A 226650-nucleotide genomic window follows, 5' to 3' on the forward strand; every position below is an offset into this window, starting at 1 on the left:
CGCCAGGCGGGCGTTGGCCAGGCCGAATGGACCCGGCATTGCACCTATTCCGACCCTGACCGGTTCTATTCTTACCGACGCGCAACCCATTCGAAAGAAGCGGATTACGGCCGTTTGATTTCGGCGATCCGGTTATAGAAATAGTTCCAATTAAGGCGAAATCGCCACCTTTCCGCCACAATCATTGTGTTTATCTGAAGGCAGAATCGTAGTGTTTTTGCCAGTGTTCAGATCGTTACCTGACGTCCACACAAGTGGACTCTGGCGCTTCAAATTGGAGGAGTTGCCAAACTTCACTTTCAGTCCTGATTTTATCCCGGATAAGCCACAACTCTGCCGCAAAACGGCGTGATCTTGGTGGCATAAGGGAAAAAGGGCAGTAAGCCCTATCAATACAGGATCAGAGAATGAAATCGAAAACTCGCTTTCTAAACGCGGTCTTAGCCGCGGCGCAGGACCAGAAACTGGAAATGCCATGGAAACGGGTTTCAAGCCATTCTGTCAGGGTCGCCCGCCGGTTGATGGCGCGACGCTGAACCAGAAAACCACCAGGACCAAGCTGCCGGTCCTGCGTTGGAGTGCGTATCGGGAATGCTTCGGCCCGGTGACGTGGGATCGCCATATGACGGCGATCGTGTGTTCAGAAGTGTGTGTGTGGGCAATTTGCGCCCGCAAAGTACGAGTTTGCCTGGGGGGTCAATGTGTTGACCAATGGAAAGCGAAGGTTTTGTCGCTGTGCACCGCCGTCATTGGCAGTGTCCAAGGGTCCCTCATTTATTTCAGGGCAAAGAACTATTCCGTTGGACGGGCCTGTACGGGGGTATGCCTCGTCTGTTCGGAGATTAGAAAGGAAGGAATATAAGTGACTATTCCTAGCTCACTGGCCCGTGCGGCCCGCAATGCGGTTGATACATCCGCCTTGCTGCGCGAGGTTCCAAGACAAGCATCAAAGCCAAAGGCGCAACTGCGCCGGTATGAGGTAAGCACTCTGCTCGACAATGGGGATGTCGCGCAAACACGCCATATTGCACCAGCATTGCCCATGTTCGAAGACGCATTTTGCGCCTTCTCGCGTGGATCGCTGGTGGAAACCGAACATGGCCCTCTGGCTATTGAAGACCTTATGCCGGGGGACACCGTTCTGACCCAAGATGGGTCGTCGGAAACCGTGGTCTGGAAAGGGTCAGTCACTCTCATCCCAGGGCGCGAAGATTCGTATGGGCGCACACGTCCTCTGACACGGATCATGGCGGATACGTTCGGCATGCAGAAGCCTTTGTCCGGTGTGATCGCCGGCCCGGCGGCGCGATTGCTGGGCACGCCGGGGCATCTGCGGCACATTTATGGGGACGGGCCGGTTCTGACACCAGCGTCAGAGTTTCAGGACGGCATGAACGTCATTGAAACAATGCCGCCAACTCCGGTAGAGTTGTTTCACATTTGCCTGAAGAAGCATTCGGTCATTCGCGTTGATGGGTTGCAGTTTGAAACCTATCATCCTGGGGTAAACGCGGTTCGTTTGATCAGCCATTCCCTACGGTCGATTTATTTGAATCTGTTCGCGCATGTCGAAACACTGAACGATTTCGGCCCGTTGCTGATGCCGCGCGCCGGAGACGGAGAGGTCGACGCTCTGACGGCGTGAAATTTACATACTACTGCAGAGCGGGGGCATCATGCAGATTTTACTAAGCTGGATTGTATCCTTGGCGGTGGCGGCAATGCTGCCACCCTGCCAGCCACATCCAAAACAAACGCGGTTCACGCGGTACGGTTCATACGCTCTTCCAGAACGTCGAATGGTACGCCTGGCTCGTCTTTTGCGCCTCGGATAACAAGCGAGGTTTTTACGCTGGCCACGTTCGGCGTCGTCAGCAGTTCACCCGTCAGGAATTGCTGAAAGCTGCTCAGGTCGGGGGCGACGCATTTCAGAATGAAATCCACCTCGCCGTTGAGCATGTGGCATTCACGGACCAGCGGCCATTCGCGGCAACGTTCTTCGAATGCGCGCAGTTCGGATTCAGCCTGGCTGTCCAGGCCGACCATGGCAAAAACCTGAACTTCAAATCCCAATTCACGCGCGTTTACCGCTGCGTGGTAGCTGTTGATATAGCCTGAGTCTTCCAAAGTGCGCACGCGGCGTAAACACGGCGGCGCTGAGATACCGACACGTTTGGCAAGCTCAACATTGGTCATCCGACCGTCAGCCTGCAGCTCTGCCAGAATCTTGCGATCAATCTCATCCAGCCGTGTGGTGACCATAAAGTGCTCCTGATTTTTCGGTTCTTATATCAGCACCCTCCGCTTGCGCAATAATCTTTCGCTGTTGCGCAATATTCTTTGTTTTCAAATCGCAAAAACCACCAAGCCCCTGCCCCGTTCGTGAAAAGGAAAGGGCTTTAAGCCCTGCGCGCACGCCGCTATATCGGTGCGACGGGCGAAACGCCCAAGTCAGGCAGTTCGAGCGGGGGTACTATGGCCGAGACACGACACACCAAGGTTCTGATCATCGGATCGGGACCTGCAGGATATACCGCAGGCGTTTATGCCAGCCGGGCCATGTTGGAACCCATTCTGGTGCAAGGCATTGAACCGGGTGGTCAACTGACCACCACGACCGAGGTCGAGAACTGGCCCGGCGATACCGAGGTTCAGGGCCCCGACCTGATGGTGCGGATGCAGGACCACTCCAAGGCGATGGGCTGTGAGGTGATCGGCGATATCATCAGCGATCTGGACCTCAGCAAGCGCCCCTTTACCGCCAAGGGCGACAGCGGCACCATCTATACTGCGGATGCGGTTATTCTAGCCACAGGCGCCCGCGCCAAATGGCTTGGTCTGCCATCGGAAGAGAAATTCAAAGGCTTTGGTGTCTCGGCCTGCGCAACCTGCGATGGTTTCTTCTATCGCGGGCAGGAGATCGTTGTAATCGGCGGCGGCAACACGGCCGTGGAAGAGGCTTTGTTCCTGACTAACTTTGCCAGCAAAGTGACCCTGATCCACCGTCGGGATGAGTTGCGCGCCGAGAAAATCCTGCAGGATCGCCTGTTCAAGAACGAAAAGATCGAGCCCCTTTGGTTCCACCAATTGGAAGAAGTCGTTGGAACGGATGCGCCACTGGGTGTTGAAGGCGTTCGGGTCAAAAACGTTCAGACCGGCGATATCACCGAGATCCCTTGCAAAGGTGTTTTCGTCGCCATCGGTCACGCACCCGCTAATGAGTTGGTCAAAGACACATTGGAAACACACATGGGCGGCTATGTCGTGACCAAGCCGGGTTCGACCGAAACCTCAATCCCAGGCGTGTTTGCTGCGGGCGATCTGACCGATCACATCTACCGCCAGGCCGTTACCAGCGCGGGCATGGGCTGCATGGCCGCCCTGGATGCCGAGCGTTTTCTGGCCGAACAGGAATAGAAAGGCGCGCAGAGGTTTCGGGGCACGTCGAACTCTCTGCCCTTTTACCTTCTGCGGTTCAGGTCGGCTTGACCCGTGCAAGCCTGCCCCTCACACTCCACCCTAACGAAGCATTCGCGGGTACCGGCATTGGATAACGCACTTTGGCGCGGCGGGTGGGCAGCCCAGCTACGGATTGGCAGCGGCCTGATCCTGTTTGTTTTCGCGTTTTTTCACTTTATCAATATCGGGCTGGGCCTGTTTCACACCGACTATCTGCACGGGATGCAGGATGGTCGCAAGGCGATCACCCGACACAATGCCGTCAGCCTGCTGTTCTATGCCGCGCTGATCCTTCACGCGGCCCTTGCGGTGATCTCGGTCATCCAGCGCAGAACATTGCGGATGCCGTTCAGTTCAGCATTGCAGATTGTGCTGGGGTTATTGATCCCGCTGCAATTGATTTCGCACATCGTGCATACCCGCATCGCGCATGAGGTGTTCGACGTCAACGATGAGATGGGGTACATCATCATACTGATGTGGCCCAGCTCAGCCATCTGGATGCAAAGCCTGCTGCTGCTGATCGTCTGGATACATGGCTGTATCGGCCTTCATATGTGGCTGCGCCTGACCAGTTGGTGGTCAAAAACCGTTCCCTATCTGATCGGCGTAGCTGTTTTTGTGCCCTCTTTCGCATTGGCCGGTGTCTTAACTGAGGGCCGGCGCATCTGGGTGGATTTCGCAGATGAGTTTCTGCGTGAGCAATACATTGAGCACTATAACTGGCCATCACCTGAAACCTTCGGCGTCCTGCTTACTATGAAGAACAACGCCGTTCTGGGCTTTCTGATCACGCTCGGCGCATGCGGGGTCTTCTTTCTGGGCCGCAAGCTTTGGCGTCGCAGGCATTCGGTGCGGATCGCCTATGCGCAAGGCCCGGATGTGGTTGCAGAAAAAGGCATGACATTGCTTGAAATATCTCAAGCCAACGGCATCCCACACACGGCGCTGTGCGGAGGCAAGGGGCGTTGCACCACATGCCGTGTCATTGTCGAAGATGGCAGCGAAGGGCTGGATGCCCCCAGTGAGGTCGAGGCCCGCAGCCTGGCTGCGGTGGGTGCCTCGCCCCAAACCCGACTCGCCTGCCAAATCCGCCCAACCGATCCTCTAACTGTGTTTCGCGTCTTTCGCCCGGATGGCGAGCGGAATCGAGGGCATGCCAGCCAAGGACAAGAACGGCAATTGGCCGTGCTGTTTTTGGATATGCGGGGTTTTACGGCGCGTACGACCGGGCAGCTTCCTTACGACATCGTCTTTCTGTTGAACCGGTTCTTTGACGCCATAGTCCCGGCCATCACCGATGCGGGCGGCGTAGTCGACAAATACATGGGTGATGGGTTGTTGGCCGTGTTTAACAAAGCCAACGCCGCCGTCTCTGCCAAATCAGGGCTAGACGCTGCGATTGAAATCAGCCTTGCTCTGGAAGGTTTCAACCAACGCCTCGCAGCCGAAGGAAGCCCGGGCATTCGTATCGGAATGGGCCTGCATCTAGGTGATCTGGTGCTGGGTGAAATCGGCGCCGCAGGGCACGCATCGCACACCATTATCGGCGATGCTGTCAATGTTGCCAGCCGCCTTGAAAGCGAGACCAAAGCACTTGGGGTCGAACTGCTGGTGTCGAAGGAATTGCTGCAAGCGGCAGAAGTGGCAATCAATCCCGAGCAGATCCAATTGTTCCAGCTACGTGGCGTGACCGAACCGGTTCCCGCCGTGCCTGTTACACGTGCCGCAGAGCTAAGCGACCTCACCACCAGAGAAGAACAAGCATCCTCTGCCTGATTGCATCGCGCTACCGAAACAGAACCACGGTCGCCTTTGGTATTGTGTACGGGAAAATCCTTCCATTTCCGGGGAAATCAGCGCATATCGTCCTTTGTTTCGCGACGGTGGTGGACTTCGGGTAAGAGTCGGGGCAAATCCGCCTCGAAACGGCCGAGAATCACCGGCAAATTTACACTGTGACAAGAGTATTCTGATGACGATGTTAAGTAATCTGGCTCCGATCCCCGAACTGTATGTATCGTATGACTCGGCCCAGAAGTTGAAAGTTGAAGCCGCCGATCTGACAAGCTGGGACCTGAGCCCGCGCCAGATCTGCGATCTGGAGCTGTTGATGAACGGCGGGTTCAACCCGCTCAAAGGTTTCCTGAGCGAAGCCGACTATGACAACGTCGTCGAGAACATGCGCTTGGCCGATGGCACCTTGTGGCCCATGCCCATCACGCTGGACGTTAACGAAGACTTTGCCCAAGGGATTGAGCTGGGCCAGGATATCGCCCTGCGCGATCAGGAGGGCGTGATCCTTGGCACCATGACTGTGACCGACCGATGGACACCGGACAAGTCGCGTGAGGCCGAGAAAGTCTTTGGCGCCGATGACGATGCACACCCTGCGGTTAACTACCTGCACAACGCGGCTGGCAAGGTCTATTTGGGCGGTCCCGTTGTCGGCATCCAGCAGCCGGTGCACTATGATTTCCGCGCCCGTCGGGATACACCGAATGAACTGCGCGCCTATTTCCGCAAGCTGGGCTGGCGCCGCATCGTGGCCTTCCAGACACGCAACCCCCTGCACCGCGCGCACCAGGAACTGACCTTCCGCGCCGCCAAGGAAGCGCAGGCAAACCTGCTAATCCATCCGGTTGTCGGCATGACCAAGCCGGGCGACGTCGATCACTTCACCCGCGTCCGCTGCTATGAGGCGGTGCTGGACAAATACCCGGCCTCGACCACGTCGATGAGCCTGCTGAACCTGGCCATGCGCATGGCTGGCCCGCGTGAGGCAGTGTGGCACGGCCTGATCCGCGCAAACCACGGCTGCACCCACTTCATCGTCGGGCGCGACCATGCAGGGCCTGGCAAAAACTCGGCTGGTGAGGATTTCTATGGGCCTTATGACGCACAGGACCTGTTCCGCAAACACCAGGATGAAATCGGCATCGAAATGGTCGACTTCAAACATATGGTCTATGTGCAGGAACGCGCCCAGTACGAACCAAATGACGAGATTCTGGATAAGGATAATGTCACCATCCTGAACATCTCGGGCACCGAGTTGCGCCGCCGCTTGTCCGAGGGGCTTGAAATCCCAGAATGGTTCAGCTTCCCCGAAGTTGTCACAGAACTGCGCAAGACCAAGCCGCCGCGCAGCCAGCAGGGCTTTACCGTGTTCTTCACAGGTTTCTCAGGGAGCGGAAAATCCACCATTGCCAACGCGTTGATGGTCAAGCTGATGGAGATGGGTGGCCGCCCGGTAACCCTGCTGGATGGTGACATCGTGCGGAAGAATTTGTCTTCGGAACTGGGCTTCTCGAAAGAGCACCGCGACCTGAACATTCGCCGCATCGGGTATGTCGCGTCTGAGATCACCAAAAACGGTGGCATCGCCATCTGCGCGCCGATTGCGCCCTATGCCACTACCCGTCGCGCCGTGCGCGAAGAGATCGAGCAGTTCGGTGCCTTCTGCGAGGTCCATGTGGCGACCAGTATCGAGGAATGCGAACGCCGCGACCGTAAGGGGCTCTATAAGCTGGCCCGCGAAGGTAAGATCAAGGAATTCACCGGGATCTCAGATCCTTACGACGTTCCCCAAAACCCTGAACTGAGCGTCGAGACCGAGAATGTCGAGGTCGACAATTGCGCCCACCAGGTCCTGCTAAAACTGGAAAGCATGGGCCTGATCGCCGGGTAACATACCAGAATACAGAAAGCCCCCGCCTAGACCGGGGCTTTTCTTTTGGCTGAACCCAAAATGCGGTCACATCTGATCGGGCAAGTCCAGCTGTCCGCGCATCAGCACATGTCCACGCCCTGCGACCTTGATTCCGGTCATCGCCTCAGATGGCCCAACGCGGGTTACGGTCGCCTGACCGGGGCGGCCCATGTCATGCCCCTGCTCTGCGATGAAACTGTCTTTTGCCATCAACCCGTGTTTCCAAAGATAGGCGGCCATCGCACCAGTCGCTGATCCGGTAAACGGGTCCTCGGGCGGGCTGGGAGGGGCCAGCAAGAGACGCGAGAATGTATCGCCCTGAGGCGTTGCACCCTGCAAGGTCACCAGAAACGGCTCGGCCATGTCCGAACCGGAAAACCCGGCAGCGGCGGCAACTTTGCGCAATGGCCCTACGTCAAGCTGTGCTGCACGCAACGCCTCATGATCTCGCAGAACTGTTATGCAAAAGGGCAGCCCGGTCGAAACGAACTGAGGCGGAGATATAATGACACTTTCTGGCAGCCCGATGGTCGAGGCAACAAGTTCAGCAGGTACATGCGCACCGAATTCCGGCGCGACCTGGGTCATCTCGATCTCGTCCCCATTCAACTTGATCGCCACAAGCCCCGCACCTGTTTCAAGTGTCAGAGCATCGCCCGAGATCAAACCACGCGACCGCATCGCAGTCACCGTCGCGATTGTCGGATGTCCGGCAAAGGGGATCTCGCGACTGGCCAGAAAATACCGCACCTGAATATCGGCAACATCGGATGGCCCGGTGAATGTGCATTCCACCAGTGAGGTTTCGCGGACATAGGCCATGCAAACATCTGCTGGGAGAACCGCGCCATCGTGGACAACGGCACATCCGTTGCCCCCAAAGGCGCGGTCACTGAAGGCATCCACCCAATCAAAGTCAAAACAGCTCATCACGCGGCCTCCGAACACAGGAAAAAAGCGGCGGGGTTCGCCGGTTTCAAACCATCGCGCGTGTCATTGGGATTGTCACGCCCAAATCAGGCGTAAAGGGGCCCTCAGTGAACGGCCACCGGAGACAGATCATGCTGTCGCGCCAGAACAAAGGCCAGCTTGCGATCGGCGACTAGCGCCAATTGCTGACCATCGGAATCATGCACGGCGTAGAGTTGATCCAGATCACCTGCCTGATCCTGCAGATCACTTGGCAGATCGGCAACCTCGACCGTTTTGACATAAACGATACGGTCGCCTTCGGTGTTGATTTCAATCGGTGTATTCATTGCTCTTACCCCTTCCGTATGTTGATTGTCTGCACCACGGTTTCCGGCACGGCGCGGGTTAGATCCACATGCAGCAGACCGTTCTCCATGATCGCCTCGCCCACCTCGACGCCGTCGGCCAGCACAAACATGCGCTGAAACTGGCGCGCCGCGATGCCACGGTGCAGGAAGATGCGCCCCTCGCTATCGTCACGCTGACGGCCACGGATCACAAGTTGGCGATCCTCGATGGTGATCGACAGGTCTTCTTCGGCAAACCCGGCGACAGCCAGGGTAATCCGGTACGAAAAATCCGACGTCTGTTCGATGTTATAGGGCGGGTACCCTTCGTTACCGGCCTTTGCAGACCGTTCCAAAAGGCGTTCCAACTGCTCGAACCCCAAAAGATGCGGGTATGAGCCAAGAGTAAGTTTTGACACGTTTTCTCGTCCTTTATTGCCAAAGCGACGTGTGGTGCGGCCCCGTTCTGGCAACCGCGCACTATAGAATATGGGAAGAAACCAGGATGTCCACAAGGTCTGGCGTGATAACGTCTGACACACTATCTTGTTGAGTAAGCACCACAACCAGCCCGAGTCGCCAATGAACGCGCCCACCGATCTTTCGATGAAAACCGATGACGTTTTGCGGGTTGAGCTTGAAGTTTTCCGCCGGCAGCACCGTGATCTGGACGAAGCCATCGAAGCGTTGCATGACCGCGGGACGGCAGATCAGCTGACCTTGCGGCGGCTGAAAAAAGAAAAGCTGCGCCTGAAGGATATCATCCGCCTTATCGAGGATCGTCTAACGCCGGACATCATCGCCTGATATCGGCTTAACGCATTGCCACGAAGGCGGATTTGGATATAGTTCGCGCTCTGCGAACAGGGCGGGGATCAAGCGGATGGGTAACGTCAAAGTCGGGATCATCATGGGTAGCCAGTCGGACTGGCCCACGATGAAGGAAGCCGCAGATATTCTGGACGAATTGGGTGTCGCCTATGAAAAGCGTATCGTGTCGGCCCACCGCACGCCGGATCGCCTGTGGGACTATGGTAAAACTGCCGTCGAACGCGGCTTGAACGTGATCATCGCAGGCGCGGGCGGTGCGGCGCATCTACCGGGCATGATGGCCTCAAAAACTCGGGTGCCGGTGATTGGCGTTCCTGTTCAGACCCGTGCTCTGTCAGGTGTTGATTCTCTGTATTCCATTGTGCAGATGCCCAAAGGTTTCCCGGTTGCCACCATGGCCATCGGATCAGCCGGTGGTGCAAACGCAGGGCTGATGGCCGCAGGGATCCTGGCACTGCAGGATGACGCTTTGGCCCAGCGGCTGGACGCATGGCGCATGACTTTGTCAGCCTCTATCGCAGAAGAACCCGAAGGATGAGCCGGATCGGCTTTGTCGGAACCGGCCATATCGCGGCCCCAATGGTGCGCATTCTGGCGACCAAAGGTCATGACATCTGGGTCACGACACGCAATACCGAGGTATCCGGGCAACTCAAATCAGAACTGGGTGTAACCGTCGCGGATGCACAATCCGTTGTCGACGCATCGGACATCGTGTTTTTGTGTCTGCGCCCACAGGTGGCCGCTGATATTCTGACACCTCTGATCTTTCGCGCGGATCAACAGATTGTTTCTGTAATGGCCGCCGTTTCGACAGATCAATTGGCAAAGCTCTGTGCACCTGCGTCGGATTTCGTGCAGACCATCCCCCTGGGTTTTCTGGCAACCGGTGGTTGCCCATTGGCCGCTTTAGGCAATGATCGCCTGTTGGCCGATCTCTTCGAACCGGAAAACCCAGTGATCAAGGTCGCTGACGAGGCCGCGCTGAACGCCCATTTCGCGATCTGCGCCATGGTTCCCGGGATGCTGGATTTGATGGCGACCGGAGCAGATTGGTTGGCCGGTCAAACCGGAAACGCAGACGGTGCGGAATTTTATACGACACAACTGATCTCGGGCTTCCTTTCCGCGATGGAAAAGGGCAAAGCAGGGCAACTTGCGGCAGAGCGCGACGCGCTGGCCACGGACGGAACGCTGAGCCTGCAAATGACCGATGCGCTACGGTCGGGCAAGGCACATGACGCGCTGAACGCTGCCCTGGCCGCGATCGGCAAACGGTTGGAGACCTGATGATGACACAGATGCTGGCCCCCGGTGCGAAGGTTGGAATTCTGGGCGGTGGTCAGTTGGGCCGCATGCTGTCAGTCGCGGCGGCGCGGCTGGGCTTTGTCAGCCATATCTACGAGCCCGGTGCGAACCCACCTGCCGGTCAGGTCGCAGATCGGGTGACAACGGCGGCTTACGACGATTCCGAGGCGCTGAGGGCCTTTGCAGAGTCGGTTGATGTCATCACTTATGAGTTCGAGAACATCCCAACCGAGGCGCTGGATATATTAGAAGCGCATCGCCCTATTCGCCCTGGACGCGAAGCCTTGCGCGTCAGTCAGGATCGGCTGACCGAAAAGCGGTTCTTGCAGGAGCTGGGCCTGAACACAGCGCCTTTTGCGGATGTGTCAGATCTGAGCAGCCTTGAGGCCGCAATTGATCAGATCGGAACCCCGGCCATCCTGAAAACCCGCCGGTTCGGTTACGACGGCAAAGGTCAGGCGCGTTTGCAGACACCCGAGGATGCCGAAGCGACCTTGGCCGACATGAATGGCGCGCCTTCGATCCTGGAAGGGTTCGTTGATTTCAGCCATGAGGTGTCAATTATTGCCGCACGCGGGCTGGACGGTCAGGTCGCATGTTTCGATCCGGGCGAAAACGTGCATCGGGACGGTATTCTTCACACGACCACCGTGCCTGCGCGCCTGCACCCAGCGCAACGCACCGACGCGATCCTGCTGGCGGCCAACATCCTGAATGCACTCGAATATGTGGGAGTGTTGGGTGTGGAATTGTTTGTGACACCCGAGGGTTTGATCGTGAATGAGATCGCGCCGCGCGTCCATAACTCTGGCCATTGGACGCAGAATGGTTGCGCCGTCGATCAGTTCGAACAGCATATCCGCGCTGTGGCTGGTTGGCCCTTGGGGGACGGGCAGCGTCACTCGGATGTCGTGATGGAAAACCTGATCGGCGCCGATATGGACCGCGTTCCTGAGCTGGCTCAGGAACAGGACGTCGCCCTGCACCTCTACGGTAAGGCAGAGGTCAAGGCAGGCCGGAAGATGGGACATTTCAACCGGATCACGCGCGCATAGAAATCACGCTGACGCGTGATGCCTCCGGCGGAGGTATTTGTGAACAAGAGAAGCGGACCGGGTTTAAGAGATGAACCGGGCAGCGATGTCCCCGGACATGTAGCTGATGCGTCCTCCGGCCAGTGTGGCGGCGACGCGGTGGCTCTTCCGATCCAGAATGACAAGGTCAGCGCGTTTGCCCGGCTCTATCGTGCCTCGGTCTTCAAGGCCCAGAACACGCGCGGGACCTGATGAGATCAAATCCCAGGCGCCAGCCAGATCCCGCACGCCGCTTTTAGCCAGCATCAACGCCGCACGGCGCGGGCTGGGGTAGTGATAGTCCGAGGCCAGCGCGTCACAGAGCCCCATGGCAATCAGTTCAACAGCGCTGGCATTTCCTTTGTGTGACCCACCCCGGACCACATTGGGTGAACCGAGGATAATGTGATCCCCACCCGAACGTGCAGCCTCGGCCGCTTCCAGAGTTTCGGGGAATTCAGAGATGTGAACACCGCGCTCCCGCCACCATGCCCGGGCATCTGCGGTTGCATCGTCGTGGCTGCCGAGGTGAATACCCAGCCCTTCTAGCTTAGCGCATAGTGCTTCGATCGCAGCGGGAACTTCTGCCTGACGGGCATACATATCAAGCAACATCTGGAAATGAACATCCGGGTTCCGCCCTGCTTTCAGCGCTTGCCCGGTCAGGCGCGGCGGTTTTTTGCCCTGCGTAAGCCGGTCATGTGGCAAGTGGTCGTTGAAGACCACGTAAGGCACTTGCCAGTCTTTGATCCGAACAGCCAGATCGGCATAGTCGTCCAGCATGTGGGTTTCGAACCTTAACTGAGGGATCAAGTCGGTGACGGTGCTGTCCCTAACCGCAGCTATCGCGGCAAAGACCTGTGCGGCAAAATCGGGGCCGCGCACGCCACCTTCCCAGCTATAGAACTGCGCCAGTACTCCGGTGGTGATCCCGTTTGCCGCCAGCTCTGCCTCAACCGACAAAATGCCCTCGTTCATTTGCTTCATGGCACCCCGGCGCGGGGCGATATGGCGTTCGAAACCGTCACCATGTAGGTCGATGATTCCCGGAAGAACCAAAAAACCCGTCAGGTCAATCTGACGCCCAGCGCTTGAGGCCTGCACTTGCCCATCAGCTATTGCTACGGGCACCTGTGTCAGCCCTACGCTCGGCAACAGCACTTCGGCGTTGCACAGCGTCAGCTCCAGCGTGGTCATCTGGTTGGCTCCGACTCTGGCTCAGAGCAGTCCTGCCCGATGCAAATCTCGTCAATGATGTCAGTGACCCCATCCAGCCAGGTTATCTGTGGATCAAACTCACCGAACTCGATGAAATGCAGGGCCTGTGCCATCACGCGCGGATTGTTCATCATGAACGTGTGTGTCACCGGCAAAACGATATGATCCGCCATGCCATCCACCTTGGTGGTTCGGACCGAAACCTTACCATCGTCCCGCCCATCGATCAGTGAAGAAAACACCGGGTTCAATGAGTTCTCGCCCGCGATCACACCCAGTTCGAACTCCACTGCCGGTAGCTTTTGGGGGATGCCTTCAGGCCCAGTGCCCAGTTGCAATCCGGCGGGGCCGTTCAGATAACCGAACACTTCCCATGCGCTAAGTTCGTCAACAAGTTGGCTGCCCTGATTGGGAGGGCCCAGCATGACGACACGGCCCAGGTTTTCCGGTGCGTTGTCCTGAAGCCAATATCGCAACAAGATACCGCCCATGGAATGCGCGACAACATTGGCTGTATCTTCACCGCAGGCTGCAAACGCATCGGGCAGTGTCTGTTCAGCCAGTTCGGGAATGCCCAGATCTGTCGACGGATAGCCCGGACGGATGACGGTGTAGCCATGGGCTTTGAACAACTGCTCCATCACCGAGAACGACGCCTCGGTCCGCGCCAGGCCATGCAACAGGATGACACATTTGGCGCTGGCCGCTGCGGGCAGGCACAGGAAAATGAGGGCGAGCAGAATTCTCATGACCGCCCAATACTGCCTATGAGGGGCTGAGGGAAGACCTACCCTTGGGTCCGGCGCAGAACGGCCAAGGCGATGCCACCCAGCACCAAAGCTGCCCCAGCCAACAGCCGCGCGCCTGCAACTTCACCCAACAGGACCACACCGCCGACAATCGCGATCACTGGCACACTCAGCTGAACCACCGCGGCAACCGAGGGCGCGAGTTGCGGCAAGACCCGGTACCAAAGCGCATATCCCAGGCCCGACGTGACCCCGCCTGACAAAATAGCCAACGCACATCCGGTTACATTGATCTGCCAGTCGCCCCCCAAGAAAACCAGTGCCAACGTCGTTACGGGAAGCGCGACAACAAAGTTCGCCGCTGTCCCGGCCAAGGCGTCTGACTCGGACCGTCCGACCAAAGAATAGATCGCCCAACCAAAACCAGCGGCGACCATCAGCGCAGCTCCCGCTGCGTCTACCTGAACCGCCTCGGTCGGCCATAGTACAAAGGTCAAGCCGCCCAAAGCGACCGCAGCACCTGCAATTTGGCGTCCTGTGGGTGTCGTCCCAGTCAATGCGCCAATCACAAACATGGATATCTGCACAACCCCGAACAGGATCAGCGCCCCAAGACCCGCATCCAGCGTCAAATAGGCCACCGAAAACCCAATCATGTACAAGGATAGGGACCCTGCCCCCAGAACCCGCCGCCTAGAACGCAGCGGCATTCCACCCTTGCGCCCCCACACCAATAGGCTCAGAACCACCGCGCCAGCCAGAACGCGTACAACTGCAAAGCTGGCAGGATCGCTGGCACCACTGTCAATCGCCAGCCGGTTCAGGATCGAATTCGCCGCAAAGGCGCACATGGTCAGGGCGGTCAGCAAAAACAACTTCATCCCAATCGCATACCTGCTTCTGTCAGCTTTGCACACTCACATTCCTGCAAACGCACCGCAGCTTCTTCTGTTCAAAAATACCTCCGCCGGAGGCATGTCCGCAAAGCGGGCATTCAAAACGAAACGGGGCCGCCCGAAGGCGACCCCGTCGATAAGCACTAAGGCCTAAGCAGCTTACATCATGCCGCCCATGCCGCCCATGTCGGGCATACCGCCGCCAGGGGCCGCGCCCTCTTTGGCGGGCTTGTCAGCAACCATCGCTTCGGTGGTGACCAGCAGGCCAGCAACCGATGCCGCGTCTTCCAGAGCGGTCCGGACAACTTTGGCAGGGTCGATCACACCGAACGAGAACATGTCGCCATATTCTTCGGTCTGAGCGTTGAAGCCAAATGCCGCGTCCGAAGATTCACGGACTTTGCCCGCAACAACCGCACCGTCAACACCTGCGTTCTCGGCGATCTGGCGCAGCGGCGCTTCGATGGCCTTGCGAACGATGTTGATGCCAGCGTCCTGATCGGCGTTTGCACCTTTCAGAGCTTCCAGTGCTTTACCGGCCTGAACCAGAGCAACACCGCCGCCCACGACGACGCCTTCTTGTACAGCAGCGCGTGTTGCGTTCAGAGCATCGTCCACACGGTCCTTACGCTCTTTCACTTCAACTTCGGTCATGCCGCCGACGCGGATAACAGCAACACCGCCTGCCAGTTTGGCAACGCGCTCTTGCAGCTTCTCACGGTCGTAGTCGCTGGTGGTTTCTTCGATCTGAGTGCGGATCTGGCCAACGCGTGCTTCGATCTCAGCTTTCTCGCCAGCACCGTCAACGATGGTGGTTTCGTCTTTGGTGATCTCGATCTTCTTGGCGGTGCCCAGCATGTCCATGCTGACAGACTCGAGCTTCATGCCCAGATCTTCGCTGATGACCTGACCGCCGGTCAGGATCGCGATGTCTTGCAGCATGGCTTTGCGGCGATCGCCGAAACCCGGTGCTTTGACAGCAGCAATTTTCAGGCCGCCGCGCAGTTTGTTGACAACCAGAGTTGCCAGCGCTTCGCCTTCAACATCCTCAGCAATGATCAGCAGCGGCTTCTGCGACTGAATCACCTGCTCGAGCAGCGGAACCATTGGCTGCAGCGAGGACAGTTTCTTTTCGTGCAGCAGGATCATGCAGTCGTCGAGTTCTGCGATCATCTTGTCTGCGTTGGTGACGAAGTAAGGTGACAGGTAGCCACGGTCGAACTGCATACCTTCGACAACATCGGTCTCGGTTTCCAGGCCTTTGTTTTCTTCGACGGTGATAACGCCCTCGTTGCCAACCTTCTGCATCGCGTCTGCGATCTGGCTGCCGATTTCAGCTTCGCCATTGGCCGAGATGGTGCCAACCTGAGCAACTTCTGCCGAGTCTTTGACTTCACGCGAAGCAGCTTTGATGCCTTCAACAACTTTGGCCGTTGCCAGGTCGATGCCGCGCTTCAGGTCCATCGGGTTCAGGCCGGCAGCAACCTGCTTCAGGCCTTCTTTGACGATGGACTGAGCCAGAACGGTTGCAGTGGTGGTGCCGTCACCGGCTTCGTCATTGGTGCGGCTGGCGACTTCTTTCACCATCTGCGCGCCCATGTTTTCGAACTTGTCTTCCAGTTCGATTTCCTTGGCAACCGAAACACCGTCTTTGGTGATGCGCGGTGCGCCGAAGGATTTGTCCAGCACCACGTTGCGGCCTTTGGGGCCCAGGGTCACTTTGACAGCATCGGCCAGGATGTTCACACCGGCCAGCATGCGGTTACGGGCATCGGTGTCAAATTTGACGTCCTTTGCAGACATGTTGTCTCTCCTTGAGAAAATCTATTGAGATGAAGATCAGAGTGAAGCAAGCGCTTACTCGATGATCCCCATGATGTCGCTTTCTTTCATCATCAGCAGCTCTTCGCCGTCGACCTGAACCTCGGTGCCCGACCATTTGCCGAACAGGATCTTGTCGCCAGCTTTGACCGCCATTGCGATCAGCTCGCCGCTGTCTTTGCGGGCGCCTTCGCCGGTCGCAACGACTTCGCCTTCACTGGGCTTTTCTTTTGCACTGTCGGGAATGATCAGTCCGCCTGCGGTTTTTTCGTCGCTTTCGGTACGGCGAACCAGCACACGGTCATGAAGCGGTTTCAATGCCATCTTTGTAGCTCCTTGGGCTCAAAGTTTATCTATCCTCCCCTCACCTGTCGGTGAGGCGTTAGCACTCAGTGGGTTCGAGTGATAACGCGGCATAGCTAGGGTGTCGAAAGAAGCGAGTCAACAAGTTGAAGCGAAATTTTTTGGCCAAACCTGATCGGTCATGTGGTTGTTTGCGAAGACCAGCTGCATAGGTAGGCCACGACAAAAACAATATGGGGCAAATTCGATGCGCAGATTTCAATTTCTTGCTGTCGGTCTACTACTTTTGACTTATGTGACCACAGGTCCGGCCACGCCGGTTCAAGCGCAGAGCCTGACTGATACTGTTAAGGCATGGGAGCGCGAACTTGACGCACGGATTGGGGTGCTGCTGTACGAGGTCGACAGCGGATTGGAGGTTGCCTATCGCGCGGATGAACGGTTTGCGATGTCCAGCACATTCAAACCTCTTTTGTGCGGCGCGATTTTGGCAGGGGTCGACACAGGTACCCAAGCGTTATCGGAACGCGTTACCTATCAATCATCTGACCTCGTCGACTACTCGCCTGTCACCAGTAAGCACGTAGAAACCGGCATGACCGTGCGAGACCTGTGCAAAGCAACCATAACGATCAGCGACAACACCGCAGCCAACCTGTTGTTGCAGCGATTGGGCGGACCCAGTGAACTAACCGGCTTTCTGCGGACTACAGGCGACACCATCACCCGCCTTGATCGCTGGGAAACCGCGCTGAACCAAGCCACACCAGGTGATCCACGCGATACAACAACGCCCCGGGCGATTTTGGAGACGTTGGAACGGCTGCTGGATGGCACGCGCCTTTCACCAGCCTCCGCCGCTCAACTCAGGCAATGGATGATCGAAGATCAGGTCGCCGACGAACTCATCCGCCCTCATGTCCCAGAAGGTTGGACAATCGGGGACAAGACCGGCGCTGGCGGCCACGGTAGCCGCGCGATCATCGCTTTTCTCCAAACCCCAGAGCCACGCACCTATCTGACGGCCATCTATCTCACCGAAACAAACGCATCCTTTGCAAAACGCAACGCTGTGATTTCCGATATTGGCCGCGCAATGATCGCCGAGATCGAAGCGCATGCTGAGTGAATAAGCCCATCCGCGTGGCTAGATTTCATCCGCATCTTCCCAGCTATATGCCCAGTGCTTCAGCCCCTCTTCACCCGCAGAGGACAGGCCATAAACACCTGTCTCAACCTTATCGAACCAGCCATAATGGTTTTCACGCATCAAGCGTGTGGCGACAGAAACACCGGTCGCAACCGCAACCTCAGAACCTTTGGTTGCGCCGTGCTCTGCCAGATGCGCGGCGCATTTTAGTGCGTCCTGCCGATATGCAGTCACAATCCCGTACCGAGTCGCACCACCAGCGTTGGGATCACCCTCCAGTCGATCAAATTCCCGCAGCATGCGCGCTGCTTTGACCTTGTTCTTTCGCGGCGCGTAGAGCCCGGGATCACACTGCACTTCGACCGCGCCATCGGCACGAACAGTGATCAGCCCCAGACCCAGACGACGGCACATCGCCAGATTGTCCTTCAGTGCCCGCCGTGCGGTGCGTCCCTTTGGCTTGCACACCCCGATATAGACCTGATCGGTGATCTTTAGCCGCGCAATGGCCTGATGAAACAAGGCCAGAGAAAACCGCAATTTCAGCTCGACAATCACGGGGTCAGATCCGTCGCGCACCGCCATGATATCCGCCGGGCCCACTTCGCCCTTCACGGTATAACCCTGACGCTCTAACAACGCCTTGATCGGGGGATAAAGATCCTGCTCGCGCTCCATGACCCGATGCTATGGGTTTCCGACAGAAATACCAGATGCGTCGCCTTGAATATGCTGCATTTGCATGACTAAGTCCTTGCCTGACCCATCCCGGAGGATCGCACATGCGCCTGTTGGCCCTGATCGGATTTATGCTGCTGCCCGCTGCGGTACACGCCACCTGCGAAGGGCACGACCTGCGCCCGCTGATGTCTACCGCACAGCAGGACCGCCTGGATCAATCCCTCGCCAACATTCCCTATGCGGAAGGCAACCATTGGGTTGCCCGCAAAGGGGACACCACGCTGCACCTGATCGGAACGCTCCATACCAATGATCCTCGCATGGATGCGGTGATCGAACGCCTGACCCCTGCCCTCAGCCAGGCCGATGCCTTTTACTTCGAGGTCACTCAGGCCGAGATGAAGACATTTGAACAGGGTCTCGCACAGGATCTCAGCCCGGTCATGATCACCTCAGGGCCCACATTGATCGACCTGATGAGCGCTGAGGACTGGGCGAAGCTGTCCAACACATTGGCGGAACGTGGCATCCCCAGCTGGATGGCGGCAAAGATGCGCCCCTGGTTTCTCAGTATGATGCTGGGCATCCCGCCCTGCCTGATGCAGAGCCCAGATGCCAAATATGGAATGGATGCGCGGCTGACCGATCTGGCCGAGGCCCATGACATCCCGCAGCATTCCCTTGAACGGGTCGAAGACCTTATGACCATGTTTGACGATCTTCCGATGCAAGATCAGGTGGAATCACTGGTTCGGATGACCGGCGCGTTACAAAGCGACGCCAATCACCTGACCACGATGGCCAACGCCTATCTGGAAGAAAAGCACGCCCAGATTCTGCAACTTGCGCGGCTACAGGGGCTTGAGGCGTCGGGACTGTCTGAAATCGAATACGCAGCCGAATGGGACCGGTTCGAACATAAGATGCTGATAGAGCGCAATGCCAATTGGATGGAGCACATCCTGAGCATCCAGAACCAGACCGCCGTCATCGCGGTGGGCGCTGGCCACTTAGGTGATGATTTCGGGCTATTGGCCTTACTGGAACAGGCCGGATACACGCTGACCCCCGCACCCTTTTAGGTATTCGGTCACTACCCACTACGCATCAGACGAACCGTCGCATGCGCGAAGCTCTTGGTGACAATTGGTTTGGACCAACCTATAAGGCGCGCAAAACTACAATCCTCAGGATACTGTCATGACAACCCTTGTATTTGGTCACAAATCTCCGGATACCGATTCCACAGGCTCGCCGATCCTGTGGTCCTGGTACCTGAACGAAATCAAAGGCGAACAGGCCGAGCCCGTGTTGCTGGGCGAACCCAACACCGAGGCTGCCTTTATGCTGCAGCGTTGGGACCTGCCCAAACCGCGCATCATCTCGGATGTGGAGCCAGACGCGCCAGTTGTCATCGTCGACACCAACAACCCGGCCGAACTGCCCACTGGCGTCAACAACGCGGATATTCGCGCCATCATCGACCACCATAAGCTGGTTGGTGGTCTGGAAACCAAAGGCCCGATTGACATCACTGTGCGCCCGCTCGCCTGCACAGCAACTATCATGATCGACCTGATCGGTGACGACACGGCCAAGATGCCCGACGCTGTCAAAGGCGCGGCGCTCACCTGTATCCTGTCGGACACACTGGAATTTCGCTCGCCCACCACCACCGCGCATGACCGCGCCGTGGCAGAAAAACTGGCCGCTGAACTGGGCTTGGATGTCTCAGCCTATGCCGCCGATATGTTCGCAGCGAAATCGGATGTTTCGTCTTTCTCGGATGCCGAACTGATCCGCATGGACAGCAAGGAATACGAAGTGGACGGCACCAAGTTCCGCGTCTCGGTTCTGGAAACCACAGCGCCTGGCGTTGTGCTGGATCGCAAAGACAACCTGGCCATCTCGATGGTAGACGTCGCCAAGGAAGACGGCGTGGATCAGGTGCTACTGTTCGTCGTCGACATTCTGAACGAAGAAGCCACCTTGCTGGTGCCCAACGATCTGGTCAAAAGCGTTGCCGAAAAGAGCTTTGACGCTGCCGTTGAAGGAGACATCGTGGTCTTGCCCGGCGTCATGAGCCGCAAAAAGCAGATCATCCCAAATCTGAAAGTTTGATCGCAGACAACCTGAGATACCAAGGCGCTCAATTGGGCGCCTTTCTTCTTTTTGCGAGGCTCTGCCTCGCGCTCCGGGATATTTAGAGCCAGATGAAGATTGGATCCCTGCTTCATCTGGCCGCAAATATCCCGGGGGAGTCGCCCAAAGGGCGGCGGGGGCAGCGCCCCCCCTCTGGCAAAACCTGTTTCTGTCTGCCATAGCCTAGGCAACCCGCGCCCCATCGCTGAAAGAGAGCCTATGACCCAGATTATCTCCTCACTGACCGAGATTTCGGACCGTTACAAGGCGCTGTTTGTCGACCTCTGGGGATGCGTCCACAACGGTATTACGGCGTTTCCCGAAGCGGTGGCTGCGTTGCAATCCTATCGCGCGGCGGGCGGTTTGGTCGTTCTGGTAACCAACTCGCCCAAACCACGGGCCGGGGTTGCCTCGCAATTGGCGCAGTTCAACGTGCCAGACGATGCCTATGACACCATCGCGACCAGCGGAGATTCTGCTCGGTCTGCCATGTTCCGCGGTGTTGTTGGGCACAAGGTCTATTTCATGGGAGAATGGGAACGCGACGCTGGTTTTTTCGAACCGTTGAAACTGTTGGATCATCCGATCCATATCGACCGCGTTCCGCTGGATCAGGCTGAAGGGATCGTATGTTGCGGGCCCTTTGATCCCATGGCGGACCCGGATGTGAACCGCGCGGATTTCCTATATGCCAAGCAAATGGGAATGAAACTGCTCTGTGCGAACCCAGATATCGTGGTGGATCGGGGTGAGGTGCGCGAGTGGTGCGCAGGGGCCCTGGCGAAGCTTTACACTGAAATGGGTGGCGAAAGTCTCTATTTTGGCAAACCTCATCCCCCTATCTACGATTTGGCCCGTCGCAGGCTACAGGAACTGGGCGCAGACATCTCGGATGGAGACATCCTGGCCATTGGTGATGGCCCGCACACCGACATTCTGGGCGGCATGGGTGAGGGAATCGATACACTGTTTATCTCGGGCGGTTTGGCCGCAGCTGAAACGAAAACAACACATCATCCGCACGAAGAATCCCTAACTGGCTATATTCAAAAAGAAAAGATCAACCCAACCTACACGATTGGCCGTTTGAGATAGAAATTTTGGGCTTGATTTTCTGCATCTGCGAAGTAATAAAGTTGCCATCTTAGGGCGATCAGTGGATTTTTGTTTCACGGTCGATGTCGAGTGAGGGCAACATGTTGGATAATCTTCCACGCGGAACGATCTGTATCGAAGACATCGAAATGGGCATGACCCGTCACCTGCGCAAAGAGGTGACAGACGAAGATATCGAGATGTTTGCTCAGGTGTCCACCGACCGGAACCCGGTGCATCTGGATGATGACTATGCGCGCGATACGATCTTCGAGGGCCGTATCGCCCATGGGATGCTGACGGCGGGTCTGATCTCGGCCGTGATTGGCGAGCAGTTGCCGGGCCATGGCACAGTTTATATGGGCCAGTCGCTGAAATTCCTGGCCCCGGTGCGTCCCGGCGATATGGTCTATGCCGAGGTCAAGGTGATCGACATCGAATTCGCCAAGCGCCGCGTCAAGCTGGACTGCCATTGCTCGGTCGATGGCAAGAAGGTTCTGATCGGTGAGGCGATGGTGCTGGCCCCGTCGCGTAAATTCGACTGATCAGCGTTCAACCGATACCGATCCGTCGCCGATTGCGTTCCAGAGCGATGGAAACGCTTTGGCTCTCTGCCCGAGCAGTAACGCCGGCGGTATTGCAGCCAGGAATTTTTCACCCACTCGGATGAGGTGCTTGAACATAGCTGGGATGAACAGTACCCACTTCGCATGCAGATCATCCGAGACTTCCAGTTTGTTGAGCCAGAAGATCGCGGCGCCAGCGTGGCGATCGGGAACTTTGATGGCGTGCACCTTGGGCATCAGTCGGTCATCGCGCTGGCCCGCAACGCGGCCCCTGATGCGCCGCTGGGTGTTTTGACGTTCGAGCCACATCCGCGTGAGTATTTTGCCCCCAACACACAGCCCTTCCGGCTGATGCGCGGGAATGCGCGGGCGCACCGGCTGGAAAAGATGGGCGTGGAAAAACTGTATGAACTGCCCTTCAACGCTGCACTTGCTGGTCTGTCACCCGAAGAGTTTGCCCGCAATGTGATCTGCGATGGCCTCGGCCTGTCGCATGTAGTTGTCGGCGCCGATTTCTGCTTTGGCAAAGGGCGCAGCGGAACGGCAGATGATCTGGTCCGCTTTGGGCAGGATATGGGATTTGGCGTGACCATCGCACCGCTGATGGAGCGCTCCGACAACGTGGTATCCTCGACCGCGATCCGCACAGCACTCAGCGAAGGCCACCCGCGGGACGCTGCCACCATGCTCGGCCACTGGCACCGGATCGAAGGTGAAGTGATCGGGGGTGAGCAGCGCGGGCGCGAGTTGGGTTTTCCCACCGCCAATATGTCCATCGAAGGGCTGCACCCACCAAAATTCGGTGTCTATGCCGTATTGGTCGATGTGCTGGATGGCCCGCATCGGGGCAGCTATCACGGCGCGGCGTCGGTTGGGGTACGGCCTATGTTCAACGGTGAGGTGCCCAATATTGAAACCTTCCTTTTCGACTTTTCAGGCGATCTCTACGGGGCGACTCTGTCGGTGGGTTTGATTGATTTCCTACGCCCGGAACTGACCTTTGACGGGCTGGACGCCCTTATCGCGCAAATGGATGCGGATTGCGAAAAGGCGCGCAGCATCCTGGCCAGCCTATGAGCACAGACCCGATTGAACGCACAGGCTTGCCTGCCCGATTCTGGGAACGCAAACCCCTGCGCAAGATGAACCAGCGCGAGTGGGAAGCTTTGTGCGACGGCTGCGGCAAATGTTGCCTGAACAAGCTGGAAGACGAGGACAGTGGCGAGGTTGCCCTGACCTGCGTTGCTTGCCGATTGCTGGATGATAAAAGCTGCCGGTGCACGCAATATGATATCCGACATCAATTTGTGCCCGAATGTATCGTCATGACGCCCGACAACATCGACGATCACGCCTATTGGTTGCCGCAAACCTGCGCCTATCGTCTGCTCTGGGAAGGCAAGCGGTTGTACGATTGGCACCCTCTGATATCCGGCACGCCGGACAGCGTGCACGCGGCGGGCGTTTCCGTTCAGGGGCGCACCGTTTCCGAGTTTGAAACCCCCATGGAAGAGTGGGAAGACCACATTATTGAGGAGCCAACCTAATGTTCTTTGCCTCTGACAATTCCGGCCCGGTCCATCCCAATGTTCTGGCCAAACTGGCTGAAGCCAATCAGGGCTATCAGATGGCCTATGGGGCGGACACGATGATGGATGAGGTTCGCGCACGCATTCGCGAAATCTTCGAGTCTCCGAACGCTGCGGTCTACCTGGTGGCAACCGGGACGGCGGCGAATTCGCTGGCTCTGGCCACCTTGTCCAACCCGTGGGAGACGATCTTTTGCTCACCAGTTGCCCACATTCACGAGGATGAGTGCAACGCGCCCGAATTCTACAGCGGAGCCAAGCTGACGCTTGTTCCGGGCGGTGACAAGATGGCGCCCGACGCATTGCGGGGTTCGATCCTTGGAGAGGAAACACGCGGCGTTCACGGCCCGCAGCGCGGGCCCGTGTCGATCACGCAGGTGACTGAACGCGGATCGGTCTATACGCTGGAAGAGTTGCAAGCGCTCTGCGCCGTAGCCAAGGAATTCGAGCTGCCTGTGCATCTGGACGGCGCACGTTTCTCCAACGCTTTGGTTGCTTTGAACTGTTCGCCCGCCGAGATGACATGGAAAGCTGGCGTAGATGCGGTCAGTTTCGGCGGCACCAAGAACGGGCTTTTGGGTGTCGAAGCCGTTGTATTCTTTGACGAAAGCAAGGCATGGGAGTTTGAGTTGCGCCGCAAACGCGGGGCGCATCTGTTTTCCAAACACCGCTACCTGTCCGCCCAGATGGCGGCCTATCTGGATGATGACCTGTGGCTGAAACTGGCGCGACAGGCGAATGCAAACGCAGCCCGGCTGGCCGATGGTCTGCGTAAAAAAGGGGCCGAGTTTTTGCACGAACCGCAGGCCAATATGATCTTCGCCTCCTTCCCCCGCTCTCAACATAAGCACCTGCACGAGGCGGGTGCCGCCTATCACCTCTGGGGTGATACGCTGGACGGTGAAGATGAGAGCGAGTTGCTCGCCTGTCGGCTGGTTTGCGACTGGTCGATCGGGGCTGAGGATATCGATCGCTTTCTCAATCTGCTTTGAGCGGGCTTCGGCTTTCCCAAAACTCATCAAGCAGCGCCGCTGTTTCGACCGGATGTGAAATCGGCAGCATATGCCCTGCGCCCAGCACTTTGGTGTGGGTTGCATCGGGCAAGCGCTGTTTTAGCCCATTGCAAATGGCTGGCATCACCGGATGACTTTCGGACCCGCTCAACAGCAGGATTGGCATTGAGGCGCGCTTTAGGGTTTCAGGGGCGAGCAACCCAAACGCGTCATCATAAAGCGCCGCATGAACAGCGGGGACTGCATCAATGCCCCGAACCATACTGGCCCGCGTTCGTTCAGGCAGATCCGACCACTTGGCGCTGTTCTGTGTGCTCCACATCCGGTTGAACAGCCGTGCCGCCAGGGTCTTGTCGCCTGCGGCAAAGGCCGCAGCAATGGGTGACGCATCCCGCTCATGTTGATCAAAAGCAGCGTGCGCGTCCTGTTTTGCAATGGCAAAGAAAACTGGTTCAATCAGAACCAAACTACGAACGCGTTCGGGATGTTCAATTGCCAGCCGAAGCGCGATCATGGCCCCGAACGAATGACCGATCACATCCGTGGGTTCAGGCAACTCTGCAGCAGACAATCGGCTGACCAGGTCGAAATAATCACCCTGCCCGTCCCAATCCGGACTACGACCATGTGACAGCATATCCGGTGCAGTAGTGCAGACCTTTTGGCTCAGCGCTGCGGCCAATCCGGACCACACGCCAGAATGTGCGATGGTGCAATGAAGGGCAAACAGCTTTCGCGGGCCCTCCCCTATTCGTCTGACATAAATCGAGGGCTGTGGTTCGAAAGGCAATATCACCCTTTCATCTCAGCCAGGTGCTGGTCGAGGTCATCCAACCTGTCCTGGCCCCAGAACCGCTGATCATCAGGGGTGATATAGAACGGCGCACCGAACACGCCGCGATCCACCGCCTCTTCCAGATTGGCGGCATAAGTTTCTGCCCCAACCAAAAGCCCACTATTGGCTAGATCCGGGTCAAACCCGGCATCGGAAAGGCAGGACCGGATCACATCATCTTGTGCCACATCCCTTTCTTCAGCCCAGCACGCGCGCAATAGTGAATGGCACAGCTTACCTACATCGCCTGATCCATCCTTGATCGCCGCGATCACCGCATAGGAAGACGGTGCCATATTGGTGGGCCAATGCGCCGGTTGCAGATTGAAATCCATGCCCAGATTTCTGGACTGCCGCAGCAGCTCTTGCGCGCGGTATTCGATGCGAGAGATATGCCTGTCTTTCGGCGGAATACCCCCGGTGCGCGCGAACAAGGCCATGATATCCAGCGGTTTGTAGTTAATCGTCGCTCCATGCTTCGCCGCGACCTCCTCCAGTCGGGTGCCGGCAAGGTAGCTATAGGGCGAAATTGTCGCAAAATAGTAGTCAATCTGAGTCATGTTCACTTTCTCCGCTGCGTTACCTTTGCGGGACGGTAGACCCATGCTAAGCGGTGTCAACATCACGAATCTGTCACATTGCCAAAGCTGCCCGGGGACCTCAGCCGATGCCGACACTTCACGAACCCAAGCTTATCGCTGGGAACGCAAACCTTCCGCTTGCCGAAACAATCGCACGCCGCATGAGCCTGCATCGCGGTGTTGACCAGGGTCTGGTCGATGCGCGGGTCGAACGGTTCAATGATGGCGAGATTTTCGTCGAAGTTTTTGAGAACGTGCGCGGTGAGGATATGTTCATTATCCAGCCGACCTCGAACCCGGCGAACGACAACCTGATGGAGCTACTGATTATCGCCGACGCGCTGCGCCGATCCTCTGCTCAGCGCATCACCGCAGTGATCCCGTATTTCGGCTATGCCCGCCAGGATCGTCGCACCAAGGCGCGTACGCCTATCAGCGCCAAACTGGTGGCCAACATGCTGACCGGCGCCGGGATCGAACGTGTTTTGACCATGGATCTGCACGCCGCCCAGATTCAGGGGTTCTTTGATATCCCAGTAGATAACCTCTATGCATCACCGATTTTTGCGTTGGATGTGAAAACCCAGTTCAAGAGCAATCTAGACGAGATCATGGTGGTCTCACCCGATGTCGGCGGCGTGGCCCGCGCGCGGGAACTGGCCAAACGGATCAACGCGCCGCTATCGATCGTGGACAAGCGCCGTGAGAAAGCCGGTGAAGTCGCAGAAATGACAGTGATCGGGGACGTGAAGGACAAGATCTGTCTGATAGTAGACGACATGTGCGACACCGCCGGAACGCTCTGTAAAGCAGCGCAGGTGCTGCTGGATAACGGTGCCAAGGAAGTCCATTCCTACATCACCCACGGCGTCATGAGCGGCCCGGCGGTCGAGCGTGTGACGAACTCGGTCATGAAGTCGCTTGTGCTGACCGATACGATCCAGCCGACGCCCGAAGTTGCGAAAGCCCCGAACATCCGCGTCGTACCGACTGCACCGATCTTTACGCAGGCCATTCTGAATATCTGGAACGGCACCAGCGTATCGTCGCTGTTTGAGGACAAGACGCTGACGCCGATCTACGAGTCGCTCTATCACATGGACTGAGATCGAGGGTGGGCGCAGACCCATCGTTCGACCCATTTTGAACAGGATATCGGTGAGATGACCGCAATCAAACGTATCGTCCTTTCCAGCGACCATGCCGCAATCGATCTGCGACAGGCGGTTGCAGCCCATATCTCGGCGCAGGGCTGGGATGTTTTGGATATCGGTCCGACGACGCCGGAAAGCACGCACTACCCCAAACACGGCAAGGCCGCTGCTCAGGCCGTGGCATCGGGCGATTGTCAGCTGGGCATCATCCTTTGTGGCACCGGCCAGGGCATCATGATGGCGGCCAATAAAGTACCGGGCATTCGTTGTGGCGTGTGTTCCGATACCTTTTCGGCCCGCATGATCCGCCAGCACAACGATGCCAACATGCTCTCCATCGGCGCCCGCGTCGTAGGCGAAGGTACGGCACTGGATATCGTGGATGCGTTTCTGAGTGCGGAATTTGAGGGTGGCCGACATGCGACCCGCGTGGACATGATTGAAGACTGAGCGCTTATTCATCCAAATCGGTCAAACGCCACGGTTTTAGCTCTAGTCTAAAGGCAAATTGCGCCAACCTGGGCATCAAACCTTATCACCATAGCATCTTCGGATTGCCACCAGATATCCCAGATGTAAGTGCACGCAAAATCTCCTTTTCTGAAGCGTGCAAATCGGTTCTCGGGGTCGACGGAAATACCTTGCTGCTGAAATTGATGAACCAGTTTCACTTCAGGAAACGGTGGTGCGAACTCAACGTCTAGTCGGGCTTGAAGTTCATCCCCAGCTTCTTCGAAATTGACCGGGAGCCCTTGCAATAAAGCGGGCAAAGGTTCATTCGTCCGATCAAGTGATAGGATGTAGCTGATCGTCAAAACGAGCATGATCAGCAGCGGGACGAGTGCTCGACGCACAGTTACCAAACTCATCACGAACGCTCGCGTCTGACCATAGTCTGAACCTCAGGATATGTTCCAATCATCTGGATGCGCCACCTCACCAAAGGCTGTCCAACTCACCCGAATGCGTGCGATCCGGGTATCAGACCAAGTGCGGAACACCGCAGTAAACCCCTCGGGAGTCACATCTATAGCTTTGACTTCGGCGCGCAGTGCGGACGATGTATCTACATCCCAGAGCGAGATTCCGACCTGAACCACTGGCGCGGTGCGGAAGGCTTCGGTGAACCGGATCGCAGATCGGCGTTCGCGCGGGCCCTCGCCCGTCCACATGTCGCCCCCTTCGGCGAACTCGGAAAACAGAACCTCTTCGCCCTGATCGATACCGATGGGATGGGTTAGAAATTTCTTCATTCTGTCATCATTGTTCTTGAATTCCAGAAACCTACTCTGCCTTTTTGGCGAAAGCACGACAAAAAACGGCCCCGCAAAAGCGAGGCCGTTCGAGTGTTGCGCTGTTGAACCTGTTACAGGCTCATGTGTGTTCCAAGGGCTTCCATATCGGCCAGCAGCTTGGCGGCATCATCGACGATGGTCTGATCGTCACCGGCCTTGGCGGCCTCGTGCGAGGCGCGCGCCTCTTCGATCATCTCATCCAGATGCGACCGGGTCACTTCCGAGACCGGGATGGCCTTTTCGGCCAGTACCGACAGGCTGTCGCCGTTGATCTGGGCAAACCCGCCGGTGACCAGATATTCGCTGGACCCTTCGGGTGCCTCGACCTTCAGCAGACCGGGGCGCAGCGTGGTGATGGTGGGGGCATGATCGGGCATCGCCGTCATGTCCCCGTCCGCGCCGGGAATCTGGACCGCGCTGGCCTCAAGCGAAGCCAGGCTCCGCTCGGGGCTGACGAGGTCGAATTGCATCGTGTTTGCCATCAGGGATACTCCTTAGGCGGCTTCTGCGGCCATCTTTTCCGCTTTGGCGATCACTTCGTCGATGCCGCCAACCATCAGGAAGGCTGCCTCGGGCAGGTGATCGTATTCGCCAGCCACAACAGCTTTGAACGATGCGATGGTCACGTCCAGAGGAACCTGAACACCCGGCGAACCGGTGAAGACTTCGGCAACGTCGAACGGCTGCGACAGGAAGCGCTCGATCTTACGGGCACGGGCAACGGTCAGTTTGTCTTCTTCCGACAGTTCGTCCATGCCGAGGATGGCGATGATGTCCTGCAGCGACTTATAGCGCTGGAGGATCTGCTGAACATCGGTCGCAACCGCGTAGTGCTCTTCACCAACGATGGCCGGGTCCAGCAGACGCGACGACGAGTCGAGCGGGTCAACAGCCGGGTAGATACCCTTTTCCGAGATCGCACGGTTAAGAACGGTGGTCGCATCCAGGTGCGCAAACGATGTTGCCGGCGCGGGGTCGGTAAGGTCGTCCGCAGGCACGTAGATCGCCTGCACGGATGTGATCGAGCCCGACTTGGTCGAGGTGATGCGTTCCTGCAGGGCGCCCATGTCGGTGGCCAGTGTCGGCTGGTAGCCCACCGCCGAAGGAATACGACCCAGCAGAGCCGAAACCTCGGAGCCCGCCTGTGTGAAGCGGAAGATGTTGTCGACGAAGAACAGAACGTCGGTACCGGACTGGTCGCGGAACTGCTCGGCCAGGGTCAGACCTGTCAGAGCAACACGTGCTCGCGCACCCGGAGGTTCGTTCATCTGACCGTAAACCAGCGCAACCTGCGATTCCGACAGGTTGTCAGGCTTAATAACGTTCGATTCGATCATCTCGTGGTACAGGTCGTTCCCTTCACGTGTCCGTTCACCAACACCCGCGAACACCGAGAAGCCCGAGTGCACTTTTGCGATGTTGTTGATCAGTTCCATGATCAGAACGGTCTTGCCAACGCCGGCACCGCCGAACAGGCCGATTTTACCGCCTTTGGCGTAAGGGGCCAGCAGGTCCACAACCTTGATGCCTGTGACCAGAACTTCCGACTCGGTCGACTGTTCTGCAAAAGTCGGTGCAGGCTGGTGGATTGCTCGGGCTTCGCTTGCCTCAACCGGACCTTTTTCGTCGATCGGCTCGCCGACCACGTTCAGGATGCGGCCTAGGGTGGCGTTGCCAACAGGAACCGAGATCGGAGCGCCGGTGTCGGTCACGGCTTCGCCGCGAACCAGACCTTCGGTCGCGTCCATCGCAATGGTACGGACTGTGTTTTCACCCAGGTGCTGAGCAACTTCCAACACCAGGCGCTTGCCGTTGTTGGTGGTTTCCAGCGCGTTCAGAATTTCAGGCAGCGCGTCATCGAACTGCACGTCAACGACGGCCCCGATGATCTGTGTGACTTTGCCTTTTGCATTCGCCATGTTTCGTCTCCGGTTTGTCTCTACAGCGCTTCGGCGCCGGAAATAATTTCAATCAGCTCGTTGGTGATCACGGCCTGACGTGAGCGGTTGAACTGGATGGTCAGCTTGTCGATCATCTCACCCGCGTTGCGTGTCGCGTTGTCCATCGCGGACATCCGTGCACCCTGTTCGGACGCTCCGTTTTCGAGCAGAGCCGAGAAGATCGCAGTTGCAACCCCCTTGGGCAGCAGGTCGGCCAGAATGGCCTCTTCGCTGGGCTCGTAGTCGAAAATGGCACCGCTGTCGTCCCCTGCCGCGTCGTCTTCGAACGAGGCGGGAATGACCTGCTGTGCCGTCGGAATCTGGGTCACAACGTTGACGAACTTCGAATAGAAGATCGTGGCAACATCGAACTCACCCCCGTCAAAGCGGGACAAGACGTCCTTGGCGATGTCTTGCGCGTTGGTGTAGCCAATGCGCTTGACCTCGCTCAGGTCGACATGCCCAACGAACAGATCGCTAAAATCACGCTTGAGCGCATCGCGGCCTTTTTTGCCGACGGTCAAAACTTTGACCGTCTTGCCCTGGCCGCGCAGCTCGTCCGCCTTTTGGCGGGCCAGCTTGGCGATGTTCGAATTGAAGCCGCCACACAGGCCGCGTTCAGCTGTCATCACAACCAGCAGATGGACATCATCACTGCCCGTACCCCGGAGCAGCTTGGGGGCGCTGTCGCTGCCCCCGACCGACGCCGCCAGCCCCGCCATCACGGCATAGAACCGCTCGGCATAGGGGCGCGAGGCCTCGGCAGATTCCTGGGCGCGGCGCAGTTTTGCTGCCGCGACCATCTGCATGGCCTTGGTGATCTTGCGGGTCGATTTGACCGACTCGATCCTGTTTTTAAGGTCCTTCAGACTAGGCATCGGAACCTCCTATCAAGCGAAGGTTGCGGCGTATTCGTCGATCGCTGCCTTGATCTTGTCGGACGCTTCACCTTTGACCTTCGGATCTTCGTCGGTGATCCACTTCAGCAGGTCAGCATGCTTGCCACGCAGGTGCGCCAGCAGACCGGCCTCGTAGCGGCCAACATCTGAGACGTCGATCTTGTCGAGGTAACCGTTGGTGCCTGCGAAGATGACGCAGACGATTTCCGCGTTGGTCAGCGGCGAGTACTGCGGCTGTTTCATCAGCTCGGTCAGACGCGCGCCACGGTTCAGCAGCTGCTGAGTTGCGGCATCCAGGTCCGAACCAAACTGCGCAAAGGCCGCCATTTCGCGGTACTGAGCCAGTTCCAGTTTAACCGGACCAGCAACCGATTTCATCGCATCAGTCTGAGCCGAAGAGCCCACACGCGAAACCGACAGACCGGTGTTCACAGCAGGACGGATGCCCTGGTAGAACAGTTCGGTTTCTAGGAAGATCTGACCATCGGTGATCGAGATCACGTTGGTCGGAATAAAGGCTGATACGTCACCACCCTGCGTTTCGATAACCGGCAGAGCGGTTAGCGAGCCTGCGCCGAAGTCTTCGTTCAGCTTCGCCGAACGTTCCAGCAGACGGGAGTGGAGGTAGAAAACGTCACCCGGATAGGCTTCACGTCCGGGCGGACGGCGCAGCAGCAGCGACATCTGACGATACGAAACGGCCTGTTTCGACAGGTCATCATAGATGATCAGAGCGTGGCGGCCATTGTCGCGGAAGTACTCGGCCATGGCAGTCGCGGCGTATGGCGCCAGGAACTGCATCGGCGCCGGGTCGGACGCGGTCGCGGCCACAACGATCGAGTATTCAATCGCGCCGGATTCTTCCAGCTTCTTCACCAGCTGCGCAACGGTCGAACGCTTTTGACCAACCGCAACGTACACGCAGTACAGCTTCTTCGACTCGTCGTCGCCAGCAGCTTCGTTGTAGACCTTTTGGTTCAGGATGGTGTCCAGAGCAACGGCGGTTTTACCAGTCTGACGGTCACCAATGATCAGTTCCCGCTGGCCACGGCCAATCGGGATCATCGCGTCAACCGATTTCAGGCCGGTTGCCATCGGCTCGTGCACCGATTTACGCGGGATGATGCCTGGGGCTTTAACGTCTGCAACGCCACGCTTCGACGCGTTGATCGGGCCTTTGCCGTCCAGCGGGTTTCCCAGACCGTCAACAACGCGGCCCAGCAATTCGTCACCGATTGGAACGTCCACGATCGAGTTGGTGCGCTTAACGGTGTCACCTTCTTTGATGTCGCGGTCGGATCCGAAGATAACGACACCCACGTTGTCGCTTTCCAGGTTCAGGGCCATGCCCATGATGCCACCGGGAAACTCGACCATTTCACCGGCTTGCACATTGTCCAGGCCGTATACACGGGCAATCCCGTCACCGACGCTCAGCACGCGGCCGATCTCGGCCACTTCGGCTTCCTGACCAAAATTCTTGATCTGGTCCTTCAGGATTGCAGAAATCTCTGCAGCTTGGATTCCCATTTATCCGACCTCTTTCATTGCATTCTGTAGGGAGTTGAGCTTCGAACGGATCGAACTGTCGATCATCTTCGAGCCCACTTTAACGACAAGACCGCCGATGAGGCTTTCATCAACGGTCGCATTGATTGTCACGGTCTTGCCCACACGCTCGGACAGCGTCTTGGACAGTTTTTCCATCTGCGTCTTCGTCAGCGCCTTGGCCGAGGCGACATCGGCGGTCACTTCGCCACGCTCATCGGCCAGCATCTCGCGCAGAACCTGCACCAGTTGAGGCACCACGAACAGTCGGCGTTTTTGTGCCATCAGACCGAGCGTGTTGCTGAGAAGGGTGTTCAGACCCATTTTCGAAGCGATTGCGGCAATCGCGCCCTCTTGCTCGGCGCGGGAAACCAGCGGCGAAGCAATCAGATCGCGCAAATCGGCGCTTTCGCCCAAAGCTGCTGCCAGATCGTTGATTCCGGTTTCCAGACCTGCAAGGTCGTTATTCTCTTTCGCGATCTCGAAGATCGCAGTGGCATAGCGCTCGGCGATGCCTGTGGAAATCGAAGCTGGTTCGGACACGTCCACCCTTCCGATATTTGAGGCCCCGATTTTGAGTAGCGGCCGCTACCTTGGGGCGTGAGGAAACCCCGTCCGTAAAGGGCGGGGATCAAAATCACCGGGGATGTAGCAGAGGTGAACCAACCTAGCAACATAATATAGTGACGATGAATTTATCCACAAAACGTTTAAATTCAGCAAGTTAGGAAAAGTGCGACGCTTTGAACCTGTCTGACCGTTTGAAAAATGTTTCGAAACTGTAGGTTTTTGCGATTCCTGCGGCCTATTTGCCGCGGATTTACACCTGAATTCGCCTCAAAACGACGACATTGTGTCAGGCCGGTCTCAGCAATCCGTCGGATGCTTTGATCGGCCGTCTCACCGCATCTTTTGTCACGCTGCCGCTAGGTGGGCGCAGGTGTTTGCTGACCTCAACCATCAACACGCCGCCCGCCATGATTGTTGGCAAGCGCTGACCTGTTTTTTCAATCAGCCCGCTGGATTTCAGCCAGTATTTTCGAAACGAGGGTAGCAGATACAAAGCAGAACAGTGATTTTCGGGCACGAAATGATGGGCCTTCAGCTGATTTTCCAGCTGTGTCGCAGAATAGGGTCGCCCATATCCAAACGGGGTTTTATCCGACCGAGACCATAACCCCGCCCGGTTCGGCACCACAAAAAAGGCCCTGCCACCGGGACCTAGCACACGCCAGCATTCCTCAAGTAACTGACTTGGCCGCTCTGATGTCTCAAGCCCATGCATCACCACCAACTTGTCCACATGTCCGGTCTCAATCGGCCACATGGTTTCTTCAGTCAGAACCGAAACATTCGGCATCCCTGCGGGCCACGGCATCACCCCCTGTGGCCCCGGCATCAGGCCGATCACACGACGCGCATCCTTCAGGTATGGCCGCAGGAGCGGCACTGCAAAGCCAAAGCCGGCAACCGTTTGCCCCTTGGCCTCGGGCCACAGGTCCAGCAGGCGACCGCGAATTGCGCCCTGTGCCGCGCGCCCCAAAGTGCTGCGGTAGTAAAAATTCCTGAGATCCTGCACATCAAGATGCATTGCGGTGACCTGATCAATCGGCTTAGCTGGGCGCAGTCTAGCAACGAAAGGGCAAAAGACCATGCCTCTTGAGATCGTAACTATCCCGTGTCTCAGCGATAACTACGCTTTTCTGGCGCATGATGCCGCCTCTGGCCAGACCGCGTTAGTGGACGCGCCAGAACCCGGCCCGATTCTGGCCGAACTGCACCAACGTGGGTGGACTTTGAGCCACGTGTTGCTGACGCATCATCACTGGGATCATGTCGATGGCCTGCCGAGCATTCTAGAGAAGCACTCAGCAAAAGTAATTGGTGCGGCCGCAGATGCCCATCGTCTGCCACCACTGGACCAACAGGTGTCGGAAGGAGATATTTTCGAACTGGGTGGCGAACCGGTCGAGGTGCTGGACGTCTCAGGGCACACGGTAGGTCACATCGCATTTTACCTGCCCGACAGCGCAACTGTCTTCACCGCAGATAGCCTGATGGCTTTGGGTTGTGGCCGCCTGTTCGAGGGGACGCCCGCACAAATGTGGTCATCACTCAACAAGCTGGCGGCGTTACCCGACGAAACAATCGTCTGCTCGGGCCACGAGTATACACAATCCAACGCCAAATTCGCCCTCACGGTCGATCCTGACAACGCAGATTTGCTGCAACGCGTGGCGGATATTGAGCGAGCAAGGGCTGCGGGGCAACCAACAGTGCCCTCAACATTGGCGCTGGAAAAAGCAACAAATCCGTTTCTGCGTGCAGCAGATTCTGCGATTCAGGCGCATCTGGGCATGATTGGCGCTGATCCCGCTTTGGTTTTTGCCGAAATCAGGGCTAGAAAAGACCGGTTCTGATGCCTATTTCCCCCTCTTCACGGCCACGGTCACAACAAATGTGACTGTCAAGTGAAAGAAAACCCTTGAAGCCGGGCCACGATCAACCAAACTCTAATACTATGAGGACATGGTTGGGATGGGGATCCGGCCGACAGCCCGCCCCCTTCTGACCCAAGACAGAGGAGCACCCGCGTGCCTTCATTCTCGAGCACATTAGAACAAGCCATCCACGCGGCCCTGGCGGCTGCGAATGAACGGCGACACGAGTTTGCAACGCTGGAGCATCTGCTTCTGGCGCTTCTGGAAGAACCTGACGCTATCCGCGTCATGAAAGCCTGTAGCGTCGATCTGGATGAGCTACGCAGCACTTTGGTCGAGTTTATCGACGAAGATTTGTCGAACCTTGTCACCGATATCGATGGATCAGAGGCCGTGCCAACGGCTGCTTTCCAGCGCGTGATCCAGCGCGCCGCGATCCACGTCCAAAGCTCTGGTCGTACCGAAGTAACAGGCGCCAACGTGTTGGTGGCCATCTTCGCTGAGCGCGAAAGCAACGCCGCCTATTTCCTGCAGGAACAGGACATGACACGCTATGACGCGGTCAACTTTATCGCGCATGGTGTCGCCAAGGACCCTGCCTATGGCGAAAGCCGTACAGTTTCCGGCGCGGATCAGGCCGAGGAAGAGGTTCAGGCCAGTGCTGGTGAGGGCGAGCAGAAGGAAAGCGCACTGGCGAAATACTGCGTCGACCTGAACGCCAAATCGCGGGCTGGCGATGTGGACCCGCTGATCGGGCGCTCGGATGAGGTTGAACGCTGCATCCAGGTCCTGTGCCGTCGTCGCAAGAACAACCCGCTCCTGGTGGGCGATCCGGGTGTTGGCAAAACCGCCATTGCCGAAGGTCTGGCGCACAAAATCGTGGGTGGTGAGGCTCCCGATGTGCTGTCTGAAACCACCATCTATTCGCTCGATATGGGTGCGTTGCTGGCCGGAACCCGCTATCGCGGCGATTTCGAAGAGCGCCTGAAAGCGGTTGTGACCGAGTTGGAAGATCATCCCGACGCGGTGCTGTTTATTGACGAGATTCACACAGTCATCGGCGCTGGGGCGACCTCTGGCGGCGCCATGGATGCGTCCAACCTGCTGAAACCTGCATTGCAGGGCGGCAAGCTGCGCACCATGGGCTCGACCACCTACAAGGAATTCCGTCAGCACTTCGAAAAAGACCGCGCGCTGAGCCGCCGGTTCCAGAAGATCGACGTGAACGAGCCTTCGGTTGAAGACAGCGTGAAAATCCTGCGTGGTCTGAAGCCCTATTTCGAAGAGCATCACGAGATCAAGTATACCGCAGATGCAATCAAGACTGCTGTTGAATTGGCAGCACGCTATATCAACGACCGGAAACTGCCTGACAAGGCCATCGACGTGATTGACGAAGCAGGTGCTGCTCAGCATCTCGTTGCCGAAAGCAAGCGTCGCAAGACCATTGGCGTCAAAGAGATTGAGGCTGTCGTGGCCAAAATTGCGCGCATCCCGCCGAAGAATGTCACCAAGGATGATGCCGCGGTTCTGAAAGACCTTGAAGCCTCGCTGAAACGCGTCGTGTTTGGGCAGAATTTGGCAATTGAGGCACTGTCCAGCGCGATCAAATTGGCCCGCGCCGGTCTACGTGAGCCCGAAAAGCCCATCGGCAACTACCTGTTCGCTGGTCCGACTGGTGTGGGTAAAACCGAAGTTGCAAAACAGCTGGCCGATACGTTGGGGGTCGAGCTGCTGCGCTTTGACATGTCGGAATACATGGAGAAGCATGCAGTCAGCCGCCTGATCGGTGCACCTCCGGGCTATGTCGGGTTCGATCAGGGCGGTCTGCTGACCGACGGCGTCGACCAGCATCCGCATTGTGTGCTGCTGCTGGATGAGATCGAAAAGGCGCATCCGGATGTGTTCAACATCTTGCTGCAGGTCATGGACCATGGCGAGTTGACTGACCACAACGGCCGGACGGTGAATTTCCGCAACGTGGTCCTGATCATGACCTCGAACGCAGGCGCCCAGGAACAAGCCAAGGCCGCCATCGGCTTTGCTCGCGACCGGCGCGAAGGTGAGGATACAGCCGCGATTGAACGTATGTTCACGCCCGAATTCCGCAATCGTCTCGATGCCGTGATCTCCTTCGCGCCGCTACCGAAAGAGGTCATCTTGCAAGTGGTCGAGAAATTCGTGCTCCAGCTAGAGGCTCAATTGCTGGATCGCGGAGTGACCATCGACCTGACACCCAAAGCAGCCGAATGGTTGGCTGACAAGGGATATGACGACAAAATGGGCGCCCGCCCGCTTGGCCGCGTAATCCAAGAGCACATCAAGAAGCCTCTGGCCGAGGAATTGCTGTTTGGTAAATTGGCCAAGGGTGGCGTGGTGCGCGTGTCGGTCAAGAAAGGTGAGCTTAACCTTGAAATCCTCGGCCCCGATCAGCCGCGAATTCCGGGGGACAAGCCGCCATTGCTGACAGCTGACTGACGGCTAACCACATTTGTCCGCAAAGTTGAGCGCCCGATGGCCATTCACCGTCGGGCGCTTTTTGTTGTGCCTGGGGAGTGGAACAAAGACAATTTCATATAGCTCTGGCGACGGAAAAACCTCGCTCTTGCGTTTCAATTCCATAACACATCAGCAAGGGAGAACGGTGTGAACACCAAGATCGCCATTATCTGGAGCACCGCGTTTGCAATCTCGGCCGCTGCGGTTGTTGCCACGGCTCAGCATCGGTTCCGTTATCATGACGAAATACAGACCAGACCACTGGATTTGGTTCCGGCAACCGTTGACCCAGGCAAAAGCCGATCGAAAGTAAAGATGACCGGCTCGAACATCAAACTGTCGGCTAATGGCATTCCGGATCATCTGGTGGGGCAGTTTCCAAATCGCGGCAACCCGCACCAGATCTCAACTCAGAAGGTCAAGCTGAGCGTTCCTGCCAACCCCCAAAGCACCGAAAACGTAACACCGCTGCGCATGGGGTGGAATTTTGGTGTTTCATTGAACGGCGTTGTGTTCGACCCGCTCGCTGCGGAATTCTGGCATGGGGATCCAAATTCGGGCTGGTCTTACAATGCCCTAGGCGGTGCGATCGCCTTAGGTCTGGATGCCAACTATGCGCATGTTCAACCGAACGGCAAGTACCACTACCACGGCATCCCAACCGGTCTGATCGAGCTTTTGGATTGGTCGCCAGAAAGACATTCGCCGCTGATTGGATACGCCGCTGATGGGTTTCCGATTTACGCCATGACGGGGGTTATTAACGGGCGCGTGACCGAAATGACCCCATCTTATCGCTTGAAATCCGGTAACCGCCCTGGCGGCGATGGCCCGAGCGGACGATACGATGGCACGTTCAACGAGGACTATGCCTATACACCCGGCTATGGCACCCTAGATCAATGCAACGGCGCATTCACGGTATCTGAAGAGTATCCCGACGGGACATATGCCTAGTTTCTGACCGAGCATTACCCGGTGGTTCCGCGCTGTTTCAAAGGTACACCTGACCAAAGCTTCAAACTCGGAAGACGTTGAAACCCTGAAACCCGCATCGCGTAGGCTGAAGCTATCTTTCAGTCAGCTTCAGCTCGATTCGCCGGTTCTGTGCCCGAGCTTGTGGCGTATTGTCTGGGTTTACCGGCTGGAACTCTCCAAACCCGTTGGCCGCAAGACGGTTCGGCGGGATGCCCAAAGCGTCGACCATATAGCGGACCACCGACAACGCGCGGCCCTGGCTTAGCTCCCAATTGTCGCGATAGCGTCCGGACCCGGCAAGCGGTACGTTGTCAGTGTGACCGTCGACCCGAATGACCCAATTCAAACCCTCAGGGATTTCTGCGGCCACAGTGCGCAGGATCGCAGCGACTTTCGCCACCTCTTGCCTACCTTCCGGCGACAATACGGCTGAACCTGTGTCGAATAATACTTCGGACGAGAACACGAACCGGTCGCCTTCGATCCGCACGCCTTCCTGATTGCCCAGAACGTCGCGCAATCGTCCAAAAAACTCAGACCGATAACGTTGCAGATCTTCTGCCTGCGCTGTCAGCTCCTGGTTCTGATCCGTCAGTTCCTCGGCCTCAGCCTCCAGCCGGATCCTCTCTGCCTCTTCCAGCAATCGGCGGCGGCGCTCCTCTGAGGCCGCCCGGGCCAACGCTGCGTTCAGGTCTTGACCGAGGGTCTGAATCTGAATCTCAGCAGCCGTATTGCGGTCTTCATAGTCATCCAACAGCGCCTGCAATGATCCCAACTGACCACGCAAGGCCGCGATCTGCTGATTCAGCAAGGCCGCCTCGCGCTGTGCCTTGGCAGAAATCGCTTGCTCTGCCGACAGCGTCTCGCGCGCGACATCAAGAAGGGCGGCTTGTTGTTCGACCAGCGATCGTTGTTCTGCCGCGTCTGCTTGCGCTTCGGTTTGGGCCTCCAAAGCGGCTTCTAGCTGGGCCCTAAGCTCCTCGGTGTCCAGATCACCAAACTGACGTTCCAGTTCCGCACGCGCAGCCCTCGCTGCGGCCAGCAATGTCAGGGTTTCCTCAGCCTCTTTGCGCTGCGCTTCAAGCGCAAGGGTCATGGCTGTCAACTCAGCATCGGCGTCCTGCAAACGGTTGCGCAGGTTCTCGGCTGCTGCGGCCTCAGCAAGGCGCGCGGCCTCTTCTTCAGTCAGTTGTTGTTCCAGCTTTGCGATCTGCGCAGCACGCTCCTCACCGGTTTGTTCCAGATCGGCAATCAATGCTTCGAGCGCTTCACGGCGGGCGGCGGCAAGTCGCGCGGCCTCGGCCTGCACGTCAATCTCCGCGCGACTCTGAGCCAAGGCCTGGTTCAAGGCATCCCGCTCGCCTACCAGCTCCGCTCGCTGGGATTCCAATACGGCAATATCCTCTTGCGCCCGGGCCTGCTCGGCCAACAGCGCCGCGACCTGGGCTTCAAAATCGGTGATGCGGCCCTGCGCTTGGGCCAGATCTTCCTCGGCCTGTGTCAGGGTTGCGTTTAAGGCCCCCAACCGCGCTTGCAAACGGCTGTTTTCGCGCTCTTCCAGACCCAAGGCACCCGCCAGAGCAGCCACTTCGTCCGCGAGTGCGGTCAGTTCATCTTCTTGCCCAGAGATCGTTTCTCGCAGCACGAACTGCACAACCATGAAAATGGTCAGCACAAAGGTCAGCACCATCAACAGACCCGTCATCGCATCCACGAAACCGGGCCAGACCGAGCCCTGGAATCGCTGTCCAGTACGACGGGAGAGGGCCATGGGTTACTCTCCTTCGTGGGTGCCGCGCACCGCACCGCGAGGAAGTGTCAACGCCTTGACCAGCAATTCGATATCCTTGCGGAACTCATTCATGCTTTCCTGACGGCCTGCCGAAATCTCTTCGAGAATACGCAGCAGTTGCACATCCATAGACCGCAGGCGCATTCGGCTTTCGGCATCAATGCCTTCGCCTGCACCATGTTCGCGCATGTGATCCAGCAGCGCATCCTGCCCAAGCGCAACGCGTTCCAACGCGGCGGTGATCCCCTCATTATCCGTCTGACGCTGGTTCATCTCGCCGATCACGCCGACCAGTTGACCCAGCTTGCCCGATACCTCCGCCCGGTCTTGCTCCTGCGCGGAAAACAGGTCCTGCAGCGCATCCATCTGCTCGGACATCGCGTCCAGAACCGGGGCCAGTACGGCGATTTCCGCACCCCCTTCTTCGCCCGAGGCAAAGCCCACACGAGTAATCGATGACAGCCATTCCTCAAGCTCGCGATAGAACCGGTTCTGCCCATGACCTGCGAATACCTCAAGCAAACCCACGATCAGCGACCCGGCAAGGCCCAGCAGCGAGGACCCGAAGGCCACGCCCATGCCTTGCAGCTGCGCCTCAAGCCCCGTCATGAGACGGTTGAAAACGGTCAAGCCTTCCTCACCCTCTTGCGGGTTCAGGCTGCGGATTGTGTCGACGATCGCTGGAACCGTGGTGGCCAGACCGAAGAAGGTTCCCAACAGACCCAGATAAATCAGGACATTGGTAATGTAGCGCGTGATTTCGCGTTCTTCTTCAACCCGTTCCGCAACCGAATCCAGAATGGACCGGGTTGAAGTCGAGCTGATCTGGGACCGCGCGCCGCGTTCGCGCAGCAGCGAGGCCAAAGGCGCCAAAAGTTGCGGTGTGCGCGCATCTTCGCGGACAACCCCACCGACAAACGCCTCGATCCAGCGGACTGATCCGATCAGCTGCGCAACCTGATAAAAACAGGCAATCACACCAATGACGAAGACCATCAGAATGAAGCCGTTCAGATACGGGTTGGCAAAGAAGACCGGCAACACATAGGGCAACGCCAGAAACACACCCAGCCCGGCCAGACCGATTGCGATCAACATCATCACGATCTGACGAATGGGATGCGAGAAATGGGGTCTCGCGCCCTGATGTGCCTGCGCCATGCGCGTGGTTCCCGATTTTGCCTGCTCTGACTTGAAAATAGCGAAATTCCGCCGGTGACGCCAAGGGTTTATGCGGTAATGCTCCGCACTCGTTGCGACAACCACTCAAGATCAGGGTCATGCAACCCGATCTCGGCCAAATGTTCCGTGGTATTATAAAGATATTCAGTGTTCGGCCCCCGCCCGCCAATTGCGTGGGCAATGATCTGGGCCTGTTCTTCCAGTGGCATCCCCCCGCAATACTGCACATGATGCGCATCGATCACATAAGTGACGGCGTTCACGACGTCGCCGTTGTCCAGATGCACATCCAGCATCCGTTCGACATAGGCAGATGAGATCAACTCGCGCTCGCGCAGCTCGTACAACGTACGGTCTTCGTGGCCGCCCTCAACGGCCAGAGCCAACCCTTTGCAATGGGCCTCAGCCTGTTCATCCAGCGCCAGAACCAGACCCGGATGCTCTTCGGTGCCACGATGATGGATCGAACTCATACAGAAGGACCGCGCGTAACCGTGCAGCGTTGCAAGCTCGCTGCGGGCGACGGGAAATCCCGGATTCCACAACAGCGATCCATACCCGAATACCCACATCGTCATTGCACTGGTCCTTGCCCGTTTGGGCCTATAAACATCAAATCCGAGGCAGGAAAAAGGCCAAAGCGGATGCGCCGTCTGATACGAGTTTTCTTTTTCATCGTCACCCTATGGAGCCTGTATTGGTTCGTTGCAGGTTATGGGCTGCGCAATGCGATCACCAGCTGGTTTGATGCGCAGCAGGCACGCGGATGGCAATCCGAATTCGCCGACGTTGAAACCTCAGGCTTTCCCGGACATCACGTCACCCGCCTGAACAGCCCAGCACTGGCCGATCCCGCCACCGGAACCGCGTGGAGCGCGGACTGGATCGAATTCAAAAGCCCCGCGATTTGGCCCGGTCGCCAAATCCTGCGTTTTGCCGAAACACCACAACGTCTGTCCTATTTTGATCAAACCGCGACCATCACTGCCGATGATCTGCAGGCCGAACTACAGCTACAACCGGGCGTGGCCCTGGTGCTTGAAAAGATGGCGCTAACAGCAGGGCCCTGGCAAATCACCGATGACGCCGATGCGCTGGCCGGTGGCAATACGCTAAGCCTGATGATGAAACAGACAGACGCGCCCGAAGCCTATGCGATCACCGCGCAGATCGATGGCTTTGCACCGGGGAACGACCTGCGCGCACTGATGCATTCCGCCTCATCGCTGCCCCAGCGGTTCGAGACGCTGGAACTGGATATGGTGACCGTTTTTGACAAACCGTGGGATCGAACCGCCATCGAACAGAACCGTCCCCAACCTGTCGAAATCACGTTAAAACTGGCCGAAATCAAATGGGGTGAGCTTCGCTTGTTTGCGGCAGGTGAACTGGATGTGGACGCTCAAGGCATTCCAACCGGTGAAATCGCGATCAAGGCCGAGAACTGGCGCGATATGATCGCCATGGCCAATGCGGCAGGGGCTCTGCCGGATCAAGCCGTTGATCCAGTTACCCGCGCGCTGAACTTTCTGGCCGGGCTGGGCGGCAATCCAAATGCGCTGGATCTGCAATTGAATTTCCGCGACGGGTTCGTGGCATTGGGCCCCCTACCCTTGGGGCCAGCCCCGCGCCTGATCCTGCGTTAGCGACAATAGGCGCCGCTGCGATAACGGGCCGTGTCCAGATGAAAATGATCGCGGTGGTACCGATCTGAGTTTGGGCCCAGAACCGTGCCAAACGGCCTGCAAGCCCCGCGCCAGACCTTCTTGAGCTGCTTTTGCGACGGGTTCTTGCGCCATCCGTTCAGCACGGTCACCACATCTCCGTCCGCCATGACAAAGCCCGAGATATCGATGGCGCGGCCCTTGCCGTGCTCTGAGATACGCGCGCCCTTGCGGTTGTTGCGGGTGCGACAGGCGTAGTGGGCCGCCACCTGCAACTGAACCACGGGCCCGCGTCGCTTGAAGGTCGGTTTAACGGACTTGTCTACCCATTCGTTCAGTGCAATCGCCGTGCCGCAATCCATCGTCGACGCGCGGCTGAGCGTGACACCCGAGACCGAGGTGATCTGTACAGCATCCTTGACACCACAAGCCTTGGTCTTGCTGGTTACACGGCCCATAGGCTTGCCCTGTATCGCAATATCCCCACAGACAGAGCCTTTGCGCAGCTTGCGTTTCTTGAACAAAATCTGCTGTTCCAAAGCCTCTGGCCGCGCAAACGGCGTCAAAGAGGTATCCGGGCTGAGCAGCGGCAGATCAGATGGTCGCGCCGCAATGGCGGCGATCTGAGGCGATACAGGTCGCGGGACGGGCCGCATGTTTGGGATGCTCAACGGGGTTGCCGTCCGACTGGTAACAGCCGCCAGATCGACGGTGTCTGATGGGCGCGCGATGGGGACCAACGATTGCTCGGGCGCCGACGCGTGGCCAATACCGCACCAGAGTGCGGCCACCACGATCAGAAGGTGTCCCGCAATCGGCCTCATGATCCAATCTTTCCCCGGCCAAAATCTGGTGCGTCCGTATCCTGGCCCGCATCAATAATGCCCCGCCGGATCGCCCGTGTGCGGGTGAAATAGTCGAACAGGTGCTCTCCATCCCCGGTGCGAATGGCGCGTTGCAAGGCAAAAAGCTCCTCGGTGAACCGCCCCAGAATTTCCAGTGTCGCGTCTTTGTTGGACAGGAAAACATCTCGCCACATCGTCGGGTCCGAGGCTGCGATACGCGTAAAGTCACGGAAGCCGGCAGCCGAGTATTTGATGACCTCGGTATCCGTGACCCGACGTAGATCATCTGCAACCCCAACCATCGTGTAAGCGATCAGGTGCGGCGCATGAGAGGTGACGGCAAGAACCAGATCATGGTGATCCGCGTCCATCTCATCGACATTCGAGCCCATACCCTCCCATAACGCGCGCAAGCGGGAAATCGCATCTGGATCAGTGCCTTCAACCGGAACCAGCAGACACCACCGATTGTCGAACAGCTCAGCAAAGCCGGACTCGGGCCCGGAATGCTCGGTCCCTGCCAATGGGTGTGCAGGGATGAAATGCACGCCTTCGGGAATATGCGGTTGAACGCTTTGGATCACATGTCGCTTGACCGAGCCTACATCAGAGACGGTGGCACCGGGCTTCAAAACCGGCGCAATCTCCTCGGCCACCGCTCCCATCGCGCCGACCGGAACGCAAAGCACCACCAGATCGGCCCCGTCCACGGCCTCGCGCGCCGTGTCGCAAACACGATCGCATAGGCCGATCTTGCGGGCCGTGCCGCGGGTTGCCTCGGACCGCGCATACCCAGTGACCTCACCGGCCAAACCGGCGCGCTTGATGGCCCAGAACATGGACGAGGCGATCAGGCCCAGCCCAATCAGCGCAACGCGGTCATAAATCTGGCTCATACGGCACCCTCTTTGAATGCAGTGATCGCAGTAACAACGCGACGACAGCCTTGTTCATCGCCCACGGTGATCCGCAAAGCGTTTGGCAGGTTGTAGCCTGCAACCCGGCGCACAATCAAACCCTGCGTTTTCAGGTAGTCATCGCAGGCCTCAGCCTCAGCCCTGTCGGCAAAGCGCACAAGGATGAAGTTGGTACAGGACGGATCCGAGTGAACCCCGATCTTGGCCAACTCCTCGGCCAGCCACGCACGCAACCGCGCGTTTTCAGCCTGACAGAAGGACAGGAACTCCACATCGTCTACCGCTGCCTCTGCCGCAGCCAATGCAGTCAGCGAGAGGTTAAAGGGCTGCCGCACCCGGTTCAGCACATCGATGATGGTCTGGTGCGCATAGCCCCAGCCGACACGCATACCGCCCAGCCCGTACACTTTTGAAAAGGTGCGCGTCATGATCACATTCTCATGGGCGTCAACCAGTGACGCCCCGCCATCGAACCCGTCGACAAATTCCGCATAAGCGCCGTCCAGAACCATCAGGCAAGTATCGGGCAGACACAGCGCCAGACGTTCCAGTTTGTCGTTCGAGATCATGGTCGAGGTTGGATTGCCGGGGTTGGTGACAAACACGATCCGCGTCTGCCCCGTCACCGCGGCAAGAATGGCATCCACATCCACCTTGCGGTCACGCTCGGCCACCATGACCGGCGTCGCACCGGCCATACGGGCGATGATCGGGTACATGGAAAACCCGTGCTCGGTATAGATCACCTCGTCCCCCGGCCCCGCATAGGCCTGAGCGACGAACTGCAATACCTCGTCGCTGCCGACACCGCAGATGATCCGCGCCGGGTCCAGCCCATGGCGTGCGCCGATGGCCGCGCGCAGGCTCGCGTGGTCGGTGCTGGGATAACGATGCAGAGTGGCCGCGCTGTCGCGCACCGCCTCTATTGCCCTGGGGCTGGGTCCAAAGGGGTTCTCGTTCGAGCTCAGCTTGATCACATGCTCCACTCCCGCCACATGCGACTGGCCGCCCTGATACAGCGCGATGTCCATAATGCCGGGTTGTGGGGTGATCTTGGTCATGAGAGGCTCCGTTCAATGGGCCTCTCATACCTGTCTCAAAGGGTTGAGAAAAGCGGCAATTCCCTCATGCGGCCTTGAAGCGCGCTGTTGCCGGGTCAGCGTTGTAGTAAGGCGTGAATTCTTCGGTCCGGTGCGACAGGTCATTGACGCTGTCGATGATGAACTGAACCGTTTCCTCACTCATCAGATATGAGAAATTCAGGCGCACCCAGCCGGGTTTTTTCATTTCTTCCCCTGCGGACAAGGCAGCGTGCAGCGCCTCGGACGTTGCCTGATCGATCCCCAGCAAGCGGTGGGCATAGGGTCCGGCACAGGCACAGCCGCCCCGCGCCTGAATACCGTAGATATCGCTGAGCATCCGGGTGAACAGCTGCTGATGCACGGGCCGACCCGCATTGTCGCGCACCAGGAAGGAAAAGATCGGCAGCCGATGCGCGCTCTCGACCCCAAGCAGGGTCAGGTTCGGGTTGTTCTTCCAGCCGTCCAGCGCCATTTGATTGTACTGCGCCTCGCGCCGGGCGATTTCGTCCGTTCCGACGACATCCTTGACGATGAAGGCCAGCGCCGCACGAATGTCTCCGATCACGTTGGGTGTCCCGGCCTCTTCGCGGGTGGACAGATCGGCACTGTAGTCATGCCGCCACGGTGATACGAAGCTGACGGTTCCACCACCCGGCCAGCTGGGACAGGTCCGTTTCACCGCCAGCTCGTTCACGATCAAGACACCGGATGCCCCCGGCCCACCGGGAAACTTATGCGGAGAAACCACGATCGCATCCTTGCGCGCATCCTCTGGACCCATATCCATCGGCAGGTATGGCCCACCCCCGGCATAGTCCCAAACAGCCATCGCTCCATTTGCTTTGAGCATCCGAGTGACCGGATCCGGGTCAGTGATGATGCCCGTGACATTCGAAGCCGCAGAAAAGGACCCGATCACCAGATCAGCATCGGCATGTGTCGCCAACGTTTCTTCCAACACGTCCAGATCAATCCCACCTCCCTTAGCTTCGGGGATTTCGACGACCTGCGCCTTGCTTTCCCGCCAAGGTAGAATGTTCGAGTGGTGCTCGTATGGACCAATCAAAACAACCGGGTTCGCTGCGTCCTCTACGCCCAGCAAATTCACCAGACGATTCAACCCTGATGTCGCGCCCGACCCGGTGAAGATCACCGCGTCGTTCTCGGCAGCCCCCACGCTACGGGCAATTTCGGCACGCGCTTCGCGACGCAGACCCGTCATATATGATCCGCAATACGAGGCCTCGGTGTGGCTGTTTGCATAAAACGGAAGAACATGATGGGCCACATAGTCTTCGACCTGCTGCAACGCGCGACCCGAAGCTACGTAATCCGCATACACAAGCGGCACATCCCCATTCAAACCGGGGATCAGAACGTTCTCTCCGATCAATCCATCGCGCAGATCGGAATGTTTAGTGGTGGAACAGAGTTCCGCTCGAAATCTGGACAGGGTCATGGCATTGCTCCTAGTTACGCCACTAAGATGATTGATCCAGTTTGGAAGAAACCACTCTATTTTTGCGTATACCTCTCAAAATTTGTGTCATATGATAAATTATGGCACTAAAATTAGATCAAATAGACATACGCATCCTTAAGGAACTGCAAAAAGACGCCACCCTGTCTCAGCGTGAGCTAGCAGATCGTGTCGGGCTGTCTCAAAACGCCTGCTGGCGACGATTGAAGGCTCTGAACGAAAACGGGGTGCTGATCGGCTCAACCGCCTGGATTGCACGCGAAAAACTGGGCCTGACCCTTGTGGTATTCGTCATGCTCCGCACGCGTCACCACTCGGCTGACTGGCTACAGGCCTTCCGACGTCACGTATTGACGATCCCCGAGGTTGTGGATTTCCACCGGATTGGCGGGGATTATGACTATCAGCTTAAAGTCGTCACGCAGGACATGGCCTCCTACGACAAAGTCTATCAACGCTTGATCGAAAAGGTCGAGCTGGACAGCGTTACATCATACTTCGCCATGGAGGCCATTGCCGAAGGGCGCCCGCTCCCCCTCTGATCCCAACTTCATCTGGCCAGAAATATCCCGGGGGAGTCGCGCAGCGGCGGGGGCAGAGCCCCCCTTCAAACAAAAAAGACCGCGCCAAATGGCGCGGCCCTTTGAATTCGATTTGTCTGCGAAGATCAGTTCTTCGCGTAGAATTCAACAACCAGGTTCGGTTCCATCATGACCGGGTAAGGCACATCACCCAAGCCCGGTGCGCGCACGAAAGTCGCGGTCATCTTCGAGTGGTCGGCATCGATGTAGTCAGGCACATCACGCTCGGCCAGAGCAGCAGCTTCAAGAACAACAGCCAGTTGCTTCGACTTGTCACGCACTTCGATCACATCGCCTTCTTTGACGCGGTAGCTAGGGATGTTGACCCGCTTGCCGTTCACCTTGACGTGGCCGTGGTTCACGAATTGACGTGCGGCAAACACAGTCGGCACGAACTTGGCACGGTAAACAACAGCGTCCAGACGGCGCTCCAGCAGACCGATCAGGTTTTCACCGGTATCGCCTTTAACACGCTCGGCTTCTGCGTAAATGCGGCGGAACTGCTTCTCGGTCAGGTCGCCATAGTAGCCTTTCAGCTTCTGCTTGGCGCGCAGCTGCAGACCGAAGTCCGACAGTTTGCCCTTGCGGCGCTGACCGTGCTGGCCGGGGCCGTATTCACGACGGTTTACCGGGGATTTCGGACGACCCCAGATGTTTTCGCCCATCCGGCGGTCGATTTTGTACTTGGCAGACGTGCGTTTGGTCACGGCTGATCTCCTTCGTATTAGTCGAGGCCCAAAGGGCCACTATGAAGGGCGTTGTCCTCTTGAGGTTTCCCCCATGACAGGCATCCCCTTACGGGGGCCACCAACACCAATGAAGCCGCGCTTATATCTGCACAGAGAGCAGAGTCAACATGCGAAACGGCGGTTAAATGCACTAAAGCTGCAAGGCGTACGCACTCTCTGGATCAGTTAAACCAACCCAGGTCAAATACATGCAGATAATAAAGGAAAACTAGTCAGGACAAACCGGGGTGAGGAAAGCTGACAACGTTCGCATCCGGCGCGGTGCGCGCAGATGCAGGCGTGGCGTAGTGCGACACTTCGCTGATCCAAAACAACTGGTCCCGCGCCGGGCAGCCGTTTTCAAACACAAATGTTGGACCAATATCACCCTCTTGTACGACCAAATCCGCACAGAACTGTTGCGCCCCGTTCGACAGAACGACTGAGGCGCAGGTATCGCCTGCAACTTCCCGAATAATAGCAAAACGATCAGCAACAGAAGACGAAGCCGCACCCATCGAGCCAACGCGTTCGATGCTTTGCTCCAAGCTTGTGGCCAAAACCACGGCTTGCCCACGCCAGGACCACGCCGCACCGACCACCAAGGATTCCAACGGCGCTGCTTCAAGCTCATCAAGCTCGGTTTGCGCCCATGATATCGCTATTTGGCCCCTATGATCTGATCTCATCTGCCCGCACTCATCCCGAAACACATACTTATTAACAGTGGCTCATTATCAATCTGAATTCCGGCAAAAAAGAGACCAAATTCAAACATTACAAAGAATGTTGCAGAAGGGATTCAAATCCGGCCTAACTAAACTCGAACCATCCGCAAGACCTGATCACGCGTCAAATCTTCCTTTGCACCTTTGATCATGACCTCCCCACGCCGCAACACGACGATCCTGTCGGCAAGGTCATAGGCAAAGTCGAAGTATTGCTCAACCAAAACAATTGCCATGGCATCTGTGGCTCTGAGGTGCCGGATCACGTCTCCGATCTGTTGAATTATGTTTGGCTGGATACCTTCCGTCGGCTCGTCCAACAACAGAAGGCGTGGCTTTGTGATCAGGGCCCGCGCGATAGCTAGCTGCTGCTGTTGCCCGCCGGACAAATCCCCACCGCGCCGGTTTTGCATTTTCTTCAGGACAGGGAAAAGATCGTAGATTTCGTCGGGGATGACATGTTCAGATGTCGGTAGGCAAGAAAATCCGGTTTCCAGATTCTCTCGCACCGTAAGCAGTGGGAAAATCTCGCGCCCTTGCGGCACGTAGGCGACGCCTTTCAAAGCCATCCGATGCGCAGGCAAGGCGCCCAGAGACTCGCCATCCAATTCTAACTTGCCTCCTGAACGTGGATGCGTGCCTGAGATTGCTTTCATCAAGCTGGTTTTTCCAACGCCATTGGTTCCCATGACACAGGTAACTTCACCTTGCCGGGCTTCCATGGAGATTCCGTTTAGGATTTGAGAATGCCCATAGTGCAACGTCAGATCGGTTAGATTTAACATCAATTAGCGCCCCAGATAGACATCGATCACGTCCTGGTTGGATGTCACATGATCAAGACTGCCTTCAGCCAGAACCGAGCCCTCGTGCAAGACAGTGACTTTGCAGTTCAGCCGCCGGACAAATTCCATGTCATGTTCAACGACCACGACGGCACGGGTTTTGGCCGCATTGACCAGAATATCGGTTGTGTGTTCGCGTTCTTGCGGCGTCATACCAGCGGCGGGTTCATCGACCAAAAGCAGACGCGGGTCCTGCGCCAGCAACATGCCAATTTCCAACCATTGCTTTTGGCCATGGCTCAGCTCACCTGACTTGCGGTCGAGGTCATGGCCCAGGCCAATTTCAGCCGCCAATTCTTCGACCTTGTGCAAGTCGTTTGCAACGGGACGATACAGCAGAACACCCAACCATCCGCGTTTGTTCTTTAATGCCATAAGCAGGTTCTCCTGCACCGTCTGATCCTCGAATACAGTCGGTTTCTGGAATTTTCTGCCAACTCCCACCTGGGCAATCTTGGCCTCGCTCATCCGCAAAAGCGAGACGGATTTCTCGCCCCAGATCACACGACCTTCGTCGGGCCGGGTTTTGCCAGTCACAATATCCATGAACGTCGTTTTCCCGGCGCCGTTTGGGCCAATGACAGCACGCAACTCCGCCTCACCGATCCGGAAGGAAAGGTTGTTGATGGCGCGAAACCCGTCGAAGGTGACAGAAACGCCGCTCACCTCAAGCAGAGTGCTCATTCCGTGGCCTCCTTTTCACGCAATGCCCCGTCATCGGGGCCAAGGGCCGCGCCGTGCCGGTCTGGGTGGTTTCGCTTAGCCCAAAGGTCAAACAAGCCTCCGATCCCTTGTGGGGCGAACAGCGTGACCAGCACAAAGGAAACGCCCAGCAGGACCTGCCACCAGTCGACCCATTTGATCGTGTAAAAGCCCAGCGAGATGTCCGGGGCCTGTCCACCGGTGAACCACGTGCTCAGCAGGCTGACGAAGGCGGCGCCAATAATTGCGCCGTACAAACGTCCGCGCCCGCCGATAGCGACCCACACGGCCAGATAGATCGAGGCGATCGGGGCCATCTCCTCGGGGTTGATAATGCCTGCTTGTGGGTAGTAGAGCGCGCCTGCGATCCCGGCGAAACAGGCGGTCAGCGTGAAGACAGTAAGTTTATAAACCTCGACAGAATACCCTAGGAACCGAACCCGCGCCTCATTGTCGCGAATGCCCCTGAGTACCGATCCGAACTTGCCCGATACGATCCACGCAGCCGTGATATAGCCCAGCCCCAGCGCCAGTGCGGATGCCCAAAGAAACCAGATCGATACCACATCCTGAGAGGCGCTAATTCCGGGTAGGTTCTGAAGGCCCGACAAGCCGTTGTTCCCGCGCAATCCACTGTCGTTCTGAAACAGATAGAGGGCCAGCGCCAGCGTCATGGCTTGAGTCAGAATCGAGAGATAAACGCCCGTAACCCGGCTGCGGAAGGCCAGCCAGCCGAAGATCAGCGCCAGAAGTCCGGGCACCAACACGACCAGCATCAATTGCAGGGTCAGGCTATGGGAAAAGGCCCAGATCAACGGGAAGTCCGACGATCCGACCACGCCAAAAATCTGCGTTCCGATAGCGTCCACAACCTCAGCCGGGGTGGGCGGGATTTCGGCTTGCGATAGCGACTCGACCACGATCAGACGCGTGCGTTCGTACATCAGCCACATGCCGATCATGTAGCCTCCTAGCCCGAAGAAGGCGAAATGCCCCAGAGATAGGATGCCGGTAAATCCCCAGACCAGATCCATCGCTACGGCAATCAGGCACAGACACAGGGTCTTGCCCAGTGTCTTGACGAAACTGGTTGAGATCACGCCGATTCCGAACCCTTCGGACAGGATGGTCACGCCCAAGGTGAATAGGGACAGGATGGTCAGAAAGACCAGTACCGAGGGGTTCTTGGCGACAAAGCTACGTTCCATGGCTCAATCCCCCGCCGCGCGGCCCTTGAGTGCGATGATGCCCCTGGGCCGGAACTGGATGAAAATGATGATGAAGATGATCATGTAGGTTTGGGCCGCGAGGGTGTTCGACGGGTTCATCCACTCGATCCCCTTCTGCAAGAAGCCGATCATGCCGGCCCCCGCCAACGCGCCCCAGATGTTGCCGACACCGCCGACGACTACGGTCATGAAGCTTTGAACGATATAGTCGCTGCCCAGATCGGATGTGACCTTGGCGAATAGACCAATCGCAACCCCGGCGATCCCGGCAATGCCCGAGCCCAAGCCGAAGGTCAGCATATTCACGCGCCCCGGATTGATGCCCATCGATCCCGCCATGCGTGGGTTCTGCGTCACTGCGCGCATCTCAAGCCCCAACCGGGTACGTTTCATGATGTAAAGGAACAGCCCAAGAAAGATCATCGCCAGAACGAAGATCGCGATGCGGATATAGCTGATCGAGACAACATCGTTCAGCACCCATGCCCCGTCCAGCCAGCCGGGCGCGGTTAGCGGTCGCGCTTGTGTGCCGAAGATGTTCTTGGCCAATTGCTGAAGGGCGATCGAGATGCCGAACGTCGCCAGCAGGGTCTCAAGCGGGCGGGCGTAGAGCCAACGGATCACCAGCCGCTCCATCGCGACGCCCATGGCGAAGGTGACGGCAAAGGCCATCGGGATCGCCACGATGATCGAGAGCGTATGGTCAGGGATGAACTGCTGCACCACATAGCCGGTGTAGGCGCCCATCATGATGAACTCGCCATGGGCCATGTTGATCACGCCCATCACGCCGAACGTGATGGCCAGACCGATGGCAGCCAGGAAATAGATCGACGCCAACGAGATCGCGTCCAGCGTCAGGTCAAGGGTCTGGTTCAAGCCGACTTTCAGCTCGATCTGCTCCAGCGCTTTTTCGGCGGCGGCTGTGACTTCGGGTGAAGGTTCGGCATAGGTCTCAAAGAAGACATGCGTTTCCAACGCAGAATCGATGTCGGCCTCGGTTATCAAAGCAGGAACGAGGCCGGCTTCGGCCAGAGCAGCGTAAGCCTGAGCACGCGCGGCGTCAGAGTTCAGCTGCGCGACAGGAATGTTTCCCACGCGGCCGCCGTCGATATTGGCGGCCAGTGCGGCGCGTATGTCATCGGGCGATGTGCGCGGTGCGGCGAGGTCATTGGCGACCAACAGATCATATGCCTCGTCCCGCAACAGGGCTTCTGATCCGGGATCTAAAATAGTGGCGATATTCGCATCAGAAGGCAGATCAGTGCCCGCCTGTCGCTTCGTCACGACCAAAGGATTCAGCGCCGCACGGACATCCACACCCAGATCGTCGGACATGTCTTCAATCGCAGCAACACGCGTTGCGGTATCTTGGTCGTAGCCGATGGTCAGCAACCGCTCGAGGCGTTGCTTCTGCGCTTTCAGATCGGCATCGGGCTCGTCGTCAATCGAGGCGCGCAGCGGCTCCAGCAGAGCGCCTTCGGGATCGCGTTGGATAGATGTCAAAGCGGCCAGACGTTTTGCCCGGTCCGGGTCGGTCAGTTGGAACTGCACCAAAGCGGTCCCGATCATCGCGCGGATGCCGCTATTGGGTTTCAACTGCTTCAGGTCGGATTTTTGATACGTGCCAACGACGTCTCCGGTGTCGAAATCAGTCAGTTCATACGACCGCCCCTCGGCCTTTTTGCCTGAAAAGAACAGGCCATCCGACTTGCGCATCCACACGTCTTTGGCGGCCCACGTCTCAAGCATCACCTGCGCTTGCGGCAACCCGCTGCTGGCAATCGCATCAATCGCCGGTTTGATCGTCTTGCGCGAGCTTTTGGCGATGATCTCCTGATGCTCTTGCAGGATCGGTTGCAAACCGCTCTCTTGCGCATTGGCCGTTAGGCAGGCGCATAGGATTGCGAGGCCCGCAAGGAATAGTCGTAACATGTGGTGAAACCCGAGGTGTCTTTAGGGCAAGGCGGGCGATGTCACCCGCCTTGCGAGAAGGTTAGTAGTTCGACAAGGTCTGAACGCAGGTCTTGGTCTCGGTGTTGTACATACCGCAACCCAGCTCTTTCCAATCCGAGATCAGAACCGCCGATTCCGGCAGGAAATCTGTCCATGCATCACCCGGAACGACGTCGGTTTCGCTGATGATATCGAACTGTCCATCTTCCTGAATCTCACCGATCAGAACCGGTTTGGCCAAGTGGTGGTTCGGCAGCATCACGGCCGTGCCACCGGTCAGGTTCGGGAATTCCTGCCCGTACATAGCTGAGCGTACAGCGTCGACCTCGGTCGAGCCCGCCTCTGTCGCGGCGTTTACCCACATGTTGAAGCCGATGTAATGCGCTTCCATTGGGTCATTGGTCACGCGGTCTTCACCCATGGTGGCTTTCCACGTCTCAACGAAACCGGCGTTCACGTCGGTATCTGCCGACTGGAAGTAGTTCCACGCGGCCAGGTGACCGACCAGGTTGGTGGTATCCAGACCCGAGAGTTCTTCCTCACCGACCGAGAAGGCCACGACCGGGATGTCATCCGCCGAAACGCCCGCAGCCGCCAGCTCCTTATAGAAGCCGATATTCGCGTCGCCATTGATGGTCGAGATCACGCCGACTTTCTTACCGTCGGCACCCAGCGCAACAACGTCTGCGACGATCTTGGACCAATCGGAATGGCCGAAGGGGGTGTAGTTGACGAAGATATCCTCGTCCGCGATGCCTTTACCCTTCAGGTAGCTTTCCAGGATGTTGTTGGTGGTACGCGGGTACACATAGTCAGTGCCCAGCAGCGCGAATTTCTCAACACCCAGCTCATCCAGGAAGTAGTCAGTCGCAGGGATCGCCTGCTGGTTCGGGGCGGCACCTGTGTAGAATACGTTTTTCGAAGACTCTTCGCCCTCATACTGAACCGGGTAGAACAGAAGACCGTTCAGTTCTTCGATCACAGGCAGAACCGATTTACGGCTGACCGAGGTCCAGTTGCCGAAGATCACGTCCACCTCATGCACAGTCAGCAGCTCGCGCGCTTTTTCGGCAAATAGCGGCCAGTCGGAGGCCGGGTCGACAACAACTGCCTCAAGCTGTTTGCCTAGCAGGCCGCCCTTGGCGTTTTGCTGGTCGATCAGCATCAGCATCGTGTCTTTTAGCGTAGTTTCCGAGATTGCCATCGTGCCAGACAGCGAATGCAAAACACCAACTTTGATCGTATCTTCATCCGCCAACGCAGCGGTCGCTATAGTTGCAAAAACAAGTGATCCGGCAAGCGTGGATTTGAGCGATTTCATGTAATCCTCCTGGCGGGGCCGGGAGAGAGGGCTTGCACAAAGGCGCGTTTCTCTTCTACCTGATCCCCGCAACTGTTGTTGCGTTACGTGTGGCGGTTGTGTTCGAGGTCCAATTCGCGCAGCCGTCACACACCCTTGGTTTTTCCCAAGTGGGCACGCTTACGGTTTCTGCATTGCAGCATCATTATCAATTCGTGGATTGATCATTTCCGTAGATCAGTCCTATCTGGCTATTTTTTAATCAGTTAGGCGGCGTGAAGCCCAAAATTTAGACACCCCTTCAGGAAACGCTTCGAATTCTGACCCTTGGAATAGAGTCCCGGCGCTCAACAGGGAAAACAGACGGCACAGCTCTTTGCGTTGCAGGTCCACCATCACACATCACGCTTCGATACCGCCCCCTTTGACCGCCGCGCCGCCGCGCGCGCAAGGATCGGTTCGTCTCAGCACAAAACGTTTGGGCAAAACCTCGGTTCTGAATGCGTTTCGCCAATCAGGTTCGTTCAAATGCCTGTTCCCTCGGACAGATGGGGATGCGCTGGATGCAGTCCTTTTGAACACCGCCGGAGGGATTACAGGCGGGGATGTATTCAAATTCCAGGGTCACGCAATCGAGGGCACAGCGCTGACGCTTACGACACAAGCCTGCGAACGTGCCTATCAGGCTAAACCGGGACCGCCGGGCCAGCTATCAAACCTATTGAAGGTCGATGCAGGCGCCCGGATCAGTTGGTTGCCGCAAGAGACAATTTTGTTCCAAGGCAGCGCGCTCGATCGTCATCTGACTATCGACCTGACCTCGGGAGCCTCGGTTTTGATGGCGGAATCCTGGGTCTTTGGGCGCGCCGCGATGGGCGAAGTACTAACCGACATTCGCCTGCGCGACAGGATAGAAATTCGCAAGGATAGCAAACCCATCTTTCTGGATGCGATGCAGTTCAACGGCGATCTGAATGCCCATTTGGCAAGACCCAACATCGCAAATGGTGCCGGAGCAATGGCTCTGATCGTCTTTGTTTCACCAGCTGCCGAAGGTCAGCTGGATGCGATCCGAAAGATGCTGCCGGAAACGGCTGCGGGGGCCACGCTGCTACAAGATGACCTGTTGGTCGTCAGGATGCTGGCGCCAAACAGTTTTGAGTTACGCCACGTGCTGATCCCGATCCTGCGGCAATTGAACAACGATACTCTCCCCCGATGCTGGATGATCTGAGATGAACCTGACCCCTCGTGAAAAAGACAAGCTGCTGGTTGCCATGGCTGCCGAAATTGCCCGCAAACGGCTGGCGCGCGGCGTCAAGCTGAACCACCCCGAGGCGATTGCCCTAATCACCGACGCGGTGGTCGAAGGCGCGCGCGACGGTCGGTCCGTCGCCGATATGATGCAGGCCGGGGCCGAGGTGATCACCCGCGCGCAATGCATGGAGGGCGTGCCCGAGATGATCCACGAGGTTCAGGTCGAGGCCACCTTTCCCGACGGCACCAAGCTGGTGACTGTCCACAACCCTATTCGCTGACAAAGGAACCCTGATATGACCCGTATGCTCTTTCCCGCCTTCATACTCGCTGGCCCTGCCGCGGCACATACCGACACGCATATTCACGCCCATGGCACGGACTATATCGCTCTGGGCGTTGGCCTGGCTCTCATCGCGCTGGCCGCCATCGCGGTGATTGCAAAGCTGAACAAATGATCCCCGGCGAGCTGTTCCCGGCCGAAGGCCAGATTACTCTGAACGCAAGCACAACGGCGCTGACGCTGATGGTGGCCAATACCGGTGACCGACCGGTTCAGGTCGGCTCGCACTATCATTTCGCCGAGACCAACCCAGCGCTCGACTTCGACCGCGCCGCCGCGCACGGGACGCGCCTGGACATCGCCCCAGGCACCGCCGTGCGGTTCGAACCGGGCCAATCGCGCGAGGTTTCGCTGATCCCGATAGGTGGTGCGCGGAAGATCTATGGGTTCAACCAAAAAGTCATGGGGTCGCTTTAATGCCCGCAACAATCCAACGCTCTGACTATGCCGCGATGTTCGGCCCCACCACAGGCGACAGGCTGCGGCTGGCTGATACCGATCTGGTGATTGAGGTCGAACGCGACCTGACCGCCGAACGTGCAGGGGCCGCCGCGACCGGCGGGACCGGTGACAACGCGCTGCTCTACGGAGAACAGGTTAAGTTCGGTGGTGGCAAGGTGATCCGCGACGGGATGGGGCAATCTCAGGTTACGCGCGCCGCAGGGGCCGTGGATACAGTCATCACCAATGCTTTGATCGTCGACCACTCGGGCATCTACAAGGCTGATGTGGGCCTCAAAGACGGGCGCATCGAAAAGATCGGAAAGGCAGGAAACCCGGATACGCAGCCGGGCGTCGATATCATCATCGGCCCGGGAACCGAAGCCATTGCTGGCGAGGGGCGCATCCTAACAGCAGGCGGGTTCGACAGCCACATCCATTTCATCTGCCCGCAACAGATTGAGGACGCGCTGCATTCCGGCCTGACCACGATGCTGGGCGGCGGCACCGGTCCGGCGCATGGCACCTTGGCCACCACCTGCACACCCGGCCCCTGGCACATCGGACGGATGCTGCAAGCAGCAGATGCGTTTCCCATGAACCTGGCATTTGCGGGTAAAGGCAACGCCTCTCTACCCGCCGCTCTTGAAGAACAGGTCAAAGCCGGGGCTTGTGCGCTGAAACTGCACGAGGATTGGGGCACAACCCCTGCCGCCATCGACTGCTGCCTCTCGGTCGCGGATGCGATGGACGTGCAGGTGATGATCCACACCGATACGCTCAATGAATCGGGTTTTGTCGAAAACACAGTGGCCGCCATGAAAGGTCGCACGATCCACGCGTTTCACACCGAAGGCGCAGGTGGGGGCCACGCACCAGATATTATCAAGATCTGCGGCGAGAACCACGTGCTGCCCTCATCCACCAACCCCACGCGCCCCTTCACCGTGAACACGGTTGAGGAGCATCTGGACATGCTGATGGTCTGCCATCACCTCGACAAATCCATCCCCGAGGACGTGGCTTTTGCCGAAAGCCGCATCCGGCGCGAGACCATCGCTGCCGAGGATATTCTGCATGACATGGGCGCCTTCAGCATCATCGCTTCTGACAGTCAGGCTATGGGTCGGGTCGGAGAAGTTCTGATCCGCACCTGGCAAACAGCCGACAAAATGAAAAAGCAACGCGGTCGTCTGCCAGAAGAAACCGGCGAGAACGACAATTTGCGGGTCCGGCGCTACATCGCCAAATACACCATCAACCCCGCCATTGCGCATGGGTTAAGCCACGAGATCGGCAGCATCGAAGAAGGCAAACGCGCCGATCTGGTGCTGTGGAACCCGGCCTTCTTTGGCGTGAAGCCCGAGATGGTATTGCTGGGCGGCACAATTGCGTGTGCGCAGATGGGCGATCCCAATGCTTCGATCCCGACACCGCAGCCGGTTTACAGCCGCCCTATGTTCGGGGCCTATGGCCGCTCGGTTGAAAACTCTGCTATCACCTTCGTCTCTCAAGCGGCTCAGGCCGACGGGATTGGCGATACGCTGGGATTGGCAAAGCAAACCGTCGGCGTTCAAAACACGCGGGAGATCAGCAAACAGGATCTTCTACTAAACAACGCGACCCCGCATGTCGAAGTCGATCCGGAAACCTACGAGGTCCGCGCAGATGGCGAGTTGCTGATCTGCCAGCCAGCCGAAGTTCTACCTATGGCACAGCGATACTTTCTATTCTGATCAATATTTGCGCTGCAATGCAGCATGTGCAACGCGGCCATGACAAAAGGCCCTCTACTCACCGAGGACGAAATGACCAAGTATGAAAACCAAGGGAGGACCAACTTAGACCAGTTTACTGGAGGTCCTGATGGCACATTCAACAACCAACCCACGCACTGGCTTTTCGATTGCTGGCTTCTTCCGCTCTGTCGGCGAGGCATTTTACAACGGGATGATAGCCTTGGCCGAAGCGCGATCACGCTCGAAGCAAATCGAGTTTCTACAATCGCTCAGCGACGAAGCTTTGAAAAAGCGCGGCATCTCTCGCGACCAGATCGTGTATCACGTCTTTTCGGACTCCGTCTGGCGCTGAACACCGCAACTGCAGATGGGGCGTTTCTATGACCTCCCTGTTCTGCACTGCCCACCGATATTCGGATCATCTTCACGGTGATCCCAATGATGAACTGTCGCTGACATATGACGACAGGTTCTTGCGCCGTAAAATGCTGACCTGCGAAAGCGGTATGCAAGTTCTGGTGGATCTGGCACAGACCACCTCTCTGAACCATGGCGGCGCGCTGGTTCTGGACGATGGTCGCCAAGTGAAAATACAGGCGGCACCCGAAGCCCTGCTGGAGGTTACAGCCCCGGACCTGGCGCGCATTGCATGGCATATTGGCAATCGCCATACACCCTGTCAGATCGAAGCCGAACGTCTGCTGATCCAGATCGATCACGTTATCCGCGACATGTTGCTAAAAATCGGCGCAACGGTGCGAGAAGTGCGAGAACCCTTTACCCCCGAAGGTGGGGCCTATGGTCATGGCAGGACACATGGCCACGCCCACTGACGCCGATATCCTGACGCTGACCCAATGGCTATCCCCTGCCTATCCAGTAGGCGGCTTTGCCTATTCGCATGGATTGGAGGCTGCCATCGACGCTGGCACCGTTGCATCTGCGCAGGATGCCAAGGCCTGGATTTGGGATGTGCTGGAACATGGGTCTGGTTGGAACGATGCCTTGTTCCTTTTTGCGGCCTACAACGCGCAAGACGTCGACGCGTTGGATGATATCGATTCGATGGCCCGGGCCTTTTGCGCATCGTCCGAACGGGTCATGGAAACCGATCTGCTGGGTCAGGCATTCGGGCAAGTAACAGGCGACGTGTGGGCTGTAGAGCTTACCCAACTCTCCTACCCTGTTGCGGTTGGACGCGCCGCACATTTGCAGGCCCTGCCGGTCCTGCTAACAGCCAAAATGTTTCTGCAGGCTTTCGCCAGCAATCTGGTCGCTTGCGCGACGCGGCTGGTGCCTCTGGGTCAGACGGATGCACAAAGGCTGATCCGCGACCTGACACCACTTTGTGAACAGATCGCCCAGAATGCATACTTGGCTGGCTTGGACCAGCTGACCTCAACCGCGTTTCTGTCGGACATCGCGTCGATGACACATGAAACCCAATATTCAAGGATGTTTCGCACATGACTCAGATGAATGGCCCTTTGCGGGTTGGGATTGGCGGCCCTGTTGGCGCTGGCAAGACCACTTTGACCGCCGCCCTATCCGAAGCACTGCGTGATGTTTGTTCAATCGGCGTCATCACCAATGACATCTACACTCAGGAAGATGCCGAAGCGCTGATGCGCATGCAGGTCTTGCCACGGGATCGGATCATCGGTGTTGAAACAGGCGGTTGTCCGCATACGGCGATCCGCGAGGATGCCTCGATCAATCTGGCGGCCGTTGCCGAAATGCGAACACGTCATCCTGATCTCGACGTGGTCTTGATCGAAAGTGGAGGAGACAATCTTTCAGCCACGTTCAGCCCGGAGCTTGCAGATCTGACCATTTATGTCATCGACGTTGCCGCTGGCGAAGAGATCCCCCGCAAAGGTGGCCCCGCGATTACAAAGTCAGACATCTTGGTAATCAATAAAACCGACCTTGCCCCTCATGTTGGCGCGTCGCTGGACGTAATGGAGCGGGATGCCAACAGAATGCGCAACGGGCGGCCATTTTTATTCTCATCACTTCGTCACAGGCAAGGAGTGGACGCAATAGTCGATCATTTGGTCAAGATCGGCGGATTGAGGACAACTGAATCGCAAGATATCTCGCTGCCTGCCTGAGAAGAACTAGTCCCTGCGAGAAATTCAAACAGCTTTTGAAGAACGCTGCCGCCGTTTCTGATAACCACCCGCTAAGACAGTCTTATTGGGCCGCTTAGCTCATGTCGCGTGACAGGTCGCTCGATGGTTGGCTTCTGCACAGCCTATCCGCATTTGGAGTGCCCGCAACTTCTGCAGGTCATGCACCCCTCAATCATCACCATGTCAAACTGCCCGCAAGAAGGGCAGGCCTTGCCGCGTGGGGCATCCATGTTGACAACCTGCGCCTGAGGGTCGGATTTCAGCCCCATCCCCTCGCCTTCCAGAAAGCCGATATTGACCATATGCTGTTCGATGACACCGCCAATAGCGGCCAAAATCGAAGGGATATACTTGCCTTTCACCCAGGCCCCGCCACGCGGATCGAAGACGGCCTTTAGCTCCTCCACAACGAATGACACATCCCCGCCTCGGCGGAACACAGCCGAGATCATTCGAGTCAGGGCAAGGGTCCAGGCGTAGTGCTCCATATTCTTCGAGTTGATGAACACCTCAAACGGCCGGCGGCGGCCTGCGATTACGATGTCGTTGATCGTCAGATAGATCGCGTGTTCGCTGTCCGGCCATTTCAGCTTGTAGGTCGACCCTTCCAGAGATTGCGGGCGGTCCAGTGGCTCGGACATGTAAATCACATCGCCGCCATCCACCTCATGCGGTGCGCTGGCGCTCTCGCCTGGTGCCTTATCGTCACTCTCTGACACGGTCAGGACCGAGCCAGTCACGTCGTTGGGCCGATAGGTGGTGCAGCCTTTGCAACCCTGATCCCAGGCCTGCATGTACACGTCCTTGAACGCGTCAAAGCTGATATCTTCCGGGCAGTTGATCGTCTTGGAAATTGAACTGTCGATCCATTTCTGCGCCGCCGCCTGCATTTTCACATGATCAGACGGCGACAGAGTCTGCGCGTTGACGAAGTAATCCGGCAGTTCGGTATCACCAAACTTGTCGCGCCACATCTGGACGGCATAGTCCACCACTTCTTCCTCGGTACGCGAGCCATCTTTCTGCAGCACCTTGCGGGTGTAGGCATAGGCAAAGACTGGTTCGATCCCTGACGACACGTTGCCAGCGTAAAGAGAAATCGTCCCCGTCGGCGCGATCGAGGTCAGCAGCGCGTTTCGGATACCGTGTTCGCGGATCGCATCCCGCACATCTGCGTCCATCTGCAGCATCGTGCCACTGGACAGATACTTCTCGGCATCGAACAGGGGGAAGGCCCCTTTTTCCTTTGCCAAATCCACTGACGCCAGATACGCGGCGCGGGCGATCGCGTGCAACCAGCGTTCGGTCTGACGCGCCGCCTCGTCCGAGCCATAGCGCAGGCCCAGCATCAACAGTGCATCGGCCAGCCCGGTGACGCCCAATCCGATGCGGCGTTTATCCTGCGCTTCAGCCTCTTGCTCGACCAATGGAAACTTCGATGCGTCCACCACGTTGTCCATCATGCGGACAGCGGTGGCGACCAACTCTTGCAGGGCCGCTTCATCCAGATGCGCCGCCCCCTCAAACGGCTCCGCCACCAATCGGGCCAAATTGATCGAACCCAACAGGCACGCACCATAGGGTGGCAGTGGCTGTTCACCACAGGGGTTGGTTGCCGCTATGGTTTCGACATAGCTGAGGTTATTGGCCTGATTGATCCGGTCGATGAAGATCACACCGGGCTCGGCATAGTCGTATGTGGCTTGCATGATCTTGTTCCACAGATCACGCGCCTGCACGGTATGATAGACCTTGCCATCGAATACCAGCTCCCACGGGCCATCGGTCTTGACGGCTTCCATGAAGGGATCAGTCACCAGCACGGACATGTTGAACATGCGCAAGCGCGCGGGGTCAGATTTGGCGGTGATGAACTGCTCAATATCCGGATGATCGCACCGCATGGTGGCCATCATCGCCCCACGGCGCGAGCCTGCAGACATGATGGTCCGGCACATAGCATCCCAGACATCCATGAATGACAGCGGGCCAGAGGCATCCGCAGCCACCCCATGCACATCCGCACCGCGCGGACGAATGGTCGAGAAATCATAGCCGATCCCGCCACCCTGCTGCATGGTCAAGGCCGCCTCCCGAAGCATGTCGAAGATACCGCCCATGCTGTCCGGGATCGTGCCCATGACGAAGCAGTTGAACAGGGTTACCTGACGTGCAGTGCCTGCGCCTGCGGTGATGCGACCGGCGGGCAGATATTTGAAATCCTCCAGTGCTTCATAGAACTTGCCTTCCCACTGCGCCGGGTTTTTTTCCACCCAGGCCAAATCGCGGGCGATGCGCCGCCAGCTGTCTTCGACCGTCTGATCGATGGGCGTGCCATCCGCTTGTTTAAAGCGGTATTTCATATCCCAGATTTGCTCGGCGATGGGGGCGGCAAAGCGGCTCATTGGTGATTCCCTATCTGAAAGAGGTATTCAGAGTACCATCCACAACACCTTGATGACAATCGTACATGAGCTACAATGGCTTGATAGTCGATGGACGACTCTGTGGGCAAGCTGTGGATAAATACGTTAACCTCATCAAACTTTCGGTCGGGTCGGAGAGTGTCGACACGTTGATCGCGTGGCAGGACAGCCGAAAACCGCTGTACGAGGATGGCTGCCCGCGCCATGTCACCCGAATGTGGCCCAAGCGCGAAGCCGAGATTTTGAATGGCGGATCAATCTACTGGGTCATCAAGGGTGTCGTTCAGTGCCGCCAACGTATCCTTCGGCTGGATGAAGTGCGCGGCGAGGATGGTATCCGGCGCTGCGCCATTGTGCTGGACCCCGAGCTACATCGCACCCAAAACGCCCTGAAACGTCCGTTTCAGGGGTGGCGTTATCTCAAACCGGAAGACACACCCGCCGACCTACCCAAAAACCGCGCGCAGGAGGACGCCCTGCCCGACGATCTGAACCGCGCGCTGGCTGAAATCGGCGTTCTGTAGTTACTGCAGCCGCTCCAGCAATTCGCTCAGAACCGCTTTGTCGGCCGCATCAAGCTTGGCCACCCGGCTGCGCCACAACGTCGCCTGCGATTGCAAGATCAGACCATCCGACAGAACTTTGAGGTGGTTGGCCCGCAGTGTTTCTCCGGTGGAGGTTATATCGGCGATTGCTTCAGCGGTTTCGTTCATTACCGTGCCTTCGGTCGCGCCCTGACTATCGACCAGAGTGTAATCCGCGACGCCCGCATCGGTCAGAAACTCGCGCACCAACCGGTGGAACTTGGTGGCAATCCGCAGCCGGTGGCCATGCACCTTGCGGAATGCGGCGGCTGCCGCGTCCAGATCGTCTAGCGTATCCACATCGACCCAGCAGGCAGGCGTCGCAATGATCAGGTCGGCCCGACCAAAGCCCAGCGCTGAAACCTCGACAACCTGCTGTTCCCAACGCGGCAGCTTTTCTTGCACCAGATCGTTGCCGGTCACGCCCAGATGAATACGGCCCGAAGCCAGTTCGCGCGGGATTTCACCGGCAGAGAGCAGGATCAGCGAAACCCCTTCGATGCCGCTTACCGTACCGGCATATTCCCGATCCGATCCACTGCGCGACAGGGTAATGCCGCGCTTTTCGAACCACGAGAATGTCTTGTCCATCAACCGGCCCTTCGAGGGCACGCCCAGCTTCACACTCATTGCGCGGCCTCCTCGATGTCCAGCATCAGGTCGGGTCGGATCACGCCACCAATTGCGGGGATTTCAGACCCGCCACCCAATTGCCGTGTCAGCGCATCATAGCGCCCGCCCGTGGCAATCGGTGGCAAATCAGGGCGGCCTTCGGCGTAGAAACCAAAGACAAACCCATCGTAGTACTCCATCGAAGTCCGGCCATAGGACGCCTCGAAATCCAGCCGTTCGACATCCACGCCGCGCGCCTGCAGGGCTGCAATCCGCACCTCAAGTCGGTCCAGCGCCGGGGTGATCTGCGGCAGATCGACCGCCACATCCCGCAGCTGTTCCAGCGCGAAGGGCATCGTCTCGCGTACATTCAACAAGGTCTCCAGCCCGACCAACTCATTGTCAGAAATGGGCGGGGTATCGCGATCCTCGCGCAGCGCTTCGATCCGTTCGGCAATCTCAGGCGCTTGGCGCTTTCCGATCATCGGAAAATCAAACGACAGCGGGTCAGCCGAATCCAGCAGAGCATCGCGCCCCTCAGACCCAGACTTGCGACGCGCGTATCGATCCAGCAGAGTGCGGAACCGACGCGGCCGCCACAGATGGCGCATCAACGCAGCCTTTCGCCGATCAGTTGTGCGCAGCCCTTCGACAGCGGCAATCAGTATCCCGATATCCCCGGTGGCAGCCCGCAAAGGCAACCCGCGCAATTGCAAAGCGATAAGCGAGAACACCTCGGCATCCGCCCCGGCCGGATCGTTGCGGTCAAACACCTCATAGCCGACCTGAATATATTCATTGGATCGATCCGGATCGTGTTCCTGCCTGCGAAACACTTCACCCGAATAGGTATACCGCGCAGGTTCAGCGCCGTCGCGCATGTGCATTTGCACCACCGGCAAGGTAAAGTCCGGGCGCAACATCTGTTCGCCCCGCAGCGCATCCGAAGTGATGTAAGCGCGTCCGCGAATATCCTCACCGTAAAGGTCCAGCAGCGTGTCTGCCGGTTGCAACAGAGGCGTATCCACCACCTGAGCGCCCGCAGCCTCAAAACGGACACGCATCATCGCAGCGCGGGCCTGTATCTGGGAACGGTTGGCCATGGGTCAGTCCTGACTGTCCAAAATTTCACGCACCTTGGCGACCAGATCAGTACGCGGCACTTCGAACTGGCTGGGCCTTTCTTTCCATTCCTCAAGCGTGGCGCTTTCGGCGATCTTGGCCCCGAGGATCAGGTCCTTGATCTGGACGATCCCATTGGCCTTTTCGTCGCCACCTTCGATCACTGCAATCGGAGAGTTCCGCTTGTCCGCATACTTTAGCTGATTGCCGAAGTTCTTGGGGTTGCCCAGGTAGACTTCGGCCCGGATACCCGCGTTGCGCAGCTCGGCAACCATCGCCTGATAGTCGGCCATGCGGTCACGATCCATGACGGTTACGACCACGGGACCGGTGGCCTGCGCACTTATCCGACCCTTCTCACGCAGAGCGGCCAGCAGACGGTCGACGCCGATAGAGATACCGGTCGCAGGCACTTCCTGTCCGGTGAACCGCTTGACCAGGTCGTCATAGCGCCCGCCGCCTGCAACTGACCCGAATTGGCGCTTTCGACCTTTCTCGTCGAAAATCTCGAAGGTCAGTTCAGCTTCGTAGACCGGACCTGTGTAATAGCCGAGACCGCGTACGACCGAAGGATCGATCACGATGCGATCACGTCCGTAGCCACCTGCATCCAGCAGCGCACCAATCTGTTCCAGTTCGGCAATACCGTCTGCACCGATCTTGCTGTCGCCTACAGCGGCGCGCAAGTTGGCCAGCGTACCGGATGTATCTTCAGCTTTGGACGTCAGGAAGGCAATGACCGGCTCAGCCTGATCTTCGCTGAGACCTACACCATCAATAAACGCACCAGAGGCATCCAGTCGCCCTTTGGTCAGCAGCTCGCGGACGCCCGCCTCCCCCACCTTGTCGAACTTGTCGATGGTGCGCAGCACGTTGTCGCGGGCGGCCACGTCTTCGCCAAGACCCATCGCCTCAAGCACACCGTTCATAACCTTGCGATTGTTCACGCGCACCAGATAGTCGCCGCGCGGGATGCCGACCTCTTCTAACGTATCCGACAGCATCGCACAGATCTCGGCATCTGCCGCCATCGAGGCCGTGCCAACCGTATCCGCGTCGCACTGATAAAACTGACGATAGCGCCCCGGTCCCGGCTTTTCATTGCGCCAAACTGGACCCATCGCATAGCGGCGATAAGGCGTCGGCAGGTCGTTACGGTGCTGCGCATAGACGCGGGCCAAAGGCGCGGTCAGGTCGTAGCGCAACGCCATCCAATCTCCGTTGCCGCCCTCGTCAAACTCCTGCCACGCGAAGACGCCTTCGTTCGGACGGTCCACGTCGGGCAGGAACTTGCCCAGCGCCTCAACGGTTTCAACCGCGCTGCTCTCCAACGCGTCAAACCCGTAACGATGGTACACGCCCGCAATCGTCCGCAGCATCTCGGTGCGCTGCGTGACTTCCTCGCCGAAATAGTCACGGAACCCTTTCGGCGTTACGGCCTTGGGGCGGGGCTGTTTCTTGGGCTTGGCCATTTGGGGCGTCCTTGGGGCATAGTGTTCCGCGCGCGGTCTATCTCATGGCCCGCATCGGGGCAAGGCGGGGTTTCGCTGGCATTGGGTCTTGCGGAGGGCTATGACCAACCAAGAAGGAGACCACAATGCAGCATCTGGAAGAACAGATCGCCCATCTGTCGCGCACGGTTGAGGAGTTGAACACGGTTGTCACCCGGCAGCAAAGCGAGATCGAACGCCTGACCCGCCGGGTTGAGATGCTGTTACAGCGCGAGGCGGAACGAGCACAGGAAGGCTCGGGTGGGGTCGTGTTCGGAGATGAGCGGCCCCCGCATTATTGACGCTTGATTGAGCGTCAAACAGTGCGCTTGCCCACATCCCAATGAACCCGCCGCGCTTCACTGACAGGAGAGACCCCATGGCACAGAAACTCGCGTTGGTAACGGGTGCCGCGCGCGGCATCGGTCTGGCAACCACCAAACTGTTTCTGGCGGACGGTTGGTATGTCGCGATGATTGATCGGGACGCAGAAACATTAGCTCTGGCAGCAAGCGATCTTGAGGGCGCAATGCCCATTGTCGCCGATGTCTCGGACCCCGATCAGGTCGACGATATGATACAAACCGTCATGGCAGAATTCGGTCGATTAGACGCCGTGGTGAACAATGCCGGGGTTGCGGATTTCGGATCGATCGAACAACACGGCTTCGAGATGTGGCGCCGGGTTATGGAAACAAATCTGGACGGGGTCTTTTTGGTGTCTCAGGCCGCGATACCCGCACTGAAAGAAAGTCGCGGCGCAATTGTCAACATCGCGTCAATCTCGGGCCTGCGCGCAAGCACTCTGCGCGTTGCTTACGGAACGTCAAAGGCCGGTGTCATCCATCTGACCAAACAGCAAGCCGCTGAATTGGGCGAATATGGCATTCGCGCCAACTGCGTCTGTCCCGGTCCGGTCCGCACCAAGCTTGCCATGGCCGTTCACACGCCCGAAATCATCGCTGCCTATCATGACGCCATACCACTGAACCGCTACGGCTCGGAAGACGAGATCGCGCACGTGATCTTTTTCCTATGCTCAGACAGAGCCAGCTATGTGACAGGTCAAGTGATTGCATCAGATGGTGGCTTCGACAGTACAGGCGTCGGCTTGCCTGCCTTACGAGCGACCGACTGAACGGCCGGCCCCAAGTTTACAACCCCAACGTCGTTTTTACCGCATTGTCGACCACACCGCCGAGCAAAGCATCCTTATCCTCGGCACATCCTTCTCTCAAAGCAGCAATGAACGTCTCTCGCAGCTGGGCTTTGTCCTCATCCGAACCGGCGTGATCATTGATATCGATCTGACGGTTATAGATCGACAGAGCTGTCATCTTTTCGACGATCCCATAGATAATCGTCTCATCGCCATCCGCCTCTTCCACCACAGTGGCGCAGGTGTGATACATCAGAGGCAGCGCATCCTGCACCATCTGTTCCGCGGCTTCGTCGGCAAGGGTCATAGACGGCAAAGACAAGCAAAAGCTGGCCAACACGTACTTTGATAGGTTCAAACGCATAGCTCTCATTTCCAGTTATGCCCGATGAAGGCCCCGGCCACGCCACCAATCGCCGCGCCCTTGCCATCACCCAGCAACGCGCCAACGCCCGCGCCGATCAAGGCGCCTTCGATGGTGTTCTTTTTCTTCTTCTTATCATCCGCCACTGCCGTCGAAGCCAGCGCCAGCGACGCCACAACTGCCAGTGCAAGTGATCGAATCATCAGGCCTGAAACCGCCATGAGGATGCCCTCCTGTATAACTTCAAAATCAATCTGCAATTCAGCCTAGCGGGGCGGGTCTTCTCTGGCAACAAAAGCCGAGGTCAGAATTCCTCGACTGACATCACGCCTTCCAGGGATTTGATCGCGCCTTTGATCTGTGGATTGATCGGGAAAACCTGCCCCAGGTCCATTTCAACTTCGCCCGGCAGGCCGGGATCCAGAAGGCACAGTTGAATTGGCCCCTTCGTGGCCCCTTTGGCTGCGCTTGCTGCATCCTCAAGCACTTTGGCAACAGTGGGCAACACCTGAGGCTGATCCACGAAGATACGCAACCCGGTTGCACCAGCATCGGCCACGACAGAGTCGACTGGCCCAACAGACCTGCCCAGCAGCTTCAACTGATCGGCCTCCATTGTCGCTTCGGCTGTCAGCACCACTTGCGCCCCGGTTTCCAGAAACTCGCGGCATTTTTCCAGCGTGTCGGAGAAAAGCGTGATCTCATAGGCCCCGGTCGGGTCAGACAATTGAGCAAAAGCAAAGCGATTGCCGCGCGCAGATTTCCGTTCCTGCCGCCCGGCAACAACACCCGCCATTTTGGCGATCAACGGCCCCGAGCGCGCTTTTTCCATCACCTCATCCAAGGTTAGTACCTGCTTGCGTTTCAATGCTGGCATGTAGTCATCCAGCGGATGGCCCGAGAGGTAGAAGCCAATCGCCTTGAATTCTTCACTCAAGCGTTCCGCAGGCAACCAATCGGGCGTGGGTGACAAGCGCGGTTCGGGCAGATCATCTCCCGCCTCACCAAACAGCGAAACCTGGTTCGAGTTCTTCTGTTCGTGGATCGCCGCAGAATACTGCACCAACGGATCCAGGCTTTCGAACACGCGGCGGCGGTTTTTATCAAGCTCATCGAAGGCCCCGGCGCGCGCCAGCATTTCAAGCGGGCGTTTGCCAACCCGTTTCAAATCGACCCGGCGGGCAAAATCAAACAGGTTCACGAACGGTTTCTCGCCCCGTCCTTCGACCACCAGGTTCATCGCCTCCACGCCCACGTTTTTTAGCGCGCCCAGCGCATAAACCAGATGCCCATCCACAACATCGAAGGTCGCCTGAGACCGGTTCACGCAGGGCGGCACATAAGGCAGTTCCAACCCCTTGCGGACCTCTTCGAAATAGACGGCCAGTTTATCGGTCAGATGGATATCGCAGTTCATGACACCGGCCATGAACTCAACCGGATGGTTCGCCTTCAGCCAGCCAGTCTGATAGCTGACCACCGCATAGGCGGCGGCGTGGGATTTGTTGAAGCCATAGTTGGCAAACTTGTCCAGCAGATTCCATACCTCGGTCGCCTTGGCCTCATCCACGTCATTCTCGGCTGCACCTTTAAGGAATTTGGGCCGCTCGGCATCCATCGCTTCTTGGATTTTCTTACCCATCGCGCGCCGCAACAAGTCCGCGCCGCCAAGGCTGTAGCCCGCCATTTCCTGCGCGATCTGCATCACCTGTTCCTGGTAGACGATGATGCCTTGGGTTTCGTCCAGGATATGATCAATCGACGGGTGCAGCGTGTCCCGTTCACTGAGTTTGTTCTTGACCTCACAGAACTTGGGGATGTTCTCCATCGGGCCAGGGCGATACAGCGCGACAAGGGCGATGATGTCCTCGATACAGTCCGGTTTCATCCGCTTCAGCGCGTCCATCATGCCCGAGGATTCCACCTGGAACACCGCCACCGTCTTGGCTGCGGAGTAGAGCTTGTACGTCGCCTCATCATCCAGCGGGATCGCGTTGATCTGATTCACGGCTCCTTCCGCCGGCTCGTACAATTCCGTGCCATCCGGCGCGATGTGCAAATCCCGCCCGGATTTGAAGATCAAATCCATCGCGTTCTGGATCACGGTCAGCGTTTTCAAACCCAGAAAGTCAAACTTCACCAGCCCGGCCTGTTCCACCCATTTCATGTTGAATTGGGTGGCCGGCATATCCGAACGCGGATCCTGATAAAGCGGCACCAGCGCGTCCAAAGACCGATCTCCGATCACGACCCCCGCAGCGTGGGTCGAGGCGTTGCGCAAAAGCCCTTCGACCTGCTGGCCGTAATTCAGCAGGCGGTCCACGACCTCCTCGCTGCGCGCCTCTTCGCGCAGGCGGGGTTCGTCTTTCAGCGCCTTTTCGATCGAGACGGGTTTGACCCCTTCAACCGGGATCATCTTGGACAGGCGGTCCACCTGCCCGTAGGGCATCTGCAGCACCCGCCCGATATCGCGCACAGCGGCCTTGGACAGCAGCGCACCAAAAGTGATGATCTGCCCCACCTTGTCGCGGCCGTATTTCTGCTGCACATAGCGGATCACCTCTTCGCGCCGGTCCATGCAGAAATCGATATCAAAGTCCGGCATCGAGACCCGCTCGGGGTTCAAGAACCGCTCGAACAGCAGTGAATAGCGCAGCGGGTCAAGGTCGGTGATCGTCAGCGCGTAGGCCACCAGCGACCCCGCACCCGAGCCCCGCCCCGGCCCCACCGGAATGTCCTGGTCCTTCGCCCACTGGATGAAATCAGCAACGATCAAAAAGTAGCCCGGAAAACCCATGCCTTCGATGATGTCCAGCTCGAAATCCAGCCGTTTCTGATATTCCTCAGGCGTCACCGCATGGGGGATCACAGCCAGACGTTTCTGCAAGCCTTCGTTGGCGATACGACGCAGCTCGGCGACCTCGTCATCGGCAAATCTCGGCAGGATCGGATCGCGGCGATAGGCCATGAAGGCGCAGCGCTTTGCGATCTCGACCGTGTTCTCGATGGCCTCAGGCAGATCGGCGAACAGGGTCGTCATTTCTTGCTGCGACTTGAAATAATGCTGCGCTGTCAGGCGACGGCGGCCTTCCTGCTGATCAACATAGGCGCCTTCCGCGATACAGATCAGTGCGTCATGTGCCTCATACATGTCCGAGGTCGGGAAGTAGACATCGTTGGTGGCAACAAGTGGTAGGTTGTTGGCATAGGCCATTTCCACATGGCCACGTTCGGTCAGGCGTTCGGCCTCGGGCTGGCCATCCTCGCCGGGATGGCGCTGCAATTCGACATACAAGCGGTCCGGGAACATCCCCGCCAACCGGTCCACCAGCGCCTCGGCCGCAGGGCGCTGCCCCTGTTGCAGCAGCATACCCACCGGCCCTTCAGGGCCACCGGTCAAGCAGATCAGGCCGTCAGACCGCTCTGCCAACTCATCCAACGTCACCTGTGGCAACTGCCCGCCCTTGTCCACGTATAGACAAGAACTGAGCTTCATCAGGTTCTCATACCCCGCTTCGGACTGCGCCAGCAGCACCAGCGGTGCAGGCGCCTTGGGCTTTTCGCCTGGCTGCGCCTGAAGATAGGTCAGATCGACCTGACAGCCCATGATCGGCTGTATCCCGGCCCCGCTGGCCGAGACCGAGAACTCCAAAGCCGAGAACATGCTGTTTGTGTCGGTGACGGCGACCGCGGGCATCTCCATTTTCTCGCACAAAGCGGGCAGCTTTTTCAGCCGCACCGCCCCTTCCAGCAGAGAATATTCGGTGTGAACGCGGAGATGAATGAATCGAGGGGTACTGCTCATACCCACTACGCTATCGCAGCCAGCAGTCGCACAAAAGCGGGAACCGACGCTTTGGGATGCCTAAAAAATCAGCGCGGATTATTCGGCTTTTTCAGAAGGTGCTTCGGGGATGGCGACAAGTTAAGCGCAGAAAACGGTTTAATATCAACGGTCTGAACACTGCTGAGCACCGATGTTTTCACACTGTTCGGCTGCAATGGTACATTATATAGGCAGTTTTTCTTGCCAGATAAGCCACGCTGTTTCTAACATCACACGGCAAGCTACTCGCCCGCCACTCTTTCTACGTCGCATCGAAGGAGGGCCGAAAGGGCGCAACCGGGTAAGGCGACGGGTTTCTCGAATGAATATCACGTTTCTTCTGAACGGAGAGACAGTGGAATTGGCGGATGTCGATCCGACAGCCACCCTGCTGGACTGGCTGCGCGAAGATCGCGGCCTGACCGGCACCAAGGAAGGCTGCAACGAAGGCGACTGCGGCGCCTGCACCGTCATGCTGACGGATGCGGATGGCCACAGGGCGCTCAATTCCTGCATTCTGTTCCTGCCCCAGTTGCACGGCAAAGCGGTCCGCACCGTCGAAGGGGCCAGCGGCCCAAACGGCGAGACGCACCCGGTGCAAAAGGCCATGGTCGACCTGCATGGCTCGCAATGCGGTTTCTGTACGCCGGGCTTTGTGATGTCCATGGTCACAAGTCACGCCACCGGCGCCACGGACCACGACACGCAACTGGCCGGAAACCTCTGCCGCTGCACCGGCTATGCGCCAATTATCCGCGCAGCGAAGGCAGCCGAGGAGCAGCCTGTACCGGTCTGGGTCAAAGACAAACCCGTAGCTACGCCAGCCGCGTCGCCGATGCTGCCCGCATCGTCCGACGAACTGGCGGCTGTCTATGCCGAGAACCCTGATGCCACTCTGGTTGCAGGCGCTACCGATGTTGGCCTTTGGGTCACCAAGCAGTTGCGTGATCTGGATCCAGTGATCTTTCTCAATCGTTGTGACGACCTGAAGAGAATCTCCATCACCGAGAGCGAAATCCGTTTCGGAGCTATGGTCGACATGAACCGCATGGGCGAAGCGCTGGCGGACCTGCACCCCTCGTATGCCGAGATGATCCGGCGCTATGCCAGCGTTCAGGTGCGCCACGCGGCGACCGTCGGCGGCAATATCGCCAACGGCTCGCCCATCGGGGACAACCCGCCCGCCCTGATCGCCTTGGGCGCGACCCTGCATTTACGCAAGGGCAGCGAACGGCGCTCGATCCCGCTAGAGGATTTCTTCATCGACTACGGCAAGCAAGACCGCTCCGCTGGCGAGTTCGTCGAGGCCGTAAGCTTCCCGCGTCAGCCCGACAGGCTCAAGGCATACAAACTTAGCAAACGGTTCGATCAAGATATCTCGGCCGTGTGCGGCTGTTTCAATATCACCGTTACGGACGGCACCGTAACGCAGGCACGTATTGCCTTTGGTGGCATGGCAGGAACTCCGAAACGGGCAACCCATGTCGAGGCCGCACTGATCGGCAAACCCTGGTCGCGCGCGGTGATTGACGCCGCGCTGCCCAGCTTTGCGGACGATTATTCACCACTCACGGACATGCGCGCCTCGGCCACCTATCGTCTGGAGACCGCCAAAGCGATGCTGGAACGGTATTTCCTGGAAGATCAGGGCGAAGTGACCGACGTGCTGAAGGTGACGGCATGAGCGTGACCAAACCCCTCCCCCACGACGCGGCCCCTCTGCATGTGGCCGGTGTTGCACTCTATGTGGATGACATCCCAACACCCAAGGGCACGCTACATCTGGCGTTCGGACTCAGCCCAATTGCCAAAGGTACGATCAGCGCGATGGACCTGTCGGCGGTGAAAGCTGCTGATGGCGTGGTGCAGGTGATGACGGCCGAGGATCTGCCCTTCGCCAACGATGTCTCTCCCTCAATCCATGATGAACCGCTGCTGTCGGACGGTACGGTTCACTACATCGGTCAGCCCGTGTTTCTGGTTGTCGCCACCAGCCATCTCGTCGCCCGCAAGGCCGCGCGGTTGGGCAAGATCGACTATACCGAAGACACCCCGATCCTGACCATCGAAGACGCTCTGGCCGCCGACAGCCGCTTCGAAGATGGCCCCCGCATATACTCCAAGGGCGACGCTGACGCCGCGATCGCTAGCGCGCCCCATATAATCGAAGGAAGCTTCGAGCTTGGCGGGCAGGAGCATTTCTACCTCGAAGGTCAGGCGGCCCTGGCCGTGCCCAATGAAGGCGCGGATATGCTGGTCCACAGTTCCACCCAGCACCCGACCGAGATTCAGCACAAAGTAGCCGATGCGCTGGGCGTTCCCATGCACGCGGTCCGGGTCGAGACCCGCCGGATGGGCGGAGGGTTCGGCGGCAAGGAAAGTCAGGGCAACGCTTTGGCCGTGGCTTGTGCTATCGCCGCGCGCGCAACCGGCAAGGCTTGCAAGATGCGCTATGATCGTGATGACGACATGATCATCACCGGCAAACGCCACGCGTTCCGCATTTCCTACAAAGCCGGATTTGATGAGAACGGCCACATTCAGGGCGTCTCGTTCCTGCACCACGCGATTTGCGGTTGGGCGCAGGACCTGTCTCTGCCTGTCGCAGACCGTGCGATGCTGCATTCGGACAACGCCTATCTGCTGCCCAATGCACGGATCGAGAGCCACAGGCTGAAAACCAACACCCAATCCGCCACCGCCTATCGCGGGTTCGGTGGTCCTCAGGGCATGGTCGGAATCGAACGCGTCATGGATCACGCCGCGCATGAATTAGGCCTGGACCCGGTCGAACTGCGCCGTCGAAACTACTACGAACCCGCTCACAAGGTTGCTGAGGCTGCACCGGCGAAGAAACCCTTGGGGCACCCCGACCCGCATGAAGACCTGACCAGCCGGGGCGCAGTTGAGATGGGCGACGCGCCCGTGCGCCCTCTGCCTGCAGGCGGCAACACCACGCCCTACGGCATGGAGGTCAGCGATTTCGAACTGCATGGCATGACCGAAGCGCTGCTGAAATCCAGCAACTACGCTGCGCGTAGAGCCGCCGTCGAAAAGTGGAATGCCGAGAATAGCGTAGTCAAAAAGGGCATCGCCTTTTCCCCCGTCAAGTTCGGGATTTCCTTCACGCTCACCCACCTCAATCAAGCAGGTGCGTTGGTGCATGTGTATCAGGACGGCTCGGTTCATTTGAATCATGGCGGCACCGAGATGGGTCAGGGCCTGTTCCAGAAAGTCGCACAGGTCGCTGCGTCGCGCTTTGGCATTCCGCTGGAGATGGTCAAGATCACCGCAACCGACACGGCCAAAGTACCGAACACATCGGCCACCGCGGCGTCTTCGGGCAGTGACCTGAACGGCATGGCGGTCAAAGCGGCCTGCGACACGATCCGCGACCGCATGGCCGACTATCTGGCCGAGCGTCATCAGGCGGACCCGTCGACTGTCACTTTCTCGGACGGTCACGTCTCGGTCGGTGCGGAACGCTATACCTTCTCTGAGGCCGCCGCTTTGGCCTATCAGGGTCGCATCAGCCTGTCGGCAACCGGTTTCTACAAAACACCCAAGATCGAATGGGACCGGATCGCAGGCCGGGGCCGTCCGTTCTTTTACTTCGCCTATGGCGCATCCGTCACCGAGGTGGCCATCGACACCCTAACCGGCGAAAACCGCATTCTGCGCACCGATATCCTGCATGATGCAGGCGCGTCGCTGAACCCGGCGCTCGATATCGGACAGGTCGAAGGCGGCTATGTGCAAGGTGCCGGCTGGCTGACGACAGAGGAACTGGTCTGGGACAGCAAGGGCAATCTGCGCACGCATGCGCCCTCGACCTATAAAATCCCCGCGTGCTCGGACCGGCCCGATATCTTTAATGTCGCGCTTTGGGATGGCGAGAACCGCGAGGATACGATCTATCGCTCGAAAGCGGTGGGTGAGCCGCCCTTCATGCTGGGTATATCGGCATGGTTGGCCCTGTCAAATGCAGTGGCAGCCTGTGGCGACAGCTATCCGGCGCTGGATGCACCCGCCACGGCCGAGGAAGTCTGGCGCGGTGTCCAGCGCATGAAAGGAGGCATCTGATGGGCTTCGACCTGGAGGCTTTGAGGGAGGCGGTCAAAACCCACGGGAAAGTCACCCGCGTGGTCATCGCCGCGATCAAAGGGTCGTCCCCGCGCGAGGTTGGCGCTTCAATGTTGGTCTGGCCGGATGGCCAGAGCGGAACGATCGGCGGCGGCACGTTGGAGTTTCAGGCCGCAGAAGCTGCGCGGTCCCAATCCGTCCCTGCCCGCCTGACCCATCACGCGCTTGGCCCCGAATTGGGCCAATGCTGCGGCGGAGCAGTTTCACTGTTCAGCGAAGTCTTTGATCTAAAGGCACTTGAAGCTCTGGATGACACGGTCATAGCGCGATCCGCTTCGGAAAACGAAATGCCGCTATCCGTGAAACGGTTGTTGGCGACTGCGCGCGGTCAGGGGATTGCCCCCGAACCGCAGCTGATCGACGGCTGGATGGTTGAGCCGGTTCACAAGCCAACCCGAAAGTTGTGGATCTGGGGCGCGGGACATGTAGGCCGTGCGCTGGTCGATGTTCTGTCCCCCCTGCCCGACATCGCGATCACCTGGGTCGACACAGGACCCGAGCGCTTCCCGGGCTTGGTTCCAAATGGTGTCACCACAGTTCCAGCGGCCAAACCAGCCGAGCTGGTTCGCCATACACCGTCCAATGCCGAGCACCTTGTGCTTACATATTCACACAATCTGGATTTAGAGCTGTGCAACCGGCTGCTTTCGCATGATTTCCGCTTTGCGGGGCTGATCGGCTCGGCTACGAAATGGGCGCGATTCCGGTCGCGGCTGGCAGCTCTTGGGCACTCGCCTGAACAGATAAGCCGGATCACCTGTCCAATCGGCGATCCCGCTCTGGGCAAACACCCGCAAATGATCGCCGTTGGCGTCGCCGCGCAGCTTCTGCGTCCGGCCCAACAGACTGAGTTGAAAAAGGACCTGAGCGCGTGACCACTCCACTCTTAAGCCTGCAAGGGCTGACCAAAGCCTATCCCGGCGTCGTGGCCAATGATCAGGTGTCGTTCGACATCGGCGAAGGCGAAGTACATGCGCTGTTGGGCGAGAACGGCGCGGGGAAATCCACGCTGGTCAAGATGATCTATGGGCTGGTGAAGCCAGACAGCGGCACCATGATGCTACGCGGCCAGCCTTTCGCGCCAGCGGAACCCCGCGCGGCGCGGGCGGATGGGATTGCGATGGTGTTCCAGCACTTCTCGCTGTTCGATGCGCTGAACGTGGCTGAGAATATTGCGTTGGGTATGGAGAACCCGCCGCCGATGGGCGATCTGGCCTCGCGTATCCGCGAAGTGTCCGAGACTTATGGTTTGCCTTTGGACCCGTACCGCACGGTCGGTGATCTGTCCGCGGGAGAGCGTCAGCGGGTCGAGATCATCCGCTGCTTGCTGCAAGACCCCAAGCTGTTGATCATGGACGAACCAACCAGCGTTTTGACCCCGCAAGAGGTTGAAATCCTGTTTGAGACGCTGAACAAATTGCGGTCTGAGGGCACCTCGATCCTTTATATATCGCATAAGCTCGAAGAGATCCGCACGCTCTGCGACCATGCCACAATCCTGCGTTTGGGCAAGAATGTGGGGGAATGCGTGCCTGCCGGGACGTCGGCCCGTGACATGGCCGAGATGATGGTGGGATCAACGCTGCAAACTCCGGAACGGTCGGGCCGCGCCTTCGGTGAAGTTGCGTTGGATGTCAGCGGTCTGTCGGTGCCTTCCCCTTCGGAATTCGGAACTGCGCTGAAGAACGTTCATATGACCGTCCGCAAAGGCGAGGTTCTGGGGATCGGCGGCGTCGCTGGGAATGGGCAGGATGAATTGCTGGGCGTGTTGTCTGGTGAAATCCAAACCGCCGCTGATGCGATCAAGTTCAACGGCCAACCGATTGGTAAGCTCGGCCCCACCGCGCGCCGCAAGCTGGGCGTACTGACCGCGCCCGAGGAACGGCTGGGTCATGCCGCCGCACCCGATATGAGCCTGACGGAAAACGCCCTGCTTACTGGATCGGTAAGGGAGGGGCTGGAAAGCAACGGCTTTCTGAAATGGGCCGATACCAAAAGCTTTGCCGAGAAAATCATCAGCGCGTTCGATGTGCGCACGCCGGGGCCCGAAAACGCCGCGCGGTCGCTGTCAGGCGGAAACCTGCAGAAATTCGTGATCGGTCGTGAGGTCCTGCAGAACCCAGATGTTCTGGTGGTGAACCAACCGACATGGGGTGTGGATGCGGCGGCTGCGGCCTCGATCCGGCAAGCCATTTTGGACCTGGCGGCCAAAGGAACTGCGGTCATATGCATCAGCCAGGATTTGGATGAGCTGATGGAAATCTCGGACAGTTTCGCCGCACTGAATGAAGGCCGCCTGAGCGCCCCGCGCGAGACCACAGGCCTGACAGTCGATGAGATCGGCCTGATGATGGGCGGCGCGCATGGCATGGAGGTGGCCCATGTGTGATCAGAAATCCGCCTTCGGCAAAAGAGACAAAAAACAAACGAGAATGCGCAGGGGGATGGGCGGATGATTGTGTTGGAGAAACGGCCTCAGCCGTCCAAAGCGTGGTCATATGCGACCCCACTGGTGGCTGTCTTGGCGACGATGGTGTTTGGCGGTGTCCTGTTCGCCATTCTGGGAAAGAACCCGGTCGAAGCGATCGGCACGATCTTCTGGGAACCGCTGTTTGGTGAGTTTGCGTTCTATTACCGTCCACAACTCTTGGTAAAAGGCGCGCCTTTGGTGCTGATCGCGATCGGCCTGTCGCTGGGGTTCCGGGCTGGGATCTGGAATATCGGGGCCGAGGGCCAGTACATCATGGGCGCCATTTTCGGGGCGGGTGCTGGATTGGCTTTCTACCCGATGGAAGCGTTCTACATCTTTCCGATCATGGTACTTGCCGGGGCGTTTGGTGGCTGGCTCTGGGCGATGATCCCAGCCTTTCTGAAGGTACGCTTCGGGACAAATGAAATCCTTGTGTCTCTGATGCTGGTCTATGTGGCCGAGCAGATGCTGGCCTCGGTCTCGCTTGGCCTGCTGAAAAACCCCGAAGGGTTCGGCTTTCCCGGTTCGCGTAACCTGCAATCCTATGACAGCGCGCATAATGCCGAATTGATCGCAGGGTCGGGGATGCATTGGGGTGTTGTCGCGGCCTTCGTTGCGGTGATCTTCTCTTATGTGCTGCTGAACCGGCATATGCTGGGGTTTCACATTCGACTTACCGGCGAAGCACCACGCGCTGCGAAATTCGCAGGGGTAAACCCGGCCCGTCTGATCCTGTTCTGCCTTGGCATGTCTGGTGCATTGGCCGGGCTGGCGGGAATGTTCGAAGTGTCTGGACCCTCTGGGCAGGTCAGCATCGACTTCAACGTCGGCTATGGCTTCACGGCGATCATCGTGGCCTTTCTGGGCCGATTGCACCCGGTGGGTATTCTGCTGGCCGGTGGCCTGATGGCGTTGACCTATATCGGCGGTGAAATCGCACAGTCCCAGCTGGGGCTACCAGCCGCCGCCATTCAGGTGTTTCAGGGGATGCTGCTGTTCTTCCTTCTGGCCTTCGATCTTTTGACAAACTACCGCATCCGTGCGGCTCGTAGCGAGGTGGCATAATGGACCTTGGTGAAATCAATCCCGTCCTTCTGATCGCCTCGCTGATGGTGGCCGCAACCCCCCTACTGCTGGCCGCAATCGGAGAGCTGGTTGTCGAGAAAGCAGGCGTTCTGAACCTCGGTGTCGAGGGCATGATGATCGTTGGTGCAATCAGCGGATTTGCGATATCTGTCGAGACCGGCTCTCCGTGGTTGGGCTTTGTCGCCGCAGCGATTGGTGGTGCGGTGCTATCACTGTTGTTTGTTTTGCTGACGCAAGTGGCGCTGGCCAACCAGGTGGCCAGCGGACTGGCGCTAACCTTGTTTGGCCTCGGCTTCAGCGCGTTGATGGGCCAAAGCTATGTGGGCATCAAGCCGCCTAGCATGGGGGATATCCATATCCCGATACTCAGCGATATCCCTGTCATTGGCCCAATCCTGTTCCAGCATGACCCGATCCTCTATGTGGGCATAGCGCTTACGGCGGCGGTCTGGGCCACGCTGAAATACACCCGTGTGGGTCTGATCCTGCGCGCGGTTGGTGAAAACCACGATGCAGCCCATGCCTTGGGCTACAAGGTTATAAAGATCCGCATTCTGGCGATCCTGTTCGGGGGTGCCTGTGCGGGTCTCGGTGGCGCCTATATCAGTCTGATCCGAGTACCACAGTGGACCGAAGGTATGACCGCCGGTGTGGGCTGGATCGCACTGGCGCTGGTGGTCTTTGCCAGTTGGAAGCCATGGCGCGCACTGCTGGGTGCCTATTTGTTTGGCGGCATCACTGTCTTGCAGCTTAATTTGCAGGCAGCGGGCGTTGCCATTCCTGTCGAGTATCTGGCAATGTCGCCCTATATCATCACGATCCTTGTGCTTGTGATCCTTTCGGCCGACAAGAGCAGCGCACCTGCCTCACTGGGCCGAATATTCCATGCCTCACACTAGGGGCCAACTGAACCAACTTGGGGAGTAACACATGAAATTCACTACACTTCTAGCAAGCGCCGCCATGGCGCTGGGTCTGGCCTCGGGGGTCATGGCCGAAGACAAGACAAAGGTCGGCTTTGTCTATGTTGGTCCCGTGGGCGACGGTGGCTGGACCTATGAGCACAACAAGGGTCGGCTGGCGGTTGAAGAACACTTTGGCGACAAGGTCGAAACCGTGTTTGTTGAATCCGTACCCGAAGGCCCGGATTCCGAACGCGTCATGACCCAGATGGCACTGGAAGGGGCCGATCTGATTTTCACCACCTCGTTCGGCTACATGGACCCCACGATCAACGTGGCCAAGAAGTTCCCGAATGTGAAGTTCGAACATGCAACGGGCTACAAGACCGCCGACAACGTCTCGGTCTATTCGGCACGTTTCTATGAAGGTCGCGCCGTTCAGGGTCACATCGCGGGCAACATGACCAAGTCGAACATCATCGGCTATATCGGCTCCTACCCGATCCCCGAAGTGATCCGGGGCATCAACTCAGCTTACATCCACGCCAAGAAGGTGAACCCGGATGTCGAGTTCAAGATCGTCTGGGCCTACACTTGGTTCGATCCCGCTAAAGAAGCTGACGCCGCCACGGTTCTGATCGAACAGGGTGCGGACGTGATCCTGCAGCACACTGACTCGACCGCACCACAAGCCGCTGCGCAAGAGGCGGGCAATGTTGTGACCTTTGGTCAGGCCTCGGACATGAGCGAATACGCCCCGTTCCCGCGGGTCTCGTCAATCATCGATGACTGGGCGCCCTACTACATCGCGCGTACCCAAGCTGTCATGGACGGCACATGGGAAAGCGCCAACACTTGGGACGGTATCAGGGAAGGCATGGTTGCAATCGGCGAAATCTCTGACGCGGTTCCCGCCGATGTCAAAGAAGAAGCGCTGGCGCTAAAAGCAGCCATGGCTGCAGGCGAGTATCATCCCTTCACTGGTCCGATCAAAAAGCAGGATGGCAGCGACTGGCTGGCTGATGGTGAAGTGGCCGACGACGGCACTCTGGCGGGCATGAACTTCTATGTCGAAGGTCTGGAAGGCGAGATTCCGCAATAAGCCACTGGCGTAGAACCAAAATGAAAGCCCGCGCTTGGCCGCGGGCTTTTTTCATGTCCACGGCGCACCTGTGCTTAAAAACACTTCAGCCTTGATTGCCAGTCTCTAAGTCAGAACAGTCTTTGAGAGCCGCCGCAATCGGCGCAAAGGCATCCGGCCGCCCCATCAGCTCGATATGTTTCATATCCAGATTGTGCAGCGTTTTGTGTCGCAGATGCGTATCCAGTACATCCCCTGTCTCAAGCGAGGGGTTGCCACGGGACAAAAACACATGCGCTGGTCGGTCGAAGCGCGGGACGCGAAACGCGCTGATCGCCAGTTCATGTGCAATCTCCACCCCGCGAATGCGCAAGGCTTCAGCGTCCGGGTTTTGCGACAACGTTTTCTTGATCTCGGGCAGTGTCTTTCGGGCTCTAAAACGACGTTTCCAGCCTTTGATGATGTATCTCAATCGCTTGTATGTGCGATAGTAAATCGGCTGCAAGCCCGGTTCCGCCCCCACCATCTTGAACGGCGGATCCAGAAGAACCATCCCTTTGATTTTATCCTCGCCAATTTGCCTGGCCATCTCCATGACCATCGGCGCTCCGGCCGAGTATCCGCATAGAACAAAGGGGCCATCGATTTCTGACTGCTCAAGTTGCGAGATCGCAGCAGACGCAAGTTCCGGATAGGATTTGTCGAGTGGAATTGGTGTGCCCTGCGTACGATGGCTGGGAATATGAACCACCGAATGATCCGAACCGAGGTAGCGAGCCATATACCTGCAAAACTGAATCGAACAATGTGCAATGAGTACCGTGGTTTTGCCCGGGCCGGGATTAGAAATTTGAAACTTGCTTTCAGGTTCGGGAAACGAAGCTTCTGACTGGCGATCTGAGACGCGTTGGGCAAGCTCTGCAACAGTCGGACAGCTGAACAAATCAGTGGGTTCAAAGTGAACACCCCTTTCCTGACCCATCGCATAGGCTTTGATGGTCGACAGGCTGTCCCCGCCCAGATCAAAGAAATTCGCATCGCGCGACTGGCACGGCGTATCTAGAACCTCTGCAAAAAGCTCAGCGACTTGTGCCTCAAGCCCCGCGCTAGGAGCTTCGCCCCGTTGGGATCCGAAGTTCCGCATAAGGTCTGATGCCAATGTCTTTTGGTCCAGCTTCCCGTTAGGCAATTCTGGAAAGGCCGCAACACCGACAACCAAGCTCGGATGGAATGGCTTCGGCAGGCTCGCCACTAGGTGGCTTTGCACCCGCGCACAGAGCATATCGCCGGACGGGCACTCAAGTGCCAGAGCGATCTGCTTTGATCCACCTGTGTCGAGTACAAGCGCTGCAGCCCTCACGTCACCCGCAATACTCTGCGCTACCGCCTCGATCTCGGATAATTCAACGCGATGACCGCGAATTTTGACCTGTCTGTCCCTTCGACCCAGAAACGAGATACAACCGGTTTCATCGGCAACCCCAAGATCCCCGGTTCGATAAGCGCGTAAACGGTGTGGGCCCAGTTCGAAGAAATGAGCCTGGGATTGTTCCGGGTCGCGGAAATACCCCTCTGCCACCGTCGGACCAGCAACCACAACTTCCCCAACCACGCCTGGGGCTGCGGGGTGTCCATCGCGGTCGAGGATACCGACCCAAGCCCCGGGAATTTCCCTGCCAATCGGCACGTCCTGCCCGGCGCCGATCTCGGTCGCGTCGAAAGAGGTGCACCAGACCGTACCCTCGGTCGGGCCGTACTCATTGATCAACCGACAACCGGGCAAAAGCGCCCTCAGCTCCTGTGGCAAGGATGTGTTCAGCGACTCACCGGCGGCAATCAAAACCCTGAGGCTGCGCAAATCGCGTTTCGGAACAGAGGCCAGCAAAACACGCGCAAGTCCGGGCAAGCACAGCGTATGTGTCACCCCATGTCGGGCCATTAGAGCTCCGAGCTTGGCGGGCTCCTGTTCAAGGTTCTTGGTGGCGATGACGAGGTGACCGCCTGTGCAGAGCGTCCAATAAAGACCGGCGACCGAACTATCAAATGCCAGTGAGGACAGCAGGAGGTAGGCCCCTGGTTTATCTCGATAAACAGTGTCGCGCGCGGAAGTCGATACTGCCAAGGCCCCCTGCGAGATCACTACCCCTTTGGGTCTGTTTTCTGAGCCGGATGTAAACATGACATATGCAGTGTCTCCTGTGGTGACGTCATCCGGATCAACGGCCTCTGTCAGCGTGTCTATAAACACTGGTCGCGCCTGTGTATTCGGCAGGGTTGATAAGCAGGCTTCTGTTGTCACAATCAGTTTCGGCTGAATTGTGTCCAGTACATGCGCGATGCGGTCAGCAGGGTAGTCCAGATCAAATGGCACATATGCCGCGCCCGACATCATCACACCTAGAAACGCCGACACCGCATCTGACCCGCGAGGCAACGCAACAGGGACGACATCACCACTCCGGGCACCGGCTTGTCGCAGGGCATATGCAATCTGACGCGCGCGCAATGACACCTCAGAATAAGTCAGGGTTTTTGCGTCATCAGTAAGTGCGATGGATTGAGGTGTCGTTCGCACGCAATGCAGAAAGCGCGTCACGACATGCTCTGCCATCGGCCCCGCAATACGAGGCACAATATCGCTCTGAGGTTTCAACAAGTCTCGGACAAGGCAATCGGGGTCTTTTGTGATCTCTGACAGTATCCGCTCGTAGTCAGAAACAACCCCTCGAACAGCTGCATCGGATATGCGACCCGGATCGAAGTAGATCTCTATCCCAAGATCGGACTTTGGTGTGACCAGAAAAGACAACGGATAATTGCTGTATTGCGTGTTGGTCAGGTCGGATATCCGGATCTCATCAAAATCGTAGCTTGTCTCAGATACACCTTCATTGACGAACAAAGTGTCAAACAGGGCGGTTCCGCTTGGAAAAGGGGCGCAGTTCTGAACCTCGGCCAGCGCGGCAAATTCGTGCTTGCGGCGTTCGATCTCGGCCTGTCCGTGCTTTCGCAGGAAGGCACCGACAGAAATTGATGGGTCAATCCTGCACCGAACCGGCAAAGTGTTTACAAAAGCTCCGATGGCGCTGGCGATGTTGGGAATCTCCGGTGGCCGCCCAGCGTTTGTTGTGCCGTAGACTATGTCGTCCTGCTGTAGCAACCGCCGTAGCGAGAGCGCCCATGCCCCGGACAGAACGGTATTTGGTGTGATTTTCAACTGTACGGCAACGCGTTCGATCTGTCGCATCAGGTCTTGGCCGAGTGACGCAGATAACGATGTCTGTGTTTGCGCAGACTCCATATCGGCATCGGGCAGCAAGCTGGGCTCTTCCAGACCGTCGAATTGATCCGTCCAAAACTCCGTTTCCGTCAGCTGGCCCTGCGTGCGCAGCCAAGCTAAATGGCTTTTGAAACTCGGAATATCCTTCGGCACGTCTTTCCCGCTGTACCGATCAAAGAGGTCCCGCAAGGCAACGCCAGTGGACCAGCCATCGCTGATCAGGTGGTGAACCGTCCAGACCAGCCGCCACTGCGTGTCAGAGAGTTTGATCAGCGTGGCGGCCATCAATGGTGGTGTTTTCAGATCGAATTGGCGGGTTTGTTCCAACTTGATCAGGTCTTTCAGGCTCTGCTCAACATCTGTTCGGGCAGTCCAATCCAACTCATTCCACGGCAGAGATACATTTTCGCGCAGTACTTGAACTGGTTGTTTGACGCCTTGCCATAGAAACCCGGCACGAAATGCATCGCGTGTATTCAGCACAGCGTCCATTGCCGCCATCAGACGCTTAGTATCCAACGGGCCGTTCAACACGCAGCTGATAACCGCAACATATTGCCCGCGCACTTCATTCTCGCCCTCAGAATGAAACAGCATGCCCCGCTGTGCAGAGGTCAAAGGAAGTATATCAGCGACGCCCTCCGGATACCCCATCTCAACCTAAGGCCTTTGCGATGCTTGAGAGGTCGTCTTCATCCAGCTCGATCAAAGCGTCGTCGGCATCTCCGACGGATTTTTCTTCGGGCAGGGTTTCCGCATATTGGGCCAGCGATCTGAGCGTTCTGTATTCGAACAAAGCCGTGGCGGGCAAAGGGACCCGGCATTCATTGGCTTTGATCGCGATTTCGATCGCCGCCAAACTATCGAGACCCAGATCAAAGAAATCTGCTGTCACACTGATCCGCGAAGTTTTCAAAACCTCTGCCACGATCCCAGACAGGCGCTGTTCCATGTCTGTCTCGGGGGCAACTAACTGAACAGGCTGGCCCGTCCGACCGCGCCGCCCGGAGGGTAACCATGCCACATTAACCTTGCCATTGTTGGTCAGAGGCATCTCATCAAGCACCACCACATGTTCTGGCAACACATTGCGTGAAAAATGCGCCTGCAGGGTTTGCCAGACCTCCTGTTCACCTACGCCCTGACCTGCGACATAGACAGTTAGTTTTGTCGGCGGCTCAATCGGCTCGTCAAATCCGATCTCGTTCAGGATTGATTGAACCCGATCTGTGTCAATCTGATCATCCAGTTCGTCCAAAGCCTGCGCACGAGTTTTGTGGCCCATACGCACATCCCAAGCATAGGGGAGCGCGTAGTTATGATACCCGTTACGGGTTTTATGCACGTGAATGCCAGCATCGTTGATCAGGCAATTGGTTGACCGTCCTGTATCCGAGGGCCGTTGCCAGGCGGTATGGTGTTCGAGGAACGCGTAAATCTCGGAAACGGGTACATCGATATAGCGATAGATATCCAAGACGGCGACCTGATCCAGAAACTGCCCGTCCTTCAAGTCGTCCGTTTCAAGCAGGCGTGACAGCGCGTCATCCTCGGCGTGGTAGGCCTTGCGTGCTTTGGTGACCATATCATCCAGCTGCGCGCAGGTAGGGGCGGCGTTTCGGAACAGATCAGGGGTCAGGCGGGTTTCAAAAAACTGTCCCCGGGACAAGCCGGTCACAATCAATGGTGCGCCTTCAGCAAGTGCGGTTCGGAAGGCCAACGTGTAAAGCGCTTTGAAGCATCCCTGACACACGTTTGAATGCATCTTCAGGCTGTCGACGAAGATCTGGTTCATCTTATCAGTGCTGAGGTAACGATGCGACCAGCCCAGATCATCGACAACCCTTTGGATGTTATCCTTGGACTGATCCGAGATATAGCCATTGTCCAGGGTCACCGCCAAAACGCGCGAAGTATACCCTGCTAAGCGATATGCGGCATATGTACTGTCCTTGCCGCCACTTAGCATCATCACGGCGTCGTATGGGCCGGTGCTGGATCGGGTGGCTTTTGCGATCTCGGCCCTAAGCTCGGGCTCATCCCGAAAGTAGACGGCGGCACGGTCTTTGTAGCGATCAAACTCAGCGCAAATCCCGCAAAGATCGCGCTCTGAAAACACGATCCCCGGAACAGCGCTGGTTACACCGCAGTCTCTGCATCTTTGTTCGGTGCCATCAGACTTTCGCACAGATCCGGCGGCCACATGTACCGCGCTTACACTTGGCAATTGGCGTAAGACATGATCAATCTCGGCCACTTCGAAACGAACGCCGCCGATCTTAACCTGCTGGTCAAGGCGACCGAGATATTCGCAACGCCCGTCTCGCGTAATCCGGCCCAGATCGCCGCTGCGATAAACCCGGCCCTGCAGCCCGGCAGGGTCGTCGCAGAATTTTGCGGCCGTTTCCGCAGGCGATGCCAGATATCCTTCTGCCAATCGGCCGCCAATCACAATTTCCCCAGTCACACCCAATGGACAGATGTTCATTCCTTTGTCGCGGATGCTGATCGACATACCGCTGGCGGGCTGGCCGATCTGAACCGAAGTCGCCGTATCAGCGCACGCCTCAAACTTGTGATGCATGGCTCCAACGACAGCCTCGGTCGGCCCGTATTCGTTGATCAGCGCAAGACTTGGTGAAAGCACCTGTTTAGCCGTCCGACACAACTGCGATGTCAGGTTCTCGCCCCCTAGGACAAGCGTCCGAATACGCTGGACTGCCCGCCCCTGTTTGCACACCAGCGCCAGATGAGACGGGGTGAGTTTCACAAGATCGACCGCATCTTCTGCGAATACATCCAGAACCGCCAAATCTGGATCGGTTCGTTCTGGATAGATGCGGATGGAACCCCCGCTTATCAGGGGTACAAACAGTGAGGTCAGCGTCAGATCAAAAGAAACAGACGAGAAAAACGCATAATGTGCTGGTTCGGGGCCACTGAACGTATCTGCCGCCCATTGCGTATAGCGTGATAGGCTTTCGTGGCTTACCTCGACACCCTTTGGGGTTCCGGTCGAACCTGATGTAAACAGAATATAGGCCAAATCGGTGCTGTCCGGCGCGTGAACGATCGGATCAGACTCTTTGGGAATGTTCGCGACATCTAAGCTCTGACACGCAAAGCTACGCGTGTCACCTGACGCCAGGACCACAGCACGCGCACCCGAACGGCTGATGATCTCATCGGCACGCACGAAGGGTGTATTGGCCGCGATGGGCACAAAGCTGCACCCCGCCTTTAGAATTCCTAGCAAGGCAAAAACAAACTCAAACGACCGCGGCATATGGATCGCGATGCTTGATCCAGGGGTGATGCCTTGACGGGCGATATATGCGGCAATCTGATCGCTGCGCCGATCAAGTTCCCCGTAGGTCACGCGCGCCTCGGCCTGAGACAGCGCGACCGAGCCAGAAGAGCTTGCGACCTGCGCGGCAAAGGCCTGCAACACTGTTTGTGGTTGCAGGCATTCGGCCGGGCCCATCAGGATCGCTCTGTCGTTATCATCGGTAGCGAGATCAAGCGCCGCGATCTTAGTTTCAGGCGTCTTCAAAGCTGCATCCAATATCGCAAGGAAATGCGATTGCAGCGCGTCTGGTGAAACAGCGTCCAGTACCTCTGATTGTACATCCAGTTGTAGATCGGGCCTGCCGCTGGCCGAAAAATCCATGACATGCAGGCGCATGACGTGGGCCGCGTCATGAGCGCCGCTGTGGAGCCACTGAACATCTGCAGGATGGCCTGCAAACTCTCCGAATTCGGCCTGAATGTAGTTCAGGACCGCACTGATGGCGGATGTGTTCCCGGCTGCGGCTGCCCCCGGCTTTGCGCGCCTCAGAAACACGCCCAGCTCAGATTTAACCTTCGTATGCAGATCCAGAAATGTGTCATCTGCACCGAGCTCGATCTCAAAAGGAAGCACCTCGACAAAGGGACCCAGTGTCGCCTTGTCGACATCTGACAACCTGTTGTGGGACGGCAGGCCAATTGTGATCCGATCGTCGCCTGTCACCCGATGGAGATAGGCAATGTAAGCAGTCAGGTAGCAGGCCAAGCGGGATAAATCTGGCGTAAACAACCGGAACGCAGGGCGCGTGATGGCGTTTTCCATTTGCTCGGTAAGTGACGGTTCTGCGGCGATGCTCAGCCGTTTGGAAAAGGACGAGCGCTTCGGCACGCTGCCATAAGGTGGCGTTGCCGACTGCGCAGGTGAAGTGGGCTCGGTACCGGCTGTCTGCGCCTTCATCGGAGCGCTATCAAAGAAGCTGGGCGAAGGGTCGACCTTTGTCACCTCACCGCTTTCAAGCGCTGCGTATCTGCGCGACATCTGGGCGAACAACAACGCACCGGATTGGGCGTCACATACGATGTGATGTTGGCACACAGCCCAAACCCAATGATGGTCCGAAAGCTTGATCAGTTGGCTACGTAAAGTGCTGTGCGACAGATCAAACGGAGACCGGGTTAACTCGTCTAACTGCTGATCCAGTAGACCCTTGGCGTCGGGCTGCGTGCTAAGGTCGAAACAATCAAGCAACTGCATGTTCGGCTCAGCCGCAAACTGAACGGGACTATCATGCGGGCCTTGGAATTCCGTTCTCAGGACCGCGTTTTCCTGCACGGTCTCGGCAAAGGCTTGTTGAAACAAATCAGCGCTCAGATCAAAGCGCAGATCAAAGCGCCACGCCATATTATAAAGTGGCACATCCGGCTGTAGCTGGTGACCTTTCCAAAATCGCTGCTGACTATCTGACAACGGGTAGGACATGGTCATCCCCTCAGCACCGCGCCGATTGCCGGGCATCGGCATAGCGCAGGATGGCGTCGATTGAGCTGAGGTTCTCAAGCGTCACATCTTCGAACGGAATGTCGATGCCATAGGTTTCTTCGATAAAGCCCACCAACGACATTACGCCCAGCGAGTCGATCATCCCGCTGAGTAGTAGCTCATCCGTATCAGTGATGACGCGCCCTCCCAACAGCGTCTGCTGCACGTAGTTGCGCAGCGCATCGGTTTGGCGTTCAGGCTGCACGGTCTTCATCGGCTTTCCCCACAAGCTTCGCCCGGTCGATCTTACCTGTCGACGTGCGAGGCATACTCTCTAACCATTCAATGTGTTGTGGCACCGCGTAGGGCGGTAACACAGCTTCTAGTTGACGTTTCACCTGCCCAAGATCGCACTTGGATGCGCCCGTGACAAAAGCCCGGAGTGCCTGATCCCTGGCAATCACAACCGCTTCTGTCACAAAAGGCGTGTTCACCAACGCAAGCTCGACCTCGTCCAGTTCAATCCGGTAGCCACGCAGTTTGATCTGCCGGTCCTTGCGCCCGATCAGCATCAAGGCTCCGGATTCGGTTCTATGCACGATGTCACCTGTGCGATAAAACCACCGCATCCGCCCTGAGGAATCAGGCAAGGTACAAAAGGCCGCCGCGGTTTGATCCGGAGCATTCCAGTACTGAGACATAACCTGATCGCCGGCGATCAGAAGCTCTCCGGTAGGTGCTTCTGCGGCATCAGACCCGATCCGCGCGGCTACACCCACATCCGGAAGACCAATAGGCAGAGGGCTGGTTCCATCCAGATCGTCATGCTTCAGAACTGACGTGGTACAATGGTTGGTTTCTGTAGGCCCATAAGCATTCAGAAACACCGCATTTGGCGCATGGTTGGAAAATGCCTTCAGCGCAGCAGGGGGCATTTTCTCACCCGCAAACATGACAATGCGTAAAGCGCTCAGATCACGTTCGGCCAGTGCCCCACGTTCGACCATTTGGATCAATGCGTAAGGAACTGAATACCAGACGGTGATACCCTCGCTCTGCGTCAGCTCCGACAGGCTGGCGGGCAGCTTTGCATGCATTTCTGGAATGATGACCACGCAAGCCCCAGCCAAGGCAGTGCTGAACATGTCAAAAATCGACATGTCGAAATGCGCGGGCGTGTGGTGGCTGACGCGATCAGAGGAACGCAGCGCGCACAGGTTTGCCGCCATCTGAGCGTAGGCCAAACCGCTTTTGTGGGTATGCACAATACCCTTGGGTGAGCCCGTCGTGCCGGATGTCATCAGAATATATGCAGGGTCATCAGCGGAGCGTTTTGCGCACCGACCACGCAATTTGTCGGGCGATGTTTTGCCCGTCATTGGTTGCCCAAGGTCCAGAAGCGGAACATTGTACGCGCTATCCGCAAACGCCCCTAACCGCGTTGCGTCGGCGATAATCAGCACCGGAGATACCTTAGCAATCTGCGCCGCCAGACGCTCGACCGGGGCGGCGGGATCAATTGGCACATATATCGCCCCAATACGCAGGACTGCATAAATCGCAGCAATCGCCATCGGGCTTTTGGCTACGCAGATAATGACGCGGTCGCCCTTTGCGACAGACCGTTCCAGCAGTGCGGTGGCGATCTGATCAACCTGCTCGTTCAACGCGGCATAGGTTATGCCTTGGCCAAGCATACATAGGGCCTGGGCATCTGGCGATGCTTGCGCGTTGTGCGTTATCGGGTCGTCCAGAAACACAGCCTCGACTCCCTAGTTCACAAGCATCACGACCGATTGGCTAAACTTTGGAAACCAATCAACCGTACGCTCAAAAAACCAAAGCACCGCCATTGCCACAAGCGCCACTGACCCAAATTGCAGTGCTACGGTACGATAGGCTGGCAAACGACGCAGGGCGAAGAAGATCGGAAACAGCACAAGCACAATTGCAAGCTGTCCAATCTCAATCCCAACATTGAAGGTCGCCAGTCCAAGCATTTTGCGCTCTGGATCCAACCCCAAAGGCTCCAGAACAATTGCAAAGCCTAGGCCGTGGAAAAGACCAAAGATGACGACTGCGATCCAGACCTGCGCATGATAGCGAGGTACCAGGTTACCGATGGCGACAGCAACGATAGACAAAGCTATGACCGCTTCAACAAAAGGAACCGGCAATGTGATCACTTCGAACGTCGCCAAACACAAAGCAATAGCGTTAGCGATGGTAAAGAGAGTCACGATCTTGACCATGTACCAAAGGCTTTGGCGGATGCTTTCAGATGGGACCCAGCGCTGGTTGTCGATCCGCATAACTGCGCCCAACAGCAGGGTCACAAGAAACAGGATGTGGTCAAAACCCAACCAGATGTGCCAGACCCCGCGCTCAAAAAAGGCGCGTGCAATGTCTTTGGATGGCTCATCATTCAGATACAGGTCTTTCGTGCCATCACCCGGTGCAAAGACGAGCGAGATATAGGCCTCATTCTCGTCCATCCCGTTGCGCGCGTTGCTGGCAATCAATGCATATCCGCGATGTTCTGGATCGATATCCGAGAACACCCCGTCATAGTACATCTGGATGGTCGTCGGCGTTGTTTCGACCCCTGGAATGTCAAAATGCAACTGAGCAAACGTGTCGACCGAGGTGTCAAAAAACGTGATCTGTTCAAACTCCACCTGATACGGCGCGTCCTCAAAGGACAACTGCAGGTGCTTCTCGAAATAGTCGAAGAACGCGTCCTTACCGGCAAGAACTTCAGCCTGATCCAGGCTTTCTGAAACCTTTTCTTGACCTCGCTGTATGCGCGTAAGGTCGGTCAGCGTGACTTCGATCCGCCCGCCCAAACTGTCTTTGGTGACATCAAAATAGACGTAACTTTCGTTCACGCGATGCGCGTTGGCCGTTGTCGCAAAGAATAGCAGACCGAGCCAAAGAACGGCGTTAAGCGTTACGGCCGAGCGCCCAGAAATTAGATTTGCACCAGACCAGAGATTCATTGGGGTCGCTCCCTCAATGCGCGCGCCTGTTGAAGCTCCATCTTGGAAATGATCTCACGTTGGATGTCCGATGTTCCGGAGTAGATCACGCCGCCGATTGCATCGGCGACATCTGACCCGGCGGTCGATCCCGCCAAATACCCCTGCCCTCCCATCAAGCGCATGGCATCCATGCCCGAACTTAAAATCGCCTCTGAGATATGAAGGTTGGCCATCGCAGCAAATTGAGTCAAAGGCTGCCCGGTGTCGTATAACTGTGCCGCGCGCCTTAGCATCAACTGGCATGTTTCCAACCGGGTCCGCATATCTGCCAGACGATTGGAGACCGACTGGAACGCGGCAATAGGTTTACCGAATTGAATGCGCGTCGCTGCATGCTCAGCGCAGTCTCGCAATTGACGCCGCATAGCACCAACTTGCGCGGACAGAATAAAGCAACGCTCCAAATCCAATGTCGACTGGATAATTGAAGCACCCGCACCTTCGGGACCCAGCCTACGGGTTTCGGGCACCCAACACCCATTGAATTCCAATTGACCAAACGGCGCTGAATTCAACCCCAGTTTCATTTGCCCTGGATGGCGGGTAAAACCTTCGTCGTTAGCATGAACCAAAAAAGCAGATAGTCCCCAGCGCCCTTTATCCGGCGCGGTTCTGGCGAATACGATCGCCAGATCGCAAACCGGGCCCATGCCGACATACGCTTTGGCCCCGTTGATCAGATACCCTCCATCCGCATACTCGGCCCGGGTCTTCAGCGACAGCGCATCAGAGCCGGCTTCGTGCTCGGTCAACGCAAAGGCGGCCAACAGCTCTCCGGCAAGCAAGCGCGGCAGATAGGTTGTCTTCTGGTCAGGCGATGCGAATTGATGCAGCGGATTTTGCACAGTCAGGACTTGCGAGATGATCGCCATCGCGAAACCGTTATCAGAACAGTTCTCTCCAAATGACAACATCGCTTCGACGAAGGTTTCGGCAGAGCCGCTGTAATCTTGCTGATCCGACATGAGATAAGCAAAAGCACCATGCTGACCGACCAAAGACCATACATTCCGGAAGTTTTGTGAGGTCACATCCGGAAGACTGCTCGCCAGGCCAGCCAGATCGCTGGGCCGAGCGTGATCCATGAGTTTGGGCGTTTCGTCCACTGGTTCTTTTTCTTCGTTGTCTTGCAGATTCTACGGGCGCGCCTGCCGTATGGATCAAACAAACTGATTGCCCGCCTGAAACGGCGGACGTTTTGGATGAACGCATCACTCTCGTTTCAGCCACAACCTGTTGAATTTTCTAGTCGCGCGACATCAATCCTCGCAGATAGCCTGCCAGATGACCCTCGCTATGCTCACCCCGGCATCGTGCTTGCATTTGGATACAGTTTTGCTTGACCTTCGCAGAGTTCAGCAAGCTCCGGATGTCATCTTCGATCTTTTCGACTGGATCATTCCGATCCCCAGCGCGGCCGATTTCATGAAACACGACGCGTGCTGCGCTACCGTGTTGGTCATTTACATGCGGATACAGCAACATCGGCGTGCCTGCATCCACAGCTTCGACCAAGCCGCCCGTTCCACCATGCATGATCGCCAGATCGGCGTGTTTCAAAACATGTTGCTGCGGAGCCCAGGCCACGACATCGATATTTGCGGGTAACTGTGTCTCAGCCATGTTGTCCCAGTTCGGCCCCGCCGCAAAAAGAAACCTCCAGTCGGGATGATTGGCGGCGACTGCCCACAGGTTTGGCAGCAGACCACTGTCTAACTTCATGATCGTTCCGAACCCCACGAAGATTCGTTTTTCCCAAGCGCTGGCCTCGCAGAACTGTGCGATCTTATCGTGGTCATGCGGGTGTTCAGGGCGATCCTGCAATATCGTTGGGCCCAAATAGGTCAGATCGGCCCGCGAAGGTGTCGGCAAGTCCAACGCACCCGGCAACAGCAACAGGGTTGGCAACCGATAGGTCCAAGGCATCTGCCAACAGACCAGGCGCAACACCCGAGACAGTGGAACATCATGACGCCTGGCAAGTTCAATCAGGGTCGAGGCATAATCCACCCCGCGCTCGGACAGTCTTTTGCGCACTATCTTTGACAGTTTCCAAAGCAGGAACCGACACCACAGCAGCGCGATGCCCGGTCTGCTGCCCCGCAGCCCGCGACCAGGAAACGCGGGTTTGTTCAGCGGGGGGGCCTGTGCGCCCGGTGGAGACAGGAACATGTTACTGTACTGCACAACCGGAATGTTCAAAGACATTGCAACGATGATCTGCGCATGCATCTCGCAATCGATAAACACGATATCCGGCTGTGTGTTTAGCAACGCTTCTGCAAACTCGTCGACCCCGAACGCCTTGATCGCGGCATCCATCCAACCTTCGCGCTGCAAACTGCGTCTGTCCTCTTTCGAAATCAGCGCGTCGAATGCATTTACACGCGGGTTTGGGATGACGTGATAGGCAAAACCACAGTGTTCAATCAGATCGTGCGCCGAGGCCGGAGCAAAGATCGATACCTCATAACCCAAAGCCTTGATGCGTTTGGCAAATTCCAACGCACTGTTGAGAGGGCTTGAAATGCCACTCGATACGATTGCCACGCGTTTTGCGGTCATGATCCAAACCTGAAGCAGCGAAGAAATTCGTCAAGCCCAACGCAAGCGATCTCAGATCCTGCACCCCCATTGCAATCGGTTGCAAAACCGTCGCTTAGCTGCATAATAGCCTGCAATGACAATCCCAACGCCTGCACGGCACAGACGGTATCAATTTTGAGCGTTACACTGAAAGACGTCGCCGCACTGGCAGGCGTATCCCGGTCCGCAGTTTCGCGAACCTTTACCGAAGGCGCCTCGGTCTCGGCCAAAACCCGCAGCAAGGTCGAAAAAGCCGCGCAAGAGCTGGGGTACAGTCCAAACGCGCTAGCCTCATCGCTGACAACCGGGCGGACCAAGCTGATTGGGTTGATTTCCAACAACTTTCACAATCCTATTTTCCTTGAGGTGTTCGACCAGTTCACCCGCGCCCTGCAGGAACGCGGGCTGCGCCCGCTGATCGTGAACCTGACTGATGAGACTGAGCCCGCCAATTCCGTCCGCATGCTGCGTCAGTATTCAGTCGATGCGGTCATCGTGGCCTCTTCGACCCTGCCCCCTAGTTTTGCCAAAGCTTTCCATGATGCCGGTGTGCCGGTGGTGCACACGTTTGGGCGTTCAGCAACATCGCCCGAGGTGCATGTGGTTGGCATCGACAATGTCGAATGTGGTCGCATGGCGGCGCGCGAGCTTGTCGCGCGCGGATACAAGCATGTCGGATATCTAGGTGGGCCAAAGAGCGCGACCTCGGCTTTGGATCGATACCGCGGGTTCATTGAGGAAGCCGAGCAGCATCCAGAGCTGCAGATTTCGTATTCTTTCGCCGAGAATTATTCGTTTGAGGCTGGACGGGCCGAGATGTTGCGCTTGCTGATTGGTTCTCCGGCCGACGGGTATTTCTGCGGTGACGATATCCTGTCTGTCGGTGCGTTGTCGGCCCTTTCAGATCATGGGCTGAAACCGGGTGAGGATATCGGCATCATCGGGCTGAATGATATGGAGATGGCACGCTGGGAAAGCATTGATCTGACGACCATTCACCAGCCGATCAAGCAGATCATCACCTCGTCGGTTGATCTGGTCGAAGAGATGCTGAAAGAGCCCCAGAGATACCCTGAGGCCCGGATATTTCCCTGTCGGGTGATTGAGCGGGGCACGTTGCGGCCCCGTCCCTGATTAGCGGAACATTGGCGGGCGGGCGTCTTTCCAGGCGCCATCCTCTTTGCCAGACGCGACCGCTGCATGGACAGCCGCAATGGAACGCACCCCATCGGCGGCGTCTGGCAGACCATCAGGTGCCTCACCCCGGATCGCATCAGCCAGATCGCAGTAGATATTGGCCACGGCCAGCGGGAACCCTTCGGGATGAGCGATGGCGACCCGCGACAGACGCTGCGCCTCGTCATGCAACCCGCCTTCACCCTTTTCGATGATCTGAGTGCGCCCGCCAACCGGCGTATAGATCAACTGGTTCGGCTGTTCGGACGCCCAGCGCAAACCGCCGGTTTCGCCAAACACCTGAATGTCGAAGCCGTGCTGCCGCCCAATCGCCACCGATGAGGTCCAAAGTCGCCCAACCGTGCCGCCTTCCATCCGAAAGTTGACCATTGCGTCATCTTCCAACTCCCGGCTGGCAATGGTCGAAGCCATATCGGCCGACAGGGATTTCACCTCATCATCACAGATGAAGCTGGCCATATGCAGTGCATGAATGCCGCAATCCGCGAACTGGCCCGAGACACCGGCCATGGCCGGATCATAGCGCCATCGGACGCGCGGATTATCGGCGTCTGTCGCATCGCCATGATGTCCATGGCTGAAATTGGTCACGACCAGACGAACCTTGCCGATCTCTCCTGCCCGCACCATCGCGCGGGCCTGACGCACCATCGGATAGGCCGAATAGCAATAGTTCACTGCACATATCTTGCCCGAGGCCTCGGCCACGCGCACGATCTCTTCGCCCTCTTCCACCGTCATGGTCATCGGCTTTTCGCACAGCACGTTGAATCCGGCTTCCAGATAGGCTTTGGCAATCTCGAAATGGGTGGAGTTCGGCGTGGCTATCGTGACCAGATCAATCCGATCTGCGCGGTCTTTCTCACCCGCCAACATCTCGTGCCAGTTGCCATAGGCCCGGTCGGCGGTGATGCCCAGCCGCTGGGCGTATTCTCTACCCACATCCGGGCGATGATCCAGGGCACCTGCGGCGAATTCGAACATCCCATCCGCCTGCGCGCCCAACCGATGGGCGGGTCCGATCTGGCTGCCCTCGCCACCGCCAATCATACCCCATTTCAGCTTTGCCATGGTCTTAAGTCTCTCTTCAGAATTTGTCGTTGAACGATCAGAAATCGCTGATATTTTTCCACTGCCGCTGGTCCGAGGAGGCCAGCGCCGCCGCCAGCACGCGATTGACCTCATGCCCGTCGCGGAAGGTGGGCCAGATCGCTTCGCTGGTGTGAATGGCGTGCAGGAAGTCCTTCGCCTCGATGATAATCTGGTCCTGATAACCGGTGCCATGTCCGGGGCCCTGACAGAAGGGCTCATAATCCGGGTGGGCGGGGCCGGTCAGGATTTTGGTGAATCCCCGCTGCGCCTCGGGGCCTTCGCGCCGATACAGCCACAAGGCATTCTGATCTTCCTGATCAAAGCGGATCGCCCCTTTTGTGCCAGATATTTCATAGGCATAGCCCATCTTGCGGCCCGTTGCGACACGGCTGAAATAGAGGTTGCCCATCACACCGTTTTCGAACCGGCACATCATCTGAGCGTGATCGTCATTTGTGACCTCACCACCCGGACGCGTGCGGTGAACGGTTTCGACATCGGCCATCACCTGCGTGATCGGGCCGATCAACGCCAGCGCGCCGTTCACCATATGCGGGGCCAGATCTCCAATCGTCCCGTTTGCCATACCTGTTGTCCGCCACGTGGCCGGGGCCTGCGGGTCGGCATAGAAATCCTCGGTGTGCTCTCCGCGAAACCAGGTGACGTCACCGATTTCGCCGCTTGCGATCAATTGGCGCGCGAACTGGCTGGCGGGTGTGCGGATATAGTTGAAGCCGACCATATTGACGACGCCTGCTGCCTCGGCGGCACTGACCATCGCCTGACTATCCTGTAGCGATGCACCCAAAGGTTTTTCACACAAAACCGGTTTACCCAAAGCAAAGGCCGCTTCGGCAATCTGACGATGAGTTTCCTGAGGCGACGCGATGACAATGGCCTCTACCTTTGGGTCATCAACCAAAACCCGCCAATCGTCGGTTGCGCGCTGAAAGCCGTATGCGGCGCGATAGCGCTCTGCGCTTTGGGGGGTTGAGGCACAAATCAATTCGAGCCCTGGTCTGAGCGCTGTGTTGAACACCGCACCCACGGCGGACATGGCAACGGAATGCGCCTTGCCCATATAGCCGCCACCAACAATTCCAATTCCGATTTCAGGCATCTTTTGCGGCTCCGAACATTATATTTGCAACCGGTTGCAAAATCAGTATCGTGTGAATCGATTCAACGCAAGGTCCAAACTTTGCCACCACCCTGTCGGAGGACAAATGACGTGAGCCCCCTGATCGACGGCATCAAAGGAAACCGATTTGCCATACTGGGCCGCGCGGGCATGGACCTGACTGCAGCCCCGATCGGCGCCAAAAGTGAAGAGGCCGATACGTTCTACGCTGATCTGGGTGGATCATCCGCCAATATCGGTGCCGGGCTGGTCAAACTGGGCAGTCAGGCGGCGCTGATCACATCAATCTCGGATGATGCGATCGGACGGTTCTGCATGAATCGCCTGCACCACTACGGCGTAGACACGTCTTGCATTCGCACCATCGGCGGTGAGCATCGCATGTCACTTGCGATCTATGAAAGCCGAACGGACGATTTCCAAAACGTCATCTACAGAAACAATGCGGTCGACTTTCAGGTCACCGAAGAAGACATGGATCGCGTTGATTTCAGCAGATTCACCGCTCTGGTGTCCGCCGGTACCGTTTTCGCCGCCGAACCCTCGCGCAGTGCGACGTTCCGCGGGTTTGAAAACGCGCGAAAGGCCGGTCTGCCCATCATCTTCGACATCGACTATCGCCCGTATAGCTGGCCCTCGCCCGAGGTTGCCGCAGAAGTTCTTTCGCGCGCAGGTGAAGCAAGCGATCTGATCGTAGGCAATGATGAAGAGTTCGGCTTTATGGCGGGCGGCATCGAAAAGGGTTTTGCCAAAGCACAAGAACTCGCGGAAAAACCGGGCCGGGTCGTCATCTACAAGATGGGTGAAAAAGGCGCCGTAACGCTGGCAGATGGGCAGGAAACCCAAACCGGTATCTACCCGGTGAAAGCCATCAAGCCGGTCGGGGCTGGTGACAGCTTCATGGCCGGGCTCTTGGCCTCAATCGCGGCAGCGTATCCGTTGAAAGACGCAGTGATGCGCGGTTCGGCCTGCGCTTCAATCGTGGTCTCAAAACCCGGCTGCGCGCCGGCAATGCCTACGACTGCTGAACTCGACGCATTTCTGGCCGATCATCCCGGCCCGACCACATAGGAATATCCCATGCATATTGCGCCATATGATAACAAGAACGCCGCCATCGTTGATATCGATGACCCGATGGTTCCTCTGAACTATTTCAACATCGTCAAATTGCAAAAAGGCGAGGCGTTCGAATATCAGGTGCCCGGCTACGAAACCTGCATCGTACCCGCAACCGGCACCGTAGATATCTCTGTCGAAGGGGTGCAGTTCCCCCAGCTTGGCAACAGGGGGGAGGATGTCTGGGACGGCGATCCCGAAGGTGTCTATGTCCCCGTTGGTGCAAAGGTGCAGATGGCCTGTGTCTCGGACGCGACCGAGGTTTTCGTCGCAGGGGCGAAGTACGACAAGGTGCTGGACCCCTTCGACGTGCGTGAACACGACCTTGTGCAATATGGCAGCGACGACACTAAAACACACCGCAAGATCAAGCACATCCTCGGACAGAAACAACATGACAAAGTAGGTCGCCTGCTGGTCAGTGAACTGTTCACTGTAGGTCAGGGCGGCTGGTCCGGCTTTCCCAGCCACAAGCACGACACCAACCGGCTGCCAGATGAAACGCGCCACGATGAGACCTATAATTTCCGCTTCAAACCCAACTGGGGCTCGGGCCTGCAAATGCTGCAGCGTGAAGACAATGAGCCGGGGGATGCCTATCACATCGTCGATGGATCGACCGTTTGCATCGACAAGGGTTACCATCCCTGCTGCGTGTTGCCGGGGTATGAGATGTACTATTTCACCATCCTTGGCGGGCTGACGCAGCGCTCTCTGGTACAGTATTTCCAACCCACCCATGCCTATCAGGTCGAGACGATCCCGGGCATCAAAGACATGATTGCAAAGTTCAAATGACGCTCGTGACATTGAAAGACGTGCTGCAACCCGCCTATCGGCAGGGCTATGCGGTAGGCGGGCTTGTGACCCTGGGCTGGGAAGATATGCGCGCCTATGTGGCCGCTGCCGAGGCCGAGAACGCGCCCGTTATCTTGCAAGCGGGGCCCAGCTGCCGCGAGCACACGCCTCTGCCTATTCTGGGCAAGATGTTCCGCCATCTGGCCGAAGGGGCCTCTGTCCCCGTCGTCGCTCATCTGGATCACGGCTATACGTTTGAAGAGTGCAAGATCGCGCTGGACAGCGGCTTTACCTCACTGATGTTCGATGGCTCGCGCAAGCCGCTGCAACAGAACATAGACGAGACCGCAGCCATTGCTGAAATGGCCCACGCGGCAGGGATCTCCTGCGAGGGCGAGATCGGGTTCGTGGGCTATGCTGGCGGCGAAGGATCCAACGGAACCGACCCGTCCGAAGCCGCACAATTCGCCCGCGACAGCGGGGTGGACGCAATGGCGATCTCGGTTGGCAATGTCCATTTGCAGCAGGACAAAGAGGGCGGTCTGGACGAGGACCGTATCGCTCAGATCGATGCCAAGACCGATGTGCCTTTGGTCATTCACGGGGGCTCGGGTGTGCCGGTCGAACAGCGCGCACGCCTTGCCCGCGAGACATCAATCTGCAAGTTCAACATCGGAACCGAGCTGCGCATGGCATTCGGACAAGCTTTGCGTGAGGCCGTGAACGCTGACCCCGAGAGGTTCGACCGTGTGACGATCCTGAAAGAAACGCACGACCCGGTTGAGGCGGCAGCCCGCGTGGTTATTCGCGCATTCGGAGCTCCGCCGCAAAGCTAGGCGTTAGGTGTCCCGCTCCATGATCCATTCGACCTCAGGGGCCGGGACGAACCGCCATTTCCGCAACGGTCCTGCCATGACGTTCAGATAATACATCTCAAACCCATAGGGCGCACCGCAAGGGTGATGTCCGCGCGGGACAAGCACAACGTCGCCGTCGGACACCGCCATCGTTTCATCCAACTGACCGTCATCGGTATAGACCCGCTGTACGCCAAACCCATTGGCCGGGTTGAGACGGTGGAAATAGGTTTCTTCCAGATAAGTGATCCGAGGGTAATCGTCTTCATCATGGCGGTGGCTGGGATAGGAGGACCAGTGGCCGTTCGGCGTGAAGACCTCGGTCACCATCAGGCTGTCGGCGTAGTCTTCATTTTCCATCGCGATGTTGTTGATATAGCGCGTGTTCACGCCCTTGCCGCGTTCAGTCAGGGTAATGCCATCGGGACCGATCCGCCGTGCCTCGTGCCCGCCATTGCCCGGTGCCGAACACACAGCGATGACGCAATCGGTTTCTGCGATGGCCTCCCATTCGGTTCCGTTAGGCAGATAGAGACAATGTGGCGGTGTCTTCTCGAACACATCCATCCGGTCGCCCAGAACGCCCCAATCCTGCCCCGCCCCGGTGATCTGCGCCTTGCCTTCGACCATCACCAGAATGACCTCGCGATCCCCGGTTGGCTCCGCCGCCTTGTCACCTGCGCGCAGGCGATAAAGACCGAAACCTACGTAACGCCATCCCGCGCTGGCTGGGGTGATATCGTGAACTTTCCCATGTGTGCCGAGGGGTTTTTTGTGCAAATCCGCCATCTTGTTCTCCTTGCGGGCGGCCATGACAACCGCCCGGTTGCTTCAGGCAGCTTGCCTTTGGGTCAGGTCCGAGAGTGTCTGGGACAGTTGCGCCTTGGTCCATCCTTCCGCAACAGCGCGGCGCAGGATATCCGCCTGACTTTCCGGCGCGTTGCCCCCGACCGGAGGATCCGTGTCCAGATTGGTTGGGAACGGATAACCCTCTGCAGTGGCCGCTATGGCGGCCTCCAACTGCGCCGCATCCAATGCTCCACGCTGTTTCAAGGAAACCAGCGATGGGAAAACCGCCAGAGACATCGCCTGGCGATCCACCGCCTCCATCGCGCGCCCAAAGGCCGAGGAAATTTGCAGCAGGTTCGCCATTCGGTGAATATCAGCGCTGCTGTTCTCCCCCGCAGCATGGAACAGCGCCGGATTGAAGAACACCGCGTCGCCCTTCTCCAGCGGTAACTGGATATAGCTGTCCTCGAAATGCGCCCTGTGGGCTTCGTCATGGAACGCCAGATAGCCCGGCTGATAAAGCTGCGAGAAGGGCAGTAGTTTGGTTGGGCCGCTTTCCACAGGCATGTCGCAATGGGCCACTGCGCCCTGCAAGGTCAGCGAGGCTGTTACCAGATGCGCATGGACCGGATACTGCGCCGCACTGTCCGCGCTTTGAAACCCTAGGTGATAGTCCCGATGCGCCTGCTGCGCCTTGCCTCCGGGTCGCACCTGATTGACTTGGGCAGTCACTTGATAATTAGGACCTAGCCACGCCTCACAAGCCGCCGCGATTGCCGTGTTCCCGAAGTAAAGCGCGAAGCCTTCGGGATCACGCAGGCACTGTTTTTGCAGCGCATTCCAAATCCGGTCGTTGGCGCCTGAGGCAGCGAAGTGGTCGCCTTCGCCAGATCCGCTTTGACGTTCCTCGTCAATAATCTGGCGAAACACATCCGTCGCTCGGTCGATAACAGCGGTATCCGGATAGGCCCTTTTCAGCGCGATCACCCCGGCGGATTTGTCCAACACCCAGCCCCATTCCGCCAGCAATGCTTGCCGCGCGTCGGGCCGCTCCAGCATCGGGCGTAGTACCTGCATGTCATAGACCGGCACGTTCTTTTCGACCGTTGCCGCCTGGGGCACCGCATCAATCAAAAGGTTCTGAGAAGTCAACACCTTGAATTCATCCAGATCACAGGATTCCCGGTCGAAATAGCCGACATATCCGAGGTCTTGAGTTACCATGACAGACTCCTTTCTCATGGCCTTCGGTGTTGCCCCTTGGGGCGGTGTACTAAGCCGCTATCTCCAATCCTGCCTTGCCGCAGACATCAACGATGTGGTCGTAACCCAGTTTGGAGTATTCACAGGGCGGTGCTTTGGCCGGGTCCTGTTCCGCCTCGACCACGATCCAGCCGCTATAGTCCATCGCCTTCAGCGCGTTTGCGACGGCCTGAAAGTCGATGCAGCCGTCACTAGGCACGGTGAAGGCCCCAGCGATGACCGAATCCAAAAAGCTGCGATTATTCTCGCGCACATCCTGCACAACAGCAGGGCGGATATCCTTGAAGTGTACGTGACGCACTCGGTCGCCCCAACGGTTCAAGGTTGCCATCACATCGCCGCCGCCAAACAACAGATGACCGGTGTCAAAACACAATCCCACCTCGGGACCTGACCCTTCCATCAGCCAGTTCACATCATCTTCGCTTTCGATGATGGTGCCCATGTGATGGTGATAAGCCATGGGCATGCCATGATCGGCCATCCATTTTGCCAGTTCGGTGATCTTGGCGGCGTAGGCCAGCACCTCATCTTTTGACAGTTTGGGCCGGTGATTGACCGGCGTACCTGCCTCCGTCTGGATGGTGTTGGAACATTCCGCATAGACAATGCACGGGCTGTCCAGCGCCACGAACTGCTCGACCTGTTCGCGGACGGCTTCACGCTCGGTTGCGAAGTCATTGAGCAACGATGCGCCGGAACACCAGCCGCCACACAGGGCAATATCGCTGGCATCCAGATAAGCCCGCAACCCTTCGGTATCGCCGGGCATCCGTTGGCCGCGCTCGACGCCCGTATAGCCAATCTCTCGCGCCTCTTTCAGCGCCTGTTCCATAGTGTAGGCCGCCGTCAGGTCGGGTAAATCATCATTCTGCCACGCAATCGGAGAGATGCCGATCTTCACGCTCATTTCGTGTTTCTTTCCTTGATCGCAACTTCATAGGCTGCGCGTTTTTCATTGACTTCGGGACGGATCGAGACCTCGGGCACGGCGACCTCCCACCACGTGCCGCCATATTCGGTGGACGGGTATGGATCGGTGTCGATGACAACCACGTAGGGCCCTTTGATGTCGGCGCGTTTGGCCAGCGCATCCTCCAATTCCGCAATCGAACTGACCTTGACCGAGGTCGCCCCCATCGCCGCCGCGTGGGCGGCAAAATCAATGGCCGAGGGCGTTTCGTGCACCGCGTGATCCAGAAGGTTGTTAAACTCAGCCCCGCCAGTGCCCATCTGCAAGCGGTTGATACAGCCAAATCCACGGTTGTCGGTGATCACCACGGTGAACGAGATACCCATCATCGCGGCAGAGGCCATTTCCGAGTTCGCCATCATATAGGTGCCGTCGCCGGTAAAGCAGATCACGTCGCGATCCGGCTGGGCCATCTTGATGCCCATCGCACCGGCGATCTCATATCCCATGCAGCTGAACCCGTATTCCATGTGATAGGCCCCGGGTCGCGGGGCTTTCCACAGCTTGTGCAGCTCACCCGGCATGGTGCCTGCCGCACACATCACAACCGTATCGTCATGCGAGGCACGCTGAACCGCGCCGACCACTTGCATGTCGGTCGGCAATGCATTCCCATCGCCAGGCGCGTCGGTCAGCTTGTCGACCTTGCCAAACCAATCCGCTTTGAGCGTGTCAGCCACAGAGTCAGCGCTGTATCCCTGTAGGCTTGCGCCAAGTTCTTCCAAACCAACCCGAGCGTCGGTTTGCAGGGGTATTGCCCCGTGCTTTTCGGCGTCATAGGCGGCTGTATTCAGGCACACCATCTCGCGCTCGGGGTTCGAAAACAGGCCCCAGGATCCGGTGGTGAAATCCTGCAACCGCGTACCAACCGCTAGGACCAGATCAGCCTCGGCGCAGACGTCGTTGGCAGGCTCTCCACCGGTCACGCCAATGGGGCCCAGATTCAATGGATGGTCCCAGGCCAAAGCCGACTTGCCCGCCTGCGTTTCAGCGACGGGTAAATTGTGGGTTTCAACAAAGCTTTGCAGCGCATCGGTCGCACCCGAGTAATGCACCCCGCCTCCGGCCACAATAACGGGACGCTTGGCGGCTTTGATCGCGGCGACAGCGCGCACCAGTTCGCCCTCATCCGGGCGAATGCGGCGCTGATACCAGACGCGTGGTTCAAAGAAGCTTTCAGGATAGTCATAAGCCTCGGCCTGCACGTCCTGACAGAAGGCCAGCGTCACCGGGCCGCAATCAGCCGGGTCCGTCATGGTGCGGAAGGCGCGCGGCAGCGCGGTCAACAGATGTTCGGGGCGCGAGATACGGTCATAGTACCGGCTGACCGGGCGGAAACAGTCATTGGCGCTGACGGTACCATCGCCGAAGTTTTCGATCTGTTGCAGCACCGGATCGGGCCCGCGCGTGGCGAACACGTCACCGGGGATGATCAGAACTGGCAAGCGGTTGGCATGGGCTAAAGCCGCCGCTGTCACCATATTCGTGGCCCCAGGCCCAATGGACGACGTCACCGCCATCGCCCGCGTGCGGCGCATCTGTTTGGCATAGGCAATCGCACAATGGGCCATCGTTTGTTCGTTGTGACCACGATAGGTAGGCAGGCTGTCTCTGACGGCATGCAAAGCTTCACCCAACCCCGCCACATTGCCATGGCCAAAGATGGCCCAGACACCTGCGATATAGGGCTCCCCGGCCTCATTTAACTGCGCCCCGATATAGCGCACCAGAGCCTGCGCCGCGGTCAGTCGGACTGTCTTGCTCATCATGATCCCTTTCCACACGAAGCCGCCATCGGCATTCCGTCGGTATTCACATTTTTGAAGGTTCCAGGCCAACCGAATGGACCTGACGATTTGTGGTTTTGCACCACCACTTAGTTCGATACTCCGCATGTCTGCGGAGCATCGGTGGTTTAAACTGTTCCGCCCAGCGAGCCTTCCAGCTGGGCCAGCTCCTGACCCCCTGCCATCAGGTCCTGAAGCTCTTCTGGCGTGATCTCACCCCGTTTCGCAGTGCCCAGTGTTTGGCCCCGGTTCAAAACGGTAAATCTGTCGCCGACAGCCAGCGCGTGACGCACGTTGTGACTGATGAACACGACGCCTACGCCCTGACTTCGCACCTTATCGATAGTCGCCAACACGTTCGAGGTTTGACGCACCCCAAGGGCCGAGGTCGGCTCGTCCAAAATCAGGATCTTCGCTCCGAAATGCACCGCGCGCGCGATCGCAACGGTCTGGCGTTCGCCGCCCGACAATGTGCCAACCGCCTGATCCGGTCCCCGCAGGTTGATGCCCATCTTGCGCATCTCTTCCATGGTGATCTCATCCGCCAGCTTCTTATCGAAGAAATTGATCCCCGCCACCTTGCGCGTCGGCTCATTGCCCATGAAGAAGTTGCGGCTAACACTCATCAACGGGATCATGGCCAGATGCTGGTGCACCGTGGCGATGCCTGCAGAAATCGCGTCTCGCGGATCTTCGAAATGCATGGGCTTGTCTTCGAAGAAGATCTCACCCGCAGTTGGTTTGTGCACACCGGACATCGTTTTGATGAAGGTAGACTTACCCGCACCATTATCGCCCAGCAGGCAATGACACTCACCCGGTTTGAGGTCGAAACTGACGCCAGCCAACGCGATCACAGACCCAAAGTGTTTCTGGATGTCGACCATACGGATGATCGGCTTTCGCTCTTGTGCGTCGCCGTGGTGGAATTTGCTGTCTCCAGTCATCTCAGTGTTCTCCTGTGATGATGCGACGAATATAGGTGTTCAGGATCACCGCTCCCAGCAGGATCACACCCAGGAACACCCGGAAGAGCGAGCTTTCGACACCCGCAAAGAACAGCCCCTGCTGCACCACACCAAAGATGAGCGCGCCCAGCGCCGCGCCCAGAACCGAGCCATAGCCGCCGGTCAGCAATGCACCGCCAATGACCACGGCGATGATCGCCTCGAACTCTTTCAGCAATCCACGATCAGCTCCGGCCGAGCCGAATTCCATCACCTGACAGGTGGCAAAAACAGTGGCGCAAAAGGCAGTGAACATGAACATCAGGATTTTCACCTTGTTCACAGGCACACCCGAATTCCGTGCGGCCTCGGCGTCTCCACCTGCGGCAAAGATCCAGTTTCCGAACTTGGTTTTAGTCAGCAAAACATGGCCAAAAATGATGATGCCGATGGCCCAGATGATCAGCATCGGAATGCCGTCCACCACTGGTTCGCCTAGGCGCGATCCGCGCTCGAACGTGGCAATGATCCCATTGTCACCCAGCCAAACGAAAAGGCCCTGAAACACCTTGCCGCCAAAAACCGAAGCGAGCCAATCGCCTTCTGCTGCATCCTTGATGCCGCCGATGATGGTCTTGCGTTCAATCGTCTGCGGCAGAAAGATCGTAAAGCCGCGCAGGATGAACAAAAACGCCAGCGTCACAATAAAGCTGGGCAATCCGGTGCGCACGACGATAAAGCCATTGAGTGCACCGATAGAGACACACAGAACAAACGTGACGATGATCGCCATCCAGACCGGCCAAGTCAGCGTGACCGAGAAGATGGCAATCATCATCCCGGCAAACCCGATCATCGACCCGACGGACAGGTCAAACTCACCCGCGATCATCAACAGGCAAGCCCCTACGGCGATGATCATGAACTGGGCTGAAACGATCGACCAGTTCATCACGCCTTGAGAATTGAACATGCCGCTGTCAAAGGCAAACAGCAGAAAGAAGGTGAAAACGGCGACAGTTCCGACCATACCGCCCAGTTCCGGGCGGATTAGAGCGCGGCGCAACGGCGAGATCTCTTTGATCCGTTCGTCGCCGCCTGCCGTGGATTGAGCTGACTCTGACATAAAGGTCCTCCCCTCGCGGGTGATCCCGAAGAATAAGAAAATTGGGTTGAGCGGGCGTCAGATCACGCCCGCTCGACTATTGAAGATCAGCGGTATTCGCCCGCGAATTCTTCGATTTTCTCAAGGCCGTCAGCAGTTACAAAACCGGGGCCCGAGTTGATGTTGTTGCCGGGCAGAACGCCATAGCGGTGGTAGTTGGTCATCACAACAACCGGCAGGTAGGCCTGCAAGAAGGGCTGCTGGTCGATCCCCCACTGAATGGTGCCGTCTTTGATCGCCTTCACGATTTCACCACCCAGATCGAAGGTGCCGAAATAGATGTCACCAGCCATGCCGTTTTCCTGCAGGGCCAGGATGGTCGGGTCAGCCGATGTCGGACCAAGCGTCAACACGGCATCCGTATCCGGATTGGCCGACAGATAGGCCAGTACGCGGTTCTTGATTTCTGCCGGGTCCTGACCCGCATCGATCATCTGCTCGCCCAGCTCAATACCCAGACCATCTGCGAAACCCTGGCAGCGCTCTTGGCTGGACGGCTGAACGATGTAATGATTCACGCACAGGAACGACCCGATGCCATCGCCTTTGGCACGTAGGCCAGCGGCATACCCCGCATCATATTCGGGCTGCCCGACATACATCAGCGCACCCACTTCGCGCGCCTTTTCGGGCGTGCCGGTGTTCATAATGATCACGTCGATACCGGAATCCACAGCGGCCTTGATGGGGCCTTCCAGAATATCCGGGTCAGCCAGAGTGGTGATGATCCCGTTCGGACCCGAGGCTGCCGCCTGATCGATGATCCGCGCCATGTCGGCAAGGTCTCCGGTGGGCGGGTTGCGGTATTCAACCTCAACACCCATCTGATCACCTGCAAGCGCGATCCCGTTTTTGATCGTGTTCCACCAGCTGTCACTGTCAGGCGCGTGGCTGACCAGAATGTACTTCTCGCCTTCTGCTGCAGCACCTGTCGCGGCTGCAACCGCAAGCGCGCTGGCCGCAAGAACACTTTTTACAAATTTGTTCATTTGGTTTCCTCCCATAAAAACCGTCGATTTTTGCTCTGGGCGTTTACCCCTGTTCATCCGGCCAGGCCGAATCTCCGAGGCTCGGGCTAAGTTCCGAGCTGCGTTCAGTTTGAATGAATTCGCTCATTTTGCAACCGGTTTCAAAATATCATTGAGTTGAACCGGCTTTCTGGACCGGGCGGATTGGGTCGCCGCCTCGGCCATGGCCAGCGCCGCGACACCGTCTTCCAGCGTGACCGGGACAGCTTGACCCGCCGTGATCGCCTCGACAAAAGCGGCCCATTCAGCCTTGTAGGCAGTTATGTATCGCTCGAGGAAAAAATAGGTCGGCTTTGCACCAACAACGCCATCGGCGGTGGATTTGATCACGGTGTTTTCCAGCACGTTCTGGGCCTGCAACAGACCTTCAGACCCCAGCATCTCGACCCGCTGATCATAGCCATAGGCTGCGCGGCGCGAGTTCTTGATGACAGCGATCCGACCATCCGAATAGGTCAGTGTCGCGACAGCTGTATCAACGTCCCCGGCCTGTCCGATTTCGGGATCAACCACCGCTGAGCCAACGGCGGAAATCGCCACAGGCAAGTCACCCATAAGGTAGTTCGCCATATCAAAATCGTGGATCATCATGTCCCGAAACAACCCACCAGACACTTTGATGTAGCTTACAGGTGGCGGTGCCGGATCGAAGGACGTGATCGAAAGCAGCTCGGTCTTGCCGATCTCTCCGGCGTCTGAAGCGGCTTTCATCGCTGAAAAATTCGGGTCAAACCGGCGGTTGAACCCAATCATGATGGGCTTTTGATGATCCGCCACGTTGGCCTGACACGCCATCGCTCGCTGCAAGTCCAGATCCACCGGCTTTTCGCACAAAACCGCCTTGCCGGCCCGCGTCGCCGCTTCGATCAGGTCCGAATGCGTATCAGTCGGGGTAGCGATCAGAACGGCATCAATCGCGGGGTCTGCAATGATTTCATGTGAACTGCGCACCTGCGCACCATATTCGCCTGCAAGCTGGCTGGCGGCGTCCGCGACCGCATCTGAGACCGCAGAGAGGGTGCTGTCAGGATGTGCCGCAATCGCCTGCGCATGAACGCGCCCAATCCGACCGGCCCCAAGCAGTCCAACACTCAGCATGCATCTCTCCCGAATCCTGTTGCGTTTCACAATGTGAATTTTTGCAACCGGTTGCAAGATGTTTTTTACGGCAATCTCTCCTTATTAGCAAAACGCCGGAACCACTTGGAAATTTCAGGCCTTTGGGGCGCAACAGCCTGTTGGATTCTCGATGTTTTCCCACAGCATTTCCCAGAGACCACACAAAAAACGTCTGTTCTACGGGAATCCCCCAATTTCGCGGATCGTCGGCTTTCGCTAGATTGTGAATCAGCGGTTAACATTACCACTGAATAACCCCCTTGCGAGGGGCTGGCCCAAACCCCCTCACCCAGCCCCTCGAACCCCCACCTGATTTTCTGCTTTTCTTAGCCTGTCGGAACGTGCCGTCGCTTAGCTCCACCTTCGGGCGACCGTAGAAATGAAGAAGTGATTTGAGGCAATGCCCCTGCCCCACAAGAAAAACGGGCGATTTCATAGCGTTTTGGAAATGGCGATCCCTGAAGGACTCGAACCCTCAACCTGCTGATTAGAAGTCAGCTGCTCTATCCAGTTGAGCTAAGGGACCGCTGCGCCCTTCTTGCGGTTTTTATAAGCGGGGTTCAAGGGCCAAGCGCATGAACGCGCTGTTGGGATCTTCTTCATAGCCAAAGATCGGGCCGCAATAAGAATATCCCAGCGCCTCGTAGAGTTTGCGTGCCGCGTCGTATTCGGAAAGATGGGCCGCGCCGGTTTCCAGTACAAGCGCGGCAATTCCCTCAGCTTTGGCCAAGTCAGCCAAATAGTTCATGATCTCACGTGCAAGGCCGCGACCGCGTGCTGACGACACGACATGGACCGATTTCACCTCGGCCGTGCCATCGGGAAGGGTTTTGAGCGCTCCGCACCCAAGCGCCACATCATCTTCGAAAACACCCCAAAACCGAATCTCGGGCGCGCGCAGAGCCTCGACATCCAGAGTATGATTTGAGGTCTGCGGCGTTGCCTCCCAACTATGGGCAAGATGGGCCTCAATAATCGGGCGCAGAGCCTCTGATCCGGGATCAGCGGCGCGAATCTCGATCATTTAGTGGGTCCAGGGCGCGCGGCGGTCGGTGGCAAAATTCTCGCCATAACCGCGTTGCCGCAGGTTGGGTTTGCGCTTGTGCGGCTCGCTTACCTGTGCATCGATGCCATTGTCTTTGGCATAATCCAACGCTTCTTCCTTGGTGTCGAACTTCAGACGCACCTGGGTCTGGGTATCGTTGGATGAGGTCCAACCCATCAGCGGATCAACCTCGCGCGCTGAGGCAGGGGCATATTCCAGCACCCATTTGCGGGTCTTGGCCATTCCCGAGGTCATCGCATTTCTGGCGGGCTGGTAGATCCGTGCGCGCATATCGCCTCTCCGTACTCACTTGGCTGGCGTGTTTATGCGCCAGTGCGGCGTCAGGGGCAAGACTGCACGCGCAGCAGTTAACAAACTGTCGCGCAAACATGGTATCCTAAGTGTGTTTGTTTCAATTGATTGGAGAAGCCCGATGTCAGGGACATCTTTTACCGCCCGTGTAGACCGAGTTGTTGATGGGGATACCGTTCGTGTCTTTCTTGAGGACGATGCCGAGAAAAGCGAGAGCCTGCGCATTCTAGCGCTTGATACCGAAGAAGTATTTGCTGGCAGTAAGCCGGTTACCCCACTTGGTCACGCCGCCTCCGACCGTGCCAAGGAACTGATTGCGCCCGGGGATACGGTCAAACTGATCCTGCCCGGAAACGAGCCACGTGCCGAAGCCTTGCAGAAGTACCGAGGCAATTTTGGTCGGGTTCTGTGCTATCTCGAACTGGAAGACGGCACCGATTTTCAGCAGGTGATGATTCAGGAAGGTCTTTCACCCTATTTCCAGAAATACGGCTATGCCGAATTTGCCCATTTGCATGACCGGTATCGCGAGGCCGAACGCATGGCGCAATCCGGAACGTTGGGCATTTGGGACCAGGTGGCCAACAATGGCTCGGTCATGCGCAACTACGCCGCCCTGACAACCTGGTGGGACCTGCGGGCACGCATCATTGAAGGCTACCGCGAAATCAAGCGCAGGAACCCCGAGATCAACATGTTCAACACCCGTCTGGACTATGATCGCCTGGTTGAGATCGCCAAAGCAGGCCAGGAAACCACAGTGTTCATAGAACTGCGTGACTTCACACCCACCTCTGGCGATCATATCCTGTTTCACACCGGCAGCCTGACCCAGCCGTATCAGTTGTTCATTCCAAATGGGAACGTGGGCGGTGGCGAAGATGTAATGAACCTGATCCTGAACCGCTACCGCGCGGATGGAGAGGAGCAACCGCGCCGCTCCTATGCGTATGTCACAGGCCCCACCAAGATGTTCCCCGACAATGACACCGGGCGGCCCGAGATTATCGTGACCGATCCCGCACAGATTACGGATTGGCCTGATCAGGCTTTGGAACGCGCTGGCGTATCCGGGTAGATCCGCGTCAGCATATTGGCCCGCCCGTTTCGATAGGGCCGACACTTTTCGACCGCCGGAAACTTCGGATTCATCTGATGACAAAATATGTCATCAGATGAGTCTATACGATCACGCGAACCCAGTTTTCAGGATCAATCCAGTCTATCCCTGAATACGATATGGGCATCGCTACACCGCAGCAGCCTGATTTCAGCCGCATAAGTCCACATCATACTCGGATCAGCCCTTGCAGATGGACAAAATAAGAACAAATGTAGGGACCTGACCCGGAGCCTACCCATGCCATACGCCCATTCCGACAAGACCCAACTGACCGCAGAAGACGTGCGCGCCCGCCTGAAACTGGAAGGCGGCAAGCAGTTTGTCATGCACACTGAATTTGCGCCTGCAGGTGATCAACCAACAGCCATCAGAGAACTGGCAGGTGGGGTTCAGGACGGAGAGCGAGATCAGGTTCTGCTGGGTGCCACCGGCACGGGCAAGACCTTCACCATGGCCAAAGTGATCGAGGAAACGCAACGCCCTGCGATCATCCTTGCCCCCAACAAGACGCTGGCGGCGCAGCTCTATGGGGAGTTCAAGGGCTTCTTCCCCGAGAACTCGGTCGAATATTTCGTATCCTACTACGATTACTACCAGCCCGAGGCCTATGTGCCGCGCTCGGACACCTATATCGAGAAAGAATCGCAGATCAACGAACAGATCGACCGGATGCGCCACTCGGCCACGCGAGCGCTGTTGGAGCGGGACGACGTGATCATCGTCGCCTCGGTCTCGTGCATCTACGGTATCGGCTCGGTCGAGACCTATGGCGCGATGACGCAGGACCTGAAGGTGGGCAATGAGTACGACCAGCGGCAAGTGATGGCCGATCTGGTGGCCCAGCAATACCGCCGCAACGATCAGGCGTTTCAACGCGGTTCGTTCCGGGTGCGCGGAGATTCCTTGGAAATCTGGCCTGCCCACCTTGAGGATCGCGCGTGGAAGTTCTCGTTCTTCGGTGAGGAGTTGGAGACCATCACTGAGTTTGATCCGCTGACCGGCGAACGCGCCGCCACGATGGAACAGGTGCGGGTCTATGCCAACTCGCACTACGTGACGCCGAAGCCGACCATGAACCAAGCAATCATCGGGATCAAAAAGGAGCTGCGCATCCGGCTGGATCAGCTGGTGGGCGAAGGCAAACTGCTGGAAGCACAGCGACTGGAACAGCGCACAAATTTCGATCTGGAAATGCTTGAGGCGACCGGCGTCTGCAACGGGATCGAGAACTATTCACGCTACCTGACCGGCCGCGCGCCGGGTGAACCGCCCCCAACCCTTTTCGAATTCATCCCTGACAACGCCATTGTGTTCGCCGACGAATCCCATGTCAGCGTACCGCAAATCGGCGGCATGTACCGGGGCGACTATCGCCGCAAGTTCACGCTGGCCGAACACGGGTTCCGCCTGCCCTCCTGCATGGACAACCGCCCGCTGAAGTTCGAGGAATGGGACGCCATGCGCCCGCAATCCGTCTTTGTCTCGGCGACGCCTGCGAAATGGGAGATCGAACAGACCGGCGGCGTCTTCACCGAACAGGTGATCCGCCCCACCGGCCTGCTGGACCCCGAGGTCGAAATCCGCCCCGTCTCGATGCAGGTGGACGACCTGCTGGACGAGGTGCGCAAGGTCGCCGCCGATGGGTATCGCACGCTGGTCACCACACTGACCAAACGCATGGCCGAGGACCTGACGGAATACCTGCACGAACAGGGCATCAAGGTCCGTTACATGCACTCGGACATCGACACGCTGGAACGCATCGAAATCCTGCGTGACCTGCGGTTGGGCGCGTTTGACGTGCTGGTCGGCATCAACCTGCTGCGCGAGGGGCTCGACATCCCCGAATGCGGGCTGGTCGCCATTCTGGACGCGGATAAAGAGGGTTTCCTGCGCTCGGAAACCTCGCTGATCCAAACCATCGGCCGTGCCGCGCGGAACGCCGATGGCCGGGTGATCATGTATGCCGACAAGATTACCGGCTCGATGGAGCGCGCCTTGGGCGAGACCAACCGCCGCCGTGCCAAACAGCTCGCCTATAACGAAGAACACGGCATCACGCCCGAGACGGTGAAGAAAAACGTCGAGGATGTTCTGGCCGGGCTCTACGAAGGCGATGTCGACATGAACCGCGTCACCGCCACCATCGACAAACCGATGCACGGCGCGAACCTCGAAGCCCATCTGGACGGGCTGCGTGAGCAAATGCGCAAAGCCGCCGAGAACCTAGAATTCGAAGAGGCCGCCAACATCCGGGATGAGATCAAACGTCTGGAAGCGGTCGATCTGGCCGTCGCCGACGACCCCATGGCGCGCCAATGGGCGGTCGAGAAAGCCTCGGAAGACGCGGTGAAATCACGCGGACGGTCAACGGCTGGACGGCCGGGGCAGCGGGGTGGGAATGTGAAGCGGCGGAAGAGGTAGGCTGACACGCAACTGATGGTTGCAATTTGCCTCGAAGCAGGAAAACTATCTTCTTATACAATCGGTGTAGGAAAGTTTTTTGATCACGCTTTTTATTTTAGTTGGACTGCTCGGAATCATTTCACTCCTAGCAATGGTTTGGGTATGGGTAAGTGTGCTCGCAGGATGGCGCGAAGCGTCGCCCGGCAAAAGCTTGTCAATGCTATGGTTCGTACTCCTTTTGATGATCATCTGGGGACTTGGAGCAAATTCGAGCTTTGGCGGCTTAGCAAGCCTGGCGCTAGCTGTGTGGCCCGCCTCAATCCTATTTTTACTGGGAATTGCTTTAACCGCGAGACTTTTTGTTTTTGTATTTGCGGCGTTGATTTTGCTTTTTTGGTGGCCGCAGTCGCTTTGATCATACCGGGCAAAGCAAAAGTGCCGACTATAATTGTTGGCGCAATGCTTACAGTGTTAGGTCCGGTCGCGTTGCAAAACCTGCAAGTGCAATGGCAAATGAAAAGATATGCGAAAACGTCCGAGTTGCGCATCATTGAACGTTCGTCTTTGTTCAAGTCTATTCGGGAACGATCTGATGGTTACCAGTCCCCTCATGGAGTGGCGTGTAGCAGCGAAAATTGGCCGTTTCTTTGGAGTTATCGGCACAGAGACTGGATCGCACTGCCGTCCAACACCCGCTACGGCGGCGATACTAAGGAAAGAGTTATGAGCGTTTGCCTGAGTAGGTAAGTCACATCCCACACTCCATCCTTGCAGCCCTGCGCTCACTCCTTCACGTTTGAAATCACAAATTGTGAGCCCAACCGGCTGCCATGAAAAACCCAAACACCCTGCCCAGCACGCATGAGGTCCAAAGCGCCATAGACAAGTTGCGCGGCACTCGCGTGGTGCTGGCCGAGGATCTAGCGCAGCTCTCAGGGAAATCCGTCAGCGCCCTTAATCATGTGGTATCGCGTCAGGTCTGCCTCAATCGTTGAAGCGGATCACCATCCTTGCCCGACGCCCATTGGCACCTAGGTTACCGCTCATGCGTACCGTCCTGCTCTCAATAATCCTCGCCACCCCAGCCACCGCGTGGGAGGCGACAGTCGGGCAAATCTGCACCCTGTCACACAGCACCGACCATGCTGAAATCTTCCTGACCTACGACCCGTCTCAGCCGCTTTATACGCTGACCGTCACTCGTAAGACCGAAAGTTGGACGCAAACCCCATGGTTCGCCATGCGCTTTGACGGCCCGAGGCCCATCGAAATCGCGACGCCGCGCCATGTGTTGTCGGACAATGCGGCGTCGCTGACCGTCACGGATACCGGGTTTGGCAATGTTCTGGATGGGCTGGAATACAATCAAACCGCCTATGCCTTTACGCAAGACGGTCTTACCGAGTTTCCTTTGGATGGTGCAGCTCCCGAGGTTCGCATCTTTCGCGATTGCGCCGGCGCGCAGCTTTCATAACGGCGGCGGGTCACCCCACCCAACGCTCAAGGCCGCACGAACTTCGCGTTTCCGACCGAGCGTACAGGCGCATCAGTGCTGCGTTGCGCGGGGGTGCTTTGAACCTGCACCGACCCCCCCGATCTTTCACAGGAAACCCCGTTGCCATCCGGGTCATAGCGTTCGTGATAGCCTGCATAGCCTTTGCGGAACGGGCCAAAGCCAATCGCCTCGGGCGCTGAACAGCCGGTTAGGGCGATCAGGTGCAGGATCGCTCCGTTGCGGTCATACTCAGACGTCCGGATATAGATATTCACCGCCAGCAGAAGCGTGGTCACAGGCAACGCAAGCAGCATGAGCGAAATCCGAAACGGCGACAGCGCCTTACGGCGTGTCGCTTCGGCCCGCAATTGCCGCTTGGTCGGCTTCGAGGTCTGACCCGAGGGCTTTTGCACTGTGTTGTCCAAATCCATGACCCGAATCTAAACCACATTTGTGGCGAAGCCGAGGCGATCCGCATTGAGCATATCAAAGCTGTGGCACATTGGTCGTCAGGCTCTAGGAAGATTGCTCGCTAAGGGCGATCAAATGTGTCGGCCACATCATACATGACCGGCTCAAAGCTCTTGCACATCTCGTTGATCTTACGGTTCCGGTCGCGCATCTCAGGCGTGCGCAGCATGGCAAGAAAATCCTCGCGCCGTTCCCATTGCGAATAGTTCGCGATCCGGGTCTGGGCATCGTTCACATGCAACCCCGCCGAGATAAATCCGGGTTGCTTCGAAATGAACTCGGCATAAGCATCCGTCAACGCGTCGAGCAGATCGTGACAGGTGCCCGGGGTCATTTCAAATGTAGTGATGACAGTCTGTACGCTGGCATTTTTTGCTATGGTCGGCATCTGCTCCTCCTGTGGCTAAAGCAAGCGTAGCACAGAGAATTGATATGTCGTCCATTTCCTGGCCAATTAACAAGCGCAACCCGAAAGAAAGACGGCCGCCCTTTGTGCGACCGTCCAGATAGCTATTGCTCCATACGGATCAAAACAGATGCAGTGCCCCTCAAGCTTTCCGGCCATCGCAGACGAATGCTGCTGCCATCGCTACCTTGCTCGAGTTCAACATAGGGCTCAAAAAACCTGGCAGAACCAAAGGTGCTGAGGATCGGACCCAACATTGTGACGGCATCGCAGCTACGGGCTTTACTTTCAAACGGCAAATTTTCGGACGTTGCAATGACCCAAGCACTGCTGGCTGTATTCTGATCGTGCCGTACGCGCAAAGGGTTAGCCGCCTTCTTGTCGACCCCATGATATGTGTTGTTTTGAAACGTCACGTTGATGTGCGCGTCCTTGTTGAGATCCGCAAACGTGGTATCCACGCGTTCTGCGCGTTCAATATTGCTGCTGCTGGACCGGAACTTGTTTCCAGTCACCGCGAGACCATTCAGGAAGTGACCGGGCCCATGCGGGCGGATCACGATATAGCTGAACCAAGGCGGTGCTTCGCTGGAATAGAAGATATTGTCGGTGATACTCATCGCGCTGAAAGAATAGCCCGAGACGTAGCTGGGCTCCGCATCCCGTTCATTCGTCCATTGGATGAAGCAGTTATCCACATAGTTCTCGGCAATCGTCGAACTGTTATAAGTGCCGATCATGATCAGACCAGCCGTACGTACGCCTTGCGGGATGCTATCGCCCTGGAAGAAGTGGTTGCCTAGGATCATGTTGTTGTCGCCACCGACAACGGCAAAGTGCTTGAAGCGAACGATACGATTGTGGCGCAGTTTCACATCATTCGCGTTTGTGTTCAGCGCGATCGAGTTTCGGTCGGGGACGATAAAGGACTCTTCCGCCGACAAGAACTGGCAGTTGTCGATCAGCATCCCTTTGCAGCCCGTGCCAATGGATGAGATGCCACGATCCTTGGGACGACTGACAAAGCAATCGGTCAGTGAAAACGTACTGCCCGATGGAGCCAGTCGAATGGCGCTGCATCGGCTGTTACACTGGAATTCAATCTGCTCCATCCCAAATTTTCGCAAGGTGCTGAAGCCACTGAAATCCAGCAGGTATTTGAAAGACTGGAAGGTGTATGTCTGCGTTCCCGAAGCATCATAAAGCGGTGCGTTCAGTGTGATTTCACCTGCGCCCACATCCTTGGATCGCACATAAATCTCACGCCCGACGCCCGCACCCTGCACCAACGAACCAACGGGAATATTCGCCACATTCGCCACATCTGTCAGGCGGGTGGCATCCGAAGGGTCGTATGTGGCAACTGAAGTGAAGCTCTCTGTATCCCAATCCGAACTGCTTTTGACATCAAACTGGCCGTTTCGGATAATACGACGTGTCGAGAAACCCTGTTTGTTTGGCACAGCAGCGGCCATATCAATCGGACTTGTAACCGAGATCTTCCGGCCCGCCAGATCCAACGAGTCGTGGTCGGCATTGTTAAGCAAGGCCTGAAACGCCTTCTTAAAGGCCAACTCCTCATCACCGAATGCAGTGATATAGGCGGGCAGATCGAAATTCTTGGTCAGCAGCAGCATCTTGTCATCAGGCATCGTAACCGTGCCCTCAAAATCCATCTCGGACGCAATGCTGGTGTTCTCACCCAGATGGTATGTGCCTTGTGGGACATAAATCCGACGCCCGCCAGCGGCCTGGTCAGCGGCCTCAAATGCAGCTGAATCATCGGTGATACCATCACCAATTGCACCAAAATCCCGAACATCGACGATGCTGATCATCTCGCGCAGGAAAACGCCGGTTACGTCTGTAATTTCTATATTGTCCACACGCACCAGCGCGCCATTTGCACCCTCAATGTCCAGGCCAAAATGCCCGTACAAGGCTGAAACGCCCCACGGCATGTCGACACCCGGTCGGCGCCCGGTTCCGACGATGGCGGTGATTTCATGCACTTCGCCGTAGCCGGACAGCTGCGTCGCGGGACCCTCTTCGATCACACCGTCAACATGAACCTCTCCGGCACCACCTGCCCAGGCCGCGATCCGCACCTCTGGCAACGGGCCGCTGATCGCTTTGACGCGCGCCTTGATCTGCAAATAGCAGCCAGGCAGCAACGGTGTTTGGCCCATGTAACGCAATTGCTGCGTCGGATTGACCTTCAGAATCTCAAGGCAGCCGCCAAAATCTGCATCCGCCGGAACAAACACGCCTGTGCCGGAACCGGCATAAGTTGGCGTACCCGGGGTTCCATCCCCTGCGGACCAAACGTCCAACCCATTGGCGAACTGAGGCGGCATGAAGACGATGCCGTCGGTGATTGCCTTGTTCATAGAAATCCCTTTCCCAATCGCGTCGCGCATCACAGCGACACGTTCAAACCCGGTGCTCGGGTCCAGCCCGAACGCGAAAGTCTGAGTATCGAAAAGGAATTAACCGCAGTTCATCCCACCGTTACGGTGGTGTTGCGTCAGGCAGAGGGATCAGTGTTGCGTAGCAGCTGTACACCATTGATTTTCCAGGTATTGTTCTGCTGAACCATCTGGTAGTCCAGTGTGTGGGTCTGGCCGTCCCCATCCACAATCATCACCTTTTGCCAGAGCAATCCCGCGATCTCACGCAGTTCCAGAAACCGCACCTCGGCCGGTCGCCAAACCATCGGATATCCACCACGCACCATCGCGCCGAAATTGTCGGGGTTTTGGAACAGCCTTTGAATATTGGGGCTAGCATAGGTGAAGGCGGTGTCAAAATCATCCGCCTTGAAGGCCTGTATCTGAGCCGCAATATTAGCTTCGATCTCGGCTTTCTGGGCCGCCGCGATCGGGGCCAATCCAAAGCTTAGAAACAAAATAAGCAGAATACGACGCATGGGGTACCTCCTGGACGAAGGGTAGCCCCACGCGCTTTCAGGTCAAATCAGACCAATTCTCCGGCTAGCGCGCTGTCGATCAGGGCAATGGTTTCAGGCACGCCATAGAGCGCGATAAAGCCGCCGAAACGCGGACCTTGCGACGCGCCCAGCAGAACCTCGTAGAGCGCTGTGAACCAGCCACGCATAGGGTCGAACCGCTCGCGCCCGATGGAATAGACCACCGATTGCAGCGCCTCGTCTTCCATCGGCCCGTCATAGGCTTCCAACGCCACCTTCAACGCTTCCAGCGCCTCACGCTCCTGATCCGTCGGCGCGCGATGTTTGCGCGTCGGCTTCACGAAATCGTTGAAGTAGCGCACTGCAAAGCCCGCCGCTTGATCCAGATCAGGATGCGTCTCGGGCGTGGCCTCAGGTGCGTAACGGCGAACAAAACCCCACAGTGCCGCTTTATCCTCAGCCCCCGATACCGAGGCCAGGTTCAACAGCATCGCAAAGGGTACCATCAGCGTGGATTCAGGAACATCCCCACCATGGATATGCCACACCGGATTGTTCAGCTGTGCCTTCAGGTCCTGCCCCGGATATGCCCGCAATTGCTGATGATACTCATCATAAGCTTTCGGGATCACATCGAAATGCATCCGCTTCGCGGTCTTGGGCTTCTGATACATGAAATAGGCCAGCGACTCGGTGGGCGCATAGGTCAGCCATTCGTCAATCGACACACCGTTGCCTGATGATTTCGAAATCTTCTGCCCGTTCTCATCCAGAAACAGTTCATACGAGAAATGCTCGGGCGCACGACCACCCAAGGCCCGGCAGATCGCGTCATAGATTTTCTCGTTAGTCGCATGTTCCTTGCCATACATCTCGAAATCTACGCCCAGCGCTGCCCAGCGTGCGCCAAAATCCGGCTTCCACTGCAGCTTGACGTTGCCACCGATGACAGGAACGGTCCATTCCTTGCCCGTCTCATCATCGAAGGTCACGGTATAGGTTTCGGCACAGACCTTTTTCATCGGCACATACATGACCCGCCCGCTTTCGGGGTGCAGCGGTAGAAAGATCGAATAGGTTTGCTGGCGTTCTTCGCGCAGGCTTTTCAGCAAGATCGCCATGATCTCATCATAGCGTTCGACGGCACGTTTCAGAATCTCATCAAACTGCCCGGATTCGTAGAACTCCTTGGCCGAATAGAACTCGTACTCGAACCCAAAGGTATCGAGGAACCGCCGCAGCATCGCGTTGTTATGCGCGCCAAAGCTGTCGTATTCACCAAACGGATCAGGCACCGAGGTCAGCGGGCGCTGCAGATGCTGCTCCAGGATCTCTGGATTCGGCACATTGCTGGGCACTTTGCGCATCCCGTCCAGATCGTCCGAGAAACAGATCAGCTTGGTTGGAATATCCGATAGCGCCTCAAACGCGCGCTTGACCATCGTGGTCCGCGCAACTTCGCCAAAGGTGCCGATATGCGGCAGCCCCGAGGGGCCATAGCCCGTCTCGAACAGCACATATCCCTTCTCTGGAGCACCTTGTTTGTACCGTTTGAGCAACCGGCGCGCCTCCTCAAAAGGCCAGGCCTTGGACGTCATGGCGGTATCGCGCAGTTCAGACATTTTTTGGTGTGCTCCATAAGGGAAAACCGTCCCGATCGCCCCATGCCATCGGACCGACCCCTCCTATTGTGCGAGCGCAGCATGAGTCAATAACGACACGTGCTTTTTCCGGTTCGTCACAACCGCGCCGGGCAATCGGGACGGCCTGCCAAACTGGTGAATTCGGACATGAAAAGGGAAAACTGGAAACCGTGTTCAACAGCGACGCGCCCCCCCAGCAGGATATCCCGACCGAACTTACTGATCCGGTCGGGATCGGCGCTACTTTAGAGGCACTCAGCCAAAGTCTTGGCCATGTTTTGAATGAGCTGTGGATAAAGGTCCTTGCCCGGCTCAAGTTCCGAGCCCAGCGGGTCAATCACACCCGTATTCGCCTCGGTTCCAGCAAGAACCGTTTCGATGATCCCTGGGTTGAACTGCGGTTCAGCCAAAACACAATCCACACCTTCACCGGTGATGCGACCCTGGATTTCAGCGATACGCGCCGGGCTTGGATCAGCAGCATCCCCCAGCGAAATGGCGCCCGCCGCCGGAAAATCAAAGTCGTTTTCGAAATACTGATAGGCGTCATGGAAAACGATAAAGCTGCCACCGCGCACTGGTTCGAGCGTCTGAGCAACTTCAGCAGACAGCGCTGCCATCTCTTCACGAGCCGCCGCAGCATTTGCAAAATAAGTGCCCGCATTGTCCGGGTCAGCCGCTGACAGTTGCGCCGCAATCAGGTTCAGCCATGTGCTCGCATTTTCAGGCGATAGCCATGCATGTGGATCATGCGCCCCGTGATCATGCCCATCATGATCGTCGTGACCTGCGTGGTCATCGTGGTCATGATCGTCATGGTCCGCGTGTTCTTCGCCGTGGTCATGATCATCATGATCTTTCGCATCAGCATGATCGTCATGATCGTGGTCGTCATCTTTGGCATGATCATGGTCATCATGTTTTGCGTGATCATCCCCGTGGTCATGATCGTCGTGCCCTTCGTCCGCATGGTCGTCGTGGCCCTCATGATCGTGATCGTCATGCCCATGATCATCATGGTCATCGTGATCATCGTGGGAGTGCGCTTCAAACAGCGCGTTTTCACGAAAATCCAGCAAGACCGTGCCGTCTGATTCCAGCAAAGTGGTAACGGTCGCGCCGGCTGCCAGCGTCTTGACCGCGCCTTCCATCCAAGGCGTCAGATCCTCCCCCATCCAGAAAACCAGGTCCGCCTCTTGCAACGCGGCAGCTTCGGACGGGCGCAGGCTGTATTCATGGGGGGACGCGCCTGCTTGAACAATCAGGGCTGGCTCACCAACACCGTCCATCACACGTGCGACAAGCGAATGAACCGGAGCGATATCGACGGCGACATTGGGGACCTCGGCCAAGGCCGTCCCCCCCATCAAAACCGCCGTGATCGAAACAGGAAGAAGCTTTCTGGACATCAGACACCCTATGTGATTTTATAACGTCAGCAGCGACATACATGATATATAATAACATGACAAGCGAGACACCCTCGACCCCGGCCGACAACGCCGACCTGATTGGCTTTGCCAAGCACGATCACGCCTCCTGCGTTGAAACCGGGCTGGCCACCGCGCAGGCACGGTGTGAGGCAGAAGGGCTAAGACTAACGCCTGTTCGCCGCAAGGTGTTAGAGATGCTGCTACACGAACATCGCGCACTTGGTGCATATGCCATTCTGGATCGTCTGCGCGACGAAGGGTTCGGATCACAGCCACCGGTTGCGTACCGCGCCCTGGATTTTCTGGTGGAGAATGGTTTCGCCCATAAGATCGAACGCCTCAACGCCTTCGTCGCCTGCGCCCATCCCGGCGGCTCCCATTCGCCCGCCTTCATGATCTGCCGCAAATGCGATGCTGTGGCCGAGGCCTATTCGGCCCCTGCCAAGGGTGCGCTTGGGGCCGCTGCACGCGCCGTCGGGTTCGAGATCGAACGCACGGTCGTCGAGGCCGAAGGCATTTGCCCCGATTGCATCGAGAAACGCTGATCATGGCCCTCGTCTCCGTCAAAGACCTTGGCGTCAGTTATGGCGCGAACACCGTGCTGAGCCATGTAAATATGGTCATCAACCCAGGCGAGATCGTTACCATTGTTGGCCCGAACGGCTCGGGTAAAACCAGCTTGTTGCGTGCAATCATCGGCGCCACACAACCCGCAGCCGGGCGCGTCGAGCGCAAGCAAGGGCTACAAATCGGGTATGTTCCGCAAAAACTGCATATCGACCCAACTCTGCCCATTTCGGTTGATCGCTTCATGCGCCTGACAGACCGGGTATCGAAACAGGATTGCGCCGAAGCTTTGAAAACAGCGGGCGTACCGGACCTGCTGAAACGCCAGATGTCGCAGCTATCCGGTGGTCAGTTCCAACGGGTCCTTCTAGCCCGCGCCCTGATCAACCGTCCTGAGCTCTTGCTGTTGGACGAAGCGACCCAAGGGTTGGATCAGCCCGGCTCTGCCGCGTTTTATCGCCAGATCGAAGATGTCCGGCGCAATACCGGCTGCGCTATCCTGATGATCAGTCACGAACTGCACGTGGTGATGAGCGCCTCGGACCGCGTGATCTGCCTGAACGGACATATCTGCTGCGAAGGCTCGCCTGCAGTGGTCGCCTCGGCCCCTGAATACCGCGCCCTGTTTGGCACGGGCACCGGCGGCGCGCTGGCCCTTTATCGCCACGATCACGATCATCACCACCACGACCATTCAGACCCACAGGAAGCCGCTGAATAATGCTTGATGACTTTATGACTCGGGCAACGCTCGCCGCTATTGGCGTGGCTATGGCAGCGGCGCCTTTGGGCTGTTTCGTTGTCTGGCGACGGATGGCTTACTTTGGCGATGCAACCGCGCACGCCGCCATTCTTGGCGTCGCATTATCGCTTGCGTTGCAGATGTCAATTTTTCCCGGCGCTTTGGCTGTTGCCCTCTTGATGGCCTGCACGGTGACTTTTTTGACAGGCCGAGGGTATGCAATGGACACACTACTAGGTGTGATGGCTCATTCGGCTTTGGCATTTGGATTGGTCGCCGTTTCTTTCCTGTCCGGAATCCGGATTGACCTGATGGCCTATTTGTTTGGCGATATCCTTGCCGTTTCAAAATCTGACCTGATTGTCATTTGGGGTGGGGCCGCACTGGTTGTGGCGTTGATCACTTGGCGCTGGTCTCCTCTGTTGACCGCGACCCTGAATGAGGAACTGGCCTACGCGAGCGGCTATGACCCCAAACGGGAACAGCTGATCCTGACTCTGGCGCTTGCTGTCACGGTTGCCGTCGCCATCAAGGTTGTGGGGGTTCTGCTGATCGCAGCCATGCTGATTATCCCAGCCGCCGCCGCGCGCAGCCTAGCCCGCTCGCCAGAATCGATGGCACTGATTGCCGCCGGGATCGGTGCACTGTCGTCGGTTGCAGGCCTCCGGGCCGCCTATGTATTCGACACACCCGCTGGCCCATCAATTGTTTGCGTGGCTGCACTTGTATTCGCCTGTTTCAGCCTGCTGGGCTGGCAAGGCCGGCGCACTTGAGCCATCAGTAAAGAATGCGACGAAACAAGCTGTTGAACCCGCACGCGCGCGCACATATCGTACAGCCTTGAAAACCTTCACGCAGGACGCATTCATGCCCGATCAAACCCCGCATCCCATGTCTCCGCAGGATTGCCTTGTGGCGATCATGGTTGCGATCTCCGCTTCGGACGAAAACATCCGCACAGCTGAGCTGGTCAAGATTCAGGGCGCCGTGAATATGCTGCCGGTTTTTGCGGGCTATGATGCCGATCGCATGCGCAATATTTCTCAAACCGTGTTCGATCTGTTCGAACAGGAAGACGGTCTGGACGCTCTGTTTGGTCTGATCCGCGACAACCTGCCCGAACGCCTGAACGAAACCGCTTACGCTCTGGCCTGCGACGTGGCCGCAGCAGACGGGTCATTGGCCGAGACAGAGCTGCGGCTGTTGGAAGAAATCCGGTACGAGCTGAGTATTGACCGCCTGCACGCCGCCGCAATCGAACGCGGTGCACGCGCACGTCACGTCGTCTGAGCCTATTTTAGGCTCAACTGCCGTAGAGCGCGCCCCATCGTTCGATCAACGCCCGTTGCAGCTTGCGCGACCGCCGGTTCCAGGCGCGCGCACCTTCGGGCCGTTCTCGTTGTGCGCGCGTGATCGTGGCGCGGTGGGCCTCATCTGCGGTGAAAATCGCAAAGGCCAGCTCTGACCCGTCCGCCGTTGTCAGAAAACCACCCAAGCCCGATACGAAGTTCAGGGTGCCGGTTTTGGCATCAACCTTGATCGGGTGATCCTTGACCGGTCGGCCTTGGCTGTCGGTCAAGGCAAAGGGTTTCAGCAAAGGTCTCAACGCCCCCGTTTTACGCGCCTGCACCAGGGCCGAGACCAGATCCCCCGGCGCCATGCGCGACGCATCACCCAAGCCGGAATGATCCACCATTGCAATTTGATTGACGCCATAGGTCTCAGACGCCCACCGGTTCATCTCGGCCGCTGACTCAGCGAGCGAGTGCGGCATCACCCCCCGCGCCCGGGTCGCAGCCATCCCCACAGTTTCAGCCGTCAGGTTCGTCGAATACTTCAACATCCCGCGCAAGATACTGTCCAAACGATCACTTTCATGCACGACAAGAACAGTGCCTTTGGGCATTTCTCGGGTGACCTCAACCCGCCCCAGGACAATCCCATTGGCCCGTGCCAGCGTTTTGAACACATCCCCGGCATAAAGCGCAGGCTTGCGCACCGGCAACCAACGCGACCCTTCATTCCCCAACGCTGCTTTGGCAACGGTCCAGCGGTCCTGACGTGCACTGGCCTGATAAGTGTAAATCGGCAGGCTGCGCCCCTCGACCCGCATCGCAGCCATATCCACATCTGGGCGATACTTGGCGGTGCGGGCATCCATGGTGACAGCGTAATCAGTGCCCTCCCGCTTCCATTCAAAATGCACCCGGTTGAAATTCAACGAAATCCCGCTGATCGCCGGGCTATAGCCCAGATGGTCCGGCTGACCCGGATCAATACTGAAAACAAAGGGCAGCGCGCCGTCATAAACTTTGAACGCCCCACGCACCTCGGTGATCCCGGCACTCCGCAAGTTGGCCGCCATAGAGGCCAGACCGTCGGTATCCAACAATGGGTCGCATCCGCCCGCTAGGATCAGATTACCCTGCAAAACCCCGTTTACAACTGGTCCATCCGCCAGCAATCTGGTCTCAAACCGATGATCAGGTCCCAACACGTCCAGTGCATATAGCGCGGTTAAAGCTTTGCCGACACTGGCAGGAGGCAACCCAAGCTCTCCCCTATAGCTTTCAAGCTGCGCGCCTGTATCCACATCGGCCACGGCGAATACAACCTCTCCGCGCAGCCCGGCGGCCTGAACCAGGCGATCCGTGCCGGTCAGCTGTTTGCCGCGCAACTGAGGGCGAAGCGACGTCAAAGGCGCCTCGGCCAGACCCATCGCCGGGATCAAAGCCGCCCCAACACCCCCTAAAAACAAACGACGCGAAATACGATCGACCATGGGTCAATTAAAATCCCAGAGATGAAAATCAGACAACCATTGCATGAGAATATGCAGATAGTGTGGCTATTCCGGCAACACCTGAACGCTCCAGTCCCCGCGCTTGCGGATCTGGGTCGAGCTGACATTGACCATCGGCACATTCACGAAACACCAGGCCGGGGCTTGCGCCCGTCCCAGCAGGTGCCGCGCCTGCCCGTCGATCCGGTATTTGGCATAGAGCCGCGCCGCAGGTGACATCCGGGCCGAGATCCGATCCCCCGGACGCGCCACAACACCAACCGGCACGCCGTCCATGATCCGCCGCCAATCCTTCCAGTGATGAAATTGCGCAAGATTGTCAGCCCCCATCAGCCAGACGAATTTGACTTGCGGATAGAGCCGGTGCAACGCCATCAGAGTATCCGCCGTCGCCCGCGTTCCTGTCAGCGCCTCGATATCCGTGATCTCGACATCCGGGTGCTGTATGACCCCCCGCGCGGCCTCAACCCGCTGCGCCAGAGGGGCCGGTCCGTGCTCCTTCAACGGATTGCCCGGAGACACCAGCCACCACACCCGATCCAGCCCGAAGGCCTTCATCGCCTCAAGCGTCACGTGCACATGTCCTTTGTGCGGCGGATCAAAAGACCCGCCGAACAACCCAATCACCTGCCCGGGCCGCGCATATGGAATGTGGTATCGCTCCATCCCACGCTGATGTTCAGAACTGGCGGGCGTTGTCAATCAACCGGTTGCACCGCATCACCCAACTTGACGCGCCCGGGCCGGAGGACTTCCGCACACCAGCCCCCATGCCCGCGCACGGCGGAATAGCCGCCGCTACCCAGCGCCTCCTCCATCCGACTGCATGGCGCACAGATCACAGTGAATCGCAAGATCGCCTCCCCCACCTGTACCTCGCGCCCCTTGAGCGCCGCCAGATTGATCCCCGAAACCACCAGATTACGCCGCAGGATTGCGGGTGTAACCGGCCCCTGCCCTAAATACGACCCAATCGCTGCCAGATGCTCCTGCTGAACCAACGTCACCGCCCTCTTGCCCGCTCGACTGCGGTCTCCATCCAAGCCATCAGCGGAAATCATAGCGTCGCCTAAGGTGACGATCTCGACCCGACGGGCTGGACGCACTCCGATCCAATCGACCCGACCTGGTTTTGCCCAACCAGCAATCAATTCCGCAAGTTCTGACATCTCACGCGCCTCTCAAACCGAAGCCACTCTAGCCCGCCCAAGGTCTCAGCAAAAATCACGAAACCACCAGCTTGCCCCGCCCGCCCCGCTTGGATATCAAGCGTTTCAACCCAATTTCCCCGACCCAGAGGACGCGACATGGCCGCCTATCAATATGTCTACCACATGCAGGGTGTCTCCAAGACCTATCCCGGTGGCAAGAAGTGCTTTGAAAACATTCACCTGAGCTTTCTGCCCGGCGTGAAAATCGGTGTCGTCGGCGTTAACGGCGCGGGTAAATCGACACTGATGAAGATCATGGCTGGCCTCGATACCGACTTCACCGGTGAGGCCTGGGCGGCTGAGGGTGCCAAGGTTGGCTATCTGCCGCAGGAACCGCAGCTGGATGAATCGCTGACCGTACGCGAAAACGTCATGCTTGGCGTCTCGGCGAAAAAGGCCAAGGTCGATCGCTTCAACGAGATCGCCATGGAAATCGCCGAGAACTACTCCGACGAGCTGATGGAAGAAATGACCACCCTGCAGGACGCGATCGACGCGGAGAACCTGTGGGACCTCGACAGCCAGATCGATGTCTCGATGGAGGCGCTGCGCTGCCCGCCAGACGATGCCAACATCGCCAACCTCTCGGGTGGTGAGAAACGCCGCGTGGCGCTGTGCAAACTGTTGCTGGAAGCACCTGACATGCTGCTGCTGGACGAACCGACCAACCATCTGGACGCCGAGACCATCGCCTGGCTACAACAGCACCTGATCGACTACAAAGGCACCATCCTGGTCGTCACCCACGACCGATATTTCCTGGATGATATTACGGGCTGGATCCTCGAACTCGACCGTGGTCGGGGTATTCCTTACGAGGGCAACTACTCCGCATGGCTGGAACAGAAAGCTAAGCGGCTGGAGCAGGAAGCGCGCGAGGACAAGTCTAAGCAGAAGACCCTTCAGCGCGAGCTGGAATGGATGCGTCAGGGTCAGAAGGCCCGTCAAGCCAAATCCAAGGCCCGGATTAACGCCTATAACGAGCTGGCGGAACAGTCCGAACGCGAAAAATTGACCCGCGCCCAGATCGTCATCCCTAACGGCCAGCGCCTTGGCGGCAAGGTGATCGATGTCGAGGGCCTGTCGAAACACATGGGCGACAAGCAACTGATCGAAGGGCTGGACTTTGCCCTGCCCCCAGGCGGCATCGTCGGCGTCATCGGCCCCAACGGTGCCGGTAAATCGACGCTGTTCAAGATGCTGACCGGTCAGGAACAGCCCGACAGCGGCACCATCACGCTGGGCGACACGGTCGAGCTGTCCTATGTCGACCAGTCCCGCGACGACCTGAAAGACAACGATACCGTATGGGAGGCGATCACCGGCGGCGCCGAGATCATCCAGCTGGGCGACGCACAGGTCAATTCCCGCGCCTATTGCTCGTCCTTCAACTTCAAGGGCGGCGACCAACAGAAGAAGGTCTCGCTGCTGTCAGGCGGTGAGCGAAACCGCGTCCATATGGCCCGCCTGCTGAAAGAAGGCGGCAACGTCCTGCTGCTCGACGAACCGACCAACGATCTGGACGTCGAAACCCTGCGCGCGCTGGAAGACGCCCTGGTCGATTTCGCCGGCTGCGCCGTCGTCATCTCGCACGACCGCTTCTTCCTTGACCGGATTTGTACACACATTCTGGCCTTCGAAGGCGATGCTCATGTGGAGTGGTTCGAGGGCAATTTCGAGGACTACGAAGAGGACAAAAAGCGCCGTCTGGGACCGGACGCGCTGGAGCCCAAGCGGTTGAAGCATAAGAAGTTTGCGCGGTAGCTACTCTCCACCGCAGGTCACAGTGCAGGATGCTATGCCAAGTTTGAAGGTCACAGAGGAACCGGGTTCGCAACTGCCAATCCGGTTCCAAATTTCTTGAGCACCACAAGTAGCATAAGGAATTGCGGCTAAAACTAAGAGACCTAGGTAGGGACTAGGATCGTCAATTACCACAACTGAATATGGTGGGTCGGCATTAACCCTAACCAAATAGGTGGTAAATCCGCCTTCATTGGACTGCAGTTGCTGCGTATTAACTGCAATCGACTGCCCTCCAGCACTCACCGTGACGTCGTCTGGGAATTTAAAGTTCTCGATTACTTCACTGTCCACTTCTACGTTAACGTTGAATTCTCCGAACTCGCCACTAAACAACGACCCGTAAACTCTTGAGGCACCCTCAATCGATTCCGGTTCGCCTGACACAAGAAAAGTGGAGATAATAGTGTCACCAAACACCGGGAAACCGAGGGTTGAAGTTGCGAATTGATCTTCTGCCGAAGCAGTTTGGGCAAACAGTAAAAGTGCAAGCTTGCCAGATAATGCTTTCCACATCATTAGATCCTCCAAAAGACTAAACAATCATGCGATTGTAGCACAAAATGGCATCTGATGCAGCAAACGTAGGATGGGGTTTCACCCCATCTCTCACTCAACGATCTCACCCGAACACTCGCACGATCTGTTCCCGCGCACCAAACCTCTTCCAAATTCCGACCTCTCAAATGATGGGGTAAAACCCCATCCTACGGCTCTCCGAACATGCCATCGGTGACCACGCCGCTCCACTCCGGATCAAGCCGACCCGCATGAACATCACGATGGATTAACGAATGCTGGCGAGCGGACGGTTAATCTTCACTCGGCGGATTTCCGTTCAAAACACCCGTTGGACCCTGAAAGCAAAGTATATTCCGCACACTCCGCCCTTGCCACATGCCCTCGTCAATGCCATATGCAAAGGGCTTACGTTTTTCTATTTCGACCCACTGTCTCCGATTCCGGCGCTCAGTCTATCGATACAGACAACGACGCCGGGCTGCCGCATCCCCGTGGGCAGCACCAAACAGGAGACAACGGATATGCCTGCAGGCACCGTAAAATGGTTCAACACCACCAAGGGCTACGGCTTTATCGCACCTGAAGATGGCGGCAAAGACATCTTCGTCCACATCTCGGCTGTCGAGCGTTCGGGCCTCACCGGTCTGGCCGACAACCAGAAAGTCACGTACGAGCTGCGCTCGGGTCGTGACGGCCGCGAAAGCGCCGACGATATCCAGCTGGCCTAAGCCAAGCGCAGGGTGAGGGGAAATCCTCACCCTTTTTCCGTTCCGCGCTTCGGTATGCAGCCGGAACAGATCATTTTTTCGCGACATCTGCCCTAGAATTGACCAGATTTGCTATCATCCTGACAGCATAGTCATGATTGCATTGGTCAATTGAAGGGGTTCACCCATGTTCACACGCCGCGTGTTTCTTGCCGGTACGGCTGTCAGCCTGATGCCCGACATTGCTAGCGCCAAGAAGGCGGTGGAGTATGATCCGACGCCGCAATATGTGCGGATCAAAAAGCAATTTCAGCCCGGTCAGTTGCTGGTCGTGCCGCGCTCCTTCTACCTCTATTTCGTGACCGAACCGCGCAAGGCGATCCGCTATGGCTGTGGTGTCGGTAAAGCGGGGCTGGAATTCACTGGAACCGCGACCATTGACGTCAAGAAGGAATGGCCCACCTGGCGACCGACGAATGAGATGATCGAGCGCGACCCGGTCGCCTATGCCCGTTTCAAAGACAATGACTATGTGCAACCGGGTGGAGGCGACAACCCGTTGGGTGCCCGCGCGCTCTATTTGTTCCAAAACGGGGTCGATACCTATTTCCGTATTCATGGCACAACGCAGCCGCAGACCATCGGGCGGGCAGCCTCGAACGGGTGCATCCGGATGCTGAACGAACATGTGGTCGATCTATACAATCGTGTTCCAATTGGAACGGTGGTGACAGTGGTCTGATCGCCCTACGGTGCGGTCCAATCTACGTCCGTTGCTTCTTCAATCTGTAACAACCCGTCTGGCCATGGTCGTGTCAGCTCTTTGGCCTGCTCCTCGGAGCCAGTCAGCCAAGTGTTGATATCTACAGGTTTCAGCAGAACGCCCATGCGGTGGTGGATCGGTTTCACATCACCATTCGGCTCACAGGTCACGGTCGCAAACTGATCGACCTGCAACCCGCCAGGGGCCTGCCATGTGTCTGTGATCGCTGCAAAGAACAGCGGGGCTCCGTCGGCGGAACAGATACGCCATGCAGTCTTGCGGCGCTTCTCACCTGTCCATTCGTACCACCCGTCGACGGGGACAACGGCGCGACCAACGCCTTTGAATGCGGTTTTGTCGAACACGGTCTCAGAGCGGGCGTTGATGATCGTTTCCATCACCGGGCGACCACGCGCATTGACCCGACCAACCGGGATCATGCCCCAACGCATCGGCACCAGGCCCGATTGGGTCAGCACCAACATCTCTTGACCGGGTTGGATGTTGCGGCGGGCGGTTTGCGCGGGGACGTCGCCCGAGAGATCAAGCGCTTCGACAATGTCAGAAATTGGTCGCGTCAGAAAGAACCGCCCAGGCATATGTCCCCCTTAATCTGCAGTCGTGTTGACCAATTCCAGAACCTTGGGCCCCAGAGCCTCCACAATAAGCGCAACGCCCTTGGCGTTGGGGTGAATTCCATCGGGTTGCATGAATGCGCCAACAGCATTGGCATCACCATCCGCTGCCAACCCTTCGAAAAAGCTGGCTGCATAGAGTGTATCGTATGCCTGCGACAAATCTGGGTACATACCGTCAAAGCTTTGCTTGTAGGCTGGCCCGTAATTGCCCGGAGCTTGCATGCCCACCAGCAGGACCTCCACATCCCCCGCCTGCGCCACGCTTAGAATTTTCTCCAGATTGGCGCGCGACACACCCGGGTCAATCCCGCGCAGCAGGTCATTGCCGCCCAACGCCACGATCATGCCGTCTACTTCGGGGGTCAGGGTCCATTCGACCCGTGCAGCACCCCCGGCTGTTGTATCCCCCGAGACACCTGCATTGATCACGCGAACATCCGCGCCTTGGCCCCCCAACCAACGTTCCAGCTGTGGGACAAATCCGTCCTCTTCAACCAGCCCATAGCCTTGCGTCAGCGAATCCCCCAATGCTGCAATTACAACGGGTTCCGCTGTGGCCGCAAATCCGCAACAGGCAAACAGGCCCGCCAGAAAGCCCTTGCGCATTCTCGTAAGTGCTCCATATCCCAAGATATTGCTCCTATATGGAAAGTCTTATGCCACAGCCCGTACTCTCCCTCCAAAATGCTGCTTTGTCATTGGAAGGCAATGCCGGTCGGGTGGATATTCTGCACGGCATAACGCTGTCGGTAAACCAGGGCGAGACGCTGGGACTGGTCGGGCCATCAGGGTCGGGCAAATCCTCGCTGTTGATGTTGATGGGCGGTTTGGAACAAGCGACCGGAGGCTCGGTGATAGCCTTGGGTCAGGACCTGACCGGTATGGACGAGGATCACTTGGCACGGTTCCGCCGGGATACGATGGGCGTGGTGTTTCAGAATTTCCACCTGATACCGACGATGACGGCATTGGAAAATGTCGCCACACCATTGGAACTGGCGGGTCACAAGGATGCCTTTGCCCGGGCCGAGGCCGAACTTGACTCGGTCGGCCTGTCGCACCGGCACGATCACTATCCGGCACAGCTGTCGGGGGGTGAGCAGCAACGCGTGGCACTCGCCCGCGCCTCAGCGCCGCGCCCTCAGATCCTGCTGGCAGATGAGCCGACGGGAAATCTGGATGAGGCGAATGGCGCCGCGATCGTCGACCTATTGTTTGGCTTGCGTGACAAACATGGTGCGACATTGGTTTTGGTGACCCATAGCCACACCCTGGCCGACCGCTGTGACCGGGTGGTTCGGTTGCGCGATGGGCGTGTCGCCGAGGATGCACAAAAAGAGGCGGCAGAATGAGCCTGCGACTGGCCGGACGGCTGGCGCGAAGTGAACTGCGCGGTGGTCTCAGGGGATTTCGCATCTTTCTTGCCTGTCTGGCGCTTGGCGTCGCCGCAATCGCTGCGGTGGGTTCGGTTCGATATGCAATTCAAACCGGGCTGACTCAGGAAGGTGCAGCCTTGCTCGGGGGTGATGCCGAGCTGGAGTTCACCTATCGGTTCGCCACCCCTGAAGAACGCGCTTGGATGGCAAAAGAAGCCCAGGTGGTATCAGAGGTCGTGGATTTTCGCTCACTTGCCGTTGTTCAACAAGAAACAGGCCCCGAACGCGCACTGACGCAGGTAAAGGCCGTTGACGTCCGCTATCCTCTGCTGGGCGAGGTTGGACTGAACCCAGACATGCCGTTGTCCGATGCTCTGGACGGTGACTTCAATCTGCCGGGCGCCGTGATGGAACAGGTCTTGATGGACCGGCTAGGGCTTTCCATCGGGGATACCTTTGCCTTGGGCACGCAGGAATTCGTCCTGATGGCTGCGCTGACTGCAGAACCTGATGGCGCGGCTGGAGGCTTTGGCCTTGGCCCCAGAACACTGGTCCGAACCGAAGACCTAAGCGCCTCGGGCCTGTTGGAACCGGGCACTCTGTTCTCGACCAAATACCGGCTGGATCTGCCGGATGCGACCGCGCTGGAGGTGATCTCGGCCGAGGCTGCAGAAACGTTTGATGGCACAGGTATGCGCTGGACGGATGCTCGAAACGGCGCGCCGGGCATAGCTGAATTCGTCGGAAGGCTCAGCGCCTTTCTGGTTCTGGTCGGCCTATCCGGGCTTGCTGTGGGCGGCATCGGTGTGTCTGCCGCTGTCCGGGCCTATCTGTCACAGAAAACCGAAACCATCGCCACGCTGCGCACGTTGGGGGCGGATCGGGCAACCGTGTTTCAGACCTACATGATCCAGATCGGGCTGTTGTCCGGGGTTGGTATCGCAATAGGTCTTGTCCTCGGCGGGCTTGCCCCTGTTCTGTTGGCCCCGATCATTGAAAGCCAACTGCCCGTGCCTGCGGTGTTTTCGATCTACCCCCAACCCCTGGCCGAGGCCGCGCTCTACGGGCTGCTCACGGCGTTCCTGTTCACCCTCTGGCCATTGGCCCGGACCGAGGAAGTCCGCGCCGCGACCTTGTTTCGCGACGCTTTAACATCGGCCCGACAAATCCCCCGGCTGACCTATGTGATGGCGACCGGGCTGGGGCTGGCAATCCTGATCGCAGCCGCTGCTTGGTTCAGTGGCTCAACCGAGCTTACACTTTGGACAAGCGGCGGATTGGTGGGGGCGCTGGTCCTTCTGTCCGTGGCTGCCATCGCCATTCGCTGGCTAGCGCGCCGGGGCGTTCCATACTCGCGTGGTCGTCCCTCATTGCGGTGGGCCCTGGCGGCCATCTCTGATCCGCGCGAAGGGGCCGGTTCCGTGGTCTTGTCTCTGGGCTTGGGCCTCTCGGTGCTTGCAGCAGTTGGTCAAATCGACGGCACATTGCGGAATGCCATTTCGGGCAACTTGCCCGAGGTCGCGCCCTCATACTTCTTTGTGGACATCCAGAAAGACCAAATGCCCGGTTTCACTGAAAGGTTGGAAACGGACCCTGCTGTCAGCCGTCTGGAAAGCGCGCCCATGTTGCGCGGCATCATCACCAAGATCAACGATCAACCCGCGCGCGAGGTCGCGGGGAATCACTGGGTTTTGGAAGGCGACCGAGGCGTCACCTACTCTGTCCTGCCCCCAGAAAACGCTCGGATCACAGCGGGGGAATGGTGGCCGGAAGACTATGCAGGCAGCCCTCAGATCAGTTTTGCCGCTGAAGAGGCCGAGGAAATGGGTCTGAACATCGGCGACGATCTGACCGTAAATATTCTGGGCCGGGATATCACCGCTACCGTCACCTCCCTGCGGGAGGTGGATTTTTCGACGGCAGGCATGGGCTTTATCATGTCGATGAACCCTTCGGCCCTGGCCGGTGCGCCGCATAGTTTCATCGCAACCGTCTATGCCGAAGAACAGGCCGAAGCCGCAATTCTGCGCGATCTGGCCGGCCAGTTCCCCAACATCACTGCAGTGCGCGTGCGGGACGCCATCGACCGGGTCTCGGACCTGTTGGCAGGGCTTGCATCGGCAACCTCATATGGTGCGGGCGTGTCACTTCTGACCGGTTTCCTCGTCCTGATCGGTGCGGCCGCTGCGGGCGAACCGGCCCGCCGGTATGAGGCCGCCATCCTTAAGACAATCGGGGCCGACCGCCGTCGTATTTTGCTAAGCTTCACGCTGCGCGCCATGCTGCTGGGGGCTGCTGCGGGCTGTATTGCCTTGCTGGTCGGCATTTTGGGCGGCTGGGCCGTTGCCACCTATATCTTTGACACGGGGTTCCGGGTGATCTGGCCCTCGGCCTTGGGTATCGTGATCACAGGGGTCGTTGTCACACTAGGTGCAGGATTGATCTTTGCCTTGCGACCCTTGTCTGTCCGGCCGGCCCGCATATTGCGCGCCAGCGATTGATCCTAGCGTGCGCAGGCCACTGGTTGCAGGATTTTCAGCAACGGATCATTGTCACAGACCAGTGCGTCCAGCGTGACATCATCGAGCGATGCATAGAAAACCTCGGCCGCATCCCGCAACGCCACACGGAGACGGCAGGCATCGGTCAGCGGGCAAGTGTTGTCAGCATCCGCGAAACACTCGGCAATTGGCAGCGATCCTTCCACATGCCGGAACACTGCACCGATCCGGATCTGATCTGCAGGGCGCGCCAGCGACATGCCCCCGTTTCGGCCACGCTGCGTGCTCAGATAGTCCAACTGACCAAGTTGATTGATCACCTGCGCCAAGTGGTTTTCCGAGATATTGCACACCTCGGCAATCTCGGATTTCGTCACCAGCCGATCCGGATGCGCCGCACAATACATCAGCAGGCGCACAGCAATATTCGTTCGTTTGGTAATCCGCATGGGGACCTCCCTCGCTCAACCATGCAGCCTTATTGCATGTCGGGCGAAAAAGCGGTTTGACATACATCAATTGACCGAACGGCCCCAAGCAGATGGCAGACCCCTATTTCTTTGGCTATGGCAGCCTTGTGAACCTCGCCACTCATGATTTTCCAGATCCACGACCGGCAAAGCTCAAAGGGTGGCGACGGGCTTGGAAGCACACAGATTTGCGGTCTGTTGCCTTCCTGACTGCCGTGCCCGATCCAGACTCTGAGATCGAAGGCATGATCGCGCATGTTCCTAAGAACGACTGGGCCGCGCTGGATGAACGGGAATGGGCCTATGATCGCATCCCGACAACGCAGTCAGTCTCCCATCCGCTGGCCCACGACGTCGAAATCGCGGTCTATGCAGTACCTGAGGAGCGACACAATCAACCTTCGGATCACCACCCCTTGCTGCTCAGCTATATCGATGTGGTTATACAGGGATATCTGCGTACATTCGGGCCGGACGGGGCCGACCGTTTCTTTGCTACAACTGATGGCTGGGACGCACCTGTGTTGAATGACCGGGCTGAGCCGAGATATCCACGCCACCAACAGCTCAAACCAGATGAGACCGCATTTGTGGATGACCGCCTGCTGCGCGCATCGGTAACGATCCTTCAGCCGCAGCACCAAAAAGAGGCAGGCGCACTGCCGGCCTCTTTCAAATTCTAGTTTGCTTTCGGTTCAGCGCATTCAGCCCCGCGCGCGGATCACCTGAAGTAGCGGCAACAAAGCCGCCATTTCCGGCCCCCGCTCCATCCCTGTCAGCGCTTTGCGCAGCGGCATGAACAGGCCTTTGCCTTTACGGCCCGTCGCCTCTTTCACCGCTTTGGTCCAGGTGCCCCATGTTTCAGCGTCGAACGGCCCGTCGGGTAGCAGCGCAATCGCCTCGGCGATGAAGTCGCGGTCTTCATCGGCGATCAGCGGCTCTGCCCCATCGCGGCACAACTCCCACCAGCCTTTGAGATCGGCCAGAGTGGTGATGTTCTCACGAGCCATCGCCCAGAACGGCTCGGCCAATTCCGCCGGAACGCCTGCCTCAGCCACGGCATCTGCAACTTCTGCCAGCGGCAGCGATTGCAAGTGCTTGGCAGTCAGCGGGAACAGGTCCTGCACGTCGAACTTGGTCGGGGCTGCGCCAAAGCGGTTCACATCGAATCCTTCGATCAGTTCGGCCATGTCCGAACGCAGTTCAACCGGATCAGAAGACCCCAGACGCGCCATCAGGCTCAACAATGCCATCGGCTGCACGCCCTGCTCTCGCAGATCACGTAGCGCCAGCGTGCCCAGACGTTTCGACAGCGCCTCACCCTGTGGGCCAGTCAGCAGCGAATGGTGCGCAAAGCGCGGGCATTGACCGCCCAGAGCCTCGATAATCTGAATCTGCGTCGCGGTGTTGGTGACGTGGTCCGAGCCACGTACCACATCGGTCACGCCCATCTCGGTATCGTCCACAACAGACGCAATCGTGTAGAGAACCTGACCATCGCCGCGGATCAGCACCGGATCAGACACCGAGGCCGCATCGATCGAAATGTCGCCCAGAATGCCGTCTTTCCACTCGATCCGCTCGTGATCCAGCTTGAACCGCCAGACGCCATTGCCACGTTTAGCTCGAAACTCTTCTTTTTCGGCATCCGAAAGGTTCAAAGCGGCGCGGTCGTAGACCGGGGGCTTGCCCATGTTCAGCTGCTTCTTGCGCTTGAGGTCCAACTCGGTCGGCGTCTCAAACGCCTCGTAAAACCGGCCCATCTCGCGCAGCTTGTCAGCGGCTTCTGCGTAGCGGTCCAGACGTTCGGACTGACGCTCTACCCGATCCCAGTACAGGCCCAGCCACTCCATATCCTGCTTGATCGCATCGACATATTCTTCCTTCGACCGCTCTGGGTCGGTGTCGTCGATGCGCAGGATGAACGTTCCGCCCGCCTTGCGAGCGATCAAATAGTTCATCAATGCGGTACGCAGGTTGCCCACGTGGATGTAACCGGTGGGCGACGGGGCGAAACGGGTGGTTGTCATGGGTGTCTCCTGTTGGCGCGGCTCTTGTCACAAAGGCGCGTTTTTGTCCAGCAGGCGTTTCGGATTGCCCAAGTTCCGCAGGAATTCCAGATCGCAAGATGAACAAATATTAACACGCATTGTTCATCCACGAAGACTAAGTACCGGTGTATAAAGTGGCACGCGATCCGAAGCGAACTACCTTTTTCGCTGGCATTCTGACAGGGAGACTAAGAAATGGCCATCAATTTGACACGCAGAGCGGCCCTTGGCGCTGCCGCAGCCCTTCCATTTGCATCCGCAGCGACCCCACTTTTTGCGGCCGGAGCCGAGACAAAGGCGAACTCGACCATCGCAAGATCATTCCAGCTGGGCGACTTTACGGTCACAACCCTGCTTGATGGCAGCCTGCCACGCGACGGCGCGCAGGAGATCTTCGGGGGCGGCGCCTCGGATGAGGAATTCGCGAAAGTATCGGCCGAAAACTTCATCTCGCCTGACGTGGCACAATTCTTTTTCACGCCGACTCTGGTGAACACAGGTTCGGAACTGATCCTGTTCGACACCGGGCTTGGTCAGGGCGGCATTCAGGCCGCTTTGGCAGATGCAGGTGTCACGCCCGATCAGATTGACGTGGTCGTGCTGACCCATATGCACCCGGACCATATCGGTGGTATGACCACGAATGACGCGCCGACATTCGCAAATGCGCGCTATGTCACCGCGGCACCCGAGTATGACTTCTGGTCCGCTCAGGAAGCCGGGAACCGGGTCGGCGATCTGGTTTCTGCCAAAGTCACGCCTCTGGCAGAAAAGATGACCTTCATCGAGGATGGCGGTGACGTGGCCTCGGGTGTGACGGCGATGGCGACATTTGGACATACCCCCGGTCACATGGTCTATCACTTGGAAAGTAACGGCCAGCGTCTTATCCTGACAGCGGATCTTGCCAATCATTATGTCTGGTCCTTTGCGCACCCCGAATGGGAAGTTCGGTTCGACATGGACAAAGCTGCCGCAACGGAATCACGTCGTAAGATTTTGGGCCTGCTGGCCGCCGACAAGGTACCGATGATCGGCTATCACATGCCCTTCCCCGCTGCCGGTTTCGTGGAGACACGTGGCGACGGCTTCCGCTTTGTTCCGGTCAGCTATCAGATGATGGGCTAAGCGCTCAATAACCTGGGTCCGGCCGCACTTTTGAACCATCGCTGAACCGCGACAAGCGAAATGCGGCCGGGTCCACGCAGGGCGCGCACTGGGTTACCAGATCGGCTGCCAAACGCCCAGCCCCCGGTCCAATCCCAAAGCCATGCCCCGAAAACCCTGTGGCAATGACCAATCCAGGGACGTCATCCACTGTGGAAATCACCGGGATCGCATCTGGTGTGACATCGATTAACCCAGCCCAGCTTTGCACGATTTCAGCTTTGTGAAGGGCGGGCAATCCTTTTATGGCGTTGGCCCAGGCATTGCGCAGAACCTTCTGCGATGGTTCTGGGTCCAGGACCCTGCAATGCTCGAACGGGGTGACATCGGTGGGTAGCCATTTCCGATCTTGCGCGGCTTCAACCTTCCAACGGCCAGACAGGCGAAAGCGCAACGACCTCCATTCCTGAACAAACGCTGGCAGAAACTGCAATGCCAGCCGGAAACTATCGGGCACAAGGTCATAGGTGTTTTCATGGCCCGACGCGATGGTGTATCCCCCATCCGCCCGCTTTCGGATGGCGAAATCATCTGACCAAAACGCTGCGTCGGGGCCGTCTTCAACCGGCGAACTGCGCATGACCGTGTTCAGCACTTTTAGCTGCGGCAGGTCGATCCCGGCATTGCCTGCGAACATACGCGTCCACGCCCCGCCGGCAAGCACCACCTGATCACAGGCAACACGCCCACGTTCGGTAAATACACCCGTGATCCGACCATCCTGCAGATCAAGACTGCGAACAGCACAGTTGGTCATCACCGACGCGCCTTTGTCGCGCGCACCTTCGGCAATCGCAGGGGCCGCAAGCTGTGGTTCCGCGCGCCCGTCCTGCGGCATGTATAGCGCGCATTTCAAGTCGGTTTCTTGCCCGGGCAGCAGCTCTGCCAGTTCAGGTCCTGAAACCATCCGTGCCCCGGTCTGAAGCCCGTCGACATTGCGCATCCAGCGTTCCAGATTGCCCGCGTCCCGCGCTCCAGACGCTCCGAACAGGATGCCTGCCTGTGTGTAGCCAGTCGGTCGCCCAATGCGCGCATCCAGATTCGGCCAGATGCGCAAAGCCTCTTGCATCAACGGAATCTCACGCGGGTCACGCATGCCAAGCCGAACCCAACCCCAATTGCGAGAGCTTTGTTCCCCCGCAATCTGACCTTTTTCGCACAGCAAAACCGAAACTCCACGTTCGGCCAGTTCCAACGCGGTGCACGCGCCAATAATGCCGCCGCCGATCACGACAACATCAACAGTTTTTGGCATCGAAAGATCAGGTTCAAATGGAGTTGGCTTTGGGCCTGGCATCAATGACTCGTTCTTACGATATACGAGCCCTCAAGATGCCAGAGAGGAATGCTCTGACAACGGAAATCAGTAGCTATCAAACCGATAGTGCAATCCTGTGGCAAAGGTGCCAGCAGGCGACATGCGTGATAGATTTGGCAGCGCTTAAGCTGCGCCGGACAGTTCAGCCCATTTCTGGCGCAACGCTCCGGACAATCCACCGTCTTTGGCAGTTTCCTTGGCAGAAATTTCTGGCTGTGACTTCAGGTCAGGGAACTCTAGGCGCTGCGAGGGTTCGGCCTTCTGCTCACCGATCAGATCGGCAATTGCTGCGTCTAACTTTACCTCATCCAGCTCTTGCGCCGGAGATTCCATCGTTCTGTACTGCCACGGCTTGTGCAGAGACTTATCGTATTCCTCGTACATGTTAACACCACACCATTAACTCAGATATCCAACCCCGGATGCACCACATAGACAAAACACTTGTCGAAAACTGTGAACTCTACAGCAATGCGTCACATCCGCCCCATATGAGGCAACTTCTAAGCATAAATGTGGCAGAAAAATGTCAGTCAAACAAGCGCTGACATCGGCAGACTCGCTTGAAACTGCTTGGATTTATTCGATTTGTGGAAACGGTTGCGGCATTGAGGAGTTACTGTTTCCAAATCCAGAAACCGCACTGCTTAACCACGATCCCGCCAGCGATTCACAATTGGGTACCGTCTGTCCAACCAGAATGCGCGGCTGGTCAAACGCGTGCCAGGGGCGGATTGGAAACGCTTGTATTCGCTGATGTAGACCAGATGTTCAACCTTGCGCGCATCCTGTTCATCATATCCTGCGGCAACGCAATCGGCGATAGATCCATCCTGATCCACAAGAATATCAAGTATGCCGTCCAGCACGGGATAATCCGGCAGGCTGTCGCTGTCTTTCTGATCTTTTCGCAGCTCAGCGCTTGGAGGTTTATCGATGACCGAAGGGCGAATGACCTCACCTTCGGGTCCCTTCATCCAATTGCGATGATTGGCATTGCGCCAGCGGCAGGTTTCAAACACGCGGGTTTTGTACAGGTCCTTGATCGGGTTATAACCGCCATTCATGTCGCCATAGATCGTGGCATAGCCCACCGCGACTTCAGATTTGTTGCCCGTGGTCAGCAACATCTCGCCAAACTTGTTCGAGATCGCCATCAGCAACACACCGCGCAGGCGAGACTGGATGTTTTCTTCTGTTAAATCAACCTCATGCCCCACGAACAATGGGGCGAGCGTATCCGTCACGGCAGCGCGACTGTCCGAGATCGGAACAAAGTCATAGTGAACGCCCAGCGCTTTTGCGACCGCCTCAGCATCATCAAGAGATGCCTGGCTGGTGTATTCCGATGGCAGCATCACGCAGCGCACATTCTCGGCCCCTATCGCGTCCACCGCAATCGCTGCAACAAGGGCAGAATCCACACCACCTGACAGGCCCAGCAACGCCTTTTTGAAACCGGTTTTCCCCATGTAATCACGCAAGGATTCTACCATGGCGCGATAGTCCTGCTCCCACGCATCGGGCTGCGGCACGATTTCGGCAGGAACAATCCGCCAACCGTCATCGCCACGCTCAAGGTCCACATGAGCGATCGTCTCATCAAAAACTGGCAGGCGAAACGCCAATTCTCCACCCGGGTTCAGGCCAAATGTTGCCCCATCGAACACCTGATCGTCCTGCCCGCCGACCATATTCAGGTAAATCAGCGGCAAACCGGTCTCGACCACGCGCGCGACCATATGGTTCAAGCGCACATCGTATTTGTCGCGGAAGTAGGGCGATCCATTGGGGATTAGCAGAAACTCAGCCCCGGTTTCTTCGAGCGTTTCGGCAACATCCGGGTGCCAGCTATCTTCACAGATCGGGCTGCCGATGCGCGAGTTGCCAACCGAATACGGCCCACCCAAAGGGCCTGAATCGTACAGACGAACCTCGTCAAACACCGTTTCATTGGGCAGGTGATGTTTCAGCACTTTACTGGTGATCCGCCCGCCCTTGAGGATCAGATAGGCGTTGAACAGGCTGTCATCCTCGGCCCAAGGACCGCCGATGGCCAGTGCCGGGCCGTCGGCGCATTGCTTGGCCAGTTCCTCAACCGCAGCCATGGCCACACGGTGGAACACCCGCTTCATGATCAGGTCCTGCGTGTTGTATCCGGTGATGAACATCTCGGGTAGCGCGACCAGATCAGCTCCGGCCTCGCGACCTTGTTCCCAAGCCGCAAACGCCTTGGCTGCGTTGCCCTCAAGATCGCCCACAACAGGGTTGAGTTGCGCCAGTGTGATACGGAAACGGTCGGCCATGCTGCCCTCTTGCCTTCGCCAGTCCTACTGCATTTAGCAGATCATTGCGCGAGTGGAAGACCAATGGCTCAAAAGCCGTTGCTCTGATCTGTGCGGTCCCCTATTTTTGCCCAAACGCATATGAAACCGACGATCGGGCAGGCAGGACAAACCATGAAGCTGATCCGCAATTCTCTCACGGCCGGGATTCTAGGCCTGTCGATCACGGCGGCATGGGCCCAGGACGGTACAGTGATCGTCAAAGATGACGAACTTGGCGGGGTCTATGAGGGCACGTTTGAAAACGGGTTGCGCCACGGCACAGGCACATACCGGTTGCCGAACGGGTTTGAGTATTCCGGTCAGTGGGTCGAGGGCGAAATTCAGGGCCAAGGCACGGCCCGCTTCGCCAACGGGTCTGTTTATGAGGGCCAATTCGCCAAAGGACAGCCCGAAGGCCAGGGCAAAATCAGCTATGCCGATGGCGGGACCTACGAAGGTGAATGGCGTGAGGGTGCGATCAATGGCTCGGGCATTGCTGAATATGCAAATGGGGTGCGCTATGAAGGAGAGTTTCAGAACGCCCGCCATCACGGCAAAGGCACTCGCACTGACCCAAATGGCTATATCTATGACGGGGATTGGGTTGACGGTGCACAGCAGGGCGCGGCGCGGATCACTTATCCCGATGGGTCGGTGTATGAGGGCAATGTGCAGCAAGGCCAACGCCACGGGCAAGGCCGTTTGGTCCAATCGGATGGGTTGGAATATGACGGGCAGTGGGTTCAGAACCTGATGACCGGAACCGGGCGGCTGACATTGGCCAACGGTGATGTTTATGAAGGCGAGGTCGCCGAAGGTCGCCGTCAAGGCAAAGGCAAAGAGACCTATGCCAATGGCAATGTCTATGAAGGCGACTATCAAGACGACCGCCGCCATGGCAAAGGCACCTTCATCGGGACTGATGGCTACCGCTATACCGGCGAGTGGTCCGAGGGTCAGATCGAAGGATTTGGTGAGATCACCTACCCCGACGGCTCGGCCTATATCGGTGCGCTCAGCGCCGACCTGCCGCATGGCAAGGGCCAAAGCACCTATGCGGACGGGACCGTCTATGACGGAGAATGGATCGCGGGAGTGTTCGAGGGGACCGGCACGGCAACCTACCCCAACGGGACGGTTTACAACGGCGAGTTCCGCAATGCGGTGAGCCATGGAACCGGCACCGTCACTTTCGCCAATGGATATCGTTACGAAGGTGAATGGGTCGATGGTGTCCGTCAGGGCAAAGGGAAATCCACCTTTGCCGATGGCACGGTGTACGACGGCGACTTCATCAACGGCGCACGCCACGGCAAAGGGACTATAACCGCGCCCAGTGGTTTTACCTATACAGGCGATTGGGCTGACGGAAAGATCACCGGAGTTGGCGTGGCAACCTATCCGTCAGGCGATGTTTACGAGGGCGGTTTTTTTGAGAACAAACGTCAGGGTCAGGGCACAATGCGCTATGCCAATGGGCAGGAACAAGCGGGTGTCTGGGACAATGATGCCCTATCATCCGAAGAGACACCTGAAACCGGTGGCGAAGAAGCAAACGCACAGGAACCTGCTCCAGACGACGAAAGCCCCGAACCGCCTGCAGACAACTAAGCCCCTACCACGGTACGCGCGCTCCTGACCAGTCGAAGAACCCGCCCGTGTCTTCGGGCGTCAGCCCGTCAATCACGCTCAGAAGGTTTTTGGCAGCTATATCCGGCTCAACAGCGGGATGGCGGCCAAGATATTTCTGTGTGAACGCCGTTTTGACCGTGCCGGGATGCAGCGCGACGCAGATCGCTTGTTTATGCGTACGGGCCAGTTCAATTGAGGCTGTGTGAACCACCTGATTAACCGCCGCCTTAGACGCGCGATAGCTGACCCAACCGCCCATGCGATTATCCCCGATCGAACCAACTCGCGCCGAAAGCACCGCAATCACTGACGGCCTGTTTCGAGTCAGTAGCTTATGCGCCCGGCTCAAAACCAATGCCGGTCCAACCGCGTTCAAGGCGAACTGATCCATCATGGCCCGCGCTGTCACCGCGCGCATGGTCTTTTCAGGCTGCGCGCCGTTGATTTCTAAAGCTCCGGACGCGACCAGAACCAAATCGAACGGATATTGAAAAGCATCGAGTGTTTTTAAGGCTGCCTCGGGTTCAGTCAGATCGAACCCATCACCTGAACGCGACAATCCTGTCACCGCCACCTGCTGCGAGGTAAGCTGATGTCTCAGCGCACTGCCGATGCCACCTGATGCGCCAATGATCAAAGCCGTTTTCATATTGGGCGACCTAGCGGTCTGGCCCCTGAGGTCAATAAAACGATCAAATCGCCCCCATCCTAATTTTGGTTCTTTTCATTCGCCGCATGCTCTGTATAACCTCATCCCATGATCAACCACGCAGATATCCTTGTTGCCGACACCACCCTTCGCGGTGCGTCGCTGCGTGGCCTACTGATCCTAATCCGCCTCTGAGCGTGCCATCCGGCGCGCCCGCTCAGAGGAGGACGCCAGCGCGCCATAGGCTTTAGGACAGAAGAAGAAAGAGAATCCCATGACCAACGTGACCGACCAAGACCGCGTCTTGATCTTCGATACCACTTTGCGCGACGGCGAGCAGAGCCCCGGCGCAACCATGACCCATGATGAAAAGCTGGAAATTGCTGAACTGCTGGACGAGATGGGCGTCGACATCATCGAAGCCGGTTTCCCAATCGCTTCCGAAGGCGATTTCAAAGCGGTGTCCGAGATTGCCCAAAGGTCGAACAACAGCCGCATCTGCGGCCTGGCCCGTGCCAATTTCGCCGATATCGACCGCTGTTGGGAGGCGGTGAAACACGCCGAACAGAACCGCATTCACACCTTTATCGGCACCTCGCCGCTGCACCGCGCCATTCCAAATCTGACCATGGATGAAATGGCGGATAAGATCCACGAAACGGTCAGCCACGCGCGCAATCTGTGCGAAAACGTCCAGTGGTCGCCGATGGATGCCACCCGGACCGAATGGGATTACTTGTGCCGCGTGATCGAGATAGCCATCAAGGCCGGGGCAACGACAATTAACATCCCCGATACTGTGGGCTATACCGCTCCGGTCGAAAGCGCTGACCTGATCAAACGCCTGATCGAGACAGTACCGGGCGCGGATGAGGTAGTTTTTGCCACCCATTGCCACAACGACCTTGGCATGGCGACCGCGAACTCTCTGGCCGCTGTCGCCGGTGGCGCGCGTCAAATCGAGTGCACCATAAACGGTCTGGGCGAACGCGCTGGCAATACAGCCTTGGAAGAGGTCGTGATGGCCCTGCGCACCCGCAATGACATCATGCCCTGGCACACCGGCATCGACACTACCAAGATCATGCATATCTCGCGTCGTGTGGCGACGGTGTCCGGCTTCAACGTACAGTTCAACAAAGCCATCGTCGGCAAGAACGCCTTTGCGCATGAAAGCGGCATCCATCAGGACGGGATGCTCAAAAACCGCGAAAATTTCGAAATCATGCGCCCTGAGGATATCGGTCTGTCGGGCACCTCTCTGCCATTGGGCAAGCACTCGGGCCGCGCCGCGCTGCGCGACAAGCTGGAAACGCTGGGCTTCGAGGTTGGCGACAACCAATTGCGCGACATCTTTGTGCGGTTCAAAGATCTGGCCGACCGCAAGAAAGAGGTGTTCGACGATGACCTGATTGCCCTGATGACTCTGGATGAGGCGGATGACCATCTGCAACTGGTGTCGATGAAAGTCACCTGCGGCACGGGCGGGCAAGCCGAAGCAACGGTCGAGTTGGAAATGGATGGCAAGGACATCATCGCAACCGAGCATGGCGACGGCCCGGTTGATGCCGCGTTCAAGGCCATCCGCGCGATCCACCCGAACACCGCGCGCCTGCAACTCTATCAAGTACACGCAGTGACCGAAGGGACGGACGCGCAGGCGACGGTTTCGGTACGCCTGGAAGAAGATGGCATGATCGCAACAGGCCAATCAGCGGATACCGATACGGTCGTGGCCTCAGCCAAGGCCTATATCCACGCCTTGAACCGTTTGATCGTACGCCGGGAAAAGGCCGGCCCCGGCGCAGATGCGCGCGAGATCAGCTACAAAGACCTGACCTGAGCAAAGTCTTCCAAACATGGAGCTCCCGCACCCGCGGGGCCCAGCTGCTACGAAACGAATGAGCGACGCCTCGTGCGTCGCTCGTCAAACCCAGTCTAAATTGCCAAGCCAGTCTTTAGCCGCGTTGATTGATAGTCTTGAAGTCTGATCGACATGTGACAGCAACCAGATTTCCCGAGTTGGGGGTCTAGCGCCACCATCCAGTTCTACTTCTCGAAATCGCGGATCGTTAGAGACAATCGCACTTGGAAGCAACGTTTTCCCAATCCCCGCCGCAACAGCTTGCATCCCGGTCTCGATATCCGCGATTTTCAGATTGGCACGCAAATTGGAGGGCTTCGCAGCGTTTTCGAGCCAACGTGCTTGCGGTAAATTCAAATGTGCGTCGTCATAGGTGATCCAACCCAGATCACTATCTCGGGTCGATGAGAGTGAGCTTGCTGCGTAGGCTGCGAATGATAACTCGCCCAGCTTTTGCGCTTTGGTTCGCAATCCTCCGGCATGCGGGCGCGCGAAGCGCACCGCAAGATCGGCCTCGCGCTTGGACAGATCCAAATTGTCAGAAGTTGGAACCAACTCAACGGTCAGGCACGGGTGCAAACGTGCCAAGGCTGCCATGCCAGGCACCAAAAAATGGTTCACGACAAACGGCACCGAACTGATGCGGACGCTACCCGAGACCTTACGCGCGCAATCACCTGACATTTCTCCGATTGTAACATTCTCTGCCTCGATGGATTCAGCATGAGTCAGGATTTGCAGCGCCGCATCTGTCGGCTCGTATTGTCCGTTGGCACTGCGCAAGAACAAATTGGTTTCTAGCGCCTGCTCCAGAGCCTTGATCCTGCGGGCAACCGTCGTTTCGCTGACACCGAGCGCGCGTCCTGCGCGTGCAAGCTTTCCTTCGCGGCGAAGGGCCAGAAGATACTTGAGATCGTTCCAATCATGATCCTGCATTTTTGCAGGTTAAGCTGTCATTTTTACTGGCTCAACTTTCGATTTTGATGTGGCAGTCTATTTGGGCACGCAACTCAGTGGAGGTTCAAAATGAAATTCATTATCCTTTTCGAAGATGCACCAAATGCCGACCCCAACATACGCAAAACACATATGTCAAAGCATCTGGATTTTCTTGAGTGGAACTCCGACAAGATCGAAGCAGCCGGCCCTTTGTCAGATACAAACGAGCAAGGGCGCGATGGTTTGTGGATCATTGAGGCGGGCTCAGAGAGTGATGTAGATCAACTCGTTCACGAAGATCCATTTTGGTCGACAGGTCTCAGAAAGTCTTACTCGATCATCAAATGGAAACAGGTTTATGCGAATGGCATGAGGCAGATCGAACCAAGCTGACGCATTGCACCGTGCAGGGTGTAACACCGTTTGAGGCAATCGTCGCAACAAAGCGCTTCGCAGCGCACCACCCTTGCGTCTAAAGAGACGCGAACCGATGTGAAAGGCGAGCCATCTCTCGCTCAATCCCAAACGGTGCGTTCAGGATGAACATCCCTGAACCGACCATCCGGTGCCCCTCGCGTGCGGGTGGAAATCTCACTTCGTGAAACACGGTCTTCGGGTAGTTTTGCGACCTTAGCGCCTCGATCATGGAAGCGTGGCGCCCATCGGTCAGGATCGGGTACCACAAGGCGATTACACCCACATTCCATTTGCGATGGAATTTAGTGATGAGCCCCGGCAGGCGTGCATAGTCGGCTTTCACCTCGTAGCTGGGATCAATCAGCATCAGCCCACGCCGCGGGGTCGGCGGCAGCAGGGATTGCGCCAGTTCAAATCCATCCTGCTGATAGGTCTTCGCCCCATAAGATGACACTGTCAAAGACAGGGCCGCAAACTCCTGCGGGTGCATCTCTGCGAAATGCAGCGCGTCCTGATCCCTCAGCAGTTGCGCCGCGATCAAGGGTGACCCGGGATAGGCCGGCGCACCATGTCGCGCCTGTGTCGTCTGCAGCACCTGGGTCATCGGATGATCAGCCCCGAACCATGCCTCACGCCGAGCACGCTCGATCCCGGCTGCTGCTTCGCCGGTTCGAACCGCTTCTTCCGCGTCCAACTTGTACAGACCGCGCCCGGAATGCGTTTCGATATAGCTGATCGGCTTGTCCTTGCGGGTCAGATATTGCAGCACCCACGCCAACAAAGCGTGCTTTTGTACATCAGCCAGATTTCCAGCGTGGTAAATATGTTGATATGAGAGCATTTTGCCTTCTAAAGTCCCTATCAATGAGGCGAAAAGGTGCTGATTGTCGCGGAATCAGCCCTTTTACCGGGCGAGTTGGCACCCTATAAGTCATCCGTCCCGGAACCGTCGAGTCGCGGGCAGTAGAAAAACTGACATACAGGATCAGGGGAAACATGGGGATCTTAGGCAATCTGGGCGGCCTGTTCACTTCGGACATGGCCATCGACCTTGGGACAGCGAACACGCTGGTTTATGTCAAGGGTCGCGGTGTGATCCTGTCTGAGCCCTCCGTTGTTGCCTACCACGTCAAGGACGGGGTCAAAAAGGTTCTGGCCGTTGGCGAAGACGCCAAGCTGATGCTGGGCCGGACCCCCGGTTCGATCGAGGCCATCCGCCCGATGCGCGAAGGTGTGATCGCCGATTTCGACACCGCTGAAGAAATGATCAAGCACTTCATTCGCAAAGTGCACAAACGCTCGACATTCTCTAAACCCAAGATCATCGTCTGCGTCCCCCATGGCGCGACTCCGGTTGAAAAACGTGCGATCCGTCAGTCGGTTCTGTCTGCCGGTGCGCGCCGCGCCGGTCTGATTGCCGAGCCGATTGCGGCGGCGATTGGTGCTGGGATGCCGATCACAGATCCGACCGGAAACATGGTCGTAGATATCGGTGGCGGTACCACCGAGGTCGCTGTTCTATCGCTAGGTGACATCGTATACGCCCGTTCGGTCCGCGTGGGCGGAGACCGCATGGATGAGGCCATCATCTCGTACCTGCGCCGCCAGCAAAACCTGTTGGTGGGTGAATCCACAGCTGAACGGATCAAGACCACAATCGGCACCGCGCGCATGCCCGACGATGGCCGCGGCCAGTCGATGCATATCCGCGGTCGCGACCTGTTGAACGGCGTTCCCAAGGAAATCGAGATCAGCCAGGCTCAGGTTGCAGAAGCGCTGTCAGAACCTGTGCAGGCCATCTGTGAGGCCGTGATGACCGCCTTGGAAACCACGCCGCCCGATCTGGCAGCGGACATTGTGGACCGGGGCGTAATGCTGACGGGTGGGGGTGCTTTGTTGGGCGATCTTGATCTGGCACTGCGCGAACAGACCGGTCTGGCGGTGTCGATCGCCGATGAAAGCCTGAATTGTGTGGCTTTGGGCACCGGCAAAGCGCTAGAATACGAAAAACAGCTGCGCCACGCGATTGACTACGAAAGCTAAGGCGCGCACCCTTTGAGCATTGGGTGAATTCGGCACGAGCAGCACGGGAAGGTAACCTGTGGCAAAAGACCGATCACAGCGCGATGACTACACGGCCCCGCTGCGCCGACTGTTGCTGGGGATTGTCGTACTGTGCCTGCTGGGCATTTTCATTGTCTGGCGCATTGACAGCCCAAGGGTCGAACGGTTCCGCGCACAGGTGGTGGACGCTGTTGTCCCATCAATGGAATGGGCGATGGTCCCGGTCACGGCAACGGTCAATCTTGTTCGTGACTTTCAAAGCTACCAAAGCCTCAGCGAACAAAATCAAGAGCTGCGCAGCGAATTGCGCCTGATGCGGGCGTGGAAAGAGGCCGCGCTGCAATTGGAGCAGGAAAACGCGCGCCTTTTGGATCTGAACAATGTGCGTCTTGATCCGCGCCTGACTTACATAACCGGCGTTGTCATGGCCGACAGCGGCTCTCCGTTTCGGCAATCGGTTCTTTTGAACGTGGGCGCCCGGGACGGAATCGTTGATGGCTGGGCCTCGATGGACGGGATTGGGCTGGTGGGCCGCATCTCGGGCGTGGGGCCTGATACTGCGCGGGTCATTTTGCTGACCGATGCGTCCAGCGCGATACCGGCGACCATCCAGCCTTCTGGGCAAACAGCCTTGATTGCGGGTGACAACACCCCCGCTCCTGCCGTCGAGTTTCTGGAAAACCGGGAACTTGTGCGACCCGGGGACCGAGTGACTACGTCGGGGGACGGAGGCGTTTTCCCGGCCGGACTACTGATCGGGCAAATCGCGGAGGACCCGGGGGGCCGCTTGCGCGTGCGCCTGTCCGCCGATTTCGAACGGTTGGAGTTTCTTCGCGTTCTACGCTTCAACGCAGCCCCGACCATTCGGGATCCCGGCACTGTTGTCGGGCCAACACAGCCCGAAGCGGCCCTAACATCCGGGGAAGCCGGCGATGGATAGACCCGCCTCTTACAACTGGGCCATGCGCGGGCTTTATGTCCTGATAGCGTTTCTTGTTCTTTTCCTGCACCTGCTGCCACTGAACGCACAGCCGGATCGCTGGCCTTTTCCCGACATGATAATCGCGCTGACCTTTGCCTGGGTGCTGCGCCGCCCGGAATATGTTCCAACCTTGTTGATTGCCGCTGCGATGCTGATGGCCGATCTGTTGTTGCAACGACCTCCAGGGTTGCTGGCGGCTTTGGTCGTGCTTGGCGCCGCCTATCTGCACGGGGCCGCGTCGAGCATGCGAGATGCTGGGTTCGTCGGTGAATGGATATCCGTTAGCGTGGTCACTGCCGCAGTCTTTCTCGGCAATCGTATTATCTTGGCGATCGTGTCGATCGACCAAGCAGCCTTCGGGTCCGTTTTGTTCCAGTTGATCGTGACGATAGCAGCCTATCCTGTGATCGTCCTTCTCAGCCAATCCGTGTTCGGCGTACGCAGGGTATCAGCAGCGGATGCAAGTGTTGCGGGGGCGCGGGCATGAAGCAACGCAATCCCAAGGCGCAAGGCCTCGCCTATAAACGCCTCCCACGCCGAGCCTTGATTTTGAGCGGGTTGCAGGCCGCCTTCGTCGGCGGGCTGGCCGCGCGAATGCGGTTCATGCAAGTCGAACAGGCCGATCAGTACCGGCTTTTGGCTGAAGAAAACCGCATCAACCTCCGCCTGATCCCACCGACACGTGGCCGAATCTATGACCGCAACGGTCAGATCATCGGGCAAAACACGCCATCATATCGCATCGTTATCGTTCCCGAAGACGCAGGTGATCTGGACAAGGTGATCGCCAAACTATCCAACTTGATCCCATTGACCGAGGACGAGATCGAGCGCGCCAAGACTGAGATACGCCGCTCGGCTCCGTTCTTGCCAGTTACTCTGGCGGATCAGGTGACGTGGGAGGACATCTCGAAGGTCGCGGTGAACGCACCTGCCCTTCCTGGCGTGACACCCGAGGTGGGCTCGACCCGGCAATATCCCAGATACGAGGATTTCGCCCATATCGTCGGTTATGTTGGCCCGGTCAGTGACTATGACCTCAGCCAGATCGAAGACCCCGAACCGGTGCTGCGCATCCCCCGGTTCCAGATCGGCAAGGTCGGATTGGAGGCAAAACAGGAGATCTCGCTGCGTGGTCGGGCTGGGTCCAAACGGGTTGAGGTCAACGCGACGGGCCGTGTCATGCGCGAGTTGGATCGGCAGGAGGGTCAGCCGGGTGCCGACCTGCAATTGTCCGTCGACGCAGACCTGCAACAATACGCACAGGCCCGGCTGGCCGGGGAAAGCGCCGCCGCTGTTGTGATTGACTGTGAAACCGGCGATCTGCGCGCCATGGCCTCTGCCCCCAGCTTCGACCCCAATCTGTTCGTGCGCGGTATCTCGGTCGCAGATTATCAGTTCCTGACACAGGACAAGTATCGCCCGCTGGCTAACAAGACAGTTCAGGGCACTTATCCGCCTGGGTCGACTTTCAAAATGGTCACCGCACTGGCCGCACTAGAAGCTGGTGTCGTAGGCCCCGGAAATACGGTCTATTGCCCCGGCCATCTGAAAGTCGGCAGCCGCCGCTTCCACTGCTGGAAACGCGGCGGTCATGGAATGGTGGACTTGAATACATCTCTGAAACGCAGCTGCGACGTGTATTACTACGACGTGGCGATCAAGGTCGGCATCGACAAAATCTCTGAGATGTCCAACATCCTTGGCCTGGGAATCAAGCATGACATCCCCATGTCCGCCGTGCGCGCCGGACTGGCGCCCAATCAGGCATGGAAACAGCGGGTCCATGGCGAGGAATGGCTGATCGGTGATACGGCCAATGCGTCCATCGGGCAAGGCTTCATGCTCGCCTCACCGATGCAACTGGCCGTGATGACTGCACGGATCGCCACTGGACGCGCCGTTGCGCCCCGGCTGGTGCGGTCGATCAACGGGGTCGAACAGCCCTCGGGCGCGGGTGAAGCGCTACCGATCAGCCCCACCAACCTGCGCTACATTCGCGAGGCAATGTGGTCGGTGTCGAACGACCGACGCGGGACGGCCTATCGCAGTCGGATTATCGCCGAAGATTTCCGTATGGCGGGCAAGACCGGCACCAGCCAGGTCCGTAACATCACCAAGGCCGAACGGGCCGCTGGGGTGATCCGCAACGAAGACCTGCCCTGGGAACGGCGCGATCACGCCCTGTTCGTCAGCTTTGCACCCTATGACAATCCCAAATACGCGATTGCCGTGGTGGTCGAACACGGTGGCGGCGGATCAAAAGCCGCAGCCCCGGTCGCGCGGGACATCATGCTGCAGGCGCTCTACAAAGGCACCCCGCCGCTTGAGGCGTATCCGGTTGCCGACCGCGACCGCATCAAGGAACAGCAAAAGAGGCTTGAAGGCGATCGTCGCCCCAAAGCGCGTCCTGACGAAAAGGACCGCGCATGAGCTATCTTGAGTACAACGTCAAATCCACGCCATCGGGGCTTCGCAAGTTTCTATACATGAACTGGCCCCTGACGCTGTTGTTGATCAGCACGGCCAGTGCCGGCTTCCTGATGCTGTATTCCGTCGCTGGCGGATCATGGCTGCCTTGGGCCGAACCTCAGATGGAGCGGTTTGGTCTGGGCCTCACGGTCATGTTCATCGTCGCACTTGTGCCGATCTGGTTCTGGCGCAACATGTCAGTGCTGGCCTATCTGGGTGCTGTTGCGCTGCTGGTTTTTGTTGAGTTGTTCGGCACGGTTGGCATGGGTGCGCAACGCTGGATCGATCTGGGGTTCATGCGGCTGCAACCCTCAGAGGTCATGAAAGTCACACTGGTCATGCTGCTGGCGGCCTACTATGACTGGCTGCCGTCGCACAAAACCTCGCGCCCGCTTTGGGTGATCCTACCGGTGATCCTGATCCTGATCCCGACTTTCATGGTTTTGCGGCAACCGGACCTTGGAACCTCGATCCTTCTATTGGCCGCCGGTGGTGGATTGATGTTTCTGGCTGGTGTGCACTGGGCCTACTTCGCCGCTGTGATCGCGGCGGTCGTTGGCCTGATTGCGACCGTGTTCAACAGTCGGGGGACCGAGTGGCAGTTGCTGAAAGACTATCAGTTCCGCCGCATTGATACGTTTCTGGATCCCTCCACCGACCCTTTAGGCGCGGGCTATCACATCACCCAATCAAAAATCGCTTTGGGTTCGGGCGGATGGAACGGTCGGGGATTCATGCAAGGCACCCAGTCGCGCCTGAATTTCCTGCCCGAGAAGCATACCGATTTCATCTTCACCACACTGGCTGAAGAGTTCGGCTTTGTCGGCGGGATCACCCTGTTGGTGCTCTATGCGCTGATCCTGATTTTTTGCATGGTCACTGCGCTCTCGACCAAAGATCGGTTCTCGTCCCTAGTGGTGCTGGGGATTGCGCTGAACTTCTTCCTGTTCTTCGCAGTCAACATGTCGATGGTGATGGGACTGGCCCCGGTTGTGGGCGTACCGCTGCCAATGGTCAGTTATGGAGGATCAGCCATGCTGGTACTGATGGCCGCTTTCGGTATTGTCCAAAGCGCGCATATCCACCGCCCCCGCTAATCTGAAAGGCCCCTCATGACCGTCAACGTCCTGTTCTCTGCGCGCCCTGAATTGTGGCCGGTCTATGAGCCGCTTTTGTCTCAGGGTCTGGCCGAAGCCGGATTGGACGTGTATCTGGCCACAGATATCGAACCCGATCAGGTGGACTATGTCGTCTACGCGCCAAATGACGGCCTGCTGGACTTCAAACCCTATTCTCGGCTGAAAGCCGTCCTGAGCCTTTGGGCCGGGGTCGAAAGCATCGCCGACAACGAAACCCTGACCGTTCCATTGGCCCGTATGGTGGATCACGGATTGACTCAGGGCATGACTGAATGGGTCGTTGGCCACACCTTGCGGTATCATCTGGGCATGGACACCCATATCAGCGAACAGGATGGCGTGTGGACCCCAATAGCGCCCCCCCTTGCGACCGAGCGCACGGTCTGCGTGCTGGGGTTGGGAGAGTTGGGTCAAGCAGCAGCGCAGGCGTTAGCCGCGCTCAACTTTCACGTTTTGGGGTGGAGCCGTACCGAGAAAGACATTCAAGGCGTAACCTGTCTGTATGGAACAGAAGGTTTGCGAACCGCCTTATCGCAATCCGAGATCGTCATACTGCTGTTGCCGGACACGCCCGCGACTGAGAATACCCTGAATGCCGTGACTTTGGCACTAATGCCGACTGGGGCAAAGATCATCAATCCGGGACGCGGCCCTTTGATCGATGACGACGCCCTGCTGGAGGCGCTGAACACCGGGCAAGTCGGACACGCGACGCTGGACGTGTTCCGCATCGAGCCACTGCCACCCGAACATCCCTATTGGGCGCATCCAAACGTCACCGTCACCCCGCATATCGCATCCGAGACCCGGCCCGTTACCGCGGCACAGGTGATCTGCGAGAACATCCGTCGCGGCGAGACCGGTAAACCCTTGGTGCATCTGGTGGACCGCCAGTTGGGATACTGACGGCCCGGACAGGTCAGGCTACGATCAACCCGCGCCCTTTCAGCAAAGCCTCGACACCCGGCAGGCGGCCCCGGAAGGCCAGATACAGATCCTCGGCCTCGCGCGAGCCGCCGGTGGAGAGGATATTCTCTTCCAGCGCCTTGGCGCGTTCGGGGTCAAAGGCCCCTCCGGCCTCTTCGAATGCGGCGAAGGCGTCGGCATCCATGACCTCGGACCACATGTAGCTGTAGTAGCCCGCGCTGTACCCGTCGCCCGCAAAGACATGGGCAAAATGTGGGGTGGCGTGGCGCATCCCGATGGCCTTTGGCATGCCGATTTCGGCCAGAACCTCTGCCTGCTTGGCCATCGGATCCGCCGGGGCTGCGCCTTCGTGAAACGCCAGATCAACCAAGGCCGAGGCCACATATTCGACCGTCTGGAACCCTTGATCGAAATTGGCTGCCTTCAGCACCTTCTCCAACATCGCCTGAGGCATCGGCTCACCCGTCTCAGCATGGGTGGCGTATTCCGCCAGAACCTCGGGCACTTCCAGCCAGTGTTCATAAAGCTGGCTGGGCAGTTCGACGAAATCCCGCGCGACGGACGTGCCCGAGATGCTTTCATAGGTCACATTCGACAGCATCTGATGCAGCGCATGACCGAACTCGTGGAATAGAGTTCGCGCATCGTCATAAGATAGCAGTGCGGGATTACCCTTGGCGAAGTTGCACACGTTGATCACGACGGGCGCTTGTTCTTCGGGGAACTTCGCCTGCGCGCGCATGGCGCTGCACCACGCGCCGGACCGTTTCGAGCCTCGAGCGAAGTAATCACCAATGAAAACCGCCACATGTCGCCCGTTGCGTGTTACCTCCCACGCCCGGCAATCGGGGTGATAGAGGGGCACGTCGAGCGGCGCGAACTCCAGCCCGAACAGACGGTTGGCGCAAGCAAACGACGCCTCGATCATCCGGTCGAGTTGCAGGTACGGTTTCAGCGCCGCCTCATCCAGATCATGCTCGGCCTTGCGGCGCTTCTCGGCATAGTAGCGCCAGTCCCAGGCCTCCAGCGGGCCGTTCACGCCATCGTCTTGCATCATACCGGCCAGAATCTCAGCATCCGCATCTGCGCGGGTTTTGGCGGGTTCCCAGACCTGCATCAACAGATCGCGCACGCGGTCGGGCGAGCGGGCCATCTCGGTTTCCAGTTTGAAATCCGCAAAGCTGTCATAGCCCAGCAGCTTGGCGCGTTCTTCCCGCAGGGTCAGGATTTCGGCTGCAATCTCGCGGTTGTCGGTCTCGTTCCCATTCGCCCCTCGCGCAGCCCAAGCGCGATAGGCTATTTCCCGCAGGTCGCGGCGGGATGAGAATTGCAGAAACGGCACAATCAATGAGCGGGACAGGGTCACAACCGGCCCGTTCGCACCCTTTTCCTCACCCGCAGCGCGCGCCGCAGCGATCACGAAATCGGGCAGACCGTCCAGATCATCCTCGGCCAGTTCCATGAACCAGTCACGCTCATCCGCCAGCAGATTCTGGGTGAAAGAAGTGCCCAACGATGCGAGGCGAGACTTGATCTCTTGCATCCGGGAATCGGCCTCACCCTCCAGCGCAGCACCGGCGCGGACAAAGCCGCGATGGGTCAGCATCAGAACGCGCGCCTGTTCATCGCTCAGGTTCAGATCATCGCGCCGCTGCCAAAGATCGGCCACCCGGTGGAACAAATCCTTGTTTGATGAAATGCCCGAGAAATGCGCCGAGAGCTTCGGTGAAAACTCCCGCTGCAATTCTTCGCGTTTCGGGTTGCTGTCAGCGCCCGCCACTGTAAAAAACACCGACAGGACCTTGTCCAACTGCTCACCCGCCGCTTCAAGCTCTTCGATTGTGTTGGCAAAGGTAGGCACGTCCGGGTTTCCGGCAATCGCGTCGATTTGTGCGTTGTGCGCGGCCATCGCTTCGTCCAACGCAGGTGCGAAATCCCCATCTGAAATCGCGCTGAACGGGGCGATCTCAAAGGGCGTGGTCCAGTCGGACAGGATCGGGTTGGTCATGCAGGTCTCCTTTGCCCCTCAAGCTATGTAGAGGGTCAGCAATGGTCCAGAGGGGGAGTGAATTTTGACGTCGAAACTAAGTCCCAACCTGTCCGCAAATCGGGCAATCGGCGCGTTTCGACAGGGTGATTTTGCGGCTTTCGCCATAGAGCGCGTCATAGATCAGCATCTCACCGCGCAGGAAGGCACCGGCACCTGTGATCACCTTGATCGCCTCAACCGCCATCATCGACCCGACCACGCCGGGCAGCGGCCCGATCACTCCAGCCTCGGCGCAGGACGGGGCGAGCCCGGCGGCAGGCGCTTCGGGGAAAATACACTGGTAGCAAGGACCTGCGGTTGCGGGATCAAAGACGCTCAATTGCCCTTCCCATTGCGATAGGGCGCCAGAAATCAGCGGTTTGCCCAGTTCAACAGCCGTTTTGTTGGCCAGATAGCGGGTATCGAAGTTGTCCGTTCCGTCGAGGATCAGATCGAAATCAGCGAACAGATCGGCCGCGATTTCTGCAGTCAGGCGGCGGTTGTATGGCAGTACCGTCACGTTCGGGTTCTGCGCTTCCATTGCCTGTTGAGCGGAAAAAACCTTGGGCATTCCGATATCGGAATCGCAGTGAATGACCTGCCGTTGCAGATTGGCGTTCTCGACGACATCGTCGTCGATCACCCCGATGGTCCCCACGCCCGCAGCGGCCAGATATTGCAGGGCCGGCGCACCCAGACCACCTGCGCCAATCACTAGCACGCGCGCCTGTTTCATCTTCTTCTGACCCGGTCCGCCCAACTCGCGCAATACGATGTGGCGGGCATAGCGATCGAGTTCTGTTTCCGAAAACCGATCCGTGCGCACCTGAGGGTCTTGTTCGGACGCGGATGTGACCCGGCTACGTAGGACCTTGATGATCTTGCTATAGCCCAGAACCAACCCGATGCATCCCGCCAGCATCAGCCACATCGCAGCAGATCCGCCTGTCGCCTCGCGCAGTGGGTTACCATCCGGCAGAACCAGCTGCGCTAGGATAACACCTAACAGAAGAACGCCCACTGAAGCCATACGCGCGCTGCGGGAAACGCCTGCGATATAACCTACGCCCCAAAGCCCAGCGGCAAGCAGCAGAACCAGCAGCATCAGCCGTGCCCGGTGGACCCGAACCCGCCTGATCCGCGTTCGGTTTCGCTGAGTACTTCTGCAAACTGGAAATCTGCCTGAACCACCGGAGCAACGACCAGTTGCGCAATGCGTTTGCCATGCGCAACTTCGAAACTCTCTTGCCCCGTGTTCATCAGGATCACACCCAGTGGCCCGCGATAGTCGCTGTCGATGGTACCCGGCGTGTTTGGCAGCGTGATACCGTGCTTCAGCGCAAGCCCGGAACGCGGCCTGACCTGTACTTCAAACCCCTCGGGAATCTCGATCCGTAGCCCCGTCGGGATCAGTGCACGCTGTCCCGGCTCCAGAGTGATTGAGACACCATCCGGCAGGTTTGCACGCACATCCGCCCCAGCCGCTCCGCTCGTCTCATAGGACGGCAACGCAACCGAGGCATCTGCACCGGCTTCGCGGATCACTCGGATTGCAACCATCATCGTACCTCTTTGTTCAGGGCTATGGGCATCAGTTGCCCAAAGCCTCAGCAATCTTTTCCGCCAGTCGCGCAGCAACCGCATCCTTGCCCATGCGCGGCCATTCTTCGGTACCGGCATCCGAAATCAGCAGAACTGCATTCTCTGTGCCGCCCATGATGCCGGTCTGGGGGCTGACATCATTGGCAACGATCCAGTCGCACCCCTTGCGCTGGCGCTTTGCCGTTGCATGCTCAAGAACGTCGTTGGTTTCTGCGGCAAAGCCAACAACCAGCATCGGACGTCCGTACTCCATATGTGAGACACGTTTTAAAATGTCCGGGTTTTCGGCAAACTCAAGCGCGGGCAAGCCATCCTGCGTTTTCTTCAGTTTCCTGTCCGAAGCGCTGGCCACACGCCAATCCGCCACAGCCGCGGCAAATACACCCGCATCCACGGGCATGGCCGCATCAACCGCGTCCGACATCTGCTGAGCCGTTTCAACACGCACAACCTGCACACCTTCGGGTGGCGGCACATCTGCGGGTCCGGTGACAAATGTCACGTCCGCCCCCAAGGCTGCCAAAGCCCGCGCCACCGCTGTACCCTGCGCACCCGAGGATCGGTTGGCGATGTAGCGCACGGGATCAATCGGTTCATGAGTAGGCCCCGATGTCACAAGGATACGTTTTCCTTGCAGCGGACCATCTGCCAGTTGCGCTTCGATAGCCGCAACAATCTCCAATGGTTCAGACATTCTGCCAGGGCCGTATTCGCCACAGGCCATATCGCCTTCGTTTGGCCCGACAAAACGCACGCCATCAGCCTGCAATTGCGCAAGATTGCGCTGAGTCGCCGGGTGATCCCACATCCGCACATTCATGGCGGGCGCGCACAATACAGGCGTATCCGTGGCCATCAATAGGGTCGAGGCCAGGTCGTTCGCCAATCCCGCCGCCATCTTGCCGATCAGATCCGCCGTCGCCGGGGCGACCACAAGCAAATCGGCAGAGCGCGACAGCTGAATATGGCCCATCTCAGCCTCATCTGTCAGATCAAACAGGTCGCGATAGCATTTCTCGCCCGCCAAGGCAGACACGGACAAAGGTGTGACGAATTCCTCGGCAGCGCGGGTCAGAACTGGCGTCACGGCAGCGCCACGCTCTTTAAGGCGGCGGATCAGGTCCAGCGACTTGTAGGCCGCTATCCCTCCGCCAATGATCAGCAGGATACGTTTGGAAGCCAGCATGTTCAGCCTTTCCCGTTCTGGTCGGCGCTGACATTAGGCAAGGCCACGGCGTTGTACCAGCGGTTAATTCTGCACTTCAAAGGCTTGGCAGGGGTCTTCGCGATCTACTGCTGGGCTATCGATGACCACATCAAAGGTTCCTTCGATCTGCCCGTCTTCTGATTGGCCAAGGACAAAGACCTTCAATCCGGGACGTAGGCGAGACAAGAAGGTGGGGATGCCGCGATCCTTACGTGCATGACCGTTGCCAGTGATCACAGCCACGGGCCCACCGGTATCGTCCATTGCTTGCAGGATTGCGCGAGTCAGAACCGCATCGCGCAGGCGTTGAATCGCAACCATCTGCGGCAGCATCTGATCGGGCAAAGCATTACAATGAGCTGCAAGCTGATCCGCTTCGCGCGCCGCTTGTTCCTGCGCAGGCAGCGGCACCGTCAAACCATAGCGCGCCGCATCTGCACCCAGCGCGGTTGCCGCGCCGCGATCCATAGCAGCACGTGCTGCGGCGCGCGGCACCATCGCACCGTAAACCGGTGCGTCTGTGGCCTGGAAAATAGGATAATACATGCTGAGCGGCGGCCAGCCCGTTTCTGCCCAGCGCAGAATACGGCCCAGCTCTTCCGGGTTCGAGGCCGCCGTCTGAGCCAAACGTTGTGCGCCCTCTTCGGTGACCATTTCCCAAACGACAGCAGAAGGGGCAATCACCTCAATCGCCTCGGTCTGAACCTTGTGATGGTCCGGATTGTCATGAATCTCACCCAATATCACGACATCCGCTGCCTGCATCGCAGCAATCACGTCGTCAGGGATAAGGTGAGCAGCAATACCCGGGCGCGCCGGGATTGCCGTAACTGTCAGAGCAAAAAGAAGAATCGCAAATCGTGTCATGCGATGAAGTGTTGCACCTCACGCGATTGGGCTTCAAGGTTCTTACGCATCTTCGTGAAGGCGGCAGCCTCAAGCTGGCGCACGCGTTCCTTTGATAGACCAAGCTCGTCACCCAAGCTTTCAAGAGTTCGTGCCGGTTCCCGCAGCTTGCGTTCACGCACGATGAACCTTTCCCGATCATTCAGCGACTTCATCGCAGTCAGCAACCATTCGCGCAATTGCTCGGTATCATGGCTGTGTTCTACTGCTTCTGCAGCCTGCTCTCGATCATCTTCCAGCGCGTCAATCCACTCGCGTCCGTCCTCATCGGCAGATTGCACCGCATTGAGCGAGAAGTCCGACCCGGACAGGCGACCTTCCATCATCTCGACATCGCGCAGCGGTACACCAATCTCGGTCGCGATCATCTGGTGCAATTGATGGCGGTCCAACTCAAGACCCTCGGTTGCGGCCTCACGCTCCAGCCGCGCCTGAACACGGCGCATATTGAAAAACAAGGATTTCTGGGACGAGGTCGAGCCGGTGCGCACCATCGACCAGTTGCGCATCACATAGTCCTGAATGCTGGCCTTGATCCACCAGACCGCGTATGTCGAAAAGCGCACGCCCCGGTCGGGGTCGAACTTGTCGGCGGCTTTCATCAGGCCCAAACCGGCCTCTTGGATCAGATCGTTCATGGGCGCGCCGTAGCGCTTGAACTTAGCCGCCATCGAAATAGCTAACCGCATATAGGCGGTGATCAAACGGTGCAGGGCTTGTTCATCGCGTTGGTCTCGCCATGCATAAGCCAGCTTTAATTCAGTCTCCGCGTCAAGCAGTTCCGCCTTCATCGCTCGCCGGGACATCGAAAAGTCGGTCGCGTTGTCAAGTGCCATGAAACTCTCCCTATTTGATATTCGATGGCCGGGCTTGCCTTGCCGACCTATGGTCGATACGCAGAACCCAACAGACCGGATCACTTGAAAGGTAAGAATTGTGCTTCCCGATTTAACCTTTGTTCTGGGTGGGGCTGCATCGGGAAAGTCCGCCTTTGCCGAACAACTGGTTGTTTCATCGGGCAAAAGCCGCGTTTATCTGGCCACTTCACAAGTGTTTGATGATGAGATGCGCGCGAAAGTCGATCACCATATCGCGCAGCGTGGGCCGGATTGGCCAACGGTCGAGGCCCCGCTGGATCTGGCACCTGTATTGGCTGATCTAAACCCCGAACAGATCTGCTTGATCGATTGCGCCACCATGTGGCTGACCAATCACCTGTTGGCTGAGAGCGATCTGCATACTGCGCAGACTGACCTACTACAAGCCGTTAAAAACTGCCCGGCCCAGATCATCATCGTATCGAACGAGGTGGGGCACGGAATCGTCCCCGAAAACACTTTGGCCCGCCGGTTTCGTGAGGCACAGGGCCGATTGAACATCGCCTTGGCGGCACAGGCAGAGTTGGTGGTTCAAGTGACAGCAGGTCTACCGAGTGTTCTGAAAGGCGCACTGACGTGACGCGGTTGCATCTGGTCCGGCATGGCCCAACCCATGCCAAAACCATGGTCGGGTGGTCAGATCTTCCCGCTGATCTCAGCGACACCGCCGCCCTGAAGCGGCTGCATGACTATTTACCTCATGACGCCGTCGTTGTCTCATCAGACCTGTCGCGCGCCGTTGATACCGCATCCGCTATTCAAGGCACGCGTGCACGCCTGCCGCATCATCGTGATCTGCGAGAGATCAATTTTGGCGCATGGGAGTTGCGCGGTTTCAAAGAGATCGAGGCCGAGGACGCTGAACTGGCTTTTGCTTATTGGGACAATCCCGGTGACGTGCGCCCACCAGACGGGGAAAGCTGGAACGAGGTCCGCGCGCGCGTCGACCGCGCTGTTGACGCCCTGATCGCGAATCAACATGGCCGCGATATTGTGATCGTCGCCCATTTCGGGGTGATCCTGACGCAGGTTCAGCGGGCACTTGATCTGGACGGACAACAGACTTTTGCCCATCGTTTCGACAACCTGTCCGTCACCCATTTGACCTTTGAGGGAACAGGCTGGTCCGCAGGGGCGATCAATCACCGTCCGTGATCCCACTGCGCACAAATCACTGATTTACCAAACGCCGACCCGACGCCATCGTGGGCCCATGACCTATGATCTCTTTATCGGTGACAGGCTGTTTTCCAGCTGGTCCTTGCGTGGTTGGCTAATGCTGGAAAAGTTTGGCCTGCCCTATCGAAACCATATGATCGGGCTGTATTCCGGCACGATGGCGCAGGATATGCAGACCATCGCACCTGCGCGCCTTGTGCCCGCCTTGCGCATGCCCGACGGAACGGTCGTGGGTGAAAGCCTGGCGATGGCCGAAACGCTGGCTGAATGCCATCCGGATGCCGGGCTCTGGCCAAAAGATGCGGCAGAACGGGCGACAGCCCGGTGGCTCTGCGCCGAGATGACCGCCGGCTTCAGCGCCTTGCGTGAAGATTGCCCCATGCAGTTGAAACACACCTGGCAAGACTTCAACCCATCAGAGGATACGCTGGCAGATTTGGAGCGTGTTGAAACGCTGTGGGTTCATGCCCGCCAGATATCCGGGGCTGCAGATGGCCCATTGTTCGGAGCCTATTCACTTGCGGATGTGTTCTACACCCCGGTCGCGGCAAGGATTGTGGGCTATGGTCTGCCGGTGTCTGCTGCCAATCTCGACTATTGCCACTTTCTGCTTGGCCAGACCTCGGTACGGCAATGGCGAGCCATGGGACTGACAGTTGAGTACGATCCATTTCCCTACAATCATGGCTCCGTTTCTTCGCCCTGGCCCATCGGTGGCATATCAACCGCCAAAACTGTCGAAACCGGCCCCTCATTGAACGCGCACTGCCCGTATTCCGAGGAACCGGTGACGGATTTTCTGGAACTCGATGGGCAATGCTGGGGTTTCTGCAACGCATTCTGCCGCGATAAAACTGCCGCAGACCCCGAGGCCTGGCCAAAATTCATCGCCATGCGAGACGTCGTTAACGATTCCTAAACCGCAACCATGGCAGCAACGTCCTGTTAACCAAGAACAGGATTGCCATGGTCGCCCGCGCCCATACCGTTGCGTTTCAAGGGGTTGATGCCCGCCCAGTTGAGGTGCAATGCGCCGTTTCGCCCGGACTGCCGGCATTTTCCATCGTGGGTCTGCCCGACAAGGCGGTCTCGGAAGCGCGCGACCGGGTGCGTAGCGCGCTCAGCGCTATGGCTATCGCGCTGCCTTCGAAACGGATCACCATCAACCTGTCCCCGGCGGATTTGCCGAAAGAGGGCAGCCATTTCGACCTGCCCATTGCCGTCGCATTGCTGTCAGCGCTTGAGATCATCCCCGCCGACGCGGCAGAAGGAACGGTCGCATTGGGGGAATTGTCGCTGGATGGGTCACTGGTTCCTGTTGTCGGGGCCCTGCCTGCCGCGATGACCGCCGCGTCCGAAGAACGCGCCTTGCTGTGCCCCCGCGCCTCCAGCGCCGAGGCGGCTTGGGTCGATGCAACCCAGGTGATCGGGGCTGGTTCATTGGGCGATGTTGTGCGCCACTTTTCGGGCCAGACGCCGCTTGCCGCCGCAAAACCGGGTGAGGTGACCCTTGCAGCCAACCCACGTGATCTGCGCGATGTTAAGGGTCAGGAACGGGCCAAACGCGCGTTGGAGATTGCGGCCGCTGGCCGACACCATCTGATCATGATCGGTACGCCCGGATCGGGGAAGTCTATGCTTGCGGCCCGCCTGCCCGGGATTCTTCCCCCATTGACCCCGATTGAGGCTTTGGAAACATCAATGATCCAATCCCTATGCGGGCTGTTAAATGAAGGTGGGATCAGCCGCACTAGGCCCTTTCGGGAACCACATCATACGGCCTCGATGGCGGCGATTGTTGGTGGTGGTAAGGGCGCGAAACCGGGTGAGATATCGCTGGCCCATAACGGCGTGCTGTTCATGGATGAGTTCCCCGAATTCCCCCGAACAGTGCTAGAGACCCTGCGCCAGCCGATTGAAACCGGCGAAGTCATGGTCGCCCGTGCCAATGCCCATGTGAAATACCCCTGCCGCTTCATGCTGATCGCGGCGGCAAACCCCTGCAAATGCGGATATTTGACCGACCCGTCCCGAGCCTGTTCGCGTGCACCCGGATGCGGTGAGGACTACCTAAACCGCATTTCCGGCCCGTTGATGGACAGATTCGACCTGCGGATCGAGGTGCCGCCGGTTGCATTCACCGACCTCGATCTGCCGCCCTCTGGTGACAGTTCAGCCACCGTCGCCGCACGCGTCGAACAAGCACGGGCGGTGCAGGCCGCCCGGTTCGAGGGCCACAGTTCAGTACGTCAGAACGCCGACGTCGAAGGCAAACTGTTGGAAGAAGTTGCCGCGCCAGATGCTGAAGGGAAAGAGCTGTTGCTTAAGGCCGCTGACCGGTTTGGCCTGTCAGCCCGCGCGTTTCACCGCATTCTGAGGGTCGCGCGCACCATCGCGGACCTCGAAGGAGCACCTGATATCCGCCGCCCTCACGTGGCCGAGGCGCTGAGTTTTCGCATCAGCGCCAAGGTGATGGCTTAAACTTTGGCCTCAATCGCCTGCCAGATCTTTTCGGCAATGTTCTCACCATTGAACCGTTCAAGCTCTTGTATGCCGGTCGGCGAGGTCACGTTGATCTCGGTCAGATAGTCGCCAATGACGTCGATGCCGACAAAAATCTGGCCCTTTTCTTTCAGAAGCGGGCCGATTGCAGCACAGATCTCCAGATCGCGTTCTGTCAGCCCGATTTTCTCGGGCCGACCGCCCACATGCATGTTCGATCTGGTCTCACCTTCGGCAGGAACACGGTTGATGGCGCCGACGGCCTCGCCATCCACAAGGATCACGCGCTTATCGCCATTTCTGACGTCGGGCAGGAATTTCTGCACAATCAACGGCTCACGCGAAAAGCCGGTAAACAGCTCATGCAGAGAGGTCAGGTTGCGATCACCCGCATCCAGCCGGAACACGCCCGCACCGCCATTGCCATACAGCGGCTTCAGGATGATGTCCTGGTGCTTGTCCTTGAACGCTTTGATAGTTTGCAAATCCCGCGCAATCGTGGTGGGCGGTGTCAATTCCGGGAAATCCAACACCAGCAGTTTTTCAGGATAGTTGCGCACCCAGAACGGATCATTCACGACAAGCGTCTGACCTTTGAGCCGATCAAGCAGGTGTGTCGACGTGATATAGTGCATATCGAACGGAGGGTCCTGACGCAGCCAAACGACATCGAAATCAGCCAGATCAACTTCGCGCTCTGGCCCAAGTATCGCCGGGTCGCCGGGGACGCGCTGAACCGTCATATCCTGACCCCATGCCGTGATCCTGCCTACTTGATAGGCCAATTGGTCCGGGCTGTAGAAGAACAGTTCATGACCTCTGGCCTGAGCCTCTTCCGCCAGGCGGAAAGAACTGTCGGCATTGATGTCCACGTCCCCAATCGGGTCCATTTGAAAGGCGATTTTCATGGCATGTCCCTCAACTTCATGCCAGATACATGGCCCAGCAGGCCGAGGGGTTCAATGGGGCTTACGCCTGCCCAAAGGCGTTTTCGATGATTTGAACAGCCCCCGAGTGATCAACCAGGGCGGCATCAAACCGGACATTCGTCAATTGCCCGCCTGGTTCATTTTTCAGAAACTGCGCGGCAGAGGCGCAAATTCGTTCCGTTTGCCGCCGCGTGATCCGGGCAGCGGCCCGGTCAAAACTGCTGCTTTTCTTCACTTCGATGAACACCAGCCCATTCGCATCACGTGCGATCAAATCAATCTCTCCACCTGCGCCGCGCCAGCGTCGATGCGCAATCGAATATCCGCGTCGTTCATAGTCCATCGCCACCTGCACTTCAGCGGCCCGACCGGAGTGATAAGAAACCGATCCCTGAACCGAGCGCTGCGCCATCTTATCCCTTTCCCAGTTTCAGGGCCTTTTGGTAGATCGGGCGGCGCGGCAGTTCGTACATTTGCGACACCAGATCCGCCGCATCCCGTACCGAATGGGTTTGCAAGGCCTGGATCAGTGCTTCTTCTACGTCAGACTCGTTAACGGTTTGCGAATGACTTCGATCCACCAGTAGAACAACTTCACCTTTGACGGACTGGCCCTCATAGGCGTTCGAAAGCTCACCCAAGCTGCCGCGCCGAACCTCTTCGAACTTTTTCGTCAATTCGCGGCAAAGCGCGGCTTGGCGGTCCGATCCCAGAACGTCTGCCAGATCAGACAGACACGCCGCCACACGCTTTGGCGATTCGTAAAAAACAAGCGTGCCGGGAATATTACGCAGCGCTTCGATACGACTGCGACGTGCGCCAGACGCATTTGGCAAAAATCCCGCGAAAAAGAACGCATCCGTAGGCAATCCGGCCAGCGTGAGCGCGGTTAAAACCGCCGACGGGCCGGGCGCGCAGGTCACGGTATAGCCGGCTTCGGATGCCTGCCGCCCCAGATCATAGCCTGGGTCCGCGATCAGCGGCATTCCAGCCTCGGACGCATAGGCCACTGAAAGCCCCTGGTCTAACGCATCCATGATCTTGCCGCGTGCTCCTGCACCGCTGTGATCGTGATAGGCCTGAATGCGCCGCCCCTCCAGTGGAACGCCATGAATCTCCATCAGTCTGCGCAGACTGCGCGTGTCTTCAGCTGCGATCATGTCGGCAGAGGCCAAGACGTCCAAAGCCCTGAGCGTAATGTCGCGCGCGGTTCCGATGGGTGTGGCAACAAAATACAGGCCCGCAGCCAATCTGGTCTTTTGGAAATTCAAAGCTGGACCCTCACCGCGTGACGTTTATTATCTCGGATCGACAGAACAGCGGCGTCGCGCGCTGCCGGATCAGGGAGTTTTCTTTTAGATGTTTACTGTTTGCAAGCCCGTAAGCAAGCTGGCGAAAGCCGCAGCGGCCCTGGCCATCGCAGCATTACTGTCAGCCTGTGAGCCCGGCGGCCTTGGCGGAGGTCCATCAATCGATACATCCGATCCCGTTCCGGTCGCCCTATTGGTGCCGCGCGGTTCAGGTCAGGCCGGAGACGCCGCATTGGCACAAAGCCTCGAAAATGCCGCTCGGCTTGCCATGTCTGATCTGCCGAACGTGAAAGTCGACCTTCGGGTCTATGACACGGCCGGAAATGCGGGCACCGCCTCGACAGTCGCGCAACAGGCTGTGGCAGACGGTGCAAAGATCATTATTGGCCCGGTTTACGCGCAGGCCGCAAATGCCGCTGGCTTGGCCGTGTTAAACAAAAACGTCAATGTCCTGTCTTTCTCGAACAATACCAGCATCGCCGGAGGCAATGTCTTTGTTCTTGGTCCAACCTTCCAGAACACAGCGAACCGGCTGGTGAACTATTCGGCCGCTCAAGGCAAAACCGGAACCGTGATCGTCTACAGCAACGACGCAGCCGGCCAGTTGGGGCAATCTGCAATTGCCTCTGCCTTAGGCAGCAGCCCGGTCAACAACGCGGGCAACGTATCCTATGACCGCTCGCAACAAGGGGTGATCAACGCGGTGCCGACCATCAAGGCCACCGTCGATTCTTCCGGTGCGGACTCGGTCTTCCTGACGGCGACAACAGCTGGGGCGTTGCCTTTGCTGACACAGCTTTTGCCCGAAACGGGCGTGTCCCCCGCCACAACGCAATTCATCGGCCTGACGCGTTGGGATATCCCAGCACAAACACTTGAACTGCCAGGGGTTCAGGGGGGCTGGTTTGCCCTGCCCGACCCATCCAAGGCGCAATCCTATCGTCAGCGCTATAACGCGACCTATGGCGAAGCACCGCATCCGATCAGCGGCCTGGCCTATGACGGGATCGCCGCCATTGGCGCGCTGGTTGCACAAGGCAAATCCAATGCGCTGACCGGAGCAGCCCTGACCCAGAACGCCGGATTCCAAGGCGTGGGCGGCATTTTCCGCCTGCGTCCGAACGGCACCAACGAACGCGGTCTGGCCGTCGCCACGATCCAGAACAAACAGGTGGTTGTGATTGACCCTGCCCCACAAAGCTTCGCTGGTGCCGGTTTCTGACCGGCCCGGCCTGATCACAGCGCCTGATGCTGAACTGATCTGCCCCGCCAACGACATTTTCGACAGCGCCAATGTGACGAAACACTTGGCAGCTGCATTTGAGACCTGCGCGGACAATACCGCCATGCGGGCAGAAACGGTGCGAATCCTGCGGGAGGCACAAAAATCCGGGCGCAAAGCGATTGCGGATGCCTTCGCGAAGCGCCCATTTGAGGCGCGCCCCTTGACGCGTTCCTATACCTACCTAACCGATCAGTTGGTGGGCACAGCAATGCGCGTGTCCAGCGAACGGCTGCACCCGCTTGCCACGCCTACGCAAGGCGAGAGGATCGCCGTTCTGGCGGTTGGCGGTTATGGGCGGGGCGAAATGGCCCCCGCATCCGACGTGGATCTGCTGTTCCTGACGCCCTACAAGATCACCGCCTGGGCCGAGAGCGTGATCGAATCCATGCTCTATATCCTGTGGGACCTGCGGTTAAAGGTCGGGAACTCCTCTCGCACGATCAAAGACTGCCTGCGCCTCGGGGCTGAGGACTTCACCATCCGCACAGCTATGCTGGAGCAACGCTATCTGGCGGGTGACAAGGCGCTGGCGGATGAGTTGGACAAACGGCTTAAATCCGAGCTGTTCAAAGGAACCGAGCGCGAGTTTATCGAAGCCAAGCTGCAAGAACGCGACGCCCGGCACCTGAAGCAGGGCCAGCGCTATATGGTCGAGCCCAATGTGAAAGAGGGCAAAGGCGGATTGCGTGACCTGCAATCGCTGTATTGGATCGCTAAGTATATCTACGGTGTCCAGGACGTGGCCGAACTGGTGCCTTTGGGGTTGTTCACACCCGAAGAATTCCAAACATTTGTCGAGGCCGAAGATTTCCTGTGGGCCGTTCGATCACATCTGCATCTAGTGACCGGCCGCGCAACTGAACAGCTGACTTTTGACCTGCAAGTCGAAGTGGCCGAGCGCATGGGATACAAAGACCGTGCCGGGCGACGCGCGGTTGAAGTTTTCATGCAGCGGTATTTCCGCGAAGCGACCCGCGTAGGCGAACTGACGCGAATCTTCTTGACCAAGCTGGAAGCGGCGCATGTGAAAGGTGCCCCGCTGCTGGAACGGATTTTCCGCCGGCGTCCTCAGGTCAAAGACGGTTACAAGGTTGTGCATGGGCGGCTGGACATTGCCGACCCGGATGCGTTTCTGTCTGACAAGGTCAATTTACTGCGCCTGTTTGAAGAAGGGCTGCGGACCGGCATGTTGATCCATCCCGACGCCATGCGCCTTGTTACGGCCAATTTGCACTTGATCGATGAAGACATGCGCAACGATAAAGAAGCGCGGCGCATTTTCCTGGACCTGATGCTCAAACACGGCAACCCCGAACGCGCCCTAAGGCGCATGAACGAACTTGGCGTGCTATCGGCTTTCCTGCCCGAGTTCGAGCCCATCGTCGCGATGATGCAATTCAATATGTATCACAGCTACACGGTGGACGAGCATACCATCCAATGCATCACGAACCTGGCTCAGATTGAACGTGGCGAATTGGTTGAGGCTTTGCCATTGGCCTCATCAATTCTGGAAGGCGGCGTCAATCGCAAGGTTTTGTATGTGGCGCTGTTGCTGCATGATATTGCCAAAGGGCGGCCCGAAGATCATTCGATCCTTGGGGCGCAAATCGCGCGCAAAGTGGCCCCACGGCTTGGGTTGAACAAGACCGAATGTGAAACCGTCGAATGGCTTGTTCGGTATCACCTGCTGATGTCAGACATGGCACAAAAACGCGACGTCTCGGACCCACGCACGGTGCGCGACTTTGCCAAGGCGGTGCAGACCGTCAAGCGGCTGGACCTGCTGACCGTGCTGACGGTGTGTGATATTCGCGGCGTCGGGCCAACCACCTGGAACAACTGGAAAGCCACCCTGCTGCGTGCGCTGCATGCTGAAACCAAACGTGCATTGGACACCGGACTGGAGGTCCTGAACCGCGCCAATCGTGGAGCCGAGGCGAAAAAGGCGTTGCGGGCCGAACTGGCCAACTGGACCAAGACAGACCTCAAGACAGAAACTGGTCGTCACTATGCGCCTTATTGGCAGGGTCTGCCTCTGTCGGCTCATGTCGAATTTGCCGAGATGTTGCGCGCGCTTGAGATCAGCGGCGATCCGGGGGCAATGGAAATTCGCCTACACCCGGATGAAGATCGTGATGCGACCCGCGCCTGCTTTGCGATGGGTGATCACCCCGGCATTTTCGCACGGATCGCCGGTGCGCTGGCATTGGTCGGTGCCAATGTCGTGGACGCGCGCAGCTACACCACCAAGGACGGCTATGTCACCGATGCGTTCTGGATACAGGATGCCGAGGGTCACCCATTCGAAGCTTCGCGCCTGCCGCGCCTAACGCAGATGATCCAGAAGACGCTCAAAGGTGAGGTGGTCGCCGGTGAAGCACTGAAATCCCGCGACAAGATCAAGAAACGCGAACGCGCCTTCAACGTGCCGACCCATATCACCTTCGACAACGAGGGTTCCGAGATTTACACGATCATCGAGGTAGATACCCGTGATCGGACAGGGCTTTTGTATGATCTGACCCGTACGCTTGCTTCCTCGAACGTCTATATCGCCAACGCGGTGATCGCGACCTATGGCGAACAGGTTGTGGATACTTTCTATGTGAAAGATATGTTTGGCCTGAAGTACCACTCGGAAAGCAAGCAACGCGGGCTTGAGGCAAAGCTGCGCAAAGCCATCACCGAAGGCGCCGAGCGCGCGGTCTCATGAAGCAAATCCGGTTGTTTTCGGGCCTGTTTACGGTTGGGTTCTGGACCCTGGCCAGCCGTATCCTTGGGTTTTTGCGAGAGATTCTGCTGACCGCCTATATCGGCCCCGGACCGGTGATGGACGCGTTTGTCGCCGCGTTCCGCCTGCCCAACATGTTCCGCAGGTTCTTTGCCGAAGGGGCATTCAACGCGGCCTTTGTACCGATGTTTTCGAAACGGCTGGAGGGCGATGAAAACGCCGAAGGGTTCGCGCAGGATGCCTTTAATCTACTAGGTGCCGCCGTACTGGCACTGGTTGGTCTGGCCATGGTGTTCATGCCCGGCCTTGTTTGGCTAACGGCAGAAGGGTTTTATGGAGACCAAAGGTTCGATCTGGCCGTTGACTATGGCTATGTCGTCTTTCCTTACATCCTTTTTATGTCTCTGGCGGCATTGTTCTCGGGTGTCCTGAACGCAACCGGGCGCTTTGCAGCCGCCGCTGCAGCCCCCGTTTTGCTGAACATTTTTGCGTGTACGGCCCTGATTTTCGGCGCGCTATCCGGGGGTGAGGTCATTCGCTGGCTGATCGCAGTGATCCCTGTTGCTGGTGTCGCACAACTGGCACTGGTCTGGGTAGCAACGGAACGGGCCGGCATCCGCATTCGCCCCGGCGTACCCCGACTTAGCCCCGAGATGCGCAACATGGTTCGCATCGCCATACCGGCGGCTTTGGCGATGGGTGTCACACAAGTCAATCTGGTGGTTGGACAATTGGTTGCTTCAAAAACCGAAAAAGCCGTCAGTTGGCTTTTTGCGGCAGATCGGCTGTATCAACTCCCCTTGGGCGTTGTGGGGATTGCTATCGGTATCGTCCTGCTGCCTGATCTGTCCCGACGCCTGCGCGCGGATGACAAAGATGGCGCACGCAACGCCTTTTCTCGCGCGGGGGAGTTTATGCTGCTGCTCACGCTGCCCTCGACCATCGCCTTTTTGATCATCCCAATCCCACTGGTCTCGGTCCTGTTTGAACGGGGCCAATTCAGCGCCGAGGATACCGCCGCCACGGCGCTGGCCGTTGCCGTCTATGGCGTCGGGCTTCCCGCTTTCATGCTGCAGAAACTGCTGCAACCCTTGTTCTTTGCGCGCGAGGATACGCGGTCGCCCTTTCGCTATGCCGTCGTCGCCATGATCATCAACGCGGCTTTGGCCTTTGGGCTCTATCCGCTGGTCGGATGGATTGCGCCCGCTATTGCCGCCTCTGCCGCTGGATGGGCCATGGTCGCCTTACTGGCCATCGGCGCGCGCCGCATGGGCGATGAGGCGCGGTTCGATGATCGGTTCAAACAACGGGCATGGCGGATTGGGGCGGCTTCGGTTGGGATGGGTGTCGTGTTGTTTGCTGCCATCCAGTTGTTTGGTTGGGCCTTCGCGTTGGCAGGCTGGCGTTATCTTGCCCTATTGGGTCTGATCAGCGTCGCAGCCGTAACGTATTTTGTGCTTGGACACCTGTTGGGGGCTTTCAAGCTGGCCGAGTTCAAACGCGCCTTGCGACGGTCCTGATCAATCCCGCCGAATGCGGCCTCTGATCCGGGCCCAACCACCTGGTGCCAGAAAGAATGACAATCCGAACCCGGTGGCAAACCCGGCCAGATCGGCGATCCAATCCGGCGCACCGCCAAAGATCAATCGAAACAGAAACTGAATTCCCATCAGCACCGCAATCAATTGAAACGCCCTAGCCTGGTTCTCGCCCACCAAAGAAAGCTTACGCCACAAAAGCCATGTGAACGCTCCGATCAAGCCGTAGACTGATGGAAACCCGCCAACCAGATACGCGCCAGGAGCCAGGATCAACGCATAAACCACAGCTGCGCCGACACCAGACAGCACAAAGATGAGCAACATCGCAACGCTGCCAAACACTTCGGCAACCATCTTGCCCATCGCTAGAACGAAGACGCAAACAAAGACGGATTGCGTGAAGTTGAACGAGACAAACGGATAGGTGATCAGACGCATTAGATAGTCGGCGCGCCACTGCCCTGTCTGCAACATCCGGTCAAACTGGCTGACAAAGAACGAATAGCTGTCTATCGCCTGCGTGCGCCAGCCTATGGCCCCAGGCCCGCCGATCAGGCCGCGTTCGCCCAGAATAAAAGCCAGCTCGATCCCCATGATGAACAGAACCAGCGCCACCACCACGGGCGGTAGCGGGTTCACGGCGGGTGTATAATGCTCACTGCTCATCTGCCGGGCCTTTCGCGGCTGTTGACGTCCCTTACCCTCATGGGTAAGCGACGAGGGCTGATTTTTCCAGACGGGAGTTCCTTTCGATGACCCAGACCCAATTCACGCCGCGCGTGTTTTCCGGCATCCAGCCTTCGGGCGGGCTGACCTTGGGCAACTATCTGGGCGCGCTGAAGCGCTTTGTGGATATGCAGGGGCCAGAGTTCGAAACCATCTATTGCATGGTCGACCTGCACGCGATCACCACATGGCAGGACCCCGCAGTGCTATCGCACAATACCCGCGAGCTATGCGCCGGGTTCATCGCGGCTGGCATTGATCCGGAACAATCGATCCTGTTCAACCAAAGCCAGGTGCCGGAACACGCGCAGCTTGGTTGGGTCTTCAACTGCGTCGCCCGGATGGGGTGGATGCAGCGCATGACTCAGTGGAAAGACAAGGCGGGCAAGAATACGCAGAACGCCTCGCTGGGATTGTTTGCGTATCCGTCGCTGATGGCGGCTGACATTCTGATTTACCACGCGACTCACGTGCCCGTGGGGGATGATCAGAAACAGCATCTGGAGCTGACGCGCGATATCGCAATCAAGTTCAACAATGATTTCGGCGTGGACTTCTTTCCGATCACAGAGCCGGTGATCGAAGGGGCAGCCACGCGGGTCATGAGCTTGCGGGACGGGTCCAAGAAGATGTCCAAATCCGACCTGTCAGATATGAGCCGCATCAACATGACGGACGATGCTGACACCATTGCGAAGAAAATCCGCAAGGCCAAAACGGACCCGGACGCTCTGCCATCGGAAGCTGACGGTCTGGACGACCGGCCCGAGGCACGTAATCTGGTCAATATCTACGCGGCCCTTTCGGATCAAAGCGTGGAACAGGTGCTTTCAGATGTGGGCGGCAAGCAATTCGGAGACTTCAAACCGATGCTGGCCGATCTTGCGGTCGAAAAGCTCTCGCCCATCTCGTCCGAGATGGCTCGATTGATGAATGATCAGTCCGAGATCGACCGCATCCTAGCCCGTGGTGCCGAACGCGCGCGAGAGATCACCGTGCCGATCCTGAGACAGACCTACGAGATCGTGGGAATGGTCGGCGCGTCGACGCGCTGATTGCACTGGACCTTCGCCTGACGCCCTCCTAGGTTTGCCCAAAGATTGGGAGGGCGTCATGGCAACGGGCAAAAACATCCGCACCTATTTCGAAGGGCAGTGGCATGATGGGGACGCGCCTATCATGCACGCGGCAGATCACGGTGCATGGCTGGGATCCTCTGTCTTTGACGGCGCGCGCTATTTCAACGGCATGGCGCCAGACTTGCTGGCCCATTGCGCACGCGTCAACCGATCCGCCAAAGCGCTGATGCTGACCCCGACTGTAACTCCTGAGCGCATGGTAGAATTGGTGCGTGAGGGGCTGCAAACCTACGCCCCGGATAGCGCTGTTTACATCCGCCCTATGTATTGGGGCATTGATGGCGATCACACCGCAATCGTGCCGCAGGAAAACAGCACAGGATTTGCCATCTGTCTGGAAGAAATCCCGATGGCGCCCGAAACGGCCTCTGTCACGCTGACAACTACTCAGTTTCGGCGACCGGTTCTGGAGTCTGCCGTGGTGAACGCCAAGGCCGGGTGTCTGTATCCCAACAATGCCCGTATGTTGGCCGAGGCGAAGGCCAAAGGGTTCTCAAACGCGCTTGTCGCAGATGCAATGGGCAATGTTGCCGAGACTGCAACCGCCAATATCTTCATGGCTAAAGATGGAGAGGTGTTCACCCCGATCCCGAACGGCACGTTTCTCGCCGGGATCACCCGCGCGCGTCATATCGCGAATTTACGCGCGGATGGTGTCACGATCCACGAAACCATCCTGAGCTTTGATGATTTCCACGCAGCGGAAGAGGTGTTCATGTCCGGGAACATGAACAAAGTGACGCCCGTGACTGCTCTGGACGATACGCAATATCAGATTGGCCCTATTGCCCGGCGCGCCCGCACGCTTTACTGGGATTGGGCTGCAAGCGAAGGCTAGTCAATCACCTGGGATTTGCCCGAGTTGCCAGTACGCATTTGGTCGGGCATGATCCCCGAAATGAATGAGGACCCCCATGCGCAAGTTTCTGGTCGTATTGGATGATAGCCGCGAATGCCTGAACGCGATGCGCTTTGCCGCCATGCGCGCCTCGCACACCGGTGGCGGTGTCACGATCCTGTCGGTGATCCCGCCGGATGAGTTTAACCATTGGATCGGCGTGGCCGAAGTGATGCGGGAAGAAGCACGCGAGCGTATCCATGCGCATTATGAGGTGTTCGCCAAATGGATGCGCGACAAACAGGGCGTCGATCCTGAACTTGCGATCCGCGAGGGCGATCCCGTGCCTCAGATCATAGAACATGTCCAATCAGACCCTGAGATCGGGGTGCTGGTTCTGGGCGCAGGAACCGACAAGAAAGGCCCCGGCCCCCTGATCACCCAGTTGACCAAAAGCTCGGGCAGCCTGCCAATTCCTATCACCATCGTACCCGGTGATCTAAGCAAGGAAAAACTTGAGGAAATCACCTGATATGGGGGCACGGGTCGAATTCTGGTTCGAATTCGCCTCGACCTATTCCTATCTCAGCGCTATGCGTATCGAACAGGCCGCCTCTGATCGCGGCGTAGTGGTCGACTGGCAGCCCTTTCTGCTGGGGCCAATCTTTGCGGAACAGGGGTGGACCACATCGCCGTTCAACCTCTACCCCGCCAAGGGCGTATATATGTGGCGCGATATGGAAAGGTTATGCTCCGCACGGGGCCTGCCATTTCAGAAACCGGACCCTTTTCCCCAAAATGGCCTGCGCGCGGCACGGCTGGTTTTGGCAATCGACGACCCCGCTGATAAGGCCCGATTTGTACGCACGGTCTACAATGCTGAGTTTGGAGATGGGCAAGAAATCTCGAACGAAGCGACGCTTTTGGCCTGCTTGGACAAGGCCGGGTTGTCACCAGATTTGCTGCAGCGAACCGGTGAACCGGACATCAAATCCGCCTTGTTCCAGCAGACTGAACGCGCCAAGGAAAAGGGTATCTTTGGGGCCCCGAGTTTTTGCGTCGACGACGAACTGTTCTGGGGTGACGACAGATTGGACGAGGCGTTGGACTACGCAACTCGAATTTAGAACCGTTCCAAATCTTGACTTCCACGAGCACCACGCGCATATCAGAGGCATCTCAGATGGAGCTGCCCCATGTTCATTCAGACCGAATCCACCCCTAACCCGGCTACGTTGAAGTTTTTGCCCGGCCAGACGGTGCTGGAAGCGGGAACAGCGGATTTCCCAACCGTCGAAGCGGGTGAGAAATCCCCTTTGGCCAAGCGTATCTTTGGTGTCAACGGTGTGACCGGCGTGTTTTTTGGCAATGACTTCGTCACGGTCACCAAATCTGACTCTGTCGAATGGGATCACATCAAACCCGCCATCCTTGGCGCGGTGATGGAACATTTTCAGTCCGGCCAACCGGTCATGGGTGCTGACGCGACAGCGGCCTCGGGCCATGCGGAACATACCGGTGAAGACTCGGAAATCGTGGATCAGATCAAGGACCTGCTGGACAGCCGCGTCCGGCCCGCGGTTGCACAGGATGGGGGTGACATCACGTTCCACGGTTTTGACCGGGGCGTGGTTTATCTGCATATGCAAGGGGCCTGTGCGGGCTGCCCGTCTTCGACCCTGACCCTGAAAATGGGCATCGAAAACCTGCTGCGCCACTATATTCCCGAAGTGACCGAGGTTCGCCCGGTTGCCGTCTGACCCAACAATATTGGCATTTGACACATCGGCCGCGCATTGCGCGGCCGCTTTGCTGCGGGATGGGCAAATCATTGTGTCAACCGCCGAGGCCATGTCGCGCGGACAAGCCGAACGGCTGATGCCGTTACTGGAAGACGTTTTAGGGCAAGCTGGCTGTATCTGGGCCGATCTTGACGCAATTGGCGTCGGTGTCGGACCGGGGAACTTCACTGGCATTCGAATCTCGGTCTCGGCAGCGCGGGGTCTGGCATTGGGGCTAGGTGTTCCGGCCGTCGGGGTTTCAGGCTTCGATGCCTTGGCCGAAATCGCACCGAACGGTCAGATCCCGGCCATTCAGGCACCGCGCGAACAGGTCTATCTGCAGCAATGCGACGGCCCCGCGCGCCTGATGCCCAAAATCGAGGCAGACACGCTCGGACAGCTGTTCTTTTGCTCCGATCCGGCAGCACAGGCACAGGCAATTGCCACAGTTGCTGCGCGTCGCTGGAAAGACGTCTCAGACCCACCTGCCCCGCTGTATGTCCGGGCTGCTGATGCCGCGCCATCCGGCGACCAACCTCCGGTGCTACTGGACGAATGACCCCACACGAGATGGCCCAAACACATGCGGCTGCATTCACACAATCCCGCCCGTGGACAGCGGCAGAGTTTGCCGACCTGCTGGCAAACCCGTTTACGCACTGCGTTGGATCAAGTGATTCTTTCGCCCTGTTTCAGGTCATCGCGGATGAAGCGGAACTGCTGACCATTGCGACTCACCCCGCGTATCAGCGGCGGGGTCTTGGCCAGCAATGCATGGCGGACTGGCATTCTAAGGCCAAAACGCTTGGGGCAAAACGCGCCTTTTTGGACGTGGCCGCCGACAACCTGCCCGCAATTGCGCTGTATGAACGGTGCGGATACCGGCCTTGTGGGCAGCGAAAGGGCTACTATGCCCGAAAATCCGGCGAAACCTGCGACGCAATGGTCATGGAATACCTGTTCCACCTTAACTAAGGCACAATTTTTGGACCAACTGGTCAAAAACCTCTTGACCCTGCCGGTTGCAAACACCCTTAATTCCCGTCATCACAACGGTTATGCTCGCTCTGAGTGGGTAAACGGGGCTATCTTGGTTCCGGACCGACAAAAACCAACGGGAGTAAAAAATGACCCTGATGAAATCTTTGATGGGTGCCGCTGCGGCGGTCGCACTGACAGCTGGCGCAGCTCTGGCCGAGCCGGCGCTGATCTTTGACCTGGGCGGTAAGTTCGACAAATCGTTCAACGAAGCGGCCCACAATGGCGCAACACGCTGGGCCGAGGAAACCGGCGGCACCTACCGCGAGATTGAACTGCAATCCGAAGCTCAGCGCGAACAGGCATTGCGTCGCTTTGCCGAAGCGGGCGCGAACCCAATCATCACCATGGGCTTTGCCATGGCCGATCCGCTGTCCGCCGTTGCCGGTGACTATCCTGACACCAAGTTCGTCGCCGTCGACGTCACCTGGCTGGATGCCCCAAACATCCGTCAGATCGGATTTGCCGAGCATGAAGGGTCATATCTAGTTGGCATGATGGCCGCGATGGCGTCGGAATCCGGCACCGTTGGCTTTATCGGCGGTATGGATATCCCGCTGATCCGCCACTTTGGCTGCGGCTATGCGCAAGGCGCCAAAGCTGTGAACCCAGATATCGAAGTTGTTGCCAACATGACCGGCACCACCCCGGCTGCCTGGAACGACCCGGTGAAAGGGTCCGAGCTGACCAAGGCGCAGATCAGCCAGGGTGCTGACGTAATCTATGCAGCCGCAGGCGGCACCGGTGTCGGCGTTCTGCAAACTGCAGCCGACGAAGGCATCCTGTCGATCGGCGTGGACAGCAACCAGAACCACCTGCACCCGGGCAAAGTTCTGACTTCGATGCTGAAACGCGTGGACGTGGCCGTCTATGACGCTATGAGCGCGGGCGAAGGCCTTGAAACCGGCGTATTCGCCATGGGTCTGGCCGAAGAAGGCGTGGGCGTCGCAATGGACGACAACAATGCCTCGCTGGTCTCGGATGACATGAAAGGCGCGGTCGACAAGGCACGTCAGGACATCATCGACGGCAATGTGACCGTCGTCAGCTACTACGAGAACGACAGCTGCCCTGCACTGCAGTTCTGATCTTTCGCGGGACGGAGGCTTGGCCTTCCGTCCCGTTTCCACTCTGCCGCTATGTGCAAACGCGGCCCTTTCGGCAACCCAAGGACAAGACATGACCGTCCCCGCCATTGAGCTCAAAGGGATTTCCAAAGCCTTTGGGCCGGTTCAAGCCAATAAAGACATTTCCATCAGCGTCGCCCCCGGCACGATCCACGGGATCATCGGTGAAAACGGTGCGGGCAAATCCACGCTGATGAGCATTCTCTACGGCTTTTACAAAGCCGATAAAGGTGAGATTTGGATCAACGGCACCAAGACCGAGATACCGGATAGCCAGGCGGCTATCGCCTCGGGCATCGGCATGGTGTTTCAGCATTTCAAGCTGGTTGAAAACTTCACCGTTCTGGAAAATATCGTTCTGGGCGCCGAGGATGGCGGGCTATTGGCCCCGTCGCTGTCCAAAGCCCGCAAAGAACTGAAAGCGCTGGAAGAAGAATACGAGCTGTTCGTCGACCCCGACAAACGCATCGACGAGATCGGCGTTGGGATGCAGCAGCGGGTCGAGATTCTGAAAGCGCTTTATCGCAAGGCCGAGATCCTGATTCTGGACGAACCAACCGGCGTTCTGACCCCCTCTGAGGCGGATCAGCTGTTCCGCATCCTAGATCGGCTGCGGACCGAAGGAAAAACGATCATCGTGATCACGCATAAACTGCGTGAAATCATGGAAAACACCGATACCGTGTCGGTCATGCGACGCGGTGAGATGACGGCGACCGTAAAAACTACCGAGACCAGCCCCGAAGAACTGGCCGAACTGATGGTGGGCCGCAAGGTACTGCTGCAAGTCGACAAAGTACCCGCCCAGCCGGGCAAGCCCATACTGGAAATTGAGAATCTGCAAGTGTTCGACAGCACGGGCGTTGAGCGGGTCAAAGGCATCGACCTAACCGTTCGCGCGGGAGAGATCGTCGGCATCGCAGGGGTTGCGGGCAACGGTCAGTCAGAACTGTTGGAAGTTCTGGGCGGAATGCGCCCCGGTCAAGGCTCGATCAAGCTGAACGGCACCCCTCTGGCACTCAGCGGTGCCGGATCGGATGGTCAGGCGCGACGCGCGCAGCACATCGCCCATGTGCCCGAAGACCGCCAGCGCGAAGGGCTGGTGATGGACTTCCACGCGTGGGAGAATGTTGCCTTTGGCTATCACCGCGATCGCGCCTATCAGCGCGGTCTGTTCATGGACAACGCCGCCTTGCGCGCCGATACTGAAGCCAAGATCGCCAAGTTTGACGTGCGCCCGCCCGACCCGTGGCTGGCCGCCAAAAGTTTTTCTGGTGGCAATCAACAGAAAATCGTCGTTGCACGCGAAATCGAGCGGAATCCTGATCTGCTGCTGGTCGGACAACCGACACGCGGCGTGGATATTGGCGCAATCGAGTTCATTCACAAACAAATCGTCGCCCTGCGCGATCAGGGCAAAGCGATCCTGCTGGTCTCGGTCGAGCTGGAAGAGATCTTCTCGCTGTCCGACCGGATCGCCGTGATGTTCGACGGGCATATCATGGGTGAGCGTTTGCCTGCCGAGACCGATGAAAAAGAACTGGGCCTGCTGATGGCCGGTGTTGCGGAAGAGGCCGCTTAAAGCATGGAAAAGATGCCTAAATGGGCCGATGTCGTGCTGATCCCGGTGATCAGCTTGCTGTTGGCCACGATCCTATCGGCGCTGGTCATTCTGGCCATTGGTGAGAACCCGGTTGAAGCCGTGAACCTGATGGTTACGGGCGCGCTGGGGTCGACCTATGGCTGGGGCTATACACTCTACTACGCAACCAACTTCATGTTCACCGGGCTGGCCGTGGCCGTGGCCTTTCATGCGCGGCTGTTCAACATTGGCGGCGAAGGACAGGCGATGCTGGGCGGTCTTGGCGTAGCCATGGTATGTCTGTACATTCCCTGGCCGCATTGGAGTATTGCGCTGGCCGCCGCATCGCTTGGGGCCGCCTTGTTCGGTGCGGCATGGGCCGCAATCCCTGCCTATCTTCAGGCCAAGCGCGGCAGCCATATCGTGATCACCACGATCATGTTCAACTTTATCGCTGCTGCCTTTCTGAACTACATGCTGGTCAATGTAATGCGCCCTCAGGGCTCGCAGGACCCGGCTACAGCGCGATTCCCCGAGGCCGTACATCTGCCGACGTTCCAATCCATGTTCTCGACCGCTGAGAACGTGATGTTCCGAGGCGCACCCGCCAATATCTCATTCTTCGTGGCGATCTTGGCTTGTGTCGTGGTGTGGGCTCTGATCTGGCGCACGCGCCTTGGGTACGAGATTAGATCCTATGGCAAAACCGAAACCGGAGCCGTTTACGCTGGGATTTCGCCGGTACGGATCACCATCATTGCCATGCTGATCTCGGGCGGGCTGGCCGGTTTGATGGCAATTAATAACGTGATGGGCGAGGCGGAGCGTCTGGTCCTGAATTCGACCGAAGGGGCCGGGTTCATTGGTATTGCCGTCGCGCTGATGGGACGCTCGCATCCGTTTGGCGTGTTTCTTGCCGCGCTCCTGTTTGGCTTCCTGTATCAGGGTGGGGCCGAGCTTGCGCTTTGGACCTCGATCCCGCGTGAGCTGATCGTCGTCATTCAGGCGCTGGTTATCCTGTTCACAGGGGCGCTGGACAATATGGTGCGCATGCCGCTTGAAAAGCTGTTCCTGGGTCTGCGGAAAGGGGCGGAGTGATGGAGTTCTTTATCACACTCATTCAAGTCCTCGATTCGACCATTCGCCTTGCGACACCTCTGCTGCTTGCCTGTCTGGCCGGGCTTTATTCGGAACGAGCTGGCATCTTCGACATCGGGCTTGAGGGCAAGATGCTGATGTCTGCTTTCTTCTCGGCAGCCGTTGCAGCAGTGACTGGATCAGTCTGGCTGGGTCTTTTGGCGGGTATCGGTGCGTCGCTTATCTTGTCGGCCTTGCACGGGGTGGCTTCGATTACCTTCCGGGGCAATCAACTGATCTCGGGCGTGGCGATCAACTTTCTGGCCTCGGGGCTGACCGTTCTGATCGCGCAAAGCTGGTTTCAGCAAGGCGGGCGTACCCCGTCCCTGTTTGGCGGTGGCCGATTTGAACCCATAGAGTTTCCCTTTGCAGAGGCGCTAAGCAACGTTCCGGTTATCGGTCCAATCTACTCGGAACTTCTGTCCGGACATTCGATACTGGTCTACGTCGCCTTCCTGATGGTGCCTCTCACATGGTGGATCCTATATCGCACCCGGTTTGGCCTGCGCCTGCGAGCCGTGGGTGAAAACCCGGCGGCGGTCGATACAGCTGGCGTTTCGGTCGTTGGCTTGCGGTTTGCGGCCGTTGCGATCTGCGGCATTCTATGCGGGATTGCCGGGGCCTATCTTGCTACGGCCTTGCAGGCGGGTTTTGTCAAAGAAATGACAGCCGGTCGCGGGTTCATCGCTTTGGCAGCTCTGATCTTCGCAAAATGGCGGCCATGGCATGCGATGTGGGCGTGCCTGTTGTTCGGTCTGCTACAAGCCATCGCCCTGCGGTTCCAGAATATCGATCTGGGCGGGGTCGTGATCCCGGTTCAGGTGATGGACGCCCTGCCTTACATCCTGACTGTGGTGATCCTGGCCGGGTTTGTCGGCAAGGCCGTTCCCCCACGCGCAGGCGGCGAACCCTATGTGAAGGAACGCTGATAAGTCCAGTTCGGAACAAATTTGGGTCCTGTTCGCTGCAAAGCGGCATGCAGAGTTGATTTTGCATGCCGCAACCGCTCTAAGAGGGTATGAACCTCTGGTCTCGGATAGATTTCACAGCTCGGCGGCCTTGGCACGCTGTTGACGTTGGGCTTGTGACTGTTCAGAACTTGGGTCGAATCCAGTTGCCAACCCGTTCCCGCCGCGACAGCATTGTATCGTTGCGCAATCGTTCCCGGCGCGCCTAGAAGAAACCATGCAAATATACCTTCCCATTGCCGAAGTCTCTGTAAATGCCATTCTTCTACTAGGGCTGGGGGGGATGGTCGGCATCCTGTCCGGTATGTTTGGCGTCGGCGGGGGGTTCCTGATGACCCCGCTGCTGTTCTTTATCGGCATTCCCCCGGCGGTTGCTGTTGCAACCGAAGCTAATCAGATCGTCGCGTCTTCGTTTTCGGGTGTGCTGGCGCATCTTCGACGAAAAACCGTAGATTTGAAGATGGGCACGGTGCTTCTGGTGGGTGGCCTTATCGGGGCCGCCGTGGGTGTGGTGATCTTCAACTATCTCAAAAGTCTGGGCCAGGTCGATCTGCTGGTCACGCTTTGCTATGTGGTCTTTCTGGGTGTCATCGGCAGCCTGATGTTCGTCGAAAGCCTGCGCGCCCTGCGACGCGTGAAGAAAGGCACAGGTGGGCCTGCCAAACGACGCCAACGTGGCTGGGTACATTCACTGCCTCTGAAGATGCGCTTTCGCACCTCTGGCCTGTATATCTCGGTCATCCCGCCGGTTGTCGTCGGGCTGTGTGTCGGCATCTTGTCCGCCATCATGGGCGTGGGCGGAGGCTTTATCATGGTCCCGGCCATGATTTACCTGCTGGGAATGCCGACGAAGGTTGTGGTCGGAACATCTTTGTTCCAGATCATCTTCGTCACCGCCTTCACAACCATGCTGCATGCCACCACCAACTACACGGTCGATATTGTGTTGGCCGTTCTCTTGCTGGTGGGCGGCGTGATCGGCGCCCAGATCGGTACCGTGATCGGAGCCCGCATGCCCGCCGAACAACTGCGCGTTCTTCTGGCGGCTTTGGTCCTTGTGGTCTGTGGCAAGCTGGCGCTTGATCTGCTTCTGGAACCGAGCGAGCTATACTCCCTCGGCGCAAGCGGAGGGCATTGATGATGGTCCGCGCGTTCTTTGCCGCCCTATGTCTGATGTGCTTGCCCGCCGCCGCCGCAGAGGAACAGGTGGTTCTTGGGCTCAGTCAGGATCGCGTCGCGATCACCGCGAATTTCGATGGGTCTGAGATTCTGATCTTCGGCGCCATCAAACGCGAGGCCCCAATCCCCGAAGGTCCCCCGGTTGAGGTTATCGTCGCCTTGGCAGGCCCGTCAGAACCCATCACCGTGCGCCGCAAGGCCCGCAGGCTAGGGATTTGGGTCAACACCGACAGTGTACTGGTCGACCTTGCGCCCAGCTTTTATGCGGTCGCCACCAGCGCACCGTTTGACGATATCATCACCGACACCGAAGACCTGCGCTATCGTATCTCAATCGAGCGGGCCATTAGGTCTGTTGGCGCCGCGATGAACATTCAAGGCGCTCAGGATTTTGCCGAAGCAGTTGTGCGCATTCGGGAAAGCGAAGACCTGTATTCCATCCGTGAAAACACGGTGGCAGTGGATGAGCAAACCCTGTTTCGCACCTCGGTTGCGATGCCTGCAGACCTGACCGAAGGTGACTATGTGGCGCGTATCTTTCTGACAAGAGGCGGCGAGGTCGTGTCGCGCTATGAGACAACGATTGACGTGCGCAAAGTGGGGCTGGAGCGGTTTCTTTATACCATGTCGCGCGAGCAACCGGTGTGGTATGGCCTGATGTCGCTGGTCATCGCAATCGTAGCGGGTTGGGGTGCCTCAACCGCGTTCAGATTGCTGCGCGAAAAGTAAAAAGCCTAACCCCTTCCGATATAGGGCATGGTGGTGGCCATCACTGTCATGAACTGGACATTCGCCTCAGGCGGCAGGTTGGCCATATGCAGGACCGAACGCGCAGCATCCTGAACATCCATCGTCGGGTCGGGTGTTTCACCGCTGGCAATGGCCGCATCAACCAGACCCTGAACCATCTGCGTGCGGGCATTGCCGATATCGATCTGACCGCAGGCAATGCCGAAACTGCGCCCATCCAGAGACAGGCTGCGGGTCAACCCCGTGATCGCGTGTTTCGTGGCCGAGTAGTGCACCGAGTTCGGACGCGGCACATGAGCGGCGATGGACCCGTTGTTGATGATGCGACCACCCTGCGGGGATTGGTTGCGCATACTCCGAAACGCGGCCCGGGCACTCAGAAACATGCCGTTCACGTTCACATTGACGCTGTGATACCAATCCTCCAGCGCGATTTCATCAATCGTGCCGCCGGGGGCAAAGATGCCCGCATTGTTGAACAGTACATCCAGCCGACCGGTTTGGCCCTCAAACGTCTGAAAAGCGTGATCGACAGCCTTGGGGTCCGTAACATCCGCAACCAGCGGTATCGCATGCGCCTGACCTTCAGCAATTGCGGCCAGTTTGTCAGCACTGCGGGCCAGCAAGCCCACAGTCCAACCTTCGGCCAGAAACAACTCTGCCGTGGCCTGGCCAATGCCCGAACTCGCTCCGGTGACTATGATTGTTTTCATGTCTCTTCCACCTCCAGCGTCAGTGAGGTTGCCGGGATAGCCTTCAGGTCATCAACACGCAAAGGATATGAGGGTTTCGACAACCGGTTTCGGACAACCCAGATCAACCGCTCCTGCGCCCGTGTGATCGCCACATAGGCCAACCGTTTCCAAAGGGGTTGCCCGGCTTCGGTCCGCCCCATCCGGGCCGCTGCATAGATATCTGGGGCAAAGACCTGCACCGTATCCCATTGTGATCCCTGCGCCTTGTGGATTGTCACTGCGGCACCATGCAGAAACGTTGCACCCATGCGAGCCGCATAGGGGATAAAAGGTTCTTCTTCATCCGGTTGTTCGATCTGCACAATCGAGGCGGCACTGACCTGCGGGTCTTCAGCCCCCATCACATGCAGGCGCGAAAAGCCCGGTTTGCGCCCAGGTCCCAGATAGATGACCTGAGCGCCTTTGATCAGACCGCGTGCCTCAAGATCCAGCCGCTTTTTGCGATGTTTCAGTGGCAGCTCAATACCGTCACAAATCAGAGGCTCGCCTTCCAGCAATTCGGTATCCGGCGCCCCATGCACCTGGCGAAAGGCCTGTATCAACCGAATGCGTGTTGCATTGCGCCAGACCAGAACCGGGCTGCGGGCCATCAGGTCGACCTCGACCCTTTGCCCCCATACGACACGGTCGTCGCGGCGGGCGGTGTCTTCGACCATCCGCTCGAAATCTTCAAACCCCATGGCCGGATCGGCCAGCGCGTGGGCCAGATCGAGGATCGGATTGTCGGCATCCTGTCGGTGGACCCGGTGCAATTCCAGCTTGCGCAGCTCGGGCAGCGTTTCAAACACCATGCTGCCGGATTGATTGACAGGAGCCAGCTGCGCCGGGTCGCCAAACATCAGCAAGGTGGGAAAAATCTCTTTCAGGTCTTCGAACTGACGATCATCCAGCATCGAAGCTTCATCAACAAAGCCGATATCCAGCGGCTCATCCCGACGTTTCCAGCCGGTGATGAAATCCGACCCTCGCAACCCAGCTGCAGCCAGTGCACCGGGGATCGACTTGTTGTTTTCGTAAAAGGCGGCTGCGCGGTCCAGCGCCTCATCGGTCAGGCCTTCAATCTCGGGCCGTTCGCCATTTCCGGCCAGCCATTCCGCGATGCGCTCGTACTCCGGATCATAAACGGGTGTATAGAGGATGCGGTGAATGGTGGTGGCGGGCACACCGCGCAAGCGCAGCACACTGGCGGCCTTGTTGGTCGGGGCCAGAATCGCAAGCGTCCGCTTATCCCGGGATTTGCGGCTTTCATAATCGCCCGAGACGATCTGAACACCGCTGTCGGCCAACGCCTTGTAAAGTTCCGCCAGTAGCAGAGTCTTACCCGAACCGGCCTTACCAATCACGGCCATAACGCCAGACTTACCTGCCCCCGGCAGCTTCAGCAAAGCGTCATCTTCCAGGTCCACACCGGCTTGGCGCAGCATCTCGGCGATGCTGTCATAGGCGGCGGCCTGGTCTTCAGAAAAGGTCACGTGCGGCAAAGACATGGCGCGACCCTACAAGGCCGCGCCAGCCATCGCCAGATGCCGAATGGTGTTTTCGCGTTCGTTACGCGGACAAAGCAAACCGATGGTGTTTTCCGGAACCAAACGCCGTTTTGAACCACAGTCTGGACAGCTCTCTTGGAATACCAGCCCGTGCGGCGACACGGTTGCAGTCATCCGCCGAGTAGGGCCACAACCCGACCGAAATCTGATCGCGCCCATTACCTTCGGTTCCCAACACAACCGGTGATGAGCCGATCATCCGGTAGATCCGGATCATGCGGGCATCGAATACACCGGCAATATGGGTCAGGCCGAACCCTTCCATCATCTCGCCACCGCTGAGCATGATGGCTCCGGCGGTATGCGGGCTGGCTGTGCGAGACAGGCAAAACCGCGTGACTTCCCAGATCAGTGGGCTGCAAATCGGTTCCCCCTCGTTCAGATGTCCGAACACTTCGTTGATCATCACCGGCCCGGTGGTTGGAAGCACCCGCATCGAGCCGCCATGGCTGCCATCGGGTTCTTCCCAAATGACATAAAGCGGGTTGAGATCATCGTATTGATCCCGCTCTTCCCCTTTTGCATTGACGTGAACATCCCAACCCAATCGGGTTTTGAACTGATCCGCGCGATCCAGAAACATCCCCTCGGCCAGAGTTGGAAACTTATGCAGCTCGTCGGCATACAGATAACGCAACATGACTTTTCCCCTTGTCGTCCTGTGCAGGAACGAAAGGGGTACAGAGTCGTGGTTAATTATCTGTTCTCAGGGCGTGCGAGGCTTAAACCACTATTAATCCTCGGCTAAGTGCCGTGGCGATCGCATGGGTTGTGTTTTGCGCGCCCAGCTTTGCGCGGGCGCTTTCGATATAAACCCGCAGCGTGTGTTCGGAAATCGATAGGGAATGCGCCACCTGTGCGCGGCTATAACCTAAGGCCAATAGTGTCATCGCGTCGATCTCACGCGGGGACAAGCTGCGTGTCGATTCGGGTTGTCGATCCGTTTCAAACTCCAGTGCCTTGCGGTTGATGAAATGGGCCACCAGAATCAATTCGCGCCCATAAACTGCAATGAAGTTCTGCCAGGTTTTATCGTCACAACTGTGATTGACAGTAAACAGCGCGAACTGCCCATTAGGCCCCCGGATCGGGATCGAATATCCCTGATTACCAACCCCATGTTCCAGCGCGTCCTGCAAGAACGCCTTTGACACTTTCCCAGACCAGTCCAGAGACTTCCAATCAACTGGATGAAATCGTTGGAAACAGCCCAGAATGACAGGGTCGATGCGGTGATAGTTTTTTTCCCGGTACCGTGCGTCCCAGGCATCAGAATAGGTTGTACAGCCGTATTGATCTCCGGCCCCGTCAACCCAATGGTATGTCAGATGTTCGATCTTCAGATGATCGCGTAGTCGAAAGGCAACGACGCTGAGCTCGTCAAGCGTGCTGGTGTTTTCCAAATCCTGCAGGATTTGACTCAAATCGAGTTTTGTTGCCATCCGCCGGCGCCTGTGCCTTATCCTTGATGGACGCGATCTCGGCGGCGGCGATCAGCCGGGTGTCATCCAACTGTTCAGCCAACGCGGTCAACCCATTCGCAACTGCGAACGCGTTGAGGTCCGACAATACGTCCAAAATCCACTCATTCTGCGCCATCAGGGTCTCTCTGAAACAGTTAACGAACAGTTAACACAACCATAACATGCGTGATGTTTTTCAGCCTATTCACTGGTTTCTACTCCCCAAAAGCAGCGAGGGTTGGTTCTGCAACCCCTTGATAGCCTTAAAACTGGTCCGAAAAAGCAAGGCACCCGCGAACCGAGACGGTGATTCGCGGGTGCTGAAAGACGACTTGTGGATGTCTTAACCGCGCGCGTCCAGAACCTCTTCCAACGTGCGCATGCCGGTACGTGGCGCCTGAACAAGGACCGACATGTTACCGGGCTTGTGTTCGTTTCGTAGCATTTTCATATGCGCCTCTGGCAGGTCGTTCCAGGTGAACACCTCGGACATGCAAGGGTCCAGACGACGCTCGACCATCAGCTTGTTCGCGGCCGCCGCCTGTTTCAGATGTGCAAAGTGCGAGCCCTGCAAGCGCTTCTGGTGCATCCACATGTAGCGCACGTCGAAAGTACAGTTGAACCCGGTGGTTCCGGCACAAATCACGACCATACCGCCCTTTTTCACCACGAAGGTCGAGACGGGGAAGGTGCTTTCGCCAGGATGTTCGAACACCATATCGACATTGTTGCCTTTGCCAGTGATGTCCCAGATCGCCTTGCCGAACTTACGGGCCTCTTTGAACCATTGGGCATATTCCGGGGTATTGACCGTGGGCAATTGGCCCCAGCAGTTAAAATCCTTGCGGTTCAGAACGCCCTTGGCACCCAGGCCCATGACAAAGTCACGTTTGCTTTCGTCCGAGATCACGCCGATTGCATTCGCACCTGCGGTATTGATCAACTGGATCGCATACGAGCCCAGACCACCCGATGCGCCCCAAACCAGAACGTTCTGACCGGGTTTCAGATCGTGCGGCTCGTGCCCGAACAGCATCCGATAGGCGGTGGCCAGCGTCAGCGTATAGCATGCAGCTTCTTCCCAAGTCAGATGCTTGGGGCGCGGCATCAGCTGTTGCGCCTGAACACGGGTGAATTGGCTGAACGAGCCGTCAGGCGTTTCATAGCCCCAGATACGCTGGCTGGGCGAATACATCGGATCGCCGCCATTGCATTCCTCGTCGTCGCCATCGTCCTGATTGCAGTGGATAACCACCTCATCGCCGACCTTCCAGCGCTTGACCTTGTCACCCACGGCCCAAACGATACCCGACGCATCCGAACCAGCGATATGGTAGGGAGCCTTGTGGCCATCAAATGGGCTGATCGGCTGGCCCAGAGCAGCCCAGACGCCGTTGTAATTGACGCCCGCCGCCATCACGAGGACCAGAACCTCGTTGCTGTCCAACTCAGGCACATCGACCACTTCCTGCTGCATCGCGGTATTTGGTTCTCCGTGACGCTCTTTGCGGATTGCCCAGGCGTACATCTGCTTGGGCACAAACCCCATCGGAGGGATTTCCCCCATCTCATAGAGGTCCTTTTCGGGTGCCTCGTACGACGCGATACCGCTTTCGGTGTCCAAAGCCATGCTGGCCTCCTTCTCTCAATACCTTTGCCGCGCCGCAGAATCGCGCGCGTCTCAAAATGTGAATATTGACCGTTAGGTAATATTGCAACCGCTTTTGCGCAGATTTTGTAATTTTATGACCCAGCAGATGCAGAAATTTCTTTCGCATCTGCAGTATTTCCAGAAATCACACGCGCCGGAACGGATGCCGCGTAGTAGTTTTGAAGGTCGATGCGCTGATCTGACAGGCTGAAGATACCTTCATCATGGCTCAGGAGTCGACGCTCGACCAGTTGATCCAGTGCATTATCCACTGCCTCGCCATTTTCGGACAGTCGATCGTCATCCGCCTTCATCAACCCTGTAATACGCGCTTTCAAATCTTGCTCGGACATCGGACCATGGTCACGTAGCAGCGCACAGGCAGCCGGTGCGGGGACCACAGGGATCGCAGCGCCAATACGCTGCATGAGTTCGCGGGCCAGATCTGTCATCAGATCACTCCGACCCTCCCCACTGAACTGTTTCAGCGAAATCGGCCTGCCATATCTGACCGAAGCCATGCCAAACCGCTTGTAGCGGCCAATCAAGCGGCGCCAGATCTGTTTCAAAATCCAGCGCGTGATCACCCCGATCCGAGCGTGAAATCGCCGTTCAGACCCCAATGCGGCACGGGTCAGGATCGTATCCTCTAGAACCCGGTCGTAGTTCAGGGCAACGGGCACAAACACCACATCCCGGCCTTCGGGCGAAGTTCCATCGATGATATATTTCAGAAGCCCCAGCTTTGGCCGCCCCAAAGCGCCGGTCAGGCTAAGCCCTCCTTCCGGGAACATGGCTTGTGTCACCCCGGCCTCCGTCGCGTGACGGACATAGCTGGCTAGAACCTGTCGATACAGGTCGCTGCCAGACTTACGACGGATAAAATAAGCCCCCATGGCCCGGATCAAGCGGCTGAGGGGCCAGACCCGCGCCCATTCACCCACCGCATAGGACAGCGCGGATTGCTGTGCGGCCAGATAAGTGACCAGCACATAATCCATATTGCTGCGATGGTTCATGACAAAGACCACTGTCGCTTCTGGATCAATCCTCTTGATCGCTGCTTCGTCCGCATAGCTTAGGCGGACATCGTAGAACGTGTTGCTGAGCAGTCGGGCAAGACGAATGGCGAAGCTGAAATAGATAAAGGTCGAAAAAGAAGGCGCGATCTCGCGCGCGTAACGACGCGCCTGTTCAAAAGCGACCGCTTCGGGGATTCCTTCTTCATGCGCATGCTGTTGAACGGCCTGACCAACCTGTGGGTCATAAATCAGCCGCTGGATCATGTCATGCCGCCGCGCGAGTTTAAACGGCTGGATCGGTCTTTGCAGGCGCTGATTCAACCGGGAAACGGCCCGTTCCAACCGGCGCCGAAAAAACCAGCGCACCGAGGGGAACAGAAAATGCGAGGCAAAGGTGACCATGGCAAAGACCACGATCAACAGAAAAAGCCACAGCGGAAGCTCCACGGTCTGAGTCATGTCAGCACAGTGCCACTAATTGGAGCGGCTCACAATCTGAACAAACTTGAAATGCCGCAACGCAGCGAATTGACATGGCCTGAAAATTGCGCTTTAGAACCCCAAGACGTAATTTTGTTACCCTTCGAGACACGAGGCCCGCCGATGACGCAGACGCAGAAAGACCGCCCTTGGCTGATCCGAACCTATGCCGGTCATTCCACCGCTAAAGCCTCGAACGCGCTGTATCGCGGAAACCTTGCCAAAGGTCAGACCGGCCTGTCGGTGGCCTTCGATCTGCCAACGCAGACCGGCTATGACAGTGACCACACGTTAGCACGGGGCGAGGTCGGCAAGGTGGGCGTGCCGATCTGCCATCTGGGTGACATGCGGGTTCTGTTCGACCAGATTCCGCTGGAACAGATGAACACTTCGATGACGATCAATGCGACAGCCCCTTGGTTGCTGGCCTTATATATTGCGGTGGCCGAGGAACAGGGCGCGGATGTCTCAAAGCTGCAGGGCACAGTTCAGAACGATCTGATCAAGGAATACCTGAGCCGTGGTACATATGTGTGCCCACCCAAACCATCGCTGAAGATGATCGCGGATGTCGCCGAGTATTGCTATACACATGTGCCAAAATGGAACCCGATGAACGTGTGTTCCTATCACCTGCAAGAAGCCGGTGCGACACCTGAACAGGAACTGGCTTATGCACTGGCCACTGCCATCGCAGTGCTAGATGAACTGCGCCCGCGTGTCCCAGCCGAGGACTTCCCAGCGCTGTGTGGACGGATATCGTTCTTTGTGAACGCCGGTATCCGCTTTGTCACCGAGATGTGCAAAATGCGCGCCTTCGTCGATCTTTGGGACGAAATCCTGCAAGACCGTTACGGCGTTGAGAACCCGAAATTCCGCCGATTCCGCTATGGCGTTCAGGTGAACTCGCTGGGATTGACCGAGCAGCAGCCGGAAAACAACGTCTATCGCATTCTGATCGAGATGCTGGCCGTGACCCTGTCGAAAAAGGCCCGCGCCCGTGCGGTGCAATTGCCCGCGTGGAACGAGGCGCTTGGCCTGCCCCGCCCGTGGGATCAGCAATGGTCGATGCGGATGCAGCAAATTCTGGCTTATGAGACCGACTTGCTGGAATATGGCGACCTGTTCGACGGCAACCCGGCGGTGGACGCCAAGGTCGAGGAACTGAAAGAAGGCGCGCGCGCCGAACTGGCCAACCTCGATTCGATGGGGGGTGCCGTAGCCTCGATCGAGTACATGAAATCCCGCCTTGTCGATTCCAACGCCGAACGCCTAAACCGGATCGAGCGCAACGAGACGGTTGTGGTTGGCGTGAACAAGTGGATCGATGGTGAACCCTCGCCCCTGCAAACCGAAGATGGTGGGATCATGGTTGTTGATCCGGCTGTCGAGCAGGAGCAGATCAACCGCCTGAACGATTGGCGCGCTGAGCGCGACGATACAGCGGTTGCCGCCGCCCTGGCCGCGCTGCGCGAGGCTGCGCAGAACGGTACCAATGTGATGGAACCCTCGATTGCGGCAGCAAAGGCGGGTGCCACCACCGGCGAATGGGCCGAAGAAATGCGCAAGGTCTATGGTACCTATCGTGGTCCGACCGGTGTGTCCGGGTCCGTCTCAAACAAAACCGAAGGTTTGGACGACCTGCGCGCCGCCGTGGACGCTGTCAGCGACAAGCTAGGCCGCCGTCTCAAGTTTCTGGTTGGCAAGCCCGGTCTGGACGGCCATTCGAACGGGGCTGAACAAATCGCCTTCCGCGCACGGGATTGTGGTATGGATATCAGCTATGAGGGTATCCGCCTGACCCCCGAAGAGATCGTCACCGCCGCTGCCGAAGATGACGCGCATGTCATCGGCCTGTCTATTCTGTCTGGCAGCCACTTGCCCTTGGTCGAAGACGTCCTGTCCCGCTTGCGTCACGCCGGTCTGGATCACATACCAGTCGTTGTTGGCGGTATTATTCCGGATGAAGATGCGGAAAAGCTCAAAGCCATGGGTGTCGCCAAAGTCTATACCCCCAAGAATTTCGAATTGAATTCGATCATGGGGGATATTGTTGAATTGGTGGATCCGAAAAACCTGGCCGCAGAATAACGGACATTTAATCCAATAAATTCCCCGTTTCTATTCCCAATTCTTTGGGGGTAGGGTATCGCGTTGCGTGAATGCGCACTCGTCTTTGCGTACAGCACCAAAATACTGGACGGAGAATAGCAATGGGGATCAATCTCGAAGAAATGTCACGGAAAGAGCTGTTGTCTTTGCGCGACAACGTCGAAAAAGCGTTGGCCAACGCTGAAAAGCGTGAACGTAAAGAAGCGCTGAAAGCGGCAGAAAAAGCCGCGGCAGAATTTGGCTTCTCGCTGTCTGAATTGTCTGATGACGCACCACGCACCGCTAAAGGCACCAAGGCAAAAGCAAAATATCGCAACCCGGCCGATCCGGCGCAAACCTGGACAGGTCGCGGTCGGAAACCGCAATGGATTCATGATGCGCTGAAATCTGGCGCAGTTATTTCCGATCTGGAAATCTAAGCAAGATAGGTGCCGAAATGACAATTCATATTGGCGCGGAACAAGGCGAAATCGCAGAAACCGTTCTTTTGCCTGGTGATCCGTATCGTGCAAAATGGGCGGCTGAAACGTTTCTGACCGACGTAAAACAAGTCAACAATGTTCGGGGTATGCTGGGCTTTACTGGCAGCTGGAATGGCCATCCGGTAACGATTCAAGGCAGCGGCATGGGCATGCCATCCCTGTCGATCTACGTGAATGAGTTGATCCGGGACTATGGTGCCAAAACGCTGATCCGGATCGGATCATGCGGAGGGATGCAGGACAGCGTTAATATTCGGGACGTTATTCTGGCGATGACGTCAACGACGCTCAGCACGCCATCACGTGGTATCATGAAAGAGCTGAACTTTGCCCCCTGCGCAGATTGGGGCTTGCTGCAGGCGGCGGCCAACGCGGCGAAGGCAAAAGGAACGCCAACCCATGTCGGTGGGATCTACTCGTCGGATGTGTTCTACGATGAACGCCCTGATCTAAACGAGCAGATGGTGCGCCATGGTGTGTTGGGCGTCGAGATGGAAGCCGCTGAGCTGTATATTCTTGCCGCAAGGCACAAATGCCGGGCTCTGGCCGTTCTGACCGTTTCTGATCATCTGCTAACCGGTGAGGCACTGCCCTCATCCGATCGCGAAAGTAGCTTTGGCGATATGGTCGAAATTGCACTTCACGCCGCTTTTCCGGACGCAGGCTAGACCTGAACGGGCAGAGTTCGCTTCTGCCCGATTTCTATTTCCCCGATGTCTGCCGCAAGCATTGCGTTGGGCTATCCACGCTTTCCACCTTCGCGCCACAATAGGCGCAAACCCACAGGCCTTCGTCGCAATGTTGCCGCCATCGGCATTCTCGCGTCAGTGAGGACGTGCGGGAGCGCCATAGAAAGTAGGCAAAAACCCCAGCGGCCAGAAGAAGCAATAGTATGGGCATGAATCTGTTTCGCCCATTCTATCCATCGATGGCAAGCCCTCAGGCTGCGTTTGCGTACTCAAAAAACTCGGGCTCACGCGACTGAACAGTCGACGGCTCGGGCGTGTAGTAGGCCCATGCCTGTTCAAGCATTTCCAATGCTTCCTTGGCGGTCGGTTTTGGGGTTTGTGGTGTTGTTTTCATCGGAGTGATCCTGAGTTGATCCCATCACTCCTCCCTATCGCAAATCTAGGGTGTTTTGCGCCCGTCGACATCGGTTGATTTCGCAACAGGGACATGCGCTTGCCGCAACTCGGCAAGCGCGATTTTTGGGTCAAACCGAACGTTCAACCATCATCTTCTTGATCTGCGCAATTGCCGCCGCCGGGTTCAATCCCTTGGGGCAGGTCTTAGCGCAGTTCATGATCGTGTGGCAGCGGTACAGCTTGAAGGGATCCTCAAGCTCATCCAGACGCTCACCTGTGGCTTCATCGCGGCTGTCGATGATCCAGCGATATGCATGCAGCAATGCTGCGGGGCCAAGATAGCGGTCGCCGTTCCACCAGTAGCTCGGGCACGAGGTCGAGCAGCTGGCGCACATCACACATTCATACAAGCCATCCAGCTTCTTGCGGTCTTCGATCGACTGCTTCCATTCCTTCGCGGGACGGTTGGTTTTGGTTTCCAGCCAAGGCATGATGGATGCGTGCTGAGCGTAGAAATGGGTCAAATCGGGGATCAAGTCCTTAACCACGGGCATATGCGGCAGCGGATAGATTTTCACGTCGCCCTTGATCTCATCCATGCCATAGATACAGGCCAGCGTGTTGATCCCGTCGATATTCATCGCGCAAGAGCCACAGATCCCTTCGCGGCACGACCGGCGGAAGGTCAGGGTCGGATCAATCTCGTTCTTGATCTTGATCAGCGCGTCCAGAATCATCGGACCGCAGGTATCCATATCGACGAAATATGTGTCGACACGCGGGTTCTGGCCGTCATCCGGGTTCCAGCGGTAAATCTGGAACTTGCGCAGGTTTTTCGCGCCCTCCGGTTTGGGCCAGGTCTTGCCGGTTGTCATCCGGGAATTCTTGGGCAGGGTCAGTTGAACCATGTCAATTCTCCATTCAGCCTGTCCGGGCGCGATCAGATGCGCCGCGATTATGATGCCCCCAATGGGCAATGTTCACGTCAAAATCCGGGGATAGCCAGTCGGCAATGGCCTGCGGGGTGTCCCGGTCGATATCAAAGCGCAGAAACCGGGGGTTTCCAGCGAAATACTCCTGCACCTCGACATGGTGCACGTCATACATACGGCGCCAGCCTTGCTTGACGTCGTCAGCGGTCTGGCCGTTTGCCTTGCAGCACCGTTCCAGATATCCGCCATTGCTGTGACGCGCGCGTGAGGCGATCCAATCGTCCACATTGCGCGTGTTCAGCAGGAAATAGGCGTCTGGATATGCGGCGTGCAATTCGCGGAAAAACCGAGTGCCATCCAGCATGAAGCGCGCGTTCACAAAAGAGATATCTGTAAACGCCCGAACAGCACCAAACCCATCCAGCGGTTTGCGGCCCATGGCGATGTTTGTCATCATACGATGCGCCAGCTTATCGCCCCGCTCATCCACCCAATGCACCGACGGAATACCACTGTCCTGAAACAGCCTGTGGAACGAGGTCGTCGCGCAGCGGTTCAAACCGATCAGAATGATTTTCGGATCGGTTTGAACCGAGTGCAGCACCTCGACCGTCATGACCGCCTCCGGGCACTAAACGGTGACAAACGGCCAAAGGTCAGGGCGTTGTCCTTGGGTATGTGGCGTTCGCACACCATTGCCTGATCAATTCACTCCTTAGAAGGTTCGCGCCTTGGGCGCGATTTTCTTGAGGCTGATGCCGCCTTCATCCTCGTTGGTCAGCGGATCGACGATCACCGGGCGATAGCTGAGGTCAACCTTATTGCCATCGACTCGGCTGACCGTATGAACACGCCAGTTTTTGTCATCCCGTTCGCTGAAATCCTCATGGGCGTGAGCGCCACGGGATTCCTTGCGCGCCTCGGCTCCAACGATCGTCGTCAAAGCGTTTGGCATCAGGTTGGTCAGCTCCAGCGTCTCCATCAGGTCGCTGTTCCAGACCAGCGAGCGGTCGGTGACCTGCAGATCGTCCATCTTGGCGGCAATCGCGGTCATCTTTTCGACCCCTTCGGCCATGGTTTTGGCGGTCCGGAAAACAGCCGCGTCAGCCTGCATGGTTTTCTGCATCTCAAGTCGCAGATCAGCGGTCGGGATTGCACCGCTGGCGTTGCGGACCGTGTCGAACCGGTCAAACGCCTTGTCGACCGACGCCTGATTCAGAACCGGGTTCGGAGCCTCGGCATCCACAACCTTACCGGCGCGGATCGCAGAGGCACGACCAAAGACCACAAGGTCGATCAGCGAGTTCGAACCCAGTCTGTTCGCACCATGGACCGAGGCACAACCGGCCTCACCCACGGCCATCAGGCCCGGCACTACGGCAGTCGGGTCTTTAGCGGTTGGGTTAAGAACCTCACCCCAATAGTTGGTCGGAATACCGCCCATGTTGTAATGCACGGTCGGCAGAACCGGGATCGGTTCTTTGGTCACGTCGACACCGGCAAAAATCTTGGCGCTTTCCGAAATGCCCGGCAGACGCTCGGCCAAAGCTTCGGCAGGCAGGTGTGACAGGTTCAAGTGGATGTGATCCCCTTCGCCACCGACCCCACGGCCCTCGCGGATTTCCATGGTCATCGAGCGCGAGACATAGTCCCGCGGTGCCAAATCCTTGTACTGGGGCGCATAGCGCTCCATGAACCGCTCGCCTTCCGAGTTGGTCAGATACCCGCCCTCGCCACGCGCACCTTCGGTGATCAGGCAGCCCGAGCCGTAGATGCCGGTCGGGTGGAACTGCACGAATTCCATGTCCTGCAAGGCGAGACCCGCACGCGCCACCATACCGCCACCGTCACCGGTGCAGGTATGGGCCGAGGTCGCGCTGAAATACGCCCGGCCATAGCCGCCGGTTGCCAGCACCACCATCTTGGCGTTGAAGACATGCATCGTGCCGTCGTCCAACTTCCAGCAGACGACGCCCTGACACTGCCCGTCTTCGGACATGATCAGATCGATGGCGAAATACTCGATGTAGAACTCGGCATTGTTCTTCAGCGACTGACCATAGAGCGTGTGCAGGATCGCGTGGCCGGTCCGGTCCGCAGCGGCACAGGTCCGCTGTACGGCGGGGCCTTCGCCAAACTCGGTCGTGTGGCCACCGAACGGGCGCTGATAAATCTTGCCTTCTTCGGTCCGGCTGAACGGCACGCCGTAATGTTCCAGCTCATATACAGCTTTGGGCGCTTCACGCGCCAGGTATTCCATTGCGTCGGTATCACCCAGCCAGTCCGAGCCCTTGACGGTGTCATACATGTGCCACTGCCAATGGTCCGGGCCCATGTTGGACAGCGACGCGGCGATCCCGCCTTGCGCTGCAACCGTGTGCGAGCGCGTTGGGAAGACTTTGGTTACACAGGCTGTACGCAGGCCTTGCTCTGCCATACCCAGCGTTGCGCGCAGACCGGCTCCGCCGGCTCCGACAACCACGACGTCATATTCGTGGGTTTCATATTCATATGCTGCTGTCATTATCTCTGATCCTTACCGCGCGTCTTCACAGGGCCAGCTTGACGAGGGCAAAAAGCCCCGCAGCCATCAGCGTGTAGCCAAAAGCCCACATCGCAACGAGTGTGATCTTTTCCGCGATCCCGTGCACGTAATCCTCGATGGTTTCTTGCGCCTCATACATAAGCTGTTGCAGGCCAACGACCAATGTCAGGGCGGTGACGATGGCCGGGAAGGGTCGGGCGAAATAGGCCAGAACCTCTTCGTAAGTCCCGCCGATGCCGTAACCAAAAGTGAAGACGAACAAGGGCACCAGAACGGTTAGTATCATCGCGCGAACCATGGTGCGCCAATGGGTTTGCGTTCCGGAGTTCCCAGCGCCCAAGCCTTGCGCGCGTTTGCGATCGGTAAGGTATTGCATCGCGATCCTCCTTACACCAAAGCCATGGTGATGATGGTCAGAACGGTCGCCCCGACAAACATGCCAATGCCCATCTTTTCGGAAACCGAAACATCCAGGCAATAGCCGAAATCCCAAATCACGTGGCGCAGGCGCCCCAACGTGTGGTACCACAGTGCCCAGACCCCACCCGTCAGGATAAGCTGACCAAACCAGCTGCGCAGAAAGCCGTCGATGCCAGCAAATGCGGCCTCAGACGTGGCAGCAGCAAGCAACCACCAAACAACAAGTGCCGCGATTGCGAACGCCGCAAGACCGGACAGTCGAACCATGATCGACGATATCGAGGTCATCTGCGGACGGTAGATCATAATGTGTGGCGAGAGCGGGCGGTTGCCCCGATTGACATCGGCCATGGCGGCTCCTCTTACTTTGGCTACTTGTCGTTTTACCGGTTTTTGGTGGTCTGTCACGTGCTGCACCCGCAAAAACAGGTAAAATTACCGCAAAACGGGTGATTTCTTCAATATGTGATCACGCAAATAAAAGCTGTGATCACAAATTGCATTCAGCACTGCCTATGTTAGCGATTTCAGTAGGAAAGCAATGTGATCACGAATCTGCCTTGCTTATTTCAAGTCGGCGGATTGCTGTGTTACCTCGCGCAGCAGCTTTTTTCGAATACGTTCAGGGTAATCAGCAAACCCGGCGGCAGACACAACAAAAGCACCCTCGCCCACGATGACATTCTCAAAGAAATAGGCAGTCAGATCGGGCTCGGATTCTTCGATGGCAATCGCATTCACGGTTACGCCACGGGCACGAAGCAGGCGATGGATCTGATTAGGCTCGACCCCTTCGTTCGAGACCCCATCGCCAGAAATATCGATCAACAAACGTTTGCAATCGTTCACAGCATCAAAGCTGGCCAGCGTCATCTCTAACGCTTCGCCTATAGCCGTTGAGAAGTTTCGCCAGATGCGCGGATCTTGTGCGACTTTGCTGGCAAACCCATCCAATGCGTCGAAACTGTCGATCCGAGTCCAGGGAATAGTTACCCGCTGACGCGATGCACCGGTCCATTGCACGAGCATCAACCGCGCCTGCCCACGCACCAGTGCTTCGGATACAATCGGGTCGCGCAACCCCGCCGCCAGCCCATCCATCTGGACGCGATATTCATCACTGTCGACCGACCCCGAAACATCGACAGCCAAAGCCAATGCCAAATCGCAAGACCAAGCGGGTGGTGTTAAACACAGGCAAGCGATCAAGGCGCGAAACAGGATCATAGCAGTACCCTAGCATGTATCGCAGGGTCTGCACGAATTCACATTGGCATGAGCGCCCAGTAGTCCAGATCCAACAGAACCTGCGGCTGGTACTTGCCGTCTTCATTGCGCAACTCAAACGGCGCACCGCCTTTGGTGGCAACCAATCGCAAGCGAATAGCCCCAACGCCGGGAACGCTGGTTTCGGCCTTGTCCAAAACCTCGGACCAGGCCTTGATGGTATCACCCGCAAAACAGGGATTCGCATGGGCACCACCGTTCAGGCCAACGATCATCTGCGCATTGGCCAACCCGTTGAACGACAAAGCCCGGGCCATCGAGATCACGTGACCGCCATAGATCAATCGCCCCTCGGGTCGGAAGGTCAGATCGAAATGAACCTTGGCCGTGTTCTGCCACAGGCGGGTAGCCAGCATATGCTCGGCCTCTTCGATGGTCACACCATCCACATGGTCGATTGTCTCACCGATCGCGTAATCACCCCAGCGATGGGGCTCGCCCGCCAGAGTGAAATCGTAGTTCGAGAAGTCCAGACCCTCGGGGATCACCAGATCTTCCGGTGCCAAAACCTTTTTCAGGTCGGGCACAACGGTTTCCGGTGCGGGCGCATCCGGGCTCGACTTTCGAACCATGACCCAGCGCACATAGTCGATCACAACCTCGTCCAGCTGGTTCAGACCACGGGTGCGCACCCAGACCACCCCGGTTTTGCCGTTGGAATTCTGCTTGACCCCGATCACCTCAGAGACCGACCTTATAGTGTCACCGGGATAGACCGGTTTTATCCAACGCCCCTCGGCATAGCCCAGATTGGCCACTGCGTTCAGCGAGATATCCGGAACAGTCTTACCGAACACCACATGAAACGCCGCCAAATCATCCAGCGGGCTTTCTTGTAGACCACAGGACCGCGCGAACTCGTCCGAGGAATAGAGCGCGTGGCGCGCCGGATAGAGCGCGTGATACAGCGCCCGCTCCCCATCCGTCACGGTACGGGGCACCGCATGGGGCAAGACCTGCCCAACGGAATAGTCCTCGAAAAATCTGCCCGGATTGGTTTTTGCCATTATTGCTGTCCCAGTTTCATGTCAGGTGAATAATCGACCTCGACCTCTTTGGTCACGGCCTGCGCACAACGCATGACACCGTTTTCCGCGTCAAACGCGTAGGATGGGTCGCCATACAGGTCCCACCCTTTGGCCAGCGCATCTGATACTTTGTGGCAGAACGCGGAGGTGTCTTCCTCGGTCAGCAATCGATAGAGCTTTGCCATGTCTGGTTCCCCCTATCCACCGAACGGGGATGGGCCAACCAGCCCGTGAATATATCCGATGATGCCCAGCAAAACGATTGAGGCGACAAAGAACATCGCGTCCTTACCATATGTACCGGGTTCACCCGGCTTCCAATCAGGTTCGGATTTGTTGATCACAATGACTTCAACCACGGCCCAGGCCAAAAGACCGCCGAACAAGACAATCGAGGCCAGATCGCCATTCACCAGCAGATGCGCAAACGCCCAAAGCTTGAACCCGCCCAGCATCGGATGGCGCATCTTGTTCAGCAGACGGCCTTTCTGGCCAGCCGGGCTCATCATAAAGATCGCGATCAGAACCAACAGGTTGTTGACGTGGATCAGGAAAGTCGGCGGGGCCCAGACATAGATGAAATCGGTCATGCGATAGCCGAAGATCATCATTAGGATCGAGGCAACCAGCGCCAGCGCCACCACGCCTTTGCCTGCATCGCCCATTGCTGCCCGCTGTTCGGGCACCACGCGTTTGAAAAGATGCGCGGCCCACCATAGTGCCACGCCCAAAATCAGAAGAACAAAGCCCATGCTGGCTTACCCCGCTTGCAAAGCTGAAATCGCCTCTGCTTTTGCCAGAATTTCGCGGGCAGTTACAACATGGAGGTTCTCAACAATCTTGCCATCAACGACGGCGACGCCCTGACCCTGAGCCTCGGTCTCTTCAAAGGCGGCGATCTGACGGCGCGCCAAGTCAATCTCGGCCTCAGACGGGGCGAACGCCTCATTGGTCACCTCAACCTGCGCCGGATGGATCAGTGTCTTCCCGTCAAAGCCCATATCCCGACCCTGCGCGCATTCATCGGCCAGACCCTCGGTATCTTTGAACGTATTATAGACCCCATCCACGATAATTAGGCCCTCAGCCTTTGCAGCCAGCAGGCACAGGCCCAGTGATGTCATCAATGGAAGGCGATCAGGGCGGAAGCGGGTCTGAAGCTCTTTGGCCAGATCGTTGGTACCCATCACAAACCCGGTCATCAGAGGGTGGGCGGCAATCTCCGCTGCGTTTAGCATACCGCGTGGCGTTTCCATCATCGCCCAGATCGGCAGATCACCGGTGATTGCGGCAAGCGCATCCACATCCGCGGCGGAATTCACCTTTGGCAGCAGCACCACATCCGCGTCCATGTCGCGCAGGGCCTCAGCATCCGCACGGCCCCATTCGGTGTCCAACCCGTTGATCCGAACGATCTTGACCCGCGCGCCATAGCCACCGGCCGCCAGCGCCGCCTTCAGCGTTTCGCGGGCGTTGGGCTTTTCGTCAGCGGCGACTGCATCCTCAAGATCGAAGATGATCGCATCCACTGGCAGAGTGCGCGCCTTTTCCAGCGCCCGCTCTTTCGAGCCTGGAATATACAAAACCGAACGATACGGGCGTTGACGCGGGTCCATTGACCTCTCCCTAAGCAATAATGTTGCGCGGAATGGGGCATTTTTTTCGAGAAACTTCAAGGCCAAATTTGCCGCATCGCAGCATAAGCGCCTATTCGTGACGCAACGCACTTTGGTTTAATCAAATCTCCTGCCCTTGTTCGCAAGCTGGTCCTCAGATCAGACAGAAGGGGCCATAGATGAAGAAATCGCTTTTGAACATGACGATCGGGCTGGGGATTATGGTGCTGGCCGCACAGCAAGTGAACGCGCAGAGCCGCAACTGCGCCCCGCGCGCGGACGTAATCAAACGCTTGTCGGAAGGGTATGGCGAAACACGTAAAGGGATCGGGATCGCTGGCCAGGGCGCGGTGATGGAATTGTTCGCCTCTGATGAAACAGGTAGCTGGACCATAACCGTCACGCTGCCGGATGGCACAACCTGCCTTGTCGCCTCGGGGCAGTCCTATGAGACTTTGGCCGAAGCCTTGCCGCCAAATGCCTAAGCCAAAGCATCCCAGATGAGTTTGCTGCCGGTTAGTGTTAGCAAAACATAGGTGATCCGAAAAAACACCTGTTCGGACAGCATGAAATGCGCCCGAACCCCAAGCCACGCACCTAATAGTGCGAAAGGCGACAGCAGAATGTTCGCCCAAGCGGTGTGCCACGTGAAAAGGCCCAGATAGGCGTAAGGCACAAACTTCACGATGTTGACGACCCAAAAGACCAGTACGGTCGAGGCCTGAAACTGGGTCTTTGTCAGACGCTGCGATAGCAAATAAACGGCTGCGGGCGGGCCGCCAGCGTGGCTGACAAAGCTTGTGAAGCCCGCCACCAATCCGGCGAACAAACCTGCCGATGGCGGCAACTGCCTTGCGAAGCCGCCAATCCAGCCCTTTGCACGCGCCACATGCCAGATCACAAACCCGATCGAAATCGCACCGATCAAAAGGCGTAAGACATCGTCATTGGTCGCGCGATACAGAACCGTCCCCAAAATCACGCCGGGTATTGCCCCCAGTATCAGCAGGCGTGCACTTGGCCAATCCCAGCGCTTCCAGTAGGGCTTCAACGTCGCAAGATCGATGATCATCAGGATCGGCAGCATCAGCGCCAGCGCCTGCCCTGGGCTCAGGATGATGGCCAGAATCGATGCCGACGCGAAGGCCGCGCCCGACCCGAACCCGCCCTTGGAAATACCCGCGAAGATGACCGCAGGGATCGCCACGGCAAAAAACATCAAATTCAATTCGAACATGTGGCAGCCTGCGAATTGGCTTGTCTCACTAGCCGTTTAGCGCAACCACCAAGGGCAAGGCAAACGGTATGCGGTTGCATGCCGCGCCGCAGAGGCCTTGCGTTGCGGCGTTTAAAGGACTAGCACAACCGCGATTTCAAAACCGACCGGAGATATTCCAAATGGCCAGACCCAAGATTGCGCTGATCGGCGCGGGGAACATCGGCGGCACGCTTGCGCATCTTGCAGCTGTCAAAGAACTGGGTGACGTAGTCCTGTTTGACATCGCTGACGGGCTGCCCCAAGGCAAAGCGCTCGACATCGCCGAATCCGGCCCGTCCGAAGGGTTTGACGCGTCGATGTCCGGCAGCAGCGACTATGCCGATATCGCAGGCGCGGACGTCTGCATCGTCACCGCTGGTGTCGCCCGCAAGCCGGGCATGAGCCGCGATGACCTGCTGGGCATCAACCTCAAAGTGATGAAGTCGGTCGGTGAAGGTATCGCCAAACATGCACCCGACGCGTTCGTAATCTGTATCACCAACCCACTGGACGCGATGGTCTGGGCCCTGCGTGAATTCTCGGGCCTGCCGCACAACAAGGTCTGCGGCATGGCGGGCGTGCTGGATTCGGCCCGTTTCGCGCATTTCCTGTCGGAAGAATTCAACGTCTCAATGCGCGACGTCACCGCCTTCGTTCTGGGCGGCCATGGCGACACGATGGTACCTTCGGTACGGTATTCGACCGTTGCCGGTATCCCGCTGCCTGATCTGGTCGAAATGGGCTGGACGACACAGGAAAAGCTAGACGCCATCGTACAGCGTACCCGTGACGGTGGCGCTGAAATCGTTGGTTTGCTGAAAACCGGTTCGGCGTATTACGCACCGGCTACTTCGGCAATCGAAATGGCCGAAGCCTACCTGAAAGACCAGAAGCGCGTTCTGCCTTGTGCCGCCTACTGCAATGGCGAGCTGGGTGTTGACGGGCTTTATGTCGGCGTTCCAACCGTGATCGGTGCTGGTGGTGTTGAGCGTATCGTCGACATCAAGCTCAACGAAGACGAGCAGGCCGGTTTCGACAACTCGGTCAACGCCGTGAAGGGCCTGATCGACGCATGCAAAGGCATCGACGGTTCGCTGGCATAGGCTTACTGAAAGCTTCCGAGAACCGGCCCTCAGCAGGGCCGGTTTTTTTGTGCCAAGCCCGTCCGTCGTATCTCAAATGTTTGCGCAACCGTCGCAAACCCCCTTTTTTGAATATGTTTTCCGCATGTGCATTGTGAGATTCGAATCAAAACCAAGGGCCTATCAATTTGTGATCACACGCCAAAAAAGCGTGATCACAAATAGTGAAAATCTTCGTGAAAAACCTCTTTGCTGTCAAAAAACCCTTTAAACTTGCCCGCTAGACACCCCTATAACGGTTTAATCGTAGTCAGACGGGACAGTTTCGATGAACATTCACGAATATCAGGCCAAAGCGCTTCTTCGCAGCTATGGCGCTCCGGTCTCCGACGGTCGCGCGGTTTTGCGCGCCGAGGAAGCCAAAACCGCAGCCGGTGAACTGGATGGCCCCCTGTGGGTTGTCAAAGCACAGATCCACGCAGGTGGACGTGGCAAAGGCAGCTTCAAAGAAGCGGATGCCGGTGAAAAAGGCGGCGTCCGTCTGACCAAATCGGTCGAAGAAGCCGCTGAAGAGGCCAAGAAGATGCTGGGTCGCACGCTGGTCACGCACCAAACCGGCCCCGCAGGCAAGCAGGTCAACCGCATCTATATCGAAGCCGGATCGGGCATCGAACGTGAACTGTACCTGGCCCTGCTGGTGGACCGCCAGACCAGCCGCATCTCATTCGTCTGCTCGACCGAAGGCGGCATGGATATCGAGGAAGTCGCCGCTGCCACTCCTGAGAAAATCCTGTCCTTCTCGGTCGACCCGGCCACTGGCTATCAGGCTTATCACGGCCGCCGTATTGCTTTCTCGCTGGGTCTGGAAGGCGCGCAGGTCAAGCAATGCGTCAAGCTGATGAACCAGCTCTATAACGCCTTCGTCGAGAAGGATATGGAGATGCTGGAGATCAACCCGCTGATCGTCTCGGACAGCGGCGACCTGAAAGTGCTGGACGCCAAGGTCGGTTTCGACGGCAACGCGGTCTACCGCCACCCCGACATCGCCGAACTGCGCGACACGACCGAGGAAGACCCCAAGGAACTGGAAGCCTCGAAATACGACTTGAACTACATCGCGCTGGATGGTGAGATCGGGTGCATGGTGAACGGTGCCGGTCTGGCGATGGCAACCATGGACATCATCAAACTGTATGGGGCCGAGCCTGCCAACTTCCTCGATGTGGGCGGTGGCGCGACCAAAGAGAAAGTGACCGAGGCGTTCAAGATCATCACCTCGGATCCGAACGTCAAAGGCATTCTGGTCAACATCTTCGGCGGCATCATGCGCTGTGACGTCATCGCCGAAGGCGTTGTCGCTGCGGTGAAAGAGGTCGGCCTGCAGGTTCCGCTGGTCGTGCGCCTGGAAGGCACCAATGTCGAGAAAGGCAAAGAGATCATCAACACCTCTGGCCTTGACGTGATCGCGGCGGACAACCTGAAAGACGGTGCCGAGAAGATCGTGAAAGCTGTCAAAGGCTGATTGCCATCCCGTAGGGTGGGCTTTGGCCCACCTTTCCCAAGATTTCGGCGGGCTGAAGCCCGCCCTACAAAGGAGAACGCCAGATGGCAGTCCTCATCGACGAAAATACCAAAGTGATCTGTCAGGGCTTTACCGGCTCGCAGGGCACATTCCACAGCGAACAGGCCATTGCCTATGGCACCAAGATGGTTGGCGGCGTGACCCCAGGCAAAGGCGGGATGACCCACCTTGACCTGCCCGTGTTCAACTCGGTCCACGAAGCCAAGCATGTGACCGAAGCCAATGCCTCGGTGATCTATGTCCCGCCGCCCTTCGCGGCTGACTCGATCCTCGAAGCGATTGATGCCGAGATGGAAGTGATCGTCTGCATAACCGAAGGTATCCCGGTTCTGGACATGATGAAGGTGAAGCGCGCGCTGGAAGGCTCAAGCTCGCGCCTGATCGGCCCGAACTGCCCCGGTGTCATCACGCCGGATGCCTGCAAGATCGGCATCATGCCCGGCCACATCCACAAGCGCGGATCGGTCGGTGTTGTGTCGCGTTCGGGTACGCTGACCTATGAGGCCGTCAAGCAGACCACCGATGTGGGCCTGGGCCAGTCCACCTGCGTGGGCATCGGCGGCGACCCGATCAAAGGCACCGAGCATATCGACGTGCTGGAATGGTTCCTGGCCGATGACGAGACCGAGTCGATTATCATGATCGGTGAGATCGGTGGCTCGGCCGAGGAAGAAGCCGCGCAGTTCCTGGCGGATGAGGCCAAGAAGGGCCGCAAAAAACCGACCGCCGGTTTCATCGCGGGCCGCACAGCCCCTCCGGGCCGCCGCATGGGCCACGCGGGTGCGATTGTCGCCGGCGGCAAAGGCGGTGCCGAGGACAAGATCGAAGCCATGCGCTCGGCCGGAATCGTCGTGGCCGAAAGCCCGGCGCAGCTGGGTGAGGCTGTGCTGGAAGCGATTGGGTAAGCGCAATGGCGCACCATAGCATAGGCTTTGCAGAGCGGGGGAAGAAGTTCCCTCGCTTTCGGCATGTTTTGGCCTTTGTTCTTGGTGGCCTGCACTCCGCCTCAATAGCTAGTGCGAACGCGTCGCCTGACTTCTCCAAGCCAACAAAGGACGTAATCGAACTTTGCACTTGGTCGACCGAGGATAGCGCAACTGTTGCGAAAGAGTTTTATGCAAGAGGGTGGAAGCCTTTCCGAGCACCCTTCACTGACGAAATGCTGAGTATTGTCGCGGATGGATATTTACTGCCTGCATTTACCTACAAGGATCACAACCCGCTCGAGTTGGATCTAGAAACTGGAGTGTCTATCGGCATTCTCGATCACGTAAACGCAATTTCTGAAGGGGCAGAATTAGGCTACTATGAAGTGTTGTGGACGGACCAAGACACTATCGCATTTTTGTTGCTGTCTGACCGCAAAGGCGGCACTGCTTCCAGCGAAAGTTTGGGTTGTAACTATTCCAGTACTTCGACCGATGACTCTACAAAAATTAGAGATGCAATCTTGGCATTTAATATCAAGGACCTAGGCGAAACTCGCGAACGTGGGTATGGACCGTCTAGGTACCTTTCGGCGACAACTTGGGGATACCCATCTGGCCAAACCAACATAAACGCGCAGGATTTGGACAGGGAGCCCGTCGAACTGATAAATCGCCCACTTCGAGAGCCCGATCTGGGTGCCGGCCCCGCAAAAATTAGTTTTTGGAGATTTGACGAAGTAGAGTTCAATGAGGCCTTCGGAAGAACGCCTCATACCGCCTTAACTCTGGACATAAGACGTCGCACAATAAGGCAAAAGCCATGACCTTCTCTGACGCCATCCGCACTTGTTTCTCCAAGTTCTTCACCTTCTCGGGTCGCGCCTCGCGGCCCGAGTACTGGTTCTTTTTCCTGTTCATCGTGATCTGGAGCATCATTGCCGGGATCATCGATGCGCAGTTCTTCACGCAAGTTGCAGTGACCGAAGCCGAAACATCCAAATCCGTCGCAGCTACGTCCTCACAACCTGTGCAAAGCATCGTCAGCCTAATCGTCTTCTTTCCGCATCTGGCCGTCGCATGGCGGCGGATGCATGATACCGGGCGCAGTGGCCTCTACGCTTTACTGCCACTCCTTCTAATCCTAGGCGCGTTTGCGACCCTGTTCTTTGGCATCGGGCTGGCCTCCAGTTTCCAGCATGGCGGCAATCTGGATATCCTGTTCACCCGTGCCACTCTGCTGATCGTCATTCCGACACTTCTGATCCTGTTTGTGTCGCCCCTCCTGGTGCTGTGGTGGTTGTCCCGCCCCAGTCAGCCAGGCACCAACCAATACGGTCCCAACCCATATGAGGTAGCCCAATGACCGAACATACGCCCAACACTGCCTTTCATGCCTCTAGCTTCATGCAAGGGCACAATGCCGAGTATCTAGAGCAGCTATATGCCCAGTACACAAAAGACCCGAACGCAATAGATGCGGCATGGGTCGAGTTCTTCCGGCAGATGGGTGACGCTACACCGGATGTTCAGAAAGAGGCCGAAGGTCCCTCTTGGGCACGCACCGATTGGCCGCCCATGCCAACAGATGATCTGACCGGGGCGCTGACCGGCGAATGGGCTGAGATTGATGCCAAAGCCGCAGGCAAGAAGATTCAGGAGAAGGCTGCTGACACCGGTGTTCAGGTCAGCGAAGACCAGATCAAGCGCGCCGTGTTGGACAGCCTGCGCGCCCTGATGCTGATCCGGGCCTATCGGATCCGGGGCCATCTGGCGGCTGATCTGGACCCGCTGGGAATGCGCGCGGCCAGCACCCATCCAGAGCTGGACCCGAAAACATATGGCTTCACAGACGCCGACATGGATCGCCCGATCTTTATCGACAATGTTCTGGGCCTGCAGATGGCCAGCATGCGCCAGATCGTCGAGATCGTAAAGCGCACCTATTGCGGCACTTTCGCGCTGCAGTACATGCATATCTCGAACCCGGAAGAAGCCGCCTGGCTGAAAGAACGCATCGAAGGCTACGGCAAGGAAATCCAGTTCACCAAGGAAGGCCGCAAGGCGATCCTGAACAAGATGGTTGAGGCCGAAGGTTTCGAGAAATTCCTGCATGTCAAATACATGGGCACCAAGCGCTTTGGTTTGGACGGTGGCGAAAGCCTGATCCCCGCGATGGAGCAGATCATCAAGCGTGGCGGAGCCTTGGGCGTTCAGGACATTGTCATCGGCATGCCGCACCGCGGGCGTCTGAACATCCTCGCCAATGTGATGGGCAAACCCTACCGTGCGATTTTCAACGAATTCCAGGGCGGCAGCTTCAAGCCCGAAGACGTGGATGGCTCGGGCGATGTGAAGTACCACCTCGGCGCCTCCAGCGACCGTGAGTTTGATGGCAATAGCGTGCACCTGTCGCTGACCGCAAACCCCAGCCACCTTGAAGCGGTGAACCCGGTTGTGCTGGGCAAGGTTCGGGCCAAGCAGGATCAACTGAAGGATACCGACCGGACCAAGGTGATGGGCATTCTGCTGCACGGCGATGCGGCCTTTGCTGGTCAGGGTGTGGTCGCCGAAGGGTTCGGCCTGTCCGGTCTGCGTGGGCACAAGACCGGCGGCACCATGCATATCGTGGTGAACAACCAGATCGGTTTCACCACCGCGCCGCACTTCAGCCGCTCCAGCCCGTATCCAACGGATATCGCGCTGATGGTCGAGGCTCCGATCTTCCACGTGAACGGCGACGATCCCGAGGCGGTTGTACATGCTGCCAAAGTGGCAACCGAATTCCGCCAGAAGTTCCACAAGGACGTGGTGATCGATATCTTCTGCTACCGCCGGTTTGGCCACAACGAGGGCGACGAGCCCATGTTCACCAACCCGATCATGTACAAGAAGATCAAGACGCATAAGACCACGCTGTCGCTCTACACGGAACGTCTGGTCAAGGATGGGCTGATCCCCGAAGGCGAGATTGAGGATATGAAAACCGCCTTTCAGGCCCGTCTGAACGATGAGTTCGAGGCCGGAAAGGACTATAAACCCAACAAGGCCGATTGGCTGGACGGGCGGTGGTCGCACCTCGACAAGAACAAAGACGAATACATGCGCGGTGAGACCGCCATTTCGCCAGATACTTTAGCCGAGATCGGTGCCGCGCTCTCGCGCACACCGGACGGTTTTGCCATGCATAAGACCGTTGGTCGCCTGCTGGAACACAAAAAGCAAATGTTTGAGTCTGGTAAAGGATTCGATTGGGCGACGGGTGAAGCTCTGGCATTCGGCTCGCTGCTGACCGAAGGCTATCCGGTGCGCCTGTCCGGTCAGGACGCCACACGCGGGACGTTCAGCCAGCGCCATTCGGGTTTCATCAACCAGGAGAATGAGGAACGGTATTATCCGCTCAACAATATCCGGCCCGGTCAGTCACACTATGAAGTGATCGACTCGATGCTGTCGGAATATGCGGTTCTGGGTTTTGAATACGGCTATTCACTGGCCGAACCCAACGCGTTGACCCTCTGGGAGGCGCAGTTCGGCGACTTCGCCAACGGCGCGCAAATCATGTTCGACCAGTTCATCAGCTCGGGCGAAAGTAAATGGCTGCGCATGTCTGGTTTGGTTTGTTTGCTTCCGCATGGCTTTGAAGGTCAGGGCCCGGAACACAGCTCGGCGCGACTGGAACGGTTCCTGCAGATGTGCGGCCAGGACAACTGGATCGTGGCGAACTGTACGACGCCCGCGAACTATTTCCACATCCTGCGCCGTCAACTGCACAGGACCTTCCGCAAGCCGCTGATCCTTGTAACACCCAAGTCGCTTCTGCGTCACAAGCTGGCGGTTAGCACCGCTGAGGAATTCACCACAGGCTCCAGCTTCCACCGCGTGTTGTGGGACGATGCGCAACATGGCAATTCGGATACCAAGCTGGTTGCCGACAGCAAGATCAAGCGGGTCGTGATGTGCTCGGGCAAGGTTTACTATGACCTTTTGGAGGAGCGTGACGCGCGTGGGATCGACGATGTCTACCTGATGCGAATTGAACAATTCTATCCGTTCCCTGCGCATTCTCTGATCAATGAGCTTGAGCGTTTTAAAGGCGCCGAAATGATCTGGTGTCAGGAAGAACCCAAAAACCAGGGTGCCTGGACCTTTATCGAGCCCAACATCGAATGGGTCCTGTCCCGCATCAAAGCGAAACATACACGGCCTCGCTATGTCGGCCGCGCCACTTCGGCTTCGCCCGCGACGGGCCTGGCCAGCCAACACAAAGCCCAACAACAAGCGCTGGTGAACGAAGCGCTGAGCATTGAAGGAAAGTAAACGATGACGATTGAAGTTCGTGTTCCCACGCTTGGCGAGTCGGTAACAGAAGCCACAGTTGCGACATGGTTTAAGAAACCAGGCGACGCGGTCGCTGTGGATGAGATGCTCTGTGAGCTTGAAACAGACAAGGTCACCGTAGAAGTGCCTGCCCCGGCTGCGGGCGTGATGGGTGAGATCGTTGCGGCCGAAGGCCAGACGGTTGGCGTCGATGCGTTGCTGGCGACCATCGCAGATGGTGACAGCGCAGCGGCTGCCCCTGCGGCCGCGGCGCCGGCCCCTGCAGCAGCGCCCGCGGCGTCAGCGGGCAGTGTCGACGTGATGGTGCCAACACTGGGCGAGTCCGTGACCGAGGCAACCGTGTCAACTTGGTTCAAACAGGTTGGCGACAGCGTCGCTCAGGACGAAATGCTATGCGAGTTGGAAACCGATAAAGTCTCGGTCGAGGTACCTGCCCCCGCAGCGGGTGTTCTGGCAGAAATTGCAGCTCCCGAAGGTACAACTGTAGATGCCTCAGCGAAACTGGCGGTGATATCGGGTGCGGCGGCTGGTGCGGCTCCGGCGGCTGCCGCAGCAGCAACGGCCCCCACAGCAGCCAGCACAGGCAAAGACGTGGCCAATGCCCCCTCTGCTGAGAAAGCCATGGCCGAGGCAGGCATGTCCGCTGATCAGGTCACCGGGACTGGTCGTGATGGCCGGATTATGAAAGACGATGTGGCACGTGCCGTTGCAACCGCTGCTGCCCCGGCCCCCGCACCTGCGGCAGCGCCTGCTCCGGCCCCGCGCGCTCCGGTTGCGGCCAGCGACGCTGCGCGCGAGGAACGGGTCAAAATGACCCGCTTGCGTCAGACCATCGCAAAGCGCCTGAAAGACAGCCAGAACACCGCAGCGATGCTGACCACCTATAACGAGGTCGACATGACCGAGGTGATGGCCCTGCGCAGCCAGTACAAGGACCAGTTCGAAAAGAAACATGGCGTCCGTTTGGGCTTTATGTCCTTCTTCACCAAGGCCTGCTGCCACGCGTTGAAAGAAGTGCCCGAGGTGAATGCCGAGATCGACGGTACCGACATCGTCTACAAGAACTTCGTCCATATGGGTGTAGCCGCTGGTACACCGACAGGACTGGTGGTTCCGGTTATCCGCGATGCCGACAGCATGTCCTTTGCCGCGATCGAAAAGGCGATTGCCGAAAAAGGTAAACGCGCCCGTGACGGCAAGCTGAGCATGGAAGAGATGCAAGGCGGCACCTTCACCATCTCAAACGGCGGTGTCTACGGCTCGTTGATGTCCTCGCCGATCCTGAACCCGCCGCAATCGGGCATACTTGGCATGCACAAGATTCAGGACCGCCCGATGGCGATCAACGGTCAAGTGGTGATCCGCCCGATGATGTATCTGGCGCTGTCCTATGACCACCGGATCGTCGACGGCAAAGGCGCGGTAACCTTCTTGGTTCGCGTGAAAGAAGCGCTTGAAGACCCCCGCCGCCTGCTTATGGATCTGTAACCATGGCAACGCATATTCTCTGGCAGGCCGATGTCGCAGATTTCGATGTCTGGCTAAAGGTGTTCCGCGAGGATCAAAAAATGAGAGAGGCCGCGGGTATCCGCGACCTCCACATCTGGCGTGACCCCAATTTGAAAGATCATGCGGTGGCCTTGTTTGAAGTCACCGACCTTGAACGCGCACAGAGTTTCATCGAGTCCGAAGAATTGGCCATGCATCACGAACGCGGCGGCGTGGCCCATATTCAGGTCAAGATACTGACACCCGTTTGAATGCGACTGCCACTGGACATAGACCCCAAGTATGGCCCGGGCACGACGACGCCGGGCAACACAACAAAAGTTTCTCAAGCGTGACCCCTGAACTCACAGCCCTGACATTGGCCGCACTTTTGCAGGTTGTTCAGTATGTGGTGATGGCAGTCCCCGCAAATTTGGAACTCGGACCCGGCAAGACCACGTCTGCTCGCGACCGAAGCCGGTTGGGCGGCGGGTTAGAAGATCAGCTTTCGGAAAAAACAGCGCGTCTGTACCGCGCGTTGAACAATCACTTCGAAGGGCTGATCCTGTTCGCTATCGCCTGTGTCGTCGTCACACTCAGCGGATCAACCGGTGGCTTCACGACCACCTGCGCGTATATCTATCTGACTGCGCGCGTCCTGTATGTGCCAGCGTATTACTATGGCCTCAGACCCTGGCGCACACTGATCTGGTTGGTCGGATTTCTGGCCACAACCCTCATGCTTTTGGCGGTGTTATTGTGACCCCGCTGTTGTACAAATTGTTCATAGGCCCAAACCCTGTGACAGCCCGACTTCTCAAGGAGATCCCTCATGGCAAACTATGACGTCATCGTAATCGGAGCAGGCCCCGGCGGCTATGTCTGCGCCATCCGCTGCGCCCAGTTGGGCCTGAAAACCGCCGTGGTCGAAGGACGTGAGACGCTGGGTGGCACCTGCCTGAACGTGGGCTGCATCCCATCCAAAGCGCTTCTGCATGCCAGTCATCAATTGCACGAGGCCGAACATAACTTTGCCAAGATGGGTCTGAAAGGCAAAAGCCCCTCGGTCGATTGGAAGCAGATGCAGGCCTACAAAGAAGAGACAATTGAAGGCAATACCAAGGGCATCGAGTTCCTGTTTAAGAAGAACAAGATCGACTGGCTAAAAGGCTGGGGCTCGATCCCGGCTGCCGGCCAGGTTAAGGTGGGTGACGAATTGCACGAAGCCAAGAATATCATTATCGCTTCGGGCTCGGAACCGGCTTCGCTGCCTGGCGTCGAAGTGGATGAAAAGGTTGTTGTGACCTCGACCGGTGCGCTGTCTTTGGGCAAAATCCCCAAGAAAATGGTCGTGATCGGCGCGGGTGTAATCGGCCTGGAACTGGGCTCGGTCTATCAGCGTTTGGGGGCTGAGGTCACGGTAATTGAATTCCTCGATGTGATCACTCCGGGCATGGACCCCGAGGTGCAGAAAACCTTCCAACGTATCCTGAAGAAGCAGGGTCTGAAATTCGTGATGGGGGCCGCAGTTCAGAAAACCGAGGCCACTAAGACAAAAGCCAAAGTCACGTACAAACTGCGTAAAGATGACAGCGAACATGTGATCGACGCAGACGCCGTGCTGGTTGCCACCGGGCGCAAGCCGTTCTCAGACGGTCTGGGGCTGGATGCTCTGGGCGTCGAAATGACACCGCGTGGTCAGATAAAGGTCGGTGCCGACTGGCAGACCAACGTGCCCGGTATTTATGCCATCGGCGACGTGACCGAAGGCCCAATGCTGGCGCATAAGGCCGAGGATGAAGGCATGGCCGCAGCCGAACAGGTCGCGGGCAAGCATGGTCATGTCAACTATGGCGTCATTCCGGGTGTGATCTACACCTGGCCCGAGGTCGCCAATGTTGGCGAGACCGAAGAGACGCTGAAAGAACAGGGCCGTGCCTACAAAGTTGGCAAGTTCATGTTCATGGGCAACGGTCGCGCCAAGGCGAACTTTGCCGCCGATGGGTTCGTCAAGATTCTGGCCGATAAGGAAACTGATCGTATTCTCGGCGCACATATCATCGGCCCGGCCGCAGGTGATCTGATCCATGAGGTCTGCGTGGCGATGGAGTTTGGTGCCTCTGCCGAGGACCTCGCCCTGACCTGCCACGCCCACCCGACCTATTCCGAAGCCGTGCGCGAGGCTGCACTGGCCTGCGGTGACGGACCAATCCACAGCTAACGCTCATGACCCCGGCCGCGATCAGCGCGCTGGGGTCAGCCACGCCTCCAGATATGTTTCCAGCCGATCTGTAAATGTCGTCGCAGAATGCAGCGCGCAGAATCTCAGAGACATGGCCTGAATCGCAAAAGCCTGCACGCCCTCGGCCAATAGCTCTGATGGCACATCCTTGCGCATCTCGGTGGCATCAAGCCACATCATCACCACGCGGAAATACCGCTCAAAGCAATAGGCGATGGGCCCGATTTCAGCGATAGCGGTTGCACCTGAATATCGGATCAAAAGATCGAAGACATACCTCTCGGACGTCATGAAACTGTGAACCGGTTCAAGGGCGGTGATGATCTCGGCGACGGTTCCTGGCTTTGGCCCGTTGTCAGCCTGATCCAGACAGGCATTCAATTTGTCCGCGATCATGATCTCCATCAACGCATCTTTGTCGCGGAAATGGGCGAAGAAAGTGCCTTTGGCAACGCCAGCCAGTTGCACCACCTCCTCGACCCTTAAGGCCTCGTATCCGTTTTTCTGAATCAACTCTTCCGATGCTGCCATCAGGCGGGCGCGGGTTTTCAGTGTGCGTTTCTGAACTGTCTTTTGCATGAGCCCAGATTGCATATTTTTTGACCGCGGTCAAATTTATTATTGACCGTGGTCATTTTTTGATTCTATAAGATGACCGCGGTCATTTTTTAGGAGAAACCCAATGCAACCGAAGAAAATTCTGATCCTGGACGGGCACCCTGGTAAAAACAGCCTGTCACGCACCTTTGCGCAGACATATGGCGACGCGGCACGCCAGAATGGTCATGACGTGCGCGTCGTTCACCTAAGCGATCTTCAGTTTGACCTGGATTTCGGTCAGGGCAATTACCATGATTTCAAACCCCTCGAACCCGAACTGGAACAGGTTCTGCAAGATATTGAGTGGAGCAATCATCTGGTCCTGACTGCGCCTATGTGGTGGGGTGGATTGCCTGCGAAACTAAAAGGGCTGATCGACCGGATGTTCATCCCGGGGCGCACTTTCGACACGCGCAACACGACGAAACTCGGTTTTCCAGCCCCGATGCTGACCGGGCGTACTGCGCGCGTAATCCTGACCTCGGATACGCCCGGCTGGTTCATGCGCTTGATCTATCGCCAAGCGCTTATCCGTCAGGTGCGTGATCAGATATTGGGGTTTGTCGGCTTCAAACCAACGAAGTTCACATACTTCGCAGGTGCCAGCTATCCAAAAGCCGGCAGCGTCGAGCGCTGGATTTCGAAGGTTGAAAAAATCGGGGCGGCGGCGGTTTGATCGCGATGCCTACCACATCGTTTTGGCGGCGCGCGGAGCCCATTCCTGATCATAATGTGCGCCGCCTTCCTCATCGTCCGACGCTTCGGCAAGGATCTCTCCCACCGTTGGGAGACCTTGGGATTCATCTTCGCTTGACCAGGTTTTAGCCCGCATCAGCGCACGGGCGCATTGCGTGTAGACTTCCTGGATGTCAATCACGATAACGGTCGCTGGGCGTTTTCCGTGCTTTTCGAAGCGCGCGCGCAAATCGTCATCAGCCGTCAGCCGTGCCGACCCGTTCAAACGCACCACATTGTTCGAACCCGGCACAAAAAACATCAACGACACGCGCGGGTCACGCACGATATTGCGCAGCGAATCCAAACGGTTGTTTCCTCGCCAATCCGGCAGGGCCAGCGTAGCGGGATCCAGTTCCAGAACCACCGGGCCATCGTCACCGCGCGGGCTGCCATCTACGCCTTCCGGGCCAACCGTACTCAGAACGCATAGTCGGGACGCCATAATCCACTTACGATAAAGCGGCGTAAGCTGTCGCACCACCTTACGCAAAGATGGCGCGCCCGGTGTGCCGTAGAGCCCTTCTAACGTGCTTAGATCGTCAATGAACTGCATCCGGATCAAACCCCACTTCTTGCATCAGCGCGTCAGAACGTGTTTCGATTACGTTTTCTAGACGTTCCAGAAATTCTTCGCGTTCTACACCGGGCTCAATGGGTTCAAGGAAGTCTACAATCGCAAGGCCCGGCTTGCGCATGAGACCCGTACGCGGCCAAAACACGCCCGCATTTGTCGCCACAGGGACACAGGGAAAACCCAACCCTTCGTACAAAACGGCAGTGCCAACTTTGTAAGGTTTCTTGGCCCCCGGTGCGACGCGGGTGCCTTGCGGATAGATGACCAGCTGACCGGGTTCGGTGAATTCTTTAGCGACGTCCTTGACCATCTTGGCCACTGCGGCGCCCTTCTTGCCCCGGTTCACGGGAATACAGCCCAAACGGCGCGCATACATCCCGATGATCGGGGTCCACAACAGCTCTCGCTTCATGATGAACTTGCCATGCGGGATAGCGTTGAAGATCATAATGATATCGAGAAAGGATTGATGCTTGGCACCGATTACAACCTCACCTGTCGGCGGTGTTCCGCGTACTTCGCTGCGAATACCCACCATCCAGCGCGCCAGCCACAATGTGCTGCGCGCATAGGTTTTGCAGGCCCTTGATGCCCCCTGTTTTGAAAAAATCGCATAGGGCAAAAATACGATGCCGAGGATCAGCATCCAAAAGTAGATCACGAACATAAAGACCAACGAGCGGACCCATTGAACAGCCTTGGACATCAGGAAAGCTCCTTCAACTTGCGGCGCGCAGCGGTCCAGGTCGCGAAGAAAGCGACAATGGCACCCAGAATTGGGATCACCACCGGCAGCGCCCAATCCGTCCCCTGAAATCCGACGCCGGACAAGAACCCTCCGGCATCCGAGGCTTCGGGCAATAGCAGAACACCGATCATGCCCAGCATTGTGCCGACCGCCGCACCGAACAGCGCGCGATAGGTGAACCGACGCACAAAGGCGCCCGCGATGAATCGGTCGCGCGCACCGACCTGACGCAACACTTCGATGATCTGCGCATTCGCCGCCAGCGAGGCATTGGCCGCTAACGTGATCATGGCAGCTGTTGCGCCTCCGATCAGCAGGATCGAAATCCACCCAAGCCGCCGCAGGGACATGGCCGCGTCCACCAAAGGTTCGCGCCATCGTGTGTGGTCGTCCAGTACGGCACCCGGCACTTCAGCCCCCAGGCGCAGGCGCAAGCCAGCAACATCCAGCCCAGGCTCGCCTTCGACAATCTCGATCAGCTGCGGGATGGGTAGCGTGTCCAGTGGCAGGTCCGGCCCAAACCAGGGCGACAGCAACGCCGCCTGTTCTTCAACAGTCAGGGCACGGGCTGATGCCACACCCGGTGTCTGGTTCAGAACGGTCAGAGCGGCCTCGGTCTGGGCGGCCAGTTGTTCAGCAGGGGCGTTGATCCGCAGCGTTGCCGCCCCGGCCAGTTCCGAGGCCCAGCGATCCGCGATCCGGCCCGAGGCCAGACACAAGGCCAACGCAAAAACCGTCAGAAAGGCCATCGCGCCAGAAACAAACAACGTCAGATGAGCGGTATAACCGGTGGGTGGCACCACCCGATCGGCGCGGCTGTCGCGGCGCAGCAGGTTTCGGATGTCACCCTTGCTCATAGATCGGCCCCCGCCAGCTGCAACCGGCGTTGCGAAATACGCAGCACGCGGGCCTGGACCTGGCTTTTCGCGGCGCGGATCAGGCTTAGATCATGGGTGGCGATCAGGACGGTTTTGCCCATTTTGTTCAACTCGACCAGCAAGCGCAACAGACGCTGCGACATCTCCCAATCCACGTTTCCCGTGGGTTCGTCCGCCAATACAACATCGGGTGACAGGATCAGGGCACGCGCCAGTGCGGCACGTTGGCGTTCACCTCCAGACAATTCGGGCGGATGTGCTTCAAGCCGCGAACCTAACCCGACCCATCCAAGCAATTCTGACAAATTGCTTTTTTCCTCGGCCTCGGCGCGGCCCGAAACCATTAGCGGCAAAGCCACGTTTTCTGCCAGGGTCATGTGATCAAGGAACTGACAATCCTGATGTACAACACCGATCCGGCGGCGCAGCAACGCCATCTCATCACGGTCTAAGGCTGAAACATCCTGCTCAAAGGCGCTCAGACGCCCCGACGTTGGCAACAACGCGCCATAACACAGCTTTAGAAAAGTGGTTTTGCCCGCCCCCGATGGACCCGTCAGAAAATGAAACGAGCCCGGCTGCAATTGCACCGAGACGTCACTCAGCAATTCGCCGCCACCATAGGTGTAGCTGACATTCTCCAGCTCGATCACACGTGTCCCCTTTATTATGCTGCTCTTCTTGCCCGAGCGCGAATGTGGTTTCAATGCCTGTACCGAGTCCAATTGGTGACACTTGGACCCTGAAACCGAAATCGCGCTTTGCTGTTGGGTCTTAACGGAATAATATGCCTGAAAAAACTATTATCCGCCGAATTGCCGGCCGGGGAGGCAGCATGCGTCTTACATGTCCGAATTGCAGTGCCCAATATGAGGTGCCAGACGAGGTCATCCCCGAAGAAGGCCGCGATGTGCAATGTTCCGCCTGTGATCAGACATGGTTTCAGGCGAAATACCCCGCCGATGAAACACCTGAAGCAGCTGGGGTGGAAACCACCGAACTGAAGGCCAAGCTCTCTGAGCTCGAGACGTCGACACCTGAGGAAGAAGACGACACAGGCAGTGACAGATCTCCGGTCGAGGAAGCCTTTTCCGACCAGGAGACGGAAGTGGCCAAGACTGAAACCAAGACGTCCGGAAATATCGACCCCTCTGTCGCCGATATTCTTCAGGAAGAGGCCGCACGAGAATCCGAACTCAGGGCGCAGGAAGGCAGCAGCCTTGAAACGCAGCCTGATCTCGCATTGGATGTCGCACCAATTCCAAAGGTCGAACCCAAAACGCCAACCGCGTCAGAAACATCCGAAGATGCCGGTCAGAAAGAGGCGTTGCCGGATGTTGAGACCATCAACTCCAGCATGTTGGCCGAAGACCCGGATGCCGCGCAACCAGCACGCAAATCCGGTGGCTTTGTACGCGGGTTTGCATTGGTTCTGATCATCGCGGTGATCCTGTATCTGATCTACGGCAATGCGCAGCAAATCAGCGAAGTCGTCCCACAGGCGGATCCAGTGCTGAAACCCTACGTATCGCTGATCGATCAGGCGCGTATCTGGCTTGAGGCACAGGCCGGATCAGGCGCATCACAGAACTGACGGCCTCAGAACCGTTCCAGCAGCCGTTTCAGGTATTCCAACTCAATCGTAGGCCGGTCGGTTTCTCCGGTCCGGCGGCGGATTTCATCCAGCAGCTCACGCGCGCGGCGGTAAACATCTTCGCCTTGCAACAGATTGTCATCCGTCGAGATGGACCCCGCAGCGCCGGGGTTTCGACCCAGTGGATCACGGTTATTCGCTTGGGCCTCGCCTTCCTGCGCACCTTGACCGGATTGGTTTTGCTGGTTCTCGGCCAACGCCTCACCAAGTGAGCGCATGCCTTCGCGCAGGGCTTCC

General features: G+C 57.7%; 224 protein-coding genes and 1 tRNA gene (2 of these 225 cut by a window edge). 109 read left to right on the forward strand and 116 right to left on the reverse strand.

Annotation, left to right across the window (positions count from 1 at the left end):
• From pgeF to ACR0DH_RS08850, 3 genes are all read left to right on the forward strand, one after another.
• On the forward strand, window positions 1–138 hold the end of the coding sequence (gene pgeF, locus ACR0DH_RS08840; RefSeq protein ID WP_480544193.1) for a peptidoglycan editing factor PgeF. It extends 621 nt beyond the left edge of the window; only the last 138 of its 759 coding nucleotides appear in the window; the start codon falls outside the window, past its left edge; the stop codon is at window positions 136–138.
• A 269-nt stretch (window positions 139–407) separates the two neighbouring features.
• Window positions 408–536, forward strand: a complete 129-nt coding sequence (locus tag ACR0DH_RS08845) for a hypothetical protein (protein ID WP_480548849.1) — start codon at window positions 408–410, stop codon at window positions 534–536.
• A 326-nt stretch (window positions 537–862) separates the two neighbouring features.
• Window positions 863–1645, forward strand: a complete 783-nt coding sequence (locus ACR0DH_RS08850) for a Hint domain-containing protein (RefSeq protein WP_480548847.1) — start codon at window positions 863–865, stop codon at window positions 1643–1645.
• Between the two features lie 116 nt (window positions 1646–1761).
• Here ACR0DH_RS08850 and ACR0DH_RS08855 read toward each other — a convergent pair whose 3' ends face one another.
• Window positions 1762–2262: an Lrp/AsnC family transcriptional regulator gene (locus tag ACR0DH_RS08855; RefSeq protein ID WP_170536272.1), complete on the reverse strand. Its 501-nt coding sequence runs from the start codon at window positions 2260–2262 to the stop codon at window positions 1762–1764.
• A 213-nt stretch (window positions 2263–2475) separates the two neighbouring features.
• On the opposite strand from ACR0DH_RS08855, the gene trxB reads away from it, so the two are divergent.
• From trxB to ACR0DH_RS08870, 3 genes are all read left to right on the forward strand, one after another.
• Window positions 2476–3417 carry a thioredoxin-disulfide reductase gene (gene trxB / locus ACR0DH_RS08860; protein WP_480548845.1) on the forward strand — a complete coding sequence of 314 codons (942 nt, stop codon included), beginning with the start codon at window positions 2476–2478 and terminating at the stop codon, window positions 3415–3417.
• Between the two features lie 129 nt (window positions 3418–3546).
• The gene (locus tag ACR0DH_RS08865; RefSeq protein ID WP_480548843.1) at window positions 3547–5238 is read left to right on the forward strand and encodes an adenylate/guanylate cyclase domain-containing protein; all 1692 of its coding nucleotides are present in this window, start codon (window positions 3547–3549) and stop codon (window positions 5236–5238) included.
• Between the two features lie 196 nt (window positions 5239–5434).
• Window positions 5435–7150: a bifunctional sulfate adenylyltransferase/adenylylsulfate kinase gene (locus ACR0DH_RS08870; RefSeq protein WP_480544198.1), complete on the forward strand. Its 1716-nt coding sequence runs from the start codon at window positions 5435–5437 to the stop codon at window positions 7148–7150.
• Window positions 7151–7216: 66 nt separating this feature from the next.
• On the opposite strand, the gene ACR0DH_RS08875 is transcribed toward ACR0DH_RS08870, so the two are convergent.
• The 3 genes from ACR0DH_RS08875 to ACR0DH_RS08885 form a co-directional block, all read right to left on the reverse strand.
• Window positions 7217–8101, reverse strand: a complete 885-nt coding sequence (locus tag ACR0DH_RS08875) for a PhzF family phenazine biosynthesis protein (RefSeq protein WP_480548841.1) — start codon at window positions 8099–8101, stop codon at window positions 7217–7219.
• A 104-nt stretch (window positions 8102–8205) separates the two neighbouring features.
• Window positions 8206–8430, reverse strand: coding sequence for a DUF1150 family protein (locus ACR0DH_RS08880; protein WP_170536263.1), 225 nt, complete (start codon window positions 8428–8430; stop codon window positions 8206–8208).
• Between the two features lie 5 nt (window positions 8431–8435).
• A complete protein-coding gene (locus ACR0DH_RS08885; protein WP_058275530.1) occupies window positions 8436–8849 on the reverse strand; it encodes an Hsp20 family protein in 414 nt (137 codons plus the stop codon).
• Between the two features lie 163 nt (window positions 8850–9012).
• On the opposite strand from ACR0DH_RS08885, the gene ACR0DH_RS08890 reads away from it, so the two are divergent.
• The 4 genes from ACR0DH_RS08890 (at window position 9013) to ACR0DH_RS08905 (ending at window position 11624) form a co-directional block, all read left to right on the forward strand.
• Window positions 9013–9237, forward strand: coding sequence for a YdcH family protein (locus ACR0DH_RS08890; RefSeq protein WP_170536261.1), 225 nt, complete (start codon window positions 9013–9015; stop codon window positions 9235–9237).
• Between the two features lie 76 nt (window positions 9238–9313).
• The gene (purE, locus tag ACR0DH_RS08895) at window positions 9314–9799 is read left to right on the forward strand and encodes a 5-(carboxyamino)imidazole ribonucleotide mutase (protein WP_480548839.1); all 486 of its coding nucleotides are present in this window, start codon (window positions 9314–9316) and stop codon (window positions 9797–9799) included.
• Window positions 9751–10551, forward strand: coding sequence for an NAD(P)-binding domain-containing protein (locus ACR0DH_RS08900; RefSeq protein ID WP_480548838.1), 801 nt, complete (start codon window positions 9751–9753; stop codon window positions 10549–10551). The genes purE and ACR0DH_RS08900 overlap by 49 nt, the downstream gene beginning before the upstream one ends.
• Before the next feature lie 2 nt (window positions 10552–10553).
• Window positions 10554–11624 carry a 5-(carboxyamino)imidazole ribonucleotide synthase gene (locus ACR0DH_RS08905; protein ID WP_480548938.1) on the forward strand — a complete coding sequence of 357 codons (1071 nt, stop codon included), beginning with the start codon at window positions 10554–10556 and terminating at the stop codon, window positions 11622–11624.
• Window positions 11625–11687: 63 nt separating this feature from the next.
• Here the strand turns inward: ACR0DH_RS08905 and ACR0DH_RS08910 are convergent, their stop codons facing one another.
• The 5 genes from ACR0DH_RS08910 to groES form a co-directional block, all read right to left on the reverse strand.
• A complete protein-coding gene (locus ACR0DH_RS08910) occupies window positions 11688–12839 on the reverse strand; it encodes an alpha-D-ribose 1-methylphosphonate 5-triphosphate diphosphatase (RefSeq protein ID WP_480548836.1) in 1152 nt (383 codons plus the stop codon).
• The gene (locus ACR0DH_RS08915) at window positions 12836–13609 is read right to left on the reverse strand and encodes an alpha/beta fold hydrolase (protein ID WP_480548834.1); all 774 of its coding nucleotides are present in this window, start codon (window positions 13607–13609) and stop codon (window positions 12836–12838) included. The genes ACR0DH_RS08910 and ACR0DH_RS08915 overlap by 4 nt, the downstream gene beginning before the upstream one ends.
• 38 nt (window positions 13610–13647) lie before the next feature.
• Window positions 13648–14490 carry a DMT family transporter gene (locus ACR0DH_RS08920; protein ID WP_480548832.1) on the reverse strand — a complete coding sequence of 281 codons (843 nt, stop codon included), beginning with the start codon at window positions 14488–14490 and terminating at the stop codon, window positions 13648–13650.
• 174 nt (window positions 14491–14664) lie between these two features.
• The gene (groL, locus tag ACR0DH_RS08925) at window positions 14665–16308 is read right to left on the reverse strand and encodes a chaperonin GroEL (protein WP_480548830.1); all 1644 of its coding nucleotides are present in this window, start codon (window positions 16306–16308) and stop codon (window positions 14665–14667) included.
• A 54-nt stretch (window positions 16309–16362) separates the two neighbouring features.
• On the reverse strand, window positions 16363–16650 hold the full coding sequence (groES, locus tag ACR0DH_RS08930) for a co-chaperone GroES (protein WP_170536247.1): 288 nt from the start codon (window positions 16648–16650) through the stop codon (window positions 16363–16365).
• Window positions 16651–16876: 226 nt separating this feature from the next.
• On the opposite strand from groES, the gene bla reads away from it, so the two are divergent.
• Window positions 16877–17758 carry a class A beta-lactamase gene (bla, locus tag ACR0DH_RS08935; RefSeq protein WP_480548828.1) on the forward strand — a complete coding sequence of 294 codons (882 nt, stop codon included), beginning with the start codon at window positions 16877–16879 and terminating at the stop codon, window positions 17756–17758.
• A gap of 18 nt (window positions 17759–17776) precedes the next feature.
• Here bla and ACR0DH_RS08940 read toward each other — a convergent pair whose 3' ends face one another.
• Window positions 17777–18457: a DUF2161 domain-containing phosphodiesterase gene (locus ACR0DH_RS08940; RefSeq protein ID WP_480548826.1), complete on the reverse strand. Its 681-nt coding sequence runs from the start codon at window positions 18455–18457 to the stop codon at window positions 17777–17779.
• Window positions 18458–18561: 104 nt separating this feature from the next.
• Here ACR0DH_RS08940 and ACR0DH_RS08945 point away from each other — a divergent pair, with 104 nt between their 5' ends.
• The 7 genes from ACR0DH_RS08945 (at window position 18562) to ACR0DH_RS08975 (ending at window position 24844) form a co-directional block, all read left to right on the forward strand.
• Window positions 18562–19542 (forward strand): TraB/GumN family protein, encoded by a 981-nt coding sequence (locus tag ACR0DH_RS08945; RefSeq protein ID WP_480548824.1) that lies wholly within the window; start codon window positions 18562–18564, stop codon window positions 19540–19542.
• Window positions 19543–19660: 118 nt separating this feature from the next.
• Window positions 19661–20581: a manganese-dependent inorganic pyrophosphatase gene (locus ACR0DH_RS08950; protein WP_480548822.1), complete on the forward strand. Its 921-nt coding sequence runs from the start codon at window positions 19661–19663 to the stop codon at window positions 20579–20581.
• 240 nt (window positions 20582–20821) lie between these two features.
• On the forward strand, window positions 20822–21697 hold the full coding sequence (locus ACR0DH_RS08955; protein WP_480548820.1) for a TIGR01459 family HAD-type hydrolase: 876 nt from the start codon (window positions 20822–20824) through the stop codon (window positions 21695–21697).
• A 101-nt stretch (window positions 21698–21798) separates the two neighbouring features.
• Entirely contained in the window at window positions 21799–22242 is a 444-nt protein-coding gene (locus ACR0DH_RS08960; RefSeq protein ID WP_480548818.1) for a MaoC family dehydratase, read from the forward strand.
• Between the two features lie 165 nt (window positions 22243–22407).
• Complete coding sequence (locus tag ACR0DH_RS08965) at window positions 22408–23340, forward strand: bifunctional riboflavin kinase/FAD synthetase (RefSeq protein ID WP_480548816.1); 933 nt, start codon at window positions 22408–22410, stop codon at window positions 23338–23340.
• Window positions 23337–23810 (forward strand): YcgN family cysteine cluster protein, encoded by a 474-nt coding sequence (locus ACR0DH_RS08970; protein ID WP_480544211.1) that lies wholly within the window; start codon window positions 23337–23339, stop codon window positions 23808–23810. Before ACR0DH_RS08965 ends, ACR0DH_RS08970 begins: the two co-directional genes overlap by 4 nt.
• Complete coding sequence (locus ACR0DH_RS08975; protein WP_480548814.1) at window positions 23810–24844, forward strand: threonine aldolase family protein; 1035 nt, start codon at window positions 23810–23812, stop codon at window positions 24842–24844. The genes ACR0DH_RS08970 and ACR0DH_RS08975 overlap by 1 nt, the downstream gene beginning before the upstream one ends.
• Here ACR0DH_RS08975 and ACR0DH_RS08980 read toward each other — a convergent pair.
• Complete coding sequence (locus ACR0DH_RS08980; RefSeq protein WP_480548812.1) at window positions 24831–25661, reverse strand: alpha/beta fold hydrolase; 831 nt, start codon at window positions 25659–25661, stop codon at window positions 24831–24833. The genes ACR0DH_RS08975 and ACR0DH_RS08980 overlap by 14 nt on opposite strands.
• Window positions 25658–26260: a DsbA family protein gene (locus ACR0DH_RS08985; protein ID WP_480548810.1), complete on the reverse strand. Its 603-nt coding sequence runs from the start codon at window positions 26258–26260 to the stop codon at window positions 25658–25660. The genes ACR0DH_RS08980 and ACR0DH_RS08985 overlap by 4 nt, the downstream gene beginning before the upstream one ends.
• Window positions 26261–26367: 107 nt before the next feature.
• On the opposite strand from ACR0DH_RS08985, the gene ACR0DH_RS08990 reads away from it, so the two are divergent.
• Window positions 26368–27387: a ribose-phosphate pyrophosphokinase gene (locus tag ACR0DH_RS08990; protein WP_480548808.1), complete on the forward strand. Its 1020-nt coding sequence runs from the start codon at window positions 26368–26370 to the stop codon at window positions 27385–27387.
• A 57-nt stretch (window positions 27388–27444) separates the two neighbouring features.
• Window positions 27445–27885: a ribose 5-phosphate isomerase B gene (rpiB, locus tag ACR0DH_RS08995; RefSeq protein ID WP_480548806.1), complete on the forward strand. Its 441-nt coding sequence runs from the start codon at window positions 27445–27447 to the stop codon at window positions 27883–27885.
• A 47-nt stretch (window positions 27886–27932) separates the two neighbouring features.
• On the opposite strand, the gene ACR0DH_RS09000 is transcribed toward rpiB, so the two are convergent.
• The 8 genes from ACR0DH_RS09000 to ACR0DH_RS09035 all read right to left on the reverse strand — a co-directional run bounded on the left by ACR0DH_RS09000 (window position 27933) and on the right by ACR0DH_RS09035 (window position 34708).
• The gene (locus tag ACR0DH_RS09000; protein WP_480548804.1) at window positions 27933–28304 is read right to left on the reverse strand and encodes a hypothetical protein; all 372 of its coding nucleotides are present in this window, start codon (window positions 28302–28304) and stop codon (window positions 27933–27935) included.
• 33 nt (window positions 28305–28337) lie between these two features.
• A complete protein-coding gene (locus ACR0DH_RS09005; protein WP_480548802.1) occupies window positions 28338–28688 on the reverse strand; it encodes an H-type lectin domain-containing protein in 351 nt (116 codons plus the stop codon).
• 113 nt (window positions 28689–28801) lie between these two features.
• Window positions 28802–29212: a F0F1 ATP synthase subunit epsilon gene (locus ACR0DH_RS09010; RefSeq protein ID WP_353010399.1), complete on the reverse strand. Its 411-nt coding sequence runs from the start codon at window positions 29210–29212 to the stop codon at window positions 28802–28804.
• Between the two features lie 12 nt (window positions 29213–29224).
• Complete coding sequence (gene atpD, locus ACR0DH_RS09015) at window positions 29225–30649, reverse strand: F0F1 ATP synthase subunit beta (RefSeq protein ID WP_170536211.1); 1425 nt, start codon at window positions 30647–30649, stop codon at window positions 29225–29227.
• Between the two features lie 20 nt (window positions 30650–30669).
• On the reverse strand, window positions 30670–31548 hold the full coding sequence (locus tag ACR0DH_RS09020; protein WP_480548800.1) for a F0F1 ATP synthase subunit gamma: 879 nt from the start codon (window positions 31546–31548) through the stop codon (window positions 30670–30672).
• A 12-nt stretch (window positions 31549–31560) separates the two neighbouring features.
• Window positions 31561–33099, reverse strand: a complete 1539-nt coding sequence (gene atpA / locus ACR0DH_RS09025; RefSeq protein ID WP_170536205.1) for a F0F1 ATP synthase subunit alpha — start codon at window positions 33097–33099, stop codon at window positions 31561–31563.
• Window positions 33100–33660, reverse strand: a complete 561-nt coding sequence (locus tag ACR0DH_RS09030; protein WP_480548798.1) for a F0F1 ATP synthase subunit delta — start codon at window positions 33658–33660, stop codon at window positions 33100–33102.
• Between the two features lie 313 nt (window positions 33661–33973).
• Window positions 33974–34708, reverse strand: coding sequence for a class I SAM-dependent methyltransferase (locus ACR0DH_RS09035; RefSeq protein WP_170536200.1), 735 nt, complete (start codon window positions 34706–34708; stop codon window positions 33974–33976).
• Window positions 34709–34769: 61 nt separating this feature from the next.
• Between ACR0DH_RS09035 and gloB the strand changes: the two genes are divergently transcribed.
• From gloB to ACR0DH_RS09050, 3 genes are all read left to right on the forward strand, one after another.
• Window positions 34770–35537 (forward strand): hydroxyacylglutathione hydrolase, encoded by a 768-nt coding sequence (gloB, locus tag ACR0DH_RS09040; protein ID WP_480548796.1) that lies wholly within the window; start codon window positions 34770–34772, stop codon window positions 35535–35537.
• A gap of 174 nt (window positions 35538–35711) precedes the next feature.
• Window positions 35712–38036 (forward strand): ATP-dependent Clp protease ATP-binding subunit ClpA, encoded by a 2325-nt coding sequence (gene clpA, locus ACR0DH_RS09045; RefSeq protein ID WP_480548794.1) that lies wholly within the window; start codon window positions 35712–35714, stop codon window positions 38034–38036.
• A gap of 168 nt (window positions 38037–38204) precedes the next feature.
• Window positions 38205–39014: a YHYH protein gene (locus tag ACR0DH_RS09050; RefSeq protein ID WP_480548792.1), complete on the forward strand. Its 810-nt coding sequence runs from the start codon at window positions 38205–38207 to the stop codon at window positions 39012–39014.
• A 112-nt stretch (window positions 39015–39126) separates the two neighbouring features.
• Here the strand turns inward: ACR0DH_RS09050 and ACR0DH_RS09055 are convergent, their stop codons facing one another.
• The 3 genes from ACR0DH_RS09055 to ACR0DH_RS09065 form a co-directional block, all read right to left on the reverse strand.
• Window positions 39127–40806 carry a peptidoglycan -binding protein gene (locus ACR0DH_RS09055; protein ID WP_480548790.1) on the reverse strand — a complete coding sequence of 560 codons (1680 nt, stop codon included), beginning with the start codon at window positions 40804–40806 and terminating at the stop codon, window positions 39127–39129.
• Between the two features lie 3 nt (window positions 40807–40809).
• Window positions 40810–41988 carry a biopolymer transporter ExbB gene (locus ACR0DH_RS09060; RefSeq protein WP_480548788.1) on the reverse strand — a complete coding sequence of 393 codons (1179 nt, stop codon included), beginning with the start codon at window positions 41986–41988 and terminating at the stop codon, window positions 40810–40812.
• A 68-nt stretch (window positions 41989–42056) separates the two neighbouring features.
• Window positions 42057–42587 carry a gamma-glutamylcyclotransferase gene (locus ACR0DH_RS09065; RefSeq protein ID WP_480548786.1) on the reverse strand — a complete coding sequence of 177 codons (531 nt, stop codon included), beginning with the start codon at window positions 42585–42587 and terminating at the stop codon, window positions 42057–42059.
• Between the two features lie 66 nt (window positions 42588–42653).
• Here ACR0DH_RS09065 and ACR0DH_RS09070 point away from each other — a divergent pair, with 66 nt between their 5' ends.
• On the forward strand, window positions 42654–43655 hold the full coding sequence (locus ACR0DH_RS09070; RefSeq protein ID WP_480548784.1) for a DUF2125 domain-containing protein: 1002 nt from the start codon (window positions 42654–42656) through the stop codon (window positions 43653–43655).
• Here the strand turns inward: ACR0DH_RS09070 and ACR0DH_RS09075 are convergent.
• The 4 genes from ACR0DH_RS09075 to ACR0DH_RS09090 form a co-directional block, all read right to left on the reverse strand.
• The gene (locus tag ACR0DH_RS09075) at window positions 43652–44497 is read right to left on the reverse strand and encodes an extensin-like domain-containing protein (RefSeq protein ID WP_480852352.1); all 846 of its coding nucleotides are present in this window, start codon (window positions 44495–44497) and stop codon (window positions 43652–43654) included. The two genes, ACR0DH_RS09070 and ACR0DH_RS09075, sit on opposite strands and share 4 nt — an antisense overlap.
• Window positions 44494–45414: a prephenate/arogenate dehydrogenase family protein gene (locus ACR0DH_RS09080; RefSeq protein WP_480548780.1), complete on the reverse strand. Its 921-nt coding sequence runs from the start codon at window positions 45412–45414 to the stop codon at window positions 44494–44496. Before ACR0DH_RS09080 ends, ACR0DH_RS09075 begins: the two co-directional genes overlap by 4 nt.
• Complete coding sequence (gene hisC / locus ACR0DH_RS09085; RefSeq protein ID WP_480548778.1) at window positions 45411–46496, reverse strand: histidinol-phosphate transaminase; 1086 nt, start codon at window positions 46494–46496, stop codon at window positions 45411–45413. The genes ACR0DH_RS09080 and hisC overlap by 4 nt, the downstream gene beginning before the upstream one ends.
• Window positions 46497–46560: 64 nt before the next feature.
• On the reverse strand, window positions 46561–47976 hold the full coding sequence (locus tag ACR0DH_RS09090; protein WP_480548776.1) for an aminotransferase class V-fold PLP-dependent enzyme: 1416 nt from the start codon (window positions 47974–47976) through the stop codon (window positions 46561–46563).
• 101 nt (window positions 47977–48077) lie between these two features.
• Between ACR0DH_RS09090 and ACR0DH_RS09095 the strand changes: the two genes are divergently transcribed.
• Window positions 48078–48539, forward strand: coding sequence for an Lrp/AsnC family transcriptional regulator (locus ACR0DH_RS09095; protein WP_480548774.1), 462 nt, complete (start codon window positions 48078–48080; stop codon window positions 48537–48539).
• Window positions 48540–48664: 125 nt separating this feature from the next.
• Here ACR0DH_RS09095 and rpsD read toward each other — a convergent pair whose 3' ends face one another.
• The 7 genes from rpsD to urtA all read right to left on the reverse strand — a co-directional run bounded on the left by rpsD (window position 48665) and on the right by urtA (window position 56087).
• Window positions 48665–49285: a 30S ribosomal protein S4 gene (gene rpsD, locus ACR0DH_RS09100; RefSeq protein WP_170536174.1), complete on the reverse strand. Its 621-nt coding sequence runs from the start codon at window positions 49283–49285 to the stop codon at window positions 48665–48667.
• A gap of 254 nt (window positions 49286–49539) precedes the next feature.
• Complete coding sequence (locus tag ACR0DH_RS09105) at window positions 49540–49995, reverse strand: hypothetical protein (protein ID WP_480548772.1); 456 nt, start codon at window positions 49993–49995, stop codon at window positions 49540–49542.
• Between the two features lie 128 nt (window positions 49996–50123).
• Window positions 50124–50819 carry an urea ABC transporter ATP-binding subunit UrtE gene (gene urtE, locus ACR0DH_RS09110; RefSeq protein WP_480548770.1) on the reverse strand — a complete coding sequence of 232 codons (696 nt, stop codon included), beginning with the start codon at window positions 50817–50819 and terminating at the stop codon, window positions 50124–50126.
• Between the two features lie 3 nt (window positions 50820–50822).
• On the reverse strand, window positions 50823–51563 hold the full coding sequence (gene urtD, locus ACR0DH_RS09115; protein WP_480548768.1) for an urea ABC transporter ATP-binding protein UrtD: 741 nt from the start codon (window positions 51561–51563) through the stop codon (window positions 50823–50825).
• Entirely contained in the window at window positions 51560–52789 is a 1230-nt protein-coding gene (urtC, locus tag ACR0DH_RS09120; protein ID WP_480548766.1) for an urea ABC transporter permease subunit UrtC, read from the reverse strand. The genes urtD and urtC overlap by 4 nt, the downstream gene beginning before the upstream one ends.
• 3 nt (window positions 52790–52792) lie before the next feature.
• Window positions 52793–54745, reverse strand: a complete 1953-nt coding sequence (gene urtB / locus ACR0DH_RS09125) for an urea ABC transporter permease subunit UrtB (protein ID WP_480548764.1) — start codon at window positions 54743–54745, stop codon at window positions 52793–52795.
• A gap of 61 nt (window positions 54746–54806) precedes the next feature.
• A complete protein-coding gene (gene urtA / locus ACR0DH_RS09130) occupies window positions 54807–56087 on the reverse strand; it encodes an urea ABC transporter substrate-binding protein (protein WP_480548762.1) in 1281 nt (426 codons plus the stop codon).
• Between the two features lie 457 nt (window positions 56088–56544).
• Here urtA and ACR0DH_RS09135 point away from each other — a divergent pair, with 457 nt between their 5' ends.
• From ACR0DH_RS09135 to ureG, 9 genes are all read left to right on the forward strand, one after another.
• Window positions 56545–57300, forward strand: coding sequence for an urease accessory protein UreD (locus ACR0DH_RS09135; protein WP_480827987.1), 756 nt, complete (start codon window positions 56545–56547; stop codon window positions 57298–57300).
• 1 nt (window position 57301) lies between these two features.
• Window positions 57302–57604, forward strand: a complete 303-nt coding sequence (locus ACR0DH_RS09140; RefSeq protein WP_170536152.1) for an urease subunit gamma — start codon at window positions 57302–57304, stop codon at window positions 57602–57604.
• 15 nt (window positions 57605–57619) lie between these two features.
• Window positions 57620–57781: a hypothetical protein gene (locus tag ACR0DH_RS09145; protein WP_480544238.1), complete on the forward strand. Its 162-nt coding sequence runs from the start codon at window positions 57620–57622 to the stop codon at window positions 57779–57781.
• Window positions 57778–58083 (forward strand): urease subunit beta, encoded by a 306-nt coding sequence (locus tag ACR0DH_RS09150; protein WP_480544239.1) that lies wholly within the window; start codon window positions 57778–57780, stop codon window positions 58081–58083. The genes ACR0DH_RS09145 and ACR0DH_RS09150 overlap by 4 nt, the downstream gene beginning before the upstream one ends.
• A complete protein-coding gene (gene ureC / locus ACR0DH_RS09155; RefSeq protein ID WP_480548758.1) occupies window positions 58083–59843 on the forward strand; it encodes an urease subunit alpha in 1761 nt (586 codons plus the stop codon). The genes ACR0DH_RS09150 and ureC overlap by 1 nt, the downstream gene beginning before the upstream one ends.
• Window positions 59844–59973: 130 nt before the next feature.
• A complete protein-coding gene (locus ACR0DH_RS09160; protein WP_480544241.1) occupies window positions 59974–60198 on the forward strand; it encodes a DUF1127 domain-containing protein in 225 nt (74 codons plus the stop codon).
• A 28-nt stretch (window positions 60199–60226) separates the two neighbouring features.
• On the forward strand, window positions 60227–60679 hold the full coding sequence (locus ACR0DH_RS09165) for an urease accessory protein UreE (protein WP_480548756.1): 453 nt from the start codon (window positions 60227–60229) through the stop codon (window positions 60677–60679).
• A complete protein-coding gene (locus ACR0DH_RS09170; RefSeq protein WP_480548754.1) occupies window positions 60663–61316 on the forward strand; it encodes an urease accessory protein UreF in 654 nt (217 codons plus the stop codon). Before ACR0DH_RS09165 ends, ACR0DH_RS09170 begins: the two co-directional genes overlap by 17 nt.
• Window positions 61313–61960: an urease accessory protein UreG gene (gene ureG / locus ACR0DH_RS09175; protein ID WP_480548752.1), complete on the forward strand. Its 648-nt coding sequence runs from the start codon at window positions 61313–61315 to the stop codon at window positions 61958–61960. Before ACR0DH_RS09170 ends, ureG begins: the two co-directional genes overlap by 4 nt.
• Window positions 61961–62103: 143 nt before the next feature.
• On the opposite strand, the gene ACR0DH_RS09180 is transcribed toward ureG, so the two are convergent.
• Window positions 62104–64386: an adenosylcobalamin-dependent ribonucleoside-diphosphate reductase gene (locus ACR0DH_RS09180; RefSeq protein WP_480548750.1), complete on the reverse strand. Its 2283-nt coding sequence runs from the start codon at window positions 64384–64386 to the stop codon at window positions 62104–62106.
• Window positions 64387–64499: 113 nt separating this feature from the next.
• Between ACR0DH_RS09180 and ACR0DH_RS09185 the strand changes: the two genes are divergently transcribed.
• On the forward strand, window positions 64500–64931 hold the full coding sequence (locus ACR0DH_RS09185) for a DUF1489 family protein (RefSeq protein WP_480544245.1): 432 nt from the start codon (window positions 64500–64502) through the stop codon (window positions 64929–64931).
• Here ACR0DH_RS09185 and hisG read toward each other — a convergent pair whose 3' ends face one another.
• The 3 genes from hisG to hisS are packed head-to-tail and all read right to left on the reverse strand — an operon-like array spanning window position 64932 to window position 68197.
• Window positions 64932–65621 carry an ATP phosphoribosyltransferase gene (gene hisG, locus ACR0DH_RS09190; protein WP_480548748.1) on the reverse strand — a complete coding sequence of 230 codons (690 nt, stop codon included), beginning with the start codon at window positions 65619–65621 and terminating at the stop codon, window positions 64932–64934.
• Window positions 65618–66706 carry an ATP phosphoribosyltransferase regulatory subunit gene (locus ACR0DH_RS09195; RefSeq protein ID WP_480548746.1) on the reverse strand — a complete coding sequence of 363 codons (1089 nt, stop codon included), beginning with the start codon at window positions 66704–66706 and terminating at the stop codon, window positions 65618–65620. The genes hisG and ACR0DH_RS09195 overlap by 4 nt, the downstream gene beginning before the upstream one ends.
• Window positions 66707–66709: 3 nt before the next feature.
• Window positions 66710–68197 carry a histidine--tRNA ligase gene (gene hisS / locus ACR0DH_RS09200; protein ID WP_480548744.1) on the reverse strand — a complete coding sequence of 496 codons (1488 nt, stop codon included), beginning with the start codon at window positions 68195–68197 and terminating at the stop codon, window positions 66710–66712.
• A gap of 125 nt (window positions 68198–68322) precedes the next feature.
• On the opposite strand from hisS, the gene ACR0DH_RS09205 reads away from it, so the two are divergent.
• The gene (locus ACR0DH_RS09205) at window positions 68323–68517 is read left to right on the forward strand and encodes a SlyX family protein (RefSeq protein ID WP_480548742.1); all 195 of its coding nucleotides are present in this window, start codon (window positions 68323–68325) and stop codon (window positions 68515–68517) included.
• 77 nt (window positions 68518–68594) lie between these two features.
• On the forward strand, window positions 68595–69353 hold the full coding sequence (locus ACR0DH_RS09210; protein WP_480548740.1) for an SDR family NAD(P)-dependent oxidoreductase: 759 nt from the start codon (window positions 68595–68597) through the stop codon (window positions 69351–69353).
• Window positions 69354–69369: 16 nt separating this feature from the next.
• Here the strand turns inward: ACR0DH_RS09210 and ACR0DH_RS09215 are convergent, their stop codons facing one another.
• From ACR0DH_RS09215 to dnaE, 3 genes are all read right to left on the reverse strand, one after another.
• On the reverse strand, window positions 69370–69738 hold the full coding sequence (locus ACR0DH_RS09215; RefSeq protein WP_480544250.1) for a hypothetical protein: 369 nt from the start codon (window positions 69736–69738) through the stop codon (window positions 69370–69372).
• Window positions 69739–69743: 5 nt separating this feature from the next.
• Entirely contained in the window at window positions 69744–69959 is a 216-nt protein-coding gene (locus tag ACR0DH_RS09220; protein WP_480548738.1) for a YMGG-like glycine zipper-containing protein, read from the reverse strand.
• An 83-nt stretch (window positions 69960–70042) separates the two neighbouring features.
• On the reverse strand, window positions 70043–73543 hold the full coding sequence (dnaE, locus tag ACR0DH_RS09225; protein WP_480548736.1) for a DNA polymerase III subunit alpha: 3501 nt from the start codon (window positions 73541–73543) through the stop codon (window positions 70043–70045).
• 343 nt (window positions 73544–73886) lie between these two features.
• Here dnaE and xdhA point away from each other — a divergent pair, with 343 nt between their 5' ends.
• The 7 genes from xdhA (at window position 73887) to ACR0DH_RS09260 (ending at window position 83267) form a co-directional block, all read left to right on the forward strand.
• A complete protein-coding gene (gene xdhA, locus ACR0DH_RS09230) occupies window positions 73887–75248 on the forward strand; it encodes a xanthine dehydrogenase small subunit (RefSeq protein WP_480548734.1) in 1362 nt (453 codons plus the stop codon).
• A complete protein-coding gene (gene xdhB, locus ACR0DH_RS09235) occupies window positions 75245–77647 on the forward strand; it encodes a xanthine dehydrogenase molybdopterin binding subunit (RefSeq protein ID WP_480548732.1) in 2403 nt (800 codons plus the stop codon). The genes xdhA and xdhB overlap by 4 nt, the downstream gene beginning before the upstream one ends.
• Complete coding sequence (xdhC, locus tag ACR0DH_RS09240; RefSeq protein WP_480548730.1) at window positions 77647–78582, forward strand: xanthine dehydrogenase accessory protein XdhC; 936 nt, start codon at window positions 77647–77649, stop codon at window positions 78580–78582. Before xdhB ends, xdhC begins: the two co-directional genes overlap by 1 nt.
• The gene (locus ACR0DH_RS09245; protein ID WP_480548728.1) at window positions 78579–80096 is read left to right on the forward strand and encodes an ABC transporter ATP-binding protein; all 1518 of its coding nucleotides are present in this window, start codon (window positions 78579–78581) and stop codon (window positions 80094–80096) included. The genes xdhC and ACR0DH_RS09245 overlap by 4 nt, the downstream gene beginning before the upstream one ends.
• Before the next feature lie 63 nt (window positions 80097–80159).
• Window positions 80160–81242 carry an ABC transporter permease gene (locus ACR0DH_RS09250; RefSeq protein WP_170536120.1) on the forward strand — a complete coding sequence of 361 codons (1083 nt, stop codon included), beginning with the start codon at window positions 80160–80162 and terminating at the stop codon, window positions 81240–81242.
• On the forward strand, window positions 81242–82162 hold the full coding sequence (locus tag ACR0DH_RS09255) for an ABC transporter permease (RefSeq protein ID WP_480548726.1): 921 nt from the start codon (window positions 81242–81244) through the stop codon (window positions 82160–82162). Before ACR0DH_RS09250 ends, ACR0DH_RS09255 begins: the two co-directional genes overlap by 1 nt.
• A 31-nt stretch (window positions 82163–82193) precedes the next feature.
• Entirely contained in the window at window positions 82194–83267 is a 1074-nt protein-coding gene (locus ACR0DH_RS09260; protein ID WP_480548724.1) for a BMP family ABC transporter substrate-binding protein, read from the forward strand.
• 85 nt (window positions 83268–83352) lie between these two features.
• On the opposite strand, the gene ACR0DH_RS09265 is transcribed toward ACR0DH_RS09260, so the two are convergent.
• From ACR0DH_RS09265 to ACR0DH_RS09295, 7 genes are all read right to left on the reverse strand, one after another.
• Window positions 83353–87180, reverse strand: coding sequence for an amino acid adenylation domain-containing protein (locus tag ACR0DH_RS09265; RefSeq protein ID WP_480548723.1), 3828 nt, complete (start codon window positions 87178–87180; stop codon window positions 83353–83355).
• Window position 87181: 1 nt separating this feature from the next.
• Window positions 87182–91294 (reverse strand): amino acid adenylation domain-containing protein, encoded by a 4113-nt coding sequence (locus ACR0DH_RS09270; RefSeq protein WP_480548721.1) that lies wholly within the window; start codon window positions 91292–91294, stop codon window positions 87182–87184.
• A 10-nt stretch (window positions 91295–91304) separates the two neighbouring features.
• Window positions 91305–91568, reverse strand: a complete 264-nt coding sequence (locus ACR0DH_RS09275) for an acyl carrier protein (protein WP_480499999.1) — start codon at window positions 91566–91568, stop codon at window positions 91305–91307.
• Entirely contained in the window at window positions 91549–93054 is a 1506-nt protein-coding gene (locus tag ACR0DH_RS09280; protein ID WP_480548718.1) for an amino acid adenylation domain-containing protein, read from the reverse strand. The genes ACR0DH_RS09275 and ACR0DH_RS09280 overlap by 20 nt, the downstream gene beginning before the upstream one ends.
• Before the next feature lie 12 nt (window positions 93055–93066).
• A complete protein-coding gene (locus ACR0DH_RS09285; protein ID WP_480548716.1) occupies window positions 93067–94293 on the reverse strand; it encodes a HupE/UreJ family protein in 1227 nt (408 codons plus the stop codon).
• Entirely contained in the window at window positions 94290–95441 is a 1152-nt protein-coding gene (locus tag ACR0DH_RS09290) for an acyl-CoA dehydrogenase family protein (RefSeq protein WP_480548714.1), read from the reverse strand. The genes ACR0DH_RS09285 and ACR0DH_RS09290 overlap by 4 nt, the downstream gene beginning before the upstream one ends.
• 139 nt (window positions 95442–95580) lie before the next feature.
• A complete protein-coding gene (locus ACR0DH_RS09295) occupies window positions 95581–96900 on the reverse strand; it encodes a glycosyltransferase (protein WP_480548712.1) in 1320 nt (439 codons plus the stop codon).
• Between the two features lie 156 nt (window positions 96901–97056).
• Between ACR0DH_RS09295 and ACR0DH_RS09300 the strand changes: the two genes are divergently transcribed.
• On the forward strand, window positions 97057–98055 hold the full coding sequence (locus ACR0DH_RS09300; protein ID WP_480548710.1) for a LacI family DNA-binding transcriptional regulator: 999 nt from the start codon (window positions 97057–97059) through the stop codon (window positions 98053–98055).
• Here the strand turns inward: ACR0DH_RS09300 and ACR0DH_RS09305 are convergent, their stop codons facing one another.
• Entirely contained in the window at window positions 98056–99189 is a 1134-nt protein-coding gene (locus ACR0DH_RS09305; RefSeq protein ID WP_480548708.1) for a Gfo/Idh/MocA family protein, read from the reverse strand.
• A 37-nt stretch (window positions 99190–99226) separates the two neighbouring features.
• Complete coding sequence (locus ACR0DH_RS09310) at window positions 99227–100330, reverse strand: Gfo/Idh/MocA family protein (RefSeq protein ID WP_480548706.1); 1104 nt, start codon at window positions 100328–100330, stop codon at window positions 99227–99229.
• 111 nt (window positions 100331–100441) lie between these two features.
• Between ACR0DH_RS09310 and iolC the strand changes: the two genes are divergently transcribed.
• Genes iolC through ACR0DH_RS09325 form a run of 3 tightly spaced genes read left to right on the forward strand, consistent with a single transcriptional unit; the run spans window position 100442 to window position 103104 of the window.
• Window positions 100442–101422 carry a 5-dehydro-2-deoxygluconokinase gene (gene iolC, locus ACR0DH_RS09315; protein ID WP_480548704.1) on the forward strand — a complete coding sequence of 327 codons (981 nt, stop codon included), beginning with the start codon at window positions 100442–100444 and terminating at the stop codon, window positions 101420–101422.
• Window positions 101423–101431: 9 nt separating this feature from the next.
• Window positions 101432–102268: a 5-deoxy-glucuronate isomerase gene (locus ACR0DH_RS09320; protein ID WP_480548702.1), complete on the forward strand. Its 837-nt coding sequence runs from the start codon at window positions 101432–101434 to the stop codon at window positions 102266–102268.
• Window positions 102265–103104, forward strand: coding sequence for a class II fructose-bisphosphate aldolase (locus ACR0DH_RS09325; protein ID WP_480548700.1), 840 nt, complete (start codon window positions 102265–102267; stop codon window positions 103102–103104). Before ACR0DH_RS09320 ends, ACR0DH_RS09325 begins: the two co-directional genes overlap by 4 nt.
• A gap of 3 nt (window positions 103105–103107) precedes the next feature.
• Here the strand turns inward: ACR0DH_RS09325 and iolB are convergent, their stop codons facing one another.
• From iolB to ACR0DH_RS09380, 11 genes are all read right to left on the reverse strand, one after another.
• Window positions 103108–103914, reverse strand: a complete 807-nt coding sequence (iolB, locus tag ACR0DH_RS09330; RefSeq protein ID WP_480548936.1) for a 5-deoxy-glucuronate isomerase — start codon at window positions 103912–103914, stop codon at window positions 103108–103110.
• Window positions 103915–103956: 42 nt separating this feature from the next.
• Window positions 103957–105138 (reverse strand): phytanoyl-CoA dioxygenase family protein, encoded by a 1182-nt coding sequence (locus ACR0DH_RS09335; RefSeq protein WP_480548698.1) that lies wholly within the window; start codon window positions 105136–105138, stop codon window positions 103957–103959.
• Between the two features lie 49 nt (window positions 105139–105187).
• Complete coding sequence (iolE, locus tag ACR0DH_RS09340; RefSeq protein WP_480548696.1) at window positions 105188–106087, reverse strand: myo-inosose-2 dehydratase; 900 nt, start codon at window positions 106085–106087, stop codon at window positions 105188–105190.
• Window positions 106084–107916, reverse strand: a complete 1833-nt coding sequence (iolD, locus tag ACR0DH_RS09345) for a 3D-(3,5/4)-trihydroxycyclohexane-1,2-dione acylhydrolase (decyclizing) (protein ID WP_480548694.1) — start codon at window positions 107914–107916, stop codon at window positions 106084–106086. The genes iolE and iolD overlap by 4 nt, the downstream gene beginning before the upstream one ends.
• Window positions 107917–108065: 149 nt before the next feature.
• Window positions 108066–108884 carry an ATP-binding cassette domain-containing protein gene (locus ACR0DH_RS09350; protein ID WP_480548692.1) on the reverse strand — a complete coding sequence of 273 codons (819 nt, stop codon included), beginning with the start codon at window positions 108882–108884 and terminating at the stop codon, window positions 108066–108068.
• 1 nt (window position 108885) lies between these two features.
• Entirely contained in the window at window positions 108886–110010 is a 1125-nt protein-coding gene (locus ACR0DH_RS09355) for an ABC transporter permease (RefSeq protein ID WP_480548690.1), read from the reverse strand.
• 86 nt (window positions 110011–110096) lie between these two features.
• Window positions 110097–111038: a sugar ABC transporter substrate-binding protein gene (locus tag ACR0DH_RS09360; RefSeq protein ID WP_480548688.1), complete on the reverse strand. Its 942-nt coding sequence runs from the start codon at window positions 111036–111038 to the stop codon at window positions 110097–110099.
• A 123-nt stretch (window positions 111039–111161) separates the two neighbouring features.
• The gene (iolG, locus tag ACR0DH_RS09365) at window positions 111162–112175 is read right to left on the reverse strand and encodes an inositol 2-dehydrogenase (protein WP_480548686.1); all 1014 of its coding nucleotides are present in this window, start codon (window positions 112173–112175) and stop codon (window positions 111162–111164) included.
• Between the two features lie 470 nt (window positions 112176–112645).
• Window positions 112646–112722: transfer RNA gene (locus ACR0DH_RS09370), tRNA-Arg, on the reverse strand.
• Between the two features lie 21 nt (window positions 112723–112743).
• A complete protein-coding gene (locus tag ACR0DH_RS09375; protein ID WP_480548684.1) occupies window positions 112744–113220 on the reverse strand; it encodes a GNAT family N-acetyltransferase in 477 nt (158 codons plus the stop codon).
• Window positions 113221–113532, reverse strand: coding sequence for an ETC complex I subunit (locus ACR0DH_RS09380; RefSeq protein ID WP_353011777.1), 312 nt, complete (start codon window positions 113530–113532; stop codon window positions 113221–113223).
• A 142-nt stretch (window positions 113533–113674) separates the two neighbouring features.
• On the opposite strand from ACR0DH_RS09380, the gene ACR0DH_RS09385 reads away from it, so the two are divergent.
• The 5 genes from ACR0DH_RS09385 (at window position 113675) to ACR0DH_RS09405 (ending at window position 118556) form a co-directional block, all read left to right on the forward strand.
• Complete coding sequence (locus tag ACR0DH_RS09385) at window positions 113675–114631, forward strand: thermonuclease family protein (protein WP_480548682.1); 957 nt, start codon at window positions 113675–113677, stop codon at window positions 114629–114631.
• A 282-nt stretch (window positions 114632–114913) separates the two neighbouring features.
• A complete protein-coding gene (uvrB, locus tag ACR0DH_RS09390) occupies window positions 114914–117100 on the forward strand; it encodes an excinuclease ABC subunit UvrB (protein WP_480548680.1) in 2187 nt (728 codons plus the stop codon).
• 79 nt (window positions 117101–117179) lie between these two features.
• Window positions 117180–117497, forward strand: coding sequence for a hypothetical protein (locus ACR0DH_RS09395; protein ID WP_480548678.1), 318 nt, complete (start codon window positions 117180–117182; stop codon window positions 117495–117497).
• 415 nt (window positions 117498–117912) lie between these two features.
• Entirely contained in the window at window positions 117913–118077 is a 165-nt protein-coding gene (locus tag ACR0DH_RS09400) for a hypothetical protein (protein ID WP_480852350.1), read from the forward strand.
• Window positions 118078–118127: 50 nt separating this feature from the next.
• Complete coding sequence (locus ACR0DH_RS09405) at window positions 118128–118556, forward strand: hypothetical protein (protein ID WP_480548676.1); 429 nt, start codon at window positions 118128–118130, stop codon at window positions 118554–118556.
• A gap of 26 nt (window positions 118557–118582) precedes the next feature.
• Here ACR0DH_RS09405 and ACR0DH_RS09410 read toward each other — a convergent pair whose 3' ends face one another.
• From ACR0DH_RS09410 to ACR0DH_RS09435, 6 genes are all read right to left on the reverse strand, one after another.
• Window positions 118583–119008, reverse strand: a complete 426-nt coding sequence (locus ACR0DH_RS09410) for an excalibur calcium-binding domain-containing protein (protein WP_480544282.1) — start codon at window positions 119006–119008, stop codon at window positions 118583–118585.
• A gap of 101 nt (window positions 119009–119109) precedes the next feature.
• Entirely contained in the window at window positions 119110–119436 is a 327-nt protein-coding gene (locus ACR0DH_RS09415) for an antibiotic biosynthesis monooxygenase family protein (RefSeq protein WP_480548674.1), read from the reverse strand.
• A 122-nt stretch (window positions 119437–119558) separates the two neighbouring features.
• Window positions 119559–121844, reverse strand: coding sequence for a glycosyl hydrolase family 28-related protein (locus ACR0DH_RS09420; RefSeq protein ID WP_480548672.1), 2286 nt, complete (start codon window positions 121842–121844; stop codon window positions 119559–119561).
• Window positions 121845–121981: 137 nt separating this feature from the next.
• Window positions 121982–122383 carry a DUF4864 domain-containing protein gene (locus ACR0DH_RS09425; protein WP_480548670.1) on the reverse strand — a complete coding sequence of 134 codons (402 nt, stop codon included), beginning with the start codon at window positions 122381–122383 and terminating at the stop codon, window positions 121982–121984.
• Between the two features lie 47 nt (window positions 122384–122430).
• On the reverse strand, window positions 122431–124005 hold the full coding sequence (locus ACR0DH_RS09430) for a lysine--tRNA ligase (RefSeq protein ID WP_480548668.1): 1575 nt from the start codon (window positions 124003–124005) through the stop codon (window positions 122431–122433).
• Window positions 124006–124271: 266 nt separating this feature from the next.
• Window positions 124272–125435, reverse strand: coding sequence for a zinc ABC transporter substrate-binding protein (locus tag ACR0DH_RS09435; RefSeq protein ID WP_480548666.1), 1164 nt, complete (start codon window positions 125433–125435; stop codon window positions 124272–124274).
• Window positions 125436–125491: 56 nt separating this feature from the next.
• On the opposite strand from ACR0DH_RS09435, the gene ACR0DH_RS09440 reads away from it, so the two are divergent.
• From ACR0DH_RS09440 to ACR0DH_RS09455, 4 genes are all read left to right on the forward strand, one after another.
• Complete coding sequence (locus ACR0DH_RS09440; protein WP_480544287.1) at window positions 125492–126004, forward strand: Fur family transcriptional regulator; 513 nt, start codon at window positions 125492–125494, stop codon at window positions 126002–126004.
• A gap of 2 nt (window positions 126005–126006) precedes the next feature.
• Window positions 126007–126747 (forward strand): ATP-binding cassette domain-containing protein, encoded by a 741-nt coding sequence (locus ACR0DH_RS09445; protein WP_480548664.1) that lies wholly within the window; start codon window positions 126007–126009, stop codon window positions 126745–126747.
• On the forward strand, window positions 126747–127541 hold the full coding sequence (locus ACR0DH_RS09450) for a metal ABC transporter permease (protein WP_480548662.1): 795 nt from the start codon (window positions 126747–126749) through the stop codon (window positions 127539–127541). Before ACR0DH_RS09445 ends, ACR0DH_RS09450 begins: the two co-directional genes overlap by 1 nt.
• A 94-nt stretch (window positions 127542–127635) precedes the next feature.
• Entirely contained in the window at window positions 127636–128058 is a 423-nt protein-coding gene (locus ACR0DH_RS09455) for a tellurite resistance TerB family protein (RefSeq protein ID WP_480548660.1), read from the forward strand.
• A gap of 13 nt (window positions 128059–128071) precedes the next feature.
• Here ACR0DH_RS09455 and dacB read toward each other — a convergent pair whose 3' ends face one another.
• From dacB to ACR0DH_RS09470, 3 genes are all read right to left on the reverse strand, one after another.
• On the reverse strand, window positions 128072–129550 hold the full coding sequence (gene dacB / locus ACR0DH_RS09460) for a D-alanyl-D-alanine carboxypeptidase/D-alanyl-D-alanine endopeptidase (RefSeq protein WP_480548658.1): 1479 nt from the start codon (window positions 129548–129550) through the stop codon (window positions 128072–128074).
• A gap of 66 nt (window positions 129551–129616) precedes the next feature.
• Entirely contained in the window at window positions 129617–130237 is a 621-nt protein-coding gene (locus ACR0DH_RS09465) for a nicotinate-nucleotide adenylyltransferase (protein WP_480548934.1), read from the reverse strand.
• 32 nt (window positions 130238–130269) lie between these two features.
• Window positions 130270–130740 carry an MOSC domain-containing protein gene (locus ACR0DH_RS09470; protein ID WP_480544293.1) on the reverse strand — a complete coding sequence of 157 codons (471 nt, stop codon included), beginning with the start codon at window positions 130738–130740 and terminating at the stop codon, window positions 130270–130272.
• 138 nt (window positions 130741–130878) lie between these two features.
• On the opposite strand from ACR0DH_RS09470, the gene ettA reads away from it, so the two are divergent.
• Complete coding sequence (ettA, locus tag ACR0DH_RS09475) at window positions 130879–132546, forward strand: energy-dependent translational throttle protein EttA (RefSeq protein WP_480548656.1); 1668 nt, start codon at window positions 130879–130881, stop codon at window positions 132544–132546.
• Here the strand turns inward: ettA and ACR0DH_RS09480 are convergent, their stop codons facing one another.
• Window positions 132547–133104, reverse strand: a complete 558-nt coding sequence (locus ACR0DH_RS09480) for a hypothetical protein (protein ID WP_480548654.1) — start codon at window positions 133102–133104, stop codon at window positions 132547–132549. It lies immediately after the preceding gene.
• Between the two features lie 524 nt (window positions 133105–133628).
• Here ACR0DH_RS09480 and ACR0DH_RS09485 point away from each other — a divergent pair.
• Window positions 133629–133835, forward strand: coding sequence for a cold-shock protein (locus tag ACR0DH_RS09485; protein WP_170350547.1), 207 nt, complete (start codon window positions 133629–133631; stop codon window positions 133833–133835).
• A gap of 166 nt (window positions 133836–134001) precedes the next feature.
• Window positions 134002–134556, forward strand: a complete 555-nt coding sequence (locus ACR0DH_RS09490; protein WP_480544296.1) for a L,D-transpeptidase — start codon at window positions 134002–134004, stop codon at window positions 134554–134556.
• Between the two features lie 5 nt (window positions 134557–134561).
• Here ACR0DH_RS09490 and ACR0DH_RS09495 read toward each other — a convergent pair whose 3' ends face one another.
• Both ACR0DH_RS09495 and ACR0DH_RS09500 read right to left on the reverse strand, forming a co-directional pair.
• Window positions 134562–135176 (reverse strand): SOS response-associated peptidase, encoded by a 615-nt coding sequence (locus ACR0DH_RS09495; RefSeq protein ID WP_480548652.1) that lies wholly within the window; start codon window positions 135174–135176, stop codon window positions 134562–134564.
• Between the two features lie 9 nt (window positions 135177–135185).
• A complete protein-coding gene (locus ACR0DH_RS09500; RefSeq protein WP_480548650.1) occupies window positions 135186–135821 on the reverse strand; it encodes an arylesterase in 636 nt (211 codons plus the stop codon).
• Window positions 135822–135871: 50 nt separating this feature from the next.
• Here ACR0DH_RS09500 and ACR0DH_RS09505 point away from each other — a divergent pair, with 50 nt between their 5' ends.
• Together ACR0DH_RS09505 and ACR0DH_RS09510 are read left to right on the forward strand one after the other, a co-directional pair.
• On the forward strand, window positions 135872–136567 hold the full coding sequence (locus ACR0DH_RS09505) for an ABC transporter ATP-binding protein (protein WP_480548648.1): 696 nt from the start codon (window positions 135872–135874) through the stop codon (window positions 136565–136567).
• Window positions 136564–139092, forward strand: coding sequence for an ABC transporter permease (locus ACR0DH_RS09510; protein WP_480548646.1), 2529 nt, complete (start codon window positions 136564–136566; stop codon window positions 139090–139092). Before ACR0DH_RS09505 ends, ACR0DH_RS09510 begins: the two co-directional genes overlap by 4 nt.
• 2 nt (window positions 139093–139094) lie before the next feature.
• On the opposite strand, the gene ACR0DH_RS09515 is transcribed toward ACR0DH_RS09510, so the two are convergent.
• Complete coding sequence (locus ACR0DH_RS09515; protein ID WP_480548644.1) at window positions 139095–139541, reverse strand: RrF2 family transcriptional regulator; 447 nt, start codon at window positions 139539–139541, stop codon at window positions 139095–139097.
• Between the two features lie 92 nt (window positions 139542–139633).
• Here ACR0DH_RS09515 and ACR0DH_RS09520 point away from each other — a divergent pair, with 92 nt between their 5' ends.
• A complete protein-coding gene (locus tag ACR0DH_RS09520; protein WP_480548643.1) occupies window positions 139634–140245 on the forward strand; it encodes a gamma-glutamylcyclotransferase family protein in 612 nt (203 codons plus the stop codon).
• Between the two features lie 21 nt (window positions 140246–140266).
• On the opposite strand, the gene gltX is transcribed toward ACR0DH_RS09520, so the two are convergent.
• On the reverse strand, window positions 140267–141592 hold the full coding sequence (gene gltX, locus ACR0DH_RS09525; protein WP_480548641.1) for a glutamate--tRNA ligase: 1326 nt from the start codon (window positions 141590–141592) through the stop codon (window positions 140267–140269).
• 216 nt (window positions 141593–141808) lie between these two features.
• On the opposite strand from gltX, the gene ACR0DH_RS09530 reads away from it, so the two are divergent.
• Window positions 141809–142741 carry an MBL fold metallo-hydrolase gene (locus ACR0DH_RS09530; RefSeq protein WP_480548639.1) on the forward strand — a complete coding sequence of 311 codons (933 nt, stop codon included), beginning with the start codon at window positions 141809–141811 and terminating at the stop codon, window positions 142739–142741.
• A gap of 4 nt (window positions 142742–142745) precedes the next feature.
• Here the strand turns inward: ACR0DH_RS09530 and ACR0DH_RS09535 are convergent, their stop codons facing one another.
• From ACR0DH_RS09535 to ACR0DH_RS09545, 3 genes are all read right to left on the reverse strand, one after another.
• Window positions 142746–144077, reverse strand: a complete 1332-nt coding sequence (locus ACR0DH_RS09535) for an NAD(P)/FAD-dependent oxidoreductase (protein WP_480548637.1) — start codon at window positions 144075–144077, stop codon at window positions 142746–142748.
• Between the two features lie 144 nt (window positions 144078–144221).
• A complete protein-coding gene (locus ACR0DH_RS09540) occupies window positions 144222–144482 on the reverse strand; it encodes a hypothetical protein (protein ID WP_480548635.1) in 261 nt (86 codons plus the stop codon).
• 263 nt (window positions 144483–144745) lie between these two features.
• Window positions 144746–146404, reverse strand: coding sequence for an NAD+ synthase (locus ACR0DH_RS09545; protein WP_480548633.1), 1659 nt, complete (start codon window positions 146402–146404; stop codon window positions 144746–144748).
• Window positions 146405–146557: 153 nt separating this feature from the next.
• Here ACR0DH_RS09545 and ACR0DH_RS09550 point away from each other — a divergent pair, with 153 nt between their 5' ends.
• Entirely contained in the window at window positions 146558–148036 is a 1479-nt protein-coding gene (locus tag ACR0DH_RS09550; protein ID WP_480548631.1) for an MORN repeat-containing protein, read from the forward strand.
• A 4-nt stretch (window positions 148037–148040) separates the two neighbouring features.
• On the opposite strand, the gene ACR0DH_RS09555 is transcribed toward ACR0DH_RS09550, so the two are convergent.
• Window positions 148041–148706 (reverse strand): SDR family NAD(P)-dependent oxidoreductase, encoded by a 666-nt coding sequence (locus ACR0DH_RS09555; RefSeq protein ID WP_480548629.1) that lies wholly within the window; start codon window positions 148704–148706, stop codon window positions 148041–148043.
• A gap of 274 nt (window positions 148707–148980) precedes the next feature.
• Here ACR0DH_RS09555 and ACR0DH_RS09560 point away from each other — a divergent pair, with 274 nt between their 5' ends.
• Window positions 148981–150549 (forward strand): 2-isopropylmalate synthase, encoded by a 1569-nt coding sequence (locus ACR0DH_RS09560; protein ID WP_480548627.1) that lies wholly within the window; start codon window positions 148981–148983, stop codon window positions 150547–150549.
• 84 nt (window positions 150550–150633) lie between these two features.
• On the opposite strand, the gene ACR0DH_RS09565 is transcribed toward ACR0DH_RS09560, so the two are convergent.
• Window positions 150634–151506: a LysR family transcriptional regulator gene (locus ACR0DH_RS09565; protein ID WP_480548625.1), complete on the reverse strand. Its 873-nt coding sequence runs from the start codon at window positions 151504–151506 to the stop codon at window positions 150634–150636.
• 90 nt (window positions 151507–151596) lie between these two features.
• On the opposite strand from ACR0DH_RS09565, the gene ACR0DH_RS09570 reads away from it, so the two are divergent.
• Entirely contained in the window at window positions 151597–151902 is a 306-nt protein-coding gene (locus ACR0DH_RS09570; RefSeq protein WP_480544312.1) for a YciI family protein, read from the forward strand.
• 79 nt (window positions 151903–151981) lie between these two features.
• On the opposite strand, the gene ACR0DH_RS09575 is transcribed toward ACR0DH_RS09570, so the two are convergent.
• Complete coding sequence (locus tag ACR0DH_RS09575) at window positions 151982–152767, reverse strand: 23S rRNA (adenine(2030)-N(6))-methyltransferase RlmJ (RefSeq protein ID WP_480544313.1); 786 nt, start codon at window positions 152765–152767, stop codon at window positions 151982–151984.
• A 155-nt stretch (window positions 152768–152922) separates the two neighbouring features.
• On the opposite strand from ACR0DH_RS09575, the gene ACR0DH_RS09580 reads away from it, so the two are divergent.
• The 6 genes from ACR0DH_RS09580 to ACR0DH_RS09605 are packed head-to-tail and all read left to right on the forward strand — an operon-like array spanning window position 152923 to window position 159489.
• Window positions 152923–153969, forward strand: a complete 1047-nt coding sequence (locus ACR0DH_RS09580; RefSeq protein ID WP_170535929.1) for a rod shape-determining protein — start codon at window positions 152923–152925, stop codon at window positions 153967–153969.
• A 58-nt stretch (window positions 153970–154027) separates the two neighbouring features.
• Window positions 154028–154930: a rod shape-determining protein MreC gene (mreC, locus tag ACR0DH_RS09585; RefSeq protein ID WP_480548623.1), complete on the forward strand. Its 903-nt coding sequence runs from the start codon at window positions 154028–154030 to the stop codon at window positions 154928–154930.
• Complete coding sequence (locus ACR0DH_RS09590; RefSeq protein ID WP_480544315.1) at window positions 154923–155459, forward strand: rod shape-determining protein MreD; 537 nt, start codon at window positions 154923–154925, stop codon at window positions 155457–155459. Before mreC ends, ACR0DH_RS09590 begins: the two co-directional genes overlap by 8 nt.
• Window positions 155456–157405 carry a penicillin-binding protein 2 gene (gene mrdA / locus ACR0DH_RS09595; RefSeq protein ID WP_480548621.1) on the forward strand — a complete coding sequence of 650 codons (1950 nt, stop codon included), beginning with the start codon at window positions 155456–155458 and terminating at the stop codon, window positions 157403–157405. Before ACR0DH_RS09590 ends, mrdA begins: the two co-directional genes overlap by 4 nt.
• Entirely contained in the window at window positions 157402–158541 is a 1140-nt protein-coding gene (gene rodA / locus ACR0DH_RS09600; RefSeq protein ID WP_480548619.1) for a rod shape-determining protein RodA, read from the forward strand. The genes mrdA and rodA overlap by 4 nt, the downstream gene beginning before the upstream one ends.
• Before the next feature lie 15 nt (window positions 158542–158556).
• Window positions 158557–159489, forward strand: a complete 933-nt coding sequence (locus tag ACR0DH_RS09605; protein ID WP_480548617.1) for a 2-hydroxyacid dehydrogenase — start codon at window positions 158557–158559, stop codon at window positions 159487–159489.
• 13 nt (window positions 159490–159502) lie between these two features.
• On the opposite strand, the gene ACR0DH_RS09610 is transcribed toward ACR0DH_RS09605, so the two are convergent.
• The 6 genes from ACR0DH_RS09610 to ACR0DH_RS09635 all read right to left on the reverse strand — a co-directional run bounded on the left by ACR0DH_RS09610 (window position 159503) and on the right by ACR0DH_RS09635 (window position 166090).
• Window positions 159503–161518, reverse strand: a complete 2016-nt coding sequence (locus ACR0DH_RS09610) for a M3 family metallopeptidase (protein ID WP_480548615.1) — start codon at window positions 161516–161518, stop codon at window positions 159503–159505.
• A 76-nt stretch (window positions 161519–161594) separates the two neighbouring features.
• The gene (locus tag ACR0DH_RS09615) at window positions 161595–162644 is read right to left on the reverse strand and encodes a HesA/MoeB/ThiF family protein (RefSeq protein WP_480548613.1); all 1050 of its coding nucleotides are present in this window, start codon (window positions 162642–162644) and stop codon (window positions 161595–161597) included.
• A complete protein-coding gene (dut, locus tag ACR0DH_RS09620) occupies window positions 162644–163099 on the reverse strand; it encodes a dUTP diphosphatase (protein ID WP_480548932.1) in 456 nt (151 codons plus the stop codon). Before dut ends, ACR0DH_RS09615 begins: the two co-directional genes overlap by 1 nt.
• A 31-nt stretch (window positions 163100–163130) precedes the next feature.
• Entirely contained in the window at window positions 163131–164327 is a 1197-nt protein-coding gene (coaBC, locus tag ACR0DH_RS09625; protein WP_480548611.1) for a bifunctional phosphopantothenoylcysteine decarboxylase/phosphopantothenate--cysteine ligase CoaBC, read from the reverse strand.
• 63 nt (window positions 164328–164390) lie between these two features.
• The gene (locus ACR0DH_RS09630) at window positions 164391–165215 is read right to left on the reverse strand and encodes a ChaN family lipoprotein (protein ID WP_480548609.1); all 825 of its coding nucleotides are present in this window, start codon (window positions 165213–165215) and stop codon (window positions 164391–164393) included.
• Window positions 165212–166090, reverse strand: coding sequence for an RNA polymerase factor sigma-32 (locus ACR0DH_RS09635; protein ID WP_170535908.1), 879 nt, complete (start codon window positions 166088–166090; stop codon window positions 165212–165214). The genes ACR0DH_RS09630 and ACR0DH_RS09635 overlap by 4 nt, the downstream gene beginning before the upstream one ends.
• Window positions 166091–166190: 100 nt before the next feature.
• Here ACR0DH_RS09635 and cobU point away from each other — a divergent pair, with 100 nt between their 5' ends.
• From cobU to ACR0DH_RS09655, 4 genes are read left to right on the forward strand one after another with little or no spacing between them, the layout of a single operon-like run.
• A complete protein-coding gene (cobU, locus tag ACR0DH_RS09640; protein ID WP_480548607.1) occupies window positions 166191–166712 on the forward strand; it encodes a bifunctional adenosylcobinamide kinase/adenosylcobinamide-phosphate guanylyltransferase in 522 nt (173 codons plus the stop codon).
• On the forward strand, window positions 166709–167287 hold the full coding sequence (locus ACR0DH_RS09645; protein WP_480548605.1) for a histidine phosphatase family protein: 579 nt from the start codon (window positions 166709–166711) through the stop codon (window positions 167285–167287). The genes cobU and ACR0DH_RS09645 overlap by 4 nt, the downstream gene beginning before the upstream one ends.
• Window positions 167288–167345: 58 nt before the next feature.
• A complete protein-coding gene (locus ACR0DH_RS09650; protein WP_480548603.1) occupies window positions 167346–168230 on the forward strand; it encodes a glutathione S-transferase in 885 nt (294 codons plus the stop codon).
• Between the two features lie 47 nt (window positions 168231–168277).
• Window positions 168278–169792 (forward strand): YifB family Mg chelatase-like AAA ATPase, encoded by a 1515-nt coding sequence (locus tag ACR0DH_RS09655; RefSeq protein ID WP_480544326.1) that lies wholly within the window; start codon window positions 168278–168280, stop codon window positions 169790–169792.
• Here ACR0DH_RS09655 and gshB read toward each other — a convergent pair.
• The 3 genes from gshB to rsmI all read right to left on the reverse strand — a co-directional run bounded on the left by gshB (window position 169789) and on the right by rsmI (window position 172013).
• The gene (gene gshB, locus ACR0DH_RS09660; RefSeq protein WP_480548601.1) at window positions 169789–170721 is read right to left on the reverse strand and encodes a glutathione synthase; all 933 of its coding nucleotides are present in this window, start codon (window positions 170719–170721) and stop codon (window positions 169789–169791) included. The two genes, ACR0DH_RS09655 and gshB, sit on opposite strands and share 4 nt — an antisense overlap.
• A 61-nt stretch (window positions 170722–170782) precedes the next feature.
• On the reverse strand, window positions 170783–171154 hold the full coding sequence (locus ACR0DH_RS09665; RefSeq protein WP_480548599.1) for a YraN family protein: 372 nt from the start codon (window positions 171152–171154) through the stop codon (window positions 170783–170785).
• Between the two features lies 1 nt (window position 171155).
• Window positions 171156–172013 carry a 16S rRNA (cytidine(1402)-2'-O)-methyltransferase gene (gene rsmI / locus ACR0DH_RS09670; protein WP_480548597.1) on the reverse strand — a complete coding sequence of 286 codons (858 nt, stop codon included), beginning with the start codon at window positions 172011–172013 and terminating at the stop codon, window positions 171156–171158.
• An 88-nt stretch (window positions 172014–172101) separates the two neighbouring features.
• Here rsmI and ACR0DH_RS09675 point away from each other — a divergent pair, with 88 nt between their 5' ends.
• From ACR0DH_RS09675 to murJ, 3 genes are read left to right on the forward strand one after another with little or no spacing between them, the layout of a single operon-like run.
• The gene (locus ACR0DH_RS09675; protein WP_480548595.1) at window positions 172102–173274 is read left to right on the forward strand and encodes a penicillin-binding protein activator; all 1173 of its coding nucleotides are present in this window, start codon (window positions 172102–172104) and stop codon (window positions 173272–173274) included.
• Window positions 173234–176053, forward strand: a complete 2820-nt coding sequence (locus ACR0DH_RS09680) for a [protein-PII] uridylyltransferase (RefSeq protein WP_480548593.1) — start codon at window positions 173234–173236, stop codon at window positions 176051–176053. The genes ACR0DH_RS09675 and ACR0DH_RS09680 overlap by 41 nt, the downstream gene beginning before the upstream one ends.
• On the forward strand, window positions 176050–177591 hold the full coding sequence (gene murJ / locus ACR0DH_RS09685) for a murein biosynthesis integral membrane protein MurJ (RefSeq protein WP_480548591.1): 1542 nt from the start codon (window positions 176050–176052) through the stop codon (window positions 177589–177591). Before ACR0DH_RS09680 ends, murJ begins: the two co-directional genes overlap by 4 nt.
• Here murJ and ACR0DH_RS09690 read toward each other — a convergent pair whose 3' ends face one another.
• On the reverse strand, window positions 177592–178278 hold the full coding sequence (locus tag ACR0DH_RS09690) for a rhomboid family intramembrane serine protease (protein ID WP_480548589.1): 687 nt from the start codon (window positions 178276–178278) through the stop codon (window positions 177592–177594).
• Window positions 178279–178364: 86 nt separating this feature from the next.
• Between ACR0DH_RS09690 and trpS the strand changes: the two genes are divergently transcribed.
• From trpS to ACR0DH_RS09755, 13 genes are all read left to right on the forward strand, one after another.
• Window positions 178365–179393 (forward strand): tryptophan--tRNA ligase, encoded by a 1029-nt coding sequence (gene trpS, locus ACR0DH_RS09695; RefSeq protein WP_480548587.1) that lies wholly within the window; start codon window positions 178365–178367, stop codon window positions 179391–179393.
• Window positions 179394–179451: 58 nt separating this feature from the next.
• Window positions 179452–180315 carry a branched-chain amino acid aminotransferase gene (locus ACR0DH_RS09700; protein WP_480548585.1) on the forward strand — a complete coding sequence of 288 codons (864 nt, stop codon included), beginning with the start codon at window positions 179452–179454 and terminating at the stop codon, window positions 180313–180315.
• A 76-nt stretch (window positions 180316–180391) separates the two neighbouring features.
• On the forward strand, window positions 180392–180847 hold the full coding sequence (locus ACR0DH_RS09705; RefSeq protein WP_170535882.1) for a universal stress protein: 456 nt from the start codon (window positions 180392–180394) through the stop codon (window positions 180845–180847).
• Window position 180848: 1 nt separating this feature from the next.
• Entirely contained in the window at window positions 180849–181442 is a 594-nt protein-coding gene (locus ACR0DH_RS09710; protein ID WP_480548583.1) for a DsbA family protein, read from the forward strand.
• Window positions 181443–181511: 69 nt separating this feature from the next.
• The gene (locus ACR0DH_RS09715) at window positions 181512–182075 is read left to right on the forward strand and encodes a NifU family protein (protein ID WP_480548581.1); all 564 of its coding nucleotides are present in this window, start codon (window positions 181512–181514) and stop codon (window positions 182073–182075) included.
• Window positions 182065–182655, forward strand: coding sequence for a tRNA (adenosine(37)-N6)-threonylcarbamoyltransferase complex dimerization subunit type 1 TsaB (gene tsaB, locus ACR0DH_RS09720; RefSeq protein WP_480548579.1), 591 nt, complete (start codon window positions 182065–182067; stop codon window positions 182653–182655). Before ACR0DH_RS09715 ends, tsaB begins: the two co-directional genes overlap by 11 nt.
• Window positions 182652–183071 carry a GNAT family N-acetyltransferase gene (locus ACR0DH_RS09725; RefSeq protein ID WP_480548577.1) on the forward strand — a complete coding sequence of 140 codons (420 nt, stop codon included), beginning with the start codon at window positions 182652–182654 and terminating at the stop codon, window positions 183069–183071. The genes tsaB and ACR0DH_RS09725 overlap by 4 nt, the downstream gene beginning before the upstream one ends.
• Window positions 183072–183223: 152 nt before the next feature.
• Window positions 183224–184222: a BMP family lipoprotein gene (locus ACR0DH_RS09730; protein WP_353011925.1), complete on the forward strand. Its 999-nt coding sequence runs from the start codon at window positions 183224–183226 to the stop codon at window positions 184220–184222.
• A gap of 91 nt (window positions 184223–184313) precedes the next feature.
• On the forward strand, window positions 184314–185843 hold the full coding sequence (locus ACR0DH_RS09735; protein ID WP_480548575.1) for an ABC transporter ATP-binding protein: 1530 nt from the start codon (window positions 184314–184316) through the stop codon (window positions 185841–185843).
• A gap of 3 nt (window positions 185844–185846) precedes the next feature.
• Entirely contained in the window at window positions 185847–186941 is a 1095-nt protein-coding gene (locus ACR0DH_RS09740) for an ABC transporter permease (RefSeq protein ID WP_480544341.1), read from the forward strand.
• Window positions 186941–187909 carry an ABC transporter permease gene (locus tag ACR0DH_RS09745; protein ID WP_170535868.1) on the forward strand — a complete coding sequence of 323 codons (969 nt, stop codon included), beginning with the start codon at window positions 186941–186943 and terminating at the stop codon, window positions 187907–187909. The genes ACR0DH_RS09740 and ACR0DH_RS09745 overlap by 1 nt, the downstream gene beginning before the upstream one ends.
• 256 nt (window positions 187910–188165) lie before the next feature.
• Window positions 188166–189086, forward strand: coding sequence for a sulfite exporter TauE/SafE family protein (locus tag ACR0DH_RS09750; protein ID WP_480548573.1), 921 nt, complete (start codon window positions 188166–188168; stop codon window positions 189084–189086).
• A 2-nt stretch (window positions 189087–189088) separates the two neighbouring features.
• Entirely contained in the window at window positions 189089–189856 is a 768-nt protein-coding gene (locus ACR0DH_RS09755; RefSeq protein WP_353012104.1) for a TIGR02186 family protein, read from the forward strand.
• Between the two features lie 5 nt (window positions 189857–189861).
• Here the strand turns inward: ACR0DH_RS09755 and ACR0DH_RS09760 are convergent, their stop codons facing one another.
• The 7 genes from ACR0DH_RS09760 to ACR0DH_RS09790 all read right to left on the reverse strand — a co-directional run bounded on the left by ACR0DH_RS09760 (window position 189862) and on the right by ACR0DH_RS09790 (window position 196774).
• Complete coding sequence (locus ACR0DH_RS09760; protein WP_480548571.1) at window positions 189862–190590, reverse strand: SDR family oxidoreductase; 729 nt, start codon at window positions 190588–190590, stop codon at window positions 189862–189864.
• A complete protein-coding gene (locus tag ACR0DH_RS09765; RefSeq protein ID WP_480548569.1) occupies window positions 190587–192119 on the reverse strand; it encodes an ATP-dependent DNA helicase in 1533 nt (510 codons plus the stop codon). The genes ACR0DH_RS09760 and ACR0DH_RS09765 overlap by 4 nt, the downstream gene beginning before the upstream one ends.
• Before the next feature lie 61 nt (window positions 192120–192180).
• Window positions 192181–192819 carry an acyl-homoserine-lactone synthase gene (locus tag ACR0DH_RS09770; RefSeq protein ID WP_480548567.1) on the reverse strand — a complete coding sequence of 213 codons (639 nt, stop codon included), beginning with the start codon at window positions 192817–192819 and terminating at the stop codon, window positions 192181–192183.
• Between the two features lie 82 nt (window positions 192820–192901).
• Window positions 192902–193621, reverse strand: a complete 720-nt coding sequence (locus tag ACR0DH_RS09775) for a helix-turn-helix transcriptional regulator (protein ID WP_480548565.1) — start codon at window positions 193619–193621, stop codon at window positions 192902–192904.
• A complete protein-coding gene (locus tag ACR0DH_RS09780; RefSeq protein WP_170535599.1) occupies window positions 193560–193778 on the reverse strand; it encodes a hypothetical protein in 219 nt (72 codons plus the stop codon). Before ACR0DH_RS09780 ends, ACR0DH_RS09775 begins: the two co-directional genes overlap by 62 nt.
• 207 nt (window positions 193779–193985) lie before the next feature.
• Window positions 193986–195272, reverse strand: a complete 1287-nt coding sequence (gene ccrA / locus ACR0DH_RS09785; RefSeq protein ID WP_480548563.1) for a crotonyl-CoA carboxylase/reductase — start codon at window positions 195270–195272, stop codon at window positions 193986–193988.
• Window positions 195273–195385: 113 nt separating this feature from the next.
• Window positions 195386–196774 (reverse strand): 1-acyl-sn-glycerol-3-phosphate acyltransferase, encoded by a 1389-nt coding sequence (locus tag ACR0DH_RS09790; RefSeq protein WP_480548561.1) that lies wholly within the window; start codon window positions 196772–196774, stop codon window positions 195386–195388.
• Window positions 196775–196825: 51 nt separating this feature from the next.
• Between ACR0DH_RS09790 and ACR0DH_RS09795 the strand changes: the two genes are divergently transcribed.
• From ACR0DH_RS09795 to deoD, 3 genes are all read left to right on the forward strand, one after another.
• The gene (locus ACR0DH_RS09795; RefSeq protein WP_480881641.1) at window positions 196826–198886 is read left to right on the forward strand and encodes a protein meaA; all 2061 of its coding nucleotides are present in this window, start codon (window positions 196826–196828) and stop codon (window positions 198884–198886) included.
• Window positions 198887–199008: 122 nt separating this feature from the next.
• The gene (locus tag ACR0DH_RS09800) at window positions 199009–199326 is read left to right on the forward strand and encodes an H-NS histone family protein (RefSeq protein ID WP_480548930.1); all 318 of its coding nucleotides are present in this window, start codon (window positions 199009–199011) and stop codon (window positions 199324–199326) included.
• 17 nt (window positions 199327–199343) lie between these two features.
• Complete coding sequence (deoD, locus tag ACR0DH_RS09805; protein WP_480548557.1) at window positions 199344–200057, forward strand: purine-nucleoside phosphorylase; 714 nt, start codon at window positions 199344–199346, stop codon at window positions 200055–200057.
• 271 nt (window positions 200058–200328) lie between these two features.
• Here the strand turns inward: deoD and ACR0DH_RS09810 are convergent, their stop codons facing one another.
• The 11 genes from ACR0DH_RS09810 to ACR0DH_RS09860 form a co-directional block, all read right to left on the reverse strand.
• Window positions 200329–200472, reverse strand: a complete 144-nt coding sequence (locus ACR0DH_RS09810) for a hypothetical protein (RefSeq protein ID WP_480548555.1) — start codon at window positions 200470–200472, stop codon at window positions 200329–200331.
• Between the two features lie 130 nt (window positions 200473–200602).
• The gene (locus tag ACR0DH_RS09815; protein ID WP_170535844.1) at window positions 200603–201382 is read right to left on the reverse strand and encodes a succinate dehydrogenase iron-sulfur subunit; all 780 of its coding nucleotides are present in this window, start codon (window positions 201380–201382) and stop codon (window positions 200603–200605) included.
• Between the two features lie 13 nt (window positions 201383–201395).
• Window positions 201396–202022, reverse strand: a complete 627-nt coding sequence (locus ACR0DH_RS09820; protein WP_480544350.1) for a sulfotransferase — start codon at window positions 202020–202022, stop codon at window positions 201396–201398.
• Between the two features lie 99 nt (window positions 202023–202121).
• Entirely contained in the window at window positions 202122–203930 is a 1809-nt protein-coding gene (gene sdhA / locus ACR0DH_RS09825) for a succinate dehydrogenase flavoprotein subunit (RefSeq protein WP_480548553.1), read from the reverse strand.
• Window positions 203931–203955: 25 nt separating this feature from the next.
• Window positions 203956–204327, reverse strand: a complete 372-nt coding sequence (locus tag ACR0DH_RS09830; protein ID WP_480544352.1) for a succinate dehydrogenase, hydrophobic membrane anchor protein — start codon at window positions 204325–204327, stop codon at window positions 203956–203958.
• 11 nt (window positions 204328–204338) lie between these two features.
• Window positions 204339–204722, reverse strand: a complete 384-nt coding sequence (gene sdhC, locus ACR0DH_RS09835) for a succinate dehydrogenase, cytochrome b556 subunit (protein WP_480544353.1) — start codon at window positions 204720–204722, stop codon at window positions 204339–204341.
• Window positions 204723–204935: 213 nt separating this feature from the next.
• Window positions 204936–205598 (reverse strand): DUF1194 domain-containing protein, encoded by a 663-nt coding sequence (locus ACR0DH_RS09840; protein WP_480544354.1) that lies wholly within the window; start codon window positions 205596–205598, stop codon window positions 204936–204938.
• A gap of 38 nt (window positions 205599–205636) precedes the next feature.
• Window positions 205637–206665: a MaoC family dehydratase gene (locus ACR0DH_RS09845; RefSeq protein WP_480548551.1), complete on the reverse strand. Its 1029-nt coding sequence runs from the start codon at window positions 206663–206665 to the stop codon at window positions 205637–205639.
• Window positions 206665–206871 (reverse strand): DUF1737 domain-containing protein, encoded by a 207-nt coding sequence (locus ACR0DH_RS09850; protein ID WP_480544356.1) that lies wholly within the window; start codon window positions 206869–206871, stop codon window positions 206665–206667. Before ACR0DH_RS09850 ends, ACR0DH_RS09845 begins: the two co-directional genes overlap by 1 nt.
• A gap of 12 nt (window positions 206872–206883) precedes the next feature.
• Window positions 206884–207438: an NnrU family protein gene (locus ACR0DH_RS09855; protein WP_480548549.1), complete on the reverse strand. Its 555-nt coding sequence runs from the start codon at window positions 207436–207438 to the stop codon at window positions 206884–206886.
• Window positions 207439–207444: 6 nt separating this feature from the next.
• The gene (locus tag ACR0DH_RS09860; protein WP_480548547.1) at window positions 207445–208302 is read right to left on the reverse strand and encodes an HpcH/HpaI aldolase/citrate lyase family protein; all 858 of its coding nucleotides are present in this window, start codon (window positions 208300–208302) and stop codon (window positions 207445–207447) included.
• Between the two features lie 179 nt (window positions 208303–208481).
• On the opposite strand from ACR0DH_RS09860, the gene ACR0DH_RS09865 reads away from it, so the two are divergent.
• The gene (locus ACR0DH_RS09865; RefSeq protein WP_480544358.1) at window positions 208482–208787 is read left to right on the forward strand and encodes a hypothetical protein; all 306 of its coding nucleotides are present in this window, start codon (window positions 208482–208484) and stop codon (window positions 208785–208787) included.
• Here the strand turns inward: ACR0DH_RS09865 and ACR0DH_RS09870 are convergent.
• A complete protein-coding gene (locus tag ACR0DH_RS09870; RefSeq protein ID WP_480548545.1) occupies window positions 208784–209539 on the reverse strand; it encodes a sulfite exporter TauE/SafE family protein in 756 nt (251 codons plus the stop codon). The two genes, ACR0DH_RS09865 and ACR0DH_RS09870, sit on opposite strands and share 4 nt — an antisense overlap.
• 161 nt (window positions 209540–209700) lie before the next feature.
• Between ACR0DH_RS09870 and mdh the strand changes: the two genes are divergently transcribed.
• From mdh to lpdA, 10 genes are all read left to right on the forward strand, one after another.
• Window positions 209701–210663, forward strand: a complete 963-nt coding sequence (gene mdh, locus ACR0DH_RS09875) for a malate dehydrogenase (protein WP_480548543.1) — start codon at window positions 209701–209703, stop codon at window positions 210661–210663.
• Between the two features lie 307 nt (window positions 210664–210970).
• Window positions 210971–212164 carry an ADP-forming succinate--CoA ligase subunit beta gene (gene sucC, locus ACR0DH_RS09880; RefSeq protein WP_480500114.1) on the forward strand — a complete coding sequence of 398 codons (1194 nt, stop codon included), beginning with the start codon at window positions 210971–210973 and terminating at the stop codon, window positions 212162–212164.
• A gap of 83 nt (window positions 212165–212247) precedes the next feature.
• The gene (sucD, locus tag ACR0DH_RS09885; protein WP_170350627.1) at window positions 212248–213129 is read left to right on the forward strand and encodes a succinate--CoA ligase subunit alpha; all 882 of its coding nucleotides are present in this window, start codon (window positions 212248–212250) and stop codon (window positions 213127–213129) included.
• 5 nt (window positions 213130–213134) lie between these two features.
• Window positions 213135–213977 carry a hypothetical protein gene (locus ACR0DH_RS09890; protein ID WP_480548541.1) on the forward strand — a complete coding sequence of 281 codons (843 nt, stop codon included), beginning with the start codon at window positions 213135–213137 and terminating at the stop codon, window positions 213975–213977.
• Window positions 213974–214516, forward strand: coding sequence for a DUF805 domain-containing protein (locus ACR0DH_RS09895; RefSeq protein WP_480548539.1), 543 nt, complete (start codon window positions 213974–213976; stop codon window positions 214514–214516). Before ACR0DH_RS09890 ends, ACR0DH_RS09895 begins: the two co-directional genes overlap by 4 nt.
• Complete coding sequence (locus tag ACR0DH_RS09900; RefSeq protein WP_480548537.1) at window positions 214513–217470, forward strand: 2-oxoglutarate dehydrogenase E1 component; 2958 nt, start codon at window positions 214513–214515, stop codon at window positions 217468–217470. The genes ACR0DH_RS09895 and ACR0DH_RS09900 overlap by 4 nt, the downstream gene beginning before the upstream one ends.
• Window positions 217471–217473: 3 nt before the next feature.
• Window positions 217474–218979 carry a 2-oxoglutarate dehydrogenase complex dihydrolipoyllysine-residue succinyltransferase gene (odhB, locus tag ACR0DH_RS09905; protein WP_480544364.1) on the forward strand — a complete coding sequence of 502 codons (1506 nt, stop codon included), beginning with the start codon at window positions 217474–217476 and terminating at the stop codon, window positions 218977–218979.
• Between the two features lie 2 nt (window positions 218980–218981).
• Entirely contained in the window at window positions 218982–219251 is a 270-nt protein-coding gene (locus ACR0DH_RS09910) for a hypothetical protein (protein WP_353012019.1), read from the forward strand.
• A gap of 80 nt (window positions 219252–219331) precedes the next feature.
• Entirely contained in the window at window positions 219332–219742 is a 411-nt protein-coding gene (locus ACR0DH_RS09915) for an MAPEG family protein (RefSeq protein WP_480544365.1), read from the forward strand.
• Between the two features lie 69 nt (window positions 219743–219811).
• Window positions 219812–221200: a dihydrolipoyl dehydrogenase gene (gene lpdA, locus ACR0DH_RS09920; protein WP_480544366.1), complete on the forward strand. Its 1389-nt coding sequence runs from the start codon at window positions 219812–219814 to the stop codon at window positions 221198–221200.
• Between the two features lie 21 nt (window positions 221201–221221).
• On the opposite strand, the gene ACR0DH_RS09925 is transcribed toward lpdA, so the two are convergent.
• Window positions 221222–221800, reverse strand: a complete 579-nt coding sequence (locus ACR0DH_RS09925; protein ID WP_480544367.1) for a TetR/AcrR family transcriptional regulator — start codon at window positions 221798–221800, stop codon at window positions 221222–221224.
• A gap of 103 nt (window positions 221801–221903) precedes the next feature.
• On the opposite strand from ACR0DH_RS09925, the gene ACR0DH_RS09930 reads away from it, so the two are divergent.
• Complete coding sequence (locus tag ACR0DH_RS09930; protein WP_480548535.1) at window positions 221904–222497, forward strand: NAD(P)H-dependent oxidoreductase; 594 nt, start codon at window positions 221904–221906, stop codon at window positions 222495–222497.
• A 9-nt stretch (window positions 222498–222506) separates the two neighbouring features.
• Here ACR0DH_RS09930 and ACR0DH_RS09935 read toward each other — a convergent pair whose 3' ends face one another.
• From ACR0DH_RS09935 to ACR0DH_RS09950, 4 genes are read right to left on the reverse strand one after another with little or no spacing between them, the layout of a single operon-like run.
• Complete coding sequence (locus ACR0DH_RS09935) at window positions 222507–223112, reverse strand: pyridoxamine 5'-phosphate oxidase family protein (protein WP_480548533.1); 606 nt, start codon at window positions 223110–223112, stop codon at window positions 222507–222509.
• Entirely contained in the window at window positions 223099–223839 is a 741-nt protein-coding gene (locus ACR0DH_RS09940) for a lysophospholipid acyltransferase family protein (RefSeq protein ID WP_480548531.1), read from the reverse strand. Before ACR0DH_RS09940 ends, ACR0DH_RS09935 begins: the two co-directional genes overlap by 14 nt.
• A complete protein-coding gene (locus ACR0DH_RS09945; RefSeq protein ID WP_480548529.1) occupies window positions 223839–224738 on the reverse strand; it encodes a cell division protein FtsX in 900 nt (299 codons plus the stop codon). The genes ACR0DH_RS09940 and ACR0DH_RS09945 overlap by 1 nt, the downstream gene beginning before the upstream one ends.
• Entirely contained in the window at window positions 224735–225412 is a 678-nt protein-coding gene (locus ACR0DH_RS09950; protein WP_480548527.1) for a cell division ATP-binding protein FtsE, read from the reverse strand. The genes ACR0DH_RS09945 and ACR0DH_RS09950 overlap by 4 nt, the downstream gene beginning before the upstream one ends.
• Before the next feature lie 182 nt (window positions 225413–225594).
• Between ACR0DH_RS09950 and ACR0DH_RS09955 the strand changes: the two genes are divergently transcribed.
• On the forward strand, window positions 225595–226353 hold the full coding sequence (locus ACR0DH_RS09955) for a zinc-ribbon domain-containing protein (protein ID WP_480548525.1): 759 nt from the start codon (window positions 225595–225597) through the stop codon (window positions 226351–226353).
• A gap of 5 nt (window positions 226354–226358) precedes the next feature.
• On the opposite strand, the gene ACR0DH_RS09960 is transcribed toward ACR0DH_RS09955, so the two are convergent.
• A protein-coding gene (locus ACR0DH_RS09960) for a TIGR02302 family protein (RefSeq protein WP_480548928.1) crosses the window boundary here: on the reverse strand, window positions 226359–226650 show its end. 2240 nt of this gene lie beyond the right edge of the window; the window shows 292 of its 2532 coding nt (coding positions 2241–2532); its start codon lies off the right edge, out of view; it ends in the stop codon at window positions 226359–226361.

It is taken from the genome of Ruegeria sp. I1 (genome assembly GCF_056532675.1).

What these genes read in the sequence shown, in the direction of transcription:
- ACR0DH_RS09055 (WP_480548790.1), bottom strand. Translation starts at nt 40,806, where the DNA reads ATGGCCCTCTCCCGTCGTACTGGACAGCGATTCCAGGGCTCGGTCTGG.
- mrdA (WP_480548621.1), top strand. Translation starts at nt 155,456, where the DNA reads ATGAAGCAACGCAATCCCAAGGCGCAAGGCCTCGCCTATAAACGCCTC.
- ACR0DH_RS09165 (WP_480548756.1), top strand. Translation starts at nt 60,227, where the DNA reads ATGACCTCCCTGTTCTGCACTGCCCACCGATATTCGGATCATCTTCAC.
- ACR0DH_RS08905 (WP_480548938.1), top strand. Translation starts at nt 10,554, where the DNA reads ATGACACAGATGCTGGCCCCCGGTGCGAAGGTTGGAATTCTGGGCGGT.
- ACR0DH_RS09450 (WP_480548662.1), top strand. Translation starts at nt 126,747, where the DNA reads ATGCTTGATGACTTTATGACTCGGGCAACGCTCGCCGCTATTGGCGTG.
- ACR0DH_RS09375 (WP_480548684.1), bottom strand. Translation starts at nt 113,220, where the DNA reads ATGATCGAGATTCGCGCCGCTGATCCCGGATCAGAGGCTCTGCGCCCG.
- ACR0DH_RS09710 (WP_480548583.1), top strand. Translation starts at nt 180,849, where the DNA reads ATGGGGGCACGGGTCGAATTCTGGTTCGAATTCGCCTCGACCTATTCC.
- ACR0DH_RS08945 (WP_480548824.1), top strand. Translation starts at nt 18,562, where the DNA reads ATGCGCCTGTTGGCCCTGATCGGATTTATGCTGCTGCCCGCTGCGGTA.
- ACR0DH_RS09810 (WP_480548555.1), bottom strand. Translation starts at nt 200,472, where the DNA reads ATGAAAACAACACCACAAACCCCAAAACCGACCGCCAAGGAAGCATTG.
- ACR0DH_RS09860 (WP_480548547.1), bottom strand. Translation starts at nt 208,302, where the DNA reads ATGGACCCGCGTCAACGCCCGTATCGTTCGGTTTTGTATATTCCAGGC.
- ACR0DH_RS09655 (WP_480544326.1), top strand. Translation starts at nt 168,278, where the DNA reads ATGGTCGCCCGCGCCCATACCGTTGCGTTTCAAGGGGTTGATGCCCGC.
- ACR0DH_RS09550 (WP_480548631.1), top strand. Translation starts at nt 146,558, where the DNA reads ATGAAGCTGATCCGCAATTCTCTCACGGCCGGGATTCTAGGCCTGTCG.
- groL (WP_480548830.1), bottom strand. Translation starts at nt 16,308, where the DNA reads ATGTCTGCAAAGGACGTCAAATTTGACACCGATGCCCGTAACCGCATG.
- ACR0DH_RS09930 (WP_480548535.1), top strand. Translation starts at nt 221,904, where the DNA reads ATGCAACCGAAGAAAATTCTGATCCTGGACGGGCACCCTGGTAAAAAC.
- ACR0DH_RS09760 (WP_480548571.1), bottom strand. Translation starts at nt 190,590, where the DNA reads ATGAAAACAATCATAGTCACCGGAGCGAGTTCGGGCATTGGCCAGGCC.
- ACR0DH_RS09755 (WP_353012104.1), top strand. Translation starts at nt 189,089, where the DNA reads ATGGTCCGCGCGTTCTTTGCCGCCCTATGTCTGATGTGCTTGCCCGCC.
- ACR0DH_RS09730 (WP_353011925.1), top strand. Translation starts at nt 183,224, where the DNA reads ATGACCCTGATGAAATCTTTGATGGGTGCCGCTGCGGCGGTCGCACTG.
- ACR0DH_RS09170 (WP_480548754.1), top strand. Translation starts at nt 60,663, where the DNA reads ATGGCCACGCCCACTGACGCCGATATCCTGACGCTGACCCAATGGCTA.
- ACR0DH_RS09865 (WP_480544358.1), top strand. Translation starts at nt 208,482, where the DNA reads ATGAAGAAATCGCTTTTGAACATGACGATCGGGCTGGGGATTATGGTG.
- ACR0DH_RS09635 (WP_170535908.1), bottom strand. Translation starts at nt 166,090, where the DNA reads ATGGCACTTGACAACGCGACCGACTTTTCGATGTCCCGGCGAGCGATG.
- ACR0DH_RS09700 (WP_480548585.1), top strand. Translation starts at nt 179,452, where the DNA reads ATGGCAACGGGCAAAAACATCCGCACCTATTTCGAAGGGCAGTGGCAT.
- ACR0DH_RS09255 (WP_480548726.1), top strand. Translation starts at nt 81,242, where the DNA reads ATGGACCTTGGTGAAATCAATCCCGTCCTTCTGATCGCCTCGCTGATG.
- ACR0DH_RS09925 (WP_480544367.1), bottom strand. Translation starts at nt 221,800, where the DNA reads ATGCAAAAGACAGTTCAGAAACGCACACTGAAAACCCGCGCCCGCCTG.
- ACR0DH_RS09205 (WP_480548742.1), top strand. Translation starts at nt 68,323, where the DNA reads ATGCAGCATCTGGAAGAACAGATCGCCCATCTGTCGCGCACGGTTGAG.
- ACR0DH_RS09945 (WP_480548529.1), bottom strand. Translation starts at nt 224,738, where the DNA reads ATGAGCAAGGGTGACATCCGAAACCTGCTGCGCCGCGACAGCCGCGCC.
- ACR0DH_RS09690 (WP_480548589.1), bottom strand. Translation starts at nt 178,278, where the DNA reads ATGAGCAGTGAGCATTATACACCCGCCGTGAACCCGCTACCGCCCGTG.
- ACR0DH_RS09725 (WP_480548577.1), top strand. Translation starts at nt 182,652, where the DNA reads ATGACCCCACACGAGATGGCCCAAACACATGCGGCTGCATTCACACAA.
- iolG (WP_480548686.1), bottom strand. Translation starts at nt 112,175, where the DNA reads ATGCTGAGTGTTGGACTGCTTGGGGCCGGTCGGATTGGGCGCGTTCAT.
- ACR0DH_RS09565 (WP_480548625.1), bottom strand. Translation starts at nt 151,506, where the DNA reads ATGCAGGATCATGATTGGAACGATCTCAAGTATCTTCTGGCCCTTCGC.
- ACR0DH_RS09070 (WP_480548784.1), top strand. Translation starts at nt 42,654, where the DNA reads ATGCGCCGTCTGATACGAGTTTTCTTTTTCATCGTCACCCTATGGAGC.
- ACR0DH_RS09935 (WP_480548533.1), bottom strand. Translation starts at nt 223,112, where the DNA reads ATGCAGTTCATTGACGATCTAAGCACGTTAGAAGGGCTCTACGGCACA.
- ACR0DH_RS09830 (WP_480544352.1), bottom strand. Translation starts at nt 204,327, where the DNA reads ATGCAATACCTTACCGATCGCAAACGCGCGCAAGGCTTGGGCGCTGGG.
- ACR0DH_RS09325 (WP_480548700.1), top strand. Translation starts at nt 102,265, where the DNA reads ATGACGCTCGTGACATTGAAAGACGTGCTGCAACCCGCCTATCGGCAG.
- murJ (WP_480548591.1), top strand. Translation starts at nt 176,050, where the DNA reads ATGAAGCAAATCCGGTTGTTTTCGGGCCTGTTTACGGTTGGGTTCTGG.
- ACR0DH_RS09795 (WP_480881641.1), top strand. Translation starts at nt 196,826, where the DNA reads ATGCCGCAACGCAGCGAATTGACATGGCCTGAAAATTGCGCTTTAGAA.
- ACR0DH_RS09270 (WP_480548721.1), bottom strand. Translation starts at nt 91,294, where the DNA reads ATGTCCTACCCGTTGTCAGATAGTCAGCAGCGATTTTGGAAAGGTCAC.
- ACR0DH_RS09750 (WP_480548573.1), top strand. Translation starts at nt 188,166, where the DNA reads ATGCAAATATACCTTCCCATTGCCGAAGTCTCTGTAAATGCCATTCTT.
- ACR0DH_RS08940 (WP_480548826.1), bottom strand. Translation starts at nt 18,457, where the DNA reads ATGGAGCGCGAGCAGGATCTTTATCCCCCGATCAAGGCGTTGTTAGAG.
- ACR0DH_RS09430 (WP_480548668.1), bottom strand. Translation starts at nt 124,005, where the DNA reads ATGTCTGAACTGCGCGATACCGCCATGACGTCCAAGGCCTGGCCTTTT.
- gltX (WP_480548641.1), bottom strand. Translation starts at nt 141,592, where the DNA reads ATGACAACCACCCGTTTCGCCCCGTCGCCCACCGGTTACATCCACGTG.
- ACR0DH_RS09215 (WP_480544250.1), bottom strand. Translation starts at nt 69,738, where the DNA reads ATGCGTTTGAACCTATCAAAGTACGTGTTGGCCAGCTTTTGCTTGTCT.
- ACR0DH_RS08900 (WP_480548838.1), top strand. Translation starts at nt 9,751, where the DNA reads ATGGCGCATGACTTTGTCAGCCTCTATCGCAGAAGAACCCGAAGGATG.
- ACR0DH_RS09815 (WP_170535844.1), bottom strand. Translation starts at nt 201,382, where the DNA reads ATGGTTCAACTGACCCTGCCCAAGAATTCCCGGATGACAACCGGCAAG.
- ACR0DH_RS09095 (WP_480548774.1), top strand. Translation starts at nt 48,078, where the DNA reads ATGGCACTAAAATTAGATCAAATAGACATACGCATCCTTAAGGAACTG.
- odhB (WP_480544364.1), top strand. Translation starts at nt 217,474, where the DNA reads ATGACGATTGAAGTTCGTGTTCCCACGCTTGGCGAGTCGGTAACAGAA.
- iolE (WP_480548696.1), bottom strand. Translation starts at nt 106,087, where the DNA reads ATGAGCGTGAAGATCGGCATCTCTCCGATTGCGTGGCAGAATGATGAT.
- ACR0DH_RS09090 (WP_480548776.1), bottom strand. Translation starts at nt 47,976, where the DNA reads ATGACCCTGTCCAGATTTCGAGCGGAACTCTGTTCCACCACTAAACAT.
- iolB (WP_480548936.1), bottom strand. Translation starts at nt 103,914, where the DNA reads ATGGCGGATTTGCACAAAAAACCCCTCGGCACACATGGGAAAGTTCAC.
- ACR0DH_RS09415 (WP_480548674.1), bottom strand. Translation starts at nt 119,436, where the DNA reads ATGCCGACCATAGCAAAAAATGCCAGCGTACAGACTGTCATCACTACA.
- ACR0DH_RS09350 (WP_480548692.1), bottom strand. Translation starts at nt 108,884, where the DNA reads ATGACTGGAGACAGCAAATTCCACCACGGCGACGCACAAGAGCGAAAG.
- ACR0DH_RS09360 (WP_480548688.1), bottom strand. Translation starts at nt 111,038, where the DNA reads ATGAACAAATTTGTAAAAAGTGTTCTTGCGGCCAGCGCGCTTGCGGTT.
- ACR0DH_RS09445 (WP_480548664.1), top strand. Translation starts at nt 126,007, where the DNA reads ATGGCCCTCGTCTCCGTCAAAGACCTTGGCGTCAGTTATGGCGCGAAC.
- ACR0DH_RS09305 (WP_480548708.1), bottom strand. Translation starts at nt 99,189, where the DNA reads ATGGCAAAGCTGAAATGGGGTATGATTGGCGGTGGCGAGGGCAGCCAG.
- ccrA (WP_480548563.1), bottom strand. Translation starts at nt 195,272, where the DNA reads ATGGCTTTGGACACCGAAAGCGGTATCGCGTCGTACGAGGCACCCGAA.
- ACR0DH_RS09790 (WP_480548561.1), bottom strand. Translation starts at nt 196,774, where the DNA reads ATGACTCAGACCGTGGAGCTTCCGCTGTGGCTTTTTCTGTTGATCGTG.
- ACR0DH_RS08910 (WP_480548836.1), bottom strand. Translation starts at nt 12,839, where the DNA reads ATGACCACGCTGGAGCTGACGCTGTGCAACGCCGAAGTGCTGTTGCCG.
- urtB (WP_480548764.1), bottom strand. Translation starts at nt 54,745, where the DNA reads ATGTTACGACTATTCCTTGCGGGCCTCGCAATCCTATGCGCCTGCCTA.
- atpD (WP_170536211.1), bottom strand. Translation starts at nt 30,649, where the DNA reads ATGGCGAATGCAAAAGGCAAAGTCACACAGATCATCGGGGCCGTCGTT.
- gshB (WP_480548601.1), bottom strand. Translation starts at nt 170,721, where the DNA reads ATGAAAATCGCCTTTCAAATGGACCCGATTGGGGACGTGGACATCAAT.
- ACR0DH_RS09000 (WP_480548804.1), bottom strand. Translation starts at nt 28,304, where the DNA reads ATGAGTTTGGTAACTGTGCGTCGAGCACTCGTCCCGCTGCTGATCATG.
- ACR0DH_RS09870 (WP_480548545.1), bottom strand. Translation starts at nt 209,539, where the DNA reads ATGTTCGAATTGAATTTGATGTTTTTTGCCGTGGCGATCCCTGCGGTC.
- trpS (WP_480548587.1), top strand. Translation starts at nt 178,365, where the DNA reads ATGACCCAGACCCAATTCACGCCGCGCGTGTTTTCCGGCATCCAGCCT.
- ACR0DH_RS09020 (WP_480548800.1), bottom strand. Translation starts at nt 31,548, where the DNA reads ATGCCTAGTCTGAAGGACCTTAAAAACAGGATCGAGTCGGTCAAATCG.
- ettA (WP_480548656.1), top strand. Translation starts at nt 130,879, where the DNA reads ATGGCCGCCTATCAATATGTCTACCACATGCAGGGTGTCTCCAAGACC.
- ACR0DH_RS09775 (WP_480548565.1), bottom strand. Translation starts at nt 193,621, where the DNA reads ATGGCAACAAAACTCGATTTGAGTCAAATCCTGCAGGATTTGGAAAAC.
- ACR0DH_RS09955 (WP_480548525.1), top strand. Translation starts at nt 225,595, where the DNA reads ATGCGTCTTACATGTCCGAATTGCAGTGCCCAATATGAGGTGCCAGAC.
- ACR0DH_RS09675 (WP_480548595.1), top strand. Translation starts at nt 172,102, where the DNA reads ATGTTTACTGTTTGCAAGCCCGTAAGCAAGCTGGCGAAAGCCGCAGCG.
- ACR0DH_RS09295 (WP_480548712.1), bottom strand. Translation starts at nt 96,900, where the DNA reads ATGACCGCAAAACGCGTGGCAATCGTATCGAGTGGCATTTCAAGCCCT.
- ureC (WP_480548758.1), top strand. Translation starts at nt 58,083, where the DNA reads ATGCCCGCAACAATCCAACGCTCTGACTATGCCGCGATGTTCGGCCCC.
- ACR0DH_RS09715 (WP_480548581.1), top strand. Translation starts at nt 181,512, where the DNA reads ATGTTCATTCAGACCGAATCCACCCCTAACCCGGCTACGTTGAAGTTT.
- ACR0DH_RS09740 (WP_480544341.1), top strand. Translation starts at nt 185,847, where the DNA reads ATGGAAAAGATGCCTAAATGGGCCGATGTCGTGCTGATCCCGGTGATC.
- ACR0DH_RS09425 (WP_480548670.1), bottom strand. Translation starts at nt 122,383, where the DNA reads ATGCGTCGTATTCTGCTTATTTTGTTTCTAAGCTTTGGATTGGCCCCG.
- ACR0DH_RS09400 (WP_480852350.1), top strand. Translation starts at nt 117,913, where the DNA reads ATGAAAAACCCAAACACCCTGCCCAGCACGCATGAGGTCCAAAGCGCC.
- sucC (WP_480500114.1), top strand. Translation starts at nt 210,971, where the DNA reads ATGAACATTCACGAATATCAGGCCAAAGCGCTTCTTCGCAGCTATGGC.
- ACR0DH_RS09705 (WP_170535882.1), top strand. Translation starts at nt 180,392, where the DNA reads ATGCGCAAGTTTCTGGTCGTATTGGATGATAGCCGCGAATGCCTGAAC.
- groES (WP_170536247.1), bottom strand. Translation starts at nt 16,650, where the DNA reads ATGGCATTGAAACCGCTTCATGACCGTGTGCTGGTTCGCCGTACCGAA.
- ACR0DH_RS09310 (WP_480548706.1), bottom strand. Translation starts at nt 100,330, where the DNA reads ATGCCTGAAATCGGAATTGGAATTGTTGGTGGCGGCTATATGGGCAAG.
- ACR0DH_RS09060 (WP_480548788.1), bottom strand. Translation starts at nt 41,988, where the DNA reads ATGGCGCAGGCACATCAGGGCGCGAGACCCCATTTCTCGCATCCCATT.
- ACR0DH_RS09580 (WP_170535929.1), top strand. Translation starts at nt 152,923, where the DNA reads ATGGGGATCTTAGGCAATCTGGGCGGCCTGTTCACTTCGGACATGGCC.
- sucD (WP_170350627.1), top strand. Translation starts at nt 212,248, where the DNA reads ATGGCAGTCCTCATCGACGAAAATACCAAAGTGATCTGTCAGGGCTTT.
- dacB (WP_480548658.1), bottom strand. Translation starts at nt 129,550, where the DNA reads ATGGTCGATCGTATTTCGCGTCGTTTGTTTTTAGGGGGTGTTGGGGCG.
- ACR0DH_RS09590 (WP_480544315.1), top strand. Translation starts at nt 154,923, where the DNA reads ATGGATAGACCCGCCTCTTACAACTGGGCCATGCGCGGGCTTTATGTC.
- ACR0DH_RS09410 (WP_480544282.1), bottom strand. Translation starts at nt 119,008, where the DNA reads ATGGATTTGGACAACACAGTGCAAAAGCCCTCGGGTCAGACCTCGAAG.
- ACR0DH_RS09855 (WP_480548549.1), bottom strand. Translation starts at nt 207,438, where the DNA reads ATGGGCTTTGTTCTTCTGATTTTGGGCGTGGCACTATGGTGGGCCGCG.
- ACR0DH_RS09545 (WP_480548633.1), bottom strand. Translation starts at nt 146,404, where the DNA reads ATGGCCGACCGTTTCCGTATCACACTGGCGCAACTCAACCCTGTTGTG.
- ACR0DH_RS09850 (WP_480544356.1), bottom strand. Translation starts at nt 206,871, where the DNA reads ATGGCAAAGCTCTATCGATTGCTGACCGAGGAAGACACCTCCGCGTTC.
- hisC (WP_480548778.1), bottom strand. Translation starts at nt 46,496, where the DNA reads ATGACCAAGATCACCCCACAACCCGGCATTATGGACATCGCGCTGTAT.
- ACR0DH_RS09465 (WP_480548934.1), bottom strand. Translation starts at nt 130,237, where the DNA reads ATGGAGCGATACCACATTCCATATGCGCGGCCCGGGCAGGTGATTGGG.
- ACR0DH_RS09765 (WP_480548569.1), bottom strand. Translation starts at nt 192,119, where the DNA reads ATGTCTTTGCCGCACGTGACCTTTTCTGAAGACCAGGCCGCCGCCTAT.
- ACR0DH_RS09840 (WP_480544354.1), bottom strand. Translation starts at nt 205,598, where the DNA reads ATGATCCTGTTTCGCGCCTTGATCGCTTGCCTGTGTTTAACACCACCC.
- ACR0DH_RS09380 (WP_353011777.1), bottom strand. Translation starts at nt 113,532, where the DNA reads ATGCGCGCACGGATCTACCAGCCCGCCAGAAATGCGATGACCTCGGGA.
- ACR0DH_RS09385 (WP_480548682.1), top strand. Translation starts at nt 113,675, where the DNA reads ATGTCAGGGACATCTTTTACCGCCCGTGTAGACCGAGTTGTTGATGGG.
- ACR0DH_RS08950 (WP_480548822.1), top strand. Translation starts at nt 19,661, where the DNA reads ATGACAACCCTTGTATTTGGTCACAAATCTCCGGATACCGATTCCACA.
- bla (WP_480548828.1), top strand. Translation starts at nt 16,877, where the DNA reads ATGCGCAGATTTCAATTTCTTGCTGTCGGTCTACTACTTTTGACTTAT.
- ACR0DH_RS09405 (WP_480548676.1), top strand. Translation starts at nt 118,128, where the DNA reads ATGCGTACCGTCCTGCTCTCAATAATCCTCGCCACCCCAGCCACCGCG.
- ACR0DH_RS09560 (WP_480548627.1), top strand. Translation starts at nt 148,981, where the DNA reads ATGACCAACGTGACCGACCAAGACCGCGTCTTGATCTTCGATACCACT.
- ACR0DH_RS08915 (WP_480548834.1), bottom strand. Translation starts at nt 13,609, where the DNA reads ATGAGAATTCTGCTCGCCCTCATTTTCCTGTGCCTGCCCGCAGCGGCC.
- ACR0DH_RS09470 (WP_480544293.1), bottom strand. Translation starts at nt 130,740, where the DNA reads ATGTCAGAACTTGCGGAATTGATTGCTGGTTGGGCAAAACCAGGTCGG.
- ACR0DH_RS08960 (WP_480548818.1), top strand. Translation starts at nt 21,799, where the DNA reads ATGTTGGATAATCTTCCACGCGGAACGATCTGTATCGAAGACATCGAA.
- ACR0DH_RS09285 (WP_480548716.1), bottom strand. Translation starts at nt 94,293, where the DNA reads ATGAATCTCTGGTCTGGTGCAAATCTAATTTCTGGGCGCTCGGCCGTA.
- lpdA (WP_480544366.1), top strand. Translation starts at nt 219,812, where the DNA reads ATGGCAAACTATGACGTCATCGTAATCGGAGCAGGCCCCGGCGGCTAT.
- ACR0DH_RS09895 (WP_480548539.1), top strand. Translation starts at nt 213,974, where the DNA reads ATGACCTTCTCTGACGCCATCCGCACTTGTTTCTCCAAGTTCTTCACC.
- ACR0DH_RS09260 (WP_480548724.1), top strand. Translation starts at nt 82,194, where the DNA reads ATGAAATTCACTACACTTCTAGCAAGCGCCGCCATGGCGCTGGGTCTG.
- rodA (WP_480548619.1), top strand. Translation starts at nt 157,402, where the DNA reads ATGAGCTATCTTGAGTACAACGTCAAATCCACGCCATCGGGGCTTCGC.
- ACR0DH_RS09510 (WP_480548646.1), top strand. Translation starts at nt 136,564, where the DNA reads ATGAGCCTGCGACTGGCCGGACGGCTGGCGCGAAGTGAACTGCGCGGT.
- ACR0DH_RS09480 (WP_480548654.1), bottom strand. Translation starts at nt 133,104, where the DNA reads ATGATGTGGAAAGCATTATCTGGCAAGCTTGCACTTTTACTGTTTGCC.
- purE (WP_480548839.1), top strand. Translation starts at nt 9,314, where the DNA reads ATGGGTAACGTCAAAGTCGGGATCATCATGGGTAGCCAGTCGGACTGG.
- ACR0DH_RS09210 (WP_480548740.1), top strand. Translation starts at nt 68,595, where the DNA reads ATGGCACAGAAACTCGCGTTGGTAACGGGTGCCGCGCGCGGCATCGGT.
- ACR0DH_RS09745 (WP_170535868.1), top strand. Translation starts at nt 186,941, where the DNA reads ATGGAGTTCTTTATCACACTCATTCAAGTCCTCGATTCGACCATTCGC.
- ACR0DH_RS09515 (WP_480548644.1), bottom strand. Translation starts at nt 139,541, where the DNA reads ATGCGGATTACCAAACGAACGAATATTGCTGTGCGCCTGCTGATGTAT.
- gloB (WP_480548796.1), top strand. Translation starts at nt 34,770, where the DNA reads ATGCCTCTTGAGATCGTAACTATCCCGTGTCTCAGCGATAACTACGCT.
- ACR0DH_RS09335 (WP_480548698.1), bottom strand. Translation starts at nt 105,138, where the DNA reads ATGGTAACTCAAGACCTCGGATATGTCGGCTATTTCGACCGGGAATCC.
- dnaE (WP_480548736.1), bottom strand. Translation starts at nt 73,543, where the DNA reads ATGAGCAGTACCCCTCGATTCATTCATCTCCGCGTTCACACCGAATAT.
- hisS (WP_480548744.1), bottom strand. Translation starts at nt 68,197, where the DNA reads ATGGCCAAGCCCAAGAAACAGCCCCGCCCCAAGGCCGTAACGCCGAAA.
- ACR0DH_RS09535 (WP_480548637.1), bottom strand. Translation starts at nt 144,077, where the DNA reads ATGCCAGGCCCAAAGCCAACTCCATTTGAACCTGATCTTTCGATGCCA.
- ACR0DH_RS09770 (WP_480548567.1), bottom strand. Translation starts at nt 192,819, where the DNA reads ATGTTGCGTTATCTGTATGCCGACGAGCTGCATAAGTTTCCAACTCTG.
- ACR0DH_RS08870 (WP_480544198.1), top strand. Translation starts at nt 5,435, where the DNA reads ATGACGATGTTAAGTAATCTGGCTCCGATCCCCGAACTGTATGTATCG.
- ACR0DH_RS09455 (WP_480548660.1), top strand. Translation starts at nt 127,636, where the DNA reads ATGCCCGATCAAACCCCGCATCCCATGTCTCCGCAGGATTGCCTTGTG.
- ACR0DH_RS09845 (WP_480548551.1), bottom strand. Translation starts at nt 206,665, where the DNA reads ATGGCAAAAACCAATCCGGGCAGATTTTTCGAGGACTATTCCGTTGGG.
- ACR0DH_RS08920 (WP_480548832.1), bottom strand. Translation starts at nt 14,490, where the DNA reads ATGAAGTTGTTTTTGCTGACCGCCCTGACCATGTGCGCCTTTGCGGCG.
- urtA (WP_480548762.1), bottom strand. Translation starts at nt 56,087, where the DNA reads ATGAAATCGCTCAAATCCACGCTTGCCGGATCACTTGTTTTTGCAACT.
- ACR0DH_RS08880 (WP_170536263.1), bottom strand. Translation starts at nt 8,430, where the DNA reads ATGAATACACCGATTGAAATCAACACCGAAGGCGACCGTATCGTTTAT.
- coaBC (WP_480548611.1), bottom strand. Translation starts at nt 164,327, where the DNA reads ATGCTGGCTTCCAAACGTATCCTGCTGATCATTGGCGGAGGGATAGCG.
- ACR0DH_RS09250 (WP_170536120.1), top strand. Translation starts at nt 80,160, where the DNA reads ATGATTGTGTTGGAGAAACGGCCTCAGCCGTCCAAAGCGTGGTCATAT.
- ACR0DH_RS09075 (WP_480852352.1), bottom strand. Translation starts at nt 44,497, where the DNA reads ATGAGGCCGATTGCGGGACACCTTCTGATCGTGGTGGCCGCACTCTGG.
- ACR0DH_RS09890 (WP_480548541.1), top strand. Translation starts at nt 213,135, where the DNA reads ATGGCGCACCATAGCATAGGCTTTGCAGAGCGGGGGAAGAAGTTCCCT.
- ACR0DH_RS09275 (WP_480499999.1), bottom strand. Translation starts at nt 91,568, where the DNA reads ATGAAGACCGTGCAGCCTGAACGCCAAACCGATGCGCTGCGCAACTAC.
- ACR0DH_RS08955 (WP_480548820.1), top strand. Translation starts at nt 20,822, where the DNA reads ATGACCCAGATTATCTCCTCACTGACCGAGATTTCGGACCGTTACAAG.
- ACR0DH_RS09500 (WP_480548650.1), bottom strand. Translation starts at nt 135,821, where the DNA reads ATGCGCAAGGGCTTTCTGGCGGGCCTGTTTGCCTGTTGCGGATTTGCG.
- ACR0DH_RS08975 (WP_480548814.1), top strand. Translation starts at nt 23,810, where the DNA reads ATGTTCTTTGCCTCTGACAATTCCGGCCCGGTCCATCCCAATGTTCTG.
- ACR0DH_RS09010 (WP_353010399.1), bottom strand. Translation starts at nt 29,212, where the DNA reads ATGGCAAACACGATGCAATTCGACCTCGTCAGCCCCGAGCGGAGCCTG.
- ACR0DH_RS09485 (WP_170350547.1), top strand. Translation starts at nt 133,629, where the DNA reads ATGCCTGCAGGCACCGTAAAATGGTTCAACACCACCAAGGGCTACGGC.
- ACR0DH_RS08990 (WP_480548808.1), top strand. Translation starts at nt 26,368, where the DNA reads ATGCCGACACTTCACGAACCCAAGCTTATCGCTGGGAACGCAAACCTT.
- ACR0DH_RS09610 (WP_480548615.1), bottom strand. Translation starts at nt 161,518, where the DNA reads ATGACCAACCCGATCCTGTCCGACTGGACCACGCCCTTTGAGATCGCC.
- ACR0DH_RS09555 (WP_480548629.1), bottom strand. Translation starts at nt 148,706, where the DNA reads ATGAAAACGGCTTTGATCATTGGCGCATCAGGTGGCATCGGCAGTGCG.
- xdhC (WP_480548730.1), top strand. Translation starts at nt 77,647, where the DNA reads ATGGGCTTCGACCTGGAGGCTTTGAGGGAGGCGGTCAAAACCCACGGG.
- ACR0DH_RS09440 (WP_480544287.1), top strand. Translation starts at nt 125,492, where the DNA reads ATGACAAGCGAGACACCCTCGACCCCGGCCGACAACGCCGACCTGATT.
- ACR0DH_RS09160 (WP_480544241.1), top strand. Translation starts at nt 59,974, where the DNA reads ATGGCACATTCAACAACCAACCCACGCACTGGCTTTTCGATTGCTGGC.
- ACR0DH_RS09575 (WP_480544313.1), bottom strand. Translation starts at nt 152,767, where the DNA reads ATGCTCTCATATCAACATATTTACCACGCTGGAAATCTGGCTGATGTA.
- ACR0DH_RS09490 (WP_480544296.1), top strand. Translation starts at nt 134,002, where the DNA reads ATGTTCACACGCCGCGTGTTTCTTGCCGGTACGGCTGTCAGCCTGATG.
- ACR0DH_RS09605 (WP_480548617.1), top strand. Translation starts at nt 158,557, where the DNA reads ATGACCGTCAACGTCCTGTTCTCTGCGCGCCCTGAATTGTGGCCGGTC.
- ACR0DH_RS08855 (WP_170536272.1), bottom strand. Translation starts at nt 2,262, where the DNA reads ATGGTCACCACACGGCTGGATGAGATTGATCGCAAGATTCTGGCAGAG.
- ACR0DH_RS09570 (WP_480544312.1), top strand. Translation starts at nt 151,597, where the DNA reads ATGAAATTCATTATCCTTTTCGAAGATGCACCAAATGCCGACCCCAAC.
- deoD (WP_480548557.1), top strand. Translation starts at nt 199,344, where the DNA reads ATGACAATTCATATTGGCGCGGAACAAGGCGAAATCGCAGAAACCGTT.
- sdhC (WP_480544353.1), bottom strand. Translation starts at nt 204,722, where the DNA reads ATGGCCGATGTCAATCGGGGCAACCGCCCGCTCTCGCCACACATTATG.
- ACR0DH_RS09140 (WP_170536152.1), top strand. Translation starts at nt 57,302, where the DNA reads ATGAACCTGACCCCTCGTGAAAAAGACAAGCTGCTGGTTGCCATGGCT.
- ACR0DH_RS09420 (WP_480548672.1), bottom strand. Translation starts at nt 121,844, where the DNA reads ATGAACAAGGCAATCACCGACGGCATCGTCTTCATGCCGCCTCAGTTC.
- ACR0DH_RS08875 (WP_480548841.1), bottom strand. Translation starts at nt 8,101, where the DNA reads ATGAGCTGTTTTGACTTTGATTGGGTGGATGCCTTCAGTGACCGCGCC.
- urtE (WP_480548770.1), bottom strand. Translation starts at nt 50,819, where the DNA reads ATGTTAAATCTAACCGATCTGACGTTGCACTATGGGCATTCTCAAATC.
- ACR0DH_RS09265 (WP_480548723.1), bottom strand. Translation starts at nt 87,180, where the DNA reads ATGGGGTATCCGGAGGGCGTCGCTGATATACTTCCTTTGACCTCTGCA.
- uvrB (WP_480548680.1), top strand. Translation starts at nt 114,914, where the DNA reads ATGCCATACGCCCATTCCGACAAGACCCAACTGACCGCAGAAGACGTG.
- xdhB (WP_480548732.1), top strand. Translation starts at nt 75,245, where the DNA reads ATGAGCGTGACCAAACCCCTCCCCCACGACGCGGCCCCTCTGCATGTG.
- dut (WP_480548932.1), bottom strand. Translation starts at nt 163,099, where the DNA reads ATGGTTGCAATCCGAGTGATCCGCGAAGCCGGTGCAGATGCCTCGGTT.
- rpiB (WP_480548806.1), top strand. Translation starts at nt 27,445, where the DNA reads ATGACCGCAATCAAACGTATCGTCCTTTCCAGCGACCATGCCGCAATC.
- ACR0DH_RS09145 (WP_480544238.1), top strand. Translation starts at nt 57,620, where the DNA reads ATGACCCGTATGCTCTTTCCCGCCTTCATACTCGCTGGCCCTGCCGCG.
- ureG (WP_480548752.1), top strand. Translation starts at nt 61,313, where the DNA reads ATGACTCAGATGAATGGCCCTTTGCGGGTTGGGATTGGCGGCCCTGTT.
- ACR0DH_RS09530 (WP_480548639.1), top strand. Translation starts at nt 141,809, where the DNA reads ATGGCCATCAATTTGACACGCAGAGCGGCCCTTGGCGCTGCCGCAGCC.
- urtC (WP_480548766.1), bottom strand. Translation starts at nt 52,789, where the DNA reads ATGGAACGTAGCTTTGTCGCCAAGAACCCCTCGGTACTGGTCTTTCTG.
- ACR0DH_RS09780 (WP_170535599.1), bottom strand. Translation starts at nt 193,778, where the DNA reads ATGGCGCAGAATGAGTGGATTTTGGACGTATTGTCGGACCTCAACGCG.
- urtD (WP_480548768.1), bottom strand. Translation starts at nt 51,563, where the DNA reads ATGAGCACTCTGCTTGAGGTGAGCGGCGTTTCTGTCACCTTCGACGGG.
- ACR0DH_RS09820 (WP_480544350.1), bottom strand. Translation starts at nt 202,022, where the DNA reads ATGACGGTCGAGGTGCTGCACTCGGTTCAAACCGATCCGAAAATCATT.
- ACR0DH_RS09650 (WP_480548603.1), top strand. Translation starts at nt 167,346, where the DNA reads ATGACCTATGATCTCTTTATCGGTGACAGGCTGTTTTCCAGCTGGTCC.
- ACR0DH_RS09150 (WP_480544239.1), top strand. Translation starts at nt 57,778, where the DNA reads ATGATCCCCGGCGAGCTGTTCCCGGCCGAAGGCCAGATTACTCTGAAC.
- ACR0DH_RS09800 (WP_480548930.1), top strand. Translation starts at nt 199,009, where the DNA reads ATGGGGATCAATCTCGAAGAAATGTCACGGAAAGAGCTGTTGTCTTTG.
- hisG (WP_480548748.1), bottom strand. Translation starts at nt 65,621, where the DNA reads ATGAGTGTGAAGCTGGGCGTGCCCTCGAAGGGCCGGTTGATGGACAAG.
- ACR0DH_RS09435 (WP_480548666.1), bottom strand. Translation starts at nt 125,435, where the DNA reads ATGTCCAGAAAGCTTCTTCCTGTTTCGATCACGGCGGTTTTGATGGGG.
- trxB (WP_480548845.1), top strand. Translation starts at nt 2,476, where the DNA reads ATGGCCGAGACACGACACACCAAGGTTCTGATCATCGGATCGGGACCT.
- ACR0DH_RS09320 (WP_480548702.1), top strand. Translation starts at nt 101,432, where the DNA reads ATGCATATTGCGCCATATGATAACAAGAACGCCGCCATCGTTGATATC.
- ACR0DH_RS09940 (WP_480548531.1), bottom strand. Translation starts at nt 223,839, where the DNA reads ATGTCCAAGGCTGTTCAATGGGTCCGCTCGTTGGTCTTTATGTTCGTG.
- ACR0DH_RS09080 (WP_480548780.1), bottom strand. Translation starts at nt 45,414, where the DNA reads ATGAGCCAGATTTATGACCGCGTTGCGCTGATTGGGCTGGGCCTGATC.
- ACR0DH_RS09540 (WP_480548635.1), bottom strand. Translation starts at nt 144,482, where the DNA reads ATGTACGAGGAATACGATAAGTCTCTGCACAAGCCGTGGCAGTACAGA.
- ACR0DH_RS09520 (WP_480548643.1), top strand. Translation starts at nt 139,634, where the DNA reads ATGGCAGACCCCTATTTCTTTGGCTATGGCAGCCTTGTGAACCTCGCC.
- ACR0DH_RS09105 (WP_480548772.1), bottom strand. Translation starts at nt 49,995, where the DNA reads ATGAGATCAGATCATAGGGGCCAAATAGCGATATCATGGGCGCAAACC.
- ACR0DH_RS09615 (WP_480548613.1), bottom strand. Translation starts at nt 162,644, where the DNA reads ATGCTGCTGGTTCTGCTGCTTGCCGCTGGGCTTTGGGGCGTAGGTTAT.
- ACR0DH_RS09355 (WP_480548690.1), bottom strand. Translation starts at nt 110,010, where the DNA reads ATGTCAGAGTCAGCTCAATCCACGGCAGGCGGCGACGAACGGATCAAA.
- ACR0DH_RS09220 (WP_480548738.1), bottom strand. Translation starts at nt 69,959, where the DNA reads ATGGCGGTTTCAGGCCTGATGATTCGATCACTTGCACTGGCAGTTGTG.
- xdhA (WP_480548734.1), top strand. Translation starts at nt 73,887, where the DNA reads ATGAATATCACGTTTCTTCTGAACGGAGAGACAGTGGAATTGGCGGAT.
- atpA (WP_170536205.1), bottom strand. Translation starts at nt 33,099, where the DNA reads ATGGGAATCCAAGCTGCAGAGATTTCTGCAATCCTGAAGGACCAGATC.
- sdhA (WP_480548553.1), bottom strand. Translation starts at nt 203,930, where the DNA reads ATGACAGCAGCATATGAATATGAAACCCACGAATATGACGTCGTGGTT.
- ACR0DH_RS09735 (WP_480548575.1), top strand. Translation starts at nt 184,314, where the DNA reads ATGACCGTCCCCGCCATTGAGCTCAAAGGGATTTCCAAAGCCTTTGGG.
- ACR0DH_RS09910 (WP_353012019.1), top strand. Translation starts at nt 218,982, where the DNA reads ATGGCAACGCATATTCTCTGGCAGGCCGATGTCGCAGATTTCGATGTC.
- ACR0DH_RS09495 (WP_480548652.1), bottom strand. Translation starts at nt 135,176, where the DNA reads ATGCCTGGGCGGTTCTTTCTGACGCGACCAATTTCTGACATTGTCGAA.
- ACR0DH_RS08890 (WP_170536261.1), top strand. Translation starts at nt 9,013, where the DNA reads ATGAACGCGCCCACCGATCTTTCGATGAAAACCGATGACGTTTTGCGG.
- ACR0DH_RS09665 (WP_480548599.1), bottom strand. Translation starts at nt 171,154, where the DNA reads ATGGCGCAGCGCTCGGTTCAGGGATCGGTTTCTTATCACTCCGGTCGG.
- ACR0DH_RS09195 (WP_480548746.1), bottom strand. Translation starts at nt 66,706, where the DNA reads ATGGCCAACCGTTCCCAGATACAGGCCCGCGCTGCGATGATGCGTGTC.
- ACR0DH_RS09900 (WP_480548537.1), top strand. Translation starts at nt 214,513, where the DNA reads ATGACCGAACATACGCCCAACACTGCCTTTCATGCCTCTAGCTTCATG.
- ACR0DH_RS08970 (WP_480544211.1), top strand. Translation starts at nt 23,337, where the DNA reads ATGAGCACAGACCCGATTGAACGCACAGGCTTGCCTGCCCGATTCTGG.
- ACR0DH_RS09065 (WP_480548786.1), bottom strand. Translation starts at nt 42,587, where the DNA reads ATGACGATGTGGGTATTCGGGTATGGATCGCTGTTGTGGAATCCGGGA.
- ACR0DH_RS09505 (WP_480548648.1), top strand. Translation starts at nt 135,872, where the DNA reads ATGCCACAGCCCGTACTCTCCCTCCAAAATGCTGCTTTGTCATTGGAA.
- mdh (WP_480548543.1), top strand. Translation starts at nt 209,701, where the DNA reads ATGGCCAGACCCAAGATTGCGCTGATCGGCGCGGGGAACATCGGCGGC.
- ACR0DH_RS08965 (WP_480548816.1), top strand. Translation starts at nt 22,408, where the DNA reads ATGCAGATCATCCGAGACTTCCAGTTTGTTGAGCCAGAAGATCGCGGC.
- ACR0DH_RS09180 (WP_480548750.1), bottom strand. Translation starts at nt 64,386, where the DNA reads ATGAGCCGCTTTGCCGCCCCCATCGCCGAGCAAATCTGGGATATGAAA.
- ACR0DH_RS08845 (WP_480548849.1), top strand. Translation starts at nt 408, where the DNA reads ATGAAATCGAAAACTCGCTTTCTAAACGCGGTCTTAGCCGCGGCGCAG.
- ACR0DH_RS09035 (WP_170536200.1), bottom strand. Translation starts at nt 34,708, where the DNA reads ATGCATCTTGATGTGCAGGATCTCAGGAATTTTTACTACCGCAGCACT.
- iolD (WP_480548694.1), bottom strand. Translation starts at nt 107,916, where the DNA reads ATGAGCAAGACAGTCCGACTGACCGCGGCGCAGGCTCTGGTGCGCTAT.
- ACR0DH_RS08985 (WP_480548810.1), bottom strand. Translation starts at nt 26,260, where the DNA reads ATGACTCAGATTGACTACTATTTTGCGACAATTTCGCCCTATAGCTAC.
- ACR0DH_RS09005 (WP_480548802.1), bottom strand. Translation starts at nt 28,688, where the DNA reads ATGAAGAAATTTCTAACCCATCCCATCGGTATCGATCAGGGCGAAGAG.
- ACR0DH_RS09630 (WP_480548609.1), bottom strand. Translation starts at nt 165,215, where the DNA reads ATGACACGATTTGCGATTCTTCTTTTTGCTCTGACAGTTACGGCAATC.